The organism is Legionella stuttgartensis (assembly GCF_977063405.2).
Genome location: NZ_CDRUHA020000071.1, coordinates 461,372 through 652,005 on the forward strand (window position 1 = coordinate 461,372; position 190,634 = coordinate 652,005).

The window sequence follows — 190,634 nt, forward strand, 5'->3', positions numbered from 1 at the left end:
TAATCGTATTTACCGTATTTGGATGAGAAGCTTCGCTTTTTTTAAAATAATCACTATCATATATATGATGTAATTCTTCCCAAGCCTTCATACTTACTACGCTTCTTCTCCTTCCATGAGATGCAATCAATTCATCTTCTCTTCGTTCTAAATTTATTGCCAAACCGATATCGACACAAACTACCTCACCCGAGCTAGTTGTTAAAAAATTTTCTTTTGATGGTGCATCAATAACAACCCGTCCAGTACTATTAAAAATATTGATTAAAGCACCACTAATTTCACTATCAGTTGATTGACGCCCCTTTATTAATGGGCATTTCCATCCCAATTGCCCTTCACCAGGCATGTAAAATAAGGATGCAGTTGCACGAGTAGGATTAATAAGATTCCACAAACGCACGGAGCGTTCTGGGCTATCGGCCTTATCGACCCCCTCCTTCGAGGATGAACTGGAGTCTTTCCTTGAAATCTTCGCAACCTCTGTACCATTAGTATAAGTTCTATTAAAGGTTCCCCCACCTAGTCTTTGCCATGACATGATTACTCCATTATAAATCCATATATGTCTAATTTTAGCTCATGTTAATGCAAGAGTGGGGGCCATTGTTTTTTAAAAGGTTACACACGAACTCTAATCTGGTGAGCAACTAGAATCCTAGTTGCAAGCAACCAAAATTCTAGTTAATGAGCATGATTTGATAATTACCTCATTGATTTCTCACAACAACTTCTCTGGTTTCATTAGACTTAAACACCTTTAGCAGATTATTTGCCGATGCATCATCGTGATTAGATCGTACATATTTTCCATCGACCTGATGAAAACTCGATACATAAATTTTGCCATTCTGCATCAATCTAGCCAATTCTTGTGCACGAAATTTTCGTCTGTCGTCAAGTTCAAAAATTACGAAACGGCGTAATTTGTGAGAATATTCAGCTGAACGCATCCGCGCCATCATCGAAGTAATAATAACCTGAGCAAACAAGACCATGTTGCCATTCACTACTGAAGCTGAATCAGGAGTACCATCAACAGAGAGCTCACCTGCTGCAGTTGAATCATCTAGAGATGCCGCAAGTAAACTGAGTTGAGCTCCTAGCCCTGAACCCAGGCTGTCCCGAAGAATATTCGGAGCATTATCAAGTTCCACACCGCCGTTCCAAACTTTCTGAACCAGGGTTAACCACAAAAGAATACCCAAGGCGGTTAAGCTCCCTACTCCGGTGAAGAGCAATGCCGACGCTCCGACAGTTATTACCCATCTCAGCGCTCCATAAAAGATCTCATCACTGTCATCAACATCTACATCAATTCCGGAGGTATCCATCGTCATGCCTGTTGTACCACGGATCAGCACTGGAATAGCCACACCATCGAAGTCAATATCCACATCAGGAGCCACATCGATAACAGGTGTATCAATTGCACGAATCACATGCCCCGTTATTTGAATTCCATTATCAGCCATGGCCATGGACAAGGATGTTATCTTAGCACCATCGACTTCCTGCCCTATTTTAGCAGCGGCGCCTCTATCCAAAACCATATCCAGGAAATTTCTGTTATATGCTATAGCAAGTCCGGTCCGCGGTGCGACAAAACTTTCAGTTATTGTTAATGTTGCAGGTGTTGCTGGTGGACTGGCGGATACTACGAAGGCATCGACACTGTCAGATCCAGCCGGTGTTAAGGTAATTTCAACATTCCATTCAGAAGCATCAGGCTTTGTACCGGGATCGATAAATCGAGTGTTATTAAGACCTTCCACCAGGCTATCAGCAATTGGCAGCCGTGTATTCGCCAGTATATCCTGCACTTCGGCGCTATTCATGAAGTTGTCAATATCACTTGCAATTTCAGCGGGTGAAGGCGTTCCGTCAACTCCATCATAACGAAAGCCGATCTCCGCAACCGGATCAGCATCAACCAAGATGACGGTTAACTTTGCTGCTGCCTCAAGAGGGACAGTCAATGGAGGTGCATTAGGATCGGATGCTGGTCGTACCTCAATCGTTCCCAAAATACGTAATATACTTCGGGGTGAGTCAGGCCCCTGGGTTATCATTACAAACTCAAAAGGATCGAAAAGAACAGTAATATGAGATGGTTGTCCTCCAATGTCCCGGTCAAATTCCAAATGGTCGGGTAATCGACCAATCCGAGTTAATTCACGCAGAAAATCAGTGATTACATTAAAAGAAATTCCAACTGCGGCATCTGCGTTTCCTAAATCAATATTCATGATAATCTCCCTATTTCATGCTATTAGGACGCCCCTTTCCATTTCATTATTTGCCATTGTTTAATTTCTTGAATATTCAATTCTGAAATTACAGCAACAGTTTCCTATTTAGTGAACAGATATTAAGAATAAGTTTGTGCAAATTTTACACAATACCTTTTCAAAGTATAGCCAATTTTTTTATAAAGAGTTCGGATGGAAAAAATGAAATGGGCCTTGTTATAACCAGAAATCTACTAAAATGAGTGGAACATCAATTGTAAGCTTAGAAAAATTGCAAATTCAATAGAATACACATAACTCCAATTAATAATTCCATAATCATTTTGTGCTATTTTTATATCAATAGGGCAAGTTATTATAACTTGTAAGGAGTTAACGTTGTATCAAAAAAATGAACAAAATGTTGAGACTTGGGCTAATATTTGGCATGACCTCACGAAGTTGATTTGTGCCATTGAACGATTTACTCCCAATTCAGCTTTGAAAAATGACGCTACACTCGAAGATTTTCTTCAAGAAGAAAAGAACAACGCCCAGATAGCAAAACAATGTATCAATTCGATTTATCCTTTAATAAAAGAATTAAGAACTTTTTTAAGTGATGAGGAGATATTTAAGGAGTTCACTCGCCGTATTCAACTAAGAAATTTTCACAATTTACGTCTCAATAATAGAGAACATTTTGCTGTGGCTAAGGATGAGCAATATGTCCAAGAGAATAATAAAATAATAGCTATTGCAAAATATATCCTGAACAATATACCTGATAAACCAGGCCCAGGATTAAACAATAAAAATTTCAAAGAAGTGGAGCAGATAAGTGGTAGCCAATTCTTGCATATTAAATATGGCGAGCCCAATGCTCAAGAATTTACTCAACTGTCGAAGGAGCAATTCAACTCCACCAAAGGAATAGAAAAGATAAAAGCGATAAAGAACAATCCCCAATATTGGCTCGGAGACAAATTAGCTTTAAACCCCTTTTTAGTTTTCTATCATTCTTTATCGGACCAACACGCCTCCGCTCTGCTTAATTTTGTGACAAAAAATCCCGGCCTGATGTCACTCATCGATTTAAAAATACAATCGAGCGAAGATTTATTTAAAAAAATAGCTTTCATTGAACAAAATAAAAGAAGCCTGTTATGGTTATTTAAAAAAGGGGATATTGATCAAATTGACATCGATCAACTCATGAGAATACCGCAGAGCGAAAAGATACTAAATTTTATCTATGATAATAGAAACAAATTATCATCGAAAGAGATTGGCTTCATTTTACAGCATCATCAGGGGATAATTACAGACTTTGGTAATCAAAGCACTAAAGACTTCAACAACACCATTAAAAACCTTATAGAAGCAAGAAAAATAGCCCCTAGAATTAATTATTATTTAAACGATCAACTGATTAGCCCGAGTGGAGTTATCCAACTTTTTTCTCGTGGTCCTTCAGTATTCAAAGCCAACGTGGAAGCTTTCGAGAGAAACAAAGACCTGCTAGATGACGCAATTAAAACAAAAAAACTAATCCTCAGAGAAGGTAATATTTTGTTAAATTCTAGTTCATACTATATTGATGCACTTGGTCAATTTTTATCAAAAACAAACATTAAATCTCCTCTAAGAAGTACCGTAGAATCAAGCAATAAATACATCTCAGAATTGCTGTTAAGGGCAACACCACAATGGAAAACTGATTTCATGGAAGCACTTACCAATAAAAAGCTAGAACTTAAACAAGAAGATAATCGATTTTTACAATTTTTCACAGTACTCAGGGCTAATAATAAAAGTAATAAAATTAAAGCAATTGATGCCTTACTGAAAGAATTAAAGAGTGATTCTCAACAAATGAGTGAAGAAGTTCTTGAGCATGCCTCTGTTTTATTAGACGGCCGGACAGGTGGAATCCTTAAGCACTATGCTGAATTTACTCCTCTGTACAAAACGTTGAAAGAGAAGACGGAAGTAAAAGAAGATGGAGTCGAGATACCAGATACATGGAGATTTAATTAATCTCAAAATTTTGTCTACCGTTCTAAAGAATGTTTTCAATAAAATTTATTTACCAACTTAAACCTATTTTAATTTGTTCTAAGGTTATATTAGCTGCCCTTCTAAATGTGGTATATGTATGTAAATTCGAGTCTTTGATGCGAGATTGATTCGTAAAGTTTTGCAGACTATTCCATACCCATTCGATTCGGGCATTAAGTCTTGAGTTCAACGGCATTTCCACTCCCAGTCCCAATTGTACCCCCTGACAATTCTTATTTGAGGAAAATTCTCCAGAAAAACCACCTAAAACTCCAGTTTGGCTGATGCCTCCACTTAGTTGGATGTTGCTGATCACATATCCCACACGCCCATATAATTGGGCATATTCATTAAGATTGAATCCGGGTCGTGCGACAATACCGTATTGCCAACGTTGACGAAAGGTTCCATGAAGGTTTCGAGTGTAGAGTGTATTTGAGTCGATGAACTTGATATTTCCCTCATTAGAACTGAGATCGTAAAACCCTTCTACAGCGAGAGAAATATTTTTTATTACCCGTTTACCATATCCTAAAAAAATCTCCCCACCGTAACCAGCGCCATGCCAATCGAAACGATCAAAATCGAGAAAAAGTGAGGAATTACTTGATTCAGCTCTTCGAAAATTATAAGAAGAAGTATCCTTAATTGCCGATAGTCCCAGATATAATCCCGGAATATTCATTAAGCCATGCCTTTCAATACTCCAACTTAAACTGGGAAAAGTACAGACCAAAACCAAGATGACAATAATCCTTTGTACCATTCATGCATCCTTGAAAAATCGAGTAACTATGTGTTGCGAAGAATATAAAATTACAAAGAAACTTGCAATGTTTGACAAGGAGGAAACATAGCAACTGATTTTGATCTCAAATCCCCACATTTATTAATTATATTTAAAGCATTACATACCTTCTTAATATTCACTTAAGGTTTTCTAAATACAATGTGCCGAATTTTGATTCATATAAACTTTATCCAAAGGGGGTGTCTGTGTCATTTAGAATAGATCTAGCATCTAAAGAAGGGGTTGCTATTTATTTAGTCGTAATTAACAATATGATTAATGTCAATTTTGAAACAGCTGATCCATCTAAGAAAGAGTTGGCTCAGGAAATTCGAGGCAGATTTACTCACTTACTGTCTGCACATGCTTCACTGGAACATGAACAAGAAATAGTACGTGGAGAAGATGCTGAGCATGTCAAACGACACCATGGAATCAAAGAAGAAACAAAAATAATGCATATGCATTATAGTTTTGACCAAGATGTAACACCAGAATTACTAGAACATTTTTTCGATCAATTACTGATTGCTCAGAAGTCCCCTGCGCATACTCGTGATCAATTTGTTACTCAAGACCAGGTGAATGAAATTTTAAAAAATTTCGGTATATTTTATTCTGAATTTAAAGGTTCCAAACTTGAAAAAGAATTTTTAAAAGAACGTGAATTAACCAGAGAGGAAAAAGATAGTCTGATTCAACATGCAAAACAAGATACAACCGGTAGTTTATCACGAAAAGACGTGGGAGAATTGGAAGAGTGTGGGTTTAGCGAATCTGAAATTCCTAAACCAAGGAAGCCAGAGGAAAATATCCAAAATAGCATGTTCCTTTCTGTCGATTTAATGGATCTAATGATAGGACAACTTCTTCAGACGATTGTCCAAAATAGAGTATCAGGATTTAGACAGGGATTTTTCCAAAGCCAAGAAAGACATACCCAAAGTAACGTTATGCCACTACGTAATACAACTGTTTTTTTAGGATCTAGACCTGGATTATGGGTAAGTGGTACTAATCCTAGCAAACAAGAAGAGAGTGAACAAGATACAATGGAATTCCCTTTTCAATAAAGCAAACAAGTAGCTTGCTGGGCTTAACTGCCCAGCATACTTTGCTTCAATCCATTTTTTATGGATACCACTCAGTCAAAACGATTTCTAAATTGCATTATCAAGCACGTATTACATTAGTGGGTTGCCCATTGAGGAAATGAGCAATGTTTTCACATACTGTATTTAACAAGCGTTTTCTCGCTGCAACCGAAGCCCAAGCAATATGGGGTGTAATGATGCAATTGGATAACCCAATTAAAGGGGCATCAATACTTGGAGGTTCTTGGCTTAAAACGTCAAGGTAAGCGGCACTGATCTGCTTTGCTTTTAACGCATTTGCCAAGGCTGATTCATTAATCAAACCACCGCGCCCGGTATTAATGAGAACGGCTGTAGGTTTCATTTGTTTCAACGTATCACTGTTAATAATATTTTTTGTAGACTCCGTTAATGGGCAGTGCAAACTTAAAACGTCGCTTTGTTTCAGAAGGTCTGCGAAGCTCACCCAGGTTGCTAACTCATCGTGAAAAGGGGTCGGCTTGTGCGCAATGATGTTCATTCCCAAAGCGTTAGCCACCAAAGCCACTTTCTGGGCCACTCGACCATAACCCATTAATCCTAAAGTCAATCCAGCTAATTCGGTTATGGGATTTAACCAATACGCGAAATAAGGCTGGGCTTGCCATGCGCCATCCTGGATGGATTGATTATGAGCTTCAACACGGTTGGTGTGAGCAAGTAATAAAGCAAGCACGTGTTGCGCCACACTGTCGGTACTGTAATCAGGGACATTCGTCACAACAATATTATGTTTTGCAGCCGCCTTGACATCAATATTATCCACGCCAGTAGCCATTTCGCCGATATAGCGAAGGAATGGAAGTTTACCAAAATGCTCTTCCGTTAACTTCGCTTTATTCGTAATAATAATTTCAGCCTTACTCGCACGTTCTATAATCAGTTCATCAGGCGTTTTATCATAAAGACGAACTTCACCTAAGTCATAAAGAGCATCAAGGCTTAGACCATCGCTAATTAATGGCTTAGAATCCAAAACAACAATATTATTTTTTTTCATGATGAGTCGTTCCTCAAGCTAAATCTGCAAGGGTAGCCTGGTTGCTTGCAATCAGGGATTATTAAATGTTACTTGCAAAAAAGAATAGAGCGTTATACTCCTGGTTGCAAGCGATTGAATCTTACACACAACCTGTTTAGCTCTACTCCCCTCCGTCCCGCTGCTTTGTCCGCGGGATCCAGAGGAACAGAGCTAAGCAATAGACCCGCGGACAAGCCGTGGGGCGTAGATAGAGTGTGATCAAGAGACAGTGGCAAGCGACCAGGCTACCATTCATTCTAATCCAAATTTCATTTTCGCGTTTATTAATCCCCATTCATTTTTTATTCTAAAATCATAGTTAAGATAGTTTGCTCACAGCACATGGAGATATTATGACGCATTCTAGAATGCCCGTTTTATTTATCGGGCATGGAAGTCCTGTCAACGCGATTGAAAACAATCCATTCACAATAATACTTAAGAAATTGGCAAAAACATTAGCTCGTCCAAAGGCAATCCTTTGTATTTCAGCTCATTGGCTTAGTGCTCGTACATGGATTACCCACACCTCATATCCTAAAACAATACATGATTTCCACAAAGGTCCCCCTGAATTATTTACAGTGAACTATCCTGCTCGAGGTGCTCCAGAATTAGCAGAGAAAATCAAAGCAGCAATTCAAACACCGAATATTCAACTTGATGAACATTGGGGTTTTGATCAAGGTATTTGGATTGTATTAATTCATATGTATCCTGATGCCGATATCCCCGTTATTCAACTGAGTATTAATATGGCAGAACCAGCTGATTATCATTTTGAGGTAGGGCGTCGTCTTAAACAACTGCGTAATGATGGAGTGCTTATCATAGGCAGTGGAAATATTGTCCATAATGACAAAATGATCGTTTGGGATAATCAATATGCGCCCCCCTATCCCTGGGCAATTGCATTTGATGAACAAGTAAAACAATGTATTATCCAACGAAATTACAAACCTCTGCTCGAAGAATTACTTTTTACCGAGGTAGGTCGGTTAAGTGTTCCTGCTCCGGACCACTACTTCCCTTTACTTTATGTTTTAGGAGCTTCCGATTCGAGTGACTTACTACACTTTGAATTTGAAGAAATTCAATTTGGCTCGGTTTCCATGCGATCCTTCAGCTTAGGTCGTTAATAATCAATAATTCTACGATGAGTGACTTTGGAACACGCTGGACTTAACATCTCTCTGCACTTTATATTTAAGAAGTTGAAAACACTAACTCCTATTTGTTGACTTGTACTTATCATTTCATTCATCTATTCTTATCTAGCTGTTACTAGCTGTTAAATTAACTAGCTGTAAATAATATGGAGATTAAAAATGGATAAGCGAAGTTTAATTCTTGCCGCTACAGCTGCAGCCTTGTTTACTTCAGGGGTTTATGCCTCTTCCACACCCGACAACAATATGGGTAATTCTAACTCACCTATCAATTTAGCAAAAAACAATTGCAATGGTAAAAATCATTGTAAAGGTAAAAACTGCTGTAAAGGTCATCATAAATGTAAAGGAACTCAAAAATGCAAAGGCCACAATAGCTGCAAAGGGACCAATAAGTGTAAAGGTACTAACGTATGCAAAGGCACTAACAGCTGCAAGAGTGACCACAATAAATGCAAAGGAACAAACACATGTAAAGGTACTAATAGTTGCAAAGGTACCAACAGCTGCAAAGGAAAAAGCAACTGTAAATCATAAGGTCTTAAAATTGATGTCTCCAACGAGACATCAATTCCCTTCCCTCCCCTTTTAGGAACAGTAAACAGATGGAAAAAAACACCCAAACTCATTCTAAAAAATATTCGTCACTAGGAATGGGACTCGGTTTACGGGCAGAACATTACCAGTATATTTTGGAACATAACCCACCTATAGAATGGTTTGAGATTCTCACTGAAAATTATTTGGTGGATGGGGGAAATCCTCTTTATTATTTGGATAAAGTGCGTGAAAACTATCCCATAGTGATGCATGGGGTATCGCTATCAATTGGTAGCACCGACCCTATTAACATAGAATATTTAACGAGAGTTAAACACTTAGCAGACAGAATTCAACCCAAATGGATTTCTGATCACTTATGCTGGACGGGTGTGCATCAACGTAATATTCATGATTTATTACCCCTATCTTATACTGAGAACACCATAGCTCATGTCGTTGATCGCGTTAAATGGGTGCAAGATTTTTACCAAAGAAGAATACTACTGGAAAACGTATCCAGTTATATTACGTACAAAGAATCTGAAATGACTGAATGGGAGTTTCTCTCTGAAATAGCTCATCGCGCAGATTGCCTGATTTTACTGGATCTAAATAATATTTACGTCAGCTCCTATAATCATGGCTTTAACCCCGAAACATATTTGAACCATATTCCAGTTGACCGCGTTCAACAATTTCATTTAGCGGGACATCTGAATTGTGATGATTACATAATTGATACACACGATCATCCGGTTATAACTGAAGTCTGGGACCTATACAGCCAAGCGATTAAACGATTTGGGGAAGTATCTACGATGATTGAACGTGATGACCATATTCCCCCCTTTGAAGAGTTATGGCAAGAATTAGAATATGCTAAAAAAATTAAGCTAAGTTGTTTATCGAACGAAAAAACGGGTTTAGCACATGAAACTATCTGAACTACATACATTATTACAGAACTCTATCCTGACTTCTGAGCCTCTTATTAATCCTCATCTAGATGCACCACCTAAAGGCTCTGTTGCAGATAGAGTAGCCATCTACGCCAACGGCTTTTATGGTCGGCTTGAAGAAGCATTAATGAGCGACTACAGCTCGTTAGCTGAGCTGATGGGTGAGGATAAATTTAGCGAAATGAGTCGAAGATATACTCATTCATATCCCTCGTACAACTATTCGCTCAATAACTTCGGGGAAAATCTTAGCCAACTTTTAACTGAAATGTTGCCCTATAAGAAAAAACCTTATTTAGCTGAAATTGCCGCATTTGAATGGGCAGAATATCAAGCGGTTGTTGCTCAGGATGCAAATTTATTATCTGTGGCTGATTTGCAATCTTTACCATTAAATCAATGGCCTGAGATGAAATTTCATTTGCATCCATCATGTAAAATCGTTGCAATGTATTGGAATAGTCTTTCTCTTATTAATGCCTTACGCAGTAATAAACCCATTCCCAAGCCTAAGAAACTTACAACCCCAAAATATGTCATGGTTTGGCGTCGTCAGCTTGATGTACGATACCGCACGCTAGAACCTTTAGAACTAACGATGCTCAATGCAATAATACAGGGATCATCATTCGTGAATATTTGTGAAATTTTAAGTCATCACCTACCTGAAGATGAAGTAGCAAGTTATCTTGTCAGTGAATTGCATGCGTGGATTCAGGAACATTGTTTTATAAATAAAGCAATTGCAATTGACCTAACTGTAAATCCAGCTCATTGAGCAGCAAACTAGCAACTGTCTTGAATTCGCAATTCAAGACAGTTGTACTCGATCTTAAATGGCCCTATTGACTTTATCTTGTACAGGACTAACGTTTAATCTATACTTTTTATAGTTATACGGCTCGTGAAAGGAATCTTAAATGTCTATTTCAAAAAAACCGCTTCATATCGATATACCGGTCAAACTCAAAGAAGTAAAAGCAGTTTTTAGTGTGGGGTCTTTGGTATTCGAAGGTGATCTGCCCGCAGCGATTTTCCATATCCAACTCATCGAAAATGACATTTCTGATTGGGGTGCCAAATCAGAAGTCATCGTTGTCTTTCACACCAATGCAGGGCATGTGGTGTTAAACGATGAAACGTATAATACCGAACGGAATATTGCGACAGGTAATCCTTATAAAGAACTCATTGCCGATCTAAGAAAGCGCGGCGTGCAAGTCGAACTATGTGGCGCTACAGCAACAGCTCACCATTGGGGGAACGCAGACTTGCTCCCCGGAATTAAAGTTACCACAGACGCCATGGCAAGATTGACACAACTCATGCAAGAGGGTTTCGTAAAGATCACGGAGTAAACGAGACTATTACGAACTAATCTCCATCTAGTGTAAGATGGGCTGATAACCCTGAGATATCCTCACTTTTTCAAAACTAAATTTCTCTCATTCCCCTACGTACCGCGCATAAAGCGCGGCAGGTAGGCAGCAAACGTAGCCTGAGCTGTTTAGCCCAGACTCTCTAAATACACATATCTATCTCATACGTGAACATCACCATATAACAATTCGCCAGTATACTCTGGTGAATGGAGACAGGCATATGCGACCCATACAAAGAACAGAAAAACGCATATAATAACTGCCCATCCAGGAATTGGCCCCAGTGCTGCATTTTCCACAATTCCAAAAAAAGACATGGCCATTTCCTGCCGCCCCCCTATAAGTTGTAGCTTAGTAGAAGATATTTTCAGGATCCATGCCATTAGCAAAATGAGAAACATCCAAACATAATTTCTGCGTAATCTCCGTGATATAGCCGCACCGTAGCTCATGAGAAATCGGGGTTCACGCAAGTCTTGTCCAAGGGTGTAAGCCCACGGCTCATCCATCGCCTTGGTTGCCATAAACATCGGAGCAAAATAATAACGTTCAATCATACGCACACGTGCTCTGTAAACATCAAAGAAGCGATATCGTCTCGATTCTATGAGAAGAAGTAGCAGAACCAGCAGCATTGCGAACAACAGCACGCCGTGGTGAGCTGCTGGGGTTGATAGAGACAGCGAAAGCATTGCAGCCGCAGCAGTAATAGCCCAGTTGGTTGTGCGATCAATACGGTCCCTCCATCCGGCCATCCGAGCAATTTCAGCCCGATGATAATGGGCCAGCACTGTGATGAATTCAGATGATGTTGTAGGAAGTGGAGGATTCAAACCCGCCATGGGCTGTTCACCCAATCGTTGTTTTTCGTGTTCCATACTACCTCCAAATAGGTGAAGGGTAGAGTTATATATCAAATTTCATTGATATAGTTCAGTTTTAACTTACAACTCTTTTGATATTATAGTAAAGAATACTCTTTCATTTATTTCTGGGAATCATCATTCTTGTTTTAAATTTTTTATATTCCATTCAAAACTGATTGTTCATTAATAAGAAATTGTTCAAACAACTGGTCGACGACGAGGTCACAATTAAACCATAGCAATCAATAAATAATCTTTTTGACAACATAATTCACATCATTATGCTAATATCTGAATAGCTCTAAACTTTAAGGAGAATGAAAATGAGTAAAAAAGGACCTATTTTATGCACAATACTACTTTTAGCTAGTACTATGGCACTTGCAGCCGACAACGACAATATGAATCAGTCTAATGGGGCAAGCCCTAGCACGAGTACTCCAACGGACAGTACTACAACATCCACTTCACCATCTACGGATGTAAACACTACTACGTCACCTTCGACGGATACAAATACGTCTACCCCTTCTACAAACTCAGACACAAGCTCTTCACCAGGTGCAGATACAAATGGTACTACTTCGCCATCCACAAATACAAATAGTACTACTTCGCCTTCGACAGATACTACTACCACCCCTTCTAGTACAAATACTTCTGTCACCCCTTCAAATAATGAGCAAGGGACAAGTAGCACTACAAATGTTAACCAATCTACAAGTAACGTGAATGCTACAGATGTAGATGTGGATGCAAATGTTACCGAAGTGAATGACAAAGTGAGCATTCAAGGTGTTACCACCGCCCCTACTTTTACTAATGTAGAGTTGCGTGACGGAGTATACTATTTGCCAGAAACCATCACTCCTGTTGGAGGATTTTACTTTTTAAACATTGATTCGACTGAACGTGTTTGTACTCTTAAAAAACTTAGAAAAGTAAAAGTACTCTCAACACCAAAAACAACCACTGTCATCCTAGGAAAACAAAGACATATTTTATATTGCTATGATAGAAGCTATTTTAATTTCTAACATTCCAACAAGTTCCAAATACTCACTCTTATAACTTTTAAATTTATAAGAGTGAGCCTTACTACACCCAATTCGTCCATCTAAAGTGTCTCTATTCTTTCCTAGAAAACAGCCTAAGACTCGTTTAAATGAAGCCCATGCAAAAAATGAGCGTAACTTGTTTATTTTTTTATAGATTGGACTCTATAATGAGTCATTATGTCACAATATGGGGCAGATACTATGGATAGTAAAATTGAAAAACAACCATTCACACTCACAATGTTAGGGACCCTTACTGACTTTACCCCGGAATTAAAACTAATACCCAAACCAACTCCTTACACTAAGGGAGCTAAAGTAAAAGATTACCCAAAAGGAGAGACATTGAGTGTCATCTCTTCTTTAATCAAAACAAAAATACCTGCGAAAATAACAAAAATAGATGCAAAAGATCCGTACCCATTGCAAGCTGATGAACTTACCGTAGTTAATGGGCCCAAAACCGATGGTGCGAATGTAGGAGAAAAAATTGGTTTGGGTCTTGCGGCAATTCTAAAAGCAATAGTTCGCGGACAAACTCCTATCAACATTATTGCCCATAGTAGAGGAGCTGTTGAATCCATTTTGATAGCCCATGAATTAGAGGCAATACAAACGATTATTACTTCATGCTCAACTTTTGAAGAAGTATTAAAACAGTTGTCCGAACAGCAAATTAAAAGACAAAAAGGTACACCTACAAATAATACTCCCGATATTATAGAACCCCTAAAATCCCAAATGAATCTAATACCTAAAGATGAACAGGAGCAATGGTTTAATAAGTTAAAATCATCGCTACCTGATGCCTCCATTAATTTTCTGGGGATCGATCCGGTTCCGGGCGATTGTTTTCCGATTACCTGGTATGACGAACGTTTTTTCACATTACCCGAAATCATTAAAAATACTGAATTAATTTATTATGCAAATGAACGTTCTGATTGGGGTTTTACGCCGATTTTTCCTGAAGTAATCTCCAAAGAAAAACAGAATTTTGTTCGCTATTCCATGCCCGGACATCACGGCACAGGTTCAAATGGAAATGATGGTTCTCAACAAGGAGTCATTGTCTCCCCTGATGGATATAAAACCACCCATGTGCAAAAATTAATGATATATAAAATACTTAATTTTTTAAGTAAGCAGGATGTAGCATTTAATGATGGTGCCCAGATCTTTCATCAATATACTGCTCTAGGCAGAAAATATTCAACAAACTCTAACGAACTGAAATCAATTAATGTGGCAGAACTCGACTTTCCTGATATCTTACGAAAACTTTATAGTGCGATTGCAAAAAATCAAATTGGGTATGATGCCTATAATTCAACCCATTATTCCTATATGGGACTCACCAAACAACGCAGAACTTTGCTTAAAGGACATACCTATGGATTTTTCAATGACATCTTTTCGAACTACTCTGGATATGTTAATGAAGAACATGCCTTATTAATGCAAGCCCATTTCTTTAAAATTTTTGGCCTTGATACAAAAAGAAAAAATCTCGCTGAGATGCTCGCTACTGCAAGAGTGGTCCTAGAAGAACACATTAAAAAAATCGCCGACAAAGAACCATCTATCCTAGATTCTGAAGTAACCCGCAAAACTGTGTCAGAAACCTTTGGCATAGTCATTCAACAGGTTAGCCAGCAATATTTAACTGATGATTGGACTTCTCTTGAAAAACAAGAAGAAAAAGAAATACTTCATCAAGGGATTATTGATATCTTAACTAAATTTCAAGAACTATCTGTATCCGACAATCTAACCATTAAGCAATTTGTGGTAGAACTTCTTAACTTAAGTTTCACCCGCATAAACCATACTTTAATGCTCCAAGCTCAAGGATTAGAAAAAGATTTCAATTGCTTGCAAGAATCTATAGATAATCGTTTAAGTCATTTTTTTAGTGCCTTGTTAATGCAAGCAAATCACAACGAAAGTACGCCTTCAGTTATTCTGGACGAAATTATAAACTCTGAAGAATATAAAATATTACCTAACCATCCCACAGCAATCAAAATAACTCATATCCATAAAAAATTGACTGGGAAAGGTTTAGAAAAATACAAGGTCGATGAACTTACCAAGAGCTATGAAGAGCAATTTGCTAATACTATTGAAGATTTCGCAAGACTGTATCAGCAAATACAGACTCTTCTCTTTGATCTAGCAGCAATGCGCTACATGGTTCCTAAGGAAAAAATTGAACTAGACGAATTGAACTTACTAAAGCAAGCTAATGGCTTAATTGCAACAGCTGCAGAACGATTTTATAAAGACAGACCCCAGGCGCTTCCCCCCATTGCAGAATCAGAGTTTATGAAATTGACAGAACAACATGCCATTAAGCATTTTGACATAGTCGATCGTAGGAAAGAAAAGAATAAAGAACCTGAAAAAGTAACTACAGAGACCACCAGTATTTTTTCAAAAACACTTTCTTTCTTTTGGAATCCCCTGAGTATGATATATGGTTCTCAAGTTACTTCCTCTGCTAACGGAGAAATTTCCCCCAAGGATGAAATCTCGTCGATTCTTAAATAGGATTAATTCAACATCATCAGGGGCGTTATACGAGTAAAAATGAAATACGAAATGTTTTACTCAAAACGCCCTTCACGACATATCATCGCCCAATCGCCCTCATTTCAGGACTTAAATTATGGTTCATAAACTCTGTTCCTACGAAGCACTATACAGTAATGATAAAATTTTCAATCGACACAGCGTACTCCCTCCCTACTCAACCAGTTTTTATGAATCAAAAAATCTGTATATAAACGCGCCTCCTCACTTCCAGGCTGTGGATGCCAATCGTAAGTCCATGCAACTTGGGGTGGTAATGACATCAGAATCGACTCAACCCTTCCTCCTGATTGCAAGCCAAAAGCTGTTCCCCTATCATAAATTAAATTAAATTCAGCATAACGTCCTCGTCGATATAACTGAAAACTCTTTTGTCTTTCTGTATAAGGCATGCCTTTTCGACGGAGAACGATGGGACAATAAGCTTTGGTATATTGATTTCCAACGGACTTTAAAAAATTAAAACTCTTTTCAAATTCCCACATATTAAGGTCATCAAAAAATATTCCTCCAATACCTCGGGGTTCACTTCTATGTTTAATGAAAAAATAATCATCACACCATTTTTTATAGCGCGGATACACATCATTACCAAAATCATCACAAGCTGCTTTGGCCATAGTGTGCCAATAAGCACAATCCTCTACGAATCCATAATAAGGCGTTAAATCAAAACCACCACCAAACCACCAAATAGGTTCAGCATGCTCCTTAGTGGCTATAAAAAAGCGAAAATTAGCATGAGATGTGGGCACATAAGGATTAATTGGATGGATAACAATTGAAACACCAAGAACTTCAAACTGATAGTCACTAAGTTCAGGACGTTTTTCCGTAGCTGAAACAGGCAAACTCTTACCCTTAACATGCGAGAAATTTACCCCACCCTTTTCAAAAACATCACCATTAGACATCACACAACTTGTCCCATATCCTAGAGTCGGATCCTCCCAATAATCGGAAATGAAGTTAACCTTATCATCTATAGCAAGAAACTCATTGCAGATTGATTTTTGTAATTCAACTAAGTAGGTTTTAACCTGAGTGATTTGATTCATGATAGCTCTTAGTATCCTAAATATGCTTTATTCGAATTCTATGAGCCGATAAAATTTATCGCCTTGATCTACATCATGGAAAAAATTTGTATTCTAAAATGCATTTGCGATTTATAATGTAACTTAAGCATTACTTGTCTGTATGATAGTTCTGATATGATAAACTTCGATAATAATCATCCCACCTGTGAACATTGCACCTTTTCTCCTTTTTGCATCACCGAAGAAAAAAATTCACGATGGATAAAACAAATTAATCGTGCAGTAAAACAACACTACCATCTAAAAAAAAATGAAGTCTTATATCTTCCTCAGAATGCCTTTAGAAACATATATGCAATTCAGCATGGAAATTTAAAAACATATCAAGTCGATGTGGATGGAAATGAATTAATTCGTGGATTTTATTTTTCTGGTGAAGTCCTTGGTTTTGAAGCAATTTACACGCAACATTACCTTTTTTCAGCAGTGGCATTATCTGATAGTGTTATTTGCGAAATTCCTTATGATAATTTCCTAGAACTACTGCATTTAAGCCCGTCTCTGCAAAAACATATTTTATATTTAATGAGTCAACAACTAAATATAGGATCTTATTTGTTTTCAATCACAGCAGAACAACGACTTGCCGCTTTTCTTATTGATTTATCCTACCGGTTAAACCCCTCCGAAATGCAACCGACTTTTCTACTGCCTATGTCTCGTCAAGATATCGGTAATTATTTAAGACTCACAGCAGAAACCATTAGTCGCCTTCTCTCTCAATTTAAAGCAAATAAAATTATTGCGATTGATCATAAGCAAATTCAATTTTTGCAACCCGAAAAATTAAAACTTATTGCTGATATGAACGACGATCGTTGCAAAAACGTAAAATAGTATCCATTCGATTTCACACACTTACCTCTCCTTCACCGCACAGTAGAGTTCCAGAGGGGATCTATGTACTTTTCCATGATCTAGATCAATGTCATATAAAAAAAAATAATTAAAATATCTGAAAAAAAAGAGCATAGGTTGCATCAATAACACTAAGTTAAGCTTATTCTCCTAGGGCCTACGTTCCGCGACTTGTTCGCGGAAACCAAGGAATGTAGGTTTCGTGGATCCCGCGAACAAGCCACGGACGTGGGTAGAAAGGAAATATGGAAAAACACTCTTAACTTAGTAACATTATAGGTTGCATCATTTGCTTTATACCGACCATTTTAGACGCTGTATAAAGGTAATTTCCTATGAAAACCACTAAATCAGATAAGTTATGGAAGCAAGTTAAGGGAATAAAATCATCAGTCGCCCGTTCCATCATACCGAATGAATGTTATAAGCAGTCACAGATCAAGGCTCTATTTTGGTATTTTTTTGATTTAGCACTGTTTTTGTTTGGGTTTTACCTGATTTTTTTTAGTGTTCATCTGGAATTAAAACTAACAGGCGGTTTGATTGCAGGTGTCGCCACGGCAATGATGTTTGTTTGGGCACATGATGCAGCACATGGGGCACTTTTTAAAAACAGTACCATTTCTGAGGTACTTGGAACAATAGCGATGTTACCCTCATTAAATATTTATCGAATGTGGTCCTACGGTCATAATAAAGTGCATCATGGATTCGCCTCTTTTTCTCCAATTGATTGGATATGGCGTCCTCTTACATGTACTGAATATCAATCGCTCTCTATTTTTCAACGCGTACTTTATCGCATAGAGCGCTGCTTTTTCACTTGTGCGTTCCACTATTTACGCCGGATTTGGTGGGAGCAAATGCTATGTTTTAATCCTGGAAAAGATAAACAACAAAGCCGATATTATCGAAATGGTAAACTTATCGTGCTGTTTTATGGGTTAATGATGTCCATTTTGGCATATGTTTTTACGGGAGGTATCGTTGGAATTGCTATAGCCGTTATTTTGCCGTTCATTATCTTTAATTATTTTATCGCGATAATTATATATCTGCATCATACTCATCCCGATGTCCCTTTCTTTGATTTAAAAACTGAATGGTCTCATTCTGTGGGCGCCTTGTATTGCAGTACTGTTATCCATTCCTCAAAAATATCCAGGGTATTATTACATAACATAATGATACATATACCCCACCATTTAGATCCAAGAATTCCTTTTTATAACTTACCAAAAGCACATAAGGCATTAAAAGCTAAGTATGGTGAATATTTTCATGAATATCACTTTAAGTTGCGTTATGTGCTCAATATTTTCAAGAAATGCAAGTTATATGATTTTGAAAAAAAATTGTGGATGAGCTTTAAAGAAGCAATCTAACAGGGTGTTTCCAGAAGATTAAATAGTACCAGCTTAGTTACATTACTTAAGCATCTTATTCATGCCTAAAGAGATAAAAAGAATCCGCCTACGAATCTAAAAAACAGGAGAATTAAAAGTATGATCCAACCAATTTATAAAGGAGTGTCTGGATTTCCGGGTACATGGACAATGAGACCTGTAGGTGTTGTTCTACTTATTATGGTTTTGCTTATTTTAAATGGTTGTCATTCTGGGGTAATAGCACCTAGAGGACAAATTGCAGCAACTGAATTAACACTAATGTTATTTTCAATCAAACTCATGCTCATCGTAGTGATTCCTGTTATTGGCATGGCATGCTGGTTTGGATGGCGGTATCGTGAGGGAAGTAATAGAAAATATACACCCGAATGGAATCACAGCACCATTTTAGAAATAGTTTGGTGGACAATTCCTTGTATCATCATCTTAATTTTAGGTACAGTAACTTGGAAAACCACGCATAGTTTAGATCCCTATAAGCCAATTGATTCACAAACAAAACCTGTCACAGTTCAGGTTGTCTCACTTGATTGGAAGTGGTTGTTTATTTACCCTGACTATCAAATAGCCACCCTAAATTATCTTCAAATTCCTATTGATACTCCTATCAATTTTAAAATCACAGCTGCATCCCCTATGAACTCATTCATAATTCCCCAGCTCGGAGGTCAAATTTATGCAATGACCGGAATGACTACACAGTTACATCTTATCGCAGATACCCCAGGAAATTATCGAGGACTTGCCACAAACTACACCGGTATTGGTTTTGCAGAAATGGGCTTTAACACTGAAGTTACATCCCATAAAGAATTTACTAAGTGGGTTAATTCAATGAAACAGTCACATGACCAACTGACCTCTTCGGTATTTTGGGAGCAACTGGTACCAAAGTCCATTAATGATCCCGCAAGGTATTTCAGTAGTGTTGATGCCGGATTATTTGACAGCATTATTATGCATTACATGATGCCTCACCAGGATCATAAAAATGCATAGAAACAAATTGTTCATAAGTTTATGTCCCTAAGTTAATACAAAAAGGAAATCGTTATGTTACAAACATTATTAGGAAAACTAAGTAATCTTCAAGAGGTTTTCCCTTATCTTTATGAACCTATAAGCCAGCAAATTATTATATTTTCAATGCTGACATTCATCATTATTGTCGGTGCTGCTGTGTTAGGAGGGATCACTTACTTCAAAAAATGGAGTTATCTTTGGCATGAATGGGTAGTTACCGTAGACCATAAACGTATTGGTAAAATGTATCTTTTTGTTGCTCTTGTAATGCTTGTTAGAGGATTTATTGATGCCGTTATGCTGAGAGCTCAGCAGGCAATGGCCTCTGGAGATTCGTATGGCTATCTCATTCCCGAGCATTTTGATCAAATATTTACTGCTCATGGGACGATAATGATTTTTTTCGTGGCAATGCCACTTATGTTTTCGTTATTTAATTTCGTAATACCATTACAAATTGGTGCTCGTGATGTTGCATTTCCTTTTCTAAACTCACTTAGTTTTTGGCTTTTTGCTGTTAGTGCATTATTAGTTAATGTGTCCTTATTGATCGGTGATTTCGCCCATGCCGGTTGGTTAGCATATCCTCCTTTTTCGGAACTTGCATATAGCCCAACAGTTGGAACGGATTATTACATATGGGCTATCCAAATTTCAGGCATTGGTAGCCTTATGTCGGGAATAAATTTTTTCGTGACAATCCTCAAGATGCGTTGTCCAGGTATGTCCTTAATGAAAATGCCAATTTTTACATGGACCGCTTTTTGTTCTTCAATTCTGGTCATGCTTATTTTCCCTGTACTGACTGTTGCATTGGCATTACTTGGTTTGGACAGATACCTTGATATGCATTTCTTTACCACCGGTGCTGGTGGCGATCAAATGCTCTATGTAAATTTAGTATGGATTTGGGGGCATCCAGAAGTCTATGTATTAGTTTTACCTGCTTTTGGTGTTTATTCAGAAATTGTTGCAACGTTTTCTCGAAAAGCATTATTTGGTTATAAAACGATGGTTTGGGCTACCGCAGTGATTACTTTTTTGGCTTTCATTGTTTGGGCTCATCACTTTTTTACCATGGGTGCAGGTGCAAACGTAAATGCAGTTTTTGGAATCCTCACAATGATTATCTCCGTACCAACTGGAGTAAAAGTCTTTAATTGGCTGTTCACAATGTATCGAGGACGAATTCGGTTTACTACCCCAATGTACTGGTTAATGGGATTCTTTATAACCTTTACGATAGGAGGAATGACTGGCGTAATGCTTGCTGTTCCAGGTATTGATTTTCAAGTTCACAATAGCACGTTTTTAGTTGGACACTTTCATAACACAATCATTGGTGGCGTTGTGTTTGGTTATTTTGCTGGCTTGGCTTACTGGTTCCCCAAAATGTTTGGCTTCACCCTAAATGAATCACTTGGTAAATGCGCTTTTTGGTGTTGGCTCGTTGGTTTTTTTGTTGCATTTACTCCCCTCTACATCCTGGGTGCTATGGGGATGACTCGCCGTCTGTATCATTACGATGCGTCTACAGGTTTTCAACCTTATTTAATTGTAGCGGCCATTGGTGCAGGAATTATTGCTTTAGGCGTTATTTTTCAGGTACTACAAATTATAGTGAGCATTAAAAACAAAGAGAAATATCGCGATATTTCTGGAGATCCATGGGATGGTCGTACATTGGAATGGGATACAACCTCCCCTCCTGCTGCTTATAACTTTGCACATGTCCCAGTCGTTAATCATATTGATGATTTTTGGGAACAAAAACAGAAGGAAATAAATGGATTAGGTAATTCAAAGAAAGAAGTTTTAACGTTCCAAGATATTCATATGCCTAAGAACACATCCGTAGGATTTATTATTGGTATCTTTGCATTCATTTTTAGTTTTGCAATGGTATGGCATATTTGGTGGCTTGTACTATTAGGCCTTGGCAGTATTGTCATAGCTCTGATGATGAGATCCTTTAATTACGACACTGATTATCATATCACTGCAAATGAAGTGGAAGCGAATGAAATTAAATATCAACAATCTCTTGTAGGAAGGTAATGATGAGTAATACGTTAATAAAAAATATTCAAGCCTCGACCGCAATTCCGGCCACGCCTCGTGACATGTTAACAGGAGCCAATAGCGACCGGCATCCTCAGCTACGCAGACACGCTGCGGAGCGAGACATCCACATCGATAATAATCATTTTGATGGCTCTAAAAATGTATTCGGTTTTTGGATATACATTATGACGGATTGCTTATTATTCGCCTCTTTATTTGCAGTATATGCCGTTCTTCATACTCATACTTTTGGTGGACTACATGCCAAAGAACTGTTCAAGCTACCCTTTGTATTGACTGAAACCTTACTACTATTAACAAGTAGCTTTACTTATGGTCTTGCAATGTTAGCACGTAATAGTCCATCTCCAGGTAATGTAGCCCGCTGGATGTGGGTGACTTTTGTGTTGGGGGTTTGTTTTATCACAATGGAATGTTACGAGTTTCACAGCTTGTATTTGGAAGGTCACACTTGGGATAAAAGTGCATTTTTATCATCTTTTTTTGCTTTGGTTGCTACACACGGACTACATGTCACTGTAGGACTTATCTGGATGTTAGCCATTATAGTTCAAATAAATATGCATGGTATTACACCCATAACTAAGACAAAGTTAACCTGTCTCGGTTTATTTTGGCATTTTCTGGATGTTGTTTGGATTTTTGTTTTTTCGGTCGTCTATTTGATGGGAGCTATTTAAAATGTCAAAACATGAACTTGTTTTAGATGCTGATACCGGAGCCTCATATGGCACATATCAATCCTATACTATTGGTTTTGTAGCCTCGCTTCTTTTGACCCTTTTCTCGTTTTATTTGGTTGCCTCCTCTGCCCTACCTCCAAAAATCCTGTACATAGTAGTGGGGGTTCTTGCGATGATACAGCTTTTTGTGCAACTGGTGTGTTTTCTCCATTTAAGTACGAATTCAAAAACAAGCTGGAATCTATTAAGTTTTCTCTTTACTTTGGTCGTAGTATTAGTATTGGTCATAGGAACTCTGTGGATTATGTATAATTTATACGAAAAAATGGATATGAATATGATGGCTATGTAATCTCTGGACCAAACTCTAAAATGGGACCTATCCTTTCAATTGATTTATTTTTATAAGGATTAAACTATTAATATGAAATCTCCAGAATTACTATCTCCGGCAGGCTCATTAAAACGTATGCGACGAGCATTTGCCTATGGGGCAGATGCTGTGTACGCGGGGCAACCTCGTTATAGTCTTCGTGCTAGAAATAACGAGTTTACCCATGAAAAATTGGTGTTGGGCATTAATGAAGCTCACGACCAGAGTAAACTATTTTTTGTTGCAAGTAATATCATTGCCCCCAATAATAAAATAAATACATACCTTGATGATCTTGCTCCAGTCATTGAAGCCGGTCCAGACGCTTTAATTATGACAGACCCCGGTCTCATTATGATGGTTAGAGAGAAATGGCCCGATCAACCGATTCATTTGTCAGTGCAATCTAACGTGATGAATTCCGCAGCAGTAAAGTTTTGGCAATCTATTGGCCTTGAGCGCATTATTTTATCTCGAGAATTGTCGTTAAAAGAAATCCAAGCAATTCGCGAAAATTGTCCGGATATTGAATTAGAAGTATTTGTGCATGGCGCATTATGTATGGCTCACTCTGGACGTTGTCTCTTATCCGGCTATTTTAATCACCGGGACCCGAATCAAGGAGCATGCACTAATTCATGTCGATGGAAATATAATATTAAAGAAGGCACAGAAGATGAATGGGGTAATGCACATGTAGAAGCGAATACTTTTCTATTTGAACAATCTCCTCAACGTGAAGGGGAAATGAATCTCATCGAAGAGGATGAACATGGGACTTATCTCTTTAACTCAAAAGATTTAAGAGCAATTCAACATGTTGAAACGCTTGCACAAATGGGCATTGATTGCTTAAAAATAGAAGGACGTACTAAATCAGATTTTTATGTAGCTCGGGTGACCCAATTGTATCGAAAGGCCATTGATGATGCTGGTGCTGGCAAACCCTTTGATTGGAGTCTCATGGATAGCCTGGAAGGACTATCACTCAGAGGCTACACGGAAGGATTTTATCGTCGTCATGTTCCTGAAGAATATCAAAGTTATAAAGATCGCAATGAAACAGGTATCAAACAGCAAGTTGTAGGCGAATTACTTGATTATGACCGCAGTAAACAACTACTTGAAGTCTTAGTAAAAAATCAATTCGCTATTGATGATACCCTTGAAATCATGCTTCCAAGTGGTAATCACATTTTTACCCTCGAAGCCATTGAAAGTACCCAGGGAGATTCAATCAAACGCGCCCCAGGCAGTGGTCATGTTGTGCGGATTGCTGCTGATATTCAAGAAGTGAATCTGTTGGAACATGGCTATTTAATTCGCCATTGGAGTGATACTTAACCTGAGCAATATATGTCAACAATTGAACAATTGAGAGAACAAATTCAAAACATAGATCATGATATCATTAAGCATATTGCTCTTCGTCAGGATTTATGTAAAAAAATTGGCACGTTAAAAAGCCAATTAGGGAAACAAATTATTGATACCGATCAGGAAAAAAAGAATTTTGAGTTTTATGAATCTCTATCTAAAGAATATTCGATAGATCCTAAATTTGTTGCGCGTTTATTTAGATTAATTATTATAAATTCTAGAACGATACAACAATAATGAGTCCAAAAAGTCGATTATCCTAAACTTGGCAAAACACCCTTTACGACGCCATGAACTATTAGAAGTGCCTCGATTCATGGTACTCAAGGTGTTCTTAAAATTGTAGCGATAGATCTCCTAGGTTATAAATCAAACTTTATCGCTACTAATTTTTTTAGCACACCCTTCTTATAAAATCAGCCATTTCTTAACGCCTAACTATTCACTAATTTTCCGAACGCTTGGCAAGTACTCGCTTATCCATTACCTTCCGCCAAAATGGGGGGAATAGAGCCAGAATTATCATTCCCAAATAACCTGAAGGAAGTTGGGGGCTTGAATCGATGTGCCTTAATAACTGATAAGGACGTGCTCCATGAACATGATGATCAGAATGTCTTTGCAGGTGAAAAAGAAGCATATTGCTAAGCCAATGACTCGCATTCCATGAGTGTTGAATTGAAACTTTCTCATAAGTTCCATTGGTGAGTTTTTTGCGCTCCAGACCATAGTGCTCGATGTAGTTAATGATTTCCAGCAAAATAAAGGCGGTCAAAGACTGAATAATAAAGAAGAGAAGGGCCATCCATCCGCCATAATAAAACAAAGCCATTGCAATGATAATCGGCATGCCGATAATCCACCAAAATTGATTGTTTACATGGTACCAATGATACCCTAAACGATTTAAACGCTTACGCTCTATATTCATAGCAGAACGAAAAGATCCGATAATTGTTCTTGGTAAAAATTGATACAAACTTTCTCCTAACCGAGATGTGGCAGGATCTTTGGGGGTGGCCACATGAACATGATGACCACGAACATGTTCAATAAAAAAATGACCATAACAGACACTAACTAATAAAATTTTACTTAAGAGTTGGTCTATCAGGGTGTTTTTATGCATGAGCTCATGAGCAAGCGTAATTCCAATTCCTCCGGTTAAAAGCCCTATTGATAGACTAAACCCAATAAATTCTGTTGTTGTTAAGGGAGTATGTGCAATTAGATAAGCTGAGAAAATTATAAAGCAACATTGCAACGGTACATATATCCAAGTAAGAAGCTTGAAATATTTATCTTTGAGTAATATGTGTTCCTGAGTACTGTCTGGATTGCTTGGATCAACCAACCAAACATCCATCCATGGAACCATCGTGAATAATATAATAAAAGGGAGGAAGGTGTAAAAATTACCAAAATAAAAACCAATAAAAGGCAGTAACACCAACAAATAAGCCAACATAAAACAAAGTTTTTTACTTAATTTCATTTTTCAACTCCCATCTATAAATATAGATGAATCATTAATAATATGCACTACCTCTGAAGGAAGAGTGATCACCCCATCCAAATTGTTTACAAATATCAGTACTATCAAATCAAAAAGAAATAAGCAAGAGAATTTATTTGACTTAGTTCCGGGGTGATTTTCGAATTAATGAATAATATGTTATACCTCCATATGATCATTAATTTAATTTATTGAGTATAATTGCACCAAATCTGGGTAAAATAAATAACTAATTAATGATGTACATTGGTCCATTAGTTTTTTCACTTAAGTAAGGTCATGCAATGAAAATATCCAAAATGAACAGATTAAGTATTTTAATGTTCGGAATGGCAGGTTTATTGGTTATCAGTGAATGCGCTTTCTCACAGAATCCATGTCAGGGTGGCGGCATGTCAGTTCGCTTTGACTTATCAAAGACCAACAATACACGTATTGAAAATAAAAATACTTATATCGTAGTGCTGGGCATTGATCCAACCACAAAGAAACATGCTTATGTTCAATTTAATAATGGAAATCAAGTCGGTACACTTGTTGATATTACCGATGTAAATATGAATGGAAAAAACTATGGTATTCCATTATCAGAATTAATTCCTAGTTCAGGGGGAACAGCACAAGCATGCATCCCACATCTTACTTCCGGTAGAATTTATGTTTCCTTCGGAAATGCCTTGGATATGCCTACAGATAAGAATACCCTCACTCCGAAGCAACCTGACGTAAATAACCCACAAACGACTACAAATGGAACGCTATTTGATAAGGTCGAGTTTAATTACAGCACCAGTGGGGAAACAGTTATTAACCCCACTGGAGTTGATTTTATTGCTATCCCTTATACGATTCAACAAGCAGGCCATGAGTATGGACATGCGGGTGGCTTAGACGGTGTCATTAAAAATATGAAAACCATTGTTTGCCGTGCCGCAGGTGAATCAACAAACGCTCCTGAATGTGCTCTACGATGGAAGCGCTCAGAATGGTCAAGTCTGGTAGTTTATAATTCAGCAAATGTATTAATGCGAGTTGATGCCCCTGGAAGATTTGGAAATCGATTTAATGGATATTTTACCAACTACATTAATGAGCTTAGCAAGTACTATTCTTCCGCTATCAATCGTTCCATTAAAATTGATTTAAAAGAATTAAATAAAGGTATCTGGTCAGGAGCTTTTGAACCGAACACTCAAACATTAGTCTTTTCACCGACAGGTGGCTCAAGCTCTGAATCATTGTCTTATAATCTAGGTTCACCGCAAGCCAGTAATTCAATCTTAATGGGAGCACAAGCACCTTTTTATAATAGAAATGCGGTAGATTCAACCCTTGCGCGCGATCTGACATCTGCTATTGTTTCGGGCATGTTAATGCGAAAAGAATCTGCCTTCATTGGTAAAGATTTCTTTGATTCATTAGGTAACCCAATTTTCAAAAATAAACAACAAATGCAACAACTACTCAAATACTATTTTAACAATGGTGATAATTCAGTAGATTACATAGTCAATCAATGTGGTGCCACTAAAGATGCGCCATGTGTGAATGTTTATTCTGAGGCCATGCATGCATTGAGTTTCGATAAAAATATAGATCATCCACAAACTAGTTATTTAAATTCCTACGCTTTTTCCTATGATGATTTTCTAGGTATGGATGGCACCAACACGCAGACTGATGCAAAACCAGCGGTTATCGTGATCGGAGATATGAGCAATCGAAAAATTCCACATATAGATCCCTAATTAGAAAATTAGTTCAGATTATGAGCTTATATCCATATCGAGTTGAAGAAAATAATCTATACTTAACGTTTAGATTCAGTCAATAAAGAATGGATATCATGAAACAAACAGGGATGGTACTGCAAGGAGGCGGTGCATTAGGAGCTTATGAATTCGGCGCCTTAAAACGTCTATATGAAGAGCCTCTATTTTCACTAGATATTGTTTCAGGGGTTTCTATAGGTGCGATTAATGCAATAGCATTAGTTGGATCCAAAGAGGAACCCATTGCAACTCTTGAAGCAATGTGGGAGGAATTTACTCTTTTCTCTTCTCCTTTTCTGAATGAGAAATTCGCTTCTTATTTGGCCTTATTTGGAAATCCTTCCTTTTTCTACCCGCGGACTGACTATTGGAATTTGGCAGATTGGACGAGTTTTTATTTCACCAAACCTTTGCAACAACTATTAGAAAAGTATATCGATTTTAAAAAAGTAAATAACACGTCGATGCGTCTAATTCTTACAGCAACAGATATTGCAACAGGGAAAGTCAAAACATTTTCAAATCAAGGTAGGGATCGAACAGAAATTACTCCACTGCATGTGTTAGCAAGCGGCAGCTTACCTCCCAGTTTCCCTATGACCACGATAAAAAATACCTGTTATTGGGATGGAGGCTTATTTGAAAACACCCCACTCTCCCCTGTTTTAGAGAGTCTAAATCCTGATCCTGACGTAGAAAAACAAATTATTGTAATTAATCTGTTCCCAAGCCAAGGCAAAATACCTACCAATATGGTTGATGTTTTTGATAGGATTTTTGAAATTCAATTTTCTAATAAAATCCGCTTTAATAAAGAATTAACTGAAAAAATTAATGAATACATCGAGGTCATCAATGAAATTGAACAAATTGTACCGGCTGATAGTCCTATCAAGCAATTGCCAGGGTATCAACGTCTAATACACTATAAATACATCCAAAATATCCTTTATATTGAAAATAAAGATCCCGAGAATGTAAACGCCGCTTTTGATTTTTCTTCCGATACCCTCAGAAGAAGAATAGATGCAGGGTATAGAGATGCAGGAGAAGCTTTAAACGCATTGGACTCATAAAATTGATCATTTTTTACTATATTGTTTAATGGAATCAATTACATAGCTCTGTAAAATAGGACATTTAATACCCACTTACTTTTTTTATTATATAATATGTTCATATATGCTCTTAAGTTTTTGGTTATTTATGACTTATTCAAAACGATTTTTTGCCCGTCCGTCCCAGGTAAAAATTAAAGATATCTATGAATCACTTAGTAAAGAATTTAAGAAGGATATGTCTCATATTGAAACAGCGTATACTGAAATACTTGGGAATAACAAAATCAATGGGGCTTTATTGAAAGAAAAGGAAGATATACACGATAAAATTAATACCCTTCTGTCTAACTTTACGAGCTTTTTCATAAAAGATAGTCAAAGTTTACTTAAAGATATTTATCAACTAAAGATAGATATATTGCAATTAAAAACAAAATTTATGATACAACATATTTTATCCAATAATTTTGAATTTGATTTTGATGATTATTCGCTAGTAGTGAATCTCCATAATGCCCTCGGAGAATTCAATGATAATCTTCGCTCAATGAAATGGTCTGGAGTTGATAGTGATAAATCATTCAATTGCAAATACTTTGATCAGATGCATTCCTTAGTGCGAGAGCAATATGACAAATTAGCAGGAACATTTTCAATTGGTGATCCTTGGGAGAATTGGAGTTATGACGAAGAAGAGGACTCCGATTCAGAAGATTTTAAACTTGATTTAAAATAACATCCATAGACCCTCCATTTGCGAGATGCGCTAATTATTCTGATAAGAAATCGGATACTTCATGAACTACCCAGATTCTTTTAGCTGGAACTTTAATCCCTGTATCTTGAGTAAAAATCTGTTCTGTATGTTGAAGGGCACTTTCTTCAAATTTAATGTCTTCATTTAGTCCATCTTCAGCCCATAAGCGCTCATAGATTAATTTCGCTTCATTCAATGAAATTTGATAAAACTTCGTCAGTTCTAAGATAGTTTTTTCTGCATTTTTTTTCATTTCATTAATTTTTTGATAATACGAATAGATAAATTTTTTAAGCGTTATCCGCTTATTGGAATCTAGATAGTTAGTTTTATTAATATTGGCAACAACCCCCTGATATCCACCACTAAAATGCATCATGCATTCAATTCTTGGTAGGCTTGGATCATATGAAAATGGAGGATTAAGTAAGGTAATATCGAGTAGATGATGTTTTAATTGTTCATAACGGAGATTTGTAGCTCCGGCTAAAACCCAATCGAATTTCTCATAATCTTCAGGATAGTGCTGCATTAGGTATAATCTTAAAAGTCGCGCATATCCTGTAGGCGTATCTATCCCGGTTATAATGGTATTTTTTTTTAAATCGATACGACCACATAAATCTAAAATCCCTCCATGAACAGGCATTATTGCCGCAACATGGGGATAATTCTCTTGAAGAACCATAGACAAAGTATCGTCATAGGACATAAAAACAACATCTGCCTTTTTATCCTTCAAATCAGAATGCGCTTCGTTTGCATCCTTCACGTACTTTATGTTGATAAGATCATTTTTTCCAGTTTCTAAAATAAAGGATACGATGTCTTTAAACGCTGATATCTTAAGAGGACTGCTATTTATCATTGGCTTTCTCCTTACGCAGACTACTTTTAAGTGCTACAATAGCTTTGCATTCTTGACGATACGTGCACTTGATTCAAATATTTGATCCTTTAATTTATTGAGATCCGAATACACCAATTTTCCCTGACGTTTTACAATCTTCCCATCAATAATTACTGAATCTACATTATGTCTATTCGCATAAAAAACAATGGATTCATAAAGACGATGTACTGGCCAAAGATTTATATCTTTAAGATTAATAAGTATCAGATCCGCCTTCATCCCTGGAGCTAATGTACCTATTAATTTATCTAAATGAAGCGCTTTGGCCCCATTAATTGTAATCCAATCTAAAGCTTTATCGCATGTTAGACTAATGTTGTTGACTAACATTCCTGAATCAATTTCCTTTTGATTATCAAGTGCACGTTGTGTTTGCAGAGCAAAACGCAATTGCGTAAATAAATCACCGTCCATGTTTGATGGAATATCGGTACCTAAAACAGGCGCGCCACCAGCGTGTAATAGTTTTCCAGTTGCTGGAAAACCATGCCCCATTTGCATTTCTACCTCGGGTGTCGTGCTCAATGATGCACCATGATCTGCAATTAATTGATATTCTTCTTGCGTTAAATTATTTCCATGCACGAAATTAATATGCTCATTAAGCATTCCGGTTTCATATATTTTTTTTACTCCGAATTTTGCAGAACTCACACCTACGTGCATCGTAGCTAATACATTTAACTCTCGAGCCAATTTAATATCATGAAGCAATACCTCATCTTGGGTAAAATCAGGACCTCGCAAAGCTAAGGCCATTTGTATTCTACTATTGCTTTGGAACGCATGGTTTTTAAAAAACGCTACTGCCTCATGCGGGTGTTTTTCAGAACTATCAAACCACCACTTTGATGAATCAACCCCAGGAGTACCATAGGCAAAAACAGCACGAATACCTGAATCATCCAATCCTCTTATTGCGTGTTGGGCATGCTCAAGACTATTAATGTTATTACACCAATCAAGTACGCAGGTTACGCCTGCATCAATCTGCTCTAAGGCCCCATACATATTGGCAAGATACATATCTTCTGGAGAAAATTCACGACCAAGAGCATCAAGCATTTTTTCAAAATAATTAGCTAAGCTCCAATTTCCCGCAACCCCATGTAATCCCGCTTGCCATACATGAATATGTGTATTGATTAGACCAGGCATAGCCACCATATCTTGAGCATCTATAATTTCGGCATCTGCGTTATCAAGATGTGGAGCAATATCCTCTATTGTGTCATTCACGATTAAAAGATCCATTTTTTGTGAAAGGGATTTTTTAGTATTGAGTAACACCGTATTGCGAATCAAAATAGGCCTTTTTTTCATCTTCCTACCCTATTGCTTGGTGGTCATGAAAATAAACACATCCAATGTTAAGTGCATTGTTTTAGTATAGCTTATTTAAAGTGGCTAATCGTTTTAGCATGTAGTTACTAAATGCATCTATCCCCGATAAGGTATTGATTTGAAGGATTAAGAAAAAACAAGAAATAGAACAATAATCAACTCCGCAGATTATAGTGTTACAAGTCGATTAATTTCAAAAAACCTTTCATCTTATCACTAATAATTCTCTTGATAAACAAGAAATTATCAAAAAATTATACTTTTTTAAAAATTGTCTACTATAGTTATTTTTAAATAATAAAAATAAATTAGGGGATATCATGTTACTTCGATGGAGCGCTGTAACCCTTTTGTTTTGCATACTGAATTCTCCATGCTTCGCTGAAGAAAAAGAAATTGCAATTACAATTGATGATTTACCCTTTGTTGGTTCTGGTGCTGGTACACCAGCAAGCTTGAAAAGAACACAAGCCCGATTTATGGCTATAGTCAAAGCTCTTGTTGACAATCAAGTCCCTGCTACTGGATTTGCCATTGGGGGAGCTATCCCAAAACCTGAATGGGAACTTCTGGAAATATTCCGAAATCAAGGTTTTGCTTTAGGTAATCATACTTATACCCATAAAAGCTTGAATAATATGAGCGCGGATAAATACATTGCTGATATCGATCACGCTGATACTGTTTTAGCGCCTGTATTGACAGAACCTAAATACTTTCGCTACCCCTACCTTGCTGAAGGGACTGGGCAAAAAAAACAAAAAGTGTATGACTACTTAGCTGCACATCAATATACTATCGCTCCTGTAACGATCGACAGTAAAGATTATGAGTTTAATGCTCGTTTCTATAAAATCCCTTATAGAAAAAGAGCTCAAAGTCTCCCATCATTTAAAAAACGCTACTTGGCTTACATTTGGAAACAAACGTTACTGGCAGAGCGAAGAGTAAAAAAAGTTGATGGCAAACCCTCCAAACAAATCTTATTGATCCACGCCAATCTTCTTAACAGTTTCTGTTTAGAAGATATTATTGAATTATATAGAAAAAATGGATATAAATTCATTAGCTTAGCTGATGCTTTAAGAGACGATGCGATGCCGTCAGTGAATGACAATACGCAAGCATTAAATAGCGTTATACCACCAGTGAAAGAGACGGTGGGGAAATCTACAACAAATTAAAATATCGAGTTCAGAATACCTTATCGTAATCCCCTCATCCAACGGACACCTTCTCCCCTCTGGGGAGAAGGAAATGAAAATACACTCCCTCTTCCGTCTTAATGAGCATTCTCGCCACTGGAGAAGGGCAAAACTTAAGTTTATCAAGAAAAGTACTCCCATCTCCCTTCCTCGAGAGAGGGGTTAGGGTGAGGGAAACTACCCAGAAATCAACTTATTTTTCTCTAAACGAGATATCGCTTGCTTGGGTAAAAGAATCCAGTAATGACCATGATTTTTCATATGTCCGGCGATTAAAGTCGCTTTTTCGCCACCACCCCAAAAAACATCCCCACGTACTTTGCCGCGTATCGCTCCGCCTGTATCTTGAGCAATCATCAAGCGTTGCATGGGTTTATTTTCATCCGGGTTGTTACTATCAGGGCGTGTAGTAGTTAACCAAAGAGGAGCACCCATAGGTACCCATTGTTTATCAATAGCAAGCGAATAACCAGGGGTTAATGCCACTCCTTGTGAACCTAAAGCGACTCCATAAGACATTTTATGGAAAAAAACAAAAGATTTATTTTGATTAATTACTTTATCCATCTGCTTGGGATGAGCTTCCAAATAACGCTTTATTGCCTGCATGGATGCATTATCTTTAGTCATCACTCCTTTTTTGATTAATACACCGGCAATTGCAGTATAAGGTTTTCCATTTTGGGAGTCATAACCTATTGAAAGATTGCTGCCATCCTCAAGTTCAATTACTCCCGAACCTTGAATTTCTAAAAACAAACGATCTATAGGGCTATTAATCCATACCAAAACACGTGCCTTACCTTTAAGTGCTCCATTATTAATTTCTTCACGAGTATAATAAGGGACCAGTTTTTTACCCTCTAACCGACCTACAATACGGCGACTTTTTAAATCGTTAAAAAATAGACCTAAATCAGAGGTCACGAGATCATCAGGTGTTTCATAGAGAGGAACATGAAATTCTTTGGATTTTTTATAACTCCCCTTAATTATAGGGACATAATAACCGGTAAATAAGCCAGGTTTTTCGCCAATATCAGTGAATTCTACTGGAGTAAACCATTTTTCAAAAAATTGCTTTGTTTCCTGTTCTGATGCAGGAGAAATCTTTAAAGCAGCATTACAAGCTGGCTGCCAATCTTTTACTTGTAAATCAATATCATCGGTGCCGACAACTTCTTCGGGGTTTTGTTTAATAAAAGCACGACATGAAGTCTGAAAAGTCAGTAAAGATTTTTTCAAATCCGCTGATTTCCAACCAGGTAATCGTTCAAATTCAGCCTGTCTGAACATCTTTGAGGGCTGTTTTGCCGGCCAAAACCACCATACCAAAGTACTTACGGCAATCAAGGCTAAAAAAAGTGTAATAAAGCGTATTTTCGTATTCATAGGCGGACAATTTTTACACGTTATGGAATATTATGCAACGAAATATAACAAAATTTAAACAATAAGTGCTTATTGAAATCTATTAACGCACAAACAATTCTTTTAATAAGAAATTGATATTAAATAATTTTTGTGGAACTCTCAAATAAAAAAATTGCATCAATAACCAATATAAAAAAATTAATGAATTCGTAAAATCAAATGCTTTAAAACACTTAAATAAGTTTAATAAAGCCACAATAAGTCACCAAGATAGCAAGTCTTGACCGAGTTATATAGAAGGTAAATACCGCCAACTGCTCACTCCTAGAGAAACAGAACGTTCCTTTGCAAGACAAGGGATGACTCCTCCAGTATTGATAAACCGTATTTGTAAAAGAGAAGCAGGAGCCCCATCTTCAATCGATACCACAGTAACTCGCTGATGATGAGTTGCAGACGTTCGTCCTTTCTGCCGAACTACTAAACAAGGAAACTCCCCCAAATCTTCAATGAAATACTTGTACTGGCTTGAACCACTCACCAAAGAACACCCTTTTTGATGAAGCAGATGATGTATTGCCTGATTTGCAGAGTCTGAGTGTACTAAACAATCTTGATTGAATGTTTGGTGTTGATGCAACAATTGCGAGGTTACATCCTCTAATTGATAAAAATTCTGATGGAACAGCTCTTGTTTATTGATTGCCTTATAATAGAGCAAAACGTGCTGCATTGAGGTCAATGCGAGTAGACTTATCACACCAATAATAAGTAACGTTACTAATAAAATAAATCCTTTATTTGTTCCATTCATCCACGCACCAAAACCCTAAGCTCATGCGTTTTGTTCTCATCTAAACCCATACTAATTTCGAGAAACTGCTTCTCTTTTACGTTTCTTTTTCGAGTATGCATGAAATGAATTAAAGGTGTTATTTCTTCTGTATGTACCAACTTATAATGTAAGGTATCCTCATGATGGACATTGTTCTTAATGAACCATTTCTCTTCAAGATACTCACCAACATAAGAGGAGCTATTATAAGAAAAAAATAGGGGTTTATTGAGACTAATTAGAAGCTGCTCACCTTGTGGTTCGATATCGAATAGTTCGTGTATCTCAGCATGGTCACAATCTGCAATCAGGATGGGGCGCTTATTATGAAATATCGCAGAACTCTGTACCCATATTCTCGTTCGACTTTCAATTTTCACTATTTGTGCAAAATGTTCATTCATGCGGTTGACTTGAATAAATTGCTCCGAATGGTTCCCAATACGTAGGGCTCGAATGGTATTTTGATGGTTTCGACGATCAATGATTTGCAAGCGGTCCATGCCTAAACATGGAGTAAAACCTGCGCGTCTAATGCTATCACTCAACAAATCACTTACCCATTGCAAATCAAAACGTATTGCTAAAACTTTTTCAGTCTCAAGATATTGATGCTTACTCTCTAAATAAAGTTGGATCAATTCAGTCATAATCACGGTTGCCAGAAAAAGACTAATTAATACTTCGGTCAAACTAAGCCCCATTTGTTTTTTCATCTAATTACGTCCTATGGGGTTTCGTTTACGGGTTATAGTGCCTAATTGCTCAAACCATGCAAGATGAATCAGTACTTGGTGTTTTTGTTGTTGGATTTCCAAATGATACGCAGAAGGAATCGGGGGCAGTTTCGACACTCTGGCCGTCAACGTCTCCTCAATTTGATCGAGAAATTGAGATCCTTGTGTTCGAAAAACTAATTGATTTAATAATTGTTTGCTCTGTCGTTGTTGTTGTAATAAAACGAGAGTCAACGTGGTTACCAGTACTAAAGACACCAATACTTCAGTAAGGGAAAATCCCTTTTGCCAATTCATATTCCATTTTTCCTGTGGTTGGTTTGCAGGCACAGGTTAGCGCCCTGTAACTAAAAATTCAAGAGCAATGATACCTCATCAAATCAACAGAAAGTATCAATACAAATCTAAATGATCCATATGCGATCTATTAGATTGTTATTAATCTTTAATGTGTTTAAAATGGCGCCGGACACAAACAAAGAAGCAATACCCGCAAAATAATTAGGCATTAAAAGGGGAAAAATGATGTATGCTTATTTAGCTAAAGGTGCAACTGTTGGACATGTATTAACCCGTCGAGTTTTAAGAGGAATTACCAGTATTCCTGGGGTACTTCTTGACTTGATGCTTGCCATTCTCTGGGTTCCTGAATACACCTCGTACTGGGATACCAATAGCGCATATATAGACTATGCAGATGGCACCCGCCTACATGGGGTGATGCAAGGTGCTTTTGGTTGGATAGGTGAATTATTAGGTTTTGTGATTGGCGCCCCTGTAGGAGCCATTATTGGTGCCACCTTATTTTTTCCCGACTTACTACATCAAGGATTACTTTCTCTAAAACATAAAATCTATGATTCAGTTGATGCGTTTGCTGTTTTTATTGGCCAAACAACTTTTTTCGAAAATGTTTATGAAGCACCTAGCAGTTACTCTCAAAAAGCCTGGAATCTGGGAGTAGCTGTAAGCACGATATTCACTGCCATCCCTTATCTCGCCGCAAAAGCTCTTGAATTTTTCTTACCTTTTTTACCCTTATCTATGCCTATTGCTTACATCGGTTCTGAACTTGGTGGTCTGGCAGGCTGGGCTATTGGAGCACTCCTCTACATACCTATTCATTTTCTAGATAAGTGTACGGACTTGATTGAATTATGCAGAAATGCAGTACTTAATGGCGTCGCGCTTATTTATGGAAAATCGGGGGAAGTTCCTGCTGGCGCCAATGGATATCGCTCAGAATGTTGCGTACCCGATAATGCAGTACATTCGGACAAATTTCGTGATCAAGTTGAGCATTATAAAAATACCACATGGGCAAAGCTTATTTTTGGTCCATTAAAAGGACAAGCATCCTCTGTTAAGGAGGGAAAAAACTCTGTATCACCTAATGAACTCCTAGATCCGATCACATTTGAACCGCTAGGAGTAAATGGAACCCCTACAGTTATTGATCCCCATGGACATACATTTAATGATGGTAAGGGAAACGGAGATATTCGATTTTGGATAAGAAAAAACCATTCATGTCCTATTGATCGTCAATATCTAAACGAGGCCGATTTGATCCCCAATCGTGCTTTTGATGATTTGGTTGCCCAAATGAATTTTAATAAATAATCTCATACCGGATGTACATCATCCGGTAATAAATTAAATGATTTTTAACCCATGAGCTCGTGACAGAATGTTAAAGCTTGGATAATATGGGTAAAATTTTTAGTTAGGGAAAATTATGATGGTTAAAGTTCAACAATTACCTCATCCAGGCATACAATCTTTAGTCCCCTATAAACCAGGTAAATCTATAGAAGAATTAGCACGGGAAAAAGGGATTAACGCCCACGATATTATTAAAATGGCCAGTAACGAAAATCCTTTAGGCTGCAGTCCATTAGCTTTGGCTGCCTTAAAAGAAATGTCCCCCCACACCCTGGCAACTTATCCTTCTCCAATGAATCATCCCTTAATTCCTAAACTGGCCAATAAACTCAAAATCAATACCGACCAGCTTTTTGTAAGTAATGGTTCAGATTATATATACACGATTCTACTTAACTGTTTTGCACTACATCATGACAAACACATTATTACCCACGAATATGCATTTAGCACTTATGCGATTCAAGCCCATACCTTAAATATCCCGGTTCAAACCATTGGGATTGATTCAGATTGGCAAGTCAACGTAGATAAATTAATCCAAGCATGCAATTCAAAAACAGCAATTATATTTTTAGCGAATCCGAATAATCCAACAGGCATCCTGATTAATCCAAAGGAAATAAAACGCCTATTAGAAAATATTCCTGAAACCACCATATTGGTCGTTGATGAAGCATATTATGAATATGCTGCTGCTCAATTGAATTGCAACAGTATTGACTGGCTCGCTCATCATCCCAATTTAGTCATCACACGTACCTTTTCAAAAATTTATGGGTTAGCGGGCGTACGATTAGGTTATGCAGTGGCTCATCCCTCTATAATTGAGCTAATGCGCCGTATACAGCTCCCATTTACGGTCAATCAAGTTGCTCTAACTACCGCCCATGCAGCACTGGATGATGATGAGTTTCTTCAATTAAGTTTGCGAACTAATGCAGAAGGAATGCTGCAAATGAAAGAAGGGTTAAATCAATTGGATATAACCTACCTACCCTCTGCATGTAATTTTCTTACCATAGACTGTAAGGAAGATGGCATGCGGCTCTATAACTATTTACTTGATAGAGGTATTATCGTGCGACCTCTGCATCCATATAAGATGAACAATTACCTAAGAGTTACCGTAGGAACCCAGGAACAGAACAATCGTTTTCTTGATACATTAAGTACCTTTTATGGTAATTGACAATTCTCTAGATTGAGACAAAATGATGTGATTTGGAGTACCGAAACGCAGCATACATAAAGTATGTGATTATCGGAGCGCATAAAATCGCTTCATTTTGGCCAAGATAGTAGAATCGACAAAGACCCTGCAAGTGAGGAAATAAAATGACCAGTGACTTAAGCAGCAAACATTGCGAATCTTGTGAAGGCATAGGGGCTGCATTAAATGCCGAACAAATTAAAAATTTAATGCCACAGTTAAATAAGAATTGGGAAGTTAGTGCAGATAACCGAATCATTAAACGAAGTTTATCTTTTAATAATTTTTATGAAACAATGGCCTTTGTCAATGCTCTCGCGTGGATAGCAAACATCGAAAATCATCATCCTGATTTAGAGGTCGGATATAACTATTGTCGCGTAAGCTTTATGACTCATGCGCTTAATGGATTAAGTCATAATGATTTTATTTGTGCAGCCAAAATGGATAAGTTATTAGGATAAAAAATATAACATGTAGTCTGGGTGAAGGCGCAAGCCGTAACCCGGGTTTCTCTATCACATATTCCCCAGGCTCCGCTTCGCCTCACCCAGTTTAATACTTCATCACCACCTGTTCATCGCCCAAAAGATTGGTTAAAAGCTCAAGTAACTCATCACTAGGAATCACTTGCCATTGTGGTGCCAGACTCAACTGCGCTTTTGCATAGTCATTTCTGTAGGAAAACTGCACTGAGCAACGACCAATATGAGCTTTTAACAAAGCCTGAACGGAAGCTAAAACTCCTTGGCTCCCAGCATGCAAACGCAACTCCAAACATCGAGCAAATTTAGTACGCGCTGTAGGAACATCATAGAGTGAATTTGCAGTCATTTTCACGCCACCATTATAATCATCATGCGCTACTTCACCTTCAATCACTAACATATCTCCGGTTGCCAAGTTCGCAACGGAAGACTCAAAAAGCTCTCCAAACACAACAACATCAAGTCGCGCCGTAGAATCATCCATCCCTAGAATGACCAACTTTTTTCCGCGCTTAGTCACAATCTTGCGAATCCCTACTATTTGCGCACAGATCACGGCTTTTTTGTGCATCGATGGATTTAATTGACTGATTGAAACGATAAAATCACCAAACTCACGTCGATATTGATCCGCTGGATGTCCGGTTAGATAAAAACCTAATACCTCCCTCTCCCCTTCCAGGCGTTGAGCCTCAGACCATGGTTTACACTGTACGTACTCATGCTCATTACTCTCATCTTCCAATAATGAAAGCAAATCGAATTGACCACTGGATTGATTTTGATGCTCTTTTTCCGCCACTTTTAACGCTTTTTCCAAAGAGGCGGTCAATATAGCGCGTTCCACATTCCACTCATCAAAAGCACCACTTTTAATGGTTGCTTCCAATACACGTCGATTTACTTTGCGCAGATCAAGACGCTGGCAAAAACTAAATAAGTCAGTATATGTCCCTCCAGCCTTCCGCTCCTCGGTAATGCAATCAATGGCTGACTCACCCACTCCTTTTATGGCACCAAGACCATAAATAATGGTGGCATCATCGGCGGTTGTAAAATGATACATTGACTGATTGATTGAAGGCGGCAAAACCTTCAATTTCATATGAGCGCACTCATCAATAAAGGTGACTACTTTATCCGTATTATCCATATCCGAAGACATTACCGCAGCCATGAATGCCGCCGGATAATGCGCCTTAAGCCAAGCGGTTTGATAAGCGACCAAAGCATAAGCTGCTGAATGTGATTTGTTAAAACCATAACCAGCAAATTTTTCCATTAAATCAAAGATATGGGTTGCGACCTTTTCATCAACACCTCTGGCAGTTGCTCCTTGAGTAAAAATTTCTCGTTGTTTTGCCATTTCTTCTGGCTTTTTCTTTCCCATGGCGCGACGTAATAAATCCGCTGCCCCTAAAGTATAGTTTGCTAATACCTGCGCAATTTGCATTACCTGTTCTTGGTATAAGATAACGCCATATGTTGGTTTTAAAATAGGTTCCAAATCAGGGTGAGGATAGTCAACAGCAGCACGACCATGCTTACGGTCAATAAAATCATCCACCATTCCGGATTGTAAAGGTCCTGGTCTGAATAAAGCCACCAACGCGATAATGTCTTCAAAACAATCCGGCTGTAAGCGATTAATTAATTCCTTCATACCACGGGATTCCAGCTGGAACACTGCTGTTGTTTTACATGCCTTTAATAAATCAAAAGTCGCGGCATCATCTGTGGGTATTTGACTGATATCAACTGATGGTAATCCTTCCGCAACCTGTTTCTTATTTACTGTGGCTAATGCCCAATCAATAATCGTCAGGGTACGTAATCCTAAAAAGTCAAATTTGACCAAACCTGCTGCTTCAACGTCATCTTTATCGAATTGGCTAACAATTTGGTTGGAGCCTTCTTCACAATAAATAGCTGTGAAATCTGTAAGCTGGGATGGTGCAATAACTACCCCTCCAGCATGCTTTCCCGCATTCCGTGTAATTCCTTCGAGTTTTAAAGCCAAATCAATTAACTCTTTGACCTCCTCTTCCTCGGTATAACGACGCTTGAGCTCTTCCTCCTGCTCCATCGCTTTGCTTAATGTAATACCGATTTCAAAAGGAATTAATTTTGCTAATTTATCTACAAAGCCATAAGGATGACCCAACACGCGTCCCACATCACGCACTACTGCCTTTGCAGCCATAGTACCGAAGGTAATAATTTGTGAAACGCTTTGTCTGCCGTATTTTTCCGCCACATAATCAATGACTCGATCACGCCCTTCCATACAAAAATCGATATCAAAGTCAGGCATTGAAACCCGTTCTGGGTTCAAAAAACGCTCGAAAAGTAATTCATATTCTAAAGGATCTAAATCGGTAATTTTTAATGCATAGGCAACTAATGAGCCGGCTCCCGAACCCCGTCCAGGTCCTACAGGCACGCCATTTTTTTTGGCCCATTGAATAAAATCAGCTACGATAAGGAAGTAGCCAGCAAAACCCATGTTATTAATAACATCCAATTCTATTTGAAGACGTTTATCGTATTCTTCTCGAGAGGTCTGCAGTGCTTCAGGTTTGTTTTTAAATATTTGTTGTAAACGCTCTTCCAACCCCACTTGTGATAAATGAGATAAATACTCCTCAACAGTAGAGCCATCCGGTATCGGGAAATTGGGTAGATAATTATTACCTAAGTCCAGTTTTACGGTACAGCGTTTCGTGATTTCAACAGTATTTTCTATTGCAGAAGGTAAATCCGAAAATAAAGCAACCATTTCATCGGCTGAGCGTAAGTATTGTTGCGCACTATATTTTTGCGCTCTTCTAGGATCTGCTAATGAATAACCCTCATGAATGCAAACACGAGCTTCATGAGCTTCAAAGTCTTCTTGATCAAGAAAACGTACATCATTGGTAGCAACGAGCGGTAATCTCAACTCGTCAGCTAATGCAATTAATTTTTCATTATAACGGGACTCATCAGGCCGCCCTGTACGTTGAATTTCCAAATAAAAACGATCAGGAAAAAGTGCTTGCCAATATAATGCTCTGCTTTTGGCCAATGCATCATCATTGGCTAATAAAGCCTGTCCAATATCACCAAATCGTCCACCTGATAAAGCAATAAGCCCTGAGGAATATTCTTTAATCCATTGATTGTGTACTCGAGGTTGTCCTTGATATTGCCCTTCTTGGTAGGCTTTAGAAACAAGGCATGTTAAATTTTTGTAACCTTCCGAATTAAGGCATAAAAGAACTATAGAAGAAACACGCTCAGGTTGCTCAGGGTCATGGCAAGGTAAATCACTTCCAATAATCGGTTTGATTCCCGCATCAACAGCAGTTTTATAGTGCTTCACTGCCGCAAACAAATTACAATGATCAGTTACCGCAACAGCACACATTCCTCGAGATGGTAGCGCTTTCATTAAAGGCTTAACCCGAACCAAACCATCAACTAAAGAAAACTCAGTGTGAACACGTAAATGTACAAAACGTTGTTGCATAAGGAAATTAACTCATTAAGCTTAATTGAGGAACTTTAACCTAAATCAAGCGTTTTGCCTACCTGCATAGCAGGATAAACAAGACCCATAATATAGGGACCAAAACTATTTTTTTATTCAAATATGGGATTGATGTGGATCAAAAGCATCCCGGACCGCATCTGCGAATAAGTTAATTGCTAAAACTAACAAAAACATAAAGAGAAACGCAGCCAGCATGGGCCACCAAATCACTGGATTTCGTGCAAGTTCAAAGCGTGCACTATTGATCATATTTCCCCAACTAATTGTCATGGGAGAAACGCCTACCCCCACGTAAGAAAGTAATGCCTCGGCCATAACGAGAAAACTAAAGTCCAAAACCAAGGTGATTATCACAATATGCATCACATTAGGCAGTAAATGTTTGCGAATAATGGTAAACCAATTGGATCCTAAAGCACGTGCCGCTTGAACATAATCCACTTCACGCAATTTCAAAGTCTCTGCTCGCAAAAGACGACATAAGCTAGTCCAACTCGTTACTCCTAGAATGAAACAAAGTGCTAACAAACGTGCATCTGCACTCTGAGCCAAGGTAGTAAACTGCTCGGGGTGATTAGCTATATACACTTGCAAAGATAAAACTGAGGCAGTAATTAATAAAACACCGGGTATCGAACTTAAAGTAGTATAAGCATACTGAATCAGATCATCTGCCAAACCACCAAAATACCCAGCAACCACCCCTAAAAATAAAGCCAAAGGCAGCATAAATAAAGTGGTTAAAAGACCAATGACCAAACCAGTACGAATACTTTTAATAGTAAAGTAAAAAATATCTTGGCCAATTTGCCCGGTACCCAATACATGAAATACTCTTGAAAGCTCATAACCAAGCACAACAAAAAATGTAAGGCCACCTATGGTAATTATGGTACTTAAGCTGGTAGCACTTAAAGCAAACAAAGGTTTTGATCGACGACTATAACGGGTCAAAATGAGAGTTAGTCCTATAAAAAATGCTGTTAATATACTGATTTTCAATGCACTTCTAATTGAACTTTCTATGACCTCATTTTTTTCTGTTTCGGTTTTTACCCTTTGTCCAGGATAAATTAATGTTGGATGCGTTTGTTTAACAACACCATTTATTAAGGTAGTTTCACTGATGAACTGCGTTAAAGCTAAAGGGGCCGAATATGTTTTTTCGGAAATCTGATCTATAGGAGCCAGAATCCTATCCAACACTGTAGTTGCCGTTTCTGAGTCTTTATGTACCGAGGTAACATGAATCGAATCCAAAACACCAATAGTCATAAAAAATAATAAGATGATGCCTGCACTTACAGCAATGGGCCTATGCAAAATTATGGAAAAAGAACGTCTTATATGCTGCTTGCGCAAGCTTAACAAAATAACCAATATACTTAAGGCCAATAAGGTGAGAAAACATTTATCAGTCCATAGAAACTCAAAAGTCATTTTTTCTTCTCAACTAATCTCATCAATATACATTTAAGATAACCTTACGCGGGGATCAACCACCATATAAGAGATGTCAGTTAATACCAAGCCAACAATATAAAGAATTGACCCCAAGAACACCATAGCACGTACTATAGCAAAATCTTGTTGTTGAATCGCATCAATCGTATAACTGCCTAAACCTGGTACGCCAAAGAAGGACTCCAAGATCAAACTGCCCATAAATAATGAAGGAATAAGTACTACGATCCCGGTTAGTATGGGAAGCATTGCATTTTTTAATACATGTTTGAACATTACTTTTTGCTCAGATAACCCCTTAGCTCTGGCCGTTTTAACATAGTCTTTATGCATTTCCTCTAAAAACAAAGTACGATACCAACGACCACCAGCCCCCAAGCCACTAAGTACTGCGACCGTAACTGGCAAAATAACAAACTTCAACGCTTCAAAACCCCCGTCATAGCCTGAAATGGGTACGAGACGTAATAATTTACCAAAAAGATATTGGCCACCAATAATATAAAACAAGCTGGATATGGACATTAAAATAATACACAGCACCACGCCAGTTAAATCAAGATACGTCCCCCTAAAAAAGGCCATAGCCATTGCTACAATAATATTAGCAACAATATCCAATAATAAAACAGGAACGGCGATTGAAAGACTCGGCCACATTCTATAAGTAATATCCTCACTAATATCACGTCCAGAATCAGAGACCCCAAAATCAAAAGTAAACAGTTTCATGGATTTTTGAAAGAACAATGTTGCTTGTATTTTTTGTATTCCTGTTTTTTGTTCGTTGTAGAATAAGGGTAAATTGTAACCATGTGCTGCTTTCCAATCCTCGATCACTTGCTGCTCCACATGCTTCTGCCCCAAATGCATCCGCGCAATATCATCAGGTGTATTCACCATGAAAAATAAAATGAACGTAATGAGATTAATTCCAAAAAGAATAGGGATCGAGTAAGTCACTCGCCGAAATAAATATTTGATCATGATAGAGATTTCCGTTCTGCTGGTTTTCTTTCTTTCTTGTAATAGGCAATAACCAAAGGAAGAACTAGGATTAGAATAAGCCCAAATAAGATACCCAACGGCCAAAAAATAGGCTGGTTCCAGATTAGTCTCAATTTATTGCGTTCAGGTACATTGATGGCAATATATTTTAATGTTGCAAAAGACATCGTATTGGGTTTAACGCGTGCAACCCAATTCTGGGATAAAACAAACTCTTCAGGATGTATCCCCCAAATCCAAGGCGCATCACTTCGAACAATTTGGAGCATCTCGTCAATGATCTGCTGTCTTTGTTCATCATTTTTTCTGTTTTTCATTAAATTAAAGAGACGATCAAATTCAGGATTTTGATAGTTTGCAGCATTTTCACCACTAAACTTCACCTTGCCATTGGCACCATACAATTGAAACAGAAAGTTTTCAGGATCCGGGTAATCTGCTACCCACCCCCAACTAAAGATTTGTGTATCTCCGGTGCGCATTTTTTCCTGAAAACGATTATATAGGGTTGCACGTACATTCAAATCAATACCTATCTGGGCAAATTGTTTACGCATCCAATCAAATAATGACTTGTCCTGAGGGGCTCCCGTTGTGGTCACATCATAATGTAAAATTAAATGACTTCCAGTAGCGGGATCAACTCCATCTGGATACCCTGCCTCTATCATCAGTTTTTTGGCATCGCTTATAGGACGTCGTTCTATGTCACCATCGTTCCATTGATAAACATAGGGATTAATACCATCTTTACCCTTTTTATAACCAAAAATTCCGGGTGGAATAGGCCCTTGAGCAGGAATACCTCGACCATTATGAAAAATGGCTATATTTTCATCATAGTTTACCGCGATGGAAATAGCTCTCCTTAACTTGCGCGCACGTTCACTGGAACCACCTACTACTTTATCAAGCATATTGAAGCCCATATAGTAGGTAGTGGCTTGTAATTCTTCGGTGAGATACATGTGTTTTTTTCGCATCTCGGGTGTTAGCTCTGCTTTTCCATGTCGGTTTGTATGAATGGCTTGGTCAAAACTATCCGCACCTACTACAGAGTTATCATAGTAACCTTGTAAAAATTTATTCCATCGCGGAATGGACTCTTTTTCTAATGTAAAAACTGCTTTTTCAATAAATGGTAAACGTTTGCCTGCATTATCTAAATATCCCAATTTTCTATCTTCATCCGAACCAATACTGGGATAATACTCTTCACGGAAATTTGGATTCTTTTGTAAGACCATACTCCGATTGGGATTGTTTTTAACTAACATAAACGGTCCTGTTCCTACAGGGAACCAACTCAAAGTGATGTTATTGTCCAACATTCCTGGTTGAGAATAAAAAAAGTCAGCTTCCCATGGAACGGGTGAAAAGAAACTCATAGCCAACCAAAATAGAAATTGAGTGTATTCCCCCTTTAAGATGATCTCAAATGAGTAGTCGTCTATTTTTTTAAGACCTTTTAAAGGGTAATTACGCAGATCAATGTATTTATTATTTTTAGGGAGCGTCTGCCCATATTCCGCAAAACCCACAATATAGTCATTCATCAAACCAAAAATCGGGGAGCTTAATTGAGGATTTGCCAAACGTTTTATTTGATAAATATAATCATCAACAATCAATTCTCGTGTGCCAGTATTCTTAAAATCAGATAATTGATTAATCCCTTCATCATCTAAATATTCCGGTGTTATATGATGATAACGGTATGCACCTGTATCATCCTTAGCAAACGCCGGATGAGGCTGGTAATAAATTCCTTTTTTAATGTGGATGGTATAAACACTAAAAGCAGGAGTTTGCTGACTGTTTTCAGGTAGTGGGTTACCTTGCTCATCCAAGTACCGTAACTCGGGCATTTGAGTAGCTATTAATGGAGTTAATTGGTATGGCCTTTGTAAATAATCATACTGCAACAACGGTTCATATATTTGGGCAATAAAAATAGACTCATTGGTTGAATAAGAAAGCGCTGGATCCAGAGTTTTAGGCTGTTCAGAAAATGATGAATAATAAATATTTTCTTTTGATTGCTCCTGAGGATATGGATTATTTAAAACCCATGGCAAAGCATAAGCGAAGCTAGCGCTATTTAAAAGCAGAGCAATCAGAACTATGCGCTGTATACGATTCAAAAAAATATCCTTATTTAAAGCCTCTAACTCGCTAACATTTCCAAAAATTGTCCTTCATCCAAAACAGCAACCCCCAAATCATTTGCTTTATCCAATTTGGATCCTGCTTCACTTCCAGCAATCACATAATCCGTTTTCGCTGAGACACTGCCACTTACCTTAGCCCCTAGAGTTAACAATTTTGTTTTCGCTTCTTCACGTCCCATAGTACTCAAAGTCCCGGTTAAGACTACTGTTTTTCCAAATAAAAGATGTTCTTTATTGACTTTCTTTTTTTCAATCTTTGGCCAATGAACTCCAAGTGCTAATAAATGCTCAATAACTTTACGGTTATGATCTTGGGCGAAGAAATGGACCACATTAAAAGCACCTACAGGCCCCATATCCTGCAAACTCATCAACTCTTCTTCTGTTGCTTTAGAAATCGCATCAATATCTCCAAAGTGCTCTGCCAACATCCGTGCACTCGACTCGCCAATTTCACGAATTCCAAGAGCATAAAGGAATCGACTAAGCGTTGTATTTTTACTTTGTTCCAAAGCATCTAATAAATTTGTTGCTGACTTCTCTCCCATACGTGGAAGATTTGCCAAAATAGAAGCATCAAGCGTGTACAGATCAGGTAAATGACGGACAATCCCCTCATCGACCAACTGCTCAATAAGCACAGCCCCCAATCCCTCTATATACATGGCCTTACGAGAAGCAAAATGCCACATCATTCTTTTTAATTGAGCCTTACAAAATAGCCCGCCAACGCAACGAGCAACCGCTTCCCCCTCCTCGCGAACCACTTCAGAACCACAAACAGGACATGTTGTAGGTAACTGAATTTCCTTGGTATGTGCAGGGCGTCGTTCTAGAACAACAGAAACGACTTCTGGAATAACATCTCCAGCACGACGAATAATGACAATATCACCGATACGAATATCTTTTCTAATAATTTCATCCATATTATGTAATGTCGCATTACTTACAGTAACCCCTGCAACATTGACGGGTGCCAAACGCGCCACTGGGGTTAAAGCGCCAGTTCTCCCTACTTGAAAATCAACAGCTAAAAGTTCGGTCATCTCTTCTGTCGCAGGAAATTTATGGGCGCAAGCAAATCGAGGTGCCCTTGAAATAAAACCAAGTTGTTGTTGTAAAGGTATGCTATCAACCTTATAAACAACCCCATCAATCTCGAAGGGAAGTTGAGCACGCTTGGCTAATATACCATGGTAATAATCCAAACAACCCTTAATACCAATCTCTCTTTTTGTATCCAAAGAAACCCTAAAACCAAACTCTTTGAGTAGTTGCAATTGCTCCCAATGCGTGTTTGGTAAACTGTACCCTTCGCAAGCCCCAATTCCATAGCAGTAAATAGCTAAAGGCCTACTTGCTGTCACGGCAGGATTCAATTGTCGTAAACTCCCGGCAGCAGCATTACGAGGATTAGCAAAAACTTTTTCTCCTGCTTCTTTAGCTTTTTCATTGTACTCTTCAAATCCTGCTTTCGGCATGTACACTTCACCACGGATTTCGATAAAACGAGGTGGTTTTGATACCCTTAAAATCAAAGGAACCGCAGCGATTGTTTTAATATTAGCAGTAATGTTTTCGCCTGTAGTTCCATCCCCGCGTGTTGCGGCAGAAACTAATGTTCCATTTTCGTAGGTAAGGTTGACAGCAAGGCCATCTAATTTAGGTTCACACGTAAAAACCAATTGCTGGAGTGGCTCATCCAGTTTGTCGGTAACTCGTTTAATAAAGGCTTGCAACTCTTCTTCAGTAAATACATTCGATAAGGACAACATAGGTTGTCGATGAGTAACAGGCATGAATGCATCGGCAGGAGTACCCCCAACGCGTTGAGTGGGTGAGTCGGCCGTCAATAATTCAGGATACTTGGCTTCTAAATCATGTAATGCACGAAAACATCTATCGTATTCGGCATCAGGAACCAATGGTTCATCGAGTACATAGTAGTGATAATCATACTTCCTAATTTTATTCTGCAACTCAGAAATTTGTTCCTTTATCTCATCAATACTCATTCATTTCCATCCATAATTCTAATCTTCTAACAGTCTGTACCTCACTCAGCTATGCATTAATTTATAACCTTATAGAGGGGTAAGCAATCATCTTAAAACATTAGTTTATCATTAAAAAATATGCTATAGATACATATCGACTCAACAGAAACCGAGGCGTGATAAAAATGGATTTTAAACGTATTTTAGCCGCAGTATTTTTACTTGTATCCGCTACATTAACTTATGCTCTTCCCCAATCTCACGAATATGGCAATTTGGGTATTGCTTTTGTCCATGGAACAAATGACCACCGAGAAGATGCCGAGGGTGATTATTGGAAAACCGATTTTATTCAAGATATTGCTCAAGCACTTCCTAATCCTGGAAACTACTATGTAGTTCATTGTGATTACAGCAAATACATGTGGGATGAAGCTGTTGCAGGGTGTACTGCAAATCAGTTATTAGATTTTATAAATCATAAAAAAATTGACTCTCTAATTCTCTACACCCATTCCAATGGCGGAAATGTAATGCGTTGGATTCTTTCTAACCCAACCTACGACAAACGCTACATGCTATTAAAAAGAAAAATCAAACAAATTGTCGCTTTAGCTCCTTCAAGTGGAGGTACACCGCTTGCCGATATGCTCTTGAATGGAGGTATTTTTGAAGCAAGCTTGAGTTGGTTATTGGGATATACAGGAGATGCAGTGAGACAACAACGGGTAGGTGACATGCATATCTACAACGAAGAACTCTTATTTGGTACTAAAAATCGCCCATCCTTACCCTTACCTTTTGATTCAGTGATAGGAACTAATGTTATCTCCTCCCCTTTCTCTTCAGCCAGTTACTGTAATGGTTATTTACTCAATAGCGGTTTAAAACTTGCTAAAATTTATTTGGATTCATGTGCGGATGGTTTTTTAAATTGTAGTTCCCAAATTGCGGCAGGATCAGTTTGGTTTTACGATAAACAACAAACGGAAGATCAGACGACACTTAGTCATAACCAAAGTCGTCATTCATGTTTTGGACTGGATAAAATACTGATTTCAGTATTACATTCTAAAGGAGCTGTAAAATGAGAACTACTCTCACCTTCTTGTCTTTATTTTGTTGCGCACAAGTCAACGCATTCACCTTGCCACAAACTCCGGTGAAATCTTATGAATGTGATGTTTGCGATACTTTATCACATGAGCACTTGCAGGATAACTGGAGCATGGGAGTCACTTCTTTAACTAAAGCAGAAAGCAACATTCAAAAAAGTTATAGTTATGAACAACGAGTAACTGCTGCCCAATTGCAAAAAGGGGTTATTTTACCGATTCAAGCACCAGAAGCAGTACTACGCATTATTCCTTTGCAAAAAGATAAATCCATGCCTGAATTGGAGCTAAAAAGTGCCTCTGGTACATTCATGAGTTTAAAAGATGCCTCTTCTCTATATAGTCAGGATGAAGCCATAGATGAATCACTTAAAATCGGGTCACATCAGGCCATGATGCAAATCAAACCCGAGTTAGGAATTGGTAAGTATGTAATCAAAAGTAAATCAACAAACGCTGCAAATGAAGCAGATACTTATCTTATTCATGTTTTTGAAAAATATTCTTTAATTTATTTACAAATTGAACCATCTGCATTGCAATATCAATATGGAGCTCAATTTAACGCGCTCATTACTTTAAAAGATAATATAACGTCCTATCCTGCAGATGATATCAATGCGACATTAATAGGTCCTAACAACCAAACAATTCCTCTTAAAATAAAAGAGGTAAAGCGCAACCAATTCCAAGCCAGTGCCCTTTTAACGTCAGATGAAAATGTTCATGGAGTGAATTGGTATATCGATGTAGATGTATTATGCGAACTTCATGACAATGGCCCGATTCATCGCACAGGACGCGCTGCATTTTCCTATGCAATCCCTTCTGCCAGTCTTGTTAGCATCCAAAAGATTTCCTCAAATCCTTTAACTTTAGCTGCTAAGGTAGAAGTGGCTACAGCAAGTCGATACGCATTACAAAGCGTTTTATACAAGAAAAACTCAAAGGGAACGAATATTCCGATTGAAACAACGCAGAGTGCCCAGTGGCTCGAACCAGGAAAACAAATAATTAAATTTAGCTTTGACAATTTTGCACATTTAGCAGAGGATCAGCTCTCTGTTGGTTATTTGCACCTGACTGATTACGGGCAACTAAAACCAGTTTATCAATACGATCAGCCGATTAAACTCAGCCAACTTTTGGACTAATTAATGCAATTTTTATCTTCAATAACCTTACTTGAGGGCGTGGCATGTGCTTTAGCCCTGCAATTTTTACTCTTAATTTGGCTTTTGATAAGCCAAAGCCAACAAAAAAAACTGAGTAGACAGTTTAATGAAAAAACTATTGAGGCCTTTACCATGCAACTACACCAAGTGCACTTGGATGTAAGTGCGAAAATTGCCCAAGGACAATTATTAACGCAACAACTTATCCATGATACAGTCCAAAAGCAAATGACCGACGTTCGGGAACAAATAAGCCATAGTTTCAAGCAACATGCCAGCTCCCTCACCTCGCATTTGCAGTTGCTTACTGAAGAAATTCGCAATCATCTCCATAGTTTAACGCAACAAGTCAATCATAAACTAACGGAAGGCTTTGAAAAAACCTCTTCTACTTTTATCGATGTAGTAAAACGATTAACCATCATTGATGAGGCGCAGAAGAAAATCACTGAATTATCGAGTCATGTGGTCAGCTTGCAAGATGTATTAGTTGATAAAAAGGCGCGGGGAGCTTTTGGTGAGGTACAACTGGCAACGCTAATTAGTAATATGATTCCTCCCAATCATTTTGCAATGCAATATACCTTAAGCAATCAAAAACGTGCCGATTGCATTTTATTTTTGCCAGAGCCCACCGGTAATGTGGTGATTGATGCTAAATTTCCTTTGGAAACCTATCAGCGATTGATTAGTACAGATGCAGGTTCAGTCGAGAAGAAATCGTTACAACAGCAATTTCGTCAGGATATTCAAAAACATATTAAAGACATCGCAGAAAAATACATCATTCCCAATGAAACTACTGATGGGGCGATGATGTTCATTCCTGCAGAATCCATTTTTGCAGAAATTCATGCCAATTATCCAGATTTAATTTCACTTTCTCAAAGATTAAAAGTATGGCTTGTCTCCCCAAGCACATTGATGGCGGTACTTACTACTGCTAAAGCGGTACTTAAAGATGATGCGACTCGCAAACAAGTTCACATTATTCAAAAACACTTACAGGCTTTAGCTGATGATTTCCAACGCTTTGAAAAAAGAATGGATAAGCTCTCCAAGCATATTAATTTGGCGCATCAAGACGTTAGTGAAGTAAATACTTCTGCTAAAAAAATTACATCGCGTTTCCAAAAAATTGAGTCCGTCGATATCGAATTAGATGAGCTGGAACTCATGGAAACCGATACAACAGCAAATGAAACATAAAGTGTGTACCCTATTCGTCATCCCGAACGTAGTGCTTCCAATTCACCTTAAGTTTCCATTGAAGCCAGGAAACCCTACCTGCTACGACTTGTTCACAGCATCCAGGAAAAAGCAAACTTAGTGCCTCACTCCCTGGATCCCGAGGACAAGTCACGGGACATGGGGAGTGTTATAAGTCCAGGAAAACTTAAGGTGAATTGGAAGACACAGTGAGGAGACCTCCAGAAGATGAGTTATGATGACCATCAGGAGATCCTTCGTCGACAATTCCTCAGGATGACGTGGTCGTGAATGCTTCGTATCCCCTATATCTTTAATTTAAATATAGAGAAAATATATGTCGTCTCCATTTACTGAAAAAAATTATTTTAATCAAACATTCACCCAATTAATTATTGAAAAAACACGAATTGAACAGCTTAATTTCGAAAACTGCCAGTTCAAGCAATGCAAATTTATTGACGTTATTTTCAGTAATATAAAATTCACTGAGTGTGATTTTGAATCCTGCGATCTGGCGTTGGCAAAATTTCCAAATTGTAAGTTTTCAGAAGTTTCATTTAAAAATTCAAAAATCATAGGAGTAAACTGGACCGAATTGAGCTGGCCCTTAGTCAAACTTACAAGCCCTCTCTATTTTTATAGTTGCAACTTAAGCCATTCTAGTTTTTATGGATTAGAACTTTCTAATTTGATTGTCGAAGAATGTAAAGCGCATGATATTGATTTCAGAGAAGCAAATTTAAGTCATGCAAGCTTTGTGGAATCGGACCTATTGAATAGCCTATTTCTCCATACAAATTTATATTCTGCCGATTTTACAAATGCTATCAATTACACCATTGATCCAAATGAAAATATAATCAAACTGGCACGCTTTTCCTTCCCGGAGGTCATCGCATTATTAAATCATTTCGATATTAAAATTAATGATTGGCCTGGAAACGACTAATTTGTAGTGGGCTCTGAACTGTAGCAATTCGAACTATAATTCATTATATGGGTTGCCTTTAGAGCTCTAAATGACTAAGAAATATTTTTCAAGTAGAGGTGGAACACTCGCAACACGACTCGATCAGGCTTGGGCTGATTATAATAATCAATTTTTATCAAAAAATGCTCGACTTAAAGCTCTAGATTTTATGATTTATGTTTTTGATATCAAAAATTTTTCCACTGACAAAAATGGACTTAACCAGCTTCTAAAAAATTTAATGGATGAAAGGGAAAGTAAAAAACAAAACAATCCAAATTATATCCCCATGCTATCCAAAGGAATATATCACTTTGAAAGTGATAGAGTCTTAAAGGCTACGCCTATTTCTAAAGTTTCTGCACAAGCAGATATTCAAAAAGCCTTTGATGCGGGAGAACTCCTCGATGTTAACCAAGGCTCTAAAAAAATTGATAGCTCCTGGGGTACTACCTATTTAACACCAGAGCAAAGAGCAGAGTATCGGATTGAAATCCATAATGGCTTACTTCATAAAAAAGGCCGGGTTTTTGATTCCTCCGAATTAATTGCCCACAACAAACCTGGATTTGTCGCATTTACTTTAAATGCGAATGGTGAGCTTTCTGCTTTTGAGCATTTAGGTGTACAAGAGGATAAACAACGTAGAAAACTTGCACATTCATCAATGAATGCAGGTGCTCCTGTATTAGCCGCAGGAGAGATGGAAATACAAAATGGTAAATTAATTAGTATTAATACTTATAGTGGACATTATAAGCCTTCATTGTATTCTGTGGCACGTTTTTTAGAATATTTAAGCGATCGTGGCGTAGATATTTCAGAAACAAAAGTATATTTACGAAGGAAACCAGGCAAAGCATCTGGACTTTTATCTAGAACAGTTCTTTTAGAGGGAGATGATCATCCATGGCATGAAGTTCCCGCAATCGATATTGTGCATCAAGTTAAAGCACTTATGATAAGTAATTTAAATTCTCTTGATGAATATCTTAACAGTACCAAAACAAAATTGTTTAGAGATGTATTCAAAAATGAGTTAACTCAAGCCAAGTCTGCGATTGCGCAAGCGTTCCATGATGAACTTGTTTACGCACTGGATAAAATGAACGGCTCCTCATCGATAACAGACATTAAAGCATCTCTTGAGTGCCTCGATTCAATCATAACAAGATACTCAAAAGAGCTTGAGCAAAAAATTGAGGAATTAAATGGAACTACAGGACGTCTAGACAGTAAATTTGCGGACATGAAAGCTCAAATTCAAGCAACTCGCGAAAGGATTGCGGACAGTAGTGATGAGAAAGAAAAGGAGCGAATTGAACGTTTTAAAAATACCTCTTAAATAAAAAGATTAAATTGACGAGTTCAGAACGTATACTTGCTGAATACCCTAGCTCCTCGAATTGTTTTTAATATTAGAATTGATTATTTAATCAGAAATAATCTGCCATTTTAAGATGAACCAAGACAATACATAAGGTATAATCGAAAACTTTTAAATCCGATTGCCTAAGCTATGTCCATCAAAACCTTACTCTATAAACCAACACAGGCCAAACAAATATGGGGACAACTCCATGGAAGTAGCTTAGCACTTGCACTGGCTGAGTATTGTCAACAAACTCCTGGAATTAAGTTATTGATTGCCCAAGACAATCTCAGTGCAAATCAGTTACAGGCAGAATTAAACTTCTTCCTCAACACCACTACACCTCAAGAGTTATTGTTTTTTCCTGATTGGGAAACACTTCCTTACGATCAGTTTTCTCCACATCAGGACATTATTTCTGAACGCTTATATACCTTAAGTCGTATTCAACAAGTAACCGATGCAATTGTCATCACATCGGCAAGCACATTAATGCATAGGCTTTGCCCACCGGAATTTTTAAATCAATATGCTCTGATGCTTAAAGAAGGCCAAAAACTGGATTTGGGTGCTTTTCGTAACCAATTACAACAATCCGGTTATCATTGCGTTAATAAAGTACTTGAACATGGAGAGTTTGCCCTACGCGGTTCAATTATTGATGTTTATCCCATGGGTTCGGGTTTACCATTTCGCATTGAACTTTTTGATGATGAAATTGAAAGTTTAAGGGAATTTGATACTGAAACCCAGCGCACTATAGAAAAAATTAAAGAAATCAATGTGTTACCTGCCCGAGAATTTCCTTTAAATGAACAAAGTCAATTGCTCTTTCGACGAGCTTTTAGAGAGTTATTTCCAGGAAATCCCAGCCAGTGCCCTATTTATGAAGCAATCAGTGAAGGTCAGTTTCCTTCGGGGATCGAATACTATTTACCCTTATTTTTTGAAAAAACCGTTACTTTTTTTGATTATCTACCGGAACATGCGAAAGTTTGTTTAATCGAAAACATTCAAAATAATGCAGAACAATTCTGGCAAGAATTGAATGAGCGCTTTGAACAAAGACGATATGATATCAGTAGGCCTATTTTATCGCCTCAAGCGTGTTTCATTAATCCAATTGAATTATTAACCAAAGCCAATACCTATGAACAACTTCGTTTGTTCCAAAATCCATCAGATAAGAAAGGGGCTGTGGTTAATTTTGATATCGTACCCGGTCCTCAATTACCTATAGACAGGAAAACCCAAGAACCTTTAAGTCAACTTCGCGAATATTGTGCTGATTCGACGCGTCGCTATTTAATTGTGGTCGAAAGTGCTGGACGACGTGAGGTCTTACTTGATTTGCTAAAACCAAGTGGCATTTCCGCTAAAGTACAATCTTCATGGCAGGATTTTATTAATGATACGGCCCCAGTCAACATCAGCACAGGGGATCTTATTTATGGATGTGAATTAAAACAAAGCCAGATCGTAATCATTGTTGAGTCTCAATTATTTGGAGAGCAAAGCACACCACAAAGACGTGGTACGCAAAAAACAATTGATCCCGATTTAATTATCCGTGATATGGACGAACTCCGTGTTGGCGCTCCGGTAGTCCATTTGCAGTTCGGGGTCGGACGGTACCAAGGCCTACAACATATCGAATCCAACGGGTTTGCCAGTGAGTTTTTAGTTCTTACCTATGCGGGTGAAGATAAAATTTATGTCCCGGTAACCTCCCTCCACCTTATAAGCCGTTACACGGGGATGGATAGTGAACATGCCCCTTTGCATAAACTAGGGTCGGATCAATGGCAAAAGGAGAAGAAAAAGGCCGTTGAAAAAATTCATGATGTCGCGATCGAATTACTGGACCTCTACGCCAAAAGAGAAGCGCAACCAGGATACCAATATCAAATAGATCATAGTGAATATGTTAAATTTGCCAGTGCGTTCCCTTTTACCGAGACTCCCGATCAATTACAGGCAATTGAGCAAATCATAAGAGACATGGAATCTCCAAGGCCCATGGATCGTTTGATTTGTGGGGATGTAGGTTTTGGCAAAACCGAAGTTGCAATGCGAGCTGCTTTTGTTGCAGTACAAAGTAATAAACAAGTTTGCATTCTTGCGCCTACTACTCTCTTGGCGGGACAACATTTTGAATCCTTTCGAGACCGATTTGCTGATTTTCCCATCAATATCGAATTACTTTCACGCTTCCGTTCAAATAAAGAAACAGAGACAGTTCTTGCTTCTTTGAAATCCGGCACAGTGGATATCGTCATAGGCACCCATAAATTATTTCAAAGTAATATTGCTTTTAAAAATTTAGGCCTTCTCATTATTGATGAAGAGCATCGTTTTGGTGTCAAACAAAAAGAGCACATTAAAGCGCTGCGAACTCATGTTGATATTTTATCCATGACTGCTACCCCAATTCCAAGAACACTGAATATGGCTATGGCTGGAATCCGAGATATTTCTCTGATGACAACACCCCCTGCCAAACGTCTGGCAATTAAAACCTTTTGGCAGGAGAAAAAAGACCCAACCATCCGTGAAGCCATTTTAAGAGAAATTCTTAGAGGTGGTCAGGTATTCTTCTTGCATAATAATGTAGAAACAATTGAGCGAGTATGCCAGGATTTACAAACCCTAGTCCCAGAAGCAAAAATCCGCAGTGCTCATGGACAAATGCGTGAACGCGAGTTAGAACGGGTAATGTCTGAATTTTATCACCATCGTTTTAATGTATTAGTCTGCACCACCATCATTGAAACGGGTATTGATATTCCTACCGCCAATACAATTATTATAGATCGAGCTGATAAATTTGGTTTAGCCCAATTACATCAGTTACGTGGACGCGTTGGCCGCTCTCATCATCAGGCTTATGCCTACTTGCTTACCCCCCATGAAAAAGTCTTAACTGCCGATGCAGTCAAACGTTTAGAAGCGATTGTCTCATTGGAGGATCTGGGTGCAGGATTCACATTGGCAACTCATGATATGGAAATTCGCGGAGCAGGTGAGCTTTTAGGAGAGGAACAAAGCGGAAACATGCAGGCCATTGGATTTAATTTATTTATGGAGCTGCTTGATAAAGCAGTCCATGATTTAAAAGAAGGAAAAACGCCAGAGTTATCTGCACCAATGCACCAAGGGCCTGAGATAGATTTACGAATTAGCGCCATTATCCCTGAGGAATACATTCCCGATATTCATAACCGACTCATTATGTATAAACGAATTGCAAATGCAAAAAGTAAAGAACAATTGCATGATTTACAAATTGAGTTGATTGACCGATTTGGTTTATTACCACCACAAGTTAAACATTTATTATTGATTACCGAATTAAAATTAAAAGCGGAACAAATGGGTATTCAAAAAATCAGTGCTGGAGCCCAGCAAGGGAAGCTGGACTTTAATGAAAAACCTTCTATTGATCCAGGCACTTTGATTCATTTAATTCAAGTCCATGCCAAAAGATATCAAATGGAAGGACCGCAGCGCTTACGTTTTAACCTAGATAGCACTTCTTCAGAAGAGCGAATTTTTGAAATCACCTCCTTGCTTAATAAATTAACTGGAGAGAACAAAGTCTAGAGAGGACTTCCGAGCAAGGCATGGATGATCTTTTGAGACCCTGTTGAATAACCGCAAGCAATCGCTTTTCCGGTTTTTAGAAGAGGATGAAGTAAACCCTTAGATCTTTTTCATTGACAACCCTAACTTAATTAATTAACAATCTTAGTCGCCAATCTAAAAATAAGTCATTGTTTTTTAATTAATATATAGAAGGAACTATTATGATTAAGAATTTTTCTTTAAGCTCATTATTATTACTTTCTAGTTTCATTCCTGGAATTGCAATGGCAGATCCTACTGCATATGACATAAATGTCTATTGTCCTGCTACTCAAGGACCAAACGCTGTAACCCATTTTGGAAACTATATTGGTGGCTACGGTGTAGAATACGTATTATCTCAAACACTACAAGTATACTTTCGTTCTACCGGCTCTGTTCAAGATGTTCCCGCTAATTTAATTAACTATTTTAATGATTCAGTGACTTATAATAGTGCATCTGGAAACATTATTTGTAGTTATCAAAGCAATAATCCCGCAGATCCCAGATTTACCACAGCATACACTGTCACGAATGGTATGGGAGGCACAGTACAATCACAAACCAATAACTCCATCAGTGTTCGAATTCCTGCTGGTTTGAGAGGTTAAGTTTTTAGTCAGATAAATCCTGGGTGAAGGGATAGCCGAACCCAGGTATCATTGTGCTCAAAAAACCCGGGTTCCGCTTCGCTTCACCCAGGTATTCTACTGACGACCTATTTAACTTGTTCCACCGACTGTCAATGCATCGATTTTCAAAGTAGGTTGCCCCACTCCAACTGGAACGGATTGTCCTTCTTTACCACAAACACCTATTCCTCGATCCAAGCCCAAATCATTTCCAATCATACTGATTTTCTTCATCACATCCGGACCATTGCCGATGAGTGTGGCTCCTTTGACTGGCGCAGTAATTTTGCCATTCTCAATAAGATAAGCTTCGCTAGCAGAAAATACAAATTGACCTGAGGTAATATCAACTTGTCCACCACCAAAATTAACCGCGTATAAACCACGTTGTACAGAGCGAATAATTTCTTCGGGATCATGTTGTCCTGCCAACATATAGGTATTCGTCATCCTGGGCATAGGTACATGCGCATAAGATTCACGACGGCAATTACCTGTAGAGTTCATACCCATCAATTTGGCATTTAACTTATCTTGCATGTAATTCACCAAAACACCATTATCAATCAATGTAGTGCATTGTGATGGCGTGCCCTCATCATCAATAGTTAGAGAGCCCCTTCTGTCCTTCAAAGTCCCATCATCAACCACAGTAACACCTGGAGCAGCTACTTGTTGGCCAATACGTCCCGAAAAGGCAGATAATCCTTTGCGATTAAAATCTCCTTCCAAACCATGTCCTACTGCTTCATGCAATAAAACTCCCGGCCATCCTGGGCCCAAAACCACAGGCATTGTTCCTGCTGGTGCAGGTTTTGCTTCCAGATTAATCAAGGCCTCGCGTACTGCCTCTCGAGCGTAACTTAAGGCATTTTCTTTTTCGTAAAAATAGGAATAAGGTACTCGTCCACCGCCACCAGAGCGCGCTGATTCCCTTCTTCCATTTTTGTCTTCTACAATAACGCTTACATTAATGCTCACTAGTGGTCTAACATCAGCAATCATTTGTCCATTCATTCCAGCGACCATCACAACTTCATAGCAGCCACTTAATGAAGCATTTACCTGAATTACACGGGGATCAATACTACGGGCTTCTTTATCAATCGCCTCCAATAAAGCAATTTTCTCTTGTTTACTCATACCTTCAATTGGATTTAAGCCTTGGTAGCGACTTACAGCTGCCCCTTTTACATGAATCGATTGAATTGGTTTGGAACCAGTCAGTGCAATAGAACGAGCGGCATCGGCAGCTCGCAACATTGAAGGTAATAAAATATCATCACAATAAGCAAATCCTGTTTTATCACCACTAACGGCGCGAATTCCTACCCCTCGATCTAAGGAGTAGCTCCCGCTTTTCACCACCGAATCTTCCAAATACCAGGATTCATAACTGCAACTTTGAAAATAGAGATCAGCGTCGTCAATATGATGATGCATCATTGTTTTAAATAATTTTTCTATACCCGTTTCATCCAGTGCTGCAGGAGCTAGTAAAATCTTTTTTGCTGTAGTAAGAGCTTCTGTCATTTAATTACCTTTAATAAATAAAATAGTGTCTATTGGTTTTTGCGAACAAAAATAGTATTTCTCTTATAAGTTTAATACATGATGGTCTATACAGGGGAATTTTCGGCGTATTTCCCTTTGGTTTTGTAAATTAATATCTGCTGTCACCACTCCAGCACCCGTTTCTTTTTGAGTGAGTATTTTTCCCCAAGGATCAACAATCATGCTATGACCAAAAGTGGTTCGTCCATTTTCATGTCGCCCCCCTTGATTTGCTGCCAAAACATAACATAAATTTTCAATGGCTCTGGCTCGCAATAATACCTCCCAGTGCGCAAGGCCAGTTATAGCCGTAAAGGCAGAAGGAACCGTAAACACCTGCGCCCCTTGCAACATCAGCTGTTGATAAAGCTCTGGAAAACGTAGATCATAACAAACCGTTAGTCCTATTTTTCCCACTGGAGTTTCCACAAGAGCCAGCTCATGTCCGCGTTCAATGGACATTGACTCCTGATATGTTTCATTTGATGAGACGTTTACATCAAACAAATGAATCTTATCATAACGCGCTACACACTTCCCTTGATCATCATATACCAGGCAACTGGCACGTACTTTAGATCCTGAACTTTTAAGAGGAATAGTCCCCGCGATTACCCATAAGCCTAATTTTTTTGACAATTGACTGATTTTTTGTTGTATAGGACCAGCGCCATACCCTTCGCCAATCTGCAATTTATCTGTTTCATGAATCCCCATGAACGCAAAATTCTCAGGCAGGAGTACAAGTTCGGCTTGCTCTTCACGAGCTTGGGTCATTAATTGTTCTACTTGTTGTAAGTTATCAGCAACTCCTGCTGAGGAAACCATTTGTACTAATGCTGCTCGTGCCATAATAAATCCTAAAATTTATGACATCAAAAATGTCGAGATTTTTCGCGTAATCTTGGTTTGTGGAGCGCCAGCTGAGCTGGGGCTTTTGATATGAATCGATTAACTCAGGTTCTTCTGACTGAGCCCAAGTTACAATAATTCATACTGCACTAACCAGCCCTACTTGTTCTATCAAAATTTATTTATAATACTACTATAGTACTGTAGAACCTCAAAACAAAAATAATTCGTTTTAAACTTGAAATATGGGAAACTGTCCCATAGATATGCTAGACTAAATATAAACATAGAGGAGCTCTAAACAATGAACCGAAATAATGTCACTATTCTTACGCGAAGTAGTGAGTCTGCACTCTCAAGCAATAAGGTACTGCGTAATACCTATTTATTACTCGGTCTTACATTTTTATTCAGTGCATGTATGGCCCTTTTATCTCTTACGAGCGGCGCGCGCCCAATGAATCCTCTTCTGATGATAGTTGGCGTTTATGGTTTAATGTTTTTGACTCAAGCATTACGAAATAGCGTTTGGGGACTGGTCAGTGTTTTTGCCTTCACTGGATTCCTGGGTTATACCTTAGGTCCTGTGCTTAACTTTTATATCAGCCACTTTTCTAATGGCCCGCAAATAATTGCAACTGCCTTAGGTGGTACTGGAATCATTTTCTTTGCACTATCCGCTTATGCATTAACCACTAAAAAAGACTTTAGCTTCCTAGGCGGATTTCTTTTTGTTGGTGTAATGGTTGCTTTACTGGCAATGATTGCAGGAATTTTCATTCATATGCCGGCGCTACAATTAGCCATTTCAGCCATTTTTATACTTATTTCTTCAGGATTAATTCTGATGCAAACGAGTGCAATTATTCATGAGGGCGAAACGAATTATATTTCAGCTACAGTAGGTCTTTTTGTATCAATTTATAACTTGTTCGTAAGCTTGCTTAATATACTAAGTGCATTTTCAGGCCGCGACTAGTTATCGTTCTCCTCTACCTGAATCCCGGTTAGTTTTTGCCGGGATTTTTTTTGGCACATATTCACGCAGTATCATCGAAAAGCCGTATTTGGCTGCTCTTGAAGCATGGCGCTCCACCAAAGTTCAAATACGTTGAATCCCTTCTCCTTACAAGGGAGAAGATGCCCACAAGGGCGGATGAGGGGAATTCTTAACGTAATGTTAGTATCATTAAGTTAAGAATCGTAGCACTCTAATTAACTTTGTTGCCAACTAGCTTTTGCCCTAAATAGTTCGGGTAAGTCATTTACAGTCTTTTTGACTTCTTGAGGCAAGGCAAACAAGTCCCGGGTTTTCTGGTAGTAAACACCTAAAGGAACTGGATACTCCGGAAAAGATAAAGAAGCAAGTCGCATCGCAGCAGCAAAACTACTTGGATCATGTCGATAAATATCCGTTTCTTCTGCTGAAACACGAGCGAACTCTTCTCCCTTTACATGCAATGCTTTCTCTTTTTGCGCACCATAAAGTAAAGGTTGCCCTTCTTCTAATAGTACTGTGTTCTCTGCTCGATTGCTTTTAAGCGCAAACTCATCAAAAGCACCATGATTGAAAATATTACAATCCTGATAAATTTCCACAAAAGAACAGCCCTGGTGTTCCTGAGCTTGCTTTAATATGGAACCTAAATGAACCGGGTCCTTGTCTACTGCACGAGCTATAAAACTAGCCCCCGCCGCTAACGCTAAAGAAAGCGGGTTCACTGGTTCATTAGCTACTCCTTTGGGGGAGGTTTTTGTCACTTGACCTTTTTGTGATGTTGGTGAAAATTGACCTTTGGTAAGGCCATATACCTGATTATTGAATAATAAAATATTCACGTTTACATTACGACGTAAAATATGGATCAGATGATTGCCTCCAATACTTAAAGCATCCCCGTCTCCAGTGATTACCCACACACACAAATCATCCCTCAAGGCTTTTAATCCCGTTGCCACCGCAGTAGCTCGACCATGGATGGTATGAAAACCATAAGCATTCATATAATAAGGTAATCGGCCTGCACAACCTATTCCGGAAATAAACACATGCTGTTCTGGCGGTAATCCCAACTCAGGCAACATTTTTTGCAGGGCCATTAGAATTGCATAATCCCCACAGCCTGGACACCAGCGAACTTCGTTTGCATTGGCAAAATCTTCACGTTTATAATTGTTGTTCATAGTTCGCTTCCGCTTTTATAATGTTCACCAGATGACTCACCGTAAAAGGCTGACCATTCGATTGACTGATTACTCGTGCATCAACTAAATAAGTAGCACGAATAATTTGGCATAATTGTCCAGAGTTTAATTCGGCGACCAATACCCTATCGTATTTTTTCAAAATAGCACCTAAATCATTGGGCAAGGGATTCAGATGACGTAAATGGACGTAAGCAATCGCCAATCCTTGTTCCAAACATTCCTGCACAGCTGATTTTAAACTGCCGTAAGTACTTCCCCAGCCAATTAAAATGGTTGATGCATTAACATCCCCTTCAATCGTTAAAGGAGCATACTCTTGTGCAACTCCATCGATTTTCTGTTGACGTAAATGAACCATTTTTTGGTGATTTTCAGCATCATAACTTACTCGCCCCTCTTCACCTTGTTTTTCTAAGCCTCCCAACTGGTGAATATACCCTGGAGTACCGGGCTTATTCCAACTACGACTTAAAAACTCATCACGAGCAAACGGTTTTGGAAAACGGTTAAATTTAACTTGAGGTAATTTTAAAGAGGCGACCTCAGGGATTTTCCATGGCTCAGCAGCATTTGCGAGATAAGCATCCAATAAAACAATTACTGGAGTCATATATTTAATGGCTAGATAAAATGCTTCTAAAACAGTATAAAAACAATCAGCAGCCGAATGTGCTGCAAGTACCGGTAAAGGTGCCTCACCATGACGTCCATAAAGCGCTTGTCGCAAGTCACTTTGACTCGTTTTCGTTGGTAAACCCGTTGAAGCTCCTGCTCGTTGAACATCGAGCAAGACTAAAGGTAATTCAGCGACTACAGCTAAACCCAAACTTTCACTTTTTAGGTCCAGTCCAGGTCCAGAAGTTGTAGTTAAAGCCAATCTCCCGCCATATGCAGCTCCGATACAAGCACAAATTGCCGCAATTTCATCTTCTGCTTGCAAAAGTTGTACTCCAAAATCAGATAATCGTGCACACTCATGCAGGATTGCTGAAGAAGGAGTAATTGGATATCCGGAAACCAAGGTCGGTATTTGTGTAGACGTAGCCAGTGTAGCAAGTGCTAAGCCTACTGCTTCAACACCTGTAATTTGTCGATAATCCCCTACAGCTCGATTAACTTCACCTAACATATAGTCTCGGCGAGTTAACTCTAAAGTCATTGCATAATTGTATCCAGCTAATAAAGCCAATTGATTGGCTTTAGCAACTACAGCATTCGCTTTGAATTTTTTAGCAATAAACGACTCGCATGCAGTAGTTGTCAAATCAAACAACCATAAAACCAAACCCAAAACGTAAAAATTTTTGGTTTTGGTAGCTTGCGGTTTCGTCAAATCAAGCGAAGATACGGCTTGAAGAGTTTGGGTGATTAAAGGAAATGAAACAATTTGGTAATGTTCGGCACAATTATCGAGAAAACTTTTATCCATTCCCGCTTTTTGCCAATCCTTTTCTTGATAACTGTCTTCGTTAATAATCAACAAACCGCCTTGATTTAGATGTTGCAAGGAATTTTTTAATGCGGCTGGATTTAATGCAACAAGCACATCAAGCGACTCACCTGCAGTGAAAATAGCATGTTCCGCCATTGCCAATTGAAAACCAGAAACCCCCGCTACAGTACCTGCTGGAGCCCGAATTTCTGCAGGAAAATCAGGTAAGGTCCGCACATCACGACCGGTAAGTGCGGCGCTAATAGTGAGTTGTTCCCCCACCAGTTGCACCCCATCACCTGAATCTCCAGTAATACGAATAACAATCACGTCAGATGTTGACATAAAGTCTTGCTTCCTGCATTAGTTGACGCATGTGTCTTACTGCCTCTTTCATACCGCAAAATAAAGCACGGGCAATAATTGCATGGCCTATGTTAAGTTCATGTAATTCTTTTATGGCGGCTATAGCTTGCACATTATGATAGTTAAGACCATGGCCTGCATTAACAATCAAATTTAAACTTACAGCATATTCCGCGGCGTGTTTTATACGCCCTAATTCATACTGCTGCTGTTCTACATCCGTAGCATCAGCATAACATCCGGTGTGTAATTCAATAACAGGAGCACCGATATCTGCTGCAGCCTTAATCTGTTCACGATCTGGATCAATAAATAAAGATACTTCACTACCCATAGATTCCAAACGTCGCACAGCGTGCTCTACTGATTTCTGGTACGTTATTACGTCCAGGCCACCTTCTGTAGTTAATTCCTCACGCTTTTCCGGTACCAAACACGAATGCTCAGGTAAAATTTCTTCGGCAAAATCAAGCATCGCCTCGGTAACTGCCAACTCAAGATTCATTCGCGTTTGCAAAACTTGTTTAATCAAACGTACATCACGCGCTTGAATATGTCTTAGATCTTCTCTCATATGCAAAGTAATACCATCAGCCCCTGCTTCTTCCGCATCCATAGCTGCTTGAACAGGATCAGGATAACGGGTACCACGTGCCTGACGTACTGTTGCTATATGATCAATATTAACCCCCAAGAGTATTGACTTATTCATTCTACACCTTACAAATAAAATAAAGAGTATAAAGTCCCTTTTGACCTAAACTCAAGTTGCTTGAAAACATATATATTCGTTGCATTAGTTTAATGCAGTAACAATTCTATGAATTCATACACCCTTCACTGTTTCTTTCACTCAGCAAGATACAAAGCACGTGTCTTAATCTCTCGCCCCCCCAGAAGATGATCGATCGCTTGGCGCATAATAATTTTTGCTGATTTAAGATAAGGAGCCTCATTTAATTTATCTTCTGCCAATGCAAGAATATGTGCACCCGAAATTCCCCGGCTGTCGCGAATAAAACCTTCACCGGCAACAAATTGATAATATGAATCAGGAGCAATCAAATTTGCGCTACCTGCTTCCTGTGTTAATGAAAAGGAATAACCACATGCATGCAGCAAAGTCCACTCAAAACGTCTTAATAACGCTTCAATGACTAATCGTTCTTTTGCTAATGTTAGGCCATTTAAAGTAAATAAATAAGCATCAAACAATGCCGAATCAGAATAATTGCGACTTAAAGCATAATAAAGAATTTCGTTTATATATAAACCTGCGAAAAGTGAGCTACCTATAAGCTGAAGTGATGGGGAAGTACTTTCAACAGTTTGTACATAATATCGATCACGACGCTCGGCAAGATTGATCCATAGTGGGGTAAAAGGTTGTAAAAGGGCTTGCTTTTTTGGGGTACGCCCACCCTTATAAAGGCATTGAATTACGCCTAACTCACGCGTAAAAAAACTGACTTGAGCACTAGTATCCCCAGACCATTTTTTGTGTAAAACCCAAGCTGCTATTGTCCTAGTGGTCATAACCTAATTGTTTTAATATACGCTCGTCATCCGACCAGCCTGATTTTACCTTACACCAGCACTGTAAGAAGACTTTTTTGCCTAATAGTTTTTCCATGTCCACTCGTGCATTCGTTGCCATTTCTTTTAGTTTCTGTCCCTTATCACCAATGATCATTCGTTTGTGATTGTCTTTATCCACAAGAATCAGTGCATGAATACGCACGAGCGTGCCTTCATCCTTAAAGGATTCAATATCTACAGTAACAGAATAAGGTAATTCTTGTCCGCAAAAGCGGAAAATTTTTTCTCGCAGCAATTCCGCGCATAGAAATTTTATGGGTCGGTCCGTCAATTGATCATCTGGAAATAAATGAGGTCCCTCTGGCAAATAATTCTGTAGTTTTTCTTGCAACTCATCGACCTGTACTCCTGTTTTTGCGGATATAGGGATGATTGCTGCGAATTCATGTTTTTGACTTATTTGTTCTATCCAAGGTAACAACTGAGTCTTATCATCAATTTTATCTACTTTATTCACTACTAAAATACACGGTACTTTGGCTTGCTTTACTAAATTCAAAACGTACTCATCCTCGTCTTGCCAATGGGTTCCATCAACTAAAAAAGCAATCACATCAACATCCCGCAATACACTAATCGCAGTTTTATTCATCATGCGATTCATTGCTTTTTTAGTCCCTTGGTGAATTCCAGGGGTATCTACATAAACAAATTGGTAATCACCTTCAGTACGGATCCCTAAAATACTGTGCCGAGTTGTTTGTGGCTTTCTTGAGGTAATGCTAACTTTTTGCTGCATAATACAATTAAGAAGTGTTGATTTACCTACATTAGGTCTGCCAACTAAAGCGATATAACCACAATAACTAATCATTAAAATAGATTCCTGTTTATTTTTAAAACATTTTATCAGTGACACCATAAAATTTCCAGAATTGTAGCATTTCTACTTGATATTTCATTAAAAAACCAAGTATCCTGTGCAGTATGTGAACAAAGGATAGTTCCAATGTCTTATTTTGTAACATCAAAAGGCCGCACTCAACTTATCGTTCCCTTAGCCATTACCCCCTCTAGTCATCAAGCACTGCCCACCATAACAGGGAGTCCATTCAGTAACGAAGCCGGAACAGTAGTATACGGTCATTACAATATGGAATACCTTCTTCCAGGAGGAGACAGACTGCGCTTAATCGCTAATCATGATAAAAAAACAGTGCAGCTTATGTTATTTACGTATAAACCGGAGGTGATTCAACTACTTCCAGGTGATCGATCGTCTTCATTAGTAGCGAATGTTATTAGTAAAGTTCATCGCTACCGCATACGCTCAGGAAGCTATAGCCAGCCGCTAACTTCGACACAAGAACAAAAATTGAAGTTTGCTAATGAATGCATTGATTCTTTAAAAAAATTATTAAAAGAAGAGCGACGATTAACCAGTCAAGATCATAAAGGTCATGAGGCATTAAGAAAACAAGTGATTAAAATTATTGGCCACTATTCCGATCAAAATCGCTTGTTAGCAACTTCTCCTCTGGTATCCGAAGGCACTTTGGGAAACTTTCTTTACGAAGCCCATAAAACAGCACAACATTATTCTTTTAATCGTGTCTATTCTGTGTCACGACAAGATCAAATGGATTTCAGGCATATCGTAAAAAATCATGAAGCAAAACAACCATGCCTTGTCTGGGATAGCGAGCTTCATATAGGACATAACACTAAAGATTTGGATGATGCATTTAAAGTCATTTGTAGCTATTACAAATTATCCCCAGCTGGAACCTTGAGCAATATCCCTGCAAATCGATTTGCACAACTTGCAGCTTTTTTTAATAAATTGTGGCGAGATGGCCATGATTGGATCAATTATCTGGCAATTGATAAGAAACCAGAACACAAAACAGAAATAGTGCAACGATTAGATGGCTTAACGATAACAAAGATTACTCCCTACTATAGGCTACAAGGATTTCCACAAAAAGGTTACCCCGATTTACCCACTCTAATACGCCAATTCATTAACAGTACCAGCCCACCAATATTTGCTGATACCACAAAAAAAGCAAAAAAAAGGATCAGTAAACTGCCACATGGTAGTTGGGCCATTATTGCTGAGGAAGAGCTTATCCTAATCAGACAGGAAAACAAAATAATGCAATTACGCTATTTTGTTCATGAGGGGCTCTTCTACCCTTTGCCAGAGGGACAAGATTTATATACCTTAGGACAAATCAGTAAACGTCATCTCTACTTACCAGAACGTGTTAGTCTCAAGCTTAATGCGTTTATTTCACGTATACCTCAGTTTTTCTATAAGTTCTATAAAAGCATGCATCACTTTATTATCCATGATCTGCGTGATGATTTTTTCAGCCATATACACGACACACACATCCCAAAATTAGATAAGCTTAAAGAACTAAAAAGCAAAAACAACAAAGCAAGAAATTCACTAAGCTCAGCATTGGAAAATAAAGGACTTTTAGCTAATGGCCAAACTTTAGAAGAATTTATTAAAGAGCAAATTAGCAATAGCCCTTACATTATTGCTCGCCCCAATCACCCACCAAGTCACCATGCTTATGATAATCCGCTTCATCGAACCTTAGAAATAATACGCCATATAGCCAGTTTTTTCATTGACGTAAGCGAGCAAAATCCGTTGATCGGGACTTTAGCAATGGCTGCCTATGCATACGGCGGTGGAGCAGTACTTGCTCCCGAGTTCCTTAAATCAATTTTAACTAAATTGCACTTACATGGTTTAATTGCGGGGATTGAACCAACACAAAAACTGGCTCACTGGATGAGTCATGGAACAATCTCTGAAGCGATTTCTGCATCAATGACGTACTGGCAAAGCGTCGTAGCAGGTGGAAATTTGGATAAATTCTTTGTTGAAGCGTTCAATATACTCAAAGAAGATCCGGCAGAAATTGCGATTATCGCTTCATTAGCACTTAGCCTCGGTTATGGATTAACTAAAGCAATTCCCTCCTTGGGACGTGAAATGGGGGATTTTCCTTACACCAATTATGCCGCTTTAGGTGGAAAAGGAGGCGCAGCAATTTATGATACAATTATGCATCCTGGTGATGATTGGTTCCTGGGTACCTGTAAGTGGTTGTGTAAAGGCTTTGTTACTTTAGGAAAGCTATGTATCGCTCCTTTTTTTGAAAGCTATCATTATGGATTTCATGAAGGATTTCTTAGAGGTTGGCAAAAAAGTGGAGTTCTTCTTAAGAGCGTCAGTAAACAAATTCTTGCAGCCTCTGCTGATTTTATTTTAGCGCTCCTCACCATTCCAATTATCGAAGTCAGCGCTCTTTTTATTCATGTCCCATTTCGTGGCGTTACAAATCTACTGACTAAAATACTTGCTATTCTTGGAAATATCAGTGCTATAGGAGAATTATTCCTTTTCTTTTCAGCAAGACCACATTCAGAGAATTTAATCTCCAATTTTAGATTATCACCACTTTATGGTTTCACCTGGCCGCTTGACCATTTTTCTGATAATCCATTGGTCAATCTCTGTATTAATATGGTTCGTGCTCTATGCATTCCATTATTACAATTAATAAAAAACCTGATTATATTACCCATTTTGGATTTTATTTCTTTCTCTGCTCGCATAGCACTTACTATCTTGGATCCTATAACACGTATTCTTGCCTATTCTGTAGGAAGTATTATCAGCGCAATTGGCGAAGTCTGGGATCATTCTTTTGGATTTTTGTTTAGCACTAGTGCAAAAGGGGTCACTTCGATTTGCAATTGGATCGATAATCAAGCGAGTGCATTAAAACAAACCTTATTATCGTTTATAGAAAGTCAACGCGGCGATTTATATTATTGGGCATTTGCAGAGGAAGATCTAAAATCACATACTACTTTGAATGATGCGGAATATTATTCAAGTGATCCGAGACGTTACGAATTAATCCCGCATTCAAAGAGTCATTGCCTATTACAAACGCTCCTAGACAACGGAAATGATTCACCATTAAAAGAAAAAAATCATGAACCTATTACTCACCATCCTCCTATATTGGCAGTAAAAAATTCGAAAAGTAGGGCAAAAACTTCTTCCCAAGAAGAAATAATTAACTATAGTATGTAGCATGCTTATCAAAGCATTAGCTTGCAATTCATGCTGATTTATTGACCAATCTTGTATATAATTAAATTAAGATGTGGAATGAGGATATGTACATATGACGCAATTAAAAGAAACCTTAGAACCCATCGTTTCTCAAGATAATTTGATTTTTAAAGAGCTTGACGAGTCTATTTATTCAAAACAAGAAGCACAACAGCTGAGATTTTCTTCGTCTTCAAATGAGGAACTTGATGCTAATCCTTCTACAATAGATCTAAGTAATTTTGGTTTGAGAAATCCTAACGATATAAAAATCTTCTTATTATCACCAGCAGGAGAAACTGTAACGCATGAAATTGGAGCTGAATTAATGCGAGAAAGAGTTTTTGAGGAAGAGCAGCAACTGCAAATATACGAACAAATTTTGTTGCAAGAACGTAAGAGGGCTTTAATATTTCATTGGTTACTTGGAGAAGAAGAAGAATCCGAAAAAGCACGACAGGAAATAATTCAAATGCAGCAGGAGCAAACTCGTAAATCTAACGAGCCAAGTACACCTAAAAAAACCGCTACTGAGCCTAACCAAGCCACTAAAGATACTATCGATGGGTACACTAAATCTATAGCGAAACTACAAAACGATCACGCAGCTCTTACAGACCGTTCAAAAAAGTTAGAAGCTGATCGGCAAATGATTACTGAAAAATATGATACTTATGATAAAGGCTTAGAAGACTTTAATGCAGCACGTTTTGAAGTAGAAACAGACGCGCAAATCAAAGAACAGATTAAAACACTCCAAAAAGAAGCGGACGAAACCGCAGACAAGATGATGGAACACGGTGTAACAGATAAAGAAGTTCAGAGATTAGGAAATCACCTCAATACTTTAAGTTTAAAAATAGCAAGTTTAGAAGATATACTAGCGACCCGATCCAGCAAAAAAAATGAAGATCCAAAAGTATTTGCTGATATTAACGGGAATACTAAGGATGCCAATGGCGTCCCTGTTACCTATAAAGATGCCGCCTTTGTTCTTTCTAAAGGACAAAAAGTTGAACGCGATGAAAATGGAAATTACTACCTTCTGAAAGCGGGTCAAGATTTAAAATCAATGGATACCCAAGCTCTAAATCAAGCAAAAGAAGATTTCCAACTGGCCAAAAGAGACATTAAAGTTGTAAAAGATGTAGTAAAAGATGTAAGACATGAAGAATTAGATCATAACTCATCACTTATTGCAAAAAACAAAGCTGAAAAATTAATGGTACAAAACCAAATTAATTTAATGCAAGCTGCTCGCAGCAATGCAGAACAAGCCCTGAAAGCCACCCCTGATGTACCTATGCAGTCGCCAGGATCAACAATTACAACTCAAAACATTGGTCTTGGCATCACTCCTATGCCAAACCCAACACAATCACCTAAGATGTCCTCAGCGCCCACGCCATCACCACAGATTTTTAATGCTGCTGCGTTTGTACAAACTATAAGTAATGGCCCCAAACCTACTTGGGGCAGTTTGTTTTCTAAAGTTCAAACAATACAGGATCCCAGTGTCCAAAAAGATTTAGATAAATTTCTTACGGATGAAGCTAAGAAAGAAGCTAAGAAAAATATGTCAGAGGACAAAAAAAATGAAATGGACAAATTTAGCCCAGAAGCGCTAAAGCAAAAACTTATGGGTATGTTACGAAGAGCACCCGTTCCAGAGGTAGCGATGAATGGTTTCTTGAAACATATGGCCAAATTCGAAGAGGCCTATAAACCTAATGTCACTTCAGAAGAAAGTCCAGTAGCACAACGGGAACAGACACCTATTTCACCATTTAATACTACACCAAGTGCCTAAAACTTTATCATAGAAAAAGATACCCGAGTACATTTGTCAGAACTCTCGGGTACTTTTTTAAATAAAGTGAATCACCTTCCGGGAAACTAATCAATATCCCTAATTTCTTAAAATAAGATTCACAAATATACTTGCCAACACACACTAACTCTTCTAACATTAAACTTTGTGACTTAACCAAAGTTTACTAAAAAAATACATCACTGTAGGACTCACTATGATCTTAGATAAGTTACTGGGAAAGCAATCTGTAATTATATCACTGGATGTAGACAATTTTTTGTTTGAACGGTTAGAACAAATTAAAGCAGCCGGTTTCGATTTAGTTGAAATTAATTCAACAGATCAAAAATTATTATCCCAAGCAGTCGAACGTTGTCCTTCTCTTAAAATCGGTGCCGGTGGTGTGATTGATACACAACAACTCGAAAACTGCTATCAGGCAGGGGTACATTTTGCTACCAGTCCTGGTTACTTGCCAGCAATTGCACAAACAGCCAATGTTTACTCATTCAATTACTTACCTGGGGTTGCTACAATTTCTGAAGCAATGGCAGTGATGAGTCTGGGGTTTGCACACGTCCGCCCTTTCCCCGCTGACTTAGCTTTTTGTACGCTTTTAAATAAATGTCTTCCTCACTTAAAACTATTCCCAGCTGAAATTGAATGGGAAGAAGCAGAACATTTTCTTAATTTACCCTCAGTAGCAGCGGTGAGTATACATAATCCTGATACAAAACAGCTGGATGCGCTCACTACAAGTATTTTGGCATAATTTTAGTTTTTAAATCTTAAGTAAGATACTTATAGCTAATCTTTCCTTAATGTTATCAAGCCTATAATTAGGAGAATCACTGTGATTATAGGCTTCTACTATGCTTACTGAAGTTATATTAGATCAAACAATAGCGACTCTTTCTACCTATAAGGGAAAAACTAAAATTGATCCTGCATTTGATAAATACAAACAAGGAATAAAAACATCGCTTGTTGATTTTATTAACCAATGTAAAGCAATTCCTCTAGCCCAACAATTAGATCATATTGCCAAAGAAATGAAAGAAAAAACCGGAGGTATGTCTGCCAAAATTGAAAATAACAGTGGTAAAAAACGTAGTTGGACTTTAATTTTTACTTTAGCAGCATTAGCAATCGAAAGAAAACAAGATTTACCTAAAGATCATCCAGAAATCGCTTCCATTGATATGCTTTTATCTGGTTTCAGTAATGGCTGGGTCAATGAATTTGGTTCAATAGGATTTGGATTAACACTTAATGAAGAAGCAATAAATAATATTCTAAATGGAATGAAAGGCTGGATTCAAAAATATGACATCAATCAAGGTGAGCGAACCAAACATGATGTTCTATTGGCACTTTACGCTTCGGTATTCTCCCTTGAAGAAAAATTATCCAGCTCACCTCTAGCGCCTAAAAAATTTAAAGATGAAATGGGAATCATAAAAGTTCAGCTGATTGATAAATTCAATGAATTAAAAAACAAATTAGACATTAAAAAGCCCCCTTCAATTCAAGTAATTGATCCCCTAAAAGAATTGGCTCCTAAAGAAGAAATTTTATATCGACAATTCAAAGAACAATTAGAACACTTAAAAAAGAAACAAGAGCAAATTCAGCAAAATATACGGACCTTCCCACAAGCACAATTTGCGCGAATAACTCAATTGCAACAATTATTAAAGGATCCACCATCGGCAAGCAGCAAAGACCCAATGAGTGAATTTTGGAAACAATATGATACCCAAACAAAATTTAATCAACTTTTGAACGACCTTGATGTTCCCGAAAATGAGCGTCCTGGATGGAACGAATATTTTAAATACCAACATGGCTCATATCGCGAACAAGCCATCTCAATATTATGGACAGGGAGTTGGGGCCTACCCCAATTTATTGGAGGGGTTCCGAGTAATATGATTTCTTTGGAGTTGTTGCGTAGCAAAAGCGATGCAGCGATTAAACCGCTACAAGTAATACACGCACAAATTGAAGCGCAAAAATCAATTGTAGATTCAGAACGACCTACTCAACTTATACACAGCATAGAGGATGAATTAAAAAATTTAGCGGAATTAAAAAAGACCAAAATGGATGTCTTAGAAGAAGAGCTTGCTGATGTTATAGGTCATAAATCGACAAATGCATTGGCAAAGATAAATAGCGATATTGAGCAATTGAATAAGAGTTTAGAAAAACAGAAGAAAATGATTCAATCGCTTAAAAACATTCAGGAAAAAATAGAACTATTGAAGAAACTTGTGGATTGTACTGATGTAGAAGAAACTTTTAGATTATTCCTAAATGAAGCCAGTAATACAATAAGTCTTACATCTCAACCTTTACCCCCTGACTTACCAGCAGCCAAAAAAATCGCCACTTTGGAGCACTCAGTAGCTCGAGCTCAGTCTAATATATTGGGGCTCCAATTAAGCCTTAATCAAATGGCCAAAGCATTGAATCTTCAACAATCGAGTGCCATTGAATTGGTGTCAAAATTCATTCACACCAAAGAAAATACCCTAGGTCATACCCTATTATCCTTTTTTTCATCATCTTACAAAATAATGTTTAACGAGTTAAAAGAAGCGCTAAATGAGGAATCCCTTGAAATTCGTTTGAATAAAATGAAAGAGGTATTAGGCATCAGCGATGAACCTCAAAAAGAAAAAGAAATTTCAACTTATTTTAAGAAGCTAAAAGAAGAAGCACAAGAAGTGTTAAGTGAAGAACACTTCGAAGAAATACCAATACAAACAAAGCCTGCTTAGAATCTAATTAATTATTTTTATTAATCAATAAATCCAAAATAAAAAATGCAGCCCCAATACAAATCGCACTATCTGCTATGTTAAAAGTAGCAAAATGGTGGTGCTTATAATAGACATCAATAAAATCAATAACATACCCATGATATGCTCTATCAAACAAATTACCTATTGCTCCGCCTAAAATAAGACTGATTCCTGCCAAAAGTAGCTTAGCCTGACTTTCAGTACGATATAACCAGATAGCAAGGATACCACTCACTATTAAACTGAAGCCGGCAAAAAACCATCGATGCCAATCTCCGGCGCCGCTTAAAAAACTAAAAGCTGCGCCAGAGTTATAAGCCAAAGTAAAATTAAACATTGGAAAAACTGCTAATGGTTTATAAGGAGTTAAAAAAAACTCCACTAAGTATTTACTCGCTTGATCACTAATAACTACTAGAAGACTCAGAATAAACCATGGCCATTTTTTCATATAAATTGTCTCTCTTCCTCTTGTCCACTGATATTACCAACACAACGTAAACAGAGCTCAGGATGTTGCATATCTTGCCCAACATCAGGCCGTCTATGCCAGCAACGAGCACATTTTTCATACGTACTTGCTGAAACAGCAATCGAGACACCATATGCCGTAGTAGGCAGACCGGAAGGAGCTGAACTCATGGGGTGTACAGCTGCATCTGATGTAATTAATAAAAAGCGCAACTCCTCGCCTAAACGAGTCAGTTTAGGTAAGACTTTGTTGTCCGCATATAAAGTTACCTCTGCAGCTAATGCAGAACCGATTTCTCCTTTTTGACGTGTTTCTTCCAAAGCCTTATTTACTTCATCACGGATTAAATGCAGCTCATCCCAATCCGTCATATTCACATCATCAATATTTGGCCAAGCATCATACCAAAGTTCAGTAAAGACTGATTCTTGATTATAACCAGGTATATAGCGCCCTATCTCCTCGGCTGTGAAGGATAATATAGGAGCTAACCAAAGAGTGAAGGCCCTAATGATGTGATACATTGCAGTTTGACAGGAACGTCGGGCTTTGCTTTCTTTTGCAGTGGTATATTGTCTATCCTTAATTAAATCCAGATAAAAGCTTCCCATATCTACTGCACAGAAATTGTGAATTTTCTGGTAAATAATATGGAATTGATAGCCTTCATAGGCTTCTATAATTTCTTCTTGTAAGAGCTGAGTTCGCTTTAATGCCCATTTGTCCAACTCCAAAAGATCTTTATCGTGTACACAATCCTTTGTTGGATCAAAATCAAATAAATTTGCTAGTAAAAAGCGAGCTGTATTACGAATTCTGCGATAAGCATCTGCATTTCTTTTAATAATTTCATCTGAAATGCTCACTTCATGTCGATAATCCGTAGAGGCTACCCATAAACGTAAAATATCAGCACCATGTTGATTGACTAATTTATCTAAAGCAACATAGTTTCCTTTAGATTTAGAAAGCTTCTTACCTTCAGCATCCACGGTATAGCCATGAGTTAACACGGTTTTATAAGGAGCAACACCATACATGGCTACGGAAGTGGTTAATGAAGAATTGAACCAACCGCGATGTTGATCTGAGCCCTCAAAATAAATATCTGCTGGGAAAGCCAAAGCTTCATTTTGTTTCAAAACAGCAAAATGGGTTACACCTGAGTCAAACCAAACATCCATGGTATCATTAATTTTCTCATAAAACTCAGCATCATCCCCAAGTAACTCTTTTACATCCATTTCGAACCAGGCATCGATCCCTGCTTTCTCAATAAGTAAAGCAACTTTTTCAATAAGCTCAAGTGTATTAGGATGCAATTCACGCGTCGCGCTATGTACAAATAAAGGCATAGGAGTGCCCCATGCTCTTTGTCTTGATATACACCAATCAGGTCTGTTTTCAACCATATTGCTAATACGAGCCTTACCCCAATCAGGAACCCAAGTTACTTTATCAATTTCTTTAACGATATGTTCTCTTAATTGGCTTTTATCCATAGAAATAAACCATTGAGGCGTAGCCAAGAAAATCATCGGTGATTTATGACGCCAGCAATGAGGATAACTATGTCTAATATTTTCTTTAGCTAAAAGGACGCCTTTTTCAGATAAAACACCCAAAATAGTATCATTAGCCTTTAATACAGAAAGACCTGCGAATAGTTCAACATCATCAGCAAAACAACCATTTCCTTTAACTGGATTAATCAAAGGCAAATTATATGCCTTACCAACTAAGTAATCGTCTGGTCCATGAGCAGGCGCGGTATGTACGCATCCAGTACCGGACTCAGTAGTTACATGCTCACCTAATACCACAGGAACAAAGCGATTATAAAAAGGATGTTTCAATTTCAAATGTTCAAATACCTTTCCTTTTACCGAGCCACGAATGGTATATTGCGTCATCCCATAACGAGCCATCGCCGATTCAACCAAATCAGTAGCAAGTATCCAATATGCATCGCCCGTATCTACTAAAGAATAGTCAATTGCGGGATGCAAACATACCGCTTCATTAGCAGGTAAACTCCATGGAGTCGTTGTCCAAATAGGAAGACCCAGTGGTTTTAATTCTGCCTTTACTTGAAACAAATGAATAAATTCTTCGGGATTTACTGCAAAAAAAGCGACATCAATCGATGAAGAGGTTTTCTCATCGTAATCAACTTCTGCCTCAGCTAAAGCAGAACCACAATCAATACACCAATGTACTGGTTTAAAACCTTGTTGCAAATGACCATTTTTGATGATTAGGCCCAATGCACGAACAATATTGGCTTCATAACGAAAATCCATTGTGACATAAGGATTATACCAATCGCCAAAAACTCCAAGTCTTTGAAATTCATCGCGCTGAATATCAATTTGGCTCGCAGCATATTCACGACATTTGGTACGAAACTCTCGAGCAGATACCTTATCACCAACTCGGCCTATTTTTTTCTCTACATTAAGCTCAATCGGTAACCCGTGACAGTCCCATCCAGGAACAAAGGGTGCATCATATCCACTGAGTGATTTTGATTTAACGATAATGTCTTTAAGAATCTTATTTAACGCATGACCGCAGTGTAAGTGACCATTCGCATAAGGAGGACCATCATGCAGAATGAAGCGCTTACTTCCAGTGCGGGCTTTACGGATTTTTTCATATATTTTTTTTGCCTGCCAATCAGCCAAAACCTCAGGCTCTCGAGTAGCTAGGCTTGCCTTCATCGGAAATGAAGTATTAGGAAGATTTAATGTATCTTTGTATTCTGCCATAAGAGTTCGCTCTGCAAAATCGTTAAACTTTTGGTGACTACTCACCCCGTATCAGGATATAGCTCGCATTTGGTGCATATTATGTGAAAAATATTTTGAAAGACCGCACATCATCCCAGCCCTTCCAAATGTTTTTATTCAATCTGCACCCAAATCTACACCTAGCTTTGATATAGAGGTAATTTCATTACAATTCTTGAGGAATTCTTTCGCCACCGCAATATCATCATAAATCTGTGCAATTAAAGCATCCACCGAAGTGAATTTAACCTCATCACGTAATTTGTGCAAGAAAAAGACCTGCAATAATTCACCATATATTGACTGATCAAAATCGAATAAATGCACTTCCAAAATATTCTTGCTGCCATCCACGGTAGGACGGCGCCCAACATTAGCAACACCATATATTATTTTGTTAGCAATTCGAACCTGGACTGCAAATACCCCTTTTAAAGGTAGCGAAGTTCGATGAAGAGCCAGATTCGCTGTAGGAATCCCCCACTGACGTCCTCGTCCATCTCCATGTAATACACGCCCACAAATATTATAAGGTCTACCCAGATATTTAGAGGCCGTATCTAGCTCGCCATGTTGTAATGCTGTTCTAATTCGCGTTGAGCTGATTCGATTTTCATTAATACAAAAATTTGAATAGATATTCACATCACAAGCAAATTCCGAGCTAAGTTTTTTCAATAAGCTCACATCACCTTCTCTATTTTTACCAAAACGAAAATCTTCCCCTATGAGCAGATATTTCACATTGAGTGTAGAAAATAAATAAGTACGGACAAAATCAGCCGCTGATGTTTGCGCTAATATACTATCAAATTTTAAACAGTATATATAATCAATCTGGCATGCGCGTAAAGCATCTAATTTTTCTCTTAAACTGGAGAGTCGAGCAGGTGCTTTCTCCTGTTGAAAATATTCTCTTGGTTGTGGTTCAAATAGAATAAGGACTAAAGGCAACTTTAAGTCATTAGCTTTTTTTCTTAAAGTCCTAATAAGATTTTGATGACCTAAATGTACGCCATCAAAATTACCAATAGTAGCCACCACTCCTTTATCAAAAGCAGAAAAATGTTGAATCCCGCGCAACAATTTCATAATAATTCAATCGTGTAACTCGAAACCTAGTAGTATACTTGTTTTCTGCCCGGTTGAGAAATAATTAGAAGATTGAATAATCTATTAGAGGTCATTGCAGACTCAGGGGAAACAAAGCGTAAGCTAAGTGTTAAATGATTATCCTCTGCATTCGCTTTGTTTCCCTGGGGCATTCTTATGATTTTTCTGGATGAATCGAGCGGACAATCAAAACATCACATTGAGCTCCATGCAAAATAGAGTTTGCCGTTGAGCCTAATAATAATGAAAGCCCGTGCTTTCCATGACTTCCCGTAACAATTAAATCGATATGTCGCTCGTTTGCGACTCTTAAAATCTCATTCTTGGTGGAACCAAACTCGATAAATCGGTGTTTTGCATCCACACCCAACTTTTCAGCTAATTCATTAAGCTCTTTTTCGGCTTGCTCACGAATAGATAATTCAACCTCAGCAAATCCGGCAAAACCAGGATAAGCATATGCAGGAATGGGCTCTACGACATGAACTAATATCAAATCAGCGCCATTCTCATCAGCAATTTTTTTTGCTTTATGGGCTGCTATAATACCAACCTCGTCAAAGTCAGTAGCAAATAATACCCTCTTATACATCATTTTCTCCTTATAATTCTGATGCCTATTTATAGACTAGCAGATTTAAAATTAATTGCATTACAAATAGAACGTGTTTCTTATCGTAAAGAAAATATTATTAAAATATCCATTCTTTGTAATTCTATCTTGAGTTGGAGTGTATGAAATTCCAATGAATTGTATGCTATTTACTCAGCCCTAAACTTTTCTTAATAAAACCTTAATGTTTATATAATAAACTTATAGCCCAGTTTTAAGTCACAACAATCCATCAATTAGGAGTTTTATATGCCTAAGGCTTTTACCCACTTATGCAAAAAAGTTAATCTTAGTTTATACGACAATACCTTGACTGTTTATCCCAAACCAGATCTGCAAAAGCTTCCACCTGTAAAAGATGAATTAAGCTTACTTTTTCTTCTATTGTTCTCTAAGATGGATTGCGTTAGTGCTGAAGTTGATACCTTCTTTATGGAGCGCGCCAATGAGTTAGGTGTTTATCGTTTTGTACATCGCGACGATTTAGATCATTATTTATATCATCAAGATGGTTTTCAAATGGATGATAACCATTATCATGCTCAATTTGCAATATCCATTGATGAACGTAAATTAGATAGCATTTTAGATATATTACAGAAATATTCCATTATTTCAGAGGATGAACATACAAGCTTCGTCAAAGCATATCATGATGCGAATACTATTCCTAAAAAAGATCTTGCCACAAAGCAAGATAGAGATGTTGCTACTGCAACTAAAACGAAAGCAGCAAAACCTACTTTCGCAGGGTTAAAACCAGGATTTTTCCTTTCAAAACAAGATCAGTCTGAGAGTTTCGATAACCATAGTATTCAGCCCTCACGACTCATTTAAAAGCCCAAGATTCTTGAATCTTGTCTCAAATCAACGTGCCTCATTTTAGGCACGTTGCTTCATTACCTCAAACGAACGAATATTCACTTCCACTGGACTGTACCAATCAATTCTGATTTTTATCTCTTAATCTAATATGCTCTTCAGCTTTAGCAATAGCTTTCCGAATTGCATTGGCTTCTTCGGATTGTTCTGGAGCCAGCTTTAACAAGCGTTGCCAATAGCTTATTGCATCCTCATACGCATGACTCACAAATGCATCCATAGCAAGCATGGCTAATGCATCAGGCTGATTTGGATTATTTTTTAATAACCGTTTAAATATCTCTGTAATTTGTTCGGTAAATTGCTGATTACTCAGAACCCATAGGCTATGTGCATAATTGACAGCGTACTGTTCATCATTAGGATTAAATTGATATGCTTTAGCAAAAGCATCTACTGCATTTTTTCGTTTATTTTGGCTACTGTACAAACGCCCCAAAAGATACCATCCTTTGGCACTTTTGGGAGTATCATCCAATTTTGCCCGTAATTTATCGATTAATTCTTGCGGACTTTTAACGGACTCCAGCATTTTTTTAGCTTGTTCTTGGGAATTCAAATGATGGACGTGCTCTAGCCAGCCCCCAAAACCGCCCCAAGAAAAATATCCTATAAATGCTGCTAAAAAAATACTCGGAACCAACAACAAACTGGCGATAAAATGACGTCTGAATGGATAAATTATGAATATGCAAGCTAAACCTGTTAGACCTGCTAATGCCCCTAATAACCACCATTCATTCATAAGAAACTCACTAATTTTAAATATAATCTAGGTTTAAGACATTCACTCCATGACTCACTAACCTAGTTCAACGGAAGTGTACTTCTTCTCTCGAGTTTTAAAACACGCCTGCCAGAAAATAAGAAATCCTAATAATAAAAATAAAATAGGCCCAAACCATAGTAAAAATGTCACCGCCTTAACAGGAGGTTTAAATAGGATAAAGTCTCCATAACGAGCAGTAAGATAATCACTGATTTCACTATCACTCTTTCCTTGTTTAACCATTTGATACACTTGAGCACGCAAGTCTTTTGCTAATTCAGCATTAGAATCCGCCAAATCTTGATTTTGACAAACCAGGCAACGCAAATCCTTGAGTAGATGGTTAAACTGAGCTTCTTTTTGAGCCGAATCCAAGGGATAAGTGCTGTTTGCCCAAACGGATGAACATAAAAAAAGTAAAAATCCAAAAAAGATAAGGCCTATTCTCATGAAGTCTGCTCCAACTGTTTGATCAAAGGCGAAACCTCTTTTAACCACACCTCTTGAGTCATAACTCCTGCATGCCGATAACGAATTATTCCTTTTTTATCAATCAAAAAAGTCTCTGGTGCGCCATAAACTCCTAAATCGATCGCAACCTTCCCATCTTGATCTTGGATAATAAGTTTATAGGGATTTCCCCATTGCTCTAGCCATCGAAGTGCATCAGGCGCTTTGTCTTTATAATTTAACCCATAAATTGGTATTCCTTCGCGTGCCAGTTGCAACATAAAAACTTGCTCATCAATGCAGGCCGAACACCAACTGGCCCACACATTTAACAAAATCACCTGATCGCGTAATTGATTGGAATTAAAAAACGTGTTCGGAGCATGCAATTGGGGTAGACTAAACTCAGGCAATGACTTCCCCAGCTGAACAGAAGGCAACTCGTGTGGATTTAGAGACAAACCACGCCAAAGGAAAACACAAAGCAGCACAAAAAGAGTAATTGGAATAAGCTTCCATCCTATTTTTTTCATGCGTTTAACTCCTGGACTCCAACTACTGCTGTCTGTCTTTTTCGATAATATCTTCTGTCAGTCAATGCCAAAAAGCCACCGGCCAAAATCATAAATCCACCCGCCCAAATCCAGCGAATTAAAGGCTTAAAATAAAGTCTTACCGACCATGAATCATTGGTTAATGGTTCACCCAGGGCAATGTAAATGTCTCTAAAAGGTGTCACATCAATTGCTGATTCAGTCATAGGCATTTGACCTATTGTATATAACCTTTTCTCAGGATAAATCATCTTCGTTTTACCATGATAATCTATTTTGAATTGTGCCTTGGTTCCTTTATAGTTGGGGCCAGATAATGGCTCTTGCTGTACAAACTCAATAGAATAACCTTGCAAATCGACTTTTTTTCCGGGCTCCATTTGTACATCATCTTGCACACCATAAGCAGTTGAAACCGCAATACCGATTACTGTAGTAGCTACTCCTAAATGCGCCAATATCATCCCCCAGTAAGCCTGCCCTACTTGGAATAAACCACGCTCATAAATTCTTCTATAGGCCGCCTGAACGGTACTTAAAATCACCCAAAAAGCAAGGATCAATCCCATAAAGGCAGAAATGTTCAATTGTCTGGAAGAAGTAAGTAATAATACAAAAGGAAGTAAAAAACTAAGAAATGCCGTTTTCCAAAGTTTTTTTAGCACATCACGCCAACGATCACTGTTCCATCTTAAATGGATACCTATTCCCATTAATAACAGCATAGGAACCATCAACGGAACAAAAACCGCATTAAAATAAGGAGCGCCTACAGATAATTTACCCAGCCCCAAACCTTCAACAAGCAAGGGATATACTGTTCCCATTAAAACAGTAAGCATAATTACCACTAAAAAAACGTTATTTAATAACAAAGCACTTTCTCGTGAAAAAGGACTAGGGTGGCTGCCTGAGTGCAAATTTTGTGCTCTGAAAAGAAACAATAACAAAGAGCCGCCAATAACGAATATTAAAAAGCCTAAAATATATAATCCACGCTGTGGATCTACGGCAAATGCATGAACCGAAGTAAGAACCCCGGAACGTACAAGAAAAGTACCTATTAAGCTTAAAGAAAAAGCTGCAATTGCCAACAACATAGTCCATGCTTTAAATTGTTGACGCTGCTCAGTCACTGCCAAAGAATGCAGTAAAGCAGTTCCAACTAGCCAAGGCATAAAAGAAGCATTTTCTACCGGATCCCAAAACCACCATCCTCCCCAGCCTAATTCACGATAGGCCCACCAACTTCCTAAAGTAATCCCCGCAGTTAAACAACACCAGGCAGCTAAGGTCCATGGCCTAGTCCATTTGGACCAACTTGTTTCTACCTTGCCAGCCCATAGTGCTGCAATAGCAAAAGCAAAAGCAACAGAAAAACCGACATACCCCATATACAACATTGGTGGATGAAATAAAAACCCTGGATCTTGTAATAAAGGGTTCAAGTCACGACCTTGAGTATCTAAAACTTGAAATTGACGTAAAAAAGGATTGGAAGTAGTGAGTAAAAACAGAATAAAACCGATACTTAACCAACCAAGAACGACTAAAACACGCGTACGCATCTCCTTGTCGAGACCCGTACTGCAAAAAGCTACAAGTAACATCCAAAAACTAAGAATGCAGACCCATAACAACATAGAACCTTCATGCCCGCCCCAAACAGCGCAGAGTTTGTAAAACCAAGGTAAGGAAATACTGGAGTTACTAAGTACATAAATTACTGAAAAATCATTCTTTAAAAAACAAAGGGTGAGGAAAAAATAAGACAAGCCAATAAAAACAAACTGACTGACTGCATAGGTGCGTGCAGCCTCCATCCAATTACTGCGTTTTAATTGCAGCCCTGCAAGCGGTATTAAGGCAAGCATTACGGATGAAAGCAAAGCCAAAATTAAAGAAAAAACCCCTAATTCTGCAATCATGAGTGTACCTTTTTAGATAAAGCGGCTTTCACTTCCGGCGGCATATAATTTGCGTCATGTTTCGCCAATACTTGTGAGGCACGAAAATGTTGATTGTCAATCAGCTGCCCTTCAGCAACTACCCCCTGCCCCTCTCGAAACAAATCAGGAAGAATTCCCTTATAAGTTACGGTAATTGTTTGATCAAAATCGGTTATCCTAAACGTTACATCCAAACTTTTTTTCGAACGGGTAATGGAACTTTTCTCAACCATTCCACCTACCCGAATATTATGTTGGTGTGGCGCTTCACCAGCTACAACTTGGGTTGGAGTATAAAACAAGCTAATATTTTGCCTTAGAGCATATAAAACCAACGCAGCTGCAATGGATAAAATAGACAGGGTAAATACTAAAATCATTATCTTGCGTCTGCGTATTGGAGTCATTTTTATCGCTTAAACCATTGTTGTAATTTTTGGCGTGTTTGTTTTCCTTTCCATTTCATACCTAATAAATTCATGACTAAAACAACACAAACTAAACCATAAGCGGGCCAGACATAAATGGAATATCCCCCCATTGCCAACCATTCTAAAAATTGATTCATTTAACGTCCCCTTCAAATTGAATCTTGACCCAGGATTGTCTTTTTTCCCTAATCAATAATTCTTGCCGAGCTTTTTCTAAAATAATCCACAGACAATATAAAAAAAATCCAGCAATGGTCAACAATAAAGGATATAACATGCTTCCATCAATTTTAGGTTTAGCAAAAACCGACAAGGTAGACCCCTGATGGAGAGTGTTCCACCAATAAACAGAATAATGAATAATTGGTAAGTCAAGAATTCCAACTAAAGTTAAGATAGCAATGATCTTATCCCCATCTTCTTTGTTTTTTATAGCATAGTGAGTCGCTAAAATCGCAGCATAAAGCAATAAGAGGATCAATTCAGAAGTTAAACGAGCATCCCAAACCCACCACGCGCCCCACATGGGTTTTCCCCAAATACTTCCGGTTACCAGCGCAAGAAAAGCCATACTAAGACCAATTTGAGCCACAATATTAATTAAAAGACCTGCTATCTTAATACGCCAAACCAAAAGTAATACCGCTAAAAACCCCATCCAAGCGTATAGCATCATCGACAAAAACGCACTGGGCACATGCACATAGATAATACGGAATGCATCACCTTGTTGATAGTCAGGCGGCGTAAATGCCAATCCCCAAACAATACCAACAAGTAACGTAACTAAAGCCCCCACTGCCAAGCTTGGAATGAGGCGTCCAGTAAAACGATAAAATAACTTAGGCGATGCCAGTTGGTATAATAATTTCCACATAGGAACAATTGAAATCAAAAGAACCGGATTTTATCACGTATCCACCTATTCGCAAACATTTAGGATCTGTTTCTCTTTCTCAAGATTCAGCAAAACAGTCCAAAAAATAAGAATAAAAATAAACTACTCAACGTGACTGATGCGCATCACACCGGCTATTGCGTAAGGTAAAAAACCTGTAGCAACTACAGATATTGCTAATAACAAGGCCAAATAGGCACTAATTGGTAACCCTTGCATGGCAATATTTAAAGTTCCACTTCCAAAAATTAATAAAGGTAAGGTTAATGGCAATAAAATCAAAGCCATCAAAAGACCTTTTTGATTGACCCCAACACCAAAAGCAGCGGCCAAGGCACAAAGAAAGAGTAACGCAGGAGTTCCGCAAATAATAGTCAGCGCAAGTACTTCTGTTTCCCAGACATTTAATGAAAACAATAAAGCGATTAAGGGGCATAAAATAAGTAACGGCAGCAAATTAAATAACCAATGCGCAATAACCTTTGCACCAACGAGTAAAGGTAACGACTGACCAGAAACAATCCATTGTTCAATTACCCCATGCTCATAATCTTGTTGAAACAAGCGCTCTGCCGAGAGCAATAAAGATAGAAGTATTGCCATCCAAACCAAACCAGGTGCTATAGTCCTAAGCAAAACAACTTCTGGCTTCACAGTTAGAGGAAACATAAAAAGGAAAATTAATAAAAATAAGCATGAGTTTATTAAAAAACGAATTTGTCGTACTTGAATCAACAACTCGCGTTTGCATTGTTTGGTAAATAAAGAAAACGATGAAATCACAAACAATACTCCTCATAATCAGAGGGACTGAGTGGTAATTGCTGGTGCGAAGTCAATAAAACGGAACCACCCTTTTTTCGATGGGCTGCTATTTTATCCATAATCCGAGTAATCGCCTTATCATCTAGTGCAACTAAAGGCTCATCAAGCAACCACAATTTAACATCAGCGAACCACAAACGTAGCAACCCAGCTTGTCTACGCTGTCCTGCGGATAATAAGCCACAAGGGATATCCAGATGATGTTCCAGTTTAAAAATCGAAGCAAATTCGTCTAAATTACTCAACTCATCATGCTTGATGGAACGTGACGATGAAGAACTATAATGAAGATCAAAAAAACAATTTTCTTTTAAAGTTAAATTAGGATTAATTCCTGTTTTGTGGCCAACAAAACATACCTGGCGTTGATAAGACGCTCTGTCATGGTCTATATTTTGTCCTTGAAATTGAATTTCACCCTGATGCGGATGATATAAACCAGCGATTAATTTCAATAAGGTCGTCTTGCCTGCGCCATTTCGCCCCCGTAAATGAATTAAGCCCCCTGACGGTAAATGAAAAGCCACTTTATTTAATAAAGGTTGATCTTGATAATCAAAATCAAGATTAATCACATCAAGCATAGGTCAACAACACATTGGGTTAATATTTATGTAGCCTGGGTGAAGCATAGCTGAACCTTGAAACCTTTCAACTTCATAATTCTCGTTTCTGCTGCTTCTCTACCATTAAGTCATTCAAGACATCTGTCAGGTGAGAATCTATTTCGATGCGGTTCTGAACCACTCTAAAAATAGATCTCCGCATTCGCGGAGATGATAAACATTATGCTTCTCTGGCAGTGCTGCTACGCCACTCACGCTACACTTTAATAAAAGAATAGTACTTGAACAAAAAAACAAAACAAGTTTTATTTCATTTTCAAGGCGCTATCAAACTCCAGATCGCTTCTTCGTTCAGCAACCATTTCTCTAAAAGCTTTTACAGAGGATGTCTCTCGTCCAAAAATCCAGGTTGCAAGTCCTTGACTTGTAGCAAGAACATTATATTCAGGCTTATCTATTAATTTTGCTACTTCATCATCCAAATTCTCTAAAGTCGCATTTTCAAGTTGCTTTTTAAAATTCAGGAGAATTCGGCTTTTTAATAAATCCCCTTCAAAACCTTTGTAAGCATCACCTAATCGGTCACCAGTCAGCTTGAAAAAATGAGTTCTATTTTCGGAGATATTTTTTATTTGCGCTTCATAATGCGTGCCCAGTAAAGTAAGCTTCAGTGGGGGAAAACTGGGAGCGTTCGTAATGAGATCGCAACAAATTTCATTTTGTTTTTTGAAAGTATTTATGGAATCCTCAACCATCGTATCGATCATTGGAAATAGATTAGGTCCAATCACTGTACCCAAATTTGAAGCTGGCATCCGAGTTTTTTGATTTTTTGCAACCTTGTTTAACATCGTTAACAAGCAAAAAGCGATTTTTTGAGTAGCCTCTGAGGTTTCTTTTAATATATATTTTATAGTTTCGTGATAATCGTCCTTCTTTTTAGCGCTATTTAGAGTCTCGAATTGAGTAGAACTAAACAAGGAATGGTTATGGTTTTGTAATGAGCCTAGAATGCTTTTAAGTATTTGCGCTTGCTGAAGTAAAGTCAGTTCTGAGAACTTAAATGTTCCTTGTTCTATTTCAGCGACTATGGCCTTACGTTGTGGATCCGTATATGCAGAAACACGAAAAACTCCTTCTTTTTCAGCATGTTCATCCCCCAGCTTTTTATCGATCTGCTTGATTAAAGTCAAAGCCGCGTATTGTAAGTTGTCAATTTTCTTTTGTCGTAATTTTTCTTTAGATGGCATAATATTATCTTCTCCTACAATTTATTAAATAAACTAGCTCTTGCGAACTCTCTGATTGAGAGCCATAATTTTGTTTTTATTTTTTAAAGGTTCATGATGGAATTTTTAGCTCAATACGGTATGTTTCTTTTAAAATCAGTGACTGTAGTGATTGCCTTTCTCATAATATTTGCAGGTTTTTTTTCCATGAGCCGCAAACCAAAACCTAAATTGGAAATAACGTCCTTAAATAAGCAGTATGAGCATATCATATCCATAATGAACAAAGAAGTGCTTGGCAAAAAACCAATCAAAAAGAAAAAAAATAAAGAAGAACAGCCCACTCTGTTTGTTCTTGATTTTCATGGAGACATGAGAGCATCCCAGGTAGAACAACTCAGAGAAGAAATAACGGCAATTCTTTCCATTGCAAAATCTGGAGATGAAGTTTTAGTTCGTCTAGATAGTCCTGGTGGTGTAGTTAACAGCTATGGTTTGGCAGCCTCCCAGCTCCAACGTATTCGTGATAAAAATATCCCTTTGACGGTGAGTATAGATAAAATGGCTGCCAGTGGCGGGTATTTAATGTCCTGTGTTGCTAATCAAATCATTGCAGCACCTTTTGCGATTATTGGCTCTATAGGCGTAGTAGCCCAGATCCCTAATTTCCATAGATGGCTTAAAAAACATGATATTGATGTAGAATTGTTAACTGCTGGAGAATATAAACGTACTTTAACACTCTTCGGCGAAAATACTGAAAAAGGAAAGAAAAAAGCTCAGGATGATCTCGAAAAAATTCATGCGGCATTTAGAAATTACGTCGCTGCAAATCGAGAGCAATTGGATATTGATCAAGTTTCTACAGGCGAGCATTGGTTAGCCAAAGACGCGTTTGATCTGAAACTCGTGGATAAACTCTGCACTAGTGATGACTACTTAGTGGAAAAAATTGCGAACTATAAGACATTTAAACTAAGCGTCCCCCCCAAAACCTCTTTAGCCAATAAATTACTAAAGCCAGCAGCTCGTTTGATGCATCCCTGGGGATAAAAAAAGATGATTATCCAGCAGTATGGTGGCCGCAAGGGGTCTCAATATTCAAAATACTGAATGAACTGCTGGATTTGAGATAATGGTATATAATTAATTTAGATTATATAAGGGAGTGCGTTATGAGTGACTTTAAATCAAAACTACCTGATCTCAAAGAATTAGCCTCAATGACAAGTAAGTTATTTACCGATATTAAAAAAAGTGTTGGTGAAATTGTTGAATCATACAAAGAAAATAGAGCAAAACAAGCAGAGGAATCAGAGAAGGCAGAACCCTCGAATGTAGAACCGGTTAAGGAAGCCAAGGTTAAAACACCCGTTGCGGAAAATGTAACTACTGAACCTACCCAATCAGCAGATCCTATTCCACCCGTGGAACCTCCTCCTGTGAAGCCTGTTGAACCTGTTCCACCAATTGAAACGGTTGAACCTATTGTGCCTCCTGAAGAATCAAAAATTGACGACACAAAAAAATAAGTAGTCTATCGAATCATGTAGCCCGGGTGAGGTACAGCGAACCCGGGATCTACATCGCGCTATGTTATCTATTTTGAAGGCCCCTTCCAATAGCGCGCTCCATCACGTTTCAAACGCGTTCTGGACGTGTGAGCCCATATTTGCGCATTTTTTCTACCAAAGTGGTCCGTCGCATATTCAAATAGCTTGCAGCATGAGCCACTACCCAATCTGATTCATTTAATGCTTGGCTGATGAGGGCAAGTTCAGTTTTCACTAGATGTTCTTTTAAGTCGATACCCTCCGATCCAGAAATTTGCTCCTGACTCATGACTTCGAATAAAGCCTCACGCTCAGAACTCGACGTATCAGATTCCGTAGGCTGAGGTTTATATTCTCCTCTTATCTTTTGAGGTAAATCCTCTTCACTCAAAATTCCTTTGGGATATAAAATAGTTAAACGCTCTACTAAGTTAGCTAGCTCTCTGATATTACCTGGCCAACTATATTGACTTAACGAAGCCATAGCATCCGGCATTAGACGTACGCTAGGTCTGTTTTCACTCTCGATGCGAGCGATCAACTCATTAAATAATAAAGGAATGTCCTCTGCTCGTTCTCTTAAAGGAGGCATTTCTATGGGGAATACGTTAAGCCTATAAAATAAATCCTCTCTAAACTTTCCTTCTTTAATTGCCTCTTCCAAATTTCTATGCGTAGCAGCAATAATCCGTACATTTACATCAATACTTTTATTAGACCCCACTCGCTCAAAACAACGCTCTTGTAATACTCGCAGTAGCTTTACTTGCATGGGTAAAGGCATATCACCTATTTCATCAAGAAATAAAGTACCACCATTTGCTAATTCAAATCGACCTTGACGAGACGTAATCGCGCCCGTAAATGCGCCTTTCTCATGACCAAATAATTCACTCTCAAGTAACTCTCCGGGTATGGCACCGCAGTTAATAGGAATAAACGGCTTAGTGGCTCGTGAGGACAGAGTATGGATATTACGTGCTACCACCTCTTTACCTGTTCCAGATTCTCCAAGAATTAGAACACTTGCTTCAGTATCAGATACTTGCTCTATTAATCTGCGAACATTGCGAATGCTGACGCTGTTACCCACAAGGCTGCGTAATAAAGGATTTTTATGATTGCTGATCATAATTGATTTGACTGCTTCCTTAGCAATTTGGCATTGATGCAAAGACTCCATTATTTGCGCATAAGTAAATGGGAATGGTTGACAAGCAACAACATTGCGTAAGAGGCACTGAGTATTATTTAATTTTTGCCCCACAAGAATCACTGGAACTTTGGGAAATTTGTTCACCAAAGAATCAAGCTCATTAATTGTCTCCTGGATTACTTCACTTGCACCCAGAAGAATAACCTCAGGCTCAATATCAGCAATTTGCCACTCGCTGTACTTATTGACTTCAGTAGATTCACCGATAAAATCAAGTATAGTACGCAACGTATTGCCCCGACTTTCATTATTATCAATGATAAAAACTTTGTCATTAATACTCATAAACTTATCCTTAAGTTTTATATAACCACACCCATCTTTCTTTCTCCTAAAAAGAGAAAGAGTTCATCAATTCACTATCGATAACAGACGATCAATTTAAAAGCATTGCACTGGTTTCCAAAACACAATTCCTGACTGCCAATTGTTTTTGTGGCACTGACCTGAGTTTCTTTCACAAAATGCTTGGCTTGTATAAAACCCATACGACTGCAAAACGAATTAGCCGCACGGGAACCACAACCTTGTTTCTGGTCATAACACCAATCTACGCGATAATCATTAAAACGTGGGACAGCAAAACTCTTTTCCCGGTAATGATAAGGTTTTGGAGGGGTATGAGATAAGCCAGTAGCACAAACAATGGTCATAAAACCATTACATCGCCAACCTTTACATGTTGCACTCGCTGATAAGTAATGTGTTAATCCTATATTATAGGCAATTTCATTATCGCTGGAATAATCGTAACCTAACATTTGGCAATAACGATCTGCCACCATTTTGCCGCATTCCTTTCCATCCACAGTACAATAATCCAACCGCTCTCCTAGATAAGTAGGATGCCAAAAATTTCGAAAAGCTTTATTGTGCTTTTCACTTGTATTTGAATGAACCGAAAAGGAACAAAATAAAAAAACTAAAAACATAAAGTAACGAAAATTGCTCATTAAAACAATCCTTTAGCGACTATCAAATCATGTTAGCCTATGACGTCTACTGGTACAAGAGCCAACATAAGGTAAATCACTATTGATTTATTAAATGTAGCACATCTAATTCCATTCATTTTCAAATAGTGCTTATTTTTGATCATTAATTGGTAATTAACTTTTTAGAAAGTAATATTGAATTCGTTGCATAATCACCCGTTCATTAGGGTGATTTATGACTTTACTTATCGATACAGTAGCAAAGGTACCGGCAGTCTTATTAGATATTTCAGGATGTGGGAATTTAAATTTATTGGCACAACATGATCGTAGACTAGAGCAAAGCACAAAATGATATGTTGCGTCAACGGGCGCTAAATAGGATTATCACTATCAATAAATAAATGTTCTAACTCAAACTGAGAAGCAAGATGATTACCTAAAGCCTGAATTCCATAACGTTCTGTAGCATGATGGCCGCAAGAATAATAATGAATACCTAATTCTTTTGCTTGATAATAAGTTCGTTCCGATATTTCCCCACTGAGATAAGCATCCACTCCTAAACGGAATGCATCCTCGATAAAGTCTTGCGCTCCTCCGCTACACCAAGCAATATTGGTGATCGGTTTTTCACTACCTGCAATGAACAGTGGAGCACGTCGCAATTTTTTTGTTAAATATTCAGTAAACCCTTCTGGCTTCATTGTTTGAGCTAACTTTCCTGACCACAGTAGGTTATCAGTACCTCCTGCCTTGTGCATATGAACAATGTCCACTTCAAATAATTTGGCTAAACAAGCATTATTTCCTAGATCAGTATGGCAATCCAAAGGGAGATGATACGCAAATAAATTTAATTCATTGCACAATAATTTATAAATTCTTTGACGCTTCATTCCTATAACCATTGGTGCTTCACCACGCCAAAAGTAACCATGATGAACCAACAAAGCGTCTGCACCCCATGTAATTGCCTGGGAAATCGCATCCTCAGAAGCAGTTACTGCGGTGCAAATTCGGCTAATTTGCTCTTTACCTTCAACCTGCATTCCATTGGGTGCGTAATCATTGTATCGTTCGCAGCTCAATAATTGATTAAGGTATAAGGATAGTTCTTCTTTAGTAATCACCGGTCAGAGACTCGCTTGATGTCAGCACCTAATAAAGATAATTTTTCTTCTATACGCTCGTAACCTCTGTCCACGTGATAGATACGCTCAACTGAGGTTTCACCGTCTGCAACTAGCCCAGCTAAAATCAAACTGGCAGAAGCACGTAAATCAGTTGCCATTACGGGTGCACCAGTTAATCGCTCAACTCCATTAATTATTGCAGTATTTCCATTAAGTTGAATCTGAGCCCCCATACGTTGTAATTCTTGTACATGCATAAAGCGATTTTCAAATATTGTTTCAACTATAGTTGAAGAACCATCCGCAACTGAGTTCATTGCCATAAATTGAGCTTGCATGTCTGTTGCAAAAGCAGGATACGGTGCGGTAGCAATATTTACTGCTTTAGGACGTTGGTTGTGCATATTAAGACTTACCCAATCCTCACCTATGGTTAACTCTGCACCAGCTTCCTCAAACTTACATAATTGCGATAATAAGGTATCAGGACGAACGCGTTTTACAGTAACATGTCCCCGAGTTAGAGCTCCTGCAGCTAGATAAGTTCCTGCTTCAATCCGGTCAGACATGACGGAATAAGTACCGCCAGAAAGAGATTCCACACCTTCAACTTCGATGATTGAGGTTCCAGCACCAGAAATTTTTGCACCCATCTGAATTAGAAAATTAGCCAAATCAACCACTTCGGGCTCACGAGCCGCATTTTTGATAATTGTTGTTCCTTCAGCCAAGGTTGCGGCCATAAGTATGTTTTCTGTACCCGTTACAGTGACTGTATCAAACATTAAACGTTTACCTTGCAAACGACCTCGTCGGCAACGAGCATTGATATAACCGTTTTTTACGGTAATATCGGCGCCCATAGTTTTCAACGCTTTTAAATGCAAATCAACTGGTCTTGTCCCAATAGCACAACCTCCGGGCAAAGACACATCCGCTTTACCAAATCGAGCAAGTAACGGCCCCAATACTAAAATCGAAGCCCGCATGGTTTTAACCAAATCATAAGGAGCAACAAACTCATTTACTTGATTGGCATCAACTTGGACATTCATTTTTTCATCAACAATTAATTGAGCGCCTAATTGACCAAGTAATTCCATCATAGTAGTTATGTCTTTGAGATGAGGAACATTGGAAATAGTGACATGATCTCTTGCAAGTAAGCTCGCGGCCATAATCGGTAAAGCAGCATTTTTTGCTCCCGAAATAACTACTTCACCATTTAGTGCTTTGCCACCATTTATCAATAATTTATCCATGTTGCTTCCCCCATTCTTCTTTTGTCCACGTTTTCATACTAATTGCATGAAGCTTGCCAGTGGTAATCAATTCTTTCAATTGTGTATAAACCCATTGTTGTCTGGCAACTTTAGATTTATTTAAAAAAACATCACTAACTACGGTTATCTGGTATTGATAACCATCCCCCTCCACTTTGATGTAATAAACATCATCAATGGCTTTAAATTTTTGTTCGATTTCTTCATTACTTATCATTAAAATTAGCTCACAAATTGAAATAAATACAACCTTTTGGCAACAATTCTATCTGAGATAAAACAAACACATCATCCGAGATTTCGTTTTCTAAATAAAAAAAGAAAAACCCGGGCTCTGGTTCACACCGTCACCCAGGCTACAATTTATAATCCTAAAAAAGTAACCGTTCTCTTATAAAAATAGGCATTCCGCTTAGAATAATCAAAAATTACACAGCCTCCAAAATGCCCTTTACACCACAAAATTCTACTAAAGATTGAGTTTCGGTTGGCATGCCTATGATTTCAAAAAACTTATTATTTTTTTTACATAATTTTCTAGCTTCGATAAGCAATGCTAAACCTGCACTGTCACAATGCGTTACATCACTTAAATCCAAACTAAATCGGTCACTTTTATCTTCCATCAAAGCCTGATAGAGCTTTGCTCGTACCGCAACAACTGACTTAAATGTTAGATCGACATCAGGTTTAAAATAAACATTATTCACAATTAAGAAGTCCTTTTAACTTGCTTTTTTTCCATTAACTTAATGACTTCATCAATGCTGGAGTTTTGCAATGCAGCAGCGAACTGAGAACGGAAACTTTGCAACAGGCTTACCCCTTCAACGCTAAGATCATAAATTTTCCACTGACCATTTTTAGCAACAAGGCTATAAGACAATGGAATATTTTGGCCTTGCGCACGAATAATAATGCTGTTAACACGCAAAAATCGAGCGTTCAAAGAACCTCTTAACGGTAAAAATTGTATGCTTTCATTAGTGTATTGTGCCAAAGGACTGGAATAAGTGCGAATCACTAAACGTGTAAACGCTTTAGAAAATTGAGCTCTTTGCGCATTTGTTGCTTTACTCCAAGCTTGTCTTCCCAAAACAGAACGTGACATACCTGCGACATCTACAATAGGAAGCAAATTGGTTTCTACAGCGTGATAAATAATACTGGGATTACTTTTTAAGTTGTCCTTATTTTCCTTTAGAGTATCAATGATGTTGTTAGCAGTTTGCTCTAACATGGGTATAGGAGAGTTTTGTGATGCATTTATTATCGGAGATAAAATCACACTGACAACTAATAAAATTGTTTTTATTATTCTCATGTTCTGACCTTATTTTTTAATGTTAAACAATAGTTGACCAATTAAATTTTCAAGAATAATAGCCTCTTGAGTCTTTCCAATTACATCTCCATTTTGCAAATAAGGATGCTCTTTATTATCGTCGTCCTCAAAGCCTGGAACAATACTAATATAATTAGAGCCAAGCAATCCCTCAGTCAAAATGCGTGCTGAAGCATCGTCATAAGGTATTTTTTTATCACTTCGCAAGCGCATAGTGACCTTTGCATTAAGCTCTCCTGGTTGTAACTCGATATGGGTTACCTCTCCAATCTTAACTCCAGCTACAGTAACAGGTGCCCGCACTTTCAAGCCACCAATATCGGTAAAATCAGCAGTTACATCATAACTGTCATGAGATCCAAAACTAGAAAAGTTACTTACTTTCATTGTCATGACCAGCAAAGCCAATATACCAAGCAACATAAATAGGCCGACACTAAAATCTACGTAACGTTGCTTACTCATTTACCAATCTCCAATCATCATTGCGGTCAACAAAAAATCAAGCCCTAATACAGCAAGCGATGAATAAACTACCGTTTTAGTCGTCGCCTGACTAATACCTTCTGCAGTAGGCACACATTCAAAACCCTGGAATACAGAAATCCAGGTTACAACAAAAGCAAAAACTAAACTTTTAATGATACCACTGAGTACGTCGATTCGGAAATCCACTGCTGCCTGCATATTAGACCAGAAACTTCCTGCATCCACGCCTAGCCAATGAACACCAATAAAATAACCACCAAAAATGGCTACAGCAGAAAAAATTAATGCCAAAAGAGGTAAGGTAATAAAGCCCGCTATAAACCGAGGATAAATAACTCTTCCTAAAGGATCAACTCCCATCATGTCCATACTGGATAATTGTTCCGTGGCTTTCATCAAACCAATTTCAGCAGTTAGAGCTGATCCCGCACGTCCAGCGAACAACAAGGCACTGATTACAGGCCCTAGTTCTCTTGAAATACTTAAAGCTAATAATTGACCTAATTGACTTGAGGCACCAAATTTTTGCAAAGTATTATATCCCTGAAGCCCCACTACCATTCCAATAAATAAAGCAGAAACAACGATGATCAAACACGATAAAACACCCACAAAATGGATTTGATAGCGTAACAATGGCCAAAGTTTTGAAATTCCAGGCCGTCTGAACAACATAAAAAACAAAAATAAGCCTGAATTTCCCAAATTTTGCAAAACCCGAGAACTACGATTACCCATACGTGTGATGAACTCAAGCATCTAATAGCTCCTCTATATACGCTCTGGCAGGATAATGAAAAGGAACAACCCCATCAGCTTCCCCATGCATAAATTGTCTAATCTGAGGTTCAGATGATTGAATCAGTTCATTCGGGGTTCCTTGGCCGATAATTTTTCCACCAGAAATTAGGTAAACATAATCTGCTATAGAGCAAGTTTCTTCAACGTCATGTGAGACAATTATTGTTGTGGTATGCAACAATTCATTTAACCTTTTGATCAACCGAACAAGAACTCCCAAAGAAATGGGATCTTGGCCTGTAAATGGTTCATCATACATCATGAGTTCAGGATCTAATGCTATAGTGCGCGCTAAAGCAACTCGTCTGGCCATCCCACCTGACAACTGAGCAGGCATCAAGTGAGCAGCACCTCGCAATCCTACCGCTTCGAGTTTCATTAATACGATATCACGCAACATGGATTCATTGAGTTGAGTATGTTCCCGCAAAGGGAACGCCACGTTATCAAACACTGAAAGATGGGTGAATAAAGCAGAGCTTTGAAAAAGCAAGCCCATATTGCGTCTCGCCTCATACAAAGCCTTGCGAGATAAGTGATGCATGTTTTGACCATTGACTTGAATAAAGCCACTGTCAGGTCTTAGCTGAGCACCAATTAACTGCAATAAAGTTGTTTTTCCAGAACCACTAGGCCCCATAATGGCGGTAATCTTGCCACGCTGAACCATCATATCAATACCATTGAAAATGCAATGGCTCTCTCGAGTAAAGATTAAATTTTTTATTTCAACCCAATTTTCAGGCATGCTCTCTTTCCGATTATAGCCAAAAGTAGAAGTATACCTAAGATACTCTCTAAAATGCTAGGTTTTAGGCGACTTGATTTTTTTGCTCAGGAAGCTTTTAAAAGATGGGTAATAGACAAGGTACGCTGGGAATCTTTAAAAAGCCTCCTGAAGGTAAATAGTATTTTGAATTATCCTGAGCCCCACACTGGATCGTAAAAAAAATTGGGGTATTTAATTCTATATATTCAAATGTTTTTTTGTTAGAATGAAAAATAAACAAAAAAACATCCAATAGCCTATGAATTTTTGTAAACTTGGACTTGCTGTCATTGAAACTGAAGCACAAGCTGTCTTTGAGTTAACCCAGCGAATCGATAATCGGTTTGAAAAAGCCTGTGAACTCTTGCTCTCCTGTAACGGGAGGATCGTAGTAACAGGTATGGGAAAGTCCGGTCATATAGCGAATAAAATTGCGGCGACTTTATCAAGTACAGGAAGCCCGTCATTTTTTATGCACCCAGGTGAAGCAAGTCACGGTGATCTGGGAATGATTACCCGCCAAGATACCGTAATTGCCATTTCTCACTCGGGCAATACATTGGAATTAGTTACATTACTTCCTCTGTTAAAAAGACTGGAAGTCCCTTTAATTACCCTAACTGGAAATTCCGAGTCGACTTTAGCAAAAGCAGCCGATGTTAACTTAGATGTCAGTATCAAGCAAGAAGCCTGCCCTCTTGGTCTCGCGCCAACAACCAGTACCACTGTAGCATTAGTTATGGGTGATGCACTAGCAATTGCACTGTTGCAAGCTAGAGGTTTTAGTGAGGAAGATTTTGCATTGTCACATCCTGGGGGCTCTTTAGGCAAACGACTTCTGTTGCGTATTGACGAGCTCTGCCATCAAGGTGTGCAGCTACCCCTTATTCATGAAAATGCAACTGTAACAGAAGCGTTACTTGAAGTAACCGATAAAAAATTGGGGATGACTTGCGTCATTGATAACAAAGGGTACCTTGTTGGGGTATACACCGATGGTGACATTCGACGCACTCTAACACGTCAATATGACATTAATACGACGCCAATAAAAGAAGTTATGACGCGTAATCCCCGTACAATTCCCATGGGAATACTTGCTGCTGAGGCTTTGACGATTATGCAAAAACACAGCATTACTTCATTAATTGTTATTGATGAAGAAAAACGGCCTACTGCTGTTCTTCATCTTCATGATTTATTAAAAGCGGGTGTTTTTTAAATGAATAAATTAATTGAGCGAGCCAAGAAGATTAAATGCCTCATCTGTGACTTAGATGGTGTTCTTACCGATGGTCTCTTATATATTGATAACCACTTTAATGAACAGAAAACATTCCATATTCATGACGGAGTGGGTTTAAAATTACTGATGACGGCAGGAATTGAGGTCGCCGTTATTACTGGTTCGCGCAATGCAGTAGTTGATCATAGAATGCAACAATTAGGAATTGTTCATTACTATAAAGATCAATTGGATAAACAAGAGACATACAAGCAACTAAAAAGCAAATTAAATCTCCAAGATGAATATTTTGCTTATATTGGTGATGATATTCCTGATGCCCCAATTATGCAGCAAGTTGGTCTTAGTGTCGCAGTTGCCAATGCAGTACATCAAATTAAAGAAATTGCCATGTGGCAAACCACACTATCAGGAGGCCGCGGGGCGGTACGTGAGTTATGTGACCTCATTCTAAATTCACAGAATAAGATGGATTCAGCTATAGCAGGTTATCTAAAATAATGAATGCAACAAAACAACTCATATGGCTTTTTTTTACTTTAATCACTCTGGCCTGTTCAGGGTGGTATTACAGTCATTCTACAATTAAAATTCGCCTAGACAGTGAAACCTTGGCAAATTCAGTAGATACTACTATTGTTAACGTTAAAGTGCGTCAGTTTAATCCGCAAGGGACGATTGCTAATATACTCACCTCGCCGTTCATGCAGCATATTCAAAACGGTAATGTCTATTTATTACAAAATCCACATATTATTGTAAGTCAAGAAGAACAACCTCCCTGGGATATCAGCTCACTCAAAGCCAAATCATTTGAAGGTGGTAAGCAAATCACTTTTACGGGCAACGTTGTCGTGCGTCAAAAAAAAGGAGCCGAGGAAAGTACTTTAAAAACAGAAGAAGTAACCTATTTCCCTAAAGAAAAGAAAGCAAGTTCTGATTTGCTGGTAACATACGAGCAACCAGGTAACATTGTACAATCGACTGGAATGAATGCTTATCTCGATGAGAAAAGAGTAGAGTTACTCCACCAAGCAAGAGGAAGTTATGTTCCAGCGAATGGTTAACTACAGTTTGCTCCTCTTTTTCTTGTTCGCATCTTCTTCATATGCCCTAACAGAAGATAAAGAAAAAGTAATGCATGTCATGGCAGACTCAGCTGACTTAAGCCAACAAGATCATAAAGGAACCTATATTGGCAATGTTGAATTAGTACAAGGAACAACAAATCTACAAGCCGATAAAGCCGTGACTATAGGGAATGAAAAAAACCAACTAGTGGTTGCTATAGCCAATGGAACTAAAGAAAAACAAGCACACTATTGGACAATAACGGATCCTCAAAAACCTCCCGTACATGCTTATGCTGACACTATTAGATATTATCCAATACGCCATCTGATTGAGCTAATCGGGAATGCTCGAGTAGAACAAGGAAAAAACTCTTTTTCTGCTGCAAAAATAAGTTATGATACTGTGAAGCAACATGTTCTGTCTCAAGGTGATGACAGTAAAAGAATAATTATTATTTATCACCCAGAAAAGAAACCATCATGAGCATATTGGAAGTACGGAATCTTAAAAAGTCATTTAAATCACGAACCGTGGTTAACGGCATCAGTATCCATATTAAAAAAGGTGAGTGCGTCGGTTTATTAGGTCCTAATGGAGCTGGTAAAACAACATGTTTTTATATGATTGTCGGTTTGCAGTCCTGCGATGAAGGCCAAATTCTCTTATCTGATCAAGATATAACATTATGTGCCATGCATCAAAGAGCCCGTCTGGGAATTAGCTATCTCCCACAAGAAGCATCAGTCTTTCGTAAACTGACTGTGGCAGAAAACATCATGGCTATTCTAGAGCTTAGACCTGATTTAAACGAACAGGCACGAGAAGAAAAGCTCGATCTTCTGCTTCAAGAATTTCATATTTCACATCTGCATAAAAGTCTCGGTATGGCACTTTCTGGAGGGGAAAGACGACGTGTGGAAATTGCGAGAGCTCTTGCAATAGAGCCTTCCTTCATTCTTCTTGATGAACCTTTTGCTGGAGTCGACCCGATTTCGGTCATTGATATTAAACGAATCATTCAACATTTATGTAATAAAGGTATTGGCGTTTTAATCACCGATCATAACGTAAGAGAAACCCTAGATATTTGCGAGCGTGCCTATATTGTCAGTCAAGGAAAAATATTGTGCGAAGGAACCCCTGACTTAATACTAGCTAACCAACAAGTCAGGGCAGTTTATTTAGGCGAAGATTTCACTTTATAAAGAAGTAGCCTGGATGGAACGTAGTGGAACCCGGGAATGTATATTCAGTAAACTCAGGGTTATACTGCCGTGGTACTCAATTAAGCATATTTTCCCAGAGCTTACGTTCTGCGAGTTATTCGCGAAAACCAACAAATGTAGGTTTCATAGCTGGATCCCGCGAACACTTCGGGGACGTAGGCAGCTAGAAAATATAGGAAAATATTCTTAACTTAGTGCCATTAGGTTATACTGCGTTGCACTCGGGTTACATCACTAACCAATATTTTGATTTAACATGCTGCTCATTATCGATAATTATGATTCATTCACCTACAATCTAGTACAATATTTCCAATGCCTCAATGAAGAAGTATTAGTTTATACGCATGATCAAATCAGAGTAGACCAAATAAAAGAACTTGCTCCTCAATACTTGGTCATCTCACCAGGGCCAAAAGCGCCAGATGAAGCAGGCATTTCCATGGAAGTAATACGTACTTTTTATCGTACTGTCCCTATTTTAGGTATTTGTCTTGGACATCAAAGTATTGCTCAAGTTTTTGGTGGTCGAATAATACCCGCCCCAGAAATAATGCATGGAAGAACATCAATTATAGAACATAATCAACAAAGAATTTTTAAAAACATTCCGAACCATTTCAAAGCAACGCGATATCATTCTTTGGCGGTAGAAAAACAAAGTCTTCCAGACTGCTTCACCATTGATGCCTGGGCAAATGATACAATAATGGCAATTTCACATCGTCAATATCCTGTTTTTGGTCTACAATTCCATCCAGAAGCAATATTAAGCCAATATGGACTGCAATTATTAGAGAATTTCTTGAAATATGAAACCCAATCTTCTGTTTGAGCACTTAATCGCAAAAAAAAATTTGAATCCTGAGCAAATGCAATCAGTGATTCATGCGTGTATGTCAGGTCAATATAATGATGTACAGATCGCAACATTTTTAGCACTCATGCGCATGAAAGGTGAAACTACCGAAGAGTTAATAGCCGCAGCTGAAGTCATGCAACAATTAGCCCACCCTATCGATTTAGGCACTAACTTAATTGATATCGTCGGAACCGGTGGAGATGGAAAAAATACATTTAACGTCTCTACGGCATGCAGCTTTGTGGTAGCCGCAGCAGGATTCCCAGTAGCAAAACATGGTAATCGCTCTGTTTCCAGTCGTAGTGGTAGTGCTGATTTATTAGAACAAGCCGGTTTTATATTAAGTTTGTCCGATCAGCACATCCAAACATGTATTGAACAATGTGGCTTGGCATTCTTATTTGCGCCTCACTATCATCCAGCTATGCAACACGCACGAGCAGCGCGTCAACAACTGGGGATTAGAACATTGTTCAACTTACTTGGTCCATTAATCAATCCGGCGCGAGTAAAAAAACAAGTAGTAGGTGTATTTTCAAAAGCCTGGCAAAAACCTTTAGCTTCTGTACTTGCTCACTTGGGAAGCGAAAGAGCCTTGGTAGTTAGCTCTCAAGATGGATTAGATGAAATCAGTATTGCAGCCCCTACAGATGTCATTGAGTATCGAGAAGGAACATTTCATCACTGGATAATTACTCCAGAAGACTACGGAATCAAACATCAGTCCTTAGATGAAGTGATTGTTGATTCACCCTCTCAAAGTTTAGAATTGATTCAAGAGGTGTTTTCCGGAAAAAAAGGAGCTGCTCGTGACATGGTTTTATTAAATTCTGCCGCCGCAATATACTGCGCTCAGGAAAATAGTTCTTTTACTCATGCTTTAGAACACGCCAAAATCGTTATAGACAGCGGCAAAGCCAGCCAATGCTTTACTCAACTTAGTCAATTAACTCAAACTTTAAATAAAGAATCGCATCATGAATAGTGTGTTACAACGTATTGCCCAACGTAAACAAGAAGAAGTCGCTCTTGCTAAGAAAAATAAGCCCTTAAGTTTATTAACACAACAACCCATTATGGATCGCCGTGATTTCATCGCTGCCCTGCAAGATAAGAACAATCCAGCAATTATTGCAGAAATTAAACGCGCATCTCCAAGCAAAGGATTGATCAGAGAGGATTTTAATGTAGAAGAGATTGCAACAATCTATGCACAACATGGAGCACGTTGCCTTTCGGTGCTTACAGACATTGATTTTTTCCAGGGCCATCCTGATTATGTAGCTCTAGCAAAAAATCATTGCAGCCTCCCTATACTACGAAAGGACTTTATTCTTGATCCGTATCAAATTTATGAAAGTCAGGCATTAGGTGCAGACTGCATCTTACTTATAGTTGCTTTACTTGATGATGTTCAGTTAACGGACTTCTGCCAATTAGCCCATGAATTGGAACTGTCCGTACTTGTAGAAAGTCATAGCCAAGAAGAGTTGGAGCGTGCTGTACGCTTACCTACTCCATTAATAGGTATTAATAATCGCAGTCTTCATACTTTTAAGACAGACATTCAACTGAGTATCCAATTAAAACAATATATTCCCCAAGATAAAATAACCATCACCGAAAGTGGTATTAATACCCATTCAGATATACATTTGATGCAATCTCACGGAATAAATACCTTTCTCATTGGAGAAAGTTTAATGAGGGCCAAGGATATAGGAAAAGCTCTGGATCAGCTTATAAAGGGAGCTTAACTTGGAAGCGCTATCGCTTTGTAGCTTGGGTTATGGCGCTTATACCTTAGCCAAGCTATAAAGCATTCATCACTTTATATTGATATGTGAACAAATGCAAAACAACTACTCCCAATTTGGCTCAGATGGTTGTGATGGTTCAGGCTCAGGATATCCAGGATCATCCGGCTCATAAGGCTCTGGTTCTATAGGATATTCTTCAGGCTGCTCAGGATACTCATAAGGCTCTGGAATTTCATTGTCGTTTTTCAAGATAACATCCTTATATTTGTAAGATTTATAAAAATTATAGCAAAAGGAAAAAAAATGAAAGTAGCTGTAATCACCGGTGCTGCAAATGGAATTGGCTTAGCATTAAGCCAAGTCAATCTACAACAAGGCCATACTGTAGTTATGGTAGATAAAGATGGTATTAAACTCAAACAAGAAACCGAACGACTATTACCCCTCTTCCCAGAACGGATTTTGGCAATTTCTTGTGATGTAACACAAGCTAATGAAGTGGCACAATTGGCACAACAGGTTGAAAATAAGTTAGGTCGTATTGATTGGATCTACAATAATGCAGGGATTATAGGCCCATTAGAGCCTATTTGGGATTTGCACCCAGAACATATTCAGCGAGTAATGGATGTGAACTTATATGGAATGATTCATATGATTCAGGCTTTTACCCCTTACTTATTTCAGCAAGCTTTTCATTCGCATATCATCAATATAGCGAGCCTATATGCATTATGTACCGGTTCACAAACAGCCTGTTACTCCATGTCAAAACATGCGGTACTTGCTTTATCGGAATCATTATATTTTGATCTGGTGCGTATGAAAAAACCCGTAGATGTTTCTGTTGTTTTTCCGTCCTTTACAGACACATCTCTTTTATCTCATACAGCAAATGCAGGTTCTTCTTTACATGAAGCATTAAAATCTCTTTTATCACATTCACGCCCTGCTATGGATATTGCAGAACATATTGTACATGAAGTGAATGAGAAGAAGTTCTATATTTTCCCGGATAAAGAAGTAAAAGGATATTGTGATGAACGAACTAAGGCTATGATTCTCCAAGAAAATCCGCATGTAACTAATATTGAAAAGTTAATGGGTGCATTAATTAAACGGCAGGAATCCAGGAATTAATCATTCTGTCAGCTTATCTAAAAAAGTTGCCTTTCACATCCTCCTAATGTATTAAACAGTCAATCTTCTTTCTTTAAAGAAGATTGACTGTTTAAATGCAAAGCTCTTGAAAAAGAATTAAACCCTAGGCCCAATACCTTGCCTCATTAAATAGCAATATTTGTTAAGCTTATCTGTATTCAACAATTCCTGCTTGATTCACACCAGAATCTAGAGAAAACTTTTCATCCTCAGACTTCCAAAATGCCCCTGAAAAATTACTCAGTTTAGTTTTGATATCATGTGGAATAGATTTTTTTTTGGCCTCTCGATGGCTTAAAACATTTGCTGGTGTAATAACATGAGCACCGTTAATGTAAAATACTTTCTCTATTCGGCTCAATACCTCAGAAATAGAATAATCTTTAATTGGAACGAGTTTAGGTGCTTGGGAGGGAGGCCATGGCCGATCAATATAAACTTGATATCCTAATTCTTTTTCAATTTGTTGGATTTCAAGCGCCGTTTTACAAAAAAGCCTTGTTAAACATTCAGATAAAATAGGATGCTGATCTACATTATGAGATAGCAAATAAGAATGTAAAAAATAGGGGTCCATACCAAAAACATATTTATTTTGATATTCGTTCATTAGAGAGAGTTGAGGTTGGAAACCACGCGATGTAAGCGGTGCAGGATTAGGGGTATTAGGGATGTGTTCATAGTTTCTAAGAACAACAACACTATCTAGCAGTATATTCCAAAAAGTGTTTCCTACACTATTTTTGTTATTAATTAGAACATTTAAGATATCAACAACTGATTTTATTTCTGAATTGAATTTGATATACCCAAGGTCGATTGCCTTCATAATAAGATAAAACTGAATCCTGTGGGTAAATTTACCATGATAGAAGAGTGGCGCTATTCTTGGATCTTCATTCCACAAAATATGTTTTTCCACCAACTCATTTGCCAACGAGTTAGGAAGAAAACCTAACAGTGTGGGCACTCCACCACTGTTTATTTTGTGTTTTTGCTCCTCAGTAGTCAAAGTGTCATTGACAACATGGCCTGTATCGTTGGCTCGCGCATCAGTTTTTTCTTCGGGTAAGGGCCAAGATAATCCAATATGGCTAATCTGAGAGTATTTTCGCCTTGGAGTTATCGATAATTTTTTTTGATTTAAGGTGGTTTTTAGAGCATCTTCAAGATGGCGTAACAAATAGTCTAATATTTGTTTACTCGATAATAAAAAACTAATGTTAGCAAAAATTACTGCGGTCTCAGAAGAGACTTTCAGATCTTGATAAATTTTCAAAAATTCTTCATAGATCTCTTTATCAAGATCAGTTAACTTAATTTCAGAAGGAAAATTTTGATCAATTATTTTCATAGTATAGATTTCCCGGGTAACGCTTTGCCTTCACCCGGGATGACGCAATTAAGCTTCTAACATATCCAATAACTCACGACGAAACTTATGATAATCCACTTCTACAGCATGCCGAGTATGGGATTTAAATCGATAATGAGGTTTATTCATTTCTTGAAGTGTTTTTTCAAGCAATTTATCCGGTCGCTTTAAAGTACCCATAATAATGCGCGCCGCAATTTTTGACTGATAATCCGCGAGCGGCCAAATACACCCTTGGGGCTGGCACAAGCCGATAAAATAGAGATTATCGTAGTCTGGGTGCATCATTTTCCGATAGAGTGGTATCTTAGTTGAATTACTAAAGTCAGCAATTCCCTTATCGAGGAAAGGGAAACTTATTTTATAACCTGTAGCAAAAATTACCGTATCAAATTCTTCAGACTCACCATCTGTGAAATAGACGCGTTTTCCTTCGAAATGCGTAATTCCTGGGCGAGGGAACACTTCCCCATGACGAATAAAATAGAGTAACTCTGTATTAATGGTTGGATGAATTTCTAAAGGACCACAATCCGGTTTCATTAATTTATATTTAGCGTATCTTCCCTGCAAGAGCCGAGCACAAAAACTCAAAAACTTCTGTCTTAACCAGGAAGGCATCCATCTAATTTTTGCTACAGCATCATCGGTTGGTTTACCAAATACAAATTTAGGGAAAATATGATACCCTCTACGCATACTGATACACATTTGCGAAGCAACACGTGCAACCTCTACAGCAATATCACAAGCAGAATTACCACCACCTACAACCAAAACACGTTGATCTTTAAAAACAGAAGCTTTCTTATATTGATGTGAATGAAGCAGCTGGCCAGAGAATTCACCTGGATATTCTGGCATGCATGGATCCCAATGATGGCCATTAGCGACTAACAGATAATCAAAAAACTCTTCATGAGTACCTTGTTCATTTTCAAAAATAACTTTCCATTGGCCGTGATCACTATGTTCTACTTTTAATACAGTCGTGTTAAAACGAATGTATTTAGTTAAATCAAAATGATCCGCATAGCTCTTAAAATAATCTAAAACTAAGGTATGCGATGGATAATCAGGATAATGCGCTGGCATAGGAAAATCTTCGAATTCAGACCAACGTTTTGAACTAATAATATGAGTCGTTTCATATACACTGGAATGATCATTTCGTTCATCATACACCCAGTTACCACCAATTTGATTATTTTTTTCAAATACCGTGATATCGGTTACACCCTCTTCTTGCAAATTTTTAATTGCAGCAAGACCGCTTGGACCGGCTCCAATTATGCAGACACGAGAACAATTTTCTTTACCCTTTTGCTTGATTTGCATTACTCAACACCTTTTTTACTTCTTCCATTATCATTGCTTGTACAACGGGATCTTTATCAATAGTGAAATGATTCACTGCGATGCCTTTTAACGTAGTCACGTTAATGTTGTCAATACGTGTTTGCTCTGAATTTACTGCTCTAAGCTTTAAACCGCTAAACATAGGAACATAACCAGGCTTATAAAAATTCATCGCATGCTTCACATTTGGTGGCACAATTGTCTGTGATACAGCATCCACAGTGACCAATAAATCCACAGGAATACCCATTCTATCCAGATTACGAGCAACTTTGATTTGTTCATTAGCACCTAAAGAATGTCCTACTAAAATAATAGGTCTGTGCTGTTGATGTTTTTGATAATAGGTAGCTATTGAACGTGTTACATTGCCTGCGTTGTACCACATATCGCTAGGAGCTGGGACGTTGTACTCTTCAATAACACTATCGCTTAGCGTTCTCATTCCAGTACTAAAAAGTCCAAGCCCCCCAAGCATAGTATGTACTTCACCATGATAAGGTTGTGACTTACTCACTTTCACTGTCTTCGATGTTGTTTTCCCATTCTTTTGAGTTTCGGATTTATGAAACACAGATTGAGCGATTTTAGGTATTGGTCTCTTCTCAGAAGCTCTACCTCCTGATAAGTCGACACAGCCCGTCATACTTATGGTAATAAGTAAAAACAAAAATGAGCTGAAAACACTAAATTTTCTATTTTGAAATGAGTTCATTTTATTTTTATTCTTAATTTTTAAAGCGAGGATCATAGCTTATTCTTAGAAGGTTTGCCAAGATCGGTTGAAATGAAGTTAAATTCTTTCATTACTATATGTAAGTTATTAATTTTGTTACTCTGCGAACCATATTTAGTTTATCTTGTTTATCATTTTAAGGAGCATGTACAAATTGATCGTGGAAAAAAGAAATGCAATTCTTACTGTCAGCCAACTTAACCGACACGTTAAATCTTATCTAGAAAACGAACTGGGTACAGTTCATGTTGAAGGGGAAATCTCTAATTTGAGTAAACCCGGATCTGGACATTTTTATTTTACATTAAAAGATCATCATGCCCAAATTCGTGCTGTTTACTTTAAAAATCGCCACGCCAATGGACTTGCAAACAAATTATGTGATGGCCAACATATAGTTGCTAGTGGAAGATTAAGTCTGTATGAAGCACGAGGTGATTATCAATTAATCGTAGAACAAATTACTGAAGCGGGCTTAGGAGCCCTTTACCAACGTTTTGAAGAATTAAAAAACAAACTTGCAGCTGAGGGTTTATTTGATGCAATAAAAAAACGACCCATTCCTGCCATGCCTCGCACAATTGGGATTATCACTTCAACAACAGGGGCTGCGATTCGCGATATATTATCCACTCTAGCGCGACGTTTCCCATTAGCTGAGGTCTTCATCTATCCAAGTGAAGTTCAAGGTGCTGGCGCAGCACAACAACTGATCAACGCATTAAAACGTGCGGATGCAGAAAAACGATGTGATGTGCTTTTGCTTGCACGCGGAGGCGGAAGCATTGAAGACCTATGGGCATTTAATGATGAGCAATTGGCACGAATTATTGCAAATAGCTCAGTACCTATTGTATCTGGCGTGGGCCATGAAACAGATTTTACAATTGCCGATTTTGTAGCGGATTACAGAGCAGAAACACCTACCGCCGCAGCTACAGCAGTAACACCCGACTGTAATGAGTTGTTTAAATTATTAAATCATTCCATCTCTCGTTTGTCGGAAGCAATGCACCGATTTTTGCAAAAATACCAAATTAGATTGCATCACTTAATCGATAAAATATCGTCACCACAAAAAGCAATTGCCAGTCATTGGCAAACCACTGACTACCTAGAACGACAATTGATTACTTGCATGCGCTCCATCATCAAGCAAAAAACACATCAACTCCATCTGTGCATTAATCATTTGAATGTCCAAAATCCCAAAACACAAATCAAACAAACACAGGTTCTTTTAGAAAAAATATCAACCCAATTAATCCAGAACATACAGAATAAGATCAATCAACTTCAATATCACTTAAGAACCCAATTATCTACCTTGCATGCAGTCAGCCCCTTGGCTACACTGGATAGAGGATATGCTATTGCAACGAAAGAAAATAAAGTATTGTTTTCGAGCCAACAAGTAACGATTGGCGAGACAATCGATATACGCTTGGCACAAGGTAATTTAACCTGCGAAATCACCCAAATAAATGAGTAGAAAATGCTTGAAGAATTAAACAATAGTCTTTATTGGATTTTAAGCCAAACAAAAAATAATATTCCCATTCTAGAGATTATTTTGTTGATTCCCTGGCTTTTTTTCTTTGTGAGCCAAGTCTACAAAAAAATCTTATTCCTGGGCATTATTCCAAGGCATCTTCGTGGCTTACCTGGTATTCTATTTGCCCCGCTTTTGCACTCAAATTTCAACCATATATTTTTTAACTCGATTCCCTTGCTCGTTTTAAGTAATTTCATTTTAATTAATGGACTTAACTACTTTCTTGTTGTTACCATACTGATTACTGTTTTAAGCGGAATTGCGATATGGTGCTTCGCTAAACCTGGTATACATATAGGTGCTAGCGGACTAATCACTGGATATTGGGGGTTTTTAGTTAGTAATATCTATCAAACTGGCACAATAACGACAATAATCCTTGGGATCATTAGTCTCTATTATTTTGCAGGTATTTTTTTTGGTATTTTTCCTAGAGATAAAGGAGTGTCCTGGGAAGCACATTTATTTGGTCTATTAGCCGGTTTAGCTACAAGTTATTTATTTGTGCTTTATCCTAATGTTCTACAAACAATTCAAGTTCCAACTAATAGTTTTTAAAATATTGAGTTGTTCTACTCATTTGCGCCTAAATGCCTCCTTTTCGAGTTCTGAAGCGCAAAAAATCAGGACAGCCTGGCTAAGATAGTAGAAATTTAAACAGACCCTATGCTATCCTAAAAAGAAAAAAATAATTCGAGAAATCAAGATGCAGTCACTTAAAACTCTTTTATGTATCGGTATATTAAGTCTTCTTATTTCACCAGCATACGCCCAATCCCAATATATTTCCGGTTGTTGTAGTCAAATGGGAGGAGTGAGCTATTGTGATTCATCTGCCGGCCGTCTTGTTTGTAGAAATGGTTTTTATTCTGCATGTTATTGCACACCACACGCTGTGATGGATTTACAATTATTTCGTGGTTGCTGCTTATGGAAAGGCGGCGTTGTTTCAACCTACAGCGTAACTGGATTCGTTGTATGTAATGATGGCTCAATTTCTGAAGAGTGTTCTTTACGACCAGAAGAGAAAATTGCAGCTTGGTAGGTTTCAGATATATACTTCGCGGCTTATTCTCACGCTGCGAAGTATCGCTTGCCAGGAACACATATGCTTAACCAAATACAATCCACCCTTACCTTATTAAAACAACAAAAACCCTTAATACTTTGCCTCACTAATTACGTAACTATGGATTTTATGGCAAATAGCCTTTTGGCTTTGGGTGCTGCACCACTCATGTCTGAATCTGTAGATGAAATTGAAGAGCTGATCCATTTAAGTCAGGCAGTATATATTAATATAGGTACTTTGAATGATGCATTTATGGATAGAGCTCGATTGGCAGCAAATATTGCAAACTCCATAGGTAAACCACTTATTATGGATCCTGTTGGCGCAGGAGCAAGCAAACTTCGAACTGCTGCCGCAATGGAGTTATTTCCTTATGCTCAAGTCATCAGAGGAAATGCGAGTGAAATCATTTCATTAGCTGGTGCAAACGGCAGCACTAAAGGAGTTGAAAGCTCAGATCCTGTAACCAAAGCAATCAATAGTGCACATATACTAGCACAATCCCATAAAACAGTTGTAATCAGCGGGCCTGAAGATTTTATAACTAATGGAGTGGATGAAAATTTACTGCCATTTGGTTCTAACCTCATGCCACTGATCACAGGAATGGGTTGCACAATGACCGCTGTTCTTAGTGCCTTTGTTGCTTGTCACGCCAATCATTATCATGCTGCAATTCAAGCAACGGCCTACTTCGGCTTATGTGGACAATTGGCGCATGATCGTGTCAAAACTCCTGCAACATTCAAAGAAGTATTTATTAATAATCTGTTCGAACCAGATTGGAGTTCAATGTCAAAAGTCGTAGCGGAGCATAGTTATGCAATATAAAGCCTTATCTATAGCAGGATTCGATGGCTCAGGTGGAGCTGGAATTCAAGCTGACTTAAAAACATTTTCTGCTTTAGGTTGCTATGGAATGACTGTGCTTACAGCACTGCCCGTACAGAATACCTGTGGCGTAAAACGGTGCTACACTATTCCATTGCAAGCTATAGAAGATCAGCTAAATGCTATTTTTGATGACATTAAACCAGACAGCATAAAGATAGGGATGCTCTTCAATAATGAAATCATTGAGTTAGTTTCCTCATTCCTTAAAAAAAAAGCAGTAGATATTCCCATCGTGGTTGATCCTGTAACTGTTGCTAAAAGTGGTGATCCTTTATTATTACCCGAGGCTGTGGATTCCCTGATAACAAACCTTATGCCACTTGCCACGTTGATTACCCCCAACCTTCCAGAAGCATCTACTTTTACAGGAACACATGCATCGTCTGAAAAGGAAATGATGTATGTTGCTCAACAGCTGCTTGAGTTTGGCCCTAAATATGTTTTACTCAAAGGTGGACATCTTCTCCACTCACAAGAATCGAATGATTTATTAATAGGAGCAAATGGAGACACTCATTGGTTTGCAAGCCCGAGAATTAATTCTAAAAATACTCACGGAACTGGATGCACTCTTTCGGCAGCGATAACGGCCTGTCTTGCCCAAAAAATCGACATGATTCCGGCATGCGGTATCGCAAAAAGTTATTTATTCAATGCCATTCAGGCTGCAAAGGATCATTGTGTGGGTTTAGGTAATGGACCGGTCCATCATTTTTATCATCTCTGGCCAGTACAATTGTTAGATATTTAAAAACGTACCCGCATACACATGTATGCCTGAGTGCAACGAAATAGAGCTTGGGAAAATCATTGACCAGGATTTCGCTTCACTGCACCCAAGCAACATTTAGAGTTCGTGTTGGTGCGTATTCTTAACTCATACTTTTTGGACTACTGCCTCTTGATGTTTTTCAATGAGTTCCCCAAAGCACAATGCGCTGAAAAGAATTAACAAATAACCTATCGTAGAATAACAAAATATAGTATCTGAGAAAGATAGCACACAAAAAGAAACCAATAATCCCAAAAGAAAGGGTTTCATTTCTTTAAGCTTGAAGGCAGTAATAAACAACGTGCCTATAAAAAAAAGAAAAAGAGCAATCCCTATTAACCCCAGTTCCGCAAGAGTCAACCAATATTGACCATGAGGTTCATTAAGCTTCTTTCCCCAGGCAGGAATAGGCTGTTCTTTGGCAAAGTTATATTGGAAACCTCCTGTGCCTACCCCTATAAGTGGATTTCTTTCAAATAAAGATTGAGCATATTGATGAAACTGTATTCTAAAACCTAAAGAAGTATCTGCTTGATGATGTTTCAGGAGCTGAATATCATGCATCATTAAATGAACCCCGTTTTGCATTACGGGACTTAGAGTATAAGCCAAACTAATTGCGCCTATAAATGCTACCATCCCTATTAAAGCTTTTTTAAGAGGCAATTTTTGCACAATCAATAAAGACATTAAAACACCATAGATAATGTAGCCAGTTCTTCCAGGATTAAGAAAAAATGTGTGATATGTTCCTAAAACAACCATAAAAATATAGAAAATCCGCAACCACTTATTTATATTCGGTCGTAATGCTAAAATTACGGCAAAATAAACACCTAAGGCAACCATAAACCCAGTAATAATATGATTGTAAAATACATCTGCAGGATCTGTGGAATGAAACGTTATTAAATGTCTAACCTTCAACACCGAAAGAATACAAGTCACGATCATCGTTAATATATAACTATTTAAAACCCAAATTCTGGTCTGTGGTTTAATAAAGCCTACAGCAAATACAGGCAGGAAAATTAACTTAGAATATTTATCAATAACATTATATTGTAAGGAGTACGGTGCTTCAGACCACAAACACGCGATTATAACAAAAAGAAATAAACCAATGGCGGCACGGGCCCATAATGTATTAAAAGCATAATGCATATATTGTCTGTAGTAAGGAGCAAGCACGAGGGCCACTAAGCAAATTACCACTAAAATTGACTTAATACTGACACTTATAGGGATAAAAAAAGCTAATAGGACAAGAAGCGTTGGTATTAGTATATTATTTTTTTCTTCTAACAAGCTCAGTCTCAAATTAATTCCTCTGTGCTTTTTGGCAATTGGTCTATATTGCTGTCTTGATACAATTGTTTAATACCACGATAAAAAGTACCTTGTGCATTAAACACTGCAAATAAAAAACCTATTCTGCCATCTAAAAATCCACGTTGCAAGATATAACATCTGAAAAACATCCATGCTGTACTTGCCACAGTTTTAATGAAACTGGATTTTCTCTTATTTAAGATGTATGTTTTCGCGCTATAAGATGAATATTTATTCATCTTATACAAAACATGACTTACATCTTTAAATGAATGGTGCATAATGACATTTTTGATTTTACCAATTCGTGTACCCTCTGGAAGTACTATTTTTTCATGCACAATATCATTACTAAAATAGGCGTTTGCACGTTTAAAAAGACGAATGTGACGCTTGGGGCTAGAAGAATATTTTAAGGGTTGATTATAGAAATACATTTGAATTGCAATTCTAAAAGCATCGGCTGAATTGGATGACATGGCCGCCTTGATTTCTTGCTGCAACTCCTCACTGACGGATTCATCAGCATCAAGATTTAACACCCAATCCCCTGTAGCTTTTGATAATGCTCTTTGTTTTTGAGCACCATAACCTGGCCAGTCTGTGGAGAAAACATGCTCGGTGTATTCTTTGGCAATGGCTACTGTGTTATCAGTACTTCCAGAATCCAGTACGATTACTTCATCAGCAAATCGTACGGATTCAAGACATCTTCTAATATTTCTCTCTTCATTTTTAGTTATTATTGTTACAGTCAATGTCATTTAAAAAACACCCTCTCTATGATCATGACTAACAAAATGCAGCTTTCCGTCTTTAACTTTTAAGGTGACGTGACCACCATGCATCAACTTACCGAATAAAAGTTCGTCCGCAAGTGGTTTTTTTACATTTTCTTGAATCAATCGAGCCATTGGTCGAGCGCCCATCACCTTGTCATAGCCGTGCTCAATAAGCCACTCACGAGCCATTTTATCGACGTTAAAGGTAACACCTTTATGACTTAATTGCTCATCCAACTCCATAATGAACTTATCAACCACTAAACCAATGGTCACAGCATCCAATGGAGCAAAATTAATAATTGCATCGAGTCTGTTTCTGAACTCAGGGCTAAATTGTTTTTTAATCACTTCAAGCCCGTCATTGCTATTATCTTGTTGTGAAAATCCAATAGAGTTCCGTACCATCTCTCCTGCCCCTGCATTAGAGGTCATTACCAGAATAATATGTCTAAAATCAGCTTGACGACCATTAGTATCGGTTAAGGTACCATGATCCATAATTTGCAACAGCAAATTAAATACATCTGGATGGGCTTTTTCTATTTCATCAAGCAACAGTACTGCATGAGGATTTTTGGTAACTGCTTCAGTCAACAAACCACCTTGATCATAGCCAACATATCCCGGAGGAGCACCAATTAAACGGGACACTGTATGTTTTTCCATATATTCAGACATATCGAAACGTAACAACTCTATGCCTAAAACATTAGCCAATTGTCTGGTTACTTCTGTTTTTCCAACACCTGTTGGTCCAGCGAATAAGAAACAACCAACTGGTTTTTGAGGATCTCTAAGTCCAGAACGACCTAATTTAATTGCAGAAGCTAATGCAGTGATCGCCTGATCTTGTCCATAGACTAAGAGCTTTAAATCACGTTCTAAATTCCGTAAAGTATCTTTATCACGGGCAGATACTTTCTTGATAGGTATACGTGCAATTTTCGCAACTACGCTCTCAATTTCAGTCACGCTAATAATTTTCTTGCGTTTGCTTGCCGTTAATAAATTCTGATAGGCACCTGCCTCATCAACCACATCGATCGCTTTATCAGGTAAAAATCGATCATTAATGTATTTTGCAGATAATTCAGCAGCAGCTTTCAGTGCAGGAATAGTAAATTTCACACCATGGTGTTCTTCTAATCGTCCTTTTAATCCTTTCAATATTTCAAATGTTTCATCGACTGTAGGTTCAGGAATATCAATTTTTTGGAAACGTCTTGCTAAAGCTCTATCTTTCTCAAAAATACCTCGGTATTCCTGGTAAGTTGTAGAACCTATACATTTTAGCTCTCCGTTTGCCAACAGAGGTTTAATTAAATTAGAGGCATCCATAACACCACCAGATGCGGCTCCAGCACCAATAATTGTGTGAATTTCATCAATAAATAGTACTGCTCCATCCTGTTGACCTAATTGTTTTAACACTGCTTTTAATCGTTTTTCAAAATCACCACGATATTTGGTCCCAGCAAGCAAAGCACCTAAATCAAGTGAATAAACAATACAATCACGGATGGCATCAGGTATTTCACCATCTACAATACGTCGGGCCAGTCCTTCTGCAATTGCAGTTTTACCCACTCCAGCTTCACCCACCAGCAAAGGATTGTTTTTCCTGCGTCGACATAATACTTGAATGGTGCGTTGTACTTCTTCATGACGTCCAATCAAAGGGTCAATTTTTCCTTGTTTTGCACGTCTGTTGAGGTTGGTACAATAGCTTTCCAGAGGTGACTCATTTCCCTCTGATGAATTCATATCATCTTCCATAGAATTCATGTTTTCATGCATATCATTGTTTTGATACTTAGAAACACCATGAGAAATATAATTAATTACGTCAAGTCGCGTAATGTTTTCACGGCGTAAGAAATAAACTGCCTGGCTTTCTTGTTCGCTAAAAATTGCCGCTAAAACATTAGCCCCGGTTACTTCGGTTTTTCCAGCAGATTGAACATGAAATACTGCACGTTGTAACACGCGTTGAAAACCAAGTGTAGGTTGAGTTTCCCTATCTAATTCATCTTCAGGAATTCTAGGGGTCGTTTCATCTATGAATTCAATTAAATCGCGACGTAATGCTTCAATATTTGCATCACATGCTTGCAATACACTTCCAGCCGCTGGATTATCAAGCAATGACAACAACAAATGCTCCACGGTCATAAATTCATGACGCTTCTCTTTTGCTTCCTTGAAAGCTAAATTCAAGGTGAATTCAAGTTCTTTATTTAACATTGTCGTTGCTCCTCTTCAGCCCACAGCAAATTACTCGGGTTCCATGCTGGATAGCAATGGGTGCTGATTCATTCTGGCGTATTCATTTACCAGTGCTACTTTTGTTTCTGCTATATCTCGTGTAAATACCCCACACACGCCTTTTCCTTGAATATGAACCTGTAACATCACCTGAACAGCAAGTTCTTCACTTAGGTGAAAAAAATGCTTCAGTACCTCCACTACAAAATCCATAGGTGTATAATCATCATTGAGCAATACTACTTTGTACTTTCTAGGCACTCTGATTTCCGTGCTCAGCTCCGGTTCAGCGACTTTTTGCCTAACAATTTCCTCTAGATTTTGCCCGCTCATAACATACAACCTCTATACTATTTTTATAGACTCCTTACGCACTTTTGGCCAGTAAAATCATCTATTTTTAATGAAAAAATTAGTCTTTGAAATATTCAAAAACATATTGATTAGTTAACATTCATTAAAGGTATAATTATAGTTGGTAGGAAAGTAGCCCTAGTGAAAATACAAAACTGGATAACTATCCTTGCTTGTATTGGATTTCACTGAGGCTAGATTTCATCCATACGATTTACATATTTTTAATTATTTCCTCTCCAAAACCAGAGCTACTGACCAAAGTTGCACCGCTCATACCACGCTCAAAATCATAGGTGACTGTTTTAGCTGCGATGGCACCTTGCATGCCTTTGATAATTAAATCAGCAGCCTCATTCCATCCCATGTGACGTAACATCATTTCAGCAGACAGGATAATTGACCCAGGGTTTACTTTATTCTTGCCCGCATATTTTGGTGCCGTTCCATGGGTTGCTTCAAATACAGCAACGTCATCACTTATATTTGCACCTGGAGCAATACCAATACCACCTACTTGAGCAGCTAAAGCATCGGAAATATAATCCCCATTTAAATTTAGCGTAGCAATTACGCTATAATCTTCCGGTCTTAAAAGAATTTGTTGCAAGAATGCATCAGCAATTACATCATTTATAATAATTTGCTTACCTGTTTTTGGATTCTTGAATTCCATCCAAGGACCACCTTCATATTCTTTAGCACCAAAAACATCGCGTGCAACTTGATAGCCCCAATCTTTGAACGCTCCTTCGGTGAATTTCATAATATTGCCTTTATGAACCAAAGTAACTGTTTGGCGGTCATTATCAATTGCGTATTGGATTGCGGCTCTTACTAAACGTGTAGTTCCTTCTTTAGAAACAGGTTTAATACCTATGCCACAATGCTCAGGAAAACGGATTTTTTTAACACCCATATCCTTCATTAAGAATTCAATCACTTTCTTAGCTTCTGGGGAATCCGCCTTCCATTCAATACCCGCGTAAATGTCCTCAGAGTTTTCTCTAAAAATAACCATATCGGTTTTCTCAGGCTCTTTGAGTGGACTTGGGACGCCCTCAAAATAACGAATGGGTCGCAAACAAGTATAAAGGTCCATTTCTTGACGAATAGCGACGTTGAGTGAACGAATTCCGCCTCCAACTGGAGTTGTCAGGGGGCCTTTAATCGAAACAACATACTTTTTCATCGCATCTAAAGTTTCTTTAGGTAACCATTGATCAGCCCCATAAACTTTAGTCGCTTTTTCTCCTGCATAAACTTCCATCCAGGCAATTTTTCTCTTATCACCATATGCTTTTGCAACAGCAGCATCAACAACACGAATCATAGGTGGGGTTACATCCACACCAATACCATCTCCTTCAATAAAAGGGATAATGGGATTATTTGGTACACGAAGTGACAGATCAGCAGCAACTGTTATAGCCTCACCATGTGAAGGCACTTTGATTTTATCGTATGTCATTGACAACTCCGTAAAATTAGAGAAAAGGCAATGATAGCATGTGATAACTTGGAATCCCAAGTACCATTTCTATTTAATTAGCATGCTTGAATGTTTACTATGCATGTTGCAACATTTTGATCTGTTCAACAAGTTGATCATATCCTGCTTCAACGTTGATATAATCATTTTTTGACAAATAAATAGACAATGATCCATCATCTGTGGCAGAAGGTTTTTGTAAAATTCCATTATAACCTTTGCTTTTCAAACGGAGAAAATCATTAATTTTGGTGACTAAATAAAAATTACGGAAATAATTTTCAGGAATCATATGGATTGCCTGTGCATCTTTTTCCAATGTGTTTCCTGGTAAATAATCTTTAAGTGAATAAGTTGAATTATTATGTACAGCTACTATCTTCCCTTTTGGCAATAACTGCTTGATTTTACTAGCCAACTTATTTACTTCTTGATGCGCCTGAGGATTATATCGACCGAACTGTGAAAGCGTTTTTTTGATTCCATTATCTGTAAAAATTCGATTTGGATCAAACTCATAACGTTGGTTATTTAAATGAAAGACTACATTTCGACCGCCGGAGTGTACGAGTGCAATAAGGCTCCCTCCATCTTTCTGGATCACCGCCTGAGCTGCTTTTAAAGCAGTTTGTTCATTATGATGCAAGTGTATAAAAGTCTTTCCTCTACCGACAATCTGTTTAATCTCTACTTTTTCATCACCAACCATTACAACATGATTCATCGCATAGGTACATTGACAAAAAAAGAGAGAAACTAAGATTGTGTATTTCATGAACAATTTTCACCATAAAGTATAATTTTTGCGTTATTGTATAAGAATTAACCTACAAAAACAATGAATTGAATTGCCCATAATATGGAAAGCCCCTACTATAGGCATATTCGAAACTCCTTTTTATATCATATTTAATGCCAGAGATTATACTCTTCAATAAACCTTATGGTGTCGTTAGCCAATTCTCAGGGGATGCTCAGGAGCATACCTTAGCTGCTTTTATCAATAAACCTGATTTTTACGCAGCAGGACGATTGGATAAAAACAGCGAGGGCCTATTATTATTAACGAATCATGGAGCTCTGCAACATCAGTTAACTCATCCTAAATTCAATAAAAGAAAGTATTATTGGGTTCAGGTTGAGGGTATTCCTAATGAAATTGATTTAGCTCCCCTGAAAAAGGGTTTAGTGCTCAAAGACATTAGCTTTTTGCCTGCTGAAGTCAAACTTATTGAGGAGCCTCAATTATGGCCACGTACCCCCCCTATTCGCTTCCGGAAAAATATTCCTACCAGCTGGTTGGAAATTACTTTAAGAGAAGGGAAAAATCATCAGGTTCGGAGAATGACTGCCGCAATTGGGTTCCCTACCTTAAGGTTAGTCCGTCATAGAATTGGTAGCTGGAGCTTAGAAAACTTACAACCTGGTGAATACAGAATAATACATCATCAATTCAAATAACCAACCCTCATCACGAGTGTAACGCTTCCAATTCACCTTAAGTTTTCCTGGACAGCCACTGAGCCTACGTGCTCCGACTTGTCCGCGGGATCCAGGAAAAAAGCGAGATAAATGCCTCAATCCCTGGATCCCGCGGCCAAGCCGCAGTACGTGGGTTTTGTTATAAGTCATGTAAAACTTAAAGTGAATTGGAACGTGTAACGAAGGATGATCCCTTAACGATAAACCAGACGTTTTAACAATGTATCTTCGCCAAGCAAGCGTATCCATGGCCAGATAAACATACCAACCAAAGCACTCGCTACAGGCATAAACAAACTATAGTTGAAACCCAGAAGAGCAGTAATTAAAGAGATAATCGATTGGTATAAAAGACAAAAAAATCCAACTAAAAATATTTGCTGCATCATAGAAAAAAATTGAAACCGTCTTGATTTGCTGGAAGCAATCCAGGTAACCAAAAGCAAGGCAAATGAATGCTCTCCAATTACTGTTGCCAATAGGACATCCAATAATAATCCCACAAACAATAAGGTAGTTAGCCTAAAGTTGCCCGGTAAAAAATATTCTATGTAAAGCACGAGTAATAAAACCCAAGGCGGTCTAAAATCTGAGATTAATTCAGGCATAGGTAAAATGGATAAAAGAAGAGCTATAATAAATCCCAAGCATAAGCGTACGCGAAGATTTCTCATCACATAGTCTCCTTAGCATTTAAACGCTCATTAATTTGCGTATTTAATTGCTCTTGCTCTACATCTTGCCAAATCAGCAATACCAACCGATTACGATTAAGTAGGGCAACGGGTTCTACTTTAACCTTAACAAAATCTTCACCAGGAATGCTATTCACCTCTTCCACACGCCCTACAGGATATCCTTCTGGATAATGCCTATCCAAACCCGAAGTAACCAATACATCACCCGGATGAATCGATGAAGTTTTGGGTAAATTAATTAAAGATAATTTCTCTATGTCATTAGTTCCAACAAGAATCGCACGTTCTCCCGTGCGATTATTACGTACTGGGACAGCACTCTTAGAGTCAGAAATAAGTAAGACCGTACTGGTTATAGGACCCACATCAACAATTTGCCCCATAACTCCTTTGGCATCCAAAACAGGCTGCCCCACATAGGCACCATCCCGTTTTCCCTTATTTAAAATAACTACTTGACGTGAATTACTGGTATCAACAGCAAGAATTTGTGCAGCCATTGCACTCATATCGGCTTTAGAGGAAGTTTGGAGCAACTCTTTTAATTGAGAATTTTCTTTTTGAATGATGATTAACTTTTGTAATTCTGCTTCCAGCATGGTTTGCTGATAGCGCAATTGCATATTTTCTGCGATTAACGCTTTTTTCGCACTAACCAGCGACTGTACCCAGCCAATGACGCGTACAGGGTAATCAACTGCATATTGCAAAGGTGCAACGACAAAGGAAAAACCACTACGCACACTATCTAAATAACGGTAATGATAATCAGAGAACATTAAAAAAACAGAAAAGACAAGAGCGAGCACAAATCCTAAAGAACTGTACCCGCGTCTACTAAACAATCTGTTATGCGTATTATTCTGTTGAGAGGAAATCACCGCCGCGCAAATCCATGGTTTCTAAAGCTTTACCACCACCACGTGCAACACAGGTCAGCGGATCTTCAGCAATTAATACAGGTAAACCAGTTTCTTCCATTAGCAAAGTATCTATGTTTTTCAATAGCGCACCGCCTCCGGTTAAAACCATACCCCGCTCAGCAATGTCTGCTGCCAATTCAGGTGGAGCTAATTCTAAAGCAGCTCTCACTGCCCCAACAATACCTGATAAAGGCTCTTGAAGTGCTTCTAAAATTTCAGCACTAGTGAGAATGAAACTACGGGGAACCCCTTCAGCGAGGTTTCTTCCACGAACTTCTATTTCAAATAAATCACGACTTGGGAATGCTGAGCCAATTTCATGTTTGATACGCTCTGCGGTAGTTTCACCAATAAGTGTTCCGTAGTTTCGGCGTACATAAGATACAATCGCATCATCAAACTTATCACCACCGATACGAACAGATTGGTGATAAACAATCCCACTTAAGGAAATAATTGCAACTTCTGTTGTACCGCCACCTATATCCACAACCATAGAGCCACTGGCTTCTTCCACGGGCATTCCCGAGCCTAAAGCAGCTGCCATAGGTTCTTCAATAAGGAATACTTCACGGGCACCCGCTCCCATTGCAGATTCGCGAATCGCACGACGTTCAACTTGCGTCGAACCACAGGGAACACAAACCAAAACTCGTGGACTTGGACGTAGGAATTTATTTTCATGAACTTTATGAATAAAATGTTGCAACATTTTTTCAGTAACAAAAAAGTCAGCGATGACCCCATCTTTCATCGGTCTTATGGCGTTGATGTTTCCTGGGGTTCTTCCCAACATTCGCTTCGCTTCAAGACCTACAGCCGCAACACGTTTTTGCCCTGACTCATTACGCAAAGCAACTACAGAGGGTTCATTTAGAACAATCCCTTTGTCTCTCACATAAATCAATGTATTAGCTGTTCCCAAATCAATCGATAAATCATTGGAGAACACACCCCTTAATTTTCTGAACATAAGCCGCACTATCCCATTCTCTTTTTGTGCGCTACTTTATACTAAATTTGGATAAAAATCGACAGTTCTACACAACAATTTAAAATTAAAGAGTGAATTTTTATACATGAAGCAAATTTTCAATTTTTGATAAGCGTCAAAAACAATAATAACTTTTATTGTATTTGTGCAACTTCAAAAATCAAAATAACAAACTGATTATAAATTATTTTTCTAAATTACCATTTTAAACATTGTCCAAGCTTCCATTATGGTTCAATTTCCAGTTAAAAATATATTTTGTAATCAATTTGATTATATTATACACTATCATCCCCTGACATAGATGAACTTCACTTAAGGTTGTTATTTATTATGCCTACCAGTTTAAAACTCAAAGAATTATCGCAGTGGACCCATGGTGAACCTGATTTAATGGGTAGACTTCTTTTTAATCTTTTTATCTTCTTAAAAGAAGCAACTAATAAGGGCAAAGACAGCCCTCAATATCTAAAGATAATGGATAACATTGCTAATTTTATAAGTCTACTAGGACCTCAACGACTCCATATTCACCAGCAAGACAAACCAGCAATTGATGCATCTGCGTTGTTAGGCGCTTATTTACGTTTAGGAATAAAACATAATGATAAGCCAATTGTTGAGTTAGATAATGAGCAAATCGCCGTAGTACATGCTTTTGTTAAACCATTAATTCACGAAGCGTTCACACCTGAACAATTTTTTGCGAGTATCGAGGGGACTCCTTCCCAAAAACATAAAGCAATATTAAAAATGTTTATTTTTAAAGGTATTTCTGCTGAAGAGCAGAAGGAGATGTTCAAGGGAAAGTATGAAGATAAAGTACATGAGCTTCTTGACTCAATCCTAAATTTGGCTGACTTCATGCGAACTCCTTTTAGAGTCTTACCTGAAGAGGAAAAAGCAGCCATTGCTCAAGCAAAAAAAACGGGTAAAGGGCAAGCGCAAACGTCTGGGATTGACTTGCAATGGACCTCAATGCATAAAGCCATTGAGCAAAGTCTGGAAAATATTATTGCTTTAAAAATGAAAAAAAGCTCACCGTTAAAAAAGAATAAAGCGGAAGAAGCGCAAAAAGCTCTTCAACAAATAAAACAATCATTAGGTCAATGTCAAAAATGCTTCGGAGTAGCTAATGCAATCTATGAAACACAAAAAGAATTTGCAGTAGAAGCCAGAAGACTTGAAGAAGTTCACAGTGAAACCTTTAAAACGCTTGGTTTCCCAGAAGCAAACCAAGAGAAAATAAATAAATATATTAGTGACTTTAGAGAGATTCTTATAAAAATAGATCCTGAAAATGCCAAGGCAATACAAGCCATGACACTCACTCAACTTATCAAACTTTATGGCGATCAATCGAACGCCAGTTTCGAGAAAAAGAGGAAAGAATTAGCTTCTACTCAGGAAGAGCTACAAAAAACCAGCGAACTCGTAAAACAAAAAACAGATGCTTTACAAGAGTCTCACAGCCAGCTACAAACCTTACAACAAGAATATGAGCATCTTAAGCTTCAAATTGATGAAGCGACCCAAAAGCTTGAGCAACAAGGTATAGAACTTACCCGACTTCAAAAAGTCGAATCCGCAGCTAAACAAACTATTGAGCAGCAAAAAAATGAATTACAACAAACCAGGTCGGCTTTAGAAGAGTTGAAGATTCAATTACAGCGTGTTCAAAAGGAAAAAGAGGAGCTAAGGATTTTAGCCTCTGGAAAGGAAGACGAAAAAACAATTTTTCAGCTTAGAAAACGATTAGAAGAATTACAATTAGAAAATAATGAATTAAATCAACAACTTAAAGAGAAACAAACTGCAAAATCATCAAGTGAAGAGAGTCCCGAAATAAATCCGCTTCAAACAAAGCTGGATTCTCTACAACGAGAATATGAGTCATTACTTGAGCGAGTAGAAAAAGGGAAAAAAATCCAGGAACCGGTAAGTGAGGCTCCACAGGATATGACTCAGCTTAAAGTTCAGTTGAAGACTTTGGTGCAAGAAAATGCTCTGCTCAACGAATCATTAATTAAACTAAGAAACCAGTTAAAAGAAGCAAATGCCCTAAAACAACCAGTTGAAGTACCCGCTGATAATATAAAACCGGATCTACTTATAGCCCTGGGTGGATTACGCTTAAATAAAGCAGATACAAGTAAAATAAAACAAAAAATAATTAACTGTAACGATCAAATAGGTTTATTAGAGATAGCTGCTGAAATTCAGCGCTTAGAGAAAATTAATCAGTTTATAGAAACAATGAATAATGGAATTTTACAGCGTGCAGGTTTTTTCTCCTCTGATCCGCATAAGAAAATACAGACAATTGAAACAACCTTCCAACAATTATCTATTGAAGACAAAAAGAAATTGGCTGGATTGTCTGAGAAAGAAATGAATGATGAATTGAGTAAAGAAAAAGGTAAAGAAAGTGATATTGGAAAATTCCTTAAAGCAATTCATCATAAAAGAGGCTTTATTGCGATTCGATCAGCAACGAGCTTCACATTCTTTAAGACTGAAATTAGTCACTTAAAAGATGAGTTAGAGCATATTAACGCACCTGCGTCTGTACTCTAAAGCATTTCAATTGTGTGTCACTGTTGTACTAATTAATACGCACAACAGTGACATTGTTCTACTTATTTAATAGGATTTTTATTCTATTTTATTAATAACAAATACCTGATTTAATTTATCTCGATTCGCCGTCATAAAATGTTGGCCTAAACCCTTCACCTCAGCAAGCTCTTCTAAAGATTTAAAACCATGATGACTTTTACGATAGGCAATGATGGCTTCAGCTCGCTTTTTCCCAATACCTTTAACTGAGCCCGTAAGCGTTGATAAATCAGCCGAGTTGAGATCAATTTTATGAATTACTACAGGAGGCTTTTTTTTGCCTGAGATATCTTTGGGAATAACTGCATGAGCAGAAAAAGTAATTACTGATAATGACAAAACAGTAGCAATAAATTTTGCTTTCATAATTTTCTCCTAATTGTTGGACTATATGGCTCGTTCCAGAGCCGGCAAAAGTATCCCAAGATTTGAGCGTCCTGTCGAGAGGTTTTTTAATTTTTTTGCTTTAAGTTCAATGAGTAACGAAAAATCTAGATTGATGGGGCGGGGATGTTTGGCGGGCACCTTCTCCCCAATGGGAGAAGGGAAAATTGTCAGCATTTTTTAACTCGACCGCACGCAAGCATCCCCTCTCCCATCATGGGAGAGGGTCAGTATGAGGGCAACTCGAACTAAATTAATTTACGTGATGAAGCACGTAAGCAACGGATGCAGTTAATTTTCTCACCATATCTAAGTGCAAGAATTCATTAGGGCCATGAGCATTGGAATGAGGTCCCAAAACCCCGGTAATCATAAATTGTGCCTCAGGGAATTTCTTACCTAACATTCCCATAAAAGGAATAGTTCCCCCTTCTCCCAGATAAGCAGCTGGCTTTCCATAAAAAGCCATTGATGCGGCATCAGCCGCTTTTTCCAACCATGAAGCAAGTTGAGGGGCATTCCATCCCTGCGAGCCATCTCCTACATTAAAACTCACTTTAGCATGATAAGGAGGTTCTTTAGTTAAGGCATCATGCATCACTGTTGCTGCAATTTTAGGGTCTACTAAAGGTGGTAAACGCATGGACAATTTTAGTGCAGTTTGTGGTCGTAAAACATTCCCTGCATTCTCTATAGTAGGAAATCCATCAGCCCCGGTAACAGTTAACGCAGGTCGCCATGTCCGATTTAGAATCAATTGTTTCCTATCCTTTGTTATCGGCTCCACTCCTTCATGTAATGGAAATTCTGCATAAACAGAATCGCCTAAAACTTGGGCACACTGTTCTGCTTGTTTTACTCGCTCTTCTGGAATTTCACAATACAAATCAGATAGTTTGACCTCTCCTGAAGCCTCATCTTCAATACGACTAATTAATTGTCGTGCGACTCGAAAACTATCTGCAACAATACCACTTGCAGCACCCGAATGGACGCCTTCATGAATGAGCTCGACGGATAGTTCACCGACCAAATTTCCTCGTAACGAAGTAGTCATCCACAATTGCTCGTAATTCCCAGCACCAGAGTCAAGGCAGATAACTAGCTTAGGATTGCCAATTCGGTCATGTAATTGTTCAATATAATAAGGCAGATCATAACTACCGCTCTCTTCACACGCTTCGATAATCAAAACACAGCGAGGAATAGGCAACCCTTGATTCTGTAAAGCACAAATTGCAGTTAATGACGCATAGGCAGAATAGCCATCATCTGCAGCTCCACGACCATATAAACGTCCATCTTTTAACACCGGTTGCCACGGGTGTAAATCTTCACTCCATCCAGACATTTCAGGCTGTTTATCAAGATGGCCATACAACAAAACAGTTTCATCAATTTCACCAGGAACTTCGATAAAAATTAATGGAGTCCGTCCTTCAAGCCTCATAATTTCAAGCATCATGCCTTTAGGAGCATGTGCCTTGCACCAATCAGCAATATGGGATACCGCCTTATCCATGAGTCCATGTTCCTGCCATTTAGGATCAAAATGAGGGGATTTATTAGGAATTTTTATGTAATCACATAAACTAGGGATAATTTCCGCTTCCCATTGGTGACAAACGAATTCATACAGCGCTTGCGGATTGAACATGAACTTGCTCCTCAATAATAGCTACGATTTGGTCTGTAGCGGACTTAATATTTAGTGCATTGATTTTATTATTAATATCCCTTTTATTATTCTCCAGTTCATGTAAAGTTTGCAGTAAAGTATCTGTATTCAAAGATCGATCTTCAATTACAAGGCTAATACCTATTTTTTGAAAATAGCGAGCATTTTGAATTTGATCTCCTCGACTAACCTCAGCTGGTAAAGGAATTAAGATATGAGGCTTTCCTAAAGCTAAAATTTCATAAAGAGAGTTAGCACCTGCTCGTGAAACAATAACCGATGCCGCGGCAAATAAATCAGCTAATTCTTCATTAGCATACTCAAACTGCTTGTAGTCCCGACGATTGAGTAAGGAAGTCTCTAGTTTCCCTTTTCCACAGATATGAATAACTTGATATTCTTTTGTTAATTGAGGTAACGCCTCACGAATACTTCGATTAATAGAACCCGCCCCCAAGCTGCCCCCTATAGCTAAAAGACATGGTTTTTCTGCATTAAATCCACATAACTCACGTCCACGGTCGCCATTACCGGCAAACAACTGCTTACGAATTGGCGTTCCTGTAACTTCTATTTTATCTTGATTTTTAAAATGCTTTTTTCCTGCTTCAAACGTTAAACAAATTTTATTAACGAAAGGAAAGCACAGCCGATTAGCGAGTCCAGGACTCATGTCGGACTCATGGGCCACAACAGGAATCCGATTTAACCAAGCCCCTAGCACAACTGGAAATGCAACAAAACCGCCCTTTGAAAAAACCACATCAGGTTTTAATTTATTAAGCAAGAAAAAAGATTGCACAATACCCACTACGATCTTAAAGGGATCCAATAAGTTTTTTAAACTTAAATACCGGCGTAGTTTACCGCTGCTTATACCATAAAATGGAATTTTAAGTGGTTCTATCATCTGCTTTTCAATACCATGAGCAGAACCAATATAAGCAATTTCCCAACTTTTATGGCTGAACTCGTGTATTAATGCCAGGTTAGGCGCCACATGTCCTGCTGTACCTCCTCCGGTAAAAACTATCATTGGCATCATAAAATCTTCCTAATAAGTAAGCTTAAGTCTATAGCCTGAATTGATTTGGTAATCGCACCAACAGAAATGAAATCCACACCTAATTGACCTATTGTAGCAATATTTTCCAGGGTAACTCCTCCAGACACTTCTAAATCACAACATTTTGGCTGATTTATTCTAATCGCCTCTTCAAGCATGTTTTGATTAAAATTATCCAACATAATTCTATCAGGGTGAGCACAAATTGCTTCACGTAACTCATCCAGAGTTTCGACTTCAACCTCAACCAATACATTTTTATTATTTTTTCTTGCCAACGCAACAGCTTCCGCCACCGAACCACAGGCTTTGATATGATTTTCTTTAATTAATATAGCATCATAAAGGCCCATACGGTGATTAACACCTCCTCCGCAAGTCACCGCATATTTTTGTGCTGCTCTTAATCCAGGAAGTGTTTTCCGGGTATCGAGTAATCGAGTCGGTGTACCACGAAGCTTTTGCGTATAATGATACGTTTGTGTTGCCGTAGCAGAAAGAGTTTGTAAAAAATTCAAGGCAGTTCGCTCACCGGTTAAGATGCTTCTTGCTGGCCCATATAACGTACATAAAGTTGCTGGAGCCGCTAACCACTCTCCTTCCGTGACGAGCCACTTTAGTTTTACTTGATCATCAAGTTGATTAAATACTTCATTAACCCACCTTTGACCGCATACCACCATAGGTTCTCGAGAGATAATTTCTGCCTCAGCCCGAAGATCGGCGGATAATAAAGTTGCAGTAACATCTCCATCACCTACATCTTCATGTAATGCACGTGTCACCTCGGTTTCTATCTGTAAAGAAATTTTACTCATGTACTATTTTCCTGTCTTTCTGCGCATATCGAATTTTTAATAAAAAAGGTGCAATAAATGTTGTCACCATTACCATCAAAACAATTGCAGAAAATAAATCATCGGAAATAACACCTAAAGTTCGACCAATAGATGCAAAAACTAAACCAACTTCGCCGCGAGGAAGCATACCGATACCAATTAATAACCGATCATTTGAAGAGCGAGCCCCATATCCACTGACTAATTTACCAATCACCGCTGCGATGATTAAACCCGTTGCCAAAATAATTACATTCAAATGATAAAAACTTTCTAATTTAACTTGGATGCCAATTACAATAAAAAACATCGGTGCTAAGATGGACTCTAATGGCGATAATAAGTGATAAATACTGCGATTTTCTTGTTGACTTAACGGTACGCCATCAAAATAGTCATCATGAAGAATGACTCCCGCAGTAAATGCCCCAATAATTGTTGCAAGTTGAAGCACCGAAGCTAACCAAGAAAGAGTCATGATAAACAGAAAAGTAATGAATAATTTTGCTTCCCAAGGTTCAAGAAAACGGAAAAAATGAATCGCCTTACGCAGGACAATGGGACCTAAAAATAAGGTTCCAGCAAAAAAAAGTATCGCGCTTACAATAATGCGCAACACAATCATAAAATCAACTATCCCACCAATCACTAAAGAGCTGACTACGGCCAATATAATTAGTCCCAATACATCATCCAACATTGCCGCACCCAATATGGTTCTTGCTTCTTTAGTGCGTAATTTTTTCATTTCGGAAAGAACACGTGCTGTAATTCCTATACTCGTTGCACTCAGGGTCGCTGCAATAAATAAATCAGATTGATAGGAAGCATTAGGCATCAATAAATAAACAGTACCAAACCCTAATAACATGGGGGCAATCACACCAATCAAAGCAACAATAAGTGAATCGCGGCCTGTATGTTTCATTTCCTCTATCGAGCTTTCCAAACCCACCATAAATAAGAGGAAAATAACCCCATATCTTGAAAAGGTATCAACAATATAAACAATTTTAAGAAAATCAGAACCATGAGGGCCACTTAAAGCACCAACAACCTGTTGCGCGTAATTAGCATTTGGAATAACCGAGCTAACTGCTTGATTCAATGGCACTCCTTGAAGTATTTCCTTTACCGCATCAAAAATGGAGGAGCCTTCTCGTAACAAAATTGCCAAGGGAAATCCATAATAATAAAATATATTTCCAATAAGAATTCCAATTAACAATTCACCCAGCACACTTGGCTGATTCAGACGTCTTGCTGTATAACGCCCAATAATTGCAAAGAAAAAAATCGTAGTAACGCCAAGTAATACAAATGCAACTGGATCAGCATGACCAGCCTCAGGAGAAGCAAAAGCCATAACAGGAACTATTCCTGCAATTAGAAACCACCATTTTAAAACCTGCATTAATGTTTTATACCTCGCTAAAATGATCTATTGGAGTCTGTAAGGGAGTAGAAAGCCTCTTCAACGATTTAAGATAACTTATCAATAGCAGCCCTATTCTGCAGCTTTTACACAATTCTTAAGCTGCTAATAGGACTTTATTTTGTGCACAGGCTAATTGAACAGTCACATCCAACTTTCTATTGTTTTGCCAAAAATAAACAGGTTTCTAAAACAGAATCTGGGTTAAGTGAAACGCTTTCTATTCCTTCTTTCATTAACCATTGGGCAAAATCCTGATGATCCGAAGGACCTTGGCCACAGATACCTATATATTTGTTGGCCTTTTTACACGCTGCAATTGCCATATGTAAAAGAGCCTTCACTGCATCGTTACGTTCATCAAATTGGGCGGCAATTAATCCCGAATCTCGGTCCAAACCTAATGTCAACTGAGTTAAGTCATTAGAACCTATGGAAAACCCATCAAAATGCTCTAGGAATTCTTTAGCCAACAATGCATTGGAAGGTAATTCACACATCATAATTACCCGTAACCCATGCTTACCCCTCTCAAGCCCATGTTGCTTCAAAACTTGAATTACATTCTCCGCCTCAGCCACTGTTCGTACAAATGGGATCATAACTTCTACGTTAGTTAAACCCATTTCTTCACGAACACGTCGTACGGCTTTACACTCCAAAGCAAAGCAGTCTGCAAATGATTCAGAAACATATCGTGATGCACCTCTAAAACCCAGCATAGGATTTTCTTCGTGTGGCTCATATAAATTTCCACCAACAAGATTTGCATATTCATTCGATTTAAAATCTGACAATCTTACAATGACAGGCTTAGGATAAAACGCTGCAGCAATTGTTGCAATTCCTTCCTTTAAGCGCTCAATATAATACTCAACTGGAGAATCATAGGCTGCTGTTTTTTCAGTAATAAATTGCTTTAATTCCTTATCTTTCAGCTGATCAAAATCAAGCAATGCACGCGGATGAATACCAATGGTATTGGAAATTAAAAATTCCAAGCGTGCCAACCCTACTCCTGAGTTGGGTATGGATTGGAATGTAAACGCTCTTTCAGGATTACCTACATTTAACATAACTTTCATTGGCAATTCAGGCATGGTGTCTACATCAAGGCGTGCTTGTTCGTAGGGCAATAATCCTTCATAAACATAGCCGTTATCTCCCTCAGCACAGCTGACGGTTACCTCATCACCATCACGAATGGTTTTCGTGGCATCGCCACAACCAACTACGGCAGGAATGCCCAATTCACGAGCAATAATAGCCGCATGACATGTTCTACCACCTCGGTTAGTCACAATAGCGGCAGCACGTTTCATTACAGGTTCCCAATCAGGATCCGTCATATCAGAAATCAACACATCACCAGGTTGCACACGGTCCATTTCACTTACATCTTTAATAATCCTTGCCTTACCTTGGCCTATGCGTTGTCCAATACTTCGCCCTTCAGTCAACACCTTACCTTTTTGCTGTAAAGTATAACGCTCCAATATCTGTTTATTGTCGCGACTTTTGACGGTTTCGGGACGAGCTTGCAAAATATATAGTTGACCATTTAAACCATCTTTTGCCCACTCTATATCCATTGGTCTACCATAATGCTTTTCAATAATCATGGCTTGATGAGCTAAGCTTTCTACTTCGCTTTGCGTTAAAGAAAACAGTAATCGTTCTTTTGCATCAACATCTACGATTTTAACGCGCTCTTGCTTGCTGGGGTCATCATTGTAGACCATTTTCAAGGCTTTACTGCCAAGATTTCTTCGAATAACTGCAGGTCTTCCGGCTTGGATACCGGGTTTATGTACATAATATTCATCAGGATTGACTGCTCCTTGAACAACCATCTCCCCTAAACCATAAGAGGATGTAATAAACACTACTTGATCGAAACCTGACTCAGTATCCATAGTAAACATCACACCACTTACAGCCATATCGCTACGAATCATTTGTTGAATACCTGCGGACAGAGCGACTTCATGATGAGCAAACTGATGATGCGTGCGGTAAGTAATCGCCCTATCATTAAATAGTGATGCAAAAACATGTTTTATTGAAAGTAAAACTTCATCAATTCCTTTGACGTTTAAAAAAGTTTCTTGTTGCCCCGCAAAAGATGCATCAGGTAAATCTTCTGCTGTAGCTGATGAACGAACTGCCACGCTGAAATTGTCATGGCCTATAGATTGCGACAGCTGTTGGTATGCGTCCCGAACAGCACGTTCAAACTCAGGAGTAAATGGCGTATTAACAATCAGTTCCCTGACTTCTTTTCCAACAACAGCTAATTGTTGTACATTATCTGGATTCAGAGTGGCCAATTTTGCATAGATTTTTTTATCTAAATCATTTTGAGACAAAAACTCTCTGAATGAATCCGCTGTAGTGGCAAATCCACCTGGAACTGCTACACCTGCTGAGGATAAATGACTGATCATCTCTCCAAGAGAAGCATTTTTTCCACCGACCTGTTCCAGGTCATGCATGCCAAGATGTGCTAAATCAATAATATGTGTTTTGACCGTCATAACTACCCCAAGTCCATCAAATGATAATCATTTTACTTAAAATGTGCGGCTATGGGAATTAGAAACTTTATTTGTCAGAAACATTAGCACTCATAGCCCAGAATAAATGAGTTTTTACCTAATCCTGAGCATGAGTATTGATGTTCGAAAAAGATTACGCATTACATGCAATTAAAGCTTGAGAAAATTCTTGATGGAAATTCGCAGCACCTAGAAGTTTAATAATACCGCCTTTGCGTAGCTTTTCTTCTACACGTGGATTAGCGCCACTTAAAATAACTCTGACATTACGCTCTTGTAAATCTTCAATAATTTCTTCTAGGGTTTGTAAACCAGTACCATCCATAAATGGAACCCAGCGCATTCTAATGATTAATGTTTTAGGGTCGGTATGAGTAACAGCTAAAGCATGTTGGAATGCTTCTGCTGCCCCAAAGAAGAACGGACCTTCTACAGCATAAACCAATACTCCATCGGGTAAGGTTTCAATATTGTGTCGTGCCAATTCGGGTGCTAACTCTTCCTGAGTCATCTGCTGCACTTCAACACTGGTAGCCATGCCCCGTATGAAGTGTAATATGGCAATGATTACACCTATATTTACTGCGACTACCAAATCCACAAATACCGTAAGGGAAAAGGTAACCAACAAAATCACCACATCAGCTCTGGGTGCACACTTTATTAATTTAATAAAATGTTTTACTTCACTCATATTCCAAGCAACAACAAATAAAACTGCAGCCAATACGGTCAGCGGTATATTCACTGCCAAAGGTGCCAGGAAAAGAATAATTAATACTAATGTGAGCGCATGGATAATACCTGCTAAAGGGCTATTACCTCCATTCCGAATATTAGTCGCTGTTCGCGCTATCGCTCCGGTAGCTGCGAATCCTCCAAACAAAGGTGCAAAAATATTTGCTATTCCCTGCCCCACCAACTCACGATTGGAATTATGTTTTGTCCCAGCCATACCATCAGCTACAACTGCTGATAAAAGCGACTCTATAGCACCCAGCATCGCGATAGTAAACGCAGGTCCAATCAACTCAATTATTCGATCGATTGTCAGGTTGGGTAATTGAAATTCAGGGAGCCCTTGAGGTATTCCACCAAATAAGGAGCCTATTGTCGCAACCCCAGAAAAATGAAAAACCGATTGTAATCCTGTCACGATTAATAGAGCCACAAGTGGACCTGGAACACGCTTTAGCCCAGAAATTCTATTTGAAAAAATAACTAAGAAGAGAGAAAAAAAGCCTAAAACAGTTGTCATTATATTGAGCTGAGGAAAAGACTGTAATAAATACCATAACTTTTCATGAAAATGACCGCTTCCTCCTGAGGGAAGACCCAAAAAGTAATGCCATTGCCCTACCCAAATCACTACGCCAATTCCCGCAGTAAAACCAATAATCACTGGGGCAGGTATAAACTTGATAATGCCCCCTAGACGAGCAAGGCCAAAAAATAACAACATGAAGCCGGCGAGGATCGTTGAAATTTGTAAACCAGAAACTCCGTATTTTGCGGTGATACCTGAAAGCACTACAATAAAAGCTCCAGTAGGACCAGCAATTTGTAAACGGCTTCCTCCCATAATGGAAACAATCAAACCAGCAATAATCGCGGTATAAATACCCTGCTCTGGCCGCACACCTGATGCAATAGCAAATGCCATTGCTAAAGGTAAAGCGACAACTCCTACGATAATTCCGGAAATAATATTTTGTAGCCAATACTTCTTCTGAAATAGACCTGCTTGGTAAGATTCAATGATTGTTTTCATGAAATGCCGCGATTCATTTTTAAAAATGAAACCATTATACACAAACATATTAAAAAAATATCAATTTTCTGATAAAATTCCTCACTTTAATTCACATCTGCTCGCGCATCTAATATTATATGTGCTTTATCATTAGGGCTAGCTACTTATGACTCTTACTGCTTTAAATGCGATCTCTCCAATCGACGGGCGTTACATTAATAAAACACGGGCTTTAAGTCCTTATTTTAGTGAATTCGCATTAATTTATTATCGCCTGACTGTAGAAATTCGCTGGCTTGAATCTTTAGCAGCTAATAAAGCGATTACTGAGGTTCCCCCATTAGATCAAAAAGCCCAAGATTTTCTCAATAATCTTATTGCTAATTTTGATGAAAATGAGGCGCTTAAAATTAAAGAATTTGAGCGACAGACAAATCATGATGTTAAAGCAATAGAATATTACCTAAAAGATAAATTCCAGCATCATGCTCCTTTGAAAGCCATTACGGCTTTTATTCATTTCGCTTGCACTTCAGAAGACATCAACAATTTAGCTTATGCGTTAATGGTAAAGCAGGCCATTGCCCAGGTCATACAACCTACGCTTGCTGAAATTATGGGGGGGATCACTCTGCTTGGTAAGCAACATGCTGATGTGCCTATGTTATCCAGAACACATGGTCAACCAGCAACCCCTACAACCATGGGGAAAGAGTTAGTCAATTTTGTCGCCCGTCTCAAAAGACCACAACAACAATTATGTGAAGTCTTGATTCCCGGCAAATTCAATGGTGCTGTGGGGAATTATAACGCCCATACTATTGCTTATCCTGAAGTAGATTGGCGAAAACATTGTGCCAACTTTGTTACATCTCTGGGTTTATCTTTTAATGCCTATACGACCCAAATTGAGCCACATGACGGTTTGGCAGAAGTATCACAAATTATGGTGCGTATTAACAATATATTGCTCGATTATACACAAGACATTTGGAGTTATATTTCTCTTGGCTACTTTAAACAAAAAACAGTAGCTGAAGAAGTGGGGTCATCTACAATGCCTCATAAAGTTAATCCTATTGATTTTGAAAATGCAGAAGGAAATTTGGGGATGGCCAATGCCCTATTTATTCATTTTGCAAATAAGCTTACTCAATCCCGACTGCAACGGGATTTATCGGACTCTACCGTACTGCGTAATATTGGTATGGCATTTTCTTATAGCCTGATTGCCTACCTATCTCTAGCCAAAGGTAACGACAAATTACAAATTAATAAACGTGCTTTACAAGAAGATTTAAAAGCAAACTGGGAAGTGTTAGCTGAGGCAGTACAAACAATGATGCGTCGCTATAATGTTCCAAATGCCTATGAACAACTAAAATCGTTAACCCGTGGCCATGGAATTGATGAGCAAAGTCTCAAGCAATTCATTAAAGAGTTATCAATACCTGAAGAAGCTAAAGAACAATTAATCAAACTTACACCAGAGAACTATACGGGTCTAGCAACCCAGTTAGTGAAGGCCTTTTTATGAGTAACACACTCTCACAACAAGGGCAAACCTTTGAATTTGATGTTCTTGTTATGGGTACAGGCTTGGCAGGACTGCAATATTGCTTACAGCTTATCAGCCTGCAACCCCGATTAAAAATTGCTTTAATCAGCAAGGCCGAATCGATTGAGTGCAACAGTCGTTATGCTCAAGGTGGAATTGCTGCTGTTTTTTCAGCAGAAGACTCCTTAGAATCACATATTTCGGATACTTTGGATGCTGGCGACGGGTTGTGTTATTTACCCGCTGTTGAATTCATAATTCGACAAGGCCCCGACATGATAAAGCAACTGGGTCAGTATAATGTTCACTTTAAGCAAGATAACAAAGGAAATTTTCATCTTGCAAAAGAAGGCGGGCATTCACACCGACGTATTTTTAATTGCGGCGATCAGACCGGTTTATCAATTACACAAACAATGAATCAGCTGGCAAAACAAATGCCCCAGATTCATTTTTTTGAGCATCATGTCGCTGTGAATCTAATTACGTATTACCATCCACATCGCACTGACATTCAAGGAGAGATTTTAGGCGCTTATATTCTGGATTGTGCTGCAAATCGAATTCATACCTTTCTAGCGAACTGTGTGGTTCTAGCAACCGGCGGTGCAGGTAAAACGTACCGGTATACGACCAATCCCATGGTTGCAACCGGAGATGGTGTGGCTATGGCTTATCGTGCTGGAGCGCGTGTTGGTAATATGGAATTTTACCAATTCCACCCTACTCTATTGCATCACCATTCTTTAAATAATTTCCTCATTTCAGAAGCCGTACGTGGTGAAGGAGCTTTACTTAAAAACGCTGAAACAGGCGAACGGTTCATGAAGCACTATGCTCCAGAGCAAATGGAACTGGCAACGCGTGACGTCGTTGCGCGTGCTATTTTTAGTGAAATTGAACGCAGTCAAATGGGATTTGTTTATCTTGACATTACTCATCAATCCAAAGAGTTCTTGAAAAAACGTTTTCCACAAATTTACGCAACACTATTATCCATTGGCATTGATATGAGTCAGGATATGATTCCTGTGGTGCCTGCAGCACATTATCAATGTGGAGGCGTCCTTACCGACATTGATGGACGAACTGATTTAAAACGACTTTATGCTATAGGTGAAGTTGCTTTTACTGGTTTACATGGCGCGAATCGTCTCGCAAGCAATTCATTGCTCGAAGCATTAGTCATGGGCTCCAATGCAGCTCGATGTACTTTAAAAGATATTTCTGCTCCTTGGAAATATTCTGAACATATTCCTAATTGGAGTGCTCCCAGTGAGGTCAATGCCAGACGCGCCAGCCAAATCAATGCACAGTGGCGTGGTTTAAGAGGAGAAATGACCTCTTATGCAGGCATAGTACGTACTGAGGCTGGGCTTGAAGATCTACTACAATTAATAATGAAACGTAAAAAAATAATTGAAGAGTATTATTGGAAGCATTCCATCACTCGAGACTTTATTGAGCTAAGAAATATTATTCTCAATGCTGAATTAATTGTAAGAGCTGCCCTGGCAAGGCGAGAATCACGTGGTGGGCACTTTCGTGAAGATTATCCGAATAAAAAAGCCGAGGCACAAGAAAGCATTGCTAAGCCAGGGCTGATGGATACTTCACCTGAATAAATAAGGACAAGAATCCCAAGCCCAGGTTATGTTTCGCTGCATTCGAGCTACAATATACTTGAGCAATACATTAAATGATTTGAGGCAAAATAGATGTTTAAAAACTCCACTCTTTACAAACCTGAAGCCACATTAATGCACGTCAGAAATGATATGAGCATTTGTCAGAGTGACTACCCTATTGACTGGTATCAAGAGGAGTTTATTCCCTATGCCCAGGAATACCAAGCTCTTCCAGATAGAAAACTCACAACGGTCCTCGCTTGGATGACTCCTTATCTTAAAAAAGCTCAAGATCATTTTGGTGAGCGATTACTACTCCTAGCTCATTATTACATGGGTGGTGATATTGTCCGCTTGGTTGAACAATTTGGCGGACTTATTGGTGACTCTTATCAATTAGCCTTGATGGCAGCGGAACATCCTGAAAAATCCGTCATTATTGAATCTGCCGTGCATTTCATGGCTGAATCAATTAGTATTTTGGCGAATAAAAACCAACAGGTTTATATAACCAATCCTAAGTCCGGTTGCACCATGGAAATGCTTGCCAAAGATTTCATGGTTGAACCTGCGTTCCTTGACTTGAATGAACGGTATGGTTCCGAAAATATTTTACCGGTTTGCTATATGAATACATCGGGTCGAGTCAAAGCGTTAACAGGTGCCCAAGGTGGAGCAGTTTGCACAAGTTCCAATGTAAAAAAAATATTTCAATGGGCTCTAAAACAAAATAAAAAAATTCTCTTCATTCCCGATCAACATATGGGTGAGAACGTCGCTTATTGGTTAGGGATAAAAAATCTTGCCTATTGGCCAGGTGGGACTGCTGGCGCGCAATACTCACTTGCGACTCAAGATTCCAAAACGCTAAAACAATTTGATGAGGCCCAATTAATATTATTCGCAAGCCAATGTGCAGTACATACCCATTATCAACCTGAAATGTGCGATTACTGGCATAATCAAGGGTACACCACCATCGTTCATCCAGAATGCCGAAACTCCGTAATTAAAGTAGCACAACATTCAGGTTCCACAGCGTTCATCTGGGATTATGTAGTCCATGATCGGGCCAAAACCAAACGTTATGCCATTGGTACCGAAAATCACATGGTAGAAAATCTAAAACAACACTGCAAAAGCTTAAATATAGAGGTAGTCAATTTGGCAGAGGCCCCTAAAAAAGAAAATGAAAAAGGAATCGGTTGTGGCTGTGCTACGATGTCTCGCAATGATCCCCCTCATTTAGTTGCACTTGTTGATTTACTCAGACAAGGAAAAACCATGTCTTATAATGAGGTTAAAGCTGGTGATGTAGTCAATGAATTTACCGGAAGTAGAAACAGATTGCCTGGAAATGATCAGCAATGGGTCATCGATCATGCTAAAAAGTCCCTGCAAATGATGATCGATATCACTGAAGATCGCATTTAAACATCTAAAAGAAATGTAGCCTGAGTGCAGCGAAACCCAACTGCACCTGCTTACTTAAAGCTATCTCCTGGATCCCGCGAACAAGTCGCGGGAGGTGGGAGGTTCAGAGATGTGTGTAAGACTCAGTACTTATACCCTGATTATTTAATGCTTAATGACAAGCACAAGAAGGTGATTGTGTGCCGTCCTTACATTTTAAATGGCCAGTAGCGGCATCACATTGAGCTACTCCACCATGTTTTGAACAACAACCTTTAGAACTTGTAGTAGTTGTGGTAGTCGTTTTAGTTGTGCTTGTAGCAGGTTGAGTCGTGGTTGATTTTCCGCCCCACCAACCTTTAGATTTAGTGGTTGTCGTTGTGGTGGTTGCTGGAGTTGTTTTTTTAATGGTATGTGATTTTGTAGTAGTTGTACTCTTTGTTTTCTTACACTTACACGTTGGAGAAGCGGTACCATCCTTACACATCTGAACCCCAGTAGTACCATTACAAGAAGCAACTCCCCCGTGCCCTGAACAACAAGCCGCATAGGCCCCAACAAATGGACTGCTCAATAAAAAAAGAACAGCTATAAATCGATTTACCCATCTTGAAGCTAAATTAGCATTTTTCATTTGAAAACTCCATTTCAGTAAATGACATTAAATAATATAGACCATATTTATTAAAAGCATAAAATTCAGTTGAACTTCATCAGCTTATAAACAGGAACCATGCAAAATTAATGTACTGCAAATAGGCTCATTCCTTGAATGATTAATTAGCATTCTTAAAACCAAATAATCCCTTAATCTTGGCAAAAAAACCTTCCGCTTCAGCCTCAAGTTCACGGAGCTCACTTAATTTCTGAACCATACCCATTTCTTCTTCATTGAGTTCCACTCCAATTTTGCTCAATGCTTGCTGCGGATCTTCTTTTAGCTCATTAAAAAAATTGGGATCATTCTTTATAGCCTCCATTACAGCCATAATCTTGGGGCTTTGACTTGTTAATGTACTAAAATCCATAATTTCACTCCTTTGGCTCATTAGATTTTACAAAAAATCTATAGTAATTTTAGTACATAAATGAATCTATTCGCTGATTTACTGCATTGGAGTTTCTAACTCATGCTGTATAAAATTGACATTGCTCTAATCCTTGCGTACAGACAAAACCACCTAAAGTATTAATCCAATTATAATCAACACGCGATGGAATTTTGGTACGAACTTGCCACCAAATTGAATACTCCCCTATCGAATTCCTATAAGTGCAAACCACTCCTTGTCCATATCCGGCAACTAAAATATTAGCCCGTACGAAATAAGTATCTTTATCCCCTTGTGGACGATTAGGTGAATAAGGATTCTCTACCCAAGGGTCAGGAGGAACGCCCCATTTTAAGGAGGTGGTTTGTGGATCGGGACAATTCACGGCATGACTAATAGTAACAAATTGTGTAAGAAAAAAACTAAAAATAATAAAATGATATCTCTTCATAAATCCCTCGTTAATCATTCAATATTTTTTAAATAATATATACAAAAATCCATTGTGAGAATTTATTTCTTTGTTATAATGGCCGCTCAAATGCCTGGGTGGCGGAATTGGTAGACGCGCCGGATTCAAAATCCGGTGGTGGTGACACCGTGTGGGTTCGAGTCCCACCCTAGGTACCATAAATAGTTCTCAAAATTAAACTATATTTATCTCGCTAGTCCATTGCGTACAAACAAATTCAAATGTCATCTAATCTTTATTCATCCCAACATTACTGCTGTTAATTTTTTGATAATCTGTTTTAAATCATAAAAATAAAATCCGCCTATACTATAAAGAAGCGTAACAGAAGCTAAGGAAACAAGATGTCGACTAAGTGGATAAAGAGTCATCTGACTTTGCTAGCTGGGCTGTCCTTACCAATTCTACTCATGCTTGTTTTCGTTATTTCAAATATCCCTTTCTTCAAAACAGATCCGCCCCGTTATAGTCTGCTATTTTCTATTGTAGACTCCTCCTCTTCCCCTTTTCCTGTGCAAGTTAATCTAGTCGTTAGAAATGATCAGTTGGTTGCTCAATATAGCAAAGTGCAAAACAATTCTAATTGGGGAATAAAAAAGCTTTATTTATTTGATGCTAAAAAACAAAAAGTACGAGAACTACCTTTAGATTTTCCGAATTTTAACAATAGCTCAAATTTTAAAGAAGAAGTGGTGAAGTCAGCCAAACCATTTAAACTGGATACCTCACTCGAATCTCCTGACGGCTATGTCTTGCATACTACTAGTGATAATTTAAATACAGGATTACTCTCAGATCTTTTTTTAGGTAGTAATTATCGAAATAACGCGATCTGTCTCAAAAAAAATTCCACCTGCGTTAAACTATCCAACCTAAGCACAGGACGTTATTTTACGCCAAATAATGTTCAATTTATTGGTTGGGTTAAACCATGAATAAAGACGACGCATTACAAAAAATTGTTGAACTCGCCAAACGTTATCAAATTGACATTAGAGAAATAGCCTTAGCTTTAAAACCAACTCAAACGATAAGCCCTGCGGATCAAACAAATTGGTTAAATAAACTCTATAGCTATATAGGCGGCATACTCATCTTTGCAGGCATTTGTGCTTTGATTGTCATGAAATGGCAAGACTTTAATATCTATGAACGTGTCACCTTGACTCTGGGTTTTGGTTTTTCATCATTTATTTTGGCCTTTGTATGCTTAAAATATCCAAATTATCAAAAAGCTTCGACACCTTTATTTTTGATTGCCCTATTTCTTGAACCAATAGGATTAGTCATCTTGTTGCAAGAATATAATTTGATGCTACCCATAGGGTGGATATTAATCATAGCGGTTATTTACTTCGTTCATCAGCGTTTTGCAATTTTATCGGACAAAGTTCTTATTCTTGCAATCACCACTGTTGCATTTGGATGGATTCTTTTTGTTTATACAGCTGGTAATAGCCGCATTATTTTAAATTTAGGTTTTGGATTTTTATTCTTCTTGCTTGGTCTTTACCACCAAGAAAAGCAATATAAAATCACAGCTCCATTATTTCTTGTTGGTGCGATTCTTGAAACAGGTGGTTTACTTACCCTTTTGTCGCAATATACTTCCCTATTGATGCCTACATGGGGAGTACTTGTTGTTAGTTTCATTCTCTTTTTGCAACATGGCATTGCATTTATAAGCACCAGAATTACGGTACTGGCTTTTATTACTTTAATGTTCCTATATTCATTTTTCCTGGCAGCATTTGAATTACTTGGTGTACCAGAGCGCTTAAAATGGTTTGTTCTTAGTAGTTCATTGCTCGCTGTAAGCTCATTTATAAATCATTCAAAATACCAAAGTATCGCGGGATTACTCTTTTTTATATCCTCATTGGCACTGCTTTTAGTAACTTTCGACATCGTTAAAAATCAGCCCTACGAAATACTGTATTTAGGATTAGCTTGTGGTTTAATGTATATGGCGATTATAGAAAGCAGTCGCATCTTACTTATAAATGCCAGCTTGGCAACATTGTGCTTTATTTTATATTTCTCAAGCCAGCATTTCCCCCATACTATAGGCTGGCCCATTACCTTGATTATCATTGGACTTCTATTAATCGGGGTTAGTGGTATTGTGATCAAATTAAATAAAAAATACATGTAATCCAACTTAATTACTGAATTGGATTCAATTGGCCTTCTTTTTCTACTGTATTAAGGTCTTGTCGGTTTTCTTTAGTTTGATCTTTAATCAAAATCAAAAAGGGTATAAATGCTAACGCGAATAAAATAGAAAGTTGATACAAACCAACCCATCCTATCGCCATTTGAATGCTTGCAGCAACAGGGCCGGAAATAATACGAGGTATCGTCGATAAAGCCACCAGCATTGAAAATTGAGTTCCGGTATATTGTTTGTCAACCAAACGCATGAATAAAGCAACCAGGGCTGTAGATCCCATTCCAGCTGCAAAATTGTCAAAAAATACTGCAATTGCTAATAAACTTACGTTCTTTCCTATCATGGCTAAAACAAGAAATAGAACATTGGTTAATGCTTGCAATAAACCAAAGAAAAGTAAGCAACGATATAAAGAAAAACGCATCAATAAAAATCCTGCACCCAAACCTCCAAGCAAGATAGCTCCAACTCCTAACATTTTATTGATGTAGCCAATAGTCTCTAAAGAAAAACCTAGTCCTTGAATTAAGAAAGGCATGACAATTCCACTTGTAGTGGTTGTGAATGCTTCACCCAACTTATAACAAAAAATAAACAGCAAAAGAGGAACCACTCCTGGACGTAATATCAATTCCTTAATTGGAGCTAAAAAAGATAAAGCAAAATTATTCTTTTCTTTGATTTCAACACTAGGTTCTTGGCTAAAGACAACCGCAAATATACCTGCAATCATCATAAAACCCATAAAACGATAGGTAAAAGCCCAACCTAACTTTTGCGCCATAACCAAAGCCAAACCACCAGATAATAATAGAGCGATCCGGTATCCTAATACTGCTAAAGAAGCTCCTAATCCATGTTCACTAACTGGCAAATATTCTGCTCGATGCGCATCGATCGCTATGTCTTGAGTGGCAGAAAAGCAAGCTAAAACTAATGCAAGGAAGGCCATCAATTTAGGATATTGTTCTGGAGTAAACCAGGCCATAAAGTTAAAGCCAAGAAGCAATAAACATTGCATGCTTATAATCCAACTTCGTCTTTTACCCATACTGAATAAAGAATAGCGATCCAGGATAGGCCCCCAAAAAATACGATAAGCATAGGGCAAACTAATTAGACTTAATGTTCCGGTAGCAAAGACTGACATTCCACTGTATGCAAACCATGCTTGCAAGGTACTGCTGATTAATGCCATTGGTAAGCCAGAGGAAAAACCTAAAATGAAAACAATAAATAGGCGTTTGTTCATCTTGCAGATCTCTTAAAGGCAGTCGAATTCTTCTCTAAAAGAAAAATCCTACTCCTATTTTTAAGGAGTAGGATACGATAAGGTGGGAAATCCCTTCATCATTGATTAGGCTTTTTTCACAGAGATCAAATGAATTTTAAAAATCAAAGTTTCATTTGGACCTATAGGACCACCTACACTACGTGGGCCATAAGCCAAGTCTGAAGGCACATAAATTTCCCATGTAGAACCAGCAGGCATTAATTGTAATGCTTCTGTCCAACCAGGAATCACTTGTGATACTTGGAATGTAGCGGGTTTACCTGATTTCTCAGTGCTATCAAATACAGTACCATCAATTAAAGTACCAGTGTATTCAACAGTTACTGTATCAGATTTACCAGGCTTATTACCTGTACCTGCTTCAATAATTTTATATTGCAAACCACTTGGCAATACAGTTACACCAGATTTTGACTTGTTAGTTGACAAAAAAGCGTCACCTTTAGATTTGTTCTCTTCAGCTTTTTTGTTAAATTCTGCGCTGCGTTTTGCCATCAGATCTTTCTGAAATTTATTCAGAACATCTTTCATTTGTTGTTCGGTCAAAATCAATTGGGCACCAGACATACCATCTTGCATTCCTTTAGCCAATGCTTCCGGATTAATATCAATACCTTGATTTTTGAAGTTTTTTCCTAAATCAGCACCAATACTATAAGATAATTTATCTTTATCCGTAACAAGCGATGTAGCATCAGTAGCAGCCATTGCAGTAGACATTGCCAGCCCCATAATGGCCGCAGTGACCAATTTCATCTTCATAAAGAATCCCCTTGTAGTCTTACTATTGTGCATATCTTCCCAATTGTTGTATTGAAAGATATTGCATTCTAACTAAAATGCAACATAATTCTGCCTAAAATCACATGAAATTACCAGCATTTAAGTACGATTAATTGTAACTATATTATAAAGTCTATCGCTTTGAGGCTCTTAATGCATATCTCCGGTCCGGATTGAGCCACAGCAAAAATATATGACAAATCACAAAGTCAATAGTTAACTATAATTAAAATAGACAAATAAATAAGATCCCTCTACACTTTGCACTAATTGTAACTAGAGATGACGCACATGAACATCAGTGTATTTGATTTATTTTCCATTGGAATTGGCCCATCAAGTTCTCATACTGTAGGCCCTATGCTTGCTGCTAATGCCTTTTTAAAATTACTTGAAGAAAGACAAGTCATGAATGAGGTTCAACGAGTAAAAATAGAACTTTATGGTTCACTCGCCTTAACCGGAAAAGGCCATGGTACAGATAAGGCAATTTTAAATGGGTTGGAAAATAAAACACCCGAGACTGTAGCTCCTGAATCAATGGTGCCTCGTATGCATGAAATACTTAGTTCTCATACGTTAAAGCTTGCAGACAAAAAGAATATTAATTTTAACGAATCCACTGATTTTCTTTTTTTACAAAAAGAGCTCTTGCCCAAACATTCAAATGGGATGCGTTTTTCAGCCTTTGACGCTCAAGATAGTTTGTTAATTGCGCAAGTTTACTATTCAATCGGTGGTGGTTTTATCACTACTGAAGAAGACTTTTCCAAAGTTACTGAAGATACAAATTCACCTCCATACCCTTTTGCTACAGCAACTCAACTCTTAGAGCTGTGCCAGGAGAATAACTTAAGCATCGCCGAATTAATGCTAATTAATGAAAAAACCTGGCGTAGCGCAGATGAGATCCATGCTGGTATTTTAGCAATTGCCCAAGTCATGGATGATTGCATTTCCACTGGATGCCAGCATGAAGGTATTTTACCTGGAGGGCTTAATTTAAAAAGACGAGCTCCTGATTTATATAAAAAGCTTATGAACGAAAAAGGGGTGAAAAGCGTTTTTGAACAATCCGATATCATGAACTGGTTAAATCTTTATGCTATGGCCGTTAATGAAGAAAATGCGGCTGGTGGGCGTATCGTTACCGCACCAACTAATGGTGCGGCGGGCATTATTCCTGCAGTACTTAAATATTGCCAACGCGCCCACGATAAAATGAGCCATGAAGACATATATACCTATTTTCTTACAGCCGCTGCGATAGGCATACTTTACAAAAAAGGAGCATCCATTTCTGGTGCTGAAGTAGGATGCCAAGGTGAAGTAGGTGTTGCCTCTTCTATGGCTGCAGCAGGTCTTACTGCTGTTCTTGGCGGTACCGTAGCTCAAGTAGAAAATGCTGCTGAAATTGCAATGGAGCATCATTTAGGTATGACCTGCGATCCAGTATTAGGTTTGGTACAAATACCATGTATTGAGCGGAACGCGATGGGTGCAGTAAAAGCAGTCAATGCAACGCGAATGGCTCTTATTGGTGATGGTCAACATCAAATTTCTTTAGATAAAGTAATCAAAACGATGAAACAAACTGGAATGGACATGCAAAGTATTTATAAAGAAACCTCTATGGGAGGTTTGGCAGTTAATTTGCCAGAGTGTTAAGAACAAATAAAACCACATTGTTCACTGCTTTGTTTTATTAATTTTTCTAAACCGGATATACGATGTCTTTGTATTCCTTCACTGATCTGTTGAACATCCTCTGAAGAACTTAAACTTAATGTAGAGGATGTTTCACTTGTCGCTCCTACCAACTTTTCCATTTTCTTATTAACTCTCATATTCCTGTACTGTTCATCATTCAAACGATCTCTAACAAAAAATGAGTTCCGATCAATAGACCCCCATGCAGTCTCCCCTTTGCCGTTTACAATTTCATCTTTTAATGCGGAGTCTCGGACTTCTCGTTCTAAATCACTAGTTGATTGTTTCGTACGTAAAAGCCGCACATGTAAAGAACTAATAACCATATTAAACTGATAGATACTGTCAAGTTCATCTTCCATAAAACAACATGCCATAGACATGCGAAACCGATGCATCGTTTCAACAGCTGCCCGTATTTTTTCCTGTTGTTGATGAGCGCTCATATAATCATAAATTGGACAGTAACTGTCTTGATTCGATAACATGGAAATACTATCGGTAGCAAAATAAGCACAAATACGACCTTTAATTTGCAAAGTATCTGAAGGAATATAGACCGTTAACGAGCATCGTTCACTTAAACTGCCAAATCGCATCCTGCTGCTTAATAAACTCGTTAAAACAAGTGATTGCTCGAAGCCCAGCGGGTCACAAATCAAAATATCCAATCTCGGAGCATTCGTGGTTCTCTTAAAATTGAACTCTAAAAAAGACCAATGATTTAATTGTTCACTTCCATCCCATTTTGAAATAGCAATTTGAAAGCGTCTATCTTCATCAGAATATTCAATCATATGTTCAATGAGCTCAGTTAATAAATCTATCTCATCGGTGCTCATTGCGAATGTTGTAAATTTTCCCTCCTTTTTCACTCGTTTCATTTCTTTTAAATATAAGAAAAATGCCATAAGGTCTACTGAAATATTGGCAGGCGTATCACAAAGGGCGAGCATTTCCTTGATTTCTGATGTGCTTTTCATAATGGACACTTTGAATTTTGGCTATTTTATTAATCTAAATGAGATTCACTCAAATCGAAATATTTTATTTAATGCCAGAAAAAAAATTTATTTTTCGATTGATTGATACTTGTGTTTTGTGTTTTGTGTTGTATCATGGCGCTCTTTTTTAAAGCAGAGGAAAATAATAATGAAAATAACTCGCGAATGGATGAAAGAAGATGGGAAACTTGATCTTGTTTCCAAGTCTCAAAAAACATTAGCACAGAGCACAACCGGCCAACAGGTTTTACTTCAATATGGCCTTTTCAAAGCAAAAGGTTTGACAAACCAAGCACAAGAAATTAGGGACAACGTGAACAATGCTATGGAGATAGCTTATGAACAAGATACAAATGCTATTCAAATTGAGAGAGTTGATTTGGGAAATACCAGTTTCGGCTTCTAATTTAAATCTAAATAGAGACTTGCAGCAACTCCACTCAAGTCTCTATTCTCATCTAAACCTAACGTAGCACTAAAGAAACCGGTGTCGCTTTCACCTAAAATCGAGTTCTGGCAACCTATACTATCAGTTAACAAATATCCAAGCATCCGAGTGCTCTTTAGAAAAAAATAAATCGCTCATTGCATAACCTACCACCGCTGCAAGCTTATCATTAAAATAAACCAATGGAACGTGCTCCCTCAACCAGGGTGGGATTCCCCATTCTTGGAATAATTTTTTTAACCGCTTGGTCTGCCCATGCCAAAAAAACTCTTCGCCTCCTTGTCTAAATCGGACAAATATTTTTGTATCAGGAGGAATTACTAATCCCTGACTGTTTTTTTTCGCCAATAAATTAATGCCTGCATTGGGTATGAGTAAAGGCAAAGGAAACGTAGACCACTCAATACATGACGTTAAAGTGCTGGCATTTTGTTTATCTAAATATAAATGTTTTTGATAACGACGTACGATTACATCCCCCCAACTCACTTCAGGAACCGCATCGTGACTCGCGAAAATCACTTCATCAATCAAGCGTTCAAAAGTAGCAGCTGAAGGCAGCTGGACTTGATTATTTTTCAACCAAACCCTGAGTATATTTGCAATACGATCACGGCAGAGTTTGTGTAATGGAGTGACCAATAAAGAATTGCTTGTTAATGCCTCTTGGTTCTCTTTCAAGACCATATCTTGCGCCGCCAGTACATCTAGATTACGTTTCGCCTGTTGGCAATGCAGCGCTGTTCTTGCAATATTACCTACAACTCCAGGCCATTTTCTTTGCAACAAAGGAATAATTTGCTGACGTAGGTAATTGCGGGAATAGCTGATATCTTGATTGCTCTCATCGTTAATCCAACTTAATTGATGCAATGCAGCATAATGCTCCAATTGCTCACGGGAATGGCTTAAAAAAGGCCTGGCAATGGTTCCTACTTCAAGTTGATTCAAATCAACCATAGCAGCCAGCCCATCGACTCCAGTCCCGCGAAATAGTTGTAGAAGTACTGTTTCTGCTTGGTCGTCTAGATGATGTCCTAAAATTAAGCAATCTTGTTCTGTCATTAAAGAAGAAAAAACTGCATAACGTGCAATTCGAGCCCCCTCTTCAACATTCGCCGAACGATCAAATTGAACTGACCGGGTAATTAAATGAATACCCAAATCCTGACAAAACTGTTGGCAGTGTACTTGCCAAAGAGAAGCATTAGCACTAATACCATGATTTACATGCACAGCAACCAATTTTGCAAGCAAAGTCGAGTGGGAAGCAAGAACATGCAACAGCACAGTTGAGTCAAGCCCACCACTAAAACCCACAATTAATTTATTAAAATGACTCAGGCAAGAAAACCACTCGGCACTTAATAAAGGTTTAATCGATTGCTCCCATAGCCATAAATTTTTGATATCGTTTTTCGACCAATTGATCTAAAGGCAACTTCTTTAGGGTACGTAATTCGTTTACTAAAAGATCCTTTAATCGTGCAGCCATGTCATCGACATTACGGTGAGCACCACCTAAGGGCTCAGGCACTATCAGATCAATTAATTTATTTTCCAGAATCTTATCTGCGGTGATTCTCATCGCTCGTGCAGCTTCACTTGCTTTAGATGCATCCTTCCAAAGAATCGAAGCACAACCTTCAGGAGAAATTACTGAATAAATGCCAAACTGGAGCATTAATATACGATCTCCAACCCCAATTGCTAATGCACCTCCAGATCCAGCCTCTCCAGTTACCACACAGATAATTGGCGTTTGAAGACGTGACATTACAAAAAGATTACGCGCGATTGCTTCAGATTGATTGCGTTCTTCAGCACCGATTCCTGGATATGCTCCTGCAGTATCAATAAATGTAAAAACAGGCAATTTGAATTTTTCAGCCATATTCATCAAACGTAAAGCTTTTCGATATTCCTCTGGGCGAGCCATACCAAAATTACGGTATACTTTTTCTTTAGTCCGTTTACCTTTCTGATGACCAAGTACCATCACAGGTTCACCATTCAAACGCGCTAAGCCTCCGATAATTGCAGGGGCTGAAGAACAACTTCTGTCGCCATGCAATTCCTGGAAATCAGTAAAAATACGTTCGATATAATCTGTTGTTTGTGGTCTAAGCGGATGCCTTGCCATTTGTGCAACTTGCCAAGGTTCTAGGTTTGAAAAAACTTGTGACGTTAGCTCAGAACATTTTGCTTGAAGTCGCGCTATTTCATCACTTAAATTCACTTCGTTATCATGACCTATCATGCGAAGTGCTTCAATTTTTTGATTCAACTCTTCGATGGGTTGCTCAAAATCCAAAAATTGTCGGCTCATTGAATACTCTTTGGTGAATTAAATATCATGGTATATGATAACCTTAACCGACAATTGATGCCAGATTCAAACAAAGCATATGATCATTACTGGATTCACCCCTTTAAATACAGAAAACTGCGTCTTAAACGAAGCTCGAATTGATCTTTGGCAATTTTCTTTAACTCATGAATTAAAAAATGCATATGAACTCTTAAATCGGGATGAGCAAGCGCGTGCAGAACGATTTTATTTCAGCAGACATAAACGCCGTTTCTCTACTGCCAGAGCAACTATGAGAATCATCTTAGCAAATTATCTAAATACTTCAGCGGAACAACTGGAGTTCACCTATAATGCTCACGGGAAGCCCGAGGTCATTAATGCTACAAAGTTGCAATTTAATATCAGCCATACTGGAGATTTGGCACTCCTTGCAGTGGGAAAAAACTTTCCCATGGGCGTAGATATAGAACAATATTCAGCTCGTCCTTATGAAGGAATTGCGAAAAATTTGTTTTCTGATCAAGAATATGAAGAGTTTATTAAAGTACCCCCTGCTCTAAAACCCGCTGTTTTCTTTCACGTTTGGGCACAAAAAGAAGCCTTTATTAAAGCCTGTGGCTTAGGACTTTCCTACCCAACCAAAAATTTTAGTGTCCCCATCTCCATGCCAACCAAACAATTGGTGAATGATCCCTTACATAATATGACTTGGCAATTACGCTCTTTCATGCCTGAAGTTGCGTGCAGTGGTGCGTTATGTCATCACCCTACCGTAAGAGAAATCAGACATGGATTTATTCATCTACAACAAAATAATAATTTGATTTTTTAGGTTTACATCAATGCACTTCACTCCTTCACAGCTCACATTATTACAGTTGCTTGGCGATGGAACCTGTCATAGTGGTTCTGAATTGGGAGCAACTATAGGTATTACCCGCTCAGCAATATGGAAACAAATTAATCAGTTAATTGAAGCAGGGATCCCTATAAAAAGGATACGACATCAAGGATATCAACTCACTAGCCCGCTGATTTTATTAAATCAACAACACATTATGGAGCATCTCACGTTACAAAAAAAAATGACTCCATTCAATGTGCATGTTGCGACTTCCATTGACTCTACAAATCGTTATCTTAAAGATTTGCCTCCTACAAATGGTGTAGATATTTGTTGCGCTGAAATTCAAACCCAAGGGAGAGGTCGATTTGGCCGTCACTGGCACTCACCATTTGGAGAAAATATTTATTGCTCAAGTCGTTGGAATCTTAACTACGACTTTACCAAACTTTCAGGATTAAGCTTGGTAACCAGTTTGGCCATAGTGGCAACACTTAATGAATTAGATATCTCATCTAACATCAAAATTAAATGGCCAAATGATATTTTGTGGACTCACAAAAAGTTATGCGGTAGTTTGATTGAAATATTGGCTGAATCCAACGGTAGTATTCAAGTCATCATAGGTATTGGTTTAAATGTTAATACGGATACACAAAACCATCCTCTTCCTGACAAACCCTGGTGTTCATTATATGAAATAACCAAACAATATTTTGATCGTAATGTGCTCATTGCAAAGCTGATTATCAACTTGGAACACTATTTAACCAAATTTATTCAACATGACCTAAACTCTTTTATGGATGAATGGAATAAATCGGATTATCTGTTTGGAAAAAAAATTAAAGTAACTCAATCCTTAGATACTCTATCTGGAATTGCTTGTGGAATTAATCAGCTAGGACAATTAATACTGCAAGATGAAGCAGGAACTACATATTTTCTCTCATCAGGAGATACATCGCTTCATGAACAATGATAAAGAATTATTAAATATGAAGGAGATTAAAGAAAAATTAAGGGTTCGTCCCGAGCATTTTCAAGTGCTCGGAACTGGATGAACTGCGAGGAAATCGATTATACTGCTTCTTCAGACTCGTCTGATTGTTTTTCTTGTTGTATGCGCAAATAAATTTCTTCACGATGGACAGATACATCTTTAGGTGCATTAATACCTAAGCGAACTTGGTTACCTTTCACACCTAACACGGTAATATTAACATCATCACCAATAATTAAGGTTTCACCGATACGCCGAGTCAAAATTAACATAAAAATCTCCCTAACAAAGCAGCTACCTATTCCTCCACAGAACGCTATCCATGGTATTCTTGATAGCCAAAAAACGACTAAAAACAAAAAAATATTTGTTATACGAATTTAATTTTACACTGTGATTATTAACAGAGTATTAAGAAAACGGTTAAATTATCTCTTTTTACCCGGTTTCGTGCAAAAAATTTTTGTTCTTGTTCATCTTGAGACAATAAGATCACCCAATTGATGAGAAAGAGCACCTACACTTGTGAATTATTTATTCTGAGGAGAGAGGCTATTTGGCCTCCAAACCAGGATAAATAACATGGTCAATTTTGGGAAAAACAGATTAAAATATAATCTCAAAAAATAAATGTTTATAAGTCAGAAAAAATGAATTAATTAATTTTTCATTGATCACCAGTCGCAAATTTCCTTCATTTAGGGATATACTTACCAAACATTATTAAACAGGAAACTTTGCATGTCCTTGAAGGCCATGTACAACGACAACACTGAAAACTATGCCATGGCTAATCGTTTTGGTGCAATTAGCCAGAGTCATCAAGTAGCAATTGAACAAATGAAGCACTTTTATTTGGGAATGAAACCTCATTATAAAATTCTTGATTTGGGGGTTGGTGATGGTGCATTTCTAAAAAAACTAGAACAAATTATGCCGCAGGCAGAATTCACAGGAATTGATGTTTCTGCAGAGATGTTAAAGCATGCCCGTGAAAAATTACCGCTTATCACCATAGAAGGTAGTGCTGCGCAAGCAAGTAAGTTCTTACCACCTCATAGCCAAGACTTAATTCTGGCTCACTTTATTAATGCTTATATTCCGATTAAAGTTTTATTTCACGAGGCCAAACTACTAACCCGAGCAAATGGTCATTTTTCTATGATTACAACAACCTATGATTCATTTCCGGTCGCTCAGCAACGTCTCGCCGAATTTATTACAGAGGACTCCGTTTTAAGCAGTGTTGTAGGCCATTATTACAAGTCCATTGTAAAAAACACCACTGTTGCTGCGAATAATAATGAGTTGATGCATGCATTCAAGCAACACCAATTTGAAGTCATCGCTCACCAACGTCTAGAAATACCTATCACTCTAAATAATATTGATGAATTAGCCCTTTTTGGTATTGAAGGAACGTGGTTTCTCAACACTTTGTCCATCAGGATGTTGCCAAAAATATTTTTAATTCAAAGACTTAAGCGCCTGTTTAGCAAAATATTCACTTTTCCTTATCATGATACTCACATAATTGATGTCGTTCTTGCTAGAAAATGATAATCTGGTAATTATCTTTGGGTAGTGGGGTAGGAAAAATGATTTCTCAAGAAGTGAAGAATTATTTACCTGAATTGGCTCTCCGACAAAAACAAGCCAATAACATCATATTTATTACCTTCTGGAGCCAATTCTCTGTATATGCACTAAACACCATTTTAGTTTTGTTTTTAACCCGTCCGGTATGGTCTCAAGGTTTAGGATATAGCCAAGCCAAAGCCTATGCTTTTATTGGCGTAGCCCATGCAATGGGTTATTTGATGCCCATGTTAGGTGGGTATATGGCAGATACGGTGGTAGGAATTAGAAGGTCCATACTTCTTGGAAGTATTTTATTAGCCATTGCCTATTTACTGATTATGCTTAGTGGATACACCGTTAGCTCTCTAGGAGATACTTTTTTTATTGCCGCATATGCATTTATTCCTGCGACTAACTCTCTTTTAATGGGAACCTCTTCAAGCATGGTCTCGCATATTTATTCCGATGATGCTATTAAGGCAAAATCGGCGATGACTTACTATTACATAGCAATTAATGTAGGAGCATTATTAGCTACTTTAATTGCGCCCCTACTCTTTGAAAGCCGTTATGGACCGCTTTCTATTCTTACCTTGACCTTTGTAGGAAAATCAATAGCCGCTTTAAATTTTGCAAAGCGCTATTCCATTTATGAAAATGTCATTTGGGGTAAAGACCAATCTAAATTTTCCAAATCAGGCATAGTTCGTTTAATCGCGTATATCGCCACTATTTATACGCTAACCTTATTTGCCTATTCCCATGTTTACATCGCCAGCACAATTATTGCCACTGGGTGTGGTATCGGAATTGTATGGTTTTTAAGAAAAACGCTTACTCTGCACGGTATTGTACGTGACAAACAAATGGTCGCGTTGCTGCTCATCGTGGAGGCCGTTGTTTTTTTTGTTATTTACAACCAAATGAATAGCACTTTAATTTTATTTGCTGAAAATAATTCTGACCATAATTTATTTGGTTTAACCGTTTCGCCAGCGCATTATCAAATATTAAATCCATTACTTATATTAGCTATTGGTAGCCAATTACCGCGGTTCTATAAAATATTTCCACACTTTACCATTCCCTATCAATTTGCAGCAGGTACAGCGCTTGCAGGCATTGCTCTTTTAGTTATGTCCTTCGCTGCTTCTACCACTACTACTGGAATAATTAACGGCAACTATATTGCTTTAACCTATATTCTCATTTCTATTGCTGAATTATGGGTCAGTGCAATTGGTTTAAGCATGGTAGGACTTTATTGTGATAAAAACTCAATTGCCTTTGCTATGGGGGTATGGTATCTCGCCAGTTCGTTAGCACATGCTATCTCAGGAAGAATTGCAGCCTGGGTGGCAATTCCTAATACAATTCATTCGCCTATAGAAAGTCTGCCCTATTATCAAAACTATTATTTGGTTCTCGGTTTATGCGCTATGGGGCTGGGTATCATCATGTATCTTTTCGCCTATATTTTACAAAAAATAATGAAAAAAAGAGGCGTTATTTTAGGTTAAAAGGTACGCAAACATCCAATGAAACAAATTTAAAAAGCTACCCTATAAGATGCCTAGCAGAGACTTGGCATCCGCTTAAGATACAAAAATGCCCATTCTTATTGATATCATCGATTAAAATTCATTAATGTACCCAGGGCCATCGCTCTACGTGTCGCGAACAAGTCGCGGCACGTAAGATGTGAGGCTAAATTGTAAACAACCCCTAGTATTTTATTTAATATTAAATACCCGCATATAATCTCTTGTTTTAATTTAAAAATATAAAGATGTGCTTGCTTGTTAAGTACGTAATTCGTACCATGCGTTTTTTAACTAGAGTACATTTCATATGAAGATTTATTTTCCAGAGATTAAATTCGAAGGTAACCCAATTGTTTGGGAATTGAATGAAAAAACCAACCAAGCCACATGCTTGCTTTATTGCATAAAAAAGGACAACCAAGCTCAATTAATGCCTAAAATGTCTTTTGATCTATTTAAAAAATTTCCTGGGATTACATATGACAAAGGCGAAATACTCATTAAAGATGTCAAAATTTTTGACAAGGCATACCTAAGCGTCGATCATCTTTGCGAAGTAAAGGAAACCATCACTGCCCCTAAAACCAATATTACACGACAAAAAAGTCTTTTTTTCCTGGAACAAAAAAATAAAATGTTGGATGGTGGAGCTTCCACTTCGAAACCCGTCAGACGCAGCTTAAGCTTAAGCAATACAACTCTCCCCGCTTATACACATATTACATTGGATGAATTGATAAAAAATGATCATTCTACGTGTGCTTTATGGGGTGATACAGTTGCCTACGAAAATTACTTCGAAGATAAAACCAACAGTGATGCAAAAGCACGAGGAGCGAAATTCTTAAGATCTGCAATGTCATTTAATGTTATGGTGCAGTATGAAAAAAATGGTTACCTTTATCCTTTGAAATCCAAAGTAATCAAAGAAATCCGCGCTTTATTGAAGATGCTTGATCCAATCTATACTGATTGGTATTCCGACGAAAATATTCAGGTGAACAGAGAGCTGGTTTTTCATTATCTTCAAAATGCAGTGCTTGAAGCAATGCTTAATGCTCCTCTCAATAATAAGCCTACAGAGTTTGAAACTAAAGAACCACCGAAGTTAGGTGCAGCATTACTCAATTATGCCATAGAGCAAGCCCGTACTTTGCGTGCTGAATTAATGCTGATAAAGTTCAATATATTAATTAAGCCAGAATTATCTCCTGCTCTTGCACTTCGTGATAAAGAAGTAAAAGTTTTGCCCGAAATAACTTCGTTCCGCGAGTTCGTACTCAAACAGCCTAAGGAAATCGTTGAAGCCATTAGTACACGATTAAATACGATTACTCTATTGATTATTGAGTCCGGGAAAGTAGAAGACTCAAATGCTGAATTAAGCACTCAATTAAATTCCTTATTAAGTGTTAATGCACCTGAGATCATGAATTTTCATTCCTTTAAAACATTAATACACACTCTATTAGACCAACAAATAACGAGCAGTCGTAAAAATGAACTAATACCTGAGATTGTTAACAAAGTTACCATCGAAACGATAAATCAAATCTATAAAGTATTTAATAAAACTCATAGCCAATATGTCGCTCAACTGTCAAAAGTGGATGATAACTTTTACATATGCAAAGACTGGGCTGATAAACTAGCGGTTGGCTTAGCAGAAGTTAAACTCAAGAATCCTAAAGAGGAGAAGAAAGTAACAGCTTATAGTCAAGCGATTGCTGATAAAGTTGTCAGCTTTATACAACATCAATTGAATGAACATCAACTACGTCAAGATGAAACGATAAGCACTAGCTCTCTGTCCATTAAGTTGTAAAGGGATAAACTTTATTGATTAAATTGAACCTGGGAGAAATTATTTCCCGGGTTTAGCTCACCCGGGTTATAAATAATTAATTATCCAAACCTAAATTATCTTGTTTAAATATTCTATCTGCTCGATAACTTGAGCGAACTAAAGGTCCTGAAGCAACTTCAAAAAAGCCTTTTTTTAATCCGATCTGTCTGAGTTCAGCAAAGGTTTCGGGAGTCACATAACGCGCGATGGGTAAATGGTTTCTTGTGGGTTGCAAATATTGTCCAAGGGTAAGAATATCCACATTATGGGCACGCAAGTCATCCATTGTTTGGATAATTTCCTCATCCGTTTCACCTAAACCCAACATCAAGCTAGTTTTAGTCAAAACGTCCGGTCTATAGCGTTTGGCAAATGCAAGAACGTTTAATGTTTGCGCATACCCGGCTCTATTGTCACGTACTGGATGCGTCAAACGTTCGACCGTTTCAACATTTTGTGCAAATACATCAACGCCACTATCCAATAATACGGCAATAACTTTTTCTACACCTTGAAAATCAGGGGTTAATGCTTCTACTTTAGTTTTTGGAGAGCGTTGTTTAATTGCACGAATAGTTTGTGCATAATGATTTGCGCCACCATCAGATAAATCATCTCTGTTTACTGAAGTTAAAACGACATAATCTAAATTCATTAAGGCTACTGTATTGGCTGTATTTTCTGGTTCTTGCAAATCCAACCAACCATGAGGATTACCAGTATCTACTGCGCAAAAACGACATGCACGAGTACATACAGCTCCCATTAACATAATCGTAGCAGTACCATGCGACCAACATTCAGAAATATTAGGACATTTTGCCTCCTCGCAAACTGTCGCCAAACGGTGTTTTTGTACCTGCTCTTTTACTTGATGGTATTCAGGGGTAGTATGATTCACTACACGCAGCCATTTAGGTTTAGGTAAACGCTCATAGGCTAGCCCTGTTGGTTTTACGCCATCTTTAATTGCTGTCACGCCATGAGATGTTTTATATTTTTTTCCGCTCTCTACAACAACGGGAATATTAATGGGCTTGCTCATGTTATCACCTGAAAAACAAGGGTAAGTGCTCGGCTTTTCCAGCGAACGGTCGTATTTCACGCATCTTGCGAGCAAATCCAACCATCCGAGTACACATTTAATGAACGCTGAGCAATTACAAACAAAGAGAGATGATGATCCCAAATCATCAAAGTAAGATCAAGTCAAATTTAAAAAGTTACCAACAATCATCAAGATAAATAAAAGCACAATTGAGACTCCCAAATTAGACAATACAAAGGGATACACCACTAAACTTACAGCAATAGCAAGTAAAAATAAAAGACCAATAGTAGCTAACTTTGTTCTTAATGCGGCAAAGCGATTGATCTTACACAAGAGAAAATAAATAAGTAGAATCAAGATTAGAGGGAGTATGTATACTCCTTGATACAGCAATTGATACAAACTAGCTTGCCAACTGGGTAAATGCTGATCATTCAGCCATTGTTCAAAAATTGTAGACCAATTCATCACACAGGTTTGCTGATAAATTGTAGTGATCAGCCCTAATAAAAAAGCCAATGAAAAATACAAAGTTTTAGAATACTGTTTTTTATAATATTGCCCAACAAAATAAATCGTCATTAAACCCAAGAATACCGCAGGAATATGCATCCAAGGCAACAATTCAAAAAAAGTACTGGGATAAACTTGTTGAAAATAATGGACTATTGCCACAGAAGAGGCATATAAAAGTGCTGCAATCAGTTGTTTTTTCCTCTGAGTCTCGATTAAAAGAAAAGCAAGAAATCCCGCAAAACAAAAAAATGCACATGGAGTAAAAGAATCCATAAACGCAATTGTGGTTGTAAATTGAAGTCTTGACGGTTTCTCTACCAATCCCGTAATAAATCGGTTTGCATTGGCCAAATGACGCAGAGTATTAACCGTTTCAAGAGTTAATTCACCTTTATGTTCAATTTGCTTCTTACAATAATTAATCGCTTGCAATAAATCTTTGCCAGTAGTTTCAGCTGAATCAAAACCAACCCAACGCGAATTACAAATAAAGATAGATGGAACAGCAAAATCATCCATCTGCTGTGCGCTTAATAATTGATAAAAACGACCTAATGAATCTTTATCCTGATCAATATAATATCGTTGAATATGCAGATCCGGATATTTTGTTTCCATTTCATGGAAAAATGCATCAGCCTTCTGACAATGGGGACAGGTGGTCGATAGAAACATTTCTACATTGATGATCACCTTATTATCTGTCTTGGAATACCATGTGGGCGATAATTCAGCAGCCCACACCGTCGCTTGAAAAATGAAGAACGTTAGCAGCAATTTGAAAGCAGTTTTCATAGGATTCATAAGTGCATTAAAAAGGATACTATATCATCCTAAAAAACTCTTTTAATAGGTATGAATATAATTTTCTAATTGCTCTATCACACGAGCCTTATCTTCCAATAGATGATAAAGCAAATCACCTATTGATAAAATAGCAACAAATTCACCATTCTCATCACGAATTAACACATGCCTTCTTTTAGTTGCAGTCATAGCTTGCATTGCTTTTTCTACAACATCATTAGGGCTAAGTATAGTAATATCTCTATGCACCACATCGGCAACTTTTCCTGTATCAAGATCAATGCATTTGTGCAAGCAAGAACGCACTATGTCGCGCTCGCTTACTATACCTATTAATTGATTGTCGTTATCTACTACAACCAATGCACCGATATCATATTCCGTCATCATATCAATACTTTTTCTTACAGAATCTTCTGGGTGGATAAAAATAATTTTTCGCTTTGGTACTGGCAAGGCATTATGGATTAGGTCAGCCATGTTATTCTCCATTTGAATATACTTAACCTATTTTATAAATATAGTACAAATGGAGCGCTTTAAGGGTCTATTGTCGGACAATTATATGATTTTCTACACCACGTACGCCTGGTACCTGACGCGCTATTTGTTCAGCGGTATCACTGAGCCTAATTTTTTTAACATATCCAGAAAGAATCACAACATCTTGCCTTGTTTGAACATGCACTTGGGACACAGCCAGATCATCATTTCGCATTAAAGCTTCCTGCACGCTTTGTGTTAAATCTGCTCCTGGAGTAGCCATCGGTGTAAACGACCTAAATATATTAGATGTTGCCTGGTTCGACTGACAACCAATCAATGAAAATAAAACAAAAACAACCAGGATATTTAGTACGTACTTTTGCATAAAGGTCTCCAAAATAAATTCAAACGGTACTGGGATACTTCATGTAGTTGTTAATATCTATCTACAGTTCTCAGCAATAAGAAACCGTAGCTCAAACTAAACTAAGTCAACCTAGAAAAGAGTCCTGAATTACAGGAATACAACTCATGACTTCATCCACAAGCATGTGGATAGTATGTACTTTAACTGATTAATATACAAATAAATATCCAAGAGACTATACTATTTCATAACAATAACGGTGATAAGAACTGAAACCATGAAAAAAATGGCAAAGGTTGTTTCGAAAAAAATGAAACCATCACAAAAAATAAAAGAAATAAAAGGACGAATTGCAGGCCCAGACTCCAAAGAGAAATCTTCCGATATTGCATATGACTTTTTTAATTTAATGGATAAGTATTATCAAGCCAATCTGGGAAAATTTACTGCAAGCATCAGTCCTGCTTCCATAGCAACCTCATATTTTTCATGGGGAGTCCAACTGTTACAAGCCCCTGGGACTTTCTTAAAATTAAACCTTTATCCTTTACTGAATTTCTCTGATTTTACTGAACGCCTCATAAATCACGATAAACCGGGCAAGGGTAATGATGTGCGATTTCATACAGACAACTGGAGTCTCTATCCATGGCGTTTATGGGCGGAACAATTTTTACAAATTGAAGAGTGGTCTTTAAAAGCTGCAAGTGAAATTCCAGGATTAAATGAACCCAATCGACGAATTATGTCATTCACAATAAAGCAACTCCTAGATGCACTATCCCCTTCCAATTTTGTTTGGACCAATCCTGATTTATTGCAAGAAACACTAAATTCCTATGGAGAAAATCTAATTCGTGGAACACAATTAGGCCTACAAGACCTGGTTGAGAAATTAACCGGCACTCCTCCAGCCGGAGTTGAACACTTTATTCCAGGGAAGCAAGTAGCGGTAACAAAGGGTAAGGTAGTATTTAAAAACCATTTGATTGAGCTCATTCAATATGAAGCGCAAACTCAAAAAGTCTATAAAGAACCTTTATTAATCCTTCCTGCCTGGATTATGAAATATTATATTCTTGATCTTCTTCCGGAAAACTCATTAGTGAATTGGCTGGTTCAACAAGGTCACACGGTATTCATTGTTTCCTGGCTCAATCCTTCTTCTGAAGACAGAAATTTAGCTCTTGATGATTATTATCGCCAAGGAGCTATGGCTGCAATTGATAAGATATCAACCATCATACCTGACACAAAAATTCATTTAATGGGGTATTGCATTGGCGGCACTTTAGCTATGATTACCGCTGCAACTATGGCTAAAGACCGTGACGATCGCCTGAAAAGTCTTTCGCTCCTTGCGGCTCAGGGAGATTTTACTGAGGCAGGTGAGTTATTACTGTTCATTAATAACAGTCAGGTTTCTTTTTTGGAAAATATTATGTGGGAGCAAGGTTATTTAGATACCAAACTCATGGCCGGAAGTTTTCAAATGCTGCGCTCCTATGACCTTATTTGGTCTAAAATGGTACAAGACTACATGCATGGAACACAGAGAGGAATGATCGCCTTACTTGCTTGGAACGCAGATACAACCCGTATGCCTTATAAAATGCACAGCGAATATCTTGAAAAATTATTTCTCAAGAATGAGTTCTCTGAAGGCCAATATACGATTGAAGGCAAGCATATAGCCCCAGAAAATATCAGACTGCCTGCATTCGTAGTCAGTACTGAGAAAGACCATGTGAGTCCTTGGAAATCTGTTTATAAAACTCATTCGCTGATTAAACGAGAAGATATTACTTTTGTTCTTACGAATGGAGGTCATAATGCAGGTATAGTTAGTGAACCAGGGCATTCGGGACGGAGTTATCTAATTCGTGAGCAAAAAAAAGAAGAAACATATATTTCTCCTGAACATTGGCTCGAAATTGCCCAATCGCGAAAAGGTTCATGGTGGATTGCCTGGCATGACTGGCTAGTGAGACAATCGAGTAGTGGTATGAGCTTACCACCTAAAATAGATAAAACATTACCTGACGCTCCGGGAAGATATGTGTTACAAAAATAAATGATTTTTAAATTGAGTATAAAAACATGGATAAAGACTATTACAAAATAATGGGAGTAAGTGAGGATGCCTCTGAGAAAGACATTAAGATGGCATATCGAAAATTGGCTCGGAAATACCATCCTGATATAAGTAAAGAGCCAAATGCAGAAGAGCACTTTAAAGAAATGGGGGAAGCATACGAGGTTTTAAGAGACCCAGTAAAAAAAGCTGAATATGATAATTATCGAAAAAACAAAGCGTATCACCAGCAAGAAGGATCGACACATTGGCGTCCTGAAGAAGCCCAACATTATTACAGTGGCCAATTTAATGAGGACTTATTCGAAAATCTTTTCGGTCATTCTCGCTATCGCCAACAACCGATGGCTGGACAAGATTATCATGGAAAAATAAATATCAGCCTGGAAGATGCATTTAAAGGAACTGTCACAAACATTCAGATTCCTACCCACGAATCAAAAGCCTCCATGCAAACCTTAAAAGTGAAAATACCTCCAGGAGTAAAATCAGGTCAACAAATTCGCCTTGCAGGACAAGGAGCTCCAGGAATTCATGGCGGGCCTCGCGGTGATATTTATTTAACCATTCAAATTGAGAAACACCCTCTTTTTGATTTAATGGATGGTGACATCTACCTCACACTTCCTATTACTCCTTGGGAGGCCGCGTTAGGTGCAACAGTGGTCGTTCCTACCTTAGGAGGAAAAATCGATTTAAAAATTCCACCTGCCTCTCAAGGAGGGCAAAAATTAAGACTTAAAAATCGTGGGTTACCAGGAACAACACCTGGACACCAATACGTCCTTTTAAAGATTATTACCCCGCCAGCAACTACTGAAGCCGCTACAGAGCTCTATAAAAAAATGGAGCAAGTAATGCCTTTTAATCCACGTGACAAAATGGGAGTATAAGCATGAAACAAGACAATACAATAATTGGCGTGCTTATTGAAGAAACAATGACCATATCATTTAATGAAGTATGTCAAAGATATCACATACCTGAAGAATTATTACATGAAATGGTAGAGTACGGTTTATTTTCTACAAAAACCACAAAAAAAGAGCATCTGAAATTAAATCCAAACGATCTTCGCAAAATTGAGTCGGCTTTTCGCCTCCATCAAGACTTGGGAATTAATCTGCCAGGAGTAGCACTTGCTTTAGAACTATTAGAAAAAATAGATCAATTAAATGAAGAGCTTAACATTTTACGTAAACATTTTTGATTGATTAAATTACCCTGTAGCCTGGGTTCAATGCAATGGAACCCGGGTTAGTGAATCTGAATCTATTGCCCCAAATTTGACTATTTTCTCTGATTTTAAGTTTTTGAATATCCAATGTGAAAAAATCCTCAAGCACATATTGCTACACATTGGGATATGGTAATACAATGGTTAAAGGATACCTTTTAATTAAGCAAACCCTATGCGCTCTTTGTTTATAATTTTGATTGTTTCCCTAGTTGTTTTACAACATAAGCTGTGGCTGGGCGATGGAAATTTGATTCAATGGCAAGATCTTGAAAAAAAACTGACCGTTCACGAACAAGAAAACAATAAACTGGCAACACGTAATCGAGCACTTGAAGCAGATATTAGAGAATTGAAAGGTGGCGAGCAAGCTCTGGAAGAACAAGCACGCTACGAACTTGGAATGGTTAAAGGGACCGAAGTCTATTATCAATTTGTAGACTGATAGCCGCACATACTGATTTATGCTACGTTTCCCCAGCATTATTTTCCGGCAACCTGAACTCAAATCCAACTCCCCAAGATTCAAGCATAACCCGAACGGTTAAGATAATTTTCTATTAAGCAATCAGCAATTCAAGAGACGCAGGTGGCTGTTTGTCCCAAAGGCTTAGCACAAATCCCCCTCCCCCAGAACCTGTAGGTTTTACAGCCAGAGCACCTTCTGCAGTTAATCGATTCATATGTTGCTGCAAACTCTCACTAACCAAATTCCATTGATAAAAACAATCCGCTGCTTTATTAATTGCTTGGGCTAAAGAGGAGATTGCATCTGATCCCCCCAGTTCTAAAGCTTTTTTAGCTTCCTCAACTGCGGCAACCATTTGTGTATCAATTTGCTCGGATAATGTAGGATTATTAGTCCATAAATTCTGGACCTGATGTATACAATGGGATGTAATTCCGATTTGCTTACATGAAGATAAAAAAAACTGAGGACGAATTTTTTGCGTAAGTGGGGTAATTTTTCCCGATTTAAAATAAACCCCGCTCTCTGCAGCAACTCCTGCCACATCAAGTCCACTACTTTTTCCATGGAACAAGTGCTCTAGTTCTTTCGCAAAATCATTACATTGATTTTGTTCAATCATTTTTTGCGCACAAAACCAACGACTCATTGCCACACAAAGCGCTGCTGAAGCCCCCATCCCTGCTCCCACAGGGATTGTGCTATCTAAATGAAAATAACCACCTAATTGATTTAAAGAGCGTCCCAATAATTGCATGCCATGTTCTAACACACTCCAAAATAAAAGCTGCATATCTGCACCACTACTTCCCGTATAATCAGCCCCTAAAGAAGTTGCAGCAGCAGAATAAGTTAACGTTAATTTTTTTTCCTTGATCGGAAATACAAGAGCTGGATGCCCCCGTACTACAGCATGTTCACCTGCTAAAATCCATTTGCCAAAAGTTGTGGTTTCAAAATCAAAGAACATCGTAATTGCCTATTAAATAATCACGTTTAAATTCACGTGCCAATTCTGCTTGGTCAGAACGATACAACAAATGAATATTCGGTCCTGCATCCATAGTCACGATAGGACCATCGCCTTTTTTATGCCAAAAATTCTCTAAGTGATGCAATAAATCAATACAATTTTCCGTCATGTATGAAAAAGGTTGCTCGCATGTATTAAACAAACGATGCATATCTTGAAATTCACGCCAGCAGATCTGATAGGCCGAAGTCCAATTTTGACTCACTAATGCCTCTAATAAAAGCTTTAAGTTCTCCCTTGCCCTTTGACTGCGTGTTTCATAAAAAGGACTGCTCTTTACTCGCTGATGTGCTTCACTGGAGGGAACTTCCTTCTTCTTATTGCTAATAATTACACCTTGATAGATTAACTCCGGATAAGGTAAATCTACTGCTTTAACTTCATGATCATCCCATAAAGCCCAGGGAGAATAAAAAGATCGACAAGATGAGCCTGAGCCTAATCGGCTTAACTGTGCCTGCTCATTAATAGAAGGTGTGGGTTTAGTAGTTAATTCACTCAAAGCAATCACAGCACAACGAGTTAAGGCGGCGAAGCTTGAAGCAGAACTGGCCATTCCACTACTGTGAGGAAAATTATTACAAGACTGTACTAAAAAACCACCATCATAATTAAAATATGCTTTTATGCGAGCGAGATGGTCAAGAAACCTTTTTTGTCCTTCTGCTGAAAGAACAAAATGGTCAATTCCTCCGGGTATAATCAATGGTTCCCAAATATCTTTTTTCGAACTTGCTTTTTCAAGTCGAACTGTGCTTTTAAGTTCATTTAACGTGTAGGACAATGAAGGATTATCAGGACTATTCGAGCTATCATCCTTTTTTCCCATATATTTGATCAAAGCAATATTAGCTGGGGCATGAGCTAGCCAATACATAATTTCTCCTTGGGATCCGTAAACTATTTCAATATAGCCTGGTGAAGGCATAAGCGGTAACTCGAGAAATTTTTGATAGAAAAAACCCGGGTTACGATGTGCATTACCCAGGCTACAAATTTACAAATTTCTAAGTCACATATAAAAAAATTCATTAATTATATTGTACGTAATTTTGAATTAGCCAATTGTGCTGTAGGAGTACCAGGATAAGCTCTTACAACTTGTTGCAGGAACTTCTTGGCCTCTTGCTTATCACCTTGTTCAGCGTAGGCATAGCCAACCTTTAACATACTTGCAGCCGATTTACTTGAAGTGGGAAATTGCTGTAACACAACGTTAAAATGCCCTATGGCTTGAGAATACTCTTTTTTAACTAAATAAAGCTCGCCTAGCCAATATTGTGCATTAGCAGTATAACCACCCCTTGGATATTTTTGAACGAATACATTCATAGCACTTATAGCATCATCATATCGTTTATTTTTCACTAATTCATATGCAGCTAAATAGCTGATTTGTTCATCCGCAGGGTTTACTCTGGATGCAGTAGAAACAGGTACTGTAACTGGCGTAGTAACTGATTTGTTTGCTTGGACATCAGGTGCCGGTACAATTTTCTTAGGTGTAGCGGGTTCCTTTGAACCTACTGAAAGATCCAATGAAGGTTTATTTGGCGATGCTTTCGCAGAAGTAGTCCCACTTAAGCGTGAATCTAAATCTTTGTAAAAAGCAACTTGCTGTTGCTGTAACAATTTTAAATCATGAGCTTGTACTTCTAATTGTCCACGTAGCTCTTGGATTTCTTGCTGCAAACTTTGGATTTTGTCAATTAGCTTAGCGCTGTCTGTAACATTATTATTTGAATCATTTGCTTGGTCATCTTTAGCAAGCGCAGGTTCATCATCAGTTTGGGAATTATCTATTGTATAATTTTCATTACGAGCAACTTCAAACTGACCATTGTCAATTTGTGGTTGATCGTACTTAGGGCCAACAGGCGTTTCATACGCCTGCTGGTCAATCATTGCAAAATTTTCACTCTCATCAACAACAGGCGCCACGGACCAACTGGTCAAAGGTAGCAGGAACATAAAACCTGTAGCGATAATGTGTTTTTTGCAATTTATCATCTTGTTGCCTCATAAGTAAATTCTACGCGTCGATTTTGTGCATGTGACGCATCATCATGTCCTAAATTAATTGGACGCTCTTTACCGTAGCTCACAACACGCATTTGTTGTCTGTTAACACCAGCCATACGTAAAATGTCGGCTACAGTATTTGCACGACGCTCACCAAGAGCTACGTTATATTCACGACTACCACGCTCGTCAGTATGTCCAGCAATTAATACACGAGCACCCGGATGAGTTTTCAAGTATTCTGCCTGAGCATTAACAGATGGTAAATATTTGGGAGCTAAGTTACTGTCATCATATGAGAACAAATACAATTGATTATGAGGTGCCTTAGTTGTATAAGATTCACCTGGTTCTTGACCAGCAAAATGAGTAAATTGTCCTAAACCTTGGGCAGATGCTTCGGCATCAGTCACCCCTACCCCATCCGCACTACCTGGTGCTTTGGAGCACGCAGCAACTAAAACGGCACTCGCTACAAGCAGACCTAATTTACATAGTGATCCGGCTTTCATCCTCAATCTCCTTCGTTCTTTTTATTATTGACAAATTTCAAAGTTCCCATACAGGGCTCATGGGGGCACATTGTACAATTCTTTTTATTTTTTGGCTACAATAACTAATTAAACCAATTCAATCCCAAGTCCTAGATACTCCCTTTAAAAACAAGATAAGTTTTCACTAAAAGGTTGCTTGCAGTAACTACGGGGCATTAACGACCACCTCATCCTGAGGTATTTGCGACAAAAGAATCTCCTGATTTTATTCATACCCAGTCTTCTGGAGATCCCTCACTACACTGTGACGCTTTTATAGATACAATCTACTCGAAGCAAATCCGTTAATGTTCGATATGAGATACAACAAAATGGGCTAAGATCGCAGTAAATTGTCGCGTTGCTTTATTCGCTGCGATTACACCACCGTAAGGCGTATCACTTGGGCATGGAATTTGTAAATTGACAATTTTTGAAGCCAATACTTTGTTATCACTTACATGGGTTAAAACCATTTTTCCTGAAAACTCAAGTACACTTGGTTTTTTAAGAAAGTTCTGCTCAAGAGCAAGCAATTGGGTATCTAATCGATAATTTACACCTAAAGTATACGCATTAGATGTAACCGCTTTAAACAGATTTGTTCGTTGCAAGCTTTGTAGGATTAGGGGATAAAGCATATCTGCTGGTGGATTTACCCAGGCATTTTTTGCAAAAGGTTCAAGTTCATAAGGCTTTTTGCTATAGAGCATTTGCTCTGTTTGATATCCTGCAGCGGCATCAGGTGGCGTAACCAATAAAGTAATAGGCATCGGTTCTTTAACCAACTGCTTTGTGCTATATGCACTCAATTGATACTGGTTTTTTACAGAGACTTTAACTGCTGAGCAACCACTCAGTACCGCTGTACTTAAACCCACGAGAAACACAGTCCACTTATTCATTTATTATTCTCCAGGCCCAGGTTTTGGCGGTTTACTTCCACGAATAACCACAGCAGGGTTTTGTCGCAGTTCACTGCTCACCTTTTCCAAATTTGCAGAAATTGCATTCAATCTTCGTAATAAGATTACAGCAGGTGGGAGTGCTTCTTCAGAAATTTTATCGATAGCATTTTTTCCTGTACCCATAGTTTTTGATACACTGTTCCCAGCTTTACTTAAACTTTCTGCCATTGTATTAAATTTAGATATTCCCACTCTGAGTTCTTCCAGCATATGCGGGAAATCTCGGCTTGTTTTGGCAAGATTATCCATTAAAACATTAACATTCTTACCATTGCGCGCAAGGTCTTTAGAAAAATGATCAATATTAGTTAAGATATGGCTTACATGTTTTGCATTTTCTTCATTAAAAATACGCTTTGCTTCGGTACTTACAGAGTCTACATCCTCAGATACTCTCTTTAAAATGCCATCTAATTGAGTAAAAACAGAAGGTTTTGAAGGAATAACTGGATAGGGCTCACCTGGCATTTTTTGGATTGGCGTCAGATCTGAAGTGCTTGCACTCAAACCAATATAAGTAACGCCAGTGATCCCTTGGGAATTTAACGTGGCATATGTACTTGTCGTAATCGGTGTTCCTTCTTCAATATCTAACAAGATTTCAACTTGTCTTGGGTCGCTTTGATTTAATTTTATTTCCTTTACATGCCCCACTTGTACTCCATTGTATTTCACGGGAGCATCCTGAGTCAGACCAGATGCCGCCTCATGCATAAAAACGGTATAAGTAATATATTTTTTTTGACTAAAACCAACTGACAACCACAGCATTGTAGCCACTAAACCTACCAGCAATATAAGTACGACTACACCTACAATGGTGTAATTGGTTTTCGCTTCCAAGTATTCTGTCTCCAGTTATGCTTAGTGCCTATTATACAATGAATGTTGGGAGGCTCTAGATTACATTTTACTAAAATAACCAGCAATTATTTTATTCTTATTTTTCATTAAATCATTAATCGGCTCAACACTTAAAATTTTTCCATCACCAATAAAAGCCACGCGATCTGTCGTCCGTTTTAAAGATTCTATATCATGACTCACCATGACTATAGTGAGTTTTAAAGAATCTCTTAAAAACACAATCAACTCATCGAAAAGTCGTGCACTCAGTGGGTCCAAGCCTGTAGTGGGCTCATCCAAAAACAACAATTCCGGATCCATTGCAATGGCACGCGCTGCAGCTGCTCTTCTTTGCATTCCTCCACTCAATTCTGAAGGTAACTTACCTGCTGCTTCTTTAGGTAACCCCACTAAAGCGATTTTTAACAAAGCCAATTCATACATAAATTTAGGATCGAGGCTAGTGAATTCTCTCATAGGAAACATAACATTTTCCACTACATTCATGGATGAAAATAACGCACTGTGCTGAAAAAGCATCCCCCATCGACGACGGAGCAAAAAAGATTGTTCCATATCGAGATGACTAATGTCTTGGCCAAAAATTTTAATGGTACCTGCTGTAGGCTTCAGTAACATCAGTAAACTACGTAATATCGTTGTTTTTCCGCTTCCCGAACCACCAATAATGGCTAAAATTTCGCCTTTTTCCACGGTCAAATTCACATCAGAGTGTACCCATTGACCACCAAGAGAATTTTTTAGCCCTTTAATTTCGATAATGGGTTCACTCATCTATAAATGCATCCGACTGTAAATGACTGAATAAATTGCGTCAGCAATGATAATTAAAAATAATGCTTGCACCACACTTTTAGTAGTTTGGCTTCCAATATTTTTTTCCGTGCCGGCCTCAACTCTAAATCCCTGAAAGCAACCAACCAGGGCAATTAACATTGCAAATGCGGGTGCTTTATATAAGCCCAAATTCAATTGTGAAATTCCCACAGAATCTTTCAATCGTTGCAAGAAATCGATGAAGGTAATGCCCAGCATATTATTAGCCATAATCATCGCCCCTAAAATACTAAAAACATCAGACCAAAAAATCAATAAAGGAAATGCGATCAATAATCCAAGCACTTTAGGAAGTACTAATAATTCCGTAGGAGACAGCCCCATAGTTAAAAGTGCATCCACTTCTTCATTCAGTTTCATACTGCCAATTTGTGCAGTAAATGCTGAACTGGTACGCCCAGCAACAATAATGGCTGTAATCAAGGGTGCAAATTCACGAAAAATAGCCATACCTGATAAATAGGCAATGAAACTGTTAGCCCCATATGTTTGTAATTGCAATCCCATCTGATAGGCCAAAACGACACCAATTAAAAAAGAAAGCAAAGCAAGGATGGGTAAAGCAGTTACACCTGTAGTATGTACATTTGCGATAATGCTAGGTAATTGAAATCGGCGCCAATTACTAAATGCTTCGAATAATTTAGTAGCTAAATCACCAATTATAGCAACAAGACCCTCTGCTTGTCGGAATTTATTCTCCGATTCTTTACCTAATTGATAAAATATATTTTTTTTATCTGGAGAAGGAATACGATAATCTAAAACATCTTTTTTTGATTTAATTAAATCGATGAGTTGCTGTTGGGTTTCTGTAAAGTCAGCCAGTTCAACTTGGTTTTCTTGCTGTTCGAGCAGATCAATACATTTAATTAAAGTTAAAGCTCCTGCACTATCAAAATAACTGATGTTTTCGCCGCTAATAATTACTTTTTGTTTTTTTGGTAATTCACTTTCATTGAATTTTTCTAATAAATTCCCAATTTTTAGAACAGACCAGTGACCTGTACAGTGGACTGTGGCAAGTTTCTTATCGAAAGTGATTTGCGCGCTGTTTTGTACCATAGTCATATTTATTGAACAATATCCTCAAGAATAATAGGAATATTCTGGAAGAGCAAAAACAATAAAGCATGGTAACACAATATCATATTATTCGGGTAGGTAAAAAATGAAGCCTGGGTGGAGGGAATTAAACCCAGACTCCCTGTTTATTAGGAAAATAAAACTATATATTTAACGCATTAATTGCATTATTTAGTTCGGTAACTTTCTTGCCTCCATCAGCTAGAGGTTTAAAGAGTGATAACTTAGGCATGTGTATTGAAGAACCAACACGATCCAATCCTGTATTGATGAGACTCACAAAATCATCTAAGAATTTTTCCCACCATCCACGATGTGTCCGTAATGTTTTTACATTGACTTTATCGTCACCGAGAACATCTTGACTGTTCGATTTAAAAGAAACTACATCGCCATCACGAACATATTGCTCTTTTAATTGATGTATTTGGACATAAATACTTTTTGCGGCAATTGCAGCTCTGTGATATTTTTCTTCTTCATTTAGGTTTTTTTCTTTCCGATATTTTCTAACTTTTTCTTCATATATTCTCTGCTTTGTCTGAATAGCTCTTAATTTTACATTGACATCAAAAATATGAATAAGTCGTTGTCTTCTAATTCTGTGATCTACATCAGTTCCTTGAGGCAACTTATCATCACCTAAAACCTTTTTAGGTTCTAAAGGTGCAAATGTTACGGTATGTTTTGTTTTAAGTTGCTTTAGTTTTTCAGACTCGTCTCTTACCAACTCGTCACTTTTTATAATTGATTTAACAGGCGTTTTAATCACAGTTGAAGCAAGAGCCCTTCCTTTCCCTTCCTCGTCAGGCACTTCAAGTTTCTGGTGCTCATCCACTTGGCGGAAAGGGTGATTTCCTTTCGTAAGCTCTAATGGAAATACAGGAATCGTGGCGAACATTGCATCTTCTTCTACTATAGCAGGTCCCACTATATGTTGTTCAACGCTTGGACTTATTTCAATAGAAACTTCGGGTGCGAAGCGTTTTCTTAAATTGCTGATCCGTTCTTCGATTTCCCCATCCATCACACTAATCTGCGATTGATGATGAGACGTTAAACTTATAGAAGGCTCTCTATTTTGCTTGTTTTTGTTATATTTGCTTAAAAACTTTTCTAAGTCGTCTTCAGAGTTACATTTTTTCAATTGTTCGATGAATGTCTCTCTTAGTTTTTTAGCCGTGTTAAATGCATTCATTTCTTTACTTTGTTTTCCCATAACATCTCCAGCAGTTACATCCAATTAAGTGCACTTAATTTACTCTTCATGCTAAAAAAACACCAGGGGGGATTAAATTAAAAAAATGAACAATAAAAAAAACATCCAACCTCTTTATTGAAGCTAGTTATCTCTCTCTGCGCATTAAATCACGACAAGTAAGATGATGCCTCGGAAGATAAATTTACTTTTGTTTCATGAATTAAATAACTCATTCAGAAAGAGTCCAGCTCTATGATGGATGACAAACTAAGAAATAAAACAAAATCATATATAACCTACGATTTTCGGGTAGTTTGCGCTCCTATTTTATGATAAAATTGCTTTTATTTTTTTCAAGACACTAAATTCAGGTATGCAAGAAAATTACAGCCAATTTGAACAACGCAAACATGGCATTACAAAACTTGCGTTAATGCCGGCTACTCAAAGGAGAAAGCATGCCTTTAACTTCTAACACTGATGAGCTATTCCGTGGATTTTCTAAACTCTCTCGAGAAGAACGTTTTAAACGCTTGTTAGCCTTAGGGGCAGTAACACCCGAAGACATTGCATTTCTTAAAAATGGTGGCATAAAAGATTTAAATTTAGCAGATAAACTGATTGAAAATGTCATTGGTTATTTTCAACTTCCTTTAGGTGTTGCAACTAATTTCAACATTAACGGACAAGACTATGTTATTCCGATGGCTGTTGAAGAAACATCAATTATCGCCGCTTTATCGAAATCCGCTAAATGGATTAGACAATGTGGTGAAATAAAGACCTGGGTTCAAGGCGAATGCATTTTAGGCCAAATTCAATTAGCGAACGTTAAAGATTTCTCTAAATTTTCTCAAATTTTCCATGAAAATCGTACTTATCTGATTAACAAAGCCAATAAAGATGTTGCTGAAAACATGGTAAAACGTGGCGGCGGGGTCATGGATTTGCAATTACGCCAGCTCAAAAGAGAAGATAATCAAGACATGGCCGTCATTCATTTGACTATGAATAGCTGTGATGCCATGGGGGCCAATATCATTAATCAAGTTCTCGAATACTTGAAAACACCTATAGAGCAGTTAACTGGTGAAGAAGTCACCATGTGTATTTTGTCCAATTTGAATGATCAAAAGTTAACAACAGCTCAAGTCACGATAAACTCTATCGATCCGGTGCTTGGCCAAAAACTGCAAGAAGCATCGCTCTTTGCAGAAATGGATCCTTATCGAGCCGCTACCCATAATAAAGGAGTAATGAACGGCATCGATCCCGTTTTAATTGCTACAGGAAACGACTGGCGTGCCGTTGAGGCTGGAGTACATGCTTATGCTGCTCGTGATGGGCAATATCGAGCAATTACCCGTTGGCGTTATCATGATGGAGTGCTTACAGGACAACTCACAGCCCCAATTATTGTAGGAACTATAGGTGGCGTTACTTCATTGCACCCTACTGCAAAAATGTGTTTACGGATGATGAATATTTCTTCAGCAAATGAATTGGCTCAAGTCATTGCGGCTGTAGGCCTAGTCCAGAACCTAGGTGCGATCAAAGCCTTATGTACTGAAGGTATTATTCAGGGCCATATGAAATTACATATTGATAATCTGCTCTTGGCTGCCGGAGCCAATGAAAACGAAATGCCTGTACTCAAAGAACATTTACAAAAATGGTTGGATTTGCATAAAAGAATTAGCCTTAATAATGCTCATGATTTACTCGCTAAGATCAGACAAACACCGATTGCAGTATGAAATGGTTAATCCCTGCAAAAACATTTCTATTAGGTGAATATGCTGCTGTAGCTCAAGCTTCAGCACTTCTCCTCACAACTGCGCCCTGTTTTGAGCTCACACTTACAACACAAGAAAAAACATCTGGGATTCATCCAGAATCCCCAGCTGGGATTTGGTGGCACCAACAAAACTTAGGACAAAGTCTTTTATGGAATGATCCCTATGCAGGTCGAGGAGGCTTAGGTGCCTCCAGCGCACAATTCTTAGCAAGTTACTTAGCGAGTTGTTTCGTAAATAACACAACTCCTGATTTAAAACAGATGCTTAATGCTTACTATGAATCATCCTGGACTGGAAAAGGCTTAAGACCAAGTGGGTATGATGTGATCGCTCAATCTCAACAAGGATGCGTTTACATTAATAAGCAACACAATGTAATGAAGTCCTACGACTGGCCCTTTCATGATCTGTCTTTCTTTCTCATCCATACCGGCGTAAAACTTGCTACTCATCATCATTTACAAGACACAGCCCTACCCGATCAGATTAATTATTTATCACTGTTGGTGGATGAAGCAAAACAAGCATTTGAACAAGTTGATTCCCAAAAGTTAATTAGGACTATTAATAACTATCATCAAAAACTAGCAGAGTTAAATTTAGTTGCCGAACACAGCTTAAAACATATCAATGAATTTAAAAAAGATCCGGAGATACTCGCAATCAAAGGCTGTGGCGCTTTAGGAGCGGATGTTCTACTACTCATTACTTCGTCAAGTACAGCTCAAACTCTTGCTGATAAATTAAAAATACAGGATTGGACTGTATTAGCTACAGAAAAAGATATTTATGCTCAAGCCCCATTAATGAAGCAATCCTATTTCGTATAGCGCCAATTTTTGTCCAAAAAAAACATTTGTGCCCTTTAAAATAACAAAAATAGAAGAAACATTATAAAAAGACTTGAAATTCTGCGCTAATACGGTATTATTCCAGCCTCTTTAGGGCCGTTAGCTCAGGTGGTAGAGCAGGAGGCTTTTAACCTCTGTGTCATAGGTTCGAATCCTATACGGCCCACCAGTTTTAGAGTACAGTTTAAAAATATTTTGCCTTAAGTAAGGGCCGTTAGCTCAGGTGGTAGAGCAGGAGGCTTTTAACCTCTGTGTCATAGGTTCGAATCCTATACGGCCCACCATTTTGGTAGAGCATCCATTCAACCAGAATGTAAATGGCAAAATATTAAATCCCATACCTTATTGCGCTCGTAGCTCAGCTGGATAGAGTACTTGGCTTCGAACCAAGGTGTCGGGGGTTCGAGTCCCTCCGAGCGCACCATTTAAACCCTTTAAAATCAGGTAGTTAACGGTTACCTGGATCGAAACGTGCCGTAAAAACCAAGTTACAGTGACGAAAACGTGCCAGAATTTTTTGTAATTCTTTCCGCTGCCACCTTTAAATGGTCACTTGAAAGATGCGCGTAACGTAACACCATTTCATATTCTGACCATCCACCTAATTGCTGTAATTCTTGCAATGAGGTACCATTTTGCACATGCCAACTTGCCCAAGTGTGACGCAAGTCATGCCAACGAAAATCTTTGATTCCTGCCCGAACCAACGCTTTTTGCCAAGCATGATTATTACATCGCGTAACAGGCTTACCAAAATAAGTAAATACAAATGAGGGGTGTAGGCCCTTTTGTTTTTCTATAATTGCAATTGCCTCAGAGTTTAAAGGAACAGGGATCGCCTTCTTTGTTTTAGATTGATCAGGGTGAATGAGTGCATGTTTTCTAATTAAATCGACTTCACTCCACTGCAACTTAGTAACATTAGATTGGCGTAAACCAGTTGCTAAAGTAAAAGCGGCCATATCTTTCAAATGATTTGGTAGCTCCTGAAGCAATTTACCAGCCTGTCCGCTGCTCAACCAACGTATACGCTTATTTTCAACTTTTCTCATTCTGAATAATGGCATGGTGTTTATCCACTGCCATTCCTTATGAGCTTTGTTTAAAATAGCACGTATAATTTCCAACATTCGGTTGACCGTCGTTGGAGTAACATTAGTCCGCTCTTTTTCTTGCGCAATAAATTCAATTAATTCGGCGTTAATTTCATCTAACGTTTTCTGGCCAAGATAAGGGTCCAGAAAGGCCAAATGAAATTTATCTGTAACTAAACTTCGTTTATGCGCTGATTCCTCTAACCATCGCACAACAGCATCTACCCACGATTTCTGTTGGGGTAATTTGGTATGCTTGTTACTCCATAGATCTTGTAGAAAATTATCATGGAATTGTTGCGCTTGTTGTTTTACTTTAGTCCTAGTGCTTCTGCGTATACGCTTGTCACCGAAGGTGATGTCGATCCACCAGAACCCATTTTTTTTCGTGAGTGCCATTTATTATCTCCTATATCGACACCCCACGATGCATCGCAAGTAGAGTACTTGTTTCGCATATACATCGCAAGATCTTGTTCTATAAAACGCCAACCTCGCCCTATCTTTACTCCAGGTAGTTCACCTGATGCAGCCATTCGTCGGATAGTTTCCCTGTGGGCGCCTAGAAACTTTGAAGCCTCTTCAATATTAAAAGTATTCATAAGCAACCCCATTTATAACCCTGGTGCACATATTGTTTATTAGTATTGAGTTCAAGAATTAAATGATAAAGCCTCACAAGATCCCGTTCGCAATATAGATTAGTTGGCATTAACTCATCGAAATAAATAGAACGTAATTGTCTTATTGAGCAATTTAGTAAAGCAGCAATGTCTTTTAGAGTATAGTTAGTTGACTCTAATAGATAATTAATGATGTTCTTACAGATTTGTAGCCTAAAGTTATTTTCCACAACGAATACTCCTTTTCAATTTATTCTGTATATAGCTACAGAAAACGCCAAAAAATATTTTTTTATCTAAATCGGTTTGTTTATTTGTTACTGTTCATTCAACTTATGTGTATAATAAACGCTAGGTAAACAATACACACAAATATAAACGATAACGTTTATAATAAACAATTATGTTTATTTTGCAAGGTATTTATATGGATATAAAATTAAAAATAGGGTTAAGAATTAAAGAGTCGCGAAAAAACAAAAAATTCACTGCAGTGCAGTTGGCTGAAGTCACTGGTTTTTCAGCGCAACGAATTAGTAATTGGGAACGAGGAACAAGAACGCCCAGGTTTAAAGATGCAGAAATACTCGGTAGTGCATTGGGTGTTTCTCCAACATGGTTATTATTTTTAGATATTGACCACAAACCTATGAAGGATCATCCCTTCCAAACGATCCCTATAATCAATACCTCATCTAAAATTGAAGGTTATCTCCCAATACCTTCATCAATTCAAGACAACATAACGCATGATGATTTTGCTTTTATTGTGCACGATAAAAGTATGTCTCCTATTTATAATGCAGGTGACCTAGTTACTTTCTGTAAAGAAAAACAAAACCACTGCGATTTAGTACTGATTCATATTAACGCTACTGAAGAGAACTTATTTAGAAAAATAAGCTCAGAAGACAATACGTTTATATGCTCACCTATCAATCCGGACTGGCCACAAATTCGATTTGAATCAGCATCAATGTTTCAAATAATAGGTTGGGTAAAGAATGGGGCTAAAGTATTTTATTAATTAATGAATAAAGAATTTCCTATCTTTACAATCATTAAGATCTCATCATTTGAAAACCCCTTTTTCAGAACAAGCTTATTTAAAGATATCCCAAATATATCGGATAATGTAACAAGATTGTGTTCTGTACTGCTTAAGATTGTATCAATAACCTGAGTCACAATACGCTCTCCATTAATAACCTGTTCACTTAAAATCTTCATGATTAAAATCCTTATTACGACAACAACAACGTACTTTACTTATTTGACAAGCTTGATTTGATTAGAGCATAATATGTTTGTCATTTATATCACTAAAATCTTTGGCAAATACGCATTTTAATTCAAAATAAAAAGCAACTTAATTAACAAAAAGACTAATATGGAATTTTGTAGGAATTTTACTAGAGTTTGTTGGGATGAAATTAAAGAGGAAGTAAAACGCTCTAATCCTGAGTTTTTTTTCTTAGTTGATGAAATTGCGCCAGGAAAAGATTTCCCACTATATGTTTTTAACTTTGGATATGGTGATTTAATTGGTGATTCTGAAACCTTTTATATTCCGCACCAAGGAAAGCTTCAAACTCTTAATAATTTTTCATCTCAAGAACCAATTACTAAAGACCTCTTTTATGGATTTCACAGTTGTCCATTAGGTCTTGTATTAGATAAGTGCTTTGAATGGTACTTAAGAGGTGATTCAGAAAATGAAACGCATCCTGTTTACATAGATAAGAAAGGGGATTTTTTTAACATTGGACATGTAACCCAGATAAAACCACTTAAACGATACTTGCCTAATGGCATACTGTCTGTAAAAGCTGGGGCACAAACCACTCTTGTAACACAAAACATTGGATGCAAAAGAAGCCATAATCGTCTTATTCGATCTGGAATTGATTGCACCATCCCCAATTCATACCATGATCACAGTGAATTCTTTAAACGAATTTACCAATCTTGCCCTTCTGAAAGTAAGTGGCGGGCCTCCATCGTTTACTTTTCTGAAAAATGGATAGAAAACATTGTTAATAATCCTGAGTGGATCAATATTAATAAATATTTCTTTAAATATTATCTACATTATTATGCTTACACCTACTATGGAGACTATTATCAACATATTTTTAGGGTTGCTTTTGATAAATCAAATTTAGAACGAGATTTTTTTATTCAAGATACCGCTAAATATATCTTTGAAATTCTCATAGGTGAAAAATATGGATTTTCGTTTACCAATACCGATGAGTTCTTGCCTGCATCATGGATAGCCTACGTTTTAAAAGACATTTATAAGCTAAAAACAGACCCCTCTATATTAATACCTAAAAAACATGTTGAAAAAAATCCGGTATATTTTTCCCTTCAACATCCTATTTTTAGACCATACCAAGGGTTGTCTAGAAAAAGAGCAACTCTAATTTCTGAGCTTGAAAATATAAAAATCGTTACAAATAAATATAAAGAATTATTTTCTTCTAGTCATGAAGAATGGGCTGATACAATTCTTGAAGAAAAGGCCAAAAAAGCTCAATTTCTTTATTACCATGGATTTGAGAATAAAAAAAATTGGCTTTCGGACATTGATAATTTATTCCAAAATGACTCTGGAGTGCATCATTTAAGTAATGACACTTTTTGTCAAGATGCGCCTTTTTTTAAAGGATGCATCTCAATAAACAGCTTCTAACCGCTGTGCTCTTTTAGAATTAAATACTAAGAAGGCACTCATGAAACAAAGCAAAGAAGATATTGTCCAAGCACTTTGGGCATTGAAATAATACATTGCTACTCCTGATATGAGAGGGCCAATCATCATGCCTAATGCATATGCGCTGCGCCACGCCCCTATACCTAGGCCACTGTGGTTAGAGCTTCCATATTGATGACATAATGCAACGGAGTACGCCATAAACAACATTTCACCAAGAGTGAATACTAAAAGCGAACAAAACATTCCTAGTATTGTAGAAGACAGGCCCATAGCAAACGTTGACGCCCCTAATAAAATACAGCCGATACAAGCAACTATATGTTTATTGAATCGCTCAATCCTTTTTGATAATTTTACTTGAAATAATGCGATTAAAATGGGATCGGTTGCGAAAAAAAATCCAATGATTAAAGAATTTCCTATTGTTTCGTTTAAGTGAATCCCTAGTACTGTTTTTTGTATCCCATAAGTTAAACCGATGCAAAATACTGAAAATAACATTGGAATAAGCGAGCTATAGACTGTCTCAATTTCTTCTTTATTACTGGGTTTTGCAGCCACATCCTGATTACTGATTTCTAATTTTAGAAAAATAACTATTGAAAACAATATCAAAGTAACGCCGACCAAAGTCATTGCTAATTTAAAATGATTTTGCGCTAAAAGCATTATCAAAACCATTGCCACAATACCACCAGTATTTTCCAGTGCATTTTTATAGGATTGGGCAATCGTTAAACTGTGATTGGTATTTTTTGAAATCTGCAAGAAAGATGAGTTACTGCAAGTGATGAACAAGTTGATCCCAAATCCCATTAACAATACAAAGACAACAGATAAATGAAAAGAACTCACTTTTGCTAGAATAACAAATGCGACGCCCATGAGTAAGAAACTTGCCCCAATTATACCCTTTGCTTGTGCTTTTCCCGTAACGTATCCACCACATATACTGCCCAAAATAGCTCCAATCCCCATTGAAAAGCCTAAGAAGCCTATATTTAATTTATTAAAATTTGTGCTTACACTAAAAAAATACGCAATATGGTAAGATAGGCCGCCTCCAATAGCCTCTATAAAAGAAAGAGCCAATAATAATTTACAAGTGACTGGTAAATCACTAAAAGAGAACCCTACTTTAGAAGAGCTGACTGTTGAGCTCATTGTAATCCCTCACATTAAATAAAAATAAGATACATCCACTAAACTATGCCACTTGATTTAATAACCTTAATGCATCAGAACTCGGCATTCGTTGTATTTTATCGGGAGGAATATACAAAGTAGACAGTGTTGTTAACTCTTGCCTATCAAGTTGCTCTAAATCAAATTCAGATATCTTTGGATGAGTACCAGGATAAAGAGCAGCTTCGTAAATAACCGCTTTTTTTTCTTTTTTATAGAGTTCGATTAATTTTTTTTTAATAAAATTAAGAGCCTCAAAATTGATTTTATTTGTTGGTAAACCCAGATTTCCAACCATACCAATCTGGTAAATTACTACATGAGAAGAAGGATCTACTACTTTATCATATAGAAGATATTCCGTAGCATCAAAGGATTGGATACCTCCAGATGCGGGATCAAACCTAAGATCGGCATATAAACAATCTTGGGTTGAAATACCAGGGCACACCACTGTTTTAATGCTATCACCAAGCATAGACAAAGCGAGCAAGCCAGGAGTAGCAAACACACATGGATGACCATATATAACAACACATAATGATCGTACATCTTCTATCGCGCTATGAATATATTGTGCAATATTATTATAAGCACTTTCTCTTGATTTAGAGTTAAAGTATATTTCATCCAGTGACTCTGATGATTTCGCTAATTTACGAATATAGCTCTCTAGCAAGGGTTCATTAACTAAGTAGATTACCTTATCACAAGTAGAAATATATCCTTTTGCTTCTTCTGTAATATGAGCTATTGTTTTAATTCCAGTACCAACTAACGCTACAACTTTCACTTAAATCCTTATTTGGTCACTGGAAAAACATGGCTCATATCCGGATACGGGATCACATGGCTCATATCCGAAAAATTCTTTTTATCAGTGATTAACTCCCTGATCTTATGTGTATCTGAGTTTTTATATGATTCAACCAAGCTTTTACTTAAAACCCAATCCTCTAAAACCACTGTATCAAGGAGTGGATTTTTCACCAATGCCTCAACTGCATCTAATAATTCCATAGTCCCTCCAAAATTTGGTAATCAAAATTTTGCACTATTTATTTTATAAAAATTTAAATCATTATCCTATCAAAAATCAACCATTATCAAGAAATCTTTTATTTCAAATAACATGTCAGTGCATACAATATCATTACGAATTGACTCACATTATTCCACAACTGTATGTTTTTTTGAACACAAATTATTTTGCGCTTGCCTCAATGCCTACGGTTTTTTTACTTCCTAAATTATTTAATGTTATCCTCCTCGATCATATGATAATAATCAATAAGGACTCTATTTGACGAGTTTACAGATAATATCCCATTTTTTTCCATTTTTTTGGCCGAAAAATAACTTTAAAAAAAAGTTTCGGGTCATATTTTCATTATTTTTGGTTTTCACAACCCTCGCCTTAAATTTAATTGTACCCATTTTTTTTAAAGATATAGTAACTGCATTATCCGGTACGATAATGACATCGAGCATGATGATTATCTCGCTGATCTGCTGTTATGGATTACTCTGGATGCTGGCAAGATGCAGTGAAAAAATTCGCGAGATGCTTTCTTTTGTAAACATAAGTACAACAATTGCGGATTATAGTACTCATGTCTTTGCACACCTCCATGCTTTAAATTACAAATTTCATCTGGATAAGGAAACCGGAAAAATAACCAGCGCTATCAGTCGCGCACAGCTTGCAATCGCGATGCTTATCTCGAACATATTGTTTCGGATTGTGCCTGTTTTTTTAGAAATTCTCTTCGCTTTTTTAATCATTTGGCACTTCTATGGCTTAAGCTATGGCCTCTATCTAATTATTATTTTGGGAATCTATCTTGTTTTTAATGGACTCACTCAAAAAAAATCCACAGTCCTGCAAAAAAATTGTAGCATTGCTGAATTAAATGTAAGTTCCGCAATTACCGACAGCCTACTCAACACAGAAACTGTAAAATACTACAACAGTCAAACCGTAGAACATAAAAAAATAGACCGATTTTTACAAGAAAGCGTTCATGCAAATACAGCATTATTTAGTGGAAACGGTACATTTTTGGTGATACAAACACTCATTATTGCGGGGGGTCTTGCCTTTTTGTCCTATAAAGTAGGGCACCAAATTTTAATTGGACAGTTAAAAATTGGTGACTTTGTCCTGATTAATGGCTATTTATTACAGTTATTTGAACCCTTAAGCGAAGCTAGTGTGCGTTGGCGAGATACCAAAAATGATTTATCCAAAATAGAATATTCAGCCTATTTATTAGATCAAACCGATGAAGTTGAACAAGACCATCCTGATGCAAAACCTTTATCCATTACCGGCCCGCATGTTCACTTTAAAAACGTCACTTTCGGTTACCAACCAGAACACCCCATTTTAAAAAATGTAAGCTTCGAAGTTTCACCCGCAAAGATGACAGCTATTGTGGGACCCAGCGGATCGGGTAAATCAACGATTGCACGATTATTGCTGGGATTATTTGAAGTCACTCAGGGACAAATACTCATAGATGACCAGGATATTACTGCTGTGAGCAAGCATTCATTCCGCCAACAAATCGGAATTGTTCCACAAGAAGTTCTACTCTTCAACAATACGTTGAGGTTTAATCTCTGCTACGGTGCTCTAAATATCTCCGAGCGTGAAATCAATAACGTAATCCAACTGGCGCACTTGGAAGAGATGGTAAAAAACCTCCCCAAAGGAATTGAAACCAACATCGGTGAAGGGGGTTTTAAATTATCAGGAGGAGAACGCCAGAGGATTGGAATAGCAAGATGTTTATTACGCAACCCGAGTATTTTGTTATTTGATGAAGCAACCGCATCGCTCGACACGCAGACTGAAAAAAATATCCAGGAAAATATTGAGGAAGTTACAAAACATACCACCAGTATAGTCATTGCACATCGTTTGAGTACGATTATTCATGCTGACAACATTCTTGTTTTACAAGACGGAGAAATCGTAGAAGCTGGAACGCATCAAGAATTAATCGAGAAAAAGGGATTATATTACTCCATGTGGAATAGCCAGCAGCAAAAGAGTGCATCATGATGAATGATAGTTTACCCAGCATTAAAGAAACTATCTACTATCTTTGGCCTTGCGTTTGGACAAAGAACAACCTAAGAGGAAAAATTCACGTTGTCTTGGCTCTCTTATTTATATTTATTTCCATTGCACTAAATTTGTGTGTCCCCATTTTTTTAAAAGAAGCCATTAATGCACTCTCTGGACATGCCCCATTTTTAAACAGCACCCCTTTAGTCATCATTCTGACTTATGCATCGGTTTGGGGTGCATCCAAAGCTTGTATCACCCTCAGTCAAGTAATAGCTTTTCCTGTAGAATTAGAAGGGGCGAGAAAATTTTGTTTAGAACTTTTTGATCACGTACAAGCGCTTTCCACAAAATTTCATAGAGAACGTAAATCAGGCGAAATTCTTACAATCATAGAACGCTCACACTCGTCTGCTGTTGATCTTATTGGTCGACCCATTGTGATGATATTGCCGGTTCTTATAGAAATCATTTTTGCTATGATTTTTTTGAGCTATTTTTATGATCTTTTTTTTGGATTGGTTCTATTGTTGATGCTGGTTTCTTATATCTTGCTAAGCTATTACACCGCTCAATGGATTGTAAAATGCAGAATGAAGCAAAACAATGAAGATGCATCTGCAAACGCCTATCTGGTGGAAAGCCTGTTGCATGCGGATACCGTGAAATATTTTAATACCCAACAGGATGAAATCAATACAGCTGCTCAAAAATTACAAGAAAAGGCCCATGCAGATACTCGAGCATTAAATGCCGATGCAAAAATTCATCTTATGCAAAATGTCATTGTCGGTATGTGTGTTATTATTATGCTCTTACTTGCTGGCAGCCGAGTCATTGCAGGGAGCATGAATGTCGGAGATTTTGTACTGGTCCATGGCTATTTATTCATGTTCATGCTGCCATTATCCATGCTAGGCTATCGAATTCGTGTTACCCGAGATGATTTAGCTCGTTTTCAAACCGCGATTCAGTTGCTGAAAATTCCTATCGATATTCAAGACCAACCCAATGCCAGAACACTTAAGTACAAAGAAGGAAAAATCCAATTTGATCACGTCCATTTTACTTATAATGAACATCAAAAAATTCTTGATGACGTTAGCTTTATAGTTGAACCCGGTACCACTACTGCAATCGTTGGATCCTCAGGATCCGGCAAATCCACTCTCGCAAGATTAATCTTTCGGCTTTACGATTTGAATTCGGGGAGTATTCAGATTGATGGGCAAAATATTAGCAATATCCAAAATGCATCACTCAGAGCAATACTCGGTATTGTTCCTCAGGAAACTGCTTTATTCAATGATACCTTAAGAAATAACCTGATATATGGAAATCCGCATGTCACTCATGATGAATTGGCGGATGCAATACAAGCAGTACATCTTGACAGGTTCGTGGCAAAACTGCCTGATGGGTTAGAAACCAGAGTTGGTGAGCGCGGATTAAAATTGTCTGGTGGCGAAAAACAGCGAGTGGCCATCGCTAGAATGCTGCTTAAAAAACCTAAAATTTTTATTTTTGATGAAGCAACATCTTCACTGGATATGAAAACAGAGAAAGACATTCAGACCTGTCTCAAACAGATATCGATCAACACAACAACACTTATTATTGCACATAGACTTTCTACAGTAACGCATGCAGATAATATTCTGGTACTCGCTAAAGGTGTGATTATTGAGCAAGGTACCCACAATGAACTACTAAATCAAAATGGTGCCTATGCTCAATTGTGGAAAGCTCAAAGTCAAAATAAAATTGACACAGGGTCTATTAATGGCTTTGTTCCTTAGCTCATTATCCTCCGAAAAATACCTCTATATTTTGAGGAGGATAATGCTTGGTTATGCTGTGACACCAATGGAGGCGGCATTATGAATATAAAACAAAACGACACATCAACCACTCCCCCTATTTTATATGGTACAGCATGGAAAGAAGATGACACAAAACGTTTGGTGCTCCAGGCACTCAACTCAGGATTTCGAGGGATTGATACTGCCAATCAACGTAGGCATTATTTTGAAGAAGCCGTGGGTGATGCAATTGATCAATTTTTAACAACTAGTCAAAAAACACGCAGTGATTTATTTCTACAAACAAAATTTACCTCTGTACATGGCCAAGATCATAGAAAACCTTATGATGAATTTGATTCATTGACCAATCAGGTCAAGCAATCCTTTGCAAGCTCACTAGAACATTTACAGACAGACTACATTGACGCCTATATACTTCATGGCCCTTCACTATCTCATGGAATAATCGATGCAGATTTAGAAATTTGGCAAGCCATGGAAGAGCTGGTGTGTAGTAGAAAGGTAAAGTTTCTCGGCATTTCTAACGTTAATATGGCACAAGTTGAAGAACTATATAGAAAAGTCTCTATAAAGCCGTCGTTTATACAAAATAGATGTTTCGCCATAACACAATGGGATCAAGACGTTAGGACATTTAGTCAAAAAAACAAGATTATCTATCAAGGATTTTCTTTGCTCACTGCGAATCAGCGGTATTTATTAAACCCTCACATGCAATCACTTGCTGTAAAATATGATAAAACCATCCCGCAAATTATATTTCGCTTTGCAAACCAAGTGGGGATATTGCCTTTAACCGGCACTACAAATCAACAACACATGGATAATGATTTAAACATATATGACTTTGAGCTTACACAAGAAGAAATTCAATATATAGAAAATATAGGATTATAAGTGAACCAATATGACCATTAAAATTGAAACACCAAGGATGCTTTTGCGTTTAATTAAGGATGAGGACTTAGATCAAGTTGCTCAGCTTCATGCAGACCGAGAAGTTAGAAAATTCTTTCCTGATGGAACACAAGATCGCGAGCAGACTAAGCGAAGAATAAAACAGATTATGAGCCTTTATGGAGACAAAGGATTGCCTGGTTTTGTTATATTCAATAAGGTCACTCATGAATTCATCGGACGATGTGGATTTGGGCCAATGGAAACAGGGGAAATTGAAGTTGGATATCTTATTGTAAGAAAATTTTGGGGTATGGGTTATGCATCTGAAGTACTAGAGGCACTTCTTGAATGGAGTAAAATAAATATCAATTTTGATTATATTATTGCTTTTGCACCACTCAAACATAGTGCATCACATCGAGTAATGGGGAAGTGTGGTATGGAATATTATAAAGATGATCTTGGTCATGGTGTTGAGTGTAAATTTTATCGTTCCAAAAACAAATAATTTATAAAATGATTGCTCATGAAAAAAAACTCATTAATTTGGAAGGACAAACTTTTGATGAGTTGATGTCTATCTGGAAACCAGCAAAGAGTAGAGTGGGTTAAACCGGGTGATCATGGTGTAAATTGATAGCTGAAATTTAGATTCGGCATTAAATCACAAACACGCAATTGATCCGCGCTTAATAAAAAATAGTCAGATTCACATAAAACTTGATCTAAAAATTAATGAACAAGACAACTCTAAAAAAGAAAACAGGTCGGGTAACAGGATCGAATTGCTCCGATCCCGTCCCCTAAGAACGTAACGTGCGACTTTCACCGCATTACGCTCAAGCCTTTCTAAGGCTATTCACCCAGCAGTTCATCACTTTCAATAACGTTTA

General features: G+C 38.0%; 177 protein-coding genes and 4 tRNA genes (1 of these 181 cut by a window edge). 83 read left to right on the plus strand and 98 right to left on the minus strand.

Going from position 1 to position 190,634, the window contains the following annotated elements; all coding sequences use genetic code 11:
• Both ACWTEW_RS26645 and ACWTEW_RS26650 read right to left on the minus strand, forming a co-directional pair.
• Window positions 1-541: the 5' end (the start) of a hypothetical protein gene (locus ACWTEW_RS26645; RefSeq protein ID WP_454781104.1), read on the minus strand. 917 nt of this gene lie to the left of the window's left edge; 541 of the gene's 1,458 nt are visible here — the first part of the coding sequence; it begins with the start codon at window positions 539-541; the stop codon falls past the left edge of the window.
• Window positions 542-710: 169 nt separating this feature from the next.
• Window positions 711-2,249 (minus strand): hypothetical protein, encoded by a 1,539-nt coding sequence (locus ACWTEW_RS26650; RefSeq protein WP_454781105.1) that lies wholly within the window; start codon window positions 2,247-2,249, stop codon window positions 711-713.
• Between the two features lie 381 nt (window positions 2,250-2,630).
• Between ACWTEW_RS26650 and ACWTEW_RS26655 the strand changes: the two genes are divergently transcribed.
• Window positions 2,631-4,271 carry a hypothetical protein gene (locus ACWTEW_RS26655; RefSeq protein WP_454781106.1) on the plus strand — a complete coding sequence of 547 codons (1,641 nt, stop codon included), beginning with the start codon at window positions 2,631-2,633 and terminating at the stop codon, window positions 4,269-4,271.
• Between the two features lie 49 nt (window positions 4,272-4,320).
• On the opposite strand, the gene ACWTEW_RS26660 is transcribed toward ACWTEW_RS26655, so the two are convergent.
• Window positions 4,321-5,058 carry an outer membrane protein gene (locus ACWTEW_RS26660; protein ID WP_454781107.1) on the minus strand — a complete coding sequence of 246 codons (738 nt, stop codon included), beginning with the start codon at window positions 5,056-5,058 and terminating at the stop codon, window positions 4,321-4,323.
• 230 nt (window positions 5,059-5,288) lie between these two features.
• Between ACWTEW_RS26660 and ACWTEW_RS26665 the strand changes: the two genes are divergently transcribed.
• Complete coding sequence (locus ACWTEW_RS26665) at window positions 5,289-6,155, plus strand: hypothetical protein (protein WP_454781108.1); 867 nt, start codon at window positions 5,289-5,291, stop codon at window positions 6,153-6,155.
• A gap of 100 nt (window positions 6,156-6,255) precedes the next feature.
• Here the strand turns inward: ACWTEW_RS26665 and ACWTEW_RS26670 are convergent, their stop codons facing one another.
• On the minus strand, window positions 6,256-7,215 hold the full coding sequence (locus ACWTEW_RS26670) for a D-2-hydroxyacid dehydrogenase (RefSeq protein ID WP_454781109.1): 960 nt from the start codon (window positions 7,213-7,215) through the stop codon (window positions 6,256-6,258).
• A 374-nt stretch (window positions 7,216-7,589) separates the two neighbouring features.
• Between ACWTEW_RS26670 and ygiD the strand changes: the two genes are divergently transcribed.
• From ygiD to ACWTEW_RS26695, 5 genes are all read left to right on the plus strand, one after another.
• A complete protein-coding gene (gene ygiD, locus ACWTEW_RS26675; protein ID WP_454781110.1) occupies window positions 7,590-8,375 on the plus strand; it encodes a 4,5-DOPA-extradiol-dioxygenase in 786 nt (261 codons plus the stop codon).
• A gap of 322 nt (window positions 8,376-8,697) precedes the next feature.
• Window positions 8,698-8,997: a hypothetical protein gene (locus ACWTEW_RS26680; protein ID WP_454781111.1), complete on the plus strand. Its 300-nt coding sequence runs from the start codon at window positions 8,698-8,700 to the stop codon at window positions 8,995-8,997.
• A 13-nt stretch (window positions 8,998-9,010) separates the two neighbouring features.
• Window positions 9,011-9,892: an MNIO family bufferin maturase gene (gene bufB, locus ACWTEW_RS26685; RefSeq protein WP_454781112.1), complete on the plus strand. Its 882-nt coding sequence runs from the start codon at window positions 9,011-9,013 to the stop codon at window positions 9,890-9,892.
• Window positions 9,879-10,685: an HvfC/BufC family peptide modification chaperone gene (locus tag ACWTEW_RS26690; RefSeq protein ID WP_454781113.1), complete on the plus strand. Its 807-nt coding sequence runs from the start codon at window positions 9,879-9,881 to the stop codon at window positions 10,683-10,685. Before bufB ends, ACWTEW_RS26690 begins: the two co-directional genes overlap by 14 nt.
• Before the next feature lie 142 nt (window positions 10,686-10,827).
• Window positions 10,828-11,265, plus strand: a complete 438-nt coding sequence (locus ACWTEW_RS26695; protein ID WP_454781114.1) for a DsrE family protein — start codon at window positions 10,828-10,830, stop codon at window positions 11,263-11,265.
• A gap of 182 nt (window positions 11,266-11,447) precedes the next feature.
• Here ACWTEW_RS26695 and ACWTEW_RS26700 read toward each other — a convergent pair whose 3' ends face one another.
• Window positions 11,448-12,167, minus strand: coding sequence for a DUF2270 domain-containing protein (locus ACWTEW_RS26700; RefSeq protein WP_454781115.1), 720 nt, complete (start codon window positions 12,165-12,167; stop codon window positions 11,448-11,450).
• 362 nt (window positions 12,168-12,529) lie between these two features.
• On the opposite strand from ACWTEW_RS26700, the gene ACWTEW_RS26705 reads away from it, so the two are divergent.
• Together ACWTEW_RS26705 and ACWTEW_RS26710 are read left to right on the plus strand one after the other, a co-directional pair.
• The gene (locus ACWTEW_RS26705; RefSeq protein ID WP_454781116.1) at window positions 12,530-13,192 is read left to right on the plus strand and encodes a hypothetical protein; all 663 of its coding nucleotides are present in this window, start codon (window positions 12,530-12,532) and stop codon (window positions 13,190-13,192) included.
• 198 nt (window positions 13,193-13,390) lie between these two features.
• Complete coding sequence (locus ACWTEW_RS26710; protein WP_454781117.1) at window positions 13,391-15,766, plus strand: hypothetical protein; 2,376 nt, start codon at window positions 13,391-13,393, stop codon at window positions 15,764-15,766.
• A gap of 170 nt (window positions 15,767-15,936) precedes the next feature.
• On the opposite strand, the gene hemF is transcribed toward ACWTEW_RS26710, so the two are convergent.
• Window positions 15,937-16,866: an oxygen-dependent coproporphyrinogen oxidase gene (gene hemF, locus ACWTEW_RS26715; protein ID WP_454781118.1), complete on the minus strand. Its 930-nt coding sequence runs from the start codon at window positions 16,864-16,866 to the stop codon at window positions 15,937-15,939.
• Between the two features lie 156 nt (window positions 16,867-17,022).
• Between hemF and ACWTEW_RS26720 the strand changes: the two genes are divergently transcribed.
• The 8 genes from ACWTEW_RS26720 (at window position 17,023) to ACWTEW_RS26755 (ending at window position 24,956) form a co-directional block, all read left to right on the plus strand.
• Window positions 17,023-17,745: a Crp/Fnr family transcriptional regulator gene (locus ACWTEW_RS26720; protein ID WP_454781119.1), complete on the plus strand. Its 723-nt coding sequence runs from the start codon at window positions 17,023-17,025 to the stop codon at window positions 17,743-17,745.
• A gap of 356 nt (window positions 17,746-18,101) precedes the next feature.
• Window positions 18,102-19,151: a fatty acid desaturase gene (locus ACWTEW_RS26725; protein WP_454781120.1), complete on the plus strand. Its 1,050-nt coding sequence runs from the start codon at window positions 18,102-18,104 to the stop codon at window positions 19,149-19,151.
• A gap of 120 nt (window positions 19,152-19,271) precedes the next feature.
• A complete protein-coding gene (cyoA, locus tag ACWTEW_RS26730) occupies window positions 19,272-20,174 on the plus strand; it encodes a ubiquinol oxidase subunit II (protein WP_454781121.1) in 903 nt (300 codons plus the stop codon).
• 54 nt (window positions 20,175-20,228) lie between these two features.
• A complete protein-coding gene (cyoB, locus tag ACWTEW_RS26735; protein ID WP_454781122.1) occupies window positions 20,229-22,256 on the plus strand; it encodes a cytochrome o ubiquinol oxidase subunit I in 2,028 nt (675 codons plus the stop codon).
• Window positions 22,256-22,963, plus strand: a complete 708-nt coding sequence (gene cyoC / locus ACWTEW_RS26740) for a cytochrome o ubiquinol oxidase subunit III (RefSeq protein WP_454781123.1) — start codon at window positions 22,256-22,258, stop codon at window positions 22,961-22,963. Before cyoB ends, cyoC begins: the two co-directional genes overlap by 1 nt.
• 1 nt (window position 22,964) lies before the next feature.
• Window positions 22,965-23,318, plus strand: a complete 354-nt coding sequence (gene cyoD / locus ACWTEW_RS26745) for a cytochrome o ubiquinol oxidase subunit IV (RefSeq protein ID WP_454781124.1) — start codon at window positions 22,965-22,967, stop codon at window positions 23,316-23,318.
• Between the two features lie 72 nt (window positions 23,319-23,390).
• Entirely contained in the window at window positions 23,391-24,683 is a 1,293-nt protein-coding gene (gene trhP, locus ACWTEW_RS26750; RefSeq protein ID WP_454781125.1) for a prephenate-dependent tRNA uridine(34) hydroxylase TrhP, read from the plus strand.
• Window positions 24,684-24,695: 12 nt separating this feature from the next.
• Entirely contained in the window at window positions 24,696-24,956 is a 261-nt protein-coding gene (locus ACWTEW_RS26755) for a chorismate mutase (RefSeq protein ID WP_454781126.1), read from the plus strand.
• Window positions 24,957-25,164: 208 nt separating this feature from the next.
• Here the strand turns inward: ACWTEW_RS26755 and ACWTEW_RS26760 are convergent, their stop codons facing one another.
• Window positions 25,165-26,214, minus strand: a complete 1,050-nt coding sequence (locus ACWTEW_RS26760; RefSeq protein WP_454781127.1) for an alkane 1-monooxygenase — start codon at window positions 26,212-26,214, stop codon at window positions 25,165-25,167.
• A gap of 305 nt (window positions 26,215-26,519) precedes the next feature.
• Here ACWTEW_RS26760 and ACWTEW_RS26765 point away from each other — a divergent pair, with 305 nt between their 5' ends.
• From ACWTEW_RS26765 to ACWTEW_RS26775, 3 genes are all read left to right on the plus strand, one after another.
• Window positions 26,520-27,983 (plus strand): beta-1,3-glucanase family protein, encoded by a 1,464-nt coding sequence (locus ACWTEW_RS26765; RefSeq protein ID WP_454781128.1) that lies wholly within the window; start codon window positions 26,520-26,522, stop codon window positions 27,981-27,983.
• Between the two features lie 98 nt (window positions 27,984-28,081).
• Window positions 28,082-29,083, plus strand: a complete 1,002-nt coding sequence (locus ACWTEW_RS26770) for a patatin-like phospholipase family protein (RefSeq protein WP_454781129.1) — start codon at window positions 28,082-28,084, stop codon at window positions 29,081-29,083.
• A 130-nt stretch (window positions 29,084-29,213) separates the two neighbouring features.
• The gene (locus ACWTEW_RS26775) at window positions 29,214-29,804 is read left to right on the plus strand and encodes a hypothetical protein (RefSeq protein WP_454781130.1); all 591 of its coding nucleotides are present in this window, start codon (window positions 29,214-29,216) and stop codon (window positions 29,802-29,804) included.
• 34 nt (window positions 29,805-29,838) lie between these two features.
• Here the strand turns inward: ACWTEW_RS26775 and ACWTEW_RS26780 are convergent, their stop codons facing one another.
• Together ACWTEW_RS26780 and ACWTEW_RS26785 are read right to left on the minus strand one after the other, a co-directional pair.
• Window positions 29,839-30,693 (minus strand): hypothetical protein, encoded by an 855-nt coding sequence (locus tag ACWTEW_RS26780; RefSeq protein WP_454781131.1) that lies wholly within the window; start codon window positions 30,691-30,693, stop codon window positions 29,839-29,841.
• A gap of 33 nt (window positions 30,694-30,726) precedes the next feature.
• Complete coding sequence (locus ACWTEW_RS26785; protein ID WP_454781132.1) at window positions 30,727-32,061, minus strand: amidohydrolase family protein; 1,335 nt, start codon at window positions 32,059-32,061, stop codon at window positions 30,727-30,729.
• Window positions 32,062-32,402: 341 nt separating this feature from the next.
• On the opposite strand from ACWTEW_RS26785, the gene ACWTEW_RS26790 reads away from it, so the two are divergent.
• Window positions 32,403-33,266, plus strand: a complete 864-nt coding sequence (locus ACWTEW_RS26790) for a polysaccharide deacetylase family protein (RefSeq protein WP_454781133.1) — start codon at window positions 32,403-32,405, stop codon at window positions 33,264-33,266.
• A gap of 198 nt (window positions 33,267-33,464) precedes the next feature.
• Here ACWTEW_RS26790 and mltA read toward each other — a convergent pair whose 3' ends face one another.
• The 4 genes from mltA to ACWTEW_RS26810 all read right to left on the minus strand — a co-directional run bounded on the left by mltA (window position 33,465) and on the right by ACWTEW_RS26810 (window position 36,530).
• Window positions 33,465-34,679, minus strand: coding sequence for a murein transglycosylase A (gene mltA, locus ACWTEW_RS26795; protein ID WP_454781134.1), 1,215 nt, complete (start codon window positions 34,677-34,679; stop codon window positions 33,465-33,467).
• Between the two features lie 271 nt (window positions 34,680-34,950).
• The gene (locus ACWTEW_RS26800) at window positions 34,951-35,475 is read right to left on the minus strand and encodes a type II secretion system protein (protein WP_454781135.1); all 525 of its coding nucleotides are present in this window, start codon (window positions 35,473-35,475) and stop codon (window positions 34,951-34,953) included.
• The gene (locus tag ACWTEW_RS26805) at window positions 35,472-36,212 is read right to left on the minus strand and encodes a PilW family protein (protein ID WP_454781136.1); all 741 of its coding nucleotides are present in this window, start codon (window positions 36,210-36,212) and stop codon (window positions 35,472-35,474) included. Before ACWTEW_RS26805 ends, ACWTEW_RS26800 begins: the two co-directional genes overlap by 4 nt.
• On the minus strand, window positions 36,213-36,530 hold the full coding sequence (locus ACWTEW_RS26810; protein WP_454781137.1) for a prepilin-type N-terminal cleavage/methylation domain-containing protein: 318 nt from the start codon (window positions 36,528-36,530) through the stop codon (window positions 36,213-36,215).
• Window positions 36,531-36,755: 225 nt separating this feature from the next.
• Here ACWTEW_RS26810 and ACWTEW_RS26815 point away from each other — a divergent pair, with 225 nt between their 5' ends.
• The 3 genes from ACWTEW_RS26815 to ACWTEW_RS26825 all read left to right on the plus strand — a co-directional run bounded on the left by ACWTEW_RS26815 (window position 36,756) and on the right by ACWTEW_RS26825 (window position 39,575).
• Complete coding sequence (locus tag ACWTEW_RS26815) at window positions 36,756-37,856, plus strand: RING finger protein (protein ID WP_454781138.1); 1,101 nt, start codon at window positions 36,756-36,758, stop codon at window positions 37,854-37,856.
• Window positions 37,857-37,971: 115 nt separating this feature from the next.
• Window positions 37,972-39,090: a histidinol-phosphate transaminase gene (gene hisC / locus ACWTEW_RS26820; protein ID WP_454781139.1), complete on the plus strand. Its 1,119-nt coding sequence runs from the start codon at window positions 37,972-37,974 to the stop codon at window positions 39,088-39,090.
• Window positions 39,091-39,236: 146 nt separating this feature from the next.
• The gene (locus ACWTEW_RS26825) at window positions 39,237-39,575 is read left to right on the plus strand and encodes a 4a-hydroxytetrahydrobiopterin dehydratase (protein ID WP_454781140.1); all 339 of its coding nucleotides are present in this window, start codon (window positions 39,237-39,239) and stop codon (window positions 39,573-39,575) included.
• A gap of 91 nt (window positions 39,576-39,666) precedes the next feature.
• Here the strand turns inward: ACWTEW_RS26825 and dnaE are convergent, their stop codons facing one another.
• The 5 genes from dnaE to ligA form a co-directional block, all read right to left on the minus strand.
• Complete coding sequence (gene dnaE, locus ACWTEW_RS26830; protein WP_454781141.1) at window positions 39,667-43,110, minus strand: DNA polymerase III subunit alpha; 3,444 nt, start codon at window positions 43,108-43,110, stop codon at window positions 39,667-39,669.
• Between the two features lie 117 nt (window positions 43,111-43,227).
• Complete coding sequence (locus tag ACWTEW_RS26835; protein ID WP_454781142.1) at window positions 43,228-44,574, minus strand: ABC transporter permease; 1,347 nt, start codon at window positions 44,572-44,574, stop codon at window positions 43,228-43,230.
• A gap of 33 nt (window positions 44,575-44,607) precedes the next feature.
• Window positions 44,608-45,585, minus strand: coding sequence for an ABC transporter permease (locus ACWTEW_RS26840; RefSeq protein WP_454781143.1), 978 nt, complete (start codon window positions 45,583-45,585; stop codon window positions 44,608-44,610).
• Window positions 45,582-47,750, minus strand: a complete 2,169-nt coding sequence (locus ACWTEW_RS26845; protein WP_454781144.1) for an ABC transporter substrate-binding protein — start codon at window positions 47,748-47,750, stop codon at window positions 45,582-45,584. The genes ACWTEW_RS26840 and ACWTEW_RS26845 overlap by 4 nt, the downstream gene beginning before the upstream one ends.
• 23 nt (window positions 47,751-47,773) lie before the next feature.
• On the minus strand, window positions 47,774-49,795 hold the full coding sequence (gene ligA, locus ACWTEW_RS26850; RefSeq protein ID WP_454781145.1) for an NAD-dependent DNA ligase LigA: 2,022 nt from the start codon (window positions 49,793-49,795) through the stop codon (window positions 47,774-47,776).
• A gap of 167 nt (window positions 49,796-49,962) precedes the next feature.
• On the opposite strand from ligA, the gene ACWTEW_RS26855 reads away from it, so the two are divergent.
• The 7 genes from ACWTEW_RS26855 (at window position 49,963) to ACWTEW_RS26885 (ending at window position 59,859) form a co-directional block, all read left to right on the plus strand.
• The gene (locus ACWTEW_RS26855; RefSeq protein ID WP_454781146.1) at window positions 49,963-50,868 is read left to right on the plus strand and encodes a hypothetical protein; all 906 of its coding nucleotides are present in this window, start codon (window positions 49,963-49,965) and stop codon (window positions 50,866-50,868) included.
• Entirely contained in the window at window positions 50,865-52,046 is a 1,182-nt protein-coding gene (locus ACWTEW_RS26860) for a DUF4785 domain-containing protein (protein WP_454781147.1), read from the plus strand. Before ACWTEW_RS26855 ends, ACWTEW_RS26860 begins: the two co-directional genes overlap by 4 nt.
• A gap of 3 nt (window positions 52,047-52,049) precedes the next feature.
• Window positions 52,050-53,276 carry a DNA recombination protein RmuC gene (locus tag ACWTEW_RS26865; protein WP_454781148.1) on the plus strand — a complete coding sequence of 409 codons (1,227 nt, stop codon included), beginning with the start codon at window positions 52,050-52,052 and terminating at the stop codon, window positions 53,274-53,276.
• Between the two features lie 337 nt (window positions 53,277-53,613).
• Window positions 53,614-54,228: a pentapeptide repeat-containing protein gene (locus tag ACWTEW_RS26870; RefSeq protein WP_454781149.1), complete on the plus strand. Its 615-nt coding sequence runs from the start codon at window positions 53,614-53,616 to the stop codon at window positions 54,226-54,228.
• A 70-nt stretch (window positions 54,229-54,298) separates the two neighbouring features.
• A complete protein-coding gene (locus tag ACWTEW_RS26875; RefSeq protein WP_454781150.1) occupies window positions 54,299-55,594 on the plus strand; it encodes a hypothetical protein in 1,296 nt (431 codons plus the stop codon).
• 174 nt (window positions 55,595-55,768) lie between these two features.
• Window positions 55,769-59,224, plus strand: a complete 3,456-nt coding sequence (mfd, locus tag ACWTEW_RS26880) for a transcription-repair coupling factor (RefSeq protein WP_454781151.1) — start codon at window positions 55,769-55,771, stop codon at window positions 59,222-59,224.
• Window positions 59,225-59,427: 203 nt separating this feature from the next.
• The gene (locus tag ACWTEW_RS26885) at window positions 59,428-59,859 is read left to right on the plus strand and encodes a hypothetical protein (RefSeq protein WP_454781152.1); all 432 of its coding nucleotides are present in this window, start codon (window positions 59,428-59,430) and stop codon (window positions 59,857-59,859) included.
• A 111-nt stretch (window positions 59,860-59,970) separates the two neighbouring features.
• Here ACWTEW_RS26885 and tldD read toward each other — a convergent pair whose 3' ends face one another.
• Together tldD and ACWTEW_RS26895 are read right to left on the minus strand one after the other, a co-directional pair.
• A complete protein-coding gene (gene tldD, locus ACWTEW_RS26890; protein ID WP_454781153.1) occupies window positions 59,971-61,413 on the minus strand; it encodes a metalloprotease TldD in 1,443 nt (480 codons plus the stop codon).
• A 63-nt stretch (window positions 61,414-61,476) separates the two neighbouring features.
• Window positions 61,477-62,286 (minus strand): carbon-nitrogen hydrolase family protein, encoded by an 810-nt coding sequence (locus ACWTEW_RS26895; RefSeq protein WP_454781154.1) that lies wholly within the window; start codon window positions 62,284-62,286, stop codon window positions 61,477-61,479.
• Between the two features lie 304 nt (window positions 62,287-62,590).
• On the opposite strand from ACWTEW_RS26895, the gene ACWTEW_RS26900 reads away from it, so the two are divergent.
• A complete protein-coding gene (locus ACWTEW_RS26900) occupies window positions 62,591-63,265 on the plus strand; it encodes a Bax inhibitor-1/YccA family protein (RefSeq protein WP_454781155.1) in 675 nt (224 codons plus the stop codon).
• A gap of 236 nt (window positions 63,266-63,501) precedes the next feature.
• Here the strand turns inward: ACWTEW_RS26900 and ACWTEW_RS26905 are convergent, their stop codons facing one another.
• The 5 genes from ACWTEW_RS26905 to era all read right to left on the minus strand — a co-directional run bounded on the left by ACWTEW_RS26905 (window position 63,502) and on the right by era (window position 68,705).
• Entirely contained in the window at window positions 63,502-64,470 is a 969-nt protein-coding gene (locus tag ACWTEW_RS26905; protein ID WP_454781156.1) for a 2-oxoacid:ferredoxin oxidoreductase subunit beta, read from the minus strand.
• Window positions 64,454-66,271 (minus strand): 2-oxoacid:acceptor oxidoreductase subunit alpha, encoded by a 1,818-nt coding sequence (locus tag ACWTEW_RS26910; protein ID WP_454781157.1) that lies wholly within the window; start codon window positions 66,269-66,271, stop codon window positions 64,454-64,456. The genes ACWTEW_RS26905 and ACWTEW_RS26910 overlap by 17 nt, the downstream gene beginning before the upstream one ends.
• The gene (gene pdxJ / locus ACWTEW_RS26915) at window positions 66,258-67,004 is read right to left on the minus strand and encodes a pyridoxine 5'-phosphate synthase (protein ID WP_454781158.1); all 747 of its coding nucleotides are present in this window, start codon (window positions 67,002-67,004) and stop codon (window positions 66,258-66,260) included. Before pdxJ ends, ACWTEW_RS26910 begins: the two co-directional genes overlap by 14 nt.
• Before the next feature lie 137 nt (window positions 67,005-67,141).
• The gene (recO, locus tag ACWTEW_RS26920) at window positions 67,142-67,828 is read right to left on the minus strand and encodes a DNA repair protein RecO (RefSeq protein ID WP_454781159.1); all 687 of its coding nucleotides are present in this window, start codon (window positions 67,826-67,828) and stop codon (window positions 67,142-67,144) included.
• The gene (era, locus tag ACWTEW_RS26925; protein ID WP_454781160.1) at window positions 67,818-68,705 is read right to left on the minus strand and encodes a GTPase Era; all 888 of its coding nucleotides are present in this window, start codon (window positions 68,703-68,705) and stop codon (window positions 67,818-67,820) included. The genes recO and era overlap by 11 nt, the downstream gene beginning before the upstream one ends.
• 135 nt (window positions 68,706-68,840) lie before the next feature.
• On the opposite strand from era, the gene ACWTEW_RS26930 reads away from it, so the two are divergent.
• From ACWTEW_RS26930 to ACWTEW_RS26945, 4 genes are all read left to right on the plus strand, one after another.
• On the plus strand, window positions 68,841-71,960 hold the full coding sequence (locus ACWTEW_RS26930; RefSeq protein ID WP_454781161.1) for a hypothetical protein: 3,120 nt from the start codon (window positions 68,841-68,843) through the stop codon (window positions 71,958-71,960).
• A gap of 94 nt (window positions 71,961-72,054) precedes the next feature.
• Window positions 72,055-73,791: a coiled coil protein gene (locus ACWTEW_RS26935; RefSeq protein WP_454781162.1), complete on the plus strand. Its 1,737-nt coding sequence runs from the start codon at window positions 72,055-72,057 to the stop codon at window positions 73,789-73,791.
• 217 nt (window positions 73,792-74,008) lie between these two features.
• Window positions 74,009-74,566 carry a bifunctional 4-hydroxy-2-oxoglutarate aldolase/2-dehydro-3-deoxy-phosphogluconate aldolase gene (locus tag ACWTEW_RS26940; protein ID WP_454781163.1) on the plus strand — a complete coding sequence of 186 codons (558 nt, stop codon included), beginning with the start codon at window positions 74,009-74,011 and terminating at the stop codon, window positions 74,564-74,566.
• A 100-nt stretch (window positions 74,567-74,666) separates the two neighbouring features.
• Window positions 74,667-76,580 carry a hypothetical protein gene (locus ACWTEW_RS26945; protein WP_454781164.1) on the plus strand — a complete coding sequence of 638 codons (1,914 nt, stop codon included), beginning with the start codon at window positions 74,667-74,669 and terminating at the stop codon, window positions 76,578-76,580.
• Between the two features lie 7 nt (window positions 76,581-76,587).
• On the opposite strand, the gene lspA is transcribed toward ACWTEW_RS26945, so the two are convergent.
• From lspA to ACWTEW_RS26965, 4 genes are all read right to left on the minus strand, one after another.
• Window positions 76,588-77,055: a signal peptidase II gene (gene lspA, locus ACWTEW_RS26950; RefSeq protein ID WP_454781165.1), complete on the minus strand. Its 468-nt coding sequence runs from the start codon at window positions 77,053-77,055 to the stop codon at window positions 76,588-76,590.
• The gene (gene ileS, locus ACWTEW_RS26955) at window positions 77,052-79,847 is read right to left on the minus strand and encodes an isoleucine--tRNA ligase (RefSeq protein WP_454781166.1); all 2,796 of its coding nucleotides are present in this window, start codon (window positions 79,845-79,847) and stop codon (window positions 77,052-77,054) included. The genes lspA and ileS overlap by 4 nt, the downstream gene beginning before the upstream one ends.
• 138 nt (window positions 79,848-79,985) lie before the next feature.
• Window positions 79,986-80,960, minus strand: a complete 975-nt coding sequence (gene ribF / locus ACWTEW_RS26960; RefSeq protein ID WP_454781167.1) for a bifunctional riboflavin kinase/FAD synthetase — start codon at window positions 80,958-80,960, stop codon at window positions 79,986-79,988.
• Between the two features lie 175 nt (window positions 80,961-81,135).
• Window positions 81,136-81,573, minus strand: coding sequence for a universal stress protein (locus ACWTEW_RS26965; RefSeq protein ID WP_454781281.1), 438 nt, complete (start codon window positions 81,571-81,573; stop codon window positions 81,136-81,138).
• 270 nt (window positions 81,574-81,843) lie between these two features.
• Between ACWTEW_RS26965 and ACWTEW_RS26970 the strand changes: the two genes are divergently transcribed.
• Window positions 81,844-82,431, plus strand: a complete 588-nt coding sequence (locus ACWTEW_RS26970; RefSeq protein ID WP_454781168.1) for a hypothetical protein — start codon at window positions 81,844-81,846, stop codon at window positions 82,429-82,431.
• Window positions 82,432-82,537: 106 nt separating this feature from the next.
• Here the strand turns inward: ACWTEW_RS26970 and ACWTEW_RS26975 are convergent, their stop codons facing one another.
• The 10 genes from ACWTEW_RS26975 to ACWTEW_RS27020 all read right to left on the minus strand — a co-directional run bounded on the left by ACWTEW_RS26975 (window position 82,538) and on the right by ACWTEW_RS27020 (window position 90,168).
• Window positions 82,538-83,221 carry a tetratricopeptide repeat protein gene (locus tag ACWTEW_RS26975; protein WP_454781169.1) on the minus strand — a complete coding sequence of 228 codons (684 nt, stop codon included), beginning with the start codon at window positions 83,219-83,221 and terminating at the stop codon, window positions 82,538-82,540.
• Between the two features lie 57 nt (window positions 83,222-83,278).
• Window positions 83,279-83,695, minus strand: a complete 417-nt coding sequence (locus ACWTEW_RS26980; protein ID WP_454781170.1) for a cytochrome c-type biogenesis protein — start codon at window positions 83,693-83,695, stop codon at window positions 83,279-83,281.
• Window positions 83,692-84,228 (minus strand): DsbE family thiol:disulfide interchange protein, encoded by a 537-nt coding sequence (locus ACWTEW_RS26985; RefSeq protein ID WP_454781171.1) that lies wholly within the window; start codon window positions 84,226-84,228, stop codon window positions 83,692-83,694. Before ACWTEW_RS26985 ends, ACWTEW_RS26980 begins: the two co-directional genes overlap by 4 nt.
• On the minus strand, window positions 84,225-86,177 hold the full coding sequence (locus tag ACWTEW_RS26990; RefSeq protein WP_454781172.1) for a heme lyase CcmF/NrfE family subunit: 1,953 nt from the start codon (window positions 86,175-86,177) through the stop codon (window positions 84,225-84,227). The genes ACWTEW_RS26985 and ACWTEW_RS26990 overlap by 4 nt, the downstream gene beginning before the upstream one ends.
• Window positions 86,174-86,605, minus strand: coding sequence for a cytochrome c maturation protein CcmE (ccmE, locus tag ACWTEW_RS26995; protein ID WP_454781173.1), 432 nt, complete (start codon window positions 86,603-86,605; stop codon window positions 86,174-86,176). Before ccmE ends, ACWTEW_RS26990 begins: the two co-directional genes overlap by 4 nt.
• Window positions 86,606-86,607: 2 nt before the next feature.
• Complete coding sequence (ccmD, locus tag ACWTEW_RS27000) at window positions 86,608-86,766, minus strand: heme exporter protein CcmD (protein ID WP_058468303.1); 159 nt, start codon at window positions 86,764-86,766, stop codon at window positions 86,608-86,610.
• Window positions 86,763-87,506 carry a heme ABC transporter permease CcmC gene (ccmC, locus tag ACWTEW_RS27005; protein ID WP_454781174.1) on the minus strand — a complete coding sequence of 248 codons (744 nt, stop codon included), beginning with the start codon at window positions 87,504-87,506 and terminating at the stop codon, window positions 86,763-86,765. The genes ccmD and ccmC overlap by 4 nt, the downstream gene beginning before the upstream one ends.
• Before the next feature lie 123 nt (window positions 87,507-87,629).
• Window positions 87,630-88,310, minus strand: a complete 681-nt coding sequence (gene ccmB, locus ACWTEW_RS27010; protein WP_454781175.1) for a heme exporter protein CcmB — start codon at window positions 88,308-88,310, stop codon at window positions 87,630-87,632.
• Entirely contained in the window at window positions 88,307-88,936 is a 630-nt protein-coding gene (gene ccmA / locus ACWTEW_RS27015; protein ID WP_454781176.1) for a heme ABC exporter ATP-binding protein CcmA, read from the minus strand. Before ccmA ends, ccmB begins: the two co-directional genes overlap by 4 nt.
• 287 nt (window positions 88,937-89,223) lie before the next feature.
• Window positions 89,224-90,168 (minus strand): RhoGAP domain-containing protein, encoded by a 945-nt coding sequence (locus ACWTEW_RS27020; protein WP_454781177.1) that lies wholly within the window; start codon window positions 90,166-90,168, stop codon window positions 89,224-89,226.
• 96 nt (window positions 90,169-90,264) lie between these two features.
• Here ACWTEW_RS27020 and sohB point away from each other — a divergent pair, with 96 nt between their 5' ends.
• The gene (gene sohB / locus ACWTEW_RS27025; RefSeq protein WP_454781282.1) at window positions 90,265-91,200 is read left to right on the plus strand and encodes a protease SohB; all 936 of its coding nucleotides are present in this window, start codon (window positions 90,265-90,267) and stop codon (window positions 91,198-91,200) included.
• A 122-nt stretch (window positions 91,201-91,322) separates the two neighbouring features.
• Window positions 91,323-91,679 carry a hypothetical protein gene (locus ACWTEW_RS27030; RefSeq protein ID WP_454781178.1) on the plus strand — a complete coding sequence of 119 codons (357 nt, stop codon included), beginning with the start codon at window positions 91,323-91,325 and terminating at the stop codon, window positions 91,677-91,679.
• 109 nt (window positions 91,680-91,788) lie between these two features.
• On the opposite strand, the gene ACWTEW_RS27035 is transcribed toward ACWTEW_RS27030, so the two are convergent.
• The 10 genes from ACWTEW_RS27035 to ACWTEW_RS27080 form a co-directional block, all read right to left on the minus strand.
• Window positions 91,789-93,201, minus strand: a complete 1,413-nt coding sequence (locus ACWTEW_RS27035; protein WP_454781179.1) for a sigma-54 dependent transcriptional regulator — start codon at window positions 93,199-93,201, stop codon at window positions 91,789-91,791.
• 74 nt (window positions 93,202-93,275) lie between these two features.
• Window positions 93,276-93,869, minus strand: coding sequence for a hypothetical protein (locus ACWTEW_RS27040; RefSeq protein WP_454781180.1), 594 nt, complete (start codon window positions 93,867-93,869; stop codon window positions 93,276-93,278).
• Window positions 93,870-94,225: 356 nt separating this feature from the next.
• The gene (locus tag ACWTEW_RS27045) at window positions 94,226-94,984 is read right to left on the minus strand and encodes a Nif3-like dinuclear metal center hexameric protein (RefSeq protein WP_454781181.1); all 759 of its coding nucleotides are present in this window, start codon (window positions 94,982-94,984) and stop codon (window positions 94,226-94,228) included.
• Entirely contained in the window at window positions 94,981-96,249 is a 1,269-nt protein-coding gene (gene murA, locus ACWTEW_RS27050; RefSeq protein ID WP_454781182.1) for a UDP-N-acetylglucosamine 1-carboxyvinyltransferase, read from the minus strand. The genes ACWTEW_RS27045 and murA overlap by 4 nt, the downstream gene beginning before the upstream one ends.
• The gene (locus ACWTEW_RS27055; RefSeq protein ID WP_454781183.1) at window positions 96,242-96,487 is read right to left on the minus strand and encodes a BolA family protein; all 246 of its coding nucleotides are present in this window, start codon (window positions 96,485-96,487) and stop codon (window positions 96,242-96,244) included. Before ACWTEW_RS27055 ends, murA begins: the two co-directional genes overlap by 8 nt.
• A 211-nt stretch (window positions 96,488-96,698) precedes the next feature.
• Window positions 96,699-96,980 carry an STAS domain-containing protein gene (locus ACWTEW_RS27060; protein ID WP_454781184.1) on the minus strand — a complete coding sequence of 94 codons (282 nt, stop codon included), beginning with the start codon at window positions 96,978-96,980 and terminating at the stop codon, window positions 96,699-96,701.
• Between the two features lie 2 nt (window positions 96,981-96,982).
• On the minus strand, window positions 96,983-97,594 hold the full coding sequence (locus tag ACWTEW_RS27065) for an MlaC/ttg2D family ABC transporter substrate-binding protein (protein WP_454781185.1): 612 nt from the start codon (window positions 97,592-97,594) through the stop codon (window positions 96,983-96,985).
• Window positions 97,595-97,603: 9 nt separating this feature from the next.
• On the minus strand, window positions 97,604-98,080 hold the full coding sequence (gene mlaD / locus ACWTEW_RS27070; protein ID WP_454781186.1) for an outer membrane lipid asymmetry maintenance protein MlaD: 477 nt from the start codon (window positions 98,078-98,080) through the stop codon (window positions 97,604-97,606).
• On the minus strand, window positions 98,081-98,863 hold the full coding sequence (gene mlaE / locus ACWTEW_RS27075; RefSeq protein ID WP_110143469.1) for a lipid asymmetry maintenance ABC transporter permease subunit MlaE: 783 nt from the start codon (window positions 98,861-98,863) through the stop codon (window positions 98,081-98,083).
• A complete protein-coding gene (locus tag ACWTEW_RS27080; protein ID WP_454781187.1) occupies window positions 98,856-99,653 on the minus strand; it encodes an ATP-binding cassette domain-containing protein in 798 nt (265 codons plus the stop codon). Before ACWTEW_RS27080 ends, mlaE begins: the two co-directional genes overlap by 8 nt.
• Window positions 99,654-99,933: 280 nt before the next feature.
• Here ACWTEW_RS27080 and ACWTEW_RS27085 point away from each other — a divergent pair, with 280 nt between their 5' ends.
• The 8 genes from ACWTEW_RS27085 to trpC all read left to right on the plus strand — a co-directional run bounded on the left by ACWTEW_RS27085 (window position 99,934) and on the right by trpC (window position 105,839).
• The gene (locus tag ACWTEW_RS27085) at window positions 99,934-100,896 is read left to right on the plus strand and encodes a KpsF/GutQ family sugar-phosphate isomerase (protein ID WP_454781188.1); all 963 of its coding nucleotides are present in this window, start codon (window positions 99,934-99,936) and stop codon (window positions 100,894-100,896) included.
• Window positions 100,897-101,421: a KdsC family phosphatase gene (locus ACWTEW_RS27090; RefSeq protein WP_454781189.1), complete on the plus strand. Its 525-nt coding sequence runs from the start codon at window positions 100,897-100,899 to the stop codon at window positions 101,419-101,421.
• The gene (lptC, locus tag ACWTEW_RS27095) at window positions 101,421-101,987 is read left to right on the plus strand and encodes an LPS export ABC transporter periplasmic protein LptC (RefSeq protein WP_454781190.1); all 567 of its coding nucleotides are present in this window, start codon (window positions 101,421-101,423) and stop codon (window positions 101,985-101,987) included. The genes ACWTEW_RS27090 and lptC overlap by 1 nt, the downstream gene beginning before the upstream one ends.
• A complete protein-coding gene (gene lptA, locus ACWTEW_RS27100) occupies window positions 101,968-102,477 on the plus strand; it encodes a lipopolysaccharide transport periplasmic protein LptA (protein ID WP_454781191.1) in 510 nt (169 codons plus the stop codon). Before lptC ends, lptA begins: the two co-directional genes overlap by 20 nt.
• Window positions 102,474-103,199: an LPS export ABC transporter ATP-binding protein gene (lptB, locus tag ACWTEW_RS27105; RefSeq protein ID WP_454781192.1), complete on the plus strand. Its 726-nt coding sequence runs from the start codon at window positions 102,474-102,476 to the stop codon at window positions 103,197-103,199. The genes lptA and lptB overlap by 4 nt, the downstream gene beginning before the upstream one ends.
• Before the next feature lie 277 nt (window positions 103,200-103,476).
• Complete coding sequence (locus tag ACWTEW_RS27110) at window positions 103,477-104,055, plus strand: anthranilate synthase component II (RefSeq protein ID WP_454781193.1); 579 nt, start codon at window positions 103,477-103,479, stop codon at window positions 104,053-104,055.
• Window positions 104,033-105,067 carry an anthranilate phosphoribosyltransferase gene (trpD, locus tag ACWTEW_RS27115; RefSeq protein WP_454781194.1) on the plus strand — a complete coding sequence of 345 codons (1,035 nt, stop codon included), beginning with the start codon at window positions 104,033-104,035 and terminating at the stop codon, window positions 105,065-105,067. The genes ACWTEW_RS27110 and trpD overlap by 23 nt, the downstream gene beginning before the upstream one ends.
• A complete protein-coding gene (trpC, locus tag ACWTEW_RS27120; RefSeq protein ID WP_454781195.1) occupies window positions 105,060-105,839 on the plus strand; it encodes an indole-3-glycerol phosphate synthase TrpC in 780 nt (259 codons plus the stop codon). Before trpD ends, trpC begins: the two co-directional genes overlap by 8 nt.
• Before the next feature lie 105 nt (window positions 105,840-105,944).
• Here the strand turns inward: trpC and ACWTEW_RS27125 are convergent, their stop codons facing one another.
• On the minus strand, window positions 105,945-106,091 hold the full coding sequence (locus ACWTEW_RS27125; RefSeq protein WP_454781196.1) for a hypothetical protein: 147 nt from the start codon (window positions 106,089-106,091) through the stop codon (window positions 105,945-105,947).
• Between the two features lie 54 nt (window positions 106,092-106,145).
• Here ACWTEW_RS27125 and ACWTEW_RS27130 point away from each other — a divergent pair, with 54 nt between their 5' ends.
• Complete coding sequence (locus ACWTEW_RS27130; protein WP_454781197.1) at window positions 106,146-106,982, plus strand: SDR family NAD(P)-dependent oxidoreductase; 837 nt, start codon at window positions 106,146-106,148, stop codon at window positions 106,980-106,982.
• Window positions 106,983-107,151: 169 nt separating this feature from the next.
• On the opposite strand, the gene ACWTEW_RS27135 is transcribed toward ACWTEW_RS27130, so the two are convergent.
• The 3 genes from ACWTEW_RS27135 to ACWTEW_RS27145 are packed head-to-tail and all read right to left on the minus strand — an operon-like array spanning window position 107,152 to window position 110,452.
• Complete coding sequence (locus ACWTEW_RS27135; RefSeq protein WP_454781198.1) at window positions 107,152-108,357, minus strand: LirA/MavJ family T4SS effector; 1,206 nt, start codon at window positions 108,355-108,357, stop codon at window positions 107,152-107,154.
• 48 nt (window positions 108,358-108,405) lie between these two features.
• Window positions 108,406-109,716 carry a flavin-containing monooxygenase gene (locus ACWTEW_RS27140; protein WP_454781199.1) on the minus strand — a complete coding sequence of 437 codons (1,311 nt, stop codon included), beginning with the start codon at window positions 109,714-109,716 and terminating at the stop codon, window positions 108,406-108,408.
• A complete protein-coding gene (locus ACWTEW_RS27145; RefSeq protein ID WP_454781200.1) occupies window positions 109,694-110,452 on the minus strand; it encodes a thioesterase domain-containing protein in 759 nt (252 codons plus the stop codon). Before ACWTEW_RS27145 ends, ACWTEW_RS27140 begins: the two co-directional genes overlap by 23 nt.
• A gap of 166 nt (window positions 110,453-110,618) precedes the next feature.
• Between ACWTEW_RS27145 and xseA the strand changes: the two genes are divergently transcribed.
• From xseA to thiD, 5 genes are all read left to right on the plus strand, one after another.
• On the plus strand, window positions 110,619-111,965 hold the full coding sequence (xseA, locus tag ACWTEW_RS27150) for an exodeoxyribonuclease VII large subunit (protein WP_454781201.1): 1,347 nt from the start codon (window positions 110,619-110,621) through the stop codon (window positions 111,963-111,965).
• Between the two features lie 3 nt (window positions 111,966-111,968).
• A complete protein-coding gene (locus tag ACWTEW_RS27155; protein ID WP_454781202.1) occupies window positions 111,969-112,586 on the plus strand; it encodes a rhomboid family intramembrane serine protease in 618 nt (205 codons plus the stop codon).
• Between the two features lie 148 nt (window positions 112,587-112,734).
• Window positions 112,735-113,073 (plus strand): neurogenic locus notch, encoded by a 339-nt coding sequence (locus tag ACWTEW_RS27160; protein WP_454781203.1) that lies wholly within the window; start codon window positions 112,735-112,737, stop codon window positions 113,071-113,073.
• 63 nt (window positions 113,074-113,136) lie between these two features.
• On the plus strand, window positions 113,137-113,931 hold the full coding sequence (gene thiM / locus ACWTEW_RS27165) for a hydroxyethylthiazole kinase (RefSeq protein ID WP_454781204.1): 795 nt from the start codon (window positions 113,137-113,139) through the stop codon (window positions 113,929-113,931).
• The gene (gene thiD, locus ACWTEW_RS27170; protein ID WP_454781205.1) at window positions 113,921-114,745 is read left to right on the plus strand and encodes a bifunctional hydroxymethylpyrimidine kinase/phosphomethylpyrimidine kinase; all 825 of its coding nucleotides are present in this window, start codon (window positions 113,921-113,923) and stop codon (window positions 114,743-114,745) included. Before thiM ends, thiD begins: the two co-directional genes overlap by 11 nt.
• Window positions 114,746-114,871: 126 nt before the next feature.
• Here thiD and ACWTEW_RS27175 read toward each other — a convergent pair whose 3' ends face one another.
• The 6 genes from ACWTEW_RS27175 to ACWTEW_RS27200 form a co-directional block, all read right to left on the minus strand.
• Window positions 114,872-116,086, minus strand: a complete 1,215-nt coding sequence (locus tag ACWTEW_RS27175; RefSeq protein WP_454781206.1) for an O-antigen ligase family protein — start codon at window positions 116,084-116,086, stop codon at window positions 114,872-114,874.
• Window positions 116,083-116,862 (minus strand): glycosyltransferase family 2 protein, encoded by a 780-nt coding sequence (locus ACWTEW_RS27180; RefSeq protein ID WP_454781207.1) that lies wholly within the window; start codon window positions 116,860-116,862, stop codon window positions 116,083-116,085. The genes ACWTEW_RS27175 and ACWTEW_RS27180 overlap by 4 nt, the downstream gene beginning before the upstream one ends.
• Window positions 116,863-119,127, minus strand: coding sequence for an ATP-dependent Clp protease ATP-binding subunit ClpA (gene clpA, locus ACWTEW_RS27185; protein WP_454781208.1), 2,265 nt, complete (start codon window positions 119,125-119,127; stop codon window positions 116,863-116,865).
• A 30-nt stretch (window positions 119,128-119,157) separates the two neighbouring features.
• Window positions 119,158-119,481 carry an ATP-dependent Clp protease adapter ClpS gene (clpS, locus tag ACWTEW_RS27190; protein ID WP_454781209.1) on the minus strand — a complete coding sequence of 108 codons (324 nt, stop codon included), beginning with the start codon at window positions 119,479-119,481 and terminating at the stop codon, window positions 119,158-119,160.
• A gap of 235 nt (window positions 119,482-119,716) precedes the next feature.
• Window positions 119,717-120,973, minus strand: a complete 1,257-nt coding sequence (icd, locus tag ACWTEW_RS27195; RefSeq protein ID WP_454781210.1) for an NADP-dependent isocitrate dehydrogenase — start codon at window positions 120,971-120,973, stop codon at window positions 119,717-119,719.
• Between the two features lie 97 nt (window positions 120,974-121,070).
• The gene (locus ACWTEW_RS27200) at window positions 121,071-121,718 is read right to left on the minus strand and encodes a protein tyrosine phosphatase (RefSeq protein ID WP_454781211.1); all 648 of its coding nucleotides are present in this window, start codon (window positions 121,716-121,718) and stop codon (window positions 121,071-121,073) included.
• A gap of 188 nt (window positions 121,719-121,906) precedes the next feature.
• Between ACWTEW_RS27200 and ACWTEW_RS27205 the strand changes: the two genes are divergently transcribed.
• Window positions 121,907-122,455: a pseudouridine synthase gene (locus ACWTEW_RS27205; protein WP_454781212.1), complete on the plus strand. Its 549-nt coding sequence runs from the start codon at window positions 121,907-121,909 to the stop codon at window positions 122,453-122,455.
• A 215-nt stretch (window positions 122,456-122,670) separates the two neighbouring features.
• On the opposite strand, the gene mreD is transcribed toward ACWTEW_RS27205, so the two are convergent.
• From mreD to ACWTEW_RS27220, 3 genes are read right to left on the minus strand one after another with little or no spacing between them, the layout of a single operon-like run.
• Complete coding sequence (mreD, locus tag ACWTEW_RS27210) at window positions 122,671-123,150, minus strand: rod shape-determining protein MreD (protein ID WP_454781213.1); 480 nt, start codon at window positions 123,148-123,150, stop codon at window positions 122,671-122,673.
• Window positions 123,150-124,055, minus strand: coding sequence for a rod shape-determining protein MreC (mreC, locus tag ACWTEW_RS27215; protein ID WP_454781214.1), 906 nt, complete (start codon window positions 124,053-124,055; stop codon window positions 123,150-123,152). Before mreC ends, mreD begins: the two co-directional genes overlap by 1 nt.
• A complete protein-coding gene (locus ACWTEW_RS27220) occupies window positions 124,033-125,070 on the minus strand; it encodes a rod shape-determining protein (protein ID WP_003636696.1) in 1,038 nt (345 codons plus the stop codon). Before ACWTEW_RS27220 ends, mreC begins: the two co-directional genes overlap by 23 nt.
• A 354-nt stretch (window positions 125,071-125,424) precedes the next feature.
• Here ACWTEW_RS27220 and ACWTEW_RS27225 point away from each other — a divergent pair, with 354 nt between their 5' ends.
• On the plus strand, window positions 125,425-127,668 hold the full coding sequence (locus ACWTEW_RS27225) for a coiled-coil domain-containing protein (RefSeq protein ID WP_454781215.1): 2,244 nt from the start codon (window positions 125,425-125,427) through the stop codon (window positions 127,666-127,668).
• A gap of 78 nt (window positions 127,669-127,746) precedes the next feature.
• On the opposite strand, the gene ACWTEW_RS27230 is transcribed toward ACWTEW_RS27225, so the two are convergent.
• The 7 genes from ACWTEW_RS27230 to ACWTEW_RS27260 form a co-directional block, all read right to left on the minus strand.
• On the minus strand, window positions 127,747-128,076 hold the full coding sequence (locus ACWTEW_RS27230) for a ComEA family DNA-binding protein (RefSeq protein WP_454781216.1): 330 nt from the start codon (window positions 128,074-128,076) through the stop codon (window positions 127,747-127,749).
• 271 nt (window positions 128,077-128,347) lie between these two features.
• The gene (locus tag ACWTEW_RS27235) at window positions 128,348-129,751 is read right to left on the minus strand and encodes a M20 family metallopeptidase (RefSeq protein ID WP_454781217.1); all 1,404 of its coding nucleotides are present in this window, start codon (window positions 129,749-129,751) and stop codon (window positions 128,348-128,350) included.
• Window positions 129,726-130,817, minus strand: coding sequence for an undecaprenyldiphospho-muramoylpentapeptide beta-N-acetylglucosaminyltransferase (locus ACWTEW_RS27240; RefSeq protein ID WP_454781218.1), 1,092 nt, complete (start codon window positions 130,815-130,817; stop codon window positions 129,726-129,728). The genes ACWTEW_RS27235 and ACWTEW_RS27240 overlap by 26 nt, the downstream gene beginning before the upstream one ends.
• Window positions 130,814-131,656 carry a carboxylating nicotinate-nucleotide diphosphorylase gene (gene nadC, locus ACWTEW_RS27245; RefSeq protein ID WP_454781219.1) on the minus strand — a complete coding sequence of 281 codons (843 nt, stop codon included), beginning with the start codon at window positions 131,654-131,656 and terminating at the stop codon, window positions 130,814-130,816. Before nadC ends, ACWTEW_RS27240 begins: the two co-directional genes overlap by 4 nt.
• Complete coding sequence (locus tag ACWTEW_RS27250) at window positions 131,649-133,091, minus strand: cation:proton antiporter (protein WP_454781220.1); 1,443 nt, start codon at window positions 133,089-133,091, stop codon at window positions 131,649-131,651. Before ACWTEW_RS27250 ends, nadC begins: the two co-directional genes overlap by 8 nt.
• A 179-nt stretch (window positions 133,092-133,270) precedes the next feature.
• Window positions 133,271-135,649, minus strand: a complete 2,379-nt coding sequence (gene ppsA / locus ACWTEW_RS27255; protein ID WP_454781221.1) for a phosphoenolpyruvate synthase — start codon at window positions 135,647-135,649, stop codon at window positions 133,271-133,273.
• Window positions 135,650-135,803: 154 nt separating this feature from the next.
• A complete protein-coding gene (locus ACWTEW_RS27260; RefSeq protein WP_454781222.1) occupies window positions 135,804-137,441 on the minus strand; it encodes a SulP family inorganic anion transporter in 1,638 nt (545 codons plus the stop codon).
• A 148-nt stretch (window positions 137,442-137,589) separates the two neighbouring features.
• On the opposite strand from ACWTEW_RS27260, the gene purB reads away from it, so the two are divergent.
• From purB to nadA, 3 genes are all read left to right on the plus strand, one after another.
• Complete coding sequence (gene purB / locus ACWTEW_RS27265) at window positions 137,590-138,960, plus strand: adenylosuccinate lyase (protein WP_454781223.1); 1,371 nt, start codon at window positions 137,590-137,592, stop codon at window positions 138,958-138,960.
• Window positions 138,957-140,606 carry an L-aspartate oxidase gene (nadB, locus tag ACWTEW_RS27270; protein ID WP_454781224.1) on the plus strand — a complete coding sequence of 550 codons (1,650 nt, stop codon included), beginning with the start codon at window positions 138,957-138,959 and terminating at the stop codon, window positions 140,604-140,606. The genes purB and nadB overlap by 4 nt, the downstream gene beginning before the upstream one ends.
• A gap of 93 nt (window positions 140,607-140,699) precedes the next feature.
• On the plus strand, window positions 140,700-142,043 hold the full coding sequence (nadA, locus tag ACWTEW_RS27275; RefSeq protein WP_454781225.1) for a quinolinate synthase NadA: 1,344 nt from the start codon (window positions 140,700-140,702) through the stop codon (window positions 142,041-142,043).
• Window positions 142,044-142,194: 151 nt separating this feature from the next.
• Here nadA and ACWTEW_RS27280 read toward each other — a convergent pair whose 3' ends face one another.
• The 3 genes from ACWTEW_RS27280 to ACWTEW_RS27290 all read right to left on the minus strand — a co-directional run bounded on the left by ACWTEW_RS27280 (window position 142,195) and on the right by ACWTEW_RS27290 (window position 143,525).
• Entirely contained in the window at window positions 142,195-142,656 is a 462-nt protein-coding gene (locus ACWTEW_RS27280; protein WP_454781226.1) for a hypothetical protein, read from the minus strand.
• 142 nt (window positions 142,657-142,798) lie between these two features.
• Entirely contained in the window at window positions 142,799-143,050 is a 252-nt protein-coding gene (locus ACWTEW_RS27285) for a hypothetical protein (RefSeq protein WP_454781227.1), read from the minus strand.
• 100 nt (window positions 143,051-143,150) lie between these two features.
• Window positions 143,151-143,525 carry a DUF3757 domain-containing protein gene (locus tag ACWTEW_RS27290; RefSeq protein ID WP_454781228.1) on the minus strand — a complete coding sequence of 125 codons (375 nt, stop codon included), beginning with the start codon at window positions 143,523-143,525 and terminating at the stop codon, window positions 143,151-143,153.
• 92 nt (window positions 143,526-143,617) lie between these two features.
• On the opposite strand from ACWTEW_RS27290, the gene ACWTEW_RS27295 reads away from it, so the two are divergent.
• The 3 genes from ACWTEW_RS27295 (at window position 143,618) to ACWTEW_RS27305 (ending at window position 145,701) form a co-directional block, all read left to right on the plus strand.
• A tRNA-Leu gene (locus tag ACWTEW_RS27295) sits at window positions 143,618-143,704 on the plus strand.
• Window positions 143,705-143,890: 186 nt separating this feature from the next.
• Entirely contained in the window at window positions 143,891-144,481 is a 591-nt protein-coding gene (locus tag ACWTEW_RS27300; protein WP_454781229.1) for a hypothetical protein, read from the plus strand.
• On the plus strand, window positions 144,478-145,701 hold the full coding sequence (locus tag ACWTEW_RS27305) for a hypothetical protein (protein ID WP_454781230.1): 1,224 nt from the start codon (window positions 144,478-144,480) through the stop codon (window positions 145,699-145,701). The genes ACWTEW_RS27300 and ACWTEW_RS27305 overlap by 4 nt, the downstream gene beginning before the upstream one ends.
• 10 nt (window positions 145,702-145,711) lie before the next feature.
• On the opposite strand, the gene ACWTEW_RS27310 is transcribed toward ACWTEW_RS27305, so the two are convergent.
• A complete protein-coding gene (locus ACWTEW_RS27310; RefSeq protein ID WP_454781231.1) occupies window positions 145,712-146,971 on the minus strand; it encodes an AmpG family muropeptide MFS transporter in 1,260 nt (419 codons plus the stop codon).
• 105 nt (window positions 146,972-147,076) lie between these two features.
• On the minus strand, window positions 147,077-147,775 hold the full coding sequence (gene bamJ, locus ACWTEW_RS27315; protein WP_454781232.1) for a BamJ family beta-barrel-assembly machinery protein: 699 nt from the start codon (window positions 147,773-147,775) through the stop codon (window positions 147,077-147,079).
• Between the two features lie 312 nt (window positions 147,776-148,087).
• Between bamJ and ACWTEW_RS27320 the strand changes: the two genes are divergently transcribed.
• Window positions 148,088-149,464 carry an L-serine ammonia-lyase gene (locus ACWTEW_RS27320; protein WP_454781233.1) on the plus strand — a complete coding sequence of 459 codons (1,377 nt, stop codon included), beginning with the start codon at window positions 148,088-148,090 and terminating at the stop codon, window positions 149,462-149,464.
• Here ACWTEW_RS27320 and ACWTEW_RS27325 read toward each other — a convergent pair.
• Window positions 149,461-150,489, minus strand: a complete 1,029-nt coding sequence (locus ACWTEW_RS27325; RefSeq protein WP_454781234.1) for a hypothetical protein — start codon at window positions 150,487-150,489, stop codon at window positions 149,461-149,463. The genes ACWTEW_RS27320 and ACWTEW_RS27325 overlap by 4 nt on opposite strands.
• 169 nt (window positions 150,490-150,658) lie before the next feature.
• Here ACWTEW_RS27325 and ACWTEW_RS27330 point away from each other — a divergent pair, with 169 nt between their 5' ends.
• Complete coding sequence (locus tag ACWTEW_RS27330; protein ID WP_454781235.1) at window positions 150,659-150,916, plus strand: hypothetical protein; 258 nt, start codon at window positions 150,659-150,661, stop codon at window positions 150,914-150,916.
• Here the strand turns inward: ACWTEW_RS27330 and ACWTEW_RS27335 are convergent.
• The 3 genes from ACWTEW_RS27335 to ACWTEW_RS27345 are packed head-to-tail and all read right to left on the minus strand — an operon-like array spanning window position 150,913 to window position 153,287.
• Window positions 150,913-151,062, minus strand: coding sequence for a hypothetical protein (locus tag ACWTEW_RS27335; RefSeq protein WP_454781236.1), 150 nt, complete (start codon window positions 151,060-151,062; stop codon window positions 150,913-150,915). The genes ACWTEW_RS27330 and ACWTEW_RS27335 overlap by 4 nt on opposite strands.
• Complete coding sequence (gene tilS, locus ACWTEW_RS27340; protein ID WP_454781283.1) at window positions 151,040-152,368, minus strand: tRNA lysidine(34) synthetase TilS; 1,329 nt, start codon at window positions 152,366-152,368, stop codon at window positions 151,040-151,042. The genes ACWTEW_RS27335 and tilS overlap by 23 nt, the downstream gene beginning before the upstream one ends.
• Window positions 152,334-153,287 carry an acetyl-CoA carboxylase carboxyltransferase subunit alpha gene (locus tag ACWTEW_RS27345; protein ID WP_454781237.1) on the minus strand — a complete coding sequence of 318 codons (954 nt, stop codon included), beginning with the start codon at window positions 153,285-153,287 and terminating at the stop codon, window positions 152,334-152,336. The genes tilS and ACWTEW_RS27345 overlap by 35 nt, the downstream gene beginning before the upstream one ends.
• A gap of 79 nt (window positions 153,288-153,366) precedes the next feature.
• Between ACWTEW_RS27345 and ACWTEW_RS27350 the strand changes: the two genes are divergently transcribed.
• Both ACWTEW_RS27350 and ACWTEW_RS27355 read left to right on the plus strand, forming a co-directional pair.
• The gene (locus tag ACWTEW_RS27350) at window positions 153,367-154,104 is read left to right on the plus strand and encodes a 4'-phosphopantetheinyl transferase family protein (RefSeq protein ID WP_454781238.1); all 738 of its coding nucleotides are present in this window, start codon (window positions 153,367-153,369) and stop codon (window positions 154,102-154,104) included.
• Between the two features lie 10 nt (window positions 154,105-154,114).
• Entirely contained in the window at window positions 154,115-155,098 is a 984-nt protein-coding gene (locus ACWTEW_RS27355) for a biotin--[acetyl-CoA-carboxylase] ligase (RefSeq protein ID WP_454781239.1), read from the plus strand.
• 98 nt (window positions 155,099-155,196) lie between these two features.
• On the opposite strand, the gene csrA is transcribed toward ACWTEW_RS27355, so the two are convergent.
• Window positions 155,197-155,391, minus strand: a complete 195-nt coding sequence (csrA, locus tag ACWTEW_RS27360) for a carbon storage regulator CsrA (RefSeq protein ID WP_010654169.1) — start codon at window positions 155,389-155,391, stop codon at window positions 155,197-155,199.
• A 469-nt stretch (window positions 155,392-155,860) separates the two neighbouring features.
• Between csrA and ACWTEW_RS27365 the strand changes: the two genes are divergently transcribed.
• The 3 genes from ACWTEW_RS27365 (at window position 155,861) to ACWTEW_RS27375 (ending at window position 160,069) form a co-directional block, all read left to right on the plus strand.
• Window positions 155,861-156,679 carry a class I SAM-dependent methyltransferase gene (locus tag ACWTEW_RS27365; RefSeq protein ID WP_454781240.1) on the plus strand — a complete coding sequence of 273 codons (819 nt, stop codon included), beginning with the start codon at window positions 155,861-155,863 and terminating at the stop codon, window positions 156,677-156,679.
• A gap of 38 nt (window positions 156,680-156,717) precedes the next feature.
• Window positions 156,718-158,220, plus strand: a complete 1,503-nt coding sequence (locus tag ACWTEW_RS27370; RefSeq protein WP_454781241.1) for a peptide MFS transporter — start codon at window positions 156,718-156,720, stop codon at window positions 158,218-158,220.
• Window positions 158,221-158,551: 331 nt separating this feature from the next.
• Complete coding sequence (locus tag ACWTEW_RS27375) at window positions 158,552-160,069, plus strand: hypothetical protein (RefSeq protein WP_454781242.1); 1,518 nt, start codon at window positions 158,552-158,554, stop codon at window positions 160,067-160,069.
• A 76-nt stretch (window positions 160,070-160,145) separates the two neighbouring features.
• Here ACWTEW_RS27375 and lipA read toward each other — a convergent pair whose 3' ends face one another.
• The 4 genes from lipA to ACWTEW_RS27395 all read right to left on the minus strand — a co-directional run bounded on the left by lipA (window position 160,146) and on the right by ACWTEW_RS27395 (window position 163,335).
• Window positions 160,146-161,135 carry a lipoyl synthase gene (gene lipA / locus ACWTEW_RS27380; protein WP_454781243.1) on the minus strand — a complete coding sequence of 330 codons (990 nt, stop codon included), beginning with the start codon at window positions 161,133-161,135 and terminating at the stop codon, window positions 160,146-160,148.
• 159 nt (window positions 161,136-161,294) lie between these two features.
• Window positions 161,295-162,452 carry a glutaredoxin family protein gene (locus tag ACWTEW_RS27385; RefSeq protein WP_454781244.1) on the minus strand — a complete coding sequence of 386 codons (1,158 nt, stop codon included), beginning with the start codon at window positions 162,450-162,452 and terminating at the stop codon, window positions 161,295-161,297.
• A gap of 51 nt (window positions 162,453-162,503) precedes the next feature.
• Window positions 162,504-162,944, minus strand: coding sequence for a CBS domain-containing protein (locus tag ACWTEW_RS27390; protein WP_454781245.1), 441 nt, complete (start codon window positions 162,942-162,944; stop codon window positions 162,504-162,506).
• Between the two features lie 67 nt (window positions 162,945-163,011).
• Window positions 163,012-163,335 carry a BON domain-containing protein gene (locus ACWTEW_RS27395; protein ID WP_454781246.1) on the minus strand — a complete coding sequence of 108 codons (324 nt, stop codon included), beginning with the start codon at window positions 163,333-163,335 and terminating at the stop codon, window positions 163,012-163,014.
• A gap of 259 nt (window positions 163,336-163,594) precedes the next feature.
• On the opposite strand from ACWTEW_RS27395, the gene ACWTEW_RS27400 reads away from it, so the two are divergent.
• The 4 genes from ACWTEW_RS27400 (at window position 163,595) to ftsB (ending at window position 167,094) form a co-directional block, all read left to right on the plus strand.
• A complete protein-coding gene (locus ACWTEW_RS27400; RefSeq protein WP_454781247.1) occupies window positions 163,595-165,391 on the plus strand; it encodes a PHA/PHB synthase family protein in 1,797 nt (598 codons plus the stop codon).
• Between the two features lie 26 nt (window positions 165,392-165,417).
• The gene (locus tag ACWTEW_RS27405) at window positions 165,418-166,305 is read left to right on the plus strand and encodes a DnaJ C-terminal domain-containing protein (protein WP_454781248.1); all 888 of its coding nucleotides are present in this window, start codon (window positions 165,418-165,420) and stop codon (window positions 166,303-166,305) included.
• 2 nt (window positions 166,306-166,307) lie between these two features.
• Window positions 166,308-166,622, plus strand: a complete 315-nt coding sequence (locus ACWTEW_RS27410) for a chaperone modulator CbpM (protein WP_454781249.1) — start codon at window positions 166,308-166,310, stop codon at window positions 166,620-166,622.
• A gap of 202 nt (window positions 166,623-166,824) precedes the next feature.
• Window positions 166,825-167,094, plus strand: coding sequence for a cell division protein FtsB (gene ftsB, locus ACWTEW_RS27415; protein WP_454781250.1), 270 nt, complete (start codon window positions 166,825-166,827; stop codon window positions 167,092-167,094).
• Window positions 167,095-167,209: 115 nt separating this feature from the next.
• Here the strand turns inward: ftsB and ACWTEW_RS27420 are convergent, their stop codons facing one another.
• The 9 genes from ACWTEW_RS27420 to ACWTEW_RS27460 all read right to left on the minus strand — a co-directional run bounded on the left by ACWTEW_RS27420 (window position 167,210) and on the right by ACWTEW_RS27460 (window position 175,683).
• Window positions 167,210-168,088 (minus strand): mevalonate kinase family protein, encoded by an 879-nt coding sequence (locus ACWTEW_RS27420; protein WP_454781251.1) that lies wholly within the window; start codon window positions 168,086-168,088, stop codon window positions 167,210-167,212.
• The gene (locus ACWTEW_RS27425; RefSeq protein ID WP_454781252.1) at window positions 168,078-169,028 is read right to left on the minus strand and encodes a diphosphomevalonate decarboxylase; all 951 of its coding nucleotides are present in this window, start codon (window positions 169,026-169,028) and stop codon (window positions 168,078-168,080) included. The genes ACWTEW_RS27420 and ACWTEW_RS27425 overlap by 11 nt, the downstream gene beginning before the upstream one ends.
• Window positions 169,029-169,186: 158 nt before the next feature.
• On the minus strand, window positions 169,187-170,161 hold the full coding sequence (ybgF, locus tag ACWTEW_RS27430; RefSeq protein ID WP_454781253.1) for a tol-pal system protein YbgF: 975 nt from the start codon (window positions 170,159-170,161) through the stop codon (window positions 169,187-169,189).
• Complete coding sequence (gene pal / locus ACWTEW_RS27435) at window positions 170,158-170,685, minus strand: peptidoglycan-associated lipoprotein Pal (protein ID WP_454781254.1); 528 nt, start codon at window positions 170,683-170,685, stop codon at window positions 170,158-170,160. Before pal ends, ybgF begins: the two co-directional genes overlap by 4 nt.
• A gap of 326 nt (window positions 170,686-171,011) precedes the next feature.
• Window positions 171,012-171,611, minus strand: a complete 600-nt coding sequence (locus tag ACWTEW_RS27440) for an ABC-type transport auxiliary lipoprotein family protein (protein ID WP_454781255.1) — start codon at window positions 171,609-171,611, stop codon at window positions 171,012-171,014.
• A gap of 3 nt (window positions 171,612-171,614) precedes the next feature.
• Window positions 171,615-172,517 carry an MlaD family protein gene (locus ACWTEW_RS27445; protein ID WP_454781256.1) on the minus strand — a complete coding sequence of 301 codons (903 nt, stop codon included), beginning with the start codon at window positions 172,515-172,517 and terminating at the stop codon, window positions 171,615-171,617.
• A 60-nt stretch (window positions 172,518-172,577) separates the two neighbouring features.
• Entirely contained in the window at window positions 172,578-173,315 is a 738-nt protein-coding gene (locus ACWTEW_RS27450) for an ABC transporter ATP-binding protein (protein WP_454781257.1), read from the minus strand.
• Window positions 173,316-174,443 carry an MlaE family ABC transporter permease gene (locus ACWTEW_RS27455; protein ID WP_454781284.1) on the minus strand — a complete coding sequence of 376 codons (1,128 nt, stop codon included), beginning with the start codon at window positions 174,441-174,443 and terminating at the stop codon, window positions 173,316-173,318.
• A 163-nt stretch (window positions 174,444-174,606) separates the two neighbouring features.
• Window positions 174,607-175,683, minus strand: a complete 1,077-nt coding sequence (locus tag ACWTEW_RS27460; RefSeq protein ID WP_454781258.1) for a hypothetical protein — start codon at window positions 175,681-175,683, stop codon at window positions 174,607-174,609.
• 440 nt (window positions 175,684-176,123) lie between these two features.
• Here ACWTEW_RS27460 and ACWTEW_RS27465 point away from each other — a divergent pair, with 440 nt between their 5' ends.
• From ACWTEW_RS27465 to ACWTEW_RS27485, 5 genes are all read left to right on the plus strand, one after another.
• Complete coding sequence (locus tag ACWTEW_RS27465; protein WP_454781259.1) at window positions 176,124-177,422, plus strand: hydroxymethylglutaryl-CoA reductase, degradative; 1,299 nt, start codon at window positions 176,124-176,126, stop codon at window positions 177,420-177,422.
• Window positions 177,419-178,294 (plus strand): mevalonate kinase family protein, encoded by an 876-nt coding sequence (locus tag ACWTEW_RS27470; protein WP_454781260.1) that lies wholly within the window; start codon window positions 177,419-177,421, stop codon window positions 178,292-178,294. The genes ACWTEW_RS27465 and ACWTEW_RS27470 overlap by 4 nt, the downstream gene beginning before the upstream one ends.
• Before the next feature lie 114 nt (window positions 178,295-178,408).
• Window positions 178,409-178,484: transfer RNA gene (locus tag ACWTEW_RS27475), tRNA-Lys, on the plus strand.
• A 39-nt stretch (window positions 178,485-178,523) separates the two neighbouring features.
• Window positions 178,524-178,599: transfer RNA gene (locus tag ACWTEW_RS27480), tRNA-Lys, on the plus strand.
• A gap of 63 nt (window positions 178,600-178,662) precedes the next feature.
• Window positions 178,663-178,739, plus strand: a tRNA-Arg gene (locus tag ACWTEW_RS27485).
• A gap of 64 nt (window positions 178,740-178,803) precedes the next feature.
• On the opposite strand, the gene ACWTEW_RS27490 is transcribed toward ACWTEW_RS27485, so the two are convergent.
• Together ACWTEW_RS27490 and ACWTEW_RS27495 are read right to left on the minus strand one after the other, a co-directional pair.
• A complete protein-coding gene (locus tag ACWTEW_RS27490) occupies window positions 178,804-179,808 on the minus strand; it encodes a tyrosine-type recombinase/integrase (protein WP_454781261.1) in 1,005 nt (334 codons plus the stop codon).
• Window positions 179,721-180,011 carry a helix-turn-helix domain-containing protein gene (locus tag ACWTEW_RS27495; RefSeq protein WP_231865834.1) on the minus strand — a complete coding sequence of 97 codons (291 nt, stop codon included), beginning with the start codon at window positions 180,009-180,011 and terminating at the stop codon, window positions 179,721-179,723. The genes ACWTEW_RS27490 and ACWTEW_RS27495 overlap by 88 nt, the downstream gene beginning before the upstream one ends.
• Window positions 180,012-180,459: 448 nt before the next feature.
• On the opposite strand from ACWTEW_RS27495, the gene ACWTEW_RS27500 reads away from it, so the two are divergent.
• Window positions 180,460-181,059 (plus strand): helix-turn-helix domain-containing protein, encoded by a 600-nt coding sequence (locus ACWTEW_RS27500; protein WP_454781262.1) that lies wholly within the window; start codon window positions 180,460-180,462, stop codon window positions 181,057-181,059.
• Here ACWTEW_RS27500 and ACWTEW_RS27505 read toward each other — a convergent pair.
• Entirely contained in the window at window positions 181,056-181,262 is a 207-nt protein-coding gene (locus tag ACWTEW_RS27505) for a hypothetical protein (RefSeq protein WP_454781263.1), read from the minus strand. The two genes, ACWTEW_RS27500 and ACWTEW_RS27505, sit on opposite strands and share 4 nt — an antisense overlap.
• Before the next feature lie 160 nt (window positions 181,263-181,422).
• Here ACWTEW_RS27505 and ACWTEW_RS27510 point away from each other — a divergent pair, with 160 nt between their 5' ends.
• Window positions 181,423-182,730 (plus strand): hypothetical protein, encoded by a 1,308-nt coding sequence (locus tag ACWTEW_RS27510; RefSeq protein WP_454781264.1) that lies wholly within the window; start codon window positions 181,423-181,425, stop codon window positions 182,728-182,730.
• Here the strand turns inward: ACWTEW_RS27510 and ACWTEW_RS27515 are convergent.
• The 3 genes from ACWTEW_RS27515 to ACWTEW_RS27525 are packed head-to-tail and all read right to left on the minus strand — an operon-like array spanning window position 182,713 to window position 184,959.
• Window positions 182,713-183,918: an MFS transporter gene (locus ACWTEW_RS27515; RefSeq protein ID WP_045096110.1), complete on the minus strand. Its 1,206-nt coding sequence runs from the start codon at window positions 183,916-183,918 to the stop codon at window positions 182,713-182,715. The genes ACWTEW_RS27510 and ACWTEW_RS27515 overlap by 18 nt on opposite strands.
• Before the next feature lie 43 nt (window positions 183,919-183,961).
• On the minus strand, window positions 183,962-184,732 hold the full coding sequence (locus ACWTEW_RS27520) for an SAM-dependent methyltransferase (protein ID WP_454781265.1): 771 nt from the start codon (window positions 184,730-184,732) through the stop codon (window positions 183,962-183,964).
• A gap of 8 nt (window positions 184,733-184,740) precedes the next feature.
• Window positions 184,741-184,959 carry a hypothetical protein gene (locus ACWTEW_RS27525; RefSeq protein ID WP_058492587.1) on the minus strand — a complete coding sequence of 73 codons (219 nt, stop codon included), beginning with the start codon at window positions 184,957-184,959 and terminating at the stop codon, window positions 184,741-184,743.
• Window positions 184,960-185,242: 283 nt separating this feature from the next.
• Here ACWTEW_RS27525 and ACWTEW_RS27530 point away from each other — a divergent pair, with 283 nt between their 5' ends.
• The 4 genes from ACWTEW_RS27530 (at window position 185,243) to ACWTEW_RS27545 (ending at window position 190,249) form a co-directional block, all read left to right on the plus strand.
• Window positions 185,243-187,009, plus strand: coding sequence for an ABCB family ABC transporter ATP-binding protein/permease (locus tag ACWTEW_RS27530; RefSeq protein WP_454781266.1), 1,767 nt, complete (start codon window positions 185,243-185,245; stop codon window positions 187,007-187,009).
• Window positions 187,006-188,814 (plus strand): ABCB family ABC transporter ATP-binding protein/permease, encoded by a 1,809-nt coding sequence (locus ACWTEW_RS27535; RefSeq protein WP_454781267.1) that lies wholly within the window; start codon window positions 187,006-187,008, stop codon window positions 188,812-188,814. Before ACWTEW_RS27530 ends, ACWTEW_RS27535 begins: the two co-directional genes overlap by 4 nt.
• 81 nt (window positions 188,815-188,895) lie before the next feature.
• Complete coding sequence (locus tag ACWTEW_RS27540; protein ID WP_045096112.1) at window positions 188,896-189,738, plus strand: aldo/keto reductase family protein; 843 nt, start codon at window positions 188,896-188,898, stop codon at window positions 189,736-189,738.
• A gap of 10 nt (window positions 189,739-189,748) precedes the next feature.
• A complete protein-coding gene (locus ACWTEW_RS27545; RefSeq protein ID WP_454781268.1) occupies window positions 189,749-190,249 on the plus strand; it encodes a GNAT family N-acetyltransferase in 501 nt (166 codons plus the stop codon).
• The last annotated feature ends 385 nt before the right edge of the window (window positions 190,250-190,634 follow it).

Bases quoted from the DNA above. Each gene is read 5' to 3' on its own strand.
- ACWTEW_RS27140 (WP_454781199.1), bottom strand. From the start codon at position 109,716: ATGCAAATCAAGCAAAAGGGTAAAGAAAATTGTTCTCGTGTCTGCATA.
- ACWTEW_RS27410 (WP_454781249.1), top strand. From the start codon at position 166,308: ATGAAACAAGACAATACAATAATTGGCGTGCTTATTGAAGAAACAATG.
- ACWTEW_RS27440 (WP_454781255.1), bottom strand. From the start codon at position 171,611: ATGAATAAGTGGACTGTGTTTCTCGTGGGTTTAAGTACAGCGGTACTG.
- ppsA (WP_454781221.1), bottom strand. From the start codon at position 135,649: ATGACGGTCAAAACACATATTATTGATTTAGCACATCTTGGCATGCAT.
- ACWTEW_RS27345 (WP_454781237.1), bottom strand. From the start codon at position 153,287: ATGAGCCGACAATTTTTGGATTTTGAGCAACCCATCGAAGAGTTGAAT.
- mlaD (WP_454781186.1), bottom strand. From the start codon at position 98,080: ATGAGTAAGCAACGTTACGTAGATTTTAGTGTCGGCCTATTTATGTTG.
- icd (WP_454781210.1), bottom strand. From the start codon at position 120,973: ATGACATACGATAAAATCAAAGTGCCTTCACATGGTGAGGCTATAACA.
- ACWTEW_RS26810 (WP_454781137.1), bottom strand. From the start codon at position 36,530: ATGAATTGGCAAAAGGGATTTTCCCTTACTGAAGTATTGGTGTCTTTA.
- ACWTEW_RS26855 (WP_454781146.1), top strand. From the start codon at position 49,963: ATGGATTTTAAACGTATTTTAGCCGCAGTATTTTTACTTGTATCCGCT.
- ACWTEW_RS27505 (WP_454781263.1), bottom strand. From the start codon at position 181,262: ATGAAGATTTTAAGTGAACAGGTTATTAATGGAGAGCGTATTGTGACT.
- ACWTEW_RS26835 (WP_454781142.1), bottom strand. From the start codon at position 44,574: ATGACTTTTGAGTTTCTATGGACTGATAAATGTTTTCTCACCTTATTG.
- ACWTEW_RS26780 (WP_454781131.1), bottom strand. From the start codon at position 30,693: ATGATAAATAGCAGTCCTCTTAAGATATCAGCGTTTAAAGACATCGTA.
- cyoC (WP_454781123.1), top strand. From the start codon at position 22,256: ATGATGAGTAATACGTTAATAAAAAATATTCAAGCCTCGACCGCAATT.
- ACWTEW_RS26725 (WP_454781120.1), top strand. From the start codon at position 18,102: ATGAAAACCACTAAATCAGATAAGTTATGGAAGCAAGTTAAGGGAATA.
- ACWTEW_RS26940 (WP_454781163.1), top strand. From the start codon at position 74,009: ATGATCTTAGATAAGTTACTGGGAAAGCAATCTGTAATTATATCACTG.
- ACWTEW_RS27460 (WP_454781258.1), bottom strand. From the start codon at position 175,683: ATGGGAAAACAAAGTAAAGAAATGAATGCATTTAACACGGCTAAAAAA.
- pal (WP_454781254.1), bottom strand. From the start codon at position 170,685: ATGAAAGCCGGATCACTATGTAAATTAGGTCTGCTTGTAGCGAGTGCC.
- ACWTEW_RS27535 (WP_454781267.1), top strand. From the start codon at position 187,006: ATGATGAATGATAGTTTACCCAGCATTAAAGAAACTATCTACTATCTT.
- trhP (WP_454781125.1), top strand. From the start codon at position 23,391: ATGAAATCTCCAGAATTACTATCTCCGGCAGGCTCATTAAAACGTATG.
- ACWTEW_RS26650 (WP_454781105.1), bottom strand. From the start codon at position 2,249: ATGAATATTGATTTAGGAAACGCAGATGCCGCAGTTGGAATTTCTTTT.
- sohB (WP_454781282.1), top strand. From the start codon at position 90,265: ATGGAATTTTTAGCTCAATACGGTATGTTTCTTTTAAAATCAGTGACT.
- ACWTEW_RS27235 (WP_454781217.1), bottom strand. From the start codon at position 129,751: ATGTTCAATCCGCAAGCGCTGTATGAATTCGTTTGTCACCAATGGGAA.
- ACWTEW_RS26985 (WP_454781171.1), bottom strand. From the start codon at position 84,228: ATGAAAAAAATAGGATGGAAGCTTATTCCAATTACTCTTTTTGTGCTG.
- ACWTEW_RS27200 (WP_454781211.1), bottom strand. From the start codon at position 121,718: ATGAATCATGTTGTAATGGTTGGTGATGAAAAAGTAGAGATTAAACAG.
- ACWTEW_RS27145 (WP_454781200.1), bottom strand. From the start codon at position 110,452: ATGAACTCATTTCAAAATAGAAAATTTAGTGTTTTCAGCTCATTTTTG.
- ACWTEW_RS27300 (WP_454781229.1), top strand. From the start codon at position 143,891: ATGTCGACTAAGTGGATAAAGAGTCATCTGACTTTGCTAGCTGGGCTG.
- ACWTEW_RS27500 (WP_454781262.1), top strand. From the start codon at position 180,460: ATGGATATAAAATTAAAAATAGGGTTAAGAATTAAAGAGTCGCGAAAA.
- ACWTEW_RS26775 (WP_454781130.1), top strand. From the start codon at position 29,214: ATGACTTATTCAAAACGATTTTTTGCCCGTCCGTCCCAGGTAAAAATT.
- ccmD (WP_058468303.1), bottom strand. From the start codon at position 86,766: ATGAATCAATTTTTAGAATGGTTGGCAATGGGGGGATATTCCATTTAT.
- ACWTEW_RS27130 (WP_454781197.1), top strand. From the start codon at position 106,146: ATGAAAGTAGCTGTAATCACCGGTGCTGCAAATGGAATTGGCTTAGCA.
- ACWTEW_RS27305 (WP_454781230.1), top strand. From the start codon at position 144,478: ATGAATAAAGACGACGCATTACAAAAAATTGTTGAACTCGCCAAACGT.
- ACWTEW_RS26690 (WP_454781113.1), top strand. From the start codon at position 9,879: ATGAAACTATCTGAACTACATACATTATTACAGAACTCTATCCTGACT.
- tldD (WP_454781153.1), bottom strand. From the start codon at position 61,413: ATGACAGAAGCTCTTACTACAGCAAAAAAGATTTTACTAGCTCCTGCA.
- ygiD (WP_454781110.1), top strand. From the start codon at position 7,590: ATGACGCATTCTAGAATGCCCGTTTTATTTATCGGGCATGGAAGTCCT.
- cyoD (WP_454781124.1), top strand. From the start codon at position 22,965: ATGTCAAAACATGAACTTGTTTTAGATGCTGATACCGGAGCCTCATAT.
- ACWTEW_RS26970 (WP_454781168.1), top strand. From the start codon at position 81,844: ATGCCTAAGGCTTTTACCCACTTATGCAAAAAAGTTAATCTTAGTTTA.
- ACWTEW_RS26990 (WP_454781172.1), bottom strand. From the start codon at position 86,177: ATGATTGCAGAATTAGGGGTTTTTTCTTTAATTTTGGCTTTGCTTTCA.
- ACWTEW_RS27160 (WP_454781203.1), top strand. From the start codon at position 112,735: ATGCAGTCACTTAAAACTCTTTTATGTATCGGTATATTAAGTCTTCTT.
- ccmE (WP_454781173.1), bottom strand. From the start codon at position 86,605: ATGACTCCAATACGCAGACGCAAGATAATGATTTTAGTATTTACCCTG.
- ACWTEW_RS26865 (WP_454781148.1), top strand. From the start codon at position 52,050: ATGCAATTTTTATCTTCAATAACCTTACTTGAGGGCGTGGCATGTGCT.
- ACWTEW_RS26700 (WP_454781115.1), bottom strand. From the start codon at position 12,167: ATGGAACACGAAAAACAACGATTGGGTGAACAGCCCATGGCGGGTTTG.
- ACWTEW_RS27515 (WP_045096110.1), bottom strand. From the start codon at position 183,918: ATGAGCTCAACAGTCAGCTCTTCTAAAGTAGGGTTCTCTTTTAGTGAT.
- ACWTEW_RS27455 (WP_454781284.1), bottom strand. From the start codon at position 174,443: ATGGTACAAAACAGCGCGCAAATCACTTTCGATAAGAAACTTGCCACA.
- ACWTEW_RS26875 (WP_454781150.1), top strand. From the start codon at position 54,299: ATGACTAAGAAATATTTTTCAAGTAGAGGTGGAACACTCGCAACACGA.
- ACWTEW_RS26930 (WP_454781161.1), top strand. From the start codon at position 68,841: ATGTCTTATTTTGTAACATCAAAAGGCCGCACTCAACTTATCGTTCCC.
- ACWTEW_RS27325 (WP_454781234.1), bottom strand. From the start codon at position 150,489: ATGAAAAGCACATCAGAAATCAAGGAAATGCTCGCCCTTTGTGATACG.
- ACWTEW_RS27230 (WP_454781216.1), bottom strand. From the start codon at position 128,076: ATGAAAGCAAAATTTATTGCTACTGTTTTGTCATTATCAGTAATTACT.
- ACWTEW_RS26980 (WP_454781170.1), bottom strand. From the start codon at position 83,695: ATGAGAATAGGCCTTATCTTTTTTGGATTTTTACTTTTTTTATGTTCA.
- ACWTEW_RS26755 (WP_454781126.1), top strand. From the start codon at position 24,696: ATGTCAACAATTGAACAATTGAGAGAACAAATTCAAAACATAGATCAT.
- ACWTEW_RS26765 (WP_454781128.1), top strand. From the start codon at position 26,520: ATGAAAATATCCAAAATGAACAGATTAAGTATTTTAATGTTCGGAATG.
- ACWTEW_RS27285 (WP_454781227.1), bottom strand. From the start codon at position 143,050: ATGGATTTTAGTACATTAACAAGTCAAAGCCCCAAGATTATGGCTGTA.
- ACWTEW_RS26840 (WP_454781143.1), bottom strand. From the start codon at position 45,585: ATGATCAAATATTTATTTCGGCGAGTGACTTACTCGATCCCTATTCTT.
- clpS (WP_454781209.1), bottom strand. From the start codon at position 119,481: ATGAGCGGGCAAAATCTAGAGGAAATTGTTAGGCAAAAAGTCGCTGAA.
- ACWTEW_RS27330 (WP_454781235.1), top strand. From the start codon at position 150,659: ATGAAAATAACTCGCGAATGGATGAAAGAAGATGGGAAACTTGATCTT.
- hisC (WP_454781139.1), top strand. From the start codon at position 37,972: ATGATGGTTAAAGTTCAACAATTACCTCATCCAGGCATACAATCTTTA.
- mreD (WP_454781213.1), bottom strand. From the start codon at position 123,150: ATGAGAAATCTTCGCGTACGCTTATGCTTGGGATTTATTATAGCTCTT.
- ACWTEW_RS26975 (WP_454781169.1), bottom strand. From the start codon at position 83,221: ATGAATGAATGGTGGTTATTAGGGGCATTAGCAGGTCTAACAGGTTTA.
- ACWTEW_RS27080 (WP_454781187.1), bottom strand. From the start codon at position 99,653: ATGCCTGAAAATTGGGTTGAAATAAAAAATTTAATCTTTACTCGAGAG.
- ACWTEW_RS27365 (WP_454781240.1), top strand. From the start codon at position 155,861: ATGTCCTTGAAGGCCATGTACAACGACAACACTGAAAACTATGCCATG.
- ACWTEW_RS26965 (WP_454781281.1), bottom strand. From the start codon at position 81,573: ATGTATAAGAGGGTATTATTTGCTACTGACTTTGACGAGGTTGGTATT.
- ACWTEW_RS27065 (WP_454781185.1), bottom strand. From the start codon at position 97,594: ATGAGAATAATAAAAACAATTTTATTAGTTGTCAGTGTGATTTTATCT.
- ACWTEW_RS27540 (WP_045096112.1), top strand. From the start codon at position 188,896: ATGAATATAAAACAAAACGACACATCAACCACTCCCCCTATTTTATAT.
- ACWTEW_RS27155 (WP_454781202.1), top strand. From the start codon at position 111,969: ATGCTTGAAGAATTAAACAATAGTCTTTATTGGATTTTAAGCCAAACA.
- dnaE (WP_454781141.1), bottom strand. From the start codon at position 43,110: ATGCAACAACGTTTTGTACATTTACGTGTTCACACTGAGTTTTCTTTA.
- ACWTEW_RS27280 (WP_454781226.1), bottom strand. From the start codon at position 142,656: ATGAAAAATGCTAATTTAGCTTCAAGATGGGTAAATCGATTTATAGCT.
- ACWTEW_RS27260 (WP_454781222.1), bottom strand. From the start codon at position 137,441: ATGAAAACAATCATTGAATCTTACCAAGCAGGTCTATTTCAGAAGAAG.
- ACWTEW_RS26790 (WP_454781133.1), top strand. From the start codon at position 32,403: ATGTTACTTCGATGGAGCGCTGTAACCCTTTTGTTTTGCATACTGAAT.
- ACWTEW_RS27370 (WP_454781241.1), top strand. From the start codon at position 156,718: ATGATTTCTCAAGAAGTGAAGAATTATTTACCTGAATTGGCTCTCCGA.
- ACWTEW_RS27040 (WP_454781180.1), bottom strand. From the start codon at position 93,869: ATGAGCAATTTTCGTTACTTTATGTTTTTAGTTTTTTTATTTTGTTCC.
- ACWTEW_RS27220 (WP_003636696.1), bottom strand. From the start codon at position 125,070: ATGTTCAGAAAATTAAGGGGTGTGTTCTCCAATGATTTATCGATTGAT.
- ACWTEW_RS27470 (WP_454781260.1), top strand. From the start codon at position 177,419: ATGAAATGGTTAATCCCTGCAAAAACATTTCTATTAGGTGAATATGCT.
- ACWTEW_RS27375 (WP_454781242.1), top strand. From the start codon at position 158,552: ATGAAGATTTATTTTCCAGAGATTAAATTCGAAGGTAACCCAATTGTT.
- ACWTEW_RS27335 (WP_454781236.1), bottom strand. From the start codon at position 151,062: ATGCTTGGATATTTGTTAACTGATAGTATAGGTTGCCAGAACTCGATT.
- thiD (WP_454781205.1), top strand. From the start codon at position 113,921: ATGCAATATAAAGCCTTATCTATAGCAGGATTCGATGGCTCAGGTGGA.
- ACWTEW_RS27355 (WP_454781239.1), top strand. From the start codon at position 154,115: ATGCACTTCACTCCTTCACAGCTCACATTATTACAGTTGCTTGGCGAT.
- ACWTEW_RS27420 (WP_454781251.1), bottom strand. From the start codon at position 168,088: ATGTTCTTTGATTTTGAAACCACAACTTTTGGCAAATGGATTTTAGCA.
- ACWTEW_RS26860 (WP_454781147.1), top strand. From the start codon at position 50,865: ATGAGAACTACTCTCACCTTCTTGTCTTTATTTTGTTGCGCACAAGTC.
- ACWTEW_RS26825 (WP_454781140.1), top strand. From the start codon at position 39,237: ATGACCAGTGACTTAAGCAGCAAACATTGCGAATCTTGTGAAGGCATA.
- mlaE (WP_110143469.1), bottom strand. From the start codon at position 98,863: ATGCTTGAGTTCATCACACGTATGGGTAATCGTAGTTCTCGGGTTTTG.
- ACWTEW_RS26670 (WP_454781109.1), bottom strand. From the start codon at position 7,215: ATGAAAAAAAATAATATTGTTGTTTTGGATTCTAAGCCATTAATTAGC.
- xseA (WP_454781201.1), top strand. From the start codon at position 110,619: ATGTACAAATTGATCGTGGAAAAAAGAAATGCAATTCTTACTGTCAGC.
- ACWTEW_RS27180 (WP_454781207.1), bottom strand. From the start codon at position 116,862: ATGACATTGACTGTAACAATAATAACTAAAAATGAAGAGAGAAATATT.
- ACWTEW_RS26785 (WP_454781132.1), bottom strand. From the start codon at position 32,061: ATGAAAAAAAGGCCTATTTTGATTCGCAATACGGTGTTACTCAATACT.
- cyoA (WP_454781121.1), top strand. From the start codon at position 19,272: ATGATCCAACCAATTTATAAAGGAGTGTCTGGATTTCCGGGTACATGG.
- ACWTEW_RS27385 (WP_454781244.1), bottom strand. From the start codon at position 162,452: ATGAAAACTGCTTTCAAATTGCTGCTAACGTTCTTCATTTTTCAAGCG.
- lptB (WP_454781192.1), top strand. From the start codon at position 102,474: ATGAGCATATTGGAAGTACGGAATCTTAAAAAGTCATTTAAATCACGA.
- ACWTEW_RS26945 (WP_454781164.1), top strand. From the start codon at position 74,667: ATGCTTACTGAAGTTATATTAGATCAAACAATAGCGACTCTTTCTACC.
- nadA (WP_454781225.1), top strand. From the start codon at position 140,700: ATGTTTAAAAACTCCACTCTTTACAAACCTGAAGCCACATTAATGCAC.
- recO (WP_454781159.1), bottom strand. From the start codon at position 67,828: ATGACCACTAGGACAATAGCAGCTTGGGTTTTACACAAAAAATGGTCT.
- lptC (WP_454781190.1), top strand. From the start codon at position 101,421: ATGAATGCAACAAAACAACTCATATGGCTTTTTTTTACTTTAATCACT.
- mltA (WP_454781134.1), bottom strand. From the start codon at position 34,679: ATGAATACGAAAATACGCTTTATTACACTTTTTTTAGCCTTGATTGCC.
- ACWTEW_RS26910 (WP_454781157.1), bottom strand. From the start codon at position 66,271: ATGTCAACATCTGACGTGATTGTTATTCGTATTACTGGAGATTCAGGT.
- ybgF (WP_454781253.1), bottom strand. From the start codon at position 170,161: ATGATAAATTGCAAAAAACACATTATCGCTACAGGTTTTATGTTCCTG.
- ACWTEW_RS27390 (WP_454781245.1), bottom strand. From the start codon at position 162,944: ATGGCTGACCTAATCCATAATGCCTTGCCAGTACCAAAGCGAAAAATT.
- ACWTEW_RS27135 (WP_454781198.1), bottom strand. From the start codon at position 108,357: ATGAAAATAATTGATCAAAATTTTCCTTCTGAAATTAAGTTAACTGAT.
- ACWTEW_RS26905 (WP_454781156.1), bottom strand. From the start codon at position 64,470: ATGAACAACAATTATAAACGTGAAGATTTTGCCAATGCAAACGAAGTT.
- ACWTEW_RS27395 (WP_454781246.1), bottom strand. From the start codon at position 163,335: ATGCAAAAGTACGTACTAAATATCCTGGTTGTTTTTGTTTTATTTTCA.
- ACWTEW_RS27240 (WP_454781218.1), bottom strand. From the start codon at position 130,817: ATGATGCCAATGATAGTTTTTACCGGAGGAGGTACAGCAGGACATGTG.
- ACWTEW_RS27405 (WP_454781248.1), top strand. From the start codon at position 165,418: ATGGATAAAGACTATTACAAAATAATGGGAGTAAGTGAGGATGCCTCT.
- ACWTEW_RS27545 (WP_454781268.1), top strand. From the start codon at position 189,749: ATGACCATTAAAATTGAAACACCAAGGATGCTTTTGCGTTTAATTAAG.
- ACWTEW_RS27450 (WP_454781257.1), bottom strand. From the start codon at position 173,315: ATGAGTGAACCCATTATCGAAATTAAAGGGCTAAAAAATTCTCTTGGT.
- ACWTEW_RS26895 (WP_454781154.1), bottom strand. From the start codon at position 62,286: ATGGCACGAGCAGCATTAGTACAAATGGTTTCCTCAGCAGGAGTTGCT.
- trpD (WP_454781194.1), top strand. From the start codon at position 104,033: ATGAAACCCAATCTTCTGTTTGAGCACTTAATCGCAAAAAAAAATTTG.
- ACWTEW_RS27290 (WP_454781228.1), bottom strand. From the start codon at position 143,525: ATGAAGAGATATCATTTTATTATTTTTAGTTTTTTTCTTACACAATTT.
- ACWTEW_RS26900 (WP_454781155.1), top strand. From the start codon at position 62,591: ATGAACCGAAATAATGTCACTATTCTTACGCGAAGTAGTGAGTCTGCA.
- ACWTEW_RS27090 (WP_454781189.1), top strand. From the start codon at position 100,897: ATGAATAAATTAATTGAGCGAGCCAAGAAGATTAAATGCCTCATCTGT.
- trpC (WP_454781195.1), top strand. From the start codon at position 105,060: ATGAATAGTGTGTTACAACGTATTGCCCAACGTAAACAAGAAGAAGTC.
- ACWTEW_RS27490 (WP_454781261.1), bottom strand. From the start codon at position 179,808: ATGGCACTCACGAAAAAAAATGGGTTCTGGTGGATCGACATCACCTTC.
- ACWTEW_RS27510 (WP_454781264.1), top strand. From the start codon at position 181,423: ATGGAATTTTGTAGGAATTTTACTAGAGTTTGTTGGGATGAAATTAAA.
- ACWTEW_RS26705 (WP_454781116.1), top strand. From the start codon at position 12,530: ATGGCACTTGCAGCCGACAACGACAATATGAATCAGTCTAATGGGGCA.
- ACWTEW_RS26815 (WP_454781138.1), top strand. From the start codon at position 36,756: ATGATGTATGCTTATTTAGCTAAAGGTGCAACTGTTGGACATGTATTA.
- ACWTEW_RS27020 (WP_454781177.1), bottom strand. From the start codon at position 90,168: ATGCCATCTAAAGAAAAATTACGACAAAAGAAAATTGACAACTTACAA.
- ACWTEW_RS27310 (WP_454781231.1), bottom strand. From the start codon at position 146,971: ATGAACAAACGCCTATTTATTGTTTTCATTTTAGGTTTTTCCTCTGGC.
- cyoB (WP_454781122.1), top strand. From the start codon at position 20,229: ATGTTACAAACATTATTAGGAAAACTAAGTAATCTTCAAGAGGTTTTC.
- nadC (WP_454781219.1), bottom strand. From the start codon at position 131,656: ATGAGTAAAATTTCTTTACAGATAGAAACCGAGGTGACACGTGCATTA.
- ACWTEW_RS26870 (WP_454781149.1), top strand. From the start codon at position 53,614: ATGTCGTCTCCATTTACTGAAAAAAATTATTTTAATCAAACATTCACC.
- nadB (WP_454781224.1), top strand. From the start codon at position 138,957: ATGAGTAACACACTCTCACAACAAGGGCAAACCTTTGAATTTGATGTT.
- ccmC (WP_454781174.1), bottom strand. From the start codon at position 87,506: ATGTGGAAATTATTATACCAACTGGCATCGCCTAAGTTATTTTATCGT.
- era (WP_454781160.1), bottom strand. From the start codon at position 68,705: ATGATTAGTTATTGTGGTTATATCGCTTTAGTTGGCAGACCTAATGTA.
- lipA (WP_454781243.1), bottom strand. From the start codon at position 161,135: ATGAGCAAGCCCATTAATATTCCCGTTGTTGTAGAGAGCGGAAAAAAA.
- ACWTEW_RS27350 (WP_454781238.1), top strand. From the start codon at position 153,367: ATGATCATTACTGGATTCACCCCTTTAAATACAGAAAACTGCGTCTTA.
- ACWTEW_RS26695 (WP_454781114.1), top strand. From the start codon at position 10,828: ATGTCTATTTCAAAAAAACCGCTTCATATCGATATACCGGTCAAACTC.
- ACWTEW_RS27465 (WP_454781259.1), top strand. From the start codon at position 176,124: ATGCCTTTAACTTCTAACACTGATGAGCTATTCCGTGGATTTTCTAAA.
- thiM (WP_454781204.1), top strand. From the start codon at position 113,137: ATGCTTAACCAAATACAATCCACCCTTACCTTATTAAAACAACAAAAA.
- ACWTEW_RS26660 (WP_454781107.1), bottom strand. From the start codon at position 5,058: ATGGTACAAAGGATTATTGTCATCTTGGTTTTGGTCTGTACTTTTCCC.
- ileS (WP_454781166.1), bottom strand. From the start codon at position 79,847: ATGGCAGAATACAAAGATACATTAAATCTTCCTAATACTTCATTTCCG.
- ACWTEW_RS27225 (WP_454781215.1), top strand. From the start codon at position 125,425: ATGCCTACCAGTTTAAAACTCAAAGAATTATCGCAGTGGACCCATGGT.
- bufB (WP_454781112.1), top strand. From the start codon at position 9,011: ATGGAAAAAAACACCCAAACTCATTCTAAAAAATATTCGTCACTAGGA.
- ACWTEW_RS27110 (WP_454781193.1), top strand. From the start codon at position 103,477: ATGCTGCTCATTATCGATAATTATGATTCATTCACCTACAATCTAGTA.
- lspA (WP_454781165.1), bottom strand. From the start codon at position 77,055: ATGAAAAAATGGCCATGGTTTATTCTGAGTCTTCTAGTAGTTATTAGT.
- ACWTEW_RS26720 (WP_454781119.1), top strand. From the start codon at position 17,023: ATGATAAACTTCGATAATAATCATCCCACCTGTGAACATTGCACCTTT.
- ACWTEW_RS27250 (WP_454781220.1), bottom strand. From the start codon at position 133,091: ATGCAGGTTTTAAAATGGTGGTTTCTAATTGCAGGAATAGTTCCTGTT.
- ACWTEW_RS27205 (WP_454781212.1), top strand. From the start codon at position 121,907: ATGCCAGAGATTATACTCTTCAATAAACCTTATGGTGTCGTTAGCCAA.
- mfd (WP_454781151.1), top strand. From the start codon at position 55,769: ATGTCCATCAAAACCTTACTCTATAAACCAACACAGGCCAAACAAATA.
- hemF (WP_454781118.1), bottom strand. From the start codon at position 16,866: ATGAATCAAATCACTCAGGTTAAAACCTACTTAGTTGAATTACAAAAA.
- purB (WP_454781223.1), top strand. From the start codon at position 137,590: ATGACTCTTACTGCTTTAAATGCGATCTCTCCAATCGACGGGCGTTAC.
- ribF (WP_454781167.1), bottom strand. From the start codon at position 80,960: ATGAAATTGTTGCGCGGGATTCAACATTTTTCTGCTTTTGATAAAGGA.
- ACWTEW_RS27320 (WP_454781233.1), top strand. From the start codon at position 148,088: ATGAACATCAGTGTATTTGATTTATTTTCCATTGGAATTGGCCCATCA.
- ACWTEW_RS26770 (WP_454781129.1), top strand. From the start codon at position 28,082: ATGAAACAAACAGGGATGGTACTGCAAGGAGGCGGTGCATTAGGAGCT.
- murA (WP_454781182.1), bottom strand. From the start codon at position 96,249: ATGGATAAATTATTGATAAATGGTGGCAAAGCACTAAATGGTGAAGTA.
- ACWTEW_RS26885 (WP_454781152.1), top strand. From the start codon at position 59,428: ATGATTAAGAATTTTTCTTTAAGCTCATTATTATTACTTTCTAGTTTC.
- pdxJ (WP_454781158.1), bottom strand. From the start codon at position 67,004: ATGAATAAGTCAATACTCTTGGGGGTTAATATTGATCATATAGCAACA.
- ACWTEW_RS26800 (WP_454781135.1), bottom strand. From the start codon at position 35,475: ATGAATGGAACAAATAAAGGATTTATTTTATTAGTAACGTTACTTATT.
- lptA (WP_454781191.1), top strand. From the start codon at position 101,968: ATGTTCCAGCGAATGGTTAACTACAGTTTGCTCCTCTTTTTCTTGTTC.
- ACWTEW_RS27425 (WP_454781252.1), bottom strand. From the start codon at position 169,028: ATGTATTGGCTAGCTCATGCCCCAGCTAATATTGCTTTGATCAAATAT.
- ligA (WP_454781145.1), bottom strand. From the start codon at position 49,795: ATGAGTATTGATGAGATAAAGGAACAAATTTCTGAGTTGCAGAATAAA.
- csrA (WP_010654169.1), bottom strand. From the start codon at position 155,391: ATGTTAATTTTGACTCGGCGTATCGGTGAAACCTTAATTATTGGTGAT.
- ccmA (WP_454781176.1), bottom strand. From the start codon at position 88,936: ATGCTTGATGTGATTAATCTTGATTTTGATTATCAAGATCAACCTTTA.
- ACWTEW_RS27525 (WP_058492587.1), bottom strand. From the start codon at position 184,959: ATGGAATTATTAGATGCAGTTGAGGCATTGGTGAAAAATCCACTCCTT.
- ACWTEW_RS26710 (WP_454781117.1), top strand. From the start codon at position 13,391: ATGTCACAATATGGGGCAGATACTATGGATAGTAAAATTGAAAAACAA.
- bamJ (WP_454781232.1), bottom strand. From the start codon at position 147,775: ATGAAGATGAAATTGGTCACTGCGGCCATTATGGGGCTGGCAATGTCT.
- ACWTEW_RS26760 (WP_454781127.1), bottom strand. From the start codon at position 26,214: ATGAAATTAAGTAAAAAACTTTGTTTTATGTTGGCTTATTTGTTGGTG.
- ftsB (WP_454781250.1), top strand. From the start codon at position 166,825: ATGCGCTCTTTGTTTATAATTTTGATTGTTTCCCTAGTTGTTTTACAA.
- clpA (WP_454781208.1), bottom strand. From the start codon at position 119,127: ATGTTAAATAAAGAACTTGAATTCACCTTGAATTTAGCTTTCAAGGAA.
- ACWTEW_RS27030 (WP_454781178.1), top strand. From the start codon at position 91,323: ATGAGTGACTTTAAATCAAAACTACCTGATCTCAAAGAATTAGCCTCA.
- ACWTEW_RS26680 (WP_454781111.1), top strand. From the start codon at position 8,698: ATGGTAAAAATCATTGTAAAGGTAAAAACTGCTGTAAAGGTCATCATA.
- ACWTEW_RS27035 (WP_454781179.1), bottom strand. From the start codon at position 93,201: ATGAGTATTAATGACAAAGTTTTTATCATTGATAATAATGAAAGTCGG.
- ACWTEW_RS26805 (WP_454781136.1), bottom strand. From the start codon at position 36,212: ATGAAAAAACAAATGGGGCTTAGTTTGACCGAAGTATTAATTAGTCTT.
- ACWTEW_RS27495 (WP_231865834.1), bottom strand. From the start codon at position 180,011: ATGAATACTTTTAATATTGAAGAGGCTTCAAAGTTTCTAGGCGCCCAC.
- ACWTEW_RS27400 (WP_454781247.1), top strand. From the start codon at position 163,595: ATGAAAAAAATGGCAAAGGTTGTTTCGAAAAAAATGAAACCATCACAA.
- ACWTEW_RS26935 (WP_454781162.1), top strand. From the start codon at position 72,055: ATGACGCAATTAAAAGAAACCTTAGAACCCATCGTTTCTCAAGATAAT.
- ACWTEW_RS27055 (WP_454781183.1), bottom strand. From the start codon at position 96,487: ATGATAAGTAATGAAGAAATCGAACAAAAATTTAAAGCCATTGATGAT.
- ACWTEW_RS27085 (WP_454781188.1), top strand. From the start codon at position 99,934: ATGAATTTTTGTAAACTTGGACTTGCTGTCATTGAAACTGAAGCACAA.